190 protein-coding genes, 3 tRNA genes and 1 riboswitch (1 of these 194 running past the window's edge) are annotated in these 193675 nt (G+C 69.5%); of the genes, 77 read left to right on the top strand and 116 right to left on the bottom strand.

Annotation, left to right across the window (positions count from 1 at the left end; translation table 11 throughout):
• From ACWIGI_RS24790 to kstD, 5 genes are all read right to left on the bottom strand, one after another.
• Positions 1-940 (bottom strand): AraC family transcriptional regulator (locus ACWIGI_RS24790; RefSeq protein ID WP_454204816.1); only part of this gene is annotated, 940 nt, incomplete at its 3' end.
• A 47-nt stretch (positions 941-987) separates the two neighbouring features.
• Complete coding sequence (locus tag ACWIGI_RS24785; protein WP_454204815.1) at positions 988-1920, bottom strand: NADP-dependent oxidoreductase; 933 nt, start codon at positions 1918-1920, stop codon at positions 988-990.
• Between the two features lie 138 nt (positions 1921-2058).
• Positions 2059-2400, bottom strand: a complete 342-nt coding sequence (locus ACWIGI_RS24780; protein WP_454204814.1) for a DUF5713 family protein — start codon at positions 2398-2400, stop codon at positions 2059-2061.
• A 133-nt stretch (positions 2401-2533) separates the two neighbouring features.
• The gene (locus tag ACWIGI_RS24775) at positions 2534-3394 is read right to left on the bottom strand and encodes a MaoC/PaaZ C-terminal domain-containing protein (RefSeq protein WP_454204813.1); all 861 of its coding nucleotides are present in this window, start codon (positions 3392-3394) and stop codon (positions 2534-2536) included.
• 216 nt (positions 3395-3610) lie between these two features.
• Complete coding sequence (kstD, locus tag ACWIGI_RS24770) at positions 3611-5317, bottom strand: 3-oxosteroid 1-dehydrogenase (RefSeq protein ID WP_454204812.1); 1707 nt, start codon at positions 5315-5317, stop codon at positions 3611-3613.
• A gap of 152 nt (positions 5318-5469) precedes the next feature.
• Between kstD and ACWIGI_RS24765 the strand changes: the two genes are divergently transcribed.
• The 4 genes from ACWIGI_RS24765 (at position 5470) to ACWIGI_RS24750 (ending at position 8953) form a co-directional block, all read left to right on the top strand.
• Positions 5470-6255: a 2-keto-4-pentenoate hydratase gene (locus ACWIGI_RS24765; protein ID WP_454204811.1), complete on the top strand. Its 786-nt coding sequence runs from the start codon at positions 5470-5472 to the stop codon at positions 6253-6255.
• A 23-nt stretch (positions 6256-6278) separates the two neighbouring features.
• Complete coding sequence (locus ACWIGI_RS24760; RefSeq protein ID WP_454204810.1) at positions 6279-7187, top strand: acetaldehyde dehydrogenase (acetylating); 909 nt, start codon at positions 6279-6281, stop codon at positions 7185-7187.
• A gap of 15 nt (positions 7188-7202) precedes the next feature.
• On the top strand, positions 7203-8255 hold the full coding sequence (gene dmpG / locus ACWIGI_RS24755) for a 4-hydroxy-2-oxovalerate aldolase (RefSeq protein ID WP_454204809.1): 1053 nt from the start codon (positions 7203-7205) through the stop codon (positions 8253-8255).
• Positions 8256-8605: 350 nt separating this feature from the next.
• On the top strand, positions 8606-8953 hold the full coding sequence (locus tag ACWIGI_RS24750) for a hypothetical protein (protein WP_454204808.1): 348 nt from the start codon (positions 8606-8608) through the stop codon (positions 8951-8953).
• A 12-nt stretch (positions 8954-8965) separates the two neighbouring features.
• Here ACWIGI_RS24750 and ACWIGI_RS24745 read toward each other — a convergent pair whose 3' ends face one another.
• The 8 genes from ACWIGI_RS24745 to zapE all read right to left on the bottom strand — a co-directional run bounded on the left by ACWIGI_RS24745 (position 8966) and on the right by zapE (position 17490).
• Positions 8966-9415, bottom strand: coding sequence for a hypothetical protein (locus tag ACWIGI_RS24745; protein ID WP_454204807.1), 450 nt, complete (start codon positions 9413-9415; stop codon positions 8966-8968).
• Positions 9412-10686, bottom strand: coding sequence for a DUF58 domain-containing protein (locus ACWIGI_RS24740; RefSeq protein ID WP_454204806.1), 1275 nt, complete (start codon positions 10684-10686; stop codon positions 9412-9414). Before ACWIGI_RS24740 ends, ACWIGI_RS24745 begins: the two co-directional genes overlap by 4 nt.
• A gap of 13 nt (positions 10687-10699) precedes the next feature.
• Positions 10700-11665 carry an AAA family ATPase gene (locus ACWIGI_RS24735; RefSeq protein ID WP_454204805.1) on the bottom strand — a complete coding sequence of 322 codons (966 nt, stop codon included), beginning with the start codon at positions 11663-11665 and terminating at the stop codon, positions 10700-10702.
• A 27-nt stretch (positions 11666-11692) separates the two neighbouring features.
• Positions 11693-12196, bottom strand: coding sequence for a hypothetical protein (locus ACWIGI_RS24730; protein WP_454204804.1), 504 nt, complete (start codon positions 12194-12196; stop codon positions 11693-11695).
• Between the two features lie 46 nt (positions 12197-12242).
• Positions 12243-13178 carry a DUF4129 domain-containing protein gene (locus ACWIGI_RS24725; RefSeq protein WP_454204803.1) on the bottom strand — a complete coding sequence of 312 codons (936 nt, stop codon included), beginning with the start codon at positions 13176-13178 and terminating at the stop codon, positions 12243-12245.
• Positions 13179-13397: 219 nt separating this feature from the next.
• A complete protein-coding gene (locus ACWIGI_RS24720) occupies positions 13398-14867 on the bottom strand; it encodes a UDP-glucose dehydrogenase family protein (protein WP_454204839.1) in 1470 nt (489 codons plus the stop codon).
• Positions 14868-14869: 2 nt separating this feature from the next.
• Positions 14870-16021 carry a glycosyltransferase family 4 protein gene (locus ACWIGI_RS24715; RefSeq protein ID WP_454204838.1) on the bottom strand — a complete coding sequence of 384 codons (1152 nt, stop codon included), beginning with the start codon at positions 16019-16021 and terminating at the stop codon, positions 14870-14872.
• A gap of 326 nt (positions 16022-16347) precedes the next feature.
• Positions 16348-17490, bottom strand: a complete 1143-nt coding sequence (zapE, locus tag ACWIGI_RS24710; protein ID WP_454204802.1) for a cell division protein ZapE — start codon at positions 17488-17490, stop codon at positions 16348-16350.
• Positions 17491-17568: 78 nt separating this feature from the next.
• Between zapE and ACWIGI_RS24705 the strand changes: the two genes are divergently transcribed.
• Positions 17569-17970, top strand: coding sequence for a TetR/AcrR family transcriptional regulator (locus ACWIGI_RS24705; RefSeq protein WP_454204801.1), 402 nt, complete (start codon positions 17569-17571; stop codon positions 17968-17970).
• A 109-nt stretch (positions 17971-18079) separates the two neighbouring features.
• Entirely contained in the window at positions 18080-18304 is a 225-nt protein-coding gene (locus ACWIGI_RS24700) for a hypothetical protein (RefSeq protein ID WP_454204800.1), read from the top strand.
• A 15-nt stretch (positions 18305-18319) separates the two neighbouring features.
• On the opposite strand, the gene ACWIGI_RS24695 is transcribed toward ACWIGI_RS24700, so the two are convergent.
• On the bottom strand, positions 18320-18628 hold the full coding sequence (locus ACWIGI_RS24695; protein ID WP_454204799.1) for a hypothetical protein: 309 nt from the start codon (positions 18626-18628) through the stop codon (positions 18320-18322).
• Between the two features lie 84 nt (positions 18629-18712).
• Complete coding sequence (locus ACWIGI_RS24690) at positions 18713-19060, bottom strand: DoxX family protein (RefSeq protein WP_454204798.1); 348 nt, start codon at positions 19058-19060, stop codon at positions 18713-18715.
• A gap of 121 nt (positions 19061-19181) precedes the next feature.
• On the opposite strand from ACWIGI_RS24690, the gene ACWIGI_RS24685 reads away from it, so the two are divergent.
• The 3 genes from ACWIGI_RS24685 (at position 19182) to ACWIGI_RS24675 (ending at position 19984) form a co-directional block, all read left to right on the top strand.
• Positions 19182-19376 carry a DUF5808 domain-containing protein gene (locus ACWIGI_RS24685; RefSeq protein WP_454204797.1) on the top strand — a complete coding sequence of 65 codons (195 nt, stop codon included), beginning with the start codon at positions 19182-19184 and terminating at the stop codon, positions 19374-19376.
• Positions 19377-19436: 60 nt separating this feature from the next.
• Entirely contained in the window at positions 19437-19709 is a 273-nt protein-coding gene (locus ACWIGI_RS24680; RefSeq protein ID WP_454204796.1) for a ribbon-helix-helix domain-containing protein, read from the top strand.
• A gap of 65 nt (positions 19710-19774) precedes the next feature.
• Positions 19775-19984, top strand: a complete 210-nt coding sequence (locus ACWIGI_RS24675; protein WP_454204795.1) for a type II toxin-antitoxin system VapB family antitoxin — start codon at positions 19775-19777, stop codon at positions 19982-19984.
• A gap of 145 nt (positions 19985-20129) precedes the next feature.
• Here ACWIGI_RS24675 and ACWIGI_RS24670 read toward each other — a convergent pair whose 3' ends face one another.
• The 3 genes from ACWIGI_RS24670 to ACWIGI_RS24660 are packed head-to-tail and all read right to left on the bottom strand — an operon-like array spanning position 20130 to position 21445.
• Complete coding sequence (locus ACWIGI_RS24670) at positions 20130-20327, bottom strand: DUF397 domain-containing protein (protein ID WP_454204794.1); 198 nt, start codon at positions 20325-20327, stop codon at positions 20130-20132.
• Positions 20328-20340: 13 nt separating this feature from the next.
• Positions 20341-20529, bottom strand: coding sequence for a DUF397 domain-containing protein (locus ACWIGI_RS24665; RefSeq protein WP_454204837.1), 189 nt, complete (start codon positions 20527-20529; stop codon positions 20341-20343).
• A gap of 1 nt (position 20530) precedes the next feature.
• The gene (locus tag ACWIGI_RS24660; protein WP_454204793.1) at positions 20531-21445 is read right to left on the bottom strand and encodes a helix-turn-helix domain-containing protein; all 915 of its coding nucleotides are present in this window, start codon (positions 21443-21445) and stop codon (positions 20531-20533) included.
• 192 nt (positions 21446-21637) lie between these two features.
• Here ACWIGI_RS24660 and ACWIGI_RS24655 point away from each other — a divergent pair, with 192 nt between their 5' ends.
• Complete coding sequence (locus ACWIGI_RS24655; protein ID WP_454204792.1) at positions 21638-21838, top strand: hypothetical protein; 201 nt, start codon at positions 21638-21640, stop codon at positions 21836-21838.
• A 23-nt stretch (positions 21839-21861) separates the two neighbouring features.
• Positions 21862-22086 carry a hypothetical protein gene (locus tag ACWIGI_RS24650; protein ID WP_454204791.1) on the top strand — a complete coding sequence of 75 codons (225 nt, stop codon included), beginning with the start codon at positions 21862-21864 and terminating at the stop codon, positions 22084-22086.
• A gap of 59 nt (positions 22087-22145) precedes the next feature.
• Here the strand turns inward: ACWIGI_RS24650 and ACWIGI_RS24645 are convergent, their stop codons facing one another.
• The 7 genes from ACWIGI_RS24645 to ACWIGI_RS24615 form a co-directional block, all read right to left on the bottom strand.
• Complete coding sequence (locus tag ACWIGI_RS24645; RefSeq protein ID WP_454204790.1) at positions 22146-22925, bottom strand: hypothetical protein; 780 nt, start codon at positions 22923-22925, stop codon at positions 22146-22148.
• A 120-nt stretch (positions 22926-23045) separates the two neighbouring features.
• Entirely contained in the window at positions 23046-24221 is a 1176-nt protein-coding gene (locus tag ACWIGI_RS24640; protein WP_454204789.1) for a lipid-transfer protein, read from the bottom strand.
• Positions 24218-24631: a MaoC family dehydratase gene (locus tag ACWIGI_RS24635; protein WP_454204788.1), complete on the bottom strand. Its 414-nt coding sequence runs from the start codon at positions 24629-24631 to the stop codon at positions 24218-24220. Before ACWIGI_RS24635 ends, ACWIGI_RS24640 begins: the two co-directional genes overlap by 4 nt.
• Positions 24628-25593 (bottom strand): bifunctional MaoC family dehydratase N-terminal/OB-fold nucleic acid binding domain-containing protein, encoded by a 966-nt coding sequence (locus ACWIGI_RS24630; RefSeq protein ID WP_454204787.1) that lies wholly within the window; start codon positions 25591-25593, stop codon positions 24628-24630. Before ACWIGI_RS24630 ends, ACWIGI_RS24635 begins: the two co-directional genes overlap by 4 nt.
• Before the next feature lie 19 nt (positions 25594-25612).
• Positions 25613-26782, bottom strand: a complete 1170-nt coding sequence (locus ACWIGI_RS24625; RefSeq protein WP_454204786.1) for an acyl-CoA dehydrogenase family protein — start codon at positions 26780-26782, stop codon at positions 25613-25615.
• The gene (locus ACWIGI_RS24620; RefSeq protein ID WP_454204785.1) at positions 26767-27834 is read right to left on the bottom strand and encodes an acyl-CoA dehydrogenase family protein; all 1068 of its coding nucleotides are present in this window, start codon (positions 27832-27834) and stop codon (positions 26767-26769) included. The genes ACWIGI_RS24625 and ACWIGI_RS24620 overlap by 16 nt, the downstream gene beginning before the upstream one ends.
• A 25-nt stretch (positions 27835-27859) precedes the next feature.
• Complete coding sequence (locus tag ACWIGI_RS24615) at positions 27860-30028, bottom strand: acyl-CoA dehydrogenase (RefSeq protein ID WP_454204784.1); 2169 nt, start codon at positions 30026-30028, stop codon at positions 27860-27862.
• Positions 30029-30186: 158 nt separating this feature from the next.
• On the opposite strand from ACWIGI_RS24615, the gene kstR reads away from it, so the two are divergent.
• The 5 genes from kstR (at position 30187) to ACWIGI_RS24590 (ending at position 36827) form a co-directional block, all read left to right on the top strand.
• On the top strand, positions 30187-30834 hold the full coding sequence (gene kstR / locus ACWIGI_RS24610) for a cholesterol catabolism transcriptional regulator KstR (protein WP_454204783.1): 648 nt from the start codon (positions 30187-30189) through the stop codon (positions 30832-30834).
• Between the two features lie 277 nt (positions 30835-31111).
• Positions 31112-33682: a trehalose-phosphatase gene (gene otsB / locus ACWIGI_RS24605; RefSeq protein WP_454204782.1), complete on the top strand. Its 2571-nt coding sequence runs from the start codon at positions 31112-31114 to the stop codon at positions 33680-33682.
• 331 nt (positions 33683-34013) lie between these two features.
• Positions 34014-34970 carry a metal ABC transporter solute-binding protein, Zn/Mn family gene (locus ACWIGI_RS24600; RefSeq protein WP_454204781.1) on the top strand — a complete coding sequence of 319 codons (957 nt, stop codon included), beginning with the start codon at positions 34014-34016 and terminating at the stop codon, positions 34968-34970.
• 10 nt (positions 34971-34980) lie between these two features.
• The gene (locus tag ACWIGI_RS24595; RefSeq protein ID WP_454204780.1) at positions 34981-35952 is read left to right on the top strand and encodes a metal ABC transporter ATP-binding protein; all 972 of its coding nucleotides are present in this window, start codon (positions 34981-34983) and stop codon (positions 35950-35952) included.
• The gene (locus ACWIGI_RS24590) at positions 35949-36827 is read left to right on the top strand and encodes a metal ABC transporter permease (RefSeq protein ID WP_454204779.1); all 879 of its coding nucleotides are present in this window, start codon (positions 35949-35951) and stop codon (positions 36825-36827) included. Before ACWIGI_RS24595 ends, ACWIGI_RS24590 begins: the two co-directional genes overlap by 4 nt.
• A gap of 230 nt (positions 36828-37057) precedes the next feature.
• Here the strand turns inward: ACWIGI_RS24590 and ACWIGI_RS24585 are convergent, their stop codons facing one another.
• Positions 37058-37927: an A/G-specific adenine glycosylase gene (locus ACWIGI_RS24585; protein WP_454204778.1), complete on the bottom strand. Its 870-nt coding sequence runs from the start codon at positions 37925-37927 to the stop codon at positions 37058-37060.
• 130 nt (positions 37928-38057) lie between these two features.
• Between ACWIGI_RS24585 and ACWIGI_RS24580 the strand changes: the two genes are divergently transcribed.
• Both ACWIGI_RS24580 and ACWIGI_RS24575 read left to right on the top strand, forming a co-directional pair.
• Entirely contained in the window at positions 38058-38681 is a 624-nt protein-coding gene (locus tag ACWIGI_RS24580; protein ID WP_454204777.1) for a carbonic anhydrase, read from the top strand.
• 447 nt (positions 38682-39128) lie between these two features.
• Positions 39129-39797, top strand: coding sequence for a hypothetical protein (locus ACWIGI_RS24575; protein ID WP_454204776.1), 669 nt, complete (start codon positions 39129-39131; stop codon positions 39795-39797).
• 709 nt (positions 39798-40506) lie between these two features.
• Here the strand turns inward: ACWIGI_RS24575 and radA are convergent.
• Positions 40507-41895 (bottom strand): DNA repair protein RadA, encoded by a 1389-nt coding sequence (gene radA, locus ACWIGI_RS24570; protein ID WP_454204775.1) that lies wholly within the window; start codon positions 41893-41895, stop codon positions 40507-40509.
• Between the two features lie 127 nt (positions 41896-42022).
• Positions 42023-42640: a hypothetical protein gene (locus tag ACWIGI_RS24565; protein ID WP_454204774.1), complete on the bottom strand. Its 618-nt coding sequence runs from the start codon at positions 42638-42640 to the stop codon at positions 42023-42025.
• A 356-nt stretch (positions 42641-42996) separates the two neighbouring features.
• On the opposite strand from ACWIGI_RS24565, the gene carD reads away from it, so the two are divergent.
• The 6 genes from carD to ACWIGI_RS24535 all read left to right on the top strand — a co-directional run bounded on the left by carD (position 42997) and on the right by ACWIGI_RS24535 (position 47916).
• Positions 42997-43485: an RNA polymerase-binding transcription factor CarD gene (gene carD / locus ACWIGI_RS24560; RefSeq protein ID WP_067569016.1), complete on the top strand. Its 489-nt coding sequence runs from the start codon at positions 42997-42999 to the stop codon at positions 43483-43485.
• Between the two features lie 2 nt (positions 43486-43487).
• Entirely contained in the window at positions 43488-44216 is a 729-nt protein-coding gene (ispD, locus tag ACWIGI_RS24555; protein WP_454204773.1) for a 2-C-methyl-D-erythritol 4-phosphate cytidylyltransferase, read from the top strand.
• 17 nt (positions 44217-44233) lie between these two features.
• Positions 44234-44701, top strand: coding sequence for a 2-C-methyl-D-erythritol 2,4-cyclodiphosphate synthase (gene ispF / locus ACWIGI_RS24550; protein WP_454204836.1), 468 nt, complete (start codon positions 44234-44236; stop codon positions 44699-44701).
• A 94-nt stretch (positions 44702-44795) separates the two neighbouring features.
• Entirely contained in the window at positions 44796-46196 is a 1401-nt protein-coding gene (gene cysS, locus ACWIGI_RS24545) for a cysteine--tRNA ligase (RefSeq protein ID WP_454204772.1), read from the top strand.
• 227 nt (positions 46197-46423) lie between these two features.
• A complete protein-coding gene (gene rlmB / locus ACWIGI_RS24540) occupies positions 46424-47407 on the top strand; it encodes a 23S rRNA (guanosine(2251)-2'-O)-methyltransferase RlmB (RefSeq protein WP_454204771.1) in 984 nt (327 codons plus the stop codon).
• Positions 47408-47637: 230 nt separating this feature from the next.
• Positions 47638-47916 carry a DUF4190 domain-containing protein gene (locus ACWIGI_RS24535; protein ID WP_454204770.1) on the top strand — a complete coding sequence of 93 codons (279 nt, stop codon included), beginning with the start codon at positions 47638-47640 and terminating at the stop codon, positions 47914-47916.
• Positions 47917-47971: 55 nt separating this feature from the next.
• On the opposite strand, the gene ACWIGI_RS24530 is transcribed toward ACWIGI_RS24535, so the two are convergent.
• From ACWIGI_RS24530 to ACWIGI_RS24520, 3 genes are all read right to left on the bottom strand, one after another.
• Positions 47972-48784, bottom strand: a complete 813-nt coding sequence (locus ACWIGI_RS24530; RefSeq protein ID WP_454204769.1) for an enoyl-CoA hydratase/isomerase family protein — start codon at positions 48782-48784, stop codon at positions 47972-47974.
• 30 nt (positions 48785-48814) lie between these two features.
• Positions 48815-49984 (bottom strand): acyl-CoA dehydrogenase family protein, encoded by a 1170-nt coding sequence (locus tag ACWIGI_RS24525; protein WP_454204768.1) that lies wholly within the window; start codon positions 49982-49984, stop codon positions 48815-48817.
• 197 nt (positions 49985-50181) lie between these two features.
• The gene (locus ACWIGI_RS24520) at positions 50182-50952 is read right to left on the bottom strand and encodes an alpha/beta fold hydrolase (protein ID WP_454204767.1); all 771 of its coding nucleotides are present in this window, start codon (positions 50950-50952) and stop codon (positions 50182-50184) included.
• Between the two features lie 72 nt (positions 50953-51024).
• Between ACWIGI_RS24520 and ACWIGI_RS24515 the strand changes: the two genes are divergently transcribed.
• From ACWIGI_RS24515 to ACWIGI_RS24505, 3 genes are all read left to right on the top strand, one after another.
• Positions 51025-51339, top strand: a complete 315-nt coding sequence (locus ACWIGI_RS24515) for an antibiotic biosynthesis monooxygenase family protein (protein ID WP_454204766.1) — start codon at positions 51025-51027, stop codon at positions 51337-51339.
• Between the two features lie 204 nt (positions 51340-51543).
• On the top strand, positions 51544-51741 hold the full coding sequence (locus tag ACWIGI_RS24510; RefSeq protein ID WP_354988220.1) for a CbtB domain-containing protein: 198 nt from the start codon (positions 51544-51546) through the stop codon (positions 51739-51741).
• Entirely contained in the window at positions 51732-52553 is an 822-nt protein-coding gene (locus tag ACWIGI_RS24505) for a CbtA family protein (protein WP_454204765.1), read from the top strand. The genes ACWIGI_RS24510 and ACWIGI_RS24505 overlap by 10 nt, the downstream gene beginning before the upstream one ends.
• Positions 52554-52675: 122 nt before the next feature.
• On the opposite strand, the gene ACWIGI_RS24500 is transcribed toward ACWIGI_RS24505, so the two are convergent.
• From ACWIGI_RS24500 to ACWIGI_RS24485, 4 genes are all read right to left on the bottom strand, one after another.
• Complete coding sequence (locus ACWIGI_RS24500; RefSeq protein ID WP_354988221.1) at positions 52676-53119, bottom strand: OsmC family peroxiredoxin; 444 nt, start codon at positions 53117-53119, stop codon at positions 52676-52678.
• A gap of 139 nt (positions 53120-53258) precedes the next feature.
• Positions 53259-53699, bottom strand: coding sequence for an SRPBCC family protein (locus tag ACWIGI_RS24495; RefSeq protein WP_454204764.1), 441 nt, complete (start codon positions 53697-53699; stop codon positions 53259-53261).
• 69 nt (positions 53700-53768) lie between these two features.
• Complete coding sequence (locus tag ACWIGI_RS24490; RefSeq protein ID WP_454204763.1) at positions 53769-54089, bottom strand: DMT family transporter; 321 nt, start codon at positions 54087-54089, stop codon at positions 53769-53771.
• 1 nt (position 54090) lies between these two features.
• The gene (locus ACWIGI_RS24485) at positions 54091-54738 is read right to left on the bottom strand and encodes an FMN-dependent NADH-azoreductase (protein WP_454204762.1); all 648 of its coding nucleotides are present in this window, start codon (positions 54736-54738) and stop codon (positions 54091-54093) included.
• 101 nt (positions 54739-54839) lie between these two features.
• On the opposite strand from ACWIGI_RS24485, the gene ACWIGI_RS24480 reads away from it, so the two are divergent.
• Positions 54840-55442 (top strand): TetR/AcrR family transcriptional regulator, encoded by a 603-nt coding sequence (locus ACWIGI_RS24480; RefSeq protein WP_454204761.1) that lies wholly within the window; start codon positions 54840-54842, stop codon positions 55440-55442.
• Between the two features lie 11 nt (positions 55443-55453).
• Here ACWIGI_RS24480 and ACWIGI_RS24475 read toward each other — a convergent pair whose 3' ends face one another.
• Together ACWIGI_RS24475 and ACWIGI_RS24470 are read right to left on the bottom strand one after the other, a co-directional pair.
• Entirely contained in the window at positions 55454-56455 is a 1002-nt protein-coding gene (locus tag ACWIGI_RS24475; protein ID WP_454204760.1) for an ABC transporter permease, read from the bottom strand.
• A gap of 11 nt (positions 56456-56466) precedes the next feature.
• Positions 56467-57363 (bottom strand): ABC transporter ATP-binding protein, encoded by an 897-nt coding sequence (locus ACWIGI_RS24470; protein ID WP_454204759.1) that lies wholly within the window; start codon positions 57361-57363, stop codon positions 56467-56469.
• Here ACWIGI_RS24470 and ACWIGI_RS24465 point away from each other — a divergent pair.
• The 3 genes from ACWIGI_RS24465 to ACWIGI_RS24455 all read left to right on the top strand — a co-directional run bounded on the left by ACWIGI_RS24465 (position 57310) and on the right by ACWIGI_RS24455 (position 59949).
• Positions 57310-57642 (top strand): cobaltochelatase subunit CobN, encoded by a 333-nt coding sequence (locus ACWIGI_RS24465; RefSeq protein ID WP_454204758.1) that lies wholly within the window; start codon positions 57310-57312, stop codon positions 57640-57642. The two genes, ACWIGI_RS24470 and ACWIGI_RS24465, sit on opposite strands and share 54 nt — an antisense overlap.
• A 269-nt stretch (positions 57643-57911) precedes the next feature.
• Positions 57912-59129: a sensor histidine kinase gene (locus tag ACWIGI_RS24460; RefSeq protein ID WP_454204757.1), complete on the top strand. Its 1218-nt coding sequence runs from the start codon at positions 57912-57914 to the stop codon at positions 59127-59129.
• Between the two features lie 154 nt (positions 59130-59283).
• Positions 59284-59949, top strand: a complete 666-nt coding sequence (locus ACWIGI_RS24455; protein ID WP_454204756.1) for a response regulator — start codon at positions 59284-59286, stop codon at positions 59947-59949.
• A gap of 231 nt (positions 59950-60180) precedes the next feature.
• Here ACWIGI_RS24455 and ACWIGI_RS24450 read toward each other — a convergent pair whose 3' ends face one another.
• The 19 genes from ACWIGI_RS24450 to ftsH form a co-directional block, all read right to left on the bottom strand.
• The gene (locus ACWIGI_RS24450; RefSeq protein WP_454204755.1) at positions 60181-62739 is read right to left on the bottom strand and encodes an ATP-dependent Clp protease ATP-binding subunit; all 2559 of its coding nucleotides are present in this window, start codon (positions 62737-62739) and stop codon (positions 60181-60183) included.
• A 269-nt stretch (positions 62740-63008) separates the two neighbouring features.
• On the bottom strand, positions 63009-63893 hold the full coding sequence (locus ACWIGI_RS24445; protein WP_454204835.1) for an esterase/lipase family protein: 885 nt from the start codon (positions 63891-63893) through the stop codon (positions 63009-63011).
• A 280-nt stretch (positions 63894-64173) separates the two neighbouring features.
• Entirely contained in the window at positions 64174-64815 is a 642-nt protein-coding gene (locus ACWIGI_RS24440; RefSeq protein WP_454204754.1) for an anthrone oxygenase family protein, read from the bottom strand.
• A 151-nt stretch (positions 64816-64966) separates the two neighbouring features.
• Complete coding sequence (locus ACWIGI_RS24435; protein ID WP_454204753.1) at positions 64967-65590, bottom strand: FHA domain-containing protein; 624 nt, start codon at positions 65588-65590, stop codon at positions 64967-64969.
• A gap of 198 nt (positions 65591-65788) precedes the next feature.
• Entirely contained in the window at positions 65789-66151 is a 363-nt protein-coding gene (locus ACWIGI_RS24430) for a histone-like nucleoid-structuring protein Lsr2 (protein ID WP_354988234.1), read from the bottom strand.
• A gap of 117 nt (positions 66152-66268) precedes the next feature.
• The gene (gene lysS / locus ACWIGI_RS24425; RefSeq protein WP_454204834.1) at positions 66269-67735 is read right to left on the bottom strand and encodes a lysine--tRNA ligase; all 1467 of its coding nucleotides are present in this window, start codon (positions 67733-67735) and stop codon (positions 66269-66271) included.
• 417 nt (positions 67736-68152) lie between these two features.
• The gene (locus tag ACWIGI_RS24420) at positions 68153-68587 is read right to left on the bottom strand and encodes a rhodanese-like domain-containing protein (RefSeq protein ID WP_454204752.1); all 435 of its coding nucleotides are present in this window, start codon (positions 68585-68587) and stop codon (positions 68153-68155) included.
• On the bottom strand, positions 68584-69210 hold the full coding sequence (locus ACWIGI_RS24415) for a cysteine dioxygenase (RefSeq protein ID WP_454204751.1): 627 nt from the start codon (positions 69208-69210) through the stop codon (positions 68584-68586). The genes ACWIGI_RS24420 and ACWIGI_RS24415 overlap by 4 nt, the downstream gene beginning before the upstream one ends.
• A 234-nt stretch (positions 69211-69444) precedes the next feature.
• Positions 69445-70242 carry a type III pantothenate kinase gene (locus ACWIGI_RS24410; protein WP_454204750.1) on the bottom strand — a complete coding sequence of 266 codons (798 nt, stop codon included), beginning with the start codon at positions 70240-70242 and terminating at the stop codon, positions 69445-69447.
• A 95-nt stretch (positions 70243-70337) separates the two neighbouring features.
• Positions 70338-70760, bottom strand: coding sequence for an aspartate 1-decarboxylase (gene panD / locus ACWIGI_RS24405; RefSeq protein ID WP_354988238.1), 423 nt, complete (start codon positions 70758-70760; stop codon positions 70338-70340).
• 13 nt (positions 70761-70773) lie between these two features.
• A complete protein-coding gene (gene panC, locus ACWIGI_RS24400; protein WP_454204749.1) occupies positions 70774-71700 on the bottom strand; it encodes a pantoate--beta-alanine ligase in 927 nt (308 codons plus the stop codon).
• Positions 71700-72650, bottom strand: coding sequence for a Rossmann-like and DUF2520 domain-containing protein (locus tag ACWIGI_RS24395; RefSeq protein ID WP_454204748.1), 951 nt, complete (start codon positions 72648-72650; stop codon positions 71700-71702). Before ACWIGI_RS24395 ends, panC begins: the two co-directional genes overlap by 1 nt.
• 105 nt (positions 72651-72755) lie before the next feature.
• Positions 72756-73919 carry a DUF6779 domain-containing protein gene (locus ACWIGI_RS24390; protein ID WP_454204747.1) on the bottom strand — a complete coding sequence of 388 codons (1164 nt, stop codon included), beginning with the start codon at positions 73917-73919 and terminating at the stop codon, positions 72756-72758.
• A 138-nt stretch (positions 73920-74057) separates the two neighbouring features.
• Positions 74058-74528, bottom strand: coding sequence for a DUF3180 domain-containing protein (locus tag ACWIGI_RS24385; RefSeq protein WP_454204746.1), 471 nt, complete (start codon positions 74526-74528; stop codon positions 74058-74060).
• Positions 74525-75088, bottom strand: coding sequence for a 2-amino-4-hydroxy-6-hydroxymethyldihydropteridine diphosphokinase (folK, locus tag ACWIGI_RS24380; RefSeq protein WP_454204745.1), 564 nt, complete (start codon positions 75086-75088; stop codon positions 74525-74527). The genes ACWIGI_RS24385 and folK overlap by 4 nt, the downstream gene beginning before the upstream one ends.
• A gap of 2 nt (positions 75089-75090) precedes the next feature.
• Entirely contained in the window at positions 75091-75465 is a 375-nt protein-coding gene (folB, locus tag ACWIGI_RS24375) for a dihydroneopterin aldolase (RefSeq protein ID WP_454204744.1), read from the bottom strand.
• Complete coding sequence (gene folP / locus ACWIGI_RS24370; protein WP_454204833.1) at positions 75462-76313, bottom strand: dihydropteroate synthase; 852 nt, start codon at positions 76311-76313, stop codon at positions 75462-75464. Before folP ends, folB begins: the two co-directional genes overlap by 4 nt.
• Before the next feature lie 458 nt (positions 76314-76771).
• A complete protein-coding gene (gene folE, locus ACWIGI_RS24365; protein ID WP_454204743.1) occupies positions 76772-77392 on the bottom strand; it encodes a GTP cyclohydrolase I FolE in 621 nt (206 codons plus the stop codon).
• A 298-nt stretch (positions 77393-77690) separates the two neighbouring features.
• Positions 77691-80093: an ATP-dependent zinc metalloprotease FtsH gene (gene ftsH / locus ACWIGI_RS24360; RefSeq protein ID WP_454204742.1), complete on the bottom strand. Its 2403-nt coding sequence runs from the start codon at positions 80091-80093 to the stop codon at positions 77691-77693.
• Between the two features lie 305 nt (positions 80094-80398).
• On the opposite strand from ftsH, the gene ACWIGI_RS24355 reads away from it, so the two are divergent.
• Positions 80399-81316: a hypothetical protein gene (locus ACWIGI_RS24355; RefSeq protein ID WP_454204741.1), complete on the top strand. Its 918-nt coding sequence runs from the start codon at positions 80399-80401 to the stop codon at positions 81314-81316.
• A gap of 57 nt (positions 81317-81373) precedes the next feature.
• Here ACWIGI_RS24355 and ACWIGI_RS24350 read toward each other — a convergent pair whose 3' ends face one another.
• On the bottom strand, positions 81374-82228 hold the full coding sequence (locus tag ACWIGI_RS24350; protein ID WP_454204740.1) for a DUF1266 domain-containing protein: 855 nt from the start codon (positions 82226-82228) through the stop codon (positions 81374-81376).
• 150 nt (positions 82229-82378) lie between these two features.
• Between ACWIGI_RS24350 and ACWIGI_RS24345 the strand changes: the two genes are divergently transcribed.
• On the top strand, positions 82379-82642 hold the full coding sequence (locus ACWIGI_RS24345) for a DUF2277 domain-containing protein (protein WP_454204739.1): 264 nt from the start codon (positions 82379-82381) through the stop codon (positions 82640-82642).
• On the opposite strand, the gene ACWIGI_RS24340 is transcribed toward ACWIGI_RS24345, so the two are convergent.
• On the bottom strand, positions 82639-83922 hold the full coding sequence (locus tag ACWIGI_RS24340; protein ID WP_454204738.1) for a PucR family transcriptional regulator: 1284 nt from the start codon (positions 83920-83922) through the stop codon (positions 82639-82641). The genes ACWIGI_RS24345 and ACWIGI_RS24340 overlap by 4 nt on opposite strands.
• A gap of 317 nt (positions 83923-84239) precedes the next feature.
• Here ACWIGI_RS24340 and ACWIGI_RS24335 point away from each other — a divergent pair, with 317 nt between their 5' ends.
• Positions 84240-85796 carry an aldehyde dehydrogenase family protein gene (locus tag ACWIGI_RS24335; protein WP_454204832.1) on the top strand — a complete coding sequence of 519 codons (1557 nt, stop codon included), beginning with the start codon at positions 84240-84242 and terminating at the stop codon, positions 85794-85796.
• Positions 85793-86632, top strand: coding sequence for an SDR family oxidoreductase (locus tag ACWIGI_RS24330; protein WP_454204737.1), 840 nt, complete (start codon positions 85793-85795; stop codon positions 86630-86632). Before ACWIGI_RS24335 ends, ACWIGI_RS24330 begins: the two co-directional genes overlap by 4 nt.
• Before the next feature lie 71 nt (positions 86633-86703).
• On the opposite strand, the gene ACWIGI_RS24325 is transcribed toward ACWIGI_RS24330, so the two are convergent.
• On the bottom strand, positions 86704-88143 hold the full coding sequence (locus ACWIGI_RS24325) for a TerD family protein (RefSeq protein ID WP_454204736.1): 1440 nt from the start codon (positions 88141-88143) through the stop codon (positions 86704-86706).
• Between the two features lie 52 nt (positions 88144-88195).
• Here ACWIGI_RS24325 and ACWIGI_RS24320 point away from each other — a divergent pair, with 52 nt between their 5' ends.
• A complete protein-coding gene (locus ACWIGI_RS24320) occupies positions 88196-89527 on the top strand; it encodes a PfkB family carbohydrate kinase (RefSeq protein WP_454204735.1) in 1332 nt (443 codons plus the stop codon).
• Here the strand turns inward: ACWIGI_RS24320 and ACWIGI_RS24315 are convergent.
• The 3 genes from ACWIGI_RS24315 to ACWIGI_RS24305 all read right to left on the bottom strand — a co-directional run bounded on the left by ACWIGI_RS24315 (position 89512) and on the right by ACWIGI_RS24305 (position 95273).
• The gene (locus ACWIGI_RS24315) at positions 89512-90195 is read right to left on the bottom strand and encodes a nucleoside/nucleotide kinase family protein (RefSeq protein ID WP_454204734.1); all 684 of its coding nucleotides are present in this window, start codon (positions 90193-90195) and stop codon (positions 89512-89514) included. The genes ACWIGI_RS24320 and ACWIGI_RS24315 overlap by 16 nt on opposite strands.
• A 186-nt stretch (positions 90196-90381) precedes the next feature.
• On the bottom strand, positions 90382-93003 hold the full coding sequence (locus ACWIGI_RS24310) for a protein kinase domain-containing protein (protein ID WP_454204733.1): 2622 nt from the start codon (positions 93001-93003) through the stop codon (positions 90382-90384).
• Complete coding sequence (locus ACWIGI_RS24305) at positions 93000-95273, bottom strand: serine/threonine-protein kinase (RefSeq protein ID WP_454204831.1); 2274 nt, start codon at positions 95271-95273, stop codon at positions 93000-93002. The genes ACWIGI_RS24310 and ACWIGI_RS24305 overlap by 4 nt, the downstream gene beginning before the upstream one ends.
• Positions 95274-96295: 1022 nt before the next feature.
• On the opposite strand from ACWIGI_RS24305, the gene ACWIGI_RS24300 reads away from it, so the two are divergent.
• Entirely contained in the window at positions 96296-97804 is a 1509-nt protein-coding gene (locus ACWIGI_RS24300; protein WP_454204732.1) for an amidase, read from the top strand.
• 204 nt (positions 97805-98008) lie between these two features.
• Here ACWIGI_RS24300 and ACWIGI_RS24295 read toward each other — a convergent pair whose 3' ends face one another.
• From ACWIGI_RS24295 to dacB, 5 genes are all read right to left on the bottom strand, one after another.
• A complete protein-coding gene (locus ACWIGI_RS24295; protein ID WP_454204731.1) occupies positions 98009-98896 on the bottom strand; it encodes a LysR family transcriptional regulator in 888 nt (295 codons plus the stop codon).
• A 437-nt stretch (positions 98897-99333) separates the two neighbouring features.
• Positions 99334-99888, bottom strand: coding sequence for a hypoxanthine phosphoribosyltransferase (gene hpt / locus ACWIGI_RS24290; RefSeq protein WP_454204730.1), 555 nt, complete (start codon positions 99886-99888; stop codon positions 99334-99336).
• Positions 99889-99904: 16 nt separating this feature from the next.
• Complete coding sequence (gene tilS / locus ACWIGI_RS24285; RefSeq protein ID WP_454204830.1) at positions 99905-100870, bottom strand: tRNA lysidine(34) synthetase TilS; 966 nt, start codon at positions 100868-100870, stop codon at positions 99905-99907.
• Between the two features lie 71 nt (positions 100871-100941).
• Entirely contained in the window at positions 100942-102051 is a 1110-nt protein-coding gene (locus ACWIGI_RS24280; RefSeq protein WP_454204729.1) for a zinc-dependent metalloprotease, read from the bottom strand.
• 13 nt (positions 102052-102064) lie between these two features.
• Entirely contained in the window at positions 102065-103489 is a 1425-nt protein-coding gene (gene dacB, locus ACWIGI_RS24275; protein WP_454204829.1) for a D-alanyl-D-alanine carboxypeptidase/D-alanyl-D-alanine endopeptidase, read from the bottom strand.
• A gap of 182 nt (positions 103490-103671) precedes the next feature.
• Here dacB and ppa point away from each other — a divergent pair, with 182 nt between their 5' ends.
• Positions 103672-104160 (top strand): inorganic diphosphatase, encoded by a 489-nt coding sequence (ppa, locus tag ACWIGI_RS24270; protein ID WP_354991491.1) that lies wholly within the window; start codon positions 103672-103674, stop codon positions 104158-104160.
• Between the two features lie 72 nt (positions 104161-104232).
• Here ppa and ACWIGI_RS24265 read toward each other — a convergent pair whose 3' ends face one another.
• Positions 104233-105051, bottom strand: a complete 819-nt coding sequence (locus tag ACWIGI_RS24265; protein ID WP_454204728.1) for a crotonase/enoyl-CoA hydratase family protein — start codon at positions 105049-105051, stop codon at positions 104233-104235.
• 146 nt (positions 105052-105197) lie between these two features.
• On the opposite strand from ACWIGI_RS24265, the gene ACWIGI_RS24260 reads away from it, so the two are divergent.
• The 3 genes from ACWIGI_RS24260 (at position 105198) to ACWIGI_RS24250 (ending at position 106674) form a co-directional block, all read left to right on the top strand.
• On the top strand, positions 105198-105518 hold the full coding sequence (locus ACWIGI_RS24260; RefSeq protein ID WP_454204727.1) for a 2-oxo-4-hydroxy-4-carboxy-5-ureidoimidazoline decarboxylase: 321 nt from the start codon (positions 105198-105200) through the stop codon (positions 105516-105518).
• Positions 105519-105557: 39 nt separating this feature from the next.
• The gene (locus ACWIGI_RS24255) at positions 105558-106031 is read left to right on the top strand and encodes a YbaK/EbsC family protein (RefSeq protein WP_454204726.1); all 474 of its coding nucleotides are present in this window, start codon (positions 105558-105560) and stop codon (positions 106029-106031) included.
• Between the two features lie 178 nt (positions 106032-106209).
• Positions 106210-106674: a flavin reductase family protein gene (locus ACWIGI_RS24250; protein WP_454204828.1), complete on the top strand. Its 465-nt coding sequence runs from the start codon at positions 106210-106212 to the stop codon at positions 106672-106674.
• A 16-nt stretch (positions 106675-106690) separates the two neighbouring features.
• Here the strand turns inward: ACWIGI_RS24250 and ACWIGI_RS24245 are convergent, their stop codons facing one another.
• Entirely contained in the window at positions 106691-107326 is a 636-nt protein-coding gene (locus tag ACWIGI_RS24245) for a LysE family translocator (RefSeq protein WP_454204725.1), read from the bottom strand.
• A gap of 115 nt (positions 107327-107441) precedes the next feature.
• Entirely contained in the window at positions 107442-108101 is a 660-nt protein-coding gene (locus ACWIGI_RS24240; RefSeq protein ID WP_454204724.1) for a biliverdin-producing heme oxygenase, read from the bottom strand.
• Between the two features lie 183 nt (positions 108102-108284).
• A riboswitch (SAM riboswitch) is annotated at positions 108285-108398 on the top strand.
• A gap of 53 nt (positions 108399-108451) precedes the next feature.
• Here ACWIGI_RS24240 and ACWIGI_RS24235 point away from each other — a divergent pair.
• Positions 108452-109765 (top strand): aminotransferase class V-fold PLP-dependent enzyme, encoded by a 1314-nt coding sequence (locus ACWIGI_RS24235; protein ID WP_454204723.1) that lies wholly within the window; start codon positions 108452-108454, stop codon positions 109763-109765.
• A gap of 131 nt (positions 109766-109896) precedes the next feature.
• On the opposite strand, the gene ACWIGI_RS24230 is transcribed toward ACWIGI_RS24235, so the two are convergent.
• The 3 genes from ACWIGI_RS24230 to ACWIGI_RS24220 form a co-directional block, all read right to left on the bottom strand.
• Positions 109897-110085, bottom strand: coding sequence for a hypothetical protein (locus tag ACWIGI_RS24230; protein WP_354991483.1), 189 nt, complete (start codon positions 110083-110085; stop codon positions 109897-109899).
• A 246-nt stretch (positions 110086-110331) separates the two neighbouring features.
• Entirely contained in the window at positions 110332-110781 is a 450-nt protein-coding gene (locus tag ACWIGI_RS24225; protein ID WP_454204722.1) for a DUF2752 domain-containing protein, read from the bottom strand.
• Positions 110782-110849: 68 nt separating this feature from the next.
• On the bottom strand, positions 110850-111482 hold the full coding sequence (locus ACWIGI_RS24220; protein ID WP_454204720.1) for a TetR family transcriptional regulator: 633 nt from the start codon (positions 111480-111482) through the stop codon (positions 110850-110852).
• Between the two features lie 159 nt (positions 111483-111641).
• Between ACWIGI_RS24220 and ACWIGI_RS24215 the strand changes: the two genes are divergently transcribed.
• Positions 111642-112430 carry an SDR family oxidoreductase gene (locus ACWIGI_RS24215; RefSeq protein ID WP_454204719.1) on the top strand — a complete coding sequence of 263 codons (789 nt, stop codon included), beginning with the start codon at positions 111642-111644 and terminating at the stop codon, positions 112428-112430.
• A 13-nt stretch (positions 112431-112443) separates the two neighbouring features.
• Positions 112444-113508, top strand: coding sequence for an NAD(P)H-dependent amine dehydrogenase family protein (locus tag ACWIGI_RS24210; RefSeq protein ID WP_454204718.1), 1065 nt, complete (start codon positions 112444-112446; stop codon positions 113506-113508).
• A gap of 269 nt (positions 113509-113777) precedes the next feature.
• Here ACWIGI_RS24210 and ACWIGI_RS24205 read toward each other — a convergent pair whose 3' ends face one another.
• Complete coding sequence (locus tag ACWIGI_RS24205) at positions 113778-114059, bottom strand: hypothetical protein (protein WP_454204717.1); 282 nt, start codon at positions 114057-114059, stop codon at positions 113778-113780.
• A 697-nt stretch (positions 114060-114756) separates the two neighbouring features.
• The gene (locus ACWIGI_RS24200) at positions 114757-115878 is read right to left on the bottom strand and encodes a helix-turn-helix domain-containing protein (RefSeq protein WP_454204716.1); all 1122 of its coding nucleotides are present in this window, start codon (positions 115876-115878) and stop codon (positions 114757-114759) included.
• 194 nt (positions 115879-116072) lie between these two features.
• Between ACWIGI_RS24200 and ACWIGI_RS24195 the strand changes: the two genes are divergently transcribed.
• Together ACWIGI_RS24195 and ACWIGI_RS24190 are read left to right on the top strand one after the other, a co-directional pair.
• Positions 116073-116372, top strand: a complete 300-nt coding sequence (locus tag ACWIGI_RS24195) for a hypothetical protein (protein WP_454204715.1) — start codon at positions 116073-116075, stop codon at positions 116370-116372.
• Positions 116369-116581, top strand: coding sequence for a hypothetical protein (locus tag ACWIGI_RS24190; RefSeq protein WP_454204714.1), 213 nt, complete (start codon positions 116369-116371; stop codon positions 116579-116581). Before ACWIGI_RS24195 ends, ACWIGI_RS24190 begins: the two co-directional genes overlap by 4 nt.
• A gap of 361 nt (positions 116582-116942) precedes the next feature.
• On the opposite strand, the gene ACWIGI_RS24185 is transcribed toward ACWIGI_RS24190, so the two are convergent.
• The 5 genes from ACWIGI_RS24185 to ACWIGI_RS24165 form a co-directional block, all read right to left on the bottom strand.
• Positions 116943-117018 (bottom strand) — tRNA-Thr (locus tag ACWIGI_RS24185).
• A 62-nt stretch (positions 117019-117080) separates the two neighbouring features.
• Positions 117081-118298 carry a DNA polymerase III subunit delta' gene (locus tag ACWIGI_RS24180; protein ID WP_454204713.1) on the bottom strand — a complete coding sequence of 406 codons (1218 nt, stop codon included), beginning with the start codon at positions 118296-118298 and terminating at the stop codon, positions 117081-117083.
• Between the two features lie 56 nt (positions 118299-118354).
• Entirely contained in the window at positions 118355-118861 is a 507-nt protein-coding gene (locus tag ACWIGI_RS24175) for a DinB family protein (protein ID WP_454204712.1), read from the bottom strand.
• A 106-nt stretch (positions 118862-118967) separates the two neighbouring features.
• A complete protein-coding gene (gene topA / locus ACWIGI_RS24170; RefSeq protein ID WP_454204827.1) occupies positions 118968-121916 on the bottom strand; it encodes a type I DNA topoisomerase in 2949 nt (982 codons plus the stop codon).
• A 268-nt stretch (positions 121917-122184) separates the two neighbouring features.
• Entirely contained in the window at positions 122185-122388 is a 204-nt protein-coding gene (locus ACWIGI_RS24165; protein ID WP_029925108.1) for a cold-shock protein, read from the bottom strand.
• Between the two features lie 436 nt (positions 122389-122824).
• Between ACWIGI_RS24165 and ACWIGI_RS24160 the strand changes: the two genes are divergently transcribed.
• Positions 122825-125221 carry a DEAD/DEAH box helicase gene (locus ACWIGI_RS24160; protein ID WP_454204711.1) on the top strand — a complete coding sequence of 799 codons (2397 nt, stop codon included), beginning with the start codon at positions 122825-122827 and terminating at the stop codon, positions 125219-125221.
• Positions 125222-125587: 366 nt separating this feature from the next.
• On the opposite strand, the gene ACWIGI_RS24155 is transcribed toward ACWIGI_RS24160, so the two are convergent.
• The 8 genes from ACWIGI_RS24155 to ssd all read right to left on the bottom strand — a co-directional run bounded on the left by ACWIGI_RS24155 (position 125588) and on the right by ssd (position 131678).
• A complete protein-coding gene (locus tag ACWIGI_RS24155) occupies positions 125588-125920 on the bottom strand; it encodes an Rv3654c family TadE-like protein (protein WP_454204826.1) in 333 nt (110 codons plus the stop codon).
• A 65-nt stretch (positions 125921-125985) separates the two neighbouring features.
• Positions 125986-126303: a TadE family type IV pilus minor pilin gene (locus tag ACWIGI_RS24150; RefSeq protein ID WP_454204710.1), complete on the bottom strand. Its 318-nt coding sequence runs from the start codon at positions 126301-126303 to the stop codon at positions 125986-125988.
• Between the two features lie 17 nt (positions 126304-126320).
• Positions 126321-126536, bottom strand: coding sequence for a DUF4244 domain-containing protein (locus tag ACWIGI_RS24145; protein ID WP_454204709.1), 216 nt, complete (start codon positions 126534-126536; stop codon positions 126321-126323).
• 54 nt (positions 126537-126590) lie between these two features.
• A complete protein-coding gene (locus ACWIGI_RS24140) occupies positions 126591-127241 on the bottom strand; it encodes a type II secretion system F family protein (protein WP_454204708.1) in 651 nt (216 codons plus the stop codon).
• Positions 127238-127897, bottom strand: a complete 660-nt coding sequence (locus ACWIGI_RS24135; RefSeq protein ID WP_454204707.1) for a type II secretion system F family protein — start codon at positions 127895-127897, stop codon at positions 127238-127240. The genes ACWIGI_RS24140 and ACWIGI_RS24135 overlap by 4 nt, the downstream gene beginning before the upstream one ends.
• 465 nt (positions 127898-128362) lie before the next feature.
• On the bottom strand, positions 128363-129547 hold the full coding sequence (locus ACWIGI_RS24130; protein ID WP_454204706.1) for a TadA family conjugal transfer-associated ATPase: 1185 nt from the start codon (positions 129545-129547) through the stop codon (positions 128363-128365).
• Positions 129544-129894 (bottom strand): hypothetical protein, encoded by a 351-nt coding sequence (locus tag ACWIGI_RS24125; protein WP_454204705.1) that lies wholly within the window; start codon positions 129892-129894, stop codon positions 129544-129546. The genes ACWIGI_RS24130 and ACWIGI_RS24125 overlap by 4 nt, the downstream gene beginning before the upstream one ends.
• A gap of 605 nt (positions 129895-130499) precedes the next feature.
• On the bottom strand, positions 130500-131678 hold the full coding sequence (ssd, locus tag ACWIGI_RS24120) for a septum site-determining protein Ssd (RefSeq protein ID WP_454204704.1): 1179 nt from the start codon (positions 131676-131678) through the stop codon (positions 130500-130502).
• A 362-nt stretch (positions 131679-132040) separates the two neighbouring features.
• Between ssd and ACWIGI_RS24115 the strand changes: the two genes are divergently transcribed.
• Positions 132041-132841 (top strand): HAD family hydrolase, encoded by an 801-nt coding sequence (locus tag ACWIGI_RS24115; protein WP_454204703.1) that lies wholly within the window; start codon positions 132041-132043, stop codon positions 132839-132841.
• Positions 132842-133332: 491 nt separating this feature from the next.
• Here the strand turns inward: ACWIGI_RS24115 and ACWIGI_RS24110 are convergent, their stop codons facing one another.
• Genes ACWIGI_RS24110 through ACWIGI_RS24090 form a run of 5 tightly spaced genes read right to left on the bottom strand, consistent with a single transcriptional unit; the run spans position 133333 to position 139371 of the window.
• Positions 133333-134088, bottom strand: a complete 756-nt coding sequence (locus ACWIGI_RS24110; protein WP_454204702.1) for an oxidoreductase — start codon at positions 134086-134088, stop codon at positions 133333-133335.
• Positions 134089-134132: 44 nt separating this feature from the next.
• Positions 134133-135806: a dipeptide ABC transporter ATP-binding protein gene (locus tag ACWIGI_RS24105; RefSeq protein ID WP_454204701.1), complete on the bottom strand. Its 1674-nt coding sequence runs from the start codon at positions 135804-135806 to the stop codon at positions 134133-134135.
• On the bottom strand, positions 135803-136762 hold the full coding sequence (locus ACWIGI_RS24100) for an ABC transporter permease (RefSeq protein ID WP_454204700.1): 960 nt from the start codon (positions 136760-136762) through the stop codon (positions 135803-135805). Before ACWIGI_RS24100 ends, ACWIGI_RS24105 begins: the two co-directional genes overlap by 4 nt.
• Before the next feature lie 13 nt (positions 136763-136775).
• Positions 136776-137702 (bottom strand): ABC transporter permease, encoded by a 927-nt coding sequence (locus ACWIGI_RS24095; RefSeq protein WP_454204699.1) that lies wholly within the window; start codon positions 137700-137702, stop codon positions 136776-136778.
• 46 nt (positions 137703-137748) lie between these two features.
• A complete protein-coding gene (locus ACWIGI_RS24090) occupies positions 137749-139371 on the bottom strand; it encodes a peptide ABC transporter substrate-binding protein (protein WP_454204698.1) in 1623 nt (540 codons plus the stop codon).
• A 298-nt stretch (positions 139372-139669) separates the two neighbouring features.
• Here ACWIGI_RS24090 and acs point away from each other — a divergent pair, with 298 nt between their 5' ends.
• The 4 genes from acs to ACWIGI_RS24070 all read left to right on the top strand — a co-directional run bounded on the left by acs (position 139670) and on the right by ACWIGI_RS24070 (position 144655).
• Entirely contained in the window at positions 139670-141616 is a 1947-nt protein-coding gene (gene acs, locus ACWIGI_RS24085; protein WP_454204697.1) for an acetate--CoA ligase, read from the top strand.
• A 282-nt stretch (positions 141617-141898) separates the two neighbouring features.
• A complete protein-coding gene (nhaA, locus tag ACWIGI_RS24080) occupies positions 141899-143137 on the top strand; it encodes a Na+/H+ antiporter NhaA (RefSeq protein WP_454204696.1) in 1239 nt (412 codons plus the stop codon).
• A gap of 28 nt (positions 143138-143165) precedes the next feature.
• A complete protein-coding gene (locus ACWIGI_RS24075; protein WP_454204695.1) occupies positions 143166-143678 on the top strand; it encodes a phage holin family protein in 513 nt (170 codons plus the stop codon).
• 23 nt (positions 143679-143701) lie between these two features.
• Complete coding sequence (locus tag ACWIGI_RS24070) at positions 143702-144655, top strand: alpha/beta fold hydrolase (protein WP_454204694.1); 954 nt, start codon at positions 143702-143704, stop codon at positions 144653-144655.
• A 78-nt stretch (positions 144656-144733) separates the two neighbouring features.
• Here the strand turns inward: ACWIGI_RS24070 and ACWIGI_RS24065 are convergent, their stop codons facing one another.
• The 4 genes from ACWIGI_RS24065 to nth all read right to left on the bottom strand — a co-directional run bounded on the left by ACWIGI_RS24065 (position 144734) and on the right by nth (position 148202).
• Positions 144734-145927: a MarP family serine protease gene (locus tag ACWIGI_RS24065; RefSeq protein ID WP_454204693.1), complete on the bottom strand. Its 1194-nt coding sequence runs from the start codon at positions 145925-145927 to the stop codon at positions 144734-144736.
• Positions 145924-146652: an NUDIX hydrolase gene (locus ACWIGI_RS24060; protein WP_454204692.1), complete on the bottom strand. Its 729-nt coding sequence runs from the start codon at positions 146650-146652 to the stop codon at positions 145924-145926. The genes ACWIGI_RS24065 and ACWIGI_RS24060 overlap by 4 nt, the downstream gene beginning before the upstream one ends.
• A gap of 153 nt (positions 146653-146805) precedes the next feature.
• Positions 146806-147450, bottom strand: a complete 645-nt coding sequence (locus tag ACWIGI_RS24055; protein ID WP_454204691.1) for a TlpA family protein disulfide reductase — start codon at positions 147448-147450, stop codon at positions 146806-146808.
• Positions 147447-148202 (bottom strand): endonuclease III, encoded by a 756-nt coding sequence (gene nth, locus ACWIGI_RS24050; protein ID WP_454204824.1) that lies wholly within the window; start codon positions 148200-148202, stop codon positions 147447-147449. The genes ACWIGI_RS24055 and nth overlap by 4 nt, the downstream gene beginning before the upstream one ends.
• Before the next feature lie 196 nt (positions 148203-148398).
• Here nth and ACWIGI_RS24045 point away from each other — a divergent pair, with 196 nt between their 5' ends.
• The gene (locus ACWIGI_RS24045) at positions 148399-148641 is read left to right on the top strand and encodes a hypothetical protein (RefSeq protein WP_354988369.1); all 243 of its coding nucleotides are present in this window, start codon (positions 148399-148401) and stop codon (positions 148639-148641) included.
• Positions 148642-148932: 291 nt separating this feature from the next.
• Positions 148933-149607: a Crp/Fnr family transcriptional regulator gene (locus tag ACWIGI_RS24040; RefSeq protein WP_019044571.1), complete on the top strand. Its 675-nt coding sequence runs from the start codon at positions 148933-148935 to the stop codon at positions 149605-149607.
• A 181-nt stretch (positions 149608-149788) separates the two neighbouring features.
• On the opposite strand, the gene ACWIGI_RS24035 is transcribed toward ACWIGI_RS24040, so the two are convergent.
• From ACWIGI_RS24035 to ACWIGI_RS24025, 3 genes are all read right to left on the bottom strand, one after another.
• Entirely contained in the window at positions 149789-150598 is an 810-nt protein-coding gene (locus tag ACWIGI_RS24035; protein ID WP_454204690.1) for an MBL fold metallo-hydrolase, read from the bottom strand.
• 120 nt (positions 150599-150718) lie between these two features.
• On the bottom strand, positions 150719-151189 hold the full coding sequence (locus tag ACWIGI_RS24030) for a RidA family protein (RefSeq protein WP_454204689.1): 471 nt from the start codon (positions 151187-151189) through the stop codon (positions 150719-150721).
• Entirely contained in the window at positions 151186-151350 is a 165-nt protein-coding gene (locus ACWIGI_RS24025) for a hypothetical protein (protein ID WP_354988372.1), read from the bottom strand. Before ACWIGI_RS24025 ends, ACWIGI_RS24030 begins: the two co-directional genes overlap by 4 nt.
• 169 nt (positions 151351-151519) lie before the next feature.
• On the opposite strand from ACWIGI_RS24025, the gene ACWIGI_RS24020 reads away from it, so the two are divergent.
• Both ACWIGI_RS24020 and ACWIGI_RS24015 read left to right on the top strand, forming a co-directional pair.
• The gene (locus tag ACWIGI_RS24020; RefSeq protein ID WP_454204688.1) at positions 151520-152539 is read left to right on the top strand and encodes an ArsA family ATPase; all 1020 of its coding nucleotides are present in this window, start codon (positions 151520-151522) and stop codon (positions 152537-152539) included.
• Between the two features lie 2 nt (positions 152540-152541).
• Positions 152542-153711 (top strand): ArsA family ATPase, encoded by a 1170-nt coding sequence (locus ACWIGI_RS24015; RefSeq protein ID WP_454204687.1) that lies wholly within the window; start codon positions 152542-152544, stop codon positions 153709-153711.
• A gap of 140 nt (positions 153712-153851) precedes the next feature.
• Here the strand turns inward: ACWIGI_RS24015 and ACWIGI_RS24010 are convergent, their stop codons facing one another.
• Complete coding sequence (locus ACWIGI_RS24010; RefSeq protein WP_354988375.1) at positions 153852-154175, bottom strand: WhiB family transcriptional regulator; 324 nt, start codon at positions 154173-154175, stop codon at positions 153852-153854.
• 300 nt (positions 154176-154475) lie between these two features.
• On the opposite strand from ACWIGI_RS24010, the gene ACWIGI_RS24005 reads away from it, so the two are divergent.
• A complete protein-coding gene (locus ACWIGI_RS24005; protein WP_454204686.1) occupies positions 154476-156842 on the top strand; it encodes a penicillin-binding protein in 2367 nt (788 codons plus the stop codon).
• 105 nt (positions 156843-156947) lie between these two features.
• Here the strand turns inward: ACWIGI_RS24005 and ACWIGI_RS24000 are convergent, their stop codons facing one another.
• Positions 156948-157412 carry a GatB/YqeY domain-containing protein gene (locus ACWIGI_RS24000; RefSeq protein ID WP_454204685.1) on the bottom strand — a complete coding sequence of 155 codons (465 nt, stop codon included), beginning with the start codon at positions 157410-157412 and terminating at the stop codon, positions 156948-156950.
• A gap of 69 nt (positions 157413-157481) precedes the next feature.
• On the opposite strand from ACWIGI_RS24000, the gene ACWIGI_RS23995 reads away from it, so the two are divergent.
• The 4 genes from ACWIGI_RS23995 to ACWIGI_RS23980 all read left to right on the top strand — a co-directional run bounded on the left by ACWIGI_RS23995 (position 157482) and on the right by ACWIGI_RS23980 (position 160912).
• Positions 157482-158444, top strand: a complete 963-nt coding sequence (locus tag ACWIGI_RS23995) for a metallophosphoesterase (RefSeq protein WP_454204684.1) — start codon at positions 157482-157484, stop codon at positions 158442-158444.
• Positions 158445-158495: 51 nt separating this feature from the next.
• On the top strand, positions 158496-159605 hold the full coding sequence (locus tag ACWIGI_RS23990; RefSeq protein ID WP_454204683.1) for a hypothetical protein: 1110 nt from the start codon (positions 158496-158498) through the stop codon (positions 159603-159605).
• Positions 159606-159646: 41 nt separating this feature from the next.
• Positions 159647-160774, top strand: a complete 1128-nt coding sequence (locus ACWIGI_RS23985; protein ID WP_454204682.1) for a hypothetical protein — start codon at positions 159647-159649, stop codon at positions 160772-160774.
• Positions 160775-160838: 64 nt separating this feature from the next.
• Positions 160839-160912, top strand: a tRNA-Pro gene (locus tag ACWIGI_RS23980).
• Positions 160913-161005: 93 nt separating this feature from the next.
• Here ACWIGI_RS23980 and ACWIGI_RS23975 read toward each other — a convergent pair.
• Positions 161006-161410, bottom strand: coding sequence for a hypothetical protein (locus ACWIGI_RS23975; protein ID WP_454204681.1), 405 nt, complete (start codon positions 161408-161410; stop codon positions 161006-161008).
• Between the two features lie 272 nt (positions 161411-161682).
• Here ACWIGI_RS23975 and ACWIGI_RS23970 point away from each other — a divergent pair, with 272 nt between their 5' ends.
• The 3 genes from ACWIGI_RS23970 to ACWIGI_RS23960 all read left to right on the top strand — a co-directional run bounded on the left by ACWIGI_RS23970 (position 161683) and on the right by ACWIGI_RS23960 (position 164377).
• Positions 161683-162606, top strand: a complete 924-nt coding sequence (locus ACWIGI_RS23970) for an NAD-dependent epimerase/dehydratase family protein (RefSeq protein WP_454204680.1) — start codon at positions 161683-161685, stop codon at positions 162604-162606.
• A gap of 108 nt (positions 162607-162714) precedes the next feature.
• A complete protein-coding gene (locus ACWIGI_RS23965) occupies positions 162715-163347 on the top strand; it encodes a hypothetical protein (RefSeq protein WP_454204679.1) in 633 nt (210 codons plus the stop codon).
• 220 nt (positions 163348-163567) lie between these two features.
• Positions 163568-164377 (top strand): inositol monophosphatase family protein, encoded by an 810-nt coding sequence (locus tag ACWIGI_RS23960; RefSeq protein ID WP_454204678.1) that lies wholly within the window; start codon positions 163568-163570, stop codon positions 164375-164377.
• Positions 164378-164383: 6 nt separating this feature from the next.
• Here ACWIGI_RS23960 and ACWIGI_RS23955 read toward each other — a convergent pair whose 3' ends face one another.
• The 3 genes from ACWIGI_RS23955 to ACWIGI_RS23945 all read right to left on the bottom strand — a co-directional run bounded on the left by ACWIGI_RS23955 (position 164384) and on the right by ACWIGI_RS23945 (position 166741).
• Complete coding sequence (locus ACWIGI_RS23955) at positions 164384-164758, bottom strand: hypothetical protein (protein WP_454204677.1); 375 nt, start codon at positions 164756-164758, stop codon at positions 164384-164386.
• 55 nt (positions 164759-164813) lie between these two features.
• Positions 164814-164885 (bottom strand) — tRNA-Ala (locus ACWIGI_RS23950).
• A 251-nt stretch (positions 164886-165136) separates the two neighbouring features.
• On the bottom strand, positions 165137-166741 hold the full coding sequence (locus ACWIGI_RS23945; RefSeq protein WP_454204676.1) for a succinic semialdehyde dehydrogenase: 1605 nt from the start codon (positions 166739-166741) through the stop codon (positions 165137-165139).
• Positions 166742-166867: 126 nt separating this feature from the next.
• Here ACWIGI_RS23945 and ACWIGI_RS23940 point away from each other — a divergent pair, with 126 nt between their 5' ends.
• Positions 166868-167689: a crotonase/enoyl-CoA hydratase family protein gene (locus ACWIGI_RS23940; RefSeq protein ID WP_454204675.1), complete on the top strand. Its 822-nt coding sequence runs from the start codon at positions 166868-166870 to the stop codon at positions 167687-167689.
• 94 nt (positions 167690-167783) lie between these two features.
• Here the strand turns inward: ACWIGI_RS23940 and ACWIGI_RS23935 are convergent, their stop codons facing one another.
• From ACWIGI_RS23935 to ACWIGI_RS23915, 5 genes are all read right to left on the bottom strand, one after another.
• Positions 167784-169565 (bottom strand): ABC transporter ATP-binding protein, encoded by a 1782-nt coding sequence (locus ACWIGI_RS23935; protein WP_454204674.1) that lies wholly within the window; start codon positions 169563-169565, stop codon positions 167784-167786.
• A gap of 192 nt (positions 169566-169757) precedes the next feature.
• Positions 169758-170528, bottom strand: a complete 771-nt coding sequence (locus tag ACWIGI_RS23930) for an SDR family NAD(P)-dependent oxidoreductase (protein ID WP_454204673.1) — start codon at positions 170526-170528, stop codon at positions 169758-169760.
• Complete coding sequence (locus tag ACWIGI_RS23925; protein ID WP_454204672.1) at positions 170525-171235, bottom strand: acetoacetate decarboxylase family protein; 711 nt, start codon at positions 171233-171235, stop codon at positions 170525-170527. The genes ACWIGI_RS23930 and ACWIGI_RS23925 overlap by 4 nt, the downstream gene beginning before the upstream one ends.
• Positions 171236-171334: 99 nt before the next feature.
• Entirely contained in the window at positions 171335-172939 is a 1605-nt protein-coding gene (locus ACWIGI_RS23920) for an acyl-CoA synthetase (protein ID WP_454204671.1), read from the bottom strand.
• A 196-nt stretch (positions 172940-173135) separates the two neighbouring features.
• Complete coding sequence (locus ACWIGI_RS23915; protein ID WP_454204670.1) at positions 173136-174338, bottom strand: cytochrome P450; 1203 nt, start codon at positions 174336-174338, stop codon at positions 173136-173138.
• A gap of 276 nt (positions 174339-174614) precedes the next feature.
• On the opposite strand from ACWIGI_RS23915, the gene ACWIGI_RS23910 reads away from it, so the two are divergent.
• From ACWIGI_RS23910 to ACWIGI_RS23885, 6 genes are all read left to right on the top strand, one after another.
• Positions 174615-176087 carry an FAD-dependent oxidoreductase gene (locus ACWIGI_RS23910; protein WP_454204669.1) on the top strand — a complete coding sequence of 491 codons (1473 nt, stop codon included), beginning with the start codon at positions 174615-174617 and terminating at the stop codon, positions 176085-176087.
• Between the two features lie 15 nt (positions 176088-176102).
• Positions 176103-176960 carry an LLM class F420-dependent oxidoreductase gene (locus tag ACWIGI_RS23905; protein ID WP_454204668.1) on the top strand — a complete coding sequence of 286 codons (858 nt, stop codon included), beginning with the start codon at positions 176103-176105 and terminating at the stop codon, positions 176958-176960.
• 66 nt (positions 176961-177026) lie between these two features.
• Positions 177027-178334: a glycosyltransferase family 4 protein gene (locus ACWIGI_RS23900; protein WP_454204667.1), complete on the top strand. Its 1308-nt coding sequence runs from the start codon at positions 177027-177029 to the stop codon at positions 178332-178334.
• Entirely contained in the window at positions 178328-179059 is a 732-nt protein-coding gene (locus ACWIGI_RS23895) for a class I SAM-dependent methyltransferase (RefSeq protein WP_454204666.1), read from the top strand. Before ACWIGI_RS23900 ends, ACWIGI_RS23895 begins: the two co-directional genes overlap by 7 nt.
• Positions 179046-180122: a prenyltransferase gene (locus ACWIGI_RS23890; protein ID WP_454204665.1), complete on the top strand. Its 1077-nt coding sequence runs from the start codon at positions 179046-179048 to the stop codon at positions 180120-180122. The genes ACWIGI_RS23895 and ACWIGI_RS23890 overlap by 14 nt, the downstream gene beginning before the upstream one ends.
• Before the next feature lie 385 nt (positions 180123-180507).
• Positions 180508-181686 carry a hypothetical protein gene (locus tag ACWIGI_RS23885; RefSeq protein ID WP_454204664.1) on the top strand — a complete coding sequence of 393 codons (1179 nt, stop codon included), beginning with the start codon at positions 180508-180510 and terminating at the stop codon, positions 181684-181686.
• Positions 181687-181704: 18 nt separating this feature from the next.
• On the opposite strand, the gene ACWIGI_RS23880 is transcribed toward ACWIGI_RS23885, so the two are convergent.
• Positions 181705-182358 carry a class I SAM-dependent methyltransferase gene (locus ACWIGI_RS23880; RefSeq protein ID WP_454204663.1) on the bottom strand — a complete coding sequence of 218 codons (654 nt, stop codon included), beginning with the start codon at positions 182356-182358 and terminating at the stop codon, positions 181705-181707.
• 124 nt (positions 182359-182482) lie between these two features.
• Here ACWIGI_RS23880 and ACWIGI_RS23875 point away from each other — a divergent pair, with 124 nt between their 5' ends.
• Positions 182483-183070, top strand: a complete 588-nt coding sequence (locus tag ACWIGI_RS23875; protein WP_454204823.1) for a TetR/AcrR family transcriptional regulator — start codon at positions 182483-182485, stop codon at positions 183068-183070.
• A gap of 3 nt (positions 183071-183073) precedes the next feature.
• Here ACWIGI_RS23875 and ACWIGI_RS23870 read toward each other — a convergent pair whose 3' ends face one another.
• Entirely contained in the window at positions 183074-183538 is a 465-nt protein-coding gene (locus ACWIGI_RS23870; protein ID WP_454204822.1) for a glutathione peroxidase, read from the bottom strand.
• Positions 183539-183622: 84 nt separating this feature from the next.
• The gene (locus tag ACWIGI_RS23865) at positions 183623-184855 is read right to left on the bottom strand and encodes a cytochrome P450 (protein ID WP_454204662.1); all 1233 of its coding nucleotides are present in this window, start codon (positions 184853-184855) and stop codon (positions 183623-183625) included.
• A 295-nt stretch (positions 184856-185150) separates the two neighbouring features.
• Between ACWIGI_RS23865 and ACWIGI_RS23860 the strand changes: the two genes are divergently transcribed.
• Entirely contained in the window at positions 185151-186788 is a 1638-nt protein-coding gene (locus ACWIGI_RS23860) for a GMC family oxidoreductase (protein ID WP_454204661.1), read from the top strand.
• Between the two features lie 142 nt (positions 186789-186930).
• Complete coding sequence (locus ACWIGI_RS23855) at positions 186931-187935, top strand: TIGR03617 family F420-dependent LLM class oxidoreductase (RefSeq protein ID WP_454204821.1); 1005 nt, start codon at positions 186931-186933, stop codon at positions 187933-187935.
• 120 nt (positions 187936-188055) lie between these two features.
• On the opposite strand, the gene ACWIGI_RS23850 is transcribed toward ACWIGI_RS23855, so the two are convergent.
• Positions 188056-189648 carry a PKD domain-containing protein gene (locus tag ACWIGI_RS23850; RefSeq protein ID WP_454204660.1) on the bottom strand — a complete coding sequence of 531 codons (1593 nt, stop codon included), beginning with the start codon at positions 189646-189648 and terminating at the stop codon, positions 188056-188058.
• A 126-nt stretch (positions 189649-189774) separates the two neighbouring features.
• Here ACWIGI_RS23850 and ACWIGI_RS23845 point away from each other — a divergent pair, with 126 nt between their 5' ends.
• The 3 genes from ACWIGI_RS23845 to ACWIGI_RS23835 all read left to right on the top strand — a co-directional run bounded on the left by ACWIGI_RS23845 (position 189775) and on the right by ACWIGI_RS23835 (position 192397).
• On the top strand, positions 189775-190929 hold the full coding sequence (locus ACWIGI_RS23845) for an MFS transporter (RefSeq protein ID WP_454204659.1): 1155 nt from the start codon (positions 189775-189777) through the stop codon (positions 190927-190929).
• Between the two features lie 238 nt (positions 190930-191167).
• Positions 191168-191665, top strand: a complete 498-nt coding sequence (locus tag ACWIGI_RS23840; protein ID WP_454204658.1) for a hypothetical protein — start codon at positions 191168-191170, stop codon at positions 191663-191665.
• A gap of 540 nt (positions 191666-192205) precedes the next feature.
• The gene (locus ACWIGI_RS23835) at positions 192206-192397 is read left to right on the top strand and encodes a hypothetical protein (protein ID WP_454204657.1); all 192 of its coding nucleotides are present in this window, start codon (positions 192206-192208) and stop codon (positions 192395-192397) included.
• Between the two features lie 64 nt (positions 192398-192461).
• On the opposite strand, the gene ACWIGI_RS23830 is transcribed toward ACWIGI_RS23835, so the two are convergent.
• Positions 192462-193675: the 3' portion of an MFS transporter gene (locus ACWIGI_RS23830; protein WP_454204656.1), read on the bottom strand. 322 nt of this gene lie beyond the right edge of the window; 1214 of the gene's 1536 nt are visible here — the last part of the coding sequence; the start codon falls outside the window, past its right edge; the stop codon is at positions 192462-192464.

Here is a 193675-nt window from a genome sequence, read left to right as displayed (position 1 = left end):
GCCGCGCCGCCGCCCCGCGGCCCCCGCGCGCCGGCCCCCCCCCCCCCCCCACCCCGTACTCGCGTTTGAAGGCCTTGGCGAAGGCGAACTCGGAGGTGTAGCCGGTTCGGGTTGCCACGGTTGATACGGGGGTGTCTTGTTCGCGGAGGAGTCTCGCGGCGGTCGTCAGGCGCCAGCGGGTCAGGTACGACAGGGGTGGCTCGCCGACCATCGTCGTGAAGCGTTTGGCGAAGGCGGCGCGGGACAGGCCGGCGTGGTCGGCGAGGGACTGGACCGTCCAGGGGGTCGCGGGGTGCTCGTGCATCGCGGCGAGGGCGGGGGCTATCGCCGGATCGCGCAGGGCCGCAGCCCATCCCACCGCCTCGGAGGCGGGCTGGTCCTCGATCCAGGCGCGCAGGATGTAGAGCAGGAGGGAGTCGATCAGGGCGGGGACTATGCCGTGGCTGCCGATCCGGGGGTTGTCGAGCTCGGCGCCCAGGAGCTGAACCGCGGCGGTCAGGCCGGGGTGGTGGCCGTGGCGGGCGGGGAGATGGATGAACTCGGGGAGCTGGCGCAGCAGGGGATGACGGCGGCCGCCGTCCAGGTGATAGTTGCCGCACAGCAGGCTCGTCAGGGGGCCGTCGCCACCGAGCGATATGGCGCCGATCGGCGGGGCGTGGGTGTACCGATCGGGACCCGGCACCGACGCGGGGGTGCTCGGGTGATCGGCCAGGATGTGGCCGGCGCCGTCGCGCAGGAAGATCACGTCGCCGGGGCCGAGCGCTATCGCCTCGTCGGTCTCGGCATTGGGGATGATCCAGCACGTGCCCTGCAGCACGACGTGGAAACCCGCGCCGAGCACCGGCGGCAACAGCATGCCCCACGGTGCGCGGCCCTGCGTGCGCACCGAGGACGGCGCACCCGTTCGCATCGAGGCCAGCGCCTCGGTGAGGACGTCCATCGTCCCGTTCTCCTCGTGTCGATCCGGCCCCGGCGCCGACCCGCGACTCAGTCGCGATCGAGCGTGAGCACCACTTTGCCCACAGTCTGCCCCGACCCCACCGCGTCGTGCGCCCGCGCCACCTCCGCGAGCGGCACCACCAGCGAGACGTGCGGCCGCACCGCACCCGCGTCGATCAGCTCAGCGATGGCCTCCAGCGCGGCGTAGTCCGGCTCCACCGACACCCCCGCGAACCGGCGCCCGGCGGCCTCCACCTGCGCGGCCCGCTCCGGATTCACGTGCTCCATGATGCTCACCAGGATCCCGCCCGGCTTCAGCACCCGCAGCGCCCGCTCCCCTTCGGCGTTGGAATCGAACACCACGTCGAGATCACCGAGCACCTCGGCGTAATCGGTTGTGCGGTAATCGATCACCTCGTCCGCGCCGAGCGAGCGCACGAAATCGTGCTTGGCCGCGCTCGCCAGCGCGATCACGTACGCACCGCGCGCCTTGGCGATCTGCACCGCGAAGTGCCCGACCCCGCCCGCGGCCCGGTGGATCAGCACCCGGTCCCCCGGACCGACGCCGGCGTGATCCACCAGCCCCTGCCACGCGGTCAGCGCCGCCAGCGGCACCGCCGCCGCCTCCACGTGACTCACCGACTTCGGCTTGCGTGCCAGCTGCCGGGACGGCGCGGCGACGTACTCGGCGTACCCCGTGGCCGCCCGCGGGAAGAACGGCATCCCGAACACCTCGTCCCCCACCCGGTATCGAGCCCCCGGCCCGGCCTGCTCGACCACCCCCGAGTAGTCCCATCCCACCCCGAACGGCGGCTGCCCGAGCAGCGGGAAGTACCCCGCCCGCACCGCCACGTCCACCGGATTCACCGAGCTGGCGTGCACCCGCACCAGCACCTCACCCGAGAGCAGGCCGGGCTTGTCGACCTCGACCACCTCGAGCACCTCGGACCCGCCGAACGCCTTCTGAACCACCGCACGCATGAGCTTCCTCCTTGAACCGGTCGAACCAACACGGTCAACACTAGGAAGCGGTGGAAAGACTTTGAATGCCTTCGAGTCTGCGCTTTTTGTCCCTACGTCCACGCAGAGCGATCCGATCGAGACGTGAGACGCCCGCCGTCACCACTCGCGGGGCGCGATCAGCTCCTCGACGTCCGCATCGTGAAAACCGTAGGCGGCCGCAACGATTCCGAAATCCTCGCCGATCTCCTCCCGCGCGACGGTATCGAATTCACTTCCCGCCGAACCGAATTCACCTTCCAACTCATTGAATTCCGCGGTCGCCGCGTGCGTGAGCGAATACAGCGCGGCCAGATCACCGGGACGCTCGGCCTCGATTCGCTCGCACAGGCGCACCAGAATCGCCTTCCCCAGATCGACCAGATGCCGCGGGTAGTAGTCGTCCGCGTACATGAGCCCCAGGAATTCGTGAGCGCTCAACTGCTGATTGGTGATCGGCATACCCGTTCCCTTCCAGATCCCCCCACCGTGGTCGACCGGGAGTATTCCAGGGACGGCCGACACCCCGGAGGCACCGAAAACGAATGGGCCGCGACCGTATACGGTCGCGGCCCACCCGGGGTACGAGGAAGGATCAGGCGTAGGTGAGCACCACGTCGGCCAGCACGGGCGCGTCCTCGCGCTCCACCACCGTGGCGGTGATGAGAAGTTCGTTGCCCTGCTGCCAGATCCGGGTGCGCAGGGTCTCGCCCGGGTACAGCACGCCCGCGAAGCGTGTGCGGAAGCCGCGGACGCGGGTGGCGTCCGAGCCCAGGACCGCGTCGGTGGCGGCCTTGCAGACGATGCCGTAGGTGCCGAGGCCGTGCATGATCGGATTCGGGAACCCGGCGTTGCGGGCGAACTCCGGATCCGAGTGCAGCGGGTTGCGGTCACCGCACATGCGGTAGAGCAGCGCCTGCTGCGGCAGGGTCGGGGTCAGCACCTCGAAATCCGGTGCGCGGTCGGGCAGTTCGGTCTTGGCGCTGGGCCCGCGATCGCCGCCGAAGCCGCCCTCGCCCTTGGCGAAGATGGACGAGCGCGCGGTCCACAGCAGTTCACCATCCGAGCTGGTGGCGGTGTGCTCCTGCCAGATCACCGCGGCCGAGCCCTTGTCGTAGATCTCGCTGATGCGACGCTCGAACACGGCCTTGCCGGACGCCGGAATCGGCTTGTGCACCACGATCTCCTGGCTGCCGTGCACGACCTTGGCCAGATCGATGTCGATGCCGGGGAACTGCACCTTGGGCGGCTCGGTCTCGTGGAAGAACGGCGCGACGGTCGCGAAGGTCGGCAGCACCTGCGGGGCCCGATCGTCCAGGTAGCGCAGTTCGGCGGGATCGGTCCAGCGCGCACCGGCGCCCAGCGCCAGGTGATAGATCTGGACGTCGTTGGGCGTCCAGCTGAAGTCGACGGACGGAAGCACCGCGCCGAGAGCGATATTCGGATCGATGGGCATGACGTTCTCCTCGTGAGTTCGGGTCCGATCCTGCGGCGCGGGGCTCCGGCCCGCAAGCGGCGCGCCCGCTCGGCGGGATACCGGGCGCGGTGACATTCGATTGGTCCCGCCCGCGGCGCCGGAGAGCAACCGGCGCCGGTGGGCGGGTGGGTTGGACGCGGATTCGACGTGACCCGGAAGCGCGCCCAACCCGATCCTGAACCGGGTTGGGACGGTTCAGGAGGCTTGCTCGGCGACCGGCGCGGCGCCGTTCTTCGCCTTGGCGGCGATGTCGAGCGCCGCCAAGTACCCGAAGGTGATCGCGGGGCCGATGGTCGCGCCGGGACCGGCGTAGGTGTGGCCCATGACCGGCGAGGAGTTGTTGCCCGCCGCGTACAGCCCGTCGATGACGGTGCCGTCCTCGCGCAGCACGCGCGCGTCGTTGTCGGTGACCAGGCCGCCCTTGGTGCCGAGGTCGCCGGGCACCATCTTGACCGCGTAGAACGGCCCGACCTCGAGCTTGTTCAGGCACGGGTTCGGCTTGATGGTCGGATCGCCGTAGTACCGGTCGTAGGCGCTGTCGCCGCGCTGGTAGTCCAGGTCCTTGCCGGTCTCGGCGAACCCGTTGAAGCGTTCGATGGTGGCGGCCAGGCTATCGGCCGGCACACCGATCTTCTCGGCCAGCTCCGCCACCGTCGGGGCCACCACGATCAGGTCGTTTTCCATCCAGCGGGACGGAATCCGCTGGCCAGGCTGCAAACCGGCGAAGATGTAGCGACTCCGGTAGCGATTATCGAAAACCAGCCAGCACGGCACGTTCTCGCCCGGACCTTCACCCTGCCCGTATTCGCCGCCGTACATGGTGTGCACGGCCTCGACGTAAGGAGCGGACTCATTACCGAAGCGCGCGCCCTCGTCGTTGACCATGATGCTGCCCGGCAGATTGCGCTCGGCCAGTGCGAACCACGGCTTGCCCTGACCCTTGAACGTGGTCGGACCCCACCAGGCGTCCTCCATGAAATCGGTGTCGGCCCCGACCGCGATGCCGGCCTGGATGCCGTCGCCCTCGTTGGCCTTGGCTCCGGTGGTCCACTCGGTGGTGATGGGCTCACGCTGGTACTTGTGCCGCATGTCCGCGTTGTGCTCGAACCCGCCGGCGGCCAGCACCACGCCGTACTTGGCGGTGAAGCGCACGGGCTCGCCGTTCGAGGTGGCCTCGACGCCGGTGACCACGCCGTTCTCGACGATCAGTCCGGTGAGCGGGGTGTCCAGCAGGACCGGCACGTTGGCGTCCATGAGGCCCTTGCGCATGCCGGAGATGATCGCCTGGCCCATGCCGACCAGCGCCTTGCCGGTGACCTTGCCCCACGCCCAGCGCGTGCCGACGCGCAGCACCCGGGCGATGCCGACGGGATGGCGGCGAATCAGGTTGAGCTTCTTGAAGTCCGCCTGCATGACGACCACGTTCAGCGGCGCCTTGCTGTAGGGGGGCTCGAGCTTGAAGCGCTCGTCGCCGAGGATCTTGGTGTTGAAGGGCTTGGGTTCGCACGAACGGCCGTCCGCCTTACCGCCCGGTGCCTCCGGGTAGTAGTCGGAGTAGCCCGGCACCCAGGTCATCTTCAGCGGCGAGTGGTCCAGCACGAAGTCGAACGCCTCGGCGCCGCGATCGAGGTAGGTATCGATCTTCTCCTTGGGCACCACGTCGCCGATGATGCTGTAGAGGTAGGTGCGCGCCTCGTCGAGGTCGTCACCCTTGCCCGCGGCCTTGAGCACCTTGTTGCCGGGAATCCAGACGCCACCGCCCGAACGCGCCGTAGAACCGCCGTAGTGAGCGGCCTTTTCGATGAGCACCACGCGCAGACCGCGGTGTGCGGCGGTGAGGGCGGCGGTCATACCGGCGGCACCGCTGCCGACCACCACCACGTCGTAATCCCGATCAGTCATGTAGAACACGTTATAGAATCAATCCTGGTTTGGTCTATGTTGGTCTGGCAGATGGGACTGAATAGGCGATGTTGTTCACAAAAACTCGTTTCAGTTTCTAGGCTCTCGACTGCATGGCCCGCAGCTTGGCCACCTGATGGAAGGAACACAGCGTGCTGACCGACGCGCTTCGGATTCAACTGGCGGACGAACTCGCCGTCGCGGAACGGGATCGCATCGCGCTCGACCCCCTGGTCGCGCGGCATCCCGAGATCGACGTCGTCGACGCCTACGAGATCCAGCTGATCAACATGCGCCGCCGGTTCGCGGGCGGCGCCAAGGTCGTGGGCCACAAGGTGGGCCTGTCCTCCAAGGCCATGCAGCAGATGATGGGCGTCGACGAGCCGGACTACGGACATCTCCTCGAGGAGATGGAGGTCTTCGAAGACGTCCCGGTCGACACGTCCAAGTTCCTGTACCCCCGCGTGGAGGTCGAGGTCGGTTTCATCCTGGGCGCGGACCTGCCCGGCGAGGAGTGCACCGAAGAGGACGTGCTGAAGGCGACCGTCGCGTACGCGCCGTCCATCGAGCTGATCGACACCCGCATCAAGGACTGGAAGATCGGCCTGTGCGACACCATCGCCGATAACGCCTCCTCCGCCGGATTCGTCCTGGGCAAGCAGCGCGTGGCCCCGGATCAGCTGGACATCAAGGCGATCGACGCCGTGCTGACCCGCAACGGCGAGGTCATCGCCGAGGGCCGCTCGGACGCCGTGCTGGGTGATCCCACCATCGCCGTGGCCTGGCTGGCCCGCAAGGTCGCCTCGTTCGGCGTGCGGCTCAAGGCCGGCGACATCATCCTGCCCGGGTCCTGCACCCGCGCCATCGACGCCCGCCCGGGTGACGAGTTCATCGCCGAGTTCACCGGGCTCGGCTCCGTCCACCTGTCCTTCAGCTGAGCTCACCGAAGTAGGAGAAAGCCGTGACCGCAAGCAAAGTCACCGCCGCGATCGTCGGGTCCGGCAATATCAGTACCGATCTGCTCTACAAGCTGCTGCGCTCGGACAAGATCGAGCCGCGCTGGATGGTCGGCATCGATCCCGAGTCCGAGGGCCTCAAGCGCGCTCGCGGCCTGGGCCTGGAGACCTCGCCCGAGGGCGCGGACTGGCTGCTGGCCCTGGACGAGAAGCCGGATCTGCTGTTCGAGGCCACCTCGGCCTACGTGCACCGCGCGTACGCGCCGAAGTACGAGGCCGCGGGCATCCGCGCCGTCGACCTCACCCCCGCCGCGGTCGGCCCCGCCGTCATCCCGCCGGTGAACCTGGACACGCTCCGGGATGCCATGAACGTCAACATGATCACCTGCGGTGGCCAGGCGACCATCCCCATGGTCGCGGCCGTCTCGCGCGTGGTCCCGGTCTCGTACGCCGAGATCGTGGCGTCGGTGGCCTCGGTCTCGGCCGGCCCCGGCACCCGCGCGAACATCGACGAGTTCACCAAGACCACCTCCGCGGGCGTGGAGACCATCGGCGGCGCCCAGCGCGGCAAGGCCATCATCATCCTGAATCCGGCCGAGCCGCCGATGATCATGCGCGACACCATCTTCTGCGCCATTCCCGAGGACGCCGACCGCGACGCGATCTCCGAGTCGATCTTCCGCATGGAGAAGTCCATCCAGGAGTACGTGCCCGGCTACCGTCTGCTGAACGATCCGCAGTTCGACGAGCCGTCGCTGGTTTCCGGTGGCCTGGCGAAGGTTTCGATCTTCGTCGAGGTCGAGGGCGCGGGCGACTTCCTGCCGCCGTACGCGGGCAACCTCGACATCATGACGGCCGCGGCCACCAAGGTCGGCGACGTGCTGGCCGATCAGATCCTCTCGGCTCGGGTGTAAGGGAGAAAAGCGACCATGAGCAATGTGCTGAAGCCCTACTCGGGCGAAATCGACGTTCGCGTCACCGACACCTCGCTGCGTGACGGCTCGCATCACAAGCGTCACCAGTTCACCGTGACCGAGGTCCGCGACATCGTGGGCGCGCTCGACGCGTCCGGCGTGCCGGTCATCGAGGTCACCCACGGCGACGGCCTGGCCGGATCCTCGTTCAACTACGGGTTCTCCAAGACCCCGGAGCAGGAACTGATCAAGGCCGCCGCCGAGACCGCCAAGCAGGCCAAGATCGCCTTCCTGATGCTGCCCGGCGTGGGCATCAAGGAGGACATCAAGATCTCGCAGGACAACGGCGCGTCCATCTGCCGCATCGCCACCCACTGCACCGAAGCCGATGTGTCCATTCAGCACTTCGGCTACGCGCGGGATCTGGGCCTCGAGACCGTGGGCTTCCTGATGATGGCGCACAGCACCACCCCGGAGCTGCTGGCCAAGCAGGCGCGCATCATGGCCGACGCGGGCTGCCAGTGCGTGTACGTCGTCGACTCGGCGGGCGCCCTTGTGCTGGAACAGGTTTCGGACCGCGTCTCGGCGCTGGTCGCCGAGCTCGGCGATGACGCGCAGGTCGGCTTCCACGGCCACGAGAACCTCGGCCTGGCCGTGGCGAACTCGGTGTACGCGGTGCGCGCCGGCGCGACCCAGATCGACGGCTCCGCACGGCGTTTCGGCGCCGGCGCGGGCAACCTGCCGGTCGAGGCGTTCATCGGCGTGTGCGACAAGCTCGGCGTCAAGACCGGCGTGGACTTCTTCGCCGTCACCGATGCCGCCGAGGACGTCGTCCGCCCGGCCATGCCGTCCGAGTGCCTGCTGGACCGTCAGGCCCTGATGATGGGCTACGCGGGCGTGTACTCGTCCTTCCTGCGACACGCCGAGCGCCAGGCCGAACGCTACGGCGTCTCCGCCGCGGAGATGCTGGTGCGCGCGGGCAAGCGCAAGCTGGTCGGCGGCCAGGAGGATCAGCTCATCGACATCGCCCTGGAACTCCAGCGTGAGCGGGCGGCGGTCACCGCCTGATCCGCTGGTGTAAAGCACTGGGCCGCAACCGATTACGGTTGCGGCCCAGTGCGTTGTCCGGGCCCGGATGGGCACGGCCGGGCGGGCCGTCGACACCGGGATCGGCCATCCGGAAAATCTTCGCAAACTCTCGGCGTACTTCGCTGTGGAACCTGCCGGTAATTTGCTGTTATAGGCCGAAATTCGGCTATTTCTGACCGATTGGGTACTGGCACAACGCACCCCCTCGGTCGTATGGTGAATATCTAGCGAACTACTCGGTAGACCGCTGTACCGGGTGGGACGCCTTTTCCGATAGGCCCGAAGAACCGCTTACCCGAGCTACAGCCGATAGACGAGAAGGTGAACCAATGGCCGGCTGGCAGGTGTTCACAGCCACCCTGGCAATGCTCACGATCATGGCCGTCACGTACGTGAGCCTGCATCATCCACATCGCGACCCCGACAGACTCTCGGTGGAACGGATTCGTCAGCGAATCAGCAACGAGGACACCGCATCCACCGATCTGCTCCTGAGACGCTCCGACTGGTCCCACGGCGCCCCCGACAATCCGCTCGGGCTGTACGAGGCGCACCGGACCATGCAGCAGCACCGCCGCTGCACCGTCGCGGAGTGCCCGCGCAAGGCAGCCGCCTTCCGCATCCTGATCGACGCGGGCCGGATCAAGCCGACCCGCATGCCCCCGGCGCTGCAGTAGCACCGGGTCCGGCTACCGCGTACCCACCGCGTCGACCGGCCGCCGATCCTGGGCCAGGCCGCGAACGATCAAGGCGTACAGCAGAATCACCGCGACCGGCGCGGCGATCGGAATCCACGCCAGCCCGGTGGGCAGCAACGTCGCGGCACCCGCCGCCACGGTGAACACGAGTGCTCCGGCCACCGAGGGAATGGTGGTCGGAACCACTCCCACCGGAGCGGAGACCGTCGCGGTGTTCAGCAGATACGTGGTGGCCACCAAACCGATAGCGCCCGCGATCAGGGCGCCGGTATCGGTGAGGGTGAGCACGGCCAGCGCGACCAGGACCGCACCGACGGCGCTCACCCGCCACCGCCAGCCGGCCACGACCAGAACCAGGGCGGGCACCACCGCCCACGGTTCGACCAGGGCCACGGCCAGGGTCAGCAGCAGCCCCGAGAGCACGGCGAGGAATCTGGTCATCGGCGCACCCGCACGGTGCGACGGTGTTCGGGAATCAGGCGCATGACCTGATCGAGCCGCGTATCACCGGGCCAGGGCACGATATCCACGCCCACGGTCCCCATATCGCGGTACATGGAGGTGCGTTCGAGCTGCCACATGCGCGCGAGCGTGGAGTCCGCGTCGGCGTGGAACGGCGGGCCGCGCAGCACGTCCGCCACCACCACGACGTGCCCGCGCTTGCGCAGATCGATGAGCGACAGGGCGAATTGGGTGTCCAGCAGCGTCGAGAACGCCACCACCACCGCGCCGATGGGCACCGCTCCGTGCGGCGCCAGCGTGCCCGAGGTCGGTATGTGCTCGTCGCCGACGTCCAGCACGGTGTCCACGATGCGATAGAACTGGCGGCGGCCGATGTCGGGGCGCAGCCAGCGCGGCGAACGGCCCAGGCACACCACCGCGGTGCGGTCGCCGGACTGCAGCGCCGACTGCGCGACCTGTGCCGCGCCGCGCACCGACAGCTCCAGCGAATCGGAAGCCGGTCCCGGGGCCTGCATCGAGGTGTCCACCAGCACAACCACATCCGCGGCCCGGTTGGTGAAGCGCTCGGTGACGAAGAGCCTGCCGCGCCGCGCGCTCACCGCCCAGTTGACCGTGCGCATCTGGTCACCGGGCGCGTACACGCGCACGTCGCCGAACTCCACGCCAGGGCCGTGCCGCCGCGTCAGGTGGGTGCCGATCCGCTCGGGAAGTTCGGTGCGCGGCAACCGCATCGGCTGCGGATCGGTGATCGGGTACACGTACACCTCACCGGCGGGCAGGCGCACCGAGGCGACCGCGAGCCCGGCGGGGCTCAGCGCCGTCACCCGCACCGGCACCGGGTAGCGGCCCCACCGCACGGCCGAGAGCGCCAGCCGCAGACCGGCGGGCGCGGCCCCGGAATCGAAGGCCTCCTCCACGCGCATCTCCATGGCGGGCACCGATTCCGAGTGCACGCGCAGCAGCGCGTGCCCGGACTCCACGAAGGCGGACGCGGTCAGCACCACCTCCTCGGTCTCGAAGCAGCGCACCACCCCGCCGCCGTCCACCTGGATCCGGGTGCGGGTCTGCTGCAGCGGCGCGGTGGCCAGCACGCCGAGCATGGGCGCGGCGAACACCACCAGCTGCCACTGGCCGAAGATCACCGCCAGGATCAGCGCGGGCGCCGACACCGCGGCCAGCATGAACACCAATGGCGCGGGCCGCCACTGGAGTTCGGCCTCGATGGCGGTGGACAGATCACGATGTCTCACGGGCGAGCGCGCCTCACGCCGGGGTGCTGGCGCGCGGCACCGGGAGCCGGCGCAGCAGTTCGGCGATCACGTCCTCACCGCGAATGCGGCGCACCCACATCTCCGGGCGCAGCGTGATGCGATGCGCCATGGCCGGAATCGCCAGCGCCTTCACATCTTCGGGCACCACGAAGTCGCGGCCGTTGAGCAGGGCGCGGGCGCGGGCCATCTGCACCAGATCGAGTTCGGCGCGCGGGCTCGCGCCCACCTCCACCTGCGGATGCCCGCGGGTGGCGTGCGCGAGGGCGACCACGTAGCCGACCACGTCCGGGTGCACGGTCACGTACTCCACCGACTGCCGCATCTCCATCAGCCCCTCGGCGTCGACCACCTGGCCGACCTGCCCGGGCTGGGCGCCGCGTTCGAGCCGGCGCCGGATCATCTGCATCTCGTCGTTCTCCGACAGGTAGCCCAGGCGCAGCTGCATGGCGAACCGGTCCAGCTGCGCCTCCGGCAGCGGATAGGTGCCCTCGTACTCGATGGGGTTGTCGGTGGCCATGACCACGAAGGGCTTGGGCAGCTGGAAGGTCTCGCCGTCGATGGAGACCTGCCCCTCCCCCATGGCTTCGAGCAGCGCGGCCTGCGTCTTGGGCGGGGTGCGGTTGATCTCGTCCGCGAGCAGCATGTTGGTGAAGACCGGGCCGCGCCGGAAAGTGAACCGGCCCGAATGCATGTCGTAGATCGTGGAACCGATGAGGTCCGCGGGCAGCAGGTCCGGCGTGAACTGCACGCGGGTGAAGTTCAGCCCGAGAGCCGTGGCGAACGAGCGCGCGATCAGCGTCTTACCCAGGCCGGGCAGATCCTCGATGAGGATATGGCCGCCCGAGAGCACGGCGATCATGATGAGCTGCAGCTCATCCCGTTTGCCGACCACCACCCGGGACATCTCCCGCAGCACGGCGTCGGTGCGCTTGATGGTCACGTCCATCGGTGAACTCATATCAGTACTCGCATCTCAAACCCTGTTTCACATGTTCTGGAGGCGGCGCAGGATCTCGTCCAGCGCCGGTCGGCCCGGCGCGGGGCTGGTCTGGTCGCGCAGCGCCGAATTGGCCGGATCCACCCAGCGCCACAGTTCGGGACCGAACTGCAGCAGTCCGGCGGCCTCGGTGGCGCGCCGGTTCTTCGCCATGCGGTGGCCGCTCGTGAGTTCGAACTCCTTGGCCAGCAGGGGCCGCAGGTGGCGGTCCCAGTCCGCCCGCGTCCCCTCGGAGCGTTCGGCGAGCATGGTGGCGCGCGCTTCCCAGCGCCGCAGCATGTCCGCCGGGCCGTTGTCGATTTCGTTGTCCTCGATGTCGCCGGGGCCCGACCGGCGGGATCGCTCGAACAACGTCCACAGCAGCAGGCCCAGCGCCCCCGCGACCGGTATCCCGGCCAAGGGCAGCAACGTGTCCCGCTCGCCGCTGTACGCCACGAACTCCAGGGCCGCGACCACTATCAGCGCACCGACGACTATGCCGATCCGGTTCATCCCCCACACCCCGATTCCTGCTCGATACACAGTGCGACAACGTTTTTCATGCCGCCTGCCCCTGCAGGTCCGCCAATACGATACGGAGCAATTGCTCGGCCCGCATCCGTTGCCACTCCAGCATGGAGTGCGGGCTGAAGCGGGCCTCCTCGAACAGCGACACCAGCTCGCGCGCCGAGGCGTCGCGCAGGAAGCCGCGATCGAAGGCGCGCGCCAGCACCTCGGACGGGGTGTCCGAGGCCAGCGGCGCGACCTCGCGGGCCTGCGCCAGACCACGTTCCATGGCTACGTAGCAGGCGATGATGGCGGTGCGCGGATCCTGGCCGGGCGCGATCATGGCCGCCAGGCCCATCTCCGCAACCTTGGCCAGCGAGACCGCCTCTTCGGGCGTGGGCGCCTCCGGCACACCGGGTTTCGCGGGCGGGCGGCGGGTGGAACTCACCGCGACCACCACCAGGCCGGTCATGGCGACCAGCACGAGCAGGGCCGCGCCGATGCCGACCAGGACGAGGGCGGTGCCGCTCAGCGGCGGGTTGTCGATCGAATCCGACGGCGGGGGCAGCGGTTCCACCGGCGCGGTGGTCTCGGTGGTCGACGTGCCCGGGGTGTCCGTGGCGGCCTCGCGGCCCGGACCGACCAGGTACACCGACAGCACCGCGGTGCACAGCAGCGCCACCGCGGTCACGCCGATGAGCACCAGGAGCCCGAGCCTGCCCAGTTTGCGGGGGCCGCGCGCCGGGGTGAGGTCCGGCTCCGGCATGGACAGTGGCAGGCGGTGCTGGGAGTTGATGACGCCCGCCGCCAGGATCACGACCGAGACCAGCAGCAGCACCGGCATGAGCGCCACCGCGACGGCCGACGGGGTGTGCGGCGCGGAAGGCCAGCCGGCGCCGGGAATGTGGCCGCGCAGGGCGACCACGGCCAGCACCAGCAGCGCGATCAGCCCGATCGCGCGAGATGCCAGCGTCCCCACCCCAGTCACATCTACCCCTAACCAGAGTCCTGCAAATCAGGCACATAGTTACATGCCGGTAGGTCCGTCAGTGGGGAAATGGGTAACACCGGTTACATATATGGATTACGCATATATCCCGGGGCCGAAGCAGCACTAACTGGCACGGGTTCTCCTGTGAACGCGCACAATTAGCCACGCGCGAAGGGCTTCCGGCGAGCGGGCCGGTGGCCGATTCGCTCGGGTGGTTCAGGCCGTGCGGCGGACGCGGGCGCGGAGGCGGGTCAGGGGGGAATCGGGCGGGGTGGCGGGGGTTTCGGGACGGGCGCGGCGCATGCGGGCGCGGGCGGCGGTGTAGTCCCGGACCGGGATCGAGGCGGGGGTGGTCGCCGACTCGGACTCGACGAGGCGGCCCAGGGCGCGGAAGTCCCAGCCCGCGGCCAGCCAGGGCGCGGGATCCAGGGTGTTGCGGGCGTCGATCAGGACGCCGCCGCGCACCACCGAGCGCAGGAAAACCGGGTCCAGTTCCCGGAACTCGTTCCATTCGGTGAGGTGCAGGACCACGTCGGCCTCGTGCAGGGCGGCGGCCGCGGTCGCGGCGTAGACCAGCTGCGGGGCCACCGCGCGGGCGGGCGCGGTCGCGGCCGGATCGAAGGCCGTCACCTCGATGCCCGCGGCCTGCAGGCGCACCGCCACATCCAGGGCCGGGGAATCGCGGACGTCGTCCGAGAGCGGCTTGAAGGCGATGCCGAGAATGCCCACCCGGCCGCGCGGGCGACGGCCGGTGCCGCGCAACAGATCCAGCGTCATGTCCACCACGCGTTCGCGGCGGCGCACGTTGATGGCGTCGATGTCGCGCAGGAAATCCACCGACTCGCTCGCGCCGAGCTCACCCGCGCGAGCGATGAGCGCGCGCACGTCCTTGGGCAGACAGCCGCCGCCGTAACCCAGTCCGGCGCCGAGGAATTTGCGGCCGATGCGATCGTCGTGCCCGAGCGCGTCGGCCAGCTGGGTCACGTCGGCGCCGGTCAGCTCGCACAGCTCGGCCATGGCGTTGATGAACGAGATCTTCGTCGCCAGAAAGGCATTGGCGGCGACCTTGATCAATTCCGAGGTCGGCAGGTTGGTGATCACGACCGGTGCGCCGTCCGCGATCGGGGTGGCGTACACCTGGCGCAGCGCCCATTCCGCGTCGGGGGTGGTGACCCCGAAGACCAGGCGGTTGGGGTGCAGGGTGTCGAACACCGCGTGCCCCTCGCGCAGGAACTCCGGGTTCCAGGCCAGGTCTACCGAAATGCCCTCCGGTGCCAGGTCCGCGATGCGCGCGGCCAGCGCCTGCGCGGTGCCCACCGGCACCGTGGACTTGCCGACGATCAGGCAGTTGCGGGTCAGGTGCGGGACCAGACCGTCCAGCGCCGAATACAGCTGGGACAGATCGGCGGCGCCGTGCGGGCCGGGCGGGGTTCCCACACAGAGGAAATGGATGTCGGCGAAGCGCGCGGCCTCGGGCAGCGAGGTGCCGAAGCGGAGCTTGCCCGCGGACACGTGGCCGGACAGCAACTCCGGCAGACCCGGCTCGTGGAAGGGCACCAGCCCGGCCGCCAGGGCCGTGGCCTTGGCGGGATTGTTGTCCACGCCGAGCACGTCGAAACCGAGTTCGGCCATGCCGGCGGCATGGGTGGCACCCAGATAGCCGGTGCCGATGACGGATATGCGCAGCATCAGGACGCCTCCTTGGTGAGCGGGGCACGAAGGTCACCGCTACCTGGCAGAGAGTGGCGCTGTCCGATCACCTCGCGGTAGTGCCGGATCAGCAGATCATTGACGGCGGACCAGGATCGGTCGCGCACACTGCGCTGTGCCGCGGCGGCGGTCCGCTCCCGCAGGCGCGGATCGTCCACCAGGCGGCGCACGTGGTCCACCAGGGCCGCCGTGTCACCCGGCGGGTACAGGAATCCGGCCCCGGGATCGACCACGTCGATGGGACCGCCCGAGCGCGGCGCGACCACCGGCACACCCGAGGCCAGCGCCTCCTGGGCTGCCTGGCAATAGGTTTCGTGCCGGCCGGTGTGCACGAAGACGTCGAGCGAGGCGTAGGCCGCGCCCAGCTCGTCCCCGTGCAGCACACCCAGGAAGGCGGCGCCCGGCAGCAGTTTGCGCAGGCGCTTCTCCTCCGGGCCGCCGCCGACCACGACCAGGCGTACGCCGGGCAGCGGGCGCAGATGGGCCAGGAGTTCGAGTTCCTTCTCCGGGGCCAGGCGGCCGACGTAGCCCACGAGAGTTTCGCCGTTGGGCGCGAGGCGTTCTCGCAGTTCCGCCGAGCGGCGGAAGGGTCCGAACTGCTCCAGGTCGACCCCGCGCGGCCAGCGCGCCAGACCCGGGATGCCCATCAGCTCCAGCTGGCGCAGGCTCGCGGTGGACGGGGCCAGGGTGCGATCGACCTGCAGGTGGATGCGCCGGGTGAGCGCGGCCATGGTGCGCACGCCGCCCGGCAGGTCGTAGCGTTCGGCGAAGCCGACCAGATCGGTCTGGTAGATGGCCACGGTGGGGATGCCGAGTTCGCCCGCTACCCGGGCGGCCTGATAGCCGAGGGTGGCCGGGGAGGCGATGTGCACCACGTCGGGCTCGAATTCCCGGATGACGCGGCGCAATCGGCGGCGCGTCTCGAGCCCGATGCGGAAGTCACGGTAGAAGGGAAGTCGCGCCCCCCGCACCACGTGTACCCGGAAGCCCGCGTACCTGGGTGGTCCGGTGGGCGCGACCAGCACCGCCTCGTGGCCCTTGGCTGCCAGGTGGTCGAGGACCCGGCGGACGGAATTGGTGACGCCGTTGACCTGGGGAAGAAAGGACTCGGCGACAACCAGCACCCGCAGCCGGACGCCGGGGATGCTCGGATTCCGGCGGCCGGAACCCCGGGATTGCTGGGCCTTGGCGGCCTGCTCGCGGATTCGCATCGGTCCCCTCCGGTTCGGTGCTGCCTCCTCCAGCACGGTAGAAAGGCGGCCGCAACGCGAGACCCCGTGCGCGTGGCCGGAACATGAATCCCGCGCGTCGATCTGGTCGGCGGGTTCACCCGGGCGTCGCCGGGCGGTTGTTCGCCGGACTCCGGGTGCGGAGGTGGGGGCCGGCGGGCACGCCCGAGCATCAGCCGGGTGCGCGGGCCCGGCCGGGGACGACACCGGTCGCGAGCACCGAGCGGCTAGCGAGTGGCGGGCTGCGGCTCGAGGGTCAGCTCGCCGAGGCGGCTCAGGGTGCGGTAGAGGTCGGGGACGCGGGCGACGTGCGCGCCCAGGGACGCGCGCGGGACGTCGGCGTAGAGGGTCAGGGGGAGGTCGGCGTCGTAGAGGATGTCGACCAGGTTCACGAAGCGCATGACCCAGTCGGCGGGGACGGTGGTGAGGTCGGGGACGGCGCACACCGTCCAGTGGTGGAAGCGCTCGGTCAGGGGCAGGTAATCCGAGGCGGCGACCGGGGTTCCGCACAGGTCGGCGAAATCGACCGTCAGGGCATCGTTGCCGGCGGCGCGGGCCGTCATGCGGCGGTGGGCGATCGGGACCTCGGCGTGGCCCGTCAGCGGGCAGGGGCCGACGATGTACGACCCGGCCGCGAAGCCGGTGTTCCGTTCGCCCAGGGTGCGGTAGTCGACCGGGCCGTTCACCGGGAGCACGTCCAGGTGTTCCAGAATGAGGTCGATCGTCGGCTCGAACATGCTGTGGAACAACGGGTTCGGGAGCAGGTCGCGGGGAGCGTAGTTCGAGGTGAGCACCAGCGTGATCGGGCGGGCGAAGAGCACCTCGAGCAGACGAATGACCAGGCGCGCGTCGCCGCTGTCGTGCACGTGGAATTCGTCGAAGCAGATCAGGTCGGCGTCGCCGAGCAGGGCGAGGGCGGCGGCGTCCACGTCGCCGTAGTCGTGGATGGCGGCGTGCAGCCGGGCGTAGAAGCCGTGGAAGTGGAAGCGGCGGGCGCGTTTCGGGTCGACATCGGCCAGGAAGCGGTCCATGAGCATGGTTTTGCCTCGGCCGGGGCCGCCGTGCAGGTAGAGGCCGCGTGGGGGCGTGGAGGTCCGGTGCGCCTGGGCATGGGATGCGAACAGCCCGGACAGGCGGCGGGCCCACCGTCCCAGCGGGTGGGCCCGCCGCGAACGCGCCGACGGCATGGTCCGGTCACAGGGCTCTGATGCTCCGTCGCCGGCGGACCGGCCATCGAGACCTCGGCCGTTGCCCCGAACGCGGTGGTCGGACGGCTCGCGGCGGCCCCAGCCCGCCGTGCGGGTCAGGGCGGCCAGCCGGTCGGCGGCAATGCGCTGGTCGTGGTCGAGAACCAATCCACAGGTATCCACAGCAACCTCCCAAGCCCTCTACATTCGTAGAGGAACCTCTATAGTTGTAGAGGATTGCCGGGGCGAACAGGAGCGAAGGTGACCATCTCCACAACCGATCGGCGCGTGCTGATCGTGGACAGCGCGATCGATCTCATTGCCGCGCAGGGACTCCGGGCCCTGACTCATCGCGCGCTCGACACCGCTCTGGAGCTGCCAGCGGGGTCGACGTCCTACTATTTCCGCACCAAGCGCGCGTTGATCGAGGCGATCGTCGACCGCATCGCGCTGCGCTCGCGCACAGATTTCGCGGCCGCGGGTGGCATGTTGCCTGCTGCGGGAACTGCAGGGCGGCTGGCCGGCGCGGACCCGGATTCGGCTGCGGGAGAAGAAGGTGAGCCTTTCGGCGCAGACCTGCATCCAGCTGCGGCAAGCGATGCAGGCGTCACGAAGGCCGGACGAGTCTGGCGTGCAGTTCGGCGTCGGGCAGCAGGTCGATGATCAAGGCGTGGCGCACTATCAGGTGGTTACGGCGCTGTGCCAGTAGGCGATCCAGCCACTCGGCGATACCGCGCGCGGGTACGGCCGCCTCGATGCCGGTCCTCGGCGGTTGTTCCACACCGGCTGCCTCTTCTCGCATCGGCACGCCACCGAACTCTGCCGAGCCCTCGGCGCGGAGGCGCCCGCCGACGCGGCGGCCGATCTCATCGCGGTGATCGAGGGCCTGGTCTTCGACAGGTTCGCCGGAGCCCGAACAACTCTCGCCGCGGGGACGCCCGACAGCGTCCGGCAACTCGAACGCGTCCTGACGATCCAACTGAGCGGCTACCGCTAGCGCTCGCCCGATCCCTCAGCTGGTGCTGGTGATCCGGATATCCGGCCACGGCGGGCGACGTAGCATGGCCCCGGTCGCGAAGGCGGCCGCGATCAATCCCGTCAGCACCCCCAGCAGCGCGACCAGTTGCTTGTCGGTCGCCGGCTCCCAGGTGACCTCTCCCCCGTGCACCACGAACACCCCGAGCGGGCGCGGGCGGGGCCGGAAGAACCCACCGGTCCCAGTCACCGTAATGACGGTGGTGCCGTCGGAGGTCTCGTGCGGTGGCCCGTAGATGAGCGAACCGTCCACCGCCGCAATGTCTCTGAATCGATCCTGAATCATCCCCAGCCCCTTCCCGTGCCCGGCCATCTCCCAAACTACGCTCGTCGGCCGGGCACGACATCCCCTGGCGAAACTTCGCACCCCTCACACCGCGAACTGCAGTACCAGCGTCGCGATGGCCGGAATCATGTACAGCAGCGGGAAAGGCAGCGTCTTGTACGACCGCGCCCGCAGGATCGTGATCTCCGCGCCGGCGAAGTACAGGATCAGCCCGATGGCCGCCGCGATCCCCACGACCGGGACGAAGAACCCCACGATCAGCCCCAGCGCGCCGGCCGCCTTGGCCAGCCCCAGCCAGTTCCACCAGCTTCCCGGCACCCCGTACTCGACGAGCGGCTCGGCGACGAACGCCTGCCTGGTGACGATCGAGTACGCCGAAAACCCGATCCAGAGAGCGGCGACAACCCCGACGACGTGGTAAGCGGTGTTCATGATCGTGTCCTTCCAACGGTATGAATCCGTGTTCACGAGAAGGACGAAACGACCCCCCGAGGTGTGACATCCCGGCCGCGCGGTTCCACCCCCGCCCGCCGAAAAGTTGTTAACTGGCCTCATGACCGAATCCGACCGCGTACCTCCCCCCGATCCCCAGGGCCACTTCCTCGGCATGCCCTACGACTGGCGCCGCCCGACCCGAGCCCGAGCGAAGGCCCGCTGGTGGAATCCCGACGACCCCCGCTTCCTGACCCCCAAAACCTTCGGCTGGGGCTACGACTTCAACCTCTACCGCCTCTTCCACCGCCGGTAACCTCGGCGACCGCAGTAAGACCCCTCGCGCCTCTAGACCCACTGCGCTTCAATCGCACACATGCCACCGAAGCGGACGACGGTCTATGCCGATGCCAATGACTTAGCCGTCATCAAGGAGGCCGCCGCTCGCGGCGATGTCAGTGAAGCCGAGATAATCCGCAACGCGATACATCTCGCGGCGATGCGCCTACGTCGCAGGTCCGAGCCGCTACGCCTACGACGGTTCGCCAGTGGCAATCCCACTCTCGCCGCTCGAGTGGACGAGCTGCTCGCAGGCGATTTCGGCGACACACACCGGATCACCTTCGATGCACGGCAACCCAATCCATAGGACACGCCACGCCGAATCCTCCAGCAAGGTTGCCGAATAATTTGTGGAGACACATCGAGAGACGTATGAAGCAAACGATCGACTTGGACGACGAAGCGCTGGCGTTGGCGGCCAAAGAACTCGGGACGACCACGACCCAGGACACGGTTAACGCCGCACTGGAATTCGTGGCCCAGCGCCGACGGCGGATAGAGCAGGTTCGCGATGGTTGCTACGGCTTCGGATGGGGATCGGACATCGGCGATTCCAAAGTCATGCGCATGGCTCGTCGCTGACCTTCATCACACCGTTGCGAGTTCATCTGACAGACACAACCACGGCCGCACAACTGCCGCCGAACTACCGCTGGTGATGTCTGCTCAGGTCGCCACCATCATCGACCTGCTGACAACAGCGTCGCTTGTGGCTCGTGCCAGGCGCTCAAGCCCAGATTCCGCTCAAGAGGAAGCTGTCCCACTCCGCGCCGGAGAAGGCCAGCACGGGCCCCGTCGGATCCTTGGAGTCCCGCACACCGACAGAACCCCCGCCGCCCCCGAGGAAGACGATCTCCACGCACTCCGAGGAATTCGGCGACTTGCTCGACTTGAACCACTGCGCGTCGGATAGATCGAAGGTCACGCCGTGTACTCCTTCACGGTCTGCGACACCAGATACCGCTGGTGAGGAAGCTGTCCCACTCGGTGCCAGAAAAGGACAAGATGGGGCCCGTCTTGTCCTTGGAGTCTCGCAGCACGACGCGCCCACCGCCGAGATGAGCCATCTCGACACAGTCCGAGTTCGGCAGGCTGTGGGTGCTCTTGAACCAGCGTAGTTCTGACATATCAACGGCCACTTGCATACTCCCGCTCCAGGCGTCGAACCAGCTCCATGGATTCGTCTTCGGCCAACGCTACTCGCCGCATGTCGTCGATCGCCATCCGATGACGGTCGATCGCGTCCTGCTGTTCCAGGTACAGATCGCCTTCATATCCCTCGACGTACACCACGGGTGGCTCGATCAATTTGCTTGCCAGATGCGGGAATTCGAGCAGGGTGAACGATCCGGTCGCGAGTCCGAGGTGCCCTCCGACACGAAAGGGAACGATTCGAACCACAACGTTGGACCGAGTGTCGGCCAGGTCCGCGAGGTAGCGCAGCTGACGCGCCATGACATCGCACCCTCCGGGCGTATGCCTCAGAACCGCCTCGGACAGCAACGCTTCGACATGAAACCCCGGATCGTAGAGACGCGCCTGCCGACGAGCGGCCAACTCCAGTCGGCGATCGTCTTCCTTTGCAGGCAAGCATGATTCGACGATCTCGATCATCGAGCGCCGATACTCCGGGATCTGCAGGAGACCAGGCAGCCGCGTGACCTGATGGGTCGTCAACCGAGCCGCCGAAGCCTCGAGGCCGAGGTAGTGATCGAAGTGCGGCGCATACTGACCGGCGAATGCACGCCACCACCCTTTGGTCGTGCCCGCCATTTTCGCGGCTTGGCGTTGATCCTTCATCTCCTGCCACAGCCCGAGGACTTCGCTCCTCTCGGCGCTCGGATTGCCGACCTGATAGAAGTCGAGCAACTCCCGTATCTGCGCCGTTGAGATCTTGATGCGCCGGCCGTCCTCCATCCTCCCGACACTCTGCGGCGACATCTCGATATGCAGCCCGGCAGCTAGTTGACTCTTTCCGGCCCGCATACGGAGGGAACGCAGCTCTCGACCGAAAGCTCTACCGGGAACGGATGATCCAACCATTTGTTCGCCTCACTATTCGGGTATCTCCGGATAGGAATGCATCTGAGTGGACATCCATCGTAGTAGTGCATTGTGCAGATTGAACAGTCCCATCTGCACGAAACTGGATGAGCGCCCCGAGGAATACGGACCGGAGCGGCATCGAAATTCCCATTCCGAGGGCGATTGAATCCGTCGAGCCAAGGAGTCGTCATGCATTGGGACACATGGCTTTTACTCGCAATAACCATGCTCTGCGCGCTAGTCATCGCCTGGTCCTGGCTGGGCTTCCATCGCGAGCGTCTCGCCACCCGAACCCCCACCCTCCGCCTGTCCCTGAACGGCGGCGGCCACCTCGACCTCCCCGCGACCACCCACCGCCACCGCCCGCACCAGCCACGCCACCGCGCATGACCCGACGAGCGAAGGACGGTCCGATGCCCGACCTCCCCCTCTTCCACCAGATGCCCGACCACCCGATCATGAATCTCGAAGTAGCACAGAACTCGCTGCGACGCCACGCGGACTGCGACGACCGCTGCGAGGCCAAACGCTATTTCACGACCCTGGTCCCCCACCTGATGCGGCGCAGAACCACCTGGAACATCTGGGCCGCAGGCGAGTCCGAATCGAGCCCGCCGCACACCGGCCGGCAGCCGTGAAAGTCACAAGTCGACACGAACTCGAATTCCGCAGTGGTGGAACTATTCACAGCTGCGGTTCATTCGAAGGGCACCGGGTCCGTACAGAAGCGATGCTGCTGGGCGTAGATACCCCCGCTATGGGCTGCGCTCTCCACACCCTCCGACGTGTCGACCTGCAAGGCCGACGAGTACGGCTGCGAAACGATCCCGAGACAGAAGACGACACCCTCCGGGCGCGCCGGGAGCTTGGGCGAATCACGTTCGGAGGGAGCCCAGTAAGGATGATGGGTCGTCAGCGGACGACGCACCCGGACGGTCTGTGATTCTGTCGTGCCGGGCCGAATTCGCATGATGCCCACCGGCGGCAACTGCGCCAGTTCCTCGACCTCGTCCGGCCAATCGAAGAACCGCTGCGCGATCTCGATATCGTCGCCGGCCGGAACAACATAGGACTCGGCCGCGGGTGTGGCGCTCCGATCCGAGAAAGGCGTCGGGAACACCAACTCGTTGCCACTTCGATTGACCACACGCCACGTAACCGCGATGTCCGTACCGGTGACCACCACGTCGGCGTCGAACGTAACCCCGCCCGGAGCCGGGGCGCCTCCTGCCAGCGGACCAGGTTCCGGCCCGGACTGGTTGCCACAGCCGACCAGCAGCAGTGCGCAGCAGACGCTCACAACGCAGGCCCGCACACCAGTGCTGATCCGTCCCACTCTCGAAAGCGAATCAACAGCGCGCGTCTCGACGCAATCTGCGCGCGCTGCCGTGGTTTCGTAGCCCCCGGCGGTGCCTGCGGCGTCCCCAACAGCCACGAACGGACCCGGCGCGGGACGCACTTCTACCGTGGAACCCATACGTCTACCCCCTGCCGACAGGGTACCTCGAACCGTCTACCGGGCGTGGCCGGCGCGGTCCCGCGAAAGACGACAATGCCCGAGCGAGAACGAGTCTCACTCGGGCATCGGGGGCCGAACTCAGTTCGTGGTCAGGACCAGCCCCGAGGTCGGGACGCCGGTCCCGGCGGTCACCACGATGTTCTCCAGGCCCTGGACCTGGTTCACGGACGTGCCGCGGATCTGGCGGACGCCCTCGGCTATCCCGTTCATCCCGTGGATGTAAGCCTCGCCGAGCTGGCCGCCGTGGGTGTTCAGGGGGAGGCGGCCGCCTAGTTCGATCGCGCCGTCGGCGATGAAGTCCTTCGCCTCGCCGCGGGCGCAGAAGCCCAGTTCCTCGAGCTGCATCAGCACGAAGGGGGTGAAGTGGTCGTAGAGGATCCCGGCCTGCATGTCCTCGGGGCGCAGACCGCTCTGGGACCACAGCTGGTCGCCTACCAGCTTCATCTCCGGCAGGCCGGACAGGCCGTCGCGGTAGTAGCTGGTCATCACGTACTGGTCCGCACCGGAACCCTGTGCCGCACCGGCGATCAGGGCCGGCTTGTTCGGCAGATCCTTCGCGCGCTCGGCGGACACCACCACGATCGCCACGCCGCCGTCGGTCTCCTGGCAGCAGTCCAGCAGGTGCAGGGGCTCGGCGATCCAGCGGGACGCCTGGTGCTCCTCGAGGGTGATCGGCTTGCCGTAGAAGTGCGCCGCCGGATTCACCGCCGCGTGCTTGCGATCGGCGACCGCGACACGGCCGAAATCCGCACTGCGCGCGCCGTATACGTGCATGTAGCGGCGCGCCACCATCGCCACCTGGGCGGCGGGGGTGCCCAGGCCGTGGGTGTAGGAGAACCCGTTGTCCACGCCCGAGGAACTCGGATTGCCGGTCGCCAGGTGAGTGGCGAACTGGCCGAAGCGATTTCCCGAACGCTCGTTGAACGCGCGGTACGCCACAACCACATCCGCGACTCCGGTCGCGACCGCCATGGCGGCCTGCTGCACGGTCGCCGCGGCCGCGCCGCCGCCGAACGGGATGTTGCTGAAGAACTTCAGGGACGGGATACCGGCGGCGCGCGCCACGGCGGCCTGGGTATTGGTGTCCATGGTGAAGGTCGTCAGGCCGTCCACGTCGGCGGGGGTGAGCCCGGCGTCGGCCAGGGCGGCGGTGACGGCCTCGGCGGCCAGGCGCAGCTCACTGCGGCCCGAGTCCTTGGAGAAATCGGTCGCGCCGATGCCGACGATCGCGGCGGCGCGGCTCAGGCCACTCACTGCGCCTCCTTCAGGGAGATAACGGCTTTCGCCGTGATGTGATCGCCGAGCGAATCCTTGCCGACCACATCGATGGTGATATCCGCGCCGTCCACGGCCGCGACCGTGCCCGACAACGTCAGGGTGTCCCCCGCGTACAGCGGCACGCCCAGGCGCAGCGCGATCGACTTCACGCGGGCGCTCGGCCCGGCCCAGTCGGTCACGAACCGCTGCACCAGACCGGTGTCGGTCAGGATGTTGACGAAGATGTCCTTGGACCCGCGAGCCAGCGCCTTGTCCCGGTCGTGGTGCACGTCCTGGAAGTCCCGGGTGGCCAGCGCCGTCGAGACGATGAACGTGGTGTCGGCGTGAATCACCAACTCCGGCAACGCGGTTCCGACCTGAACCGCCGACAGTTCGACAGTTGTCATTTGACGGCCTTCCAGTAGGGCACGGTGTTGTCCTCGTCCAGCGCCAGGAAGCCCGCCTCGACGGCCATCCCGATCTCGACCTCGGACGGATCGACGCCGGTCAGCTCACCGAGCATGCGCACGCCCTCCTCGAGCTCGACCAGCGCGACCACGTACGGCAGCTGCCGTCCCGGCACCCGGGGCGCGTGATGCACGACGAAGCTGAAGACGGTGCCGCGCCCGGAGGCCACGACGTAGTCGCTCTGCTCGGAGTGGTCCTGCCACAGCGCCGGCACCGGCGGATGCTGCAGCGAGCCGTCGGGCCGCCGCTGGATGCGCAGCTCACCGGCTTTGACGCCGTCCCAGAAGAATTCGGTGTCCTTGGAGACCGTCGGCCGCACGCGCTTGGCGAGATCCTCGGCCGACACAGCGCCGGAAGCCTCGGGGGCAGCGGTCTTTCCGGTCCCGGGCGCGAACTTCAGCATCCGGAACTTCATCTCGGTCACGAGCTCGTCGCCCACGTACCAGTTGGTGAGGTAGGTGGTGAACCAGCCGTCCCCGAGCCCGGTCTTCTTGGGGCCCACGATGTCCCCGATGCTCGAGCGCACCGTGACCTGCTCGCCGACCTCGAGGTAGCGGTGGTAGACCTGCTCGCAATTGGTGGCCACCACCGAGGTGAACCCGGCCGCGTCGAACAGATCGTTGGTGCGGGTCATGGGGTCGTCGTCGGCGCGAATACCGCCCAGCCCCAACATGGTCCACACCTGCGCCATGGCCGGCGGCGCCACGATCCCGGGATGCCCGGCCGCCCGCGCGGCGGCCTCGTCCACGTAGATCGGGTTGGCGTCGCCCAGTGCCTCGACCCAGTTGTTGATCATGGGCTGATTGATCGGATCGCGGCCCGCGCGGGGCGCGGACTCACCGTCGGCCTTGATCTTCTCCAGGCCGTCGCGGATCTCGTCGGCCGTGAAACTCTTCGTCACGCTCTCACTCCTTCGCGAACTAGCGCGGCACCCGCGGCAACCGCAGGCCCATCTGGGCGATCAGCTCACGCATCACCTCGTTGACGCCGCCGCCGAAGGTCACCACCAGGTTCTGCTTGGTGCGCCGGTCCAGCCACACCAGCAGCTCCGCGGTCGCCGGCTCGGCCGGGTCGCCGTAGCGGCCCACGATCTCCTCGGCCAGGCGTCCGGCCTCCTGCAGCGCCTCGGTGGAGAACACCTTGGTCGCGGAGGCGTCGGCGATCACGTCGGCCGGATCGGCGTCCGGGCGCTCCATGTTGGAGGACACCTGCCAGTTCAACAGCTCGTTCAGCCGCACCATGGCGTGCAAACGGCCCAGCGAACGCCGCACGTCGGTCTCGCCGAGCACGCCGTTGGCCTGCGCCCAGTCGCGCGTGCGCTCGTAGAGCTGCTCGATCTTGCCGGACGGGCCCAGACCCACGCGCTCGTGATTGAGCTGGGTGGTGATGAGCTTCCAGCCGCCGTTCTCCTCGCCCACGATCATGTTCGCGGGAACGCGCACATTGTCGAAGTAGGTGGCGTTGGTGTGATGCGCACCGTCGGCGGTGATGATCGGGGTCCAGGAGTAGCCCGGATCCTTGGTATCCATGATCAGGATCGTGATGCCGCGGTGCCGCGACTCCACCGTGCCCGTGCGCACGGCCAGCCAGATGTAATCGGCCTCGTGCGCGCCGGTGGTGAAGATCTTCTGCCCGTTGACGATCCAGTCGCCGTTGGCATCCTTGACCGCGCTGGTGCGCAGCGCGGCGAGGTCGGTGCCCGCGTCCGGCTCGGAGTAGCCGATCGCGAAATGCACGTCACCGGTGAGGATTCCGGGCAGGAACTTCTTCTTCTGTTCCTCGGAGCCGTAGGTCTGCAGGGCGGGACCGACGGTCAGCAGCGTCACCAGCGGGACGGGCACGTCGGCGCGCACCGCCTCGTTGTAGAAGATCTGCTGCTCGAGCGGCCCGAAACCCTGCCCGCCGAACTCCTTCGGCCAGCCGACACCCAGCTTGCCGTCCGCGCCCATGCGCTTGACGACGGCCCGATAGGCATCGCCGTGCCGGTTCACCAGCATCTCGGCCTCCTCTTCGGGAGTGACGAGACTGGTGAAGTACGAACGCAATTCGTCCCGCAAACCGCGCTGTTCGGCGGTCAGTTCGATGAACATCTGGCTCCCAAACGGTCCAGCCGGAACGATTCGCCGCCCAGCCAGCGCGCGATGTCCTTGGCCTGTGAGTAGTAGCGGTGCAGGGGGTGGGTGATATCGACGCCCAGGCCACCGTGCAGGTGATGACACTTCTGCATGGCCGCCGGCAGCTCCGAGGCCACCGTGTACGCGAGCACGTCCAGATCGTCGTCGGTGCGCTCGCGGTGTTCCGCGCCGGCCTCGTCCTGCGCCAGTGCCCAATTGGCGGAGGCCGCGGCCGCGTGCAGCGTACGCGAGACCACGTACACGTCGGCGATCTGCTGTGCGACGGCCTGGAACTCGGCCAGCGGGCGGCCGAACTGCTCGCGGGTGCGCACGTGCTCCGCGGTCAGGGCGAGCACGCCCTTGAGCAGGCCGTCCGCGACCGAGCCGATGCCCGCCAGGGCCAGCCGGTGCAGGTCGGCGATGCCGCCCGGCAGCAGCTGCTCGGCCGGAATCGAGACGCCCTCGAAGCGCACCGAGAACTCGGGCACCCCATCGGACGTCGGCCCCGCGGTCTTGACGAGGCCCGCCGCCTCGCCGTCCACGACGGCGAGCCCGGAGTCGGTGGGCACCAGGATCCAGCGCGCGGTGCCCGCGTAGGGCACCGCGACCTTGGTGCCGGTGATGCGCACCGTGGCGCCCTCGGACACCGCGGTGGTCTCCGGCTTCTCGGTGAAGGGCGCGCCCGCCTCGTGCAGCGCGGCGGTCAGCACCGCGCCCTCGGCGACGGCCGGAAACACCTTCTCCGCCAAGCCATCCGGGATACCGGCCGCCAGCAGCGGCAGCACCCCGAAGGCCAGGGTGGTCAGCGCCGGAATCTGGACCGCGTCGGTGGCGAGCTCGGTGAGCATGGCCGACACCTCGAGCAGCCCCATCTCGTCGCCGCCGAAGCGCTCCGGTAGCGGAACGGCCAGCAGACCACTGCCCGCGAACACCGGCCAGAGGGCGATATCACGCGCGCTTTCACGTTCTAGCAAACTTACGACAACCTCGGCGACAGCGTCCTGGCTCTCGTCCCTGGTGAAGTCCAATGCAATGCTCCCGTTGAGGTGTGGACTAGGCGTGCGACTCGCGCGGCAGCCCGAGAATTCGTTCACCGGCGACGGTCAAAAGAATCTGCTCGGTACCGCCCGCGATCGACAAACAGCGCGTGAGCAGGAATTCTTTCACCACATCGGTTTCCAAGGCACCCGCCGCGCCAGCCACTTCCACGGCAAATTCGGCGACCGCCTGACGGTGCCTGACACCGACCAGTTTGCGCACGCTGCTCTGCGGGCCGGGGTCCCCGCCGGACAGCAGCTTCTGCGCGGCACGCGCGTCCAGCAACGTTCCAGCTATCGACTCGGCGACCAGGCCCCCGAGGCGGTCGGCCACCAGTTCGGCGCCGGGACCGGACTTCGGGGCGGCGGCGATCAACGCCTCCAGCTCCGCGCCGATTCCCTTGCCGCCCATGGCGACCCGCTCGGCCGAGAGCGTCGAACGAGCGATCTTCCACCCGTTGCCCAGCTCCCCGACCAGGCAGTCGTCCGGGACGAAGACATCGTCGAGGAAGACCTCGTTGAAGCGCGCCTCACCGGTGATCTCGATCAGCGGCCGGATGTCGATCCCGGCGCTTTTCATGTCCACCAGGAAGTAGCTGATGCCGCGATGCTTGGCCGCGCTCGCGTCGGTGCGCGCCAGGCAGATGCCCCAGGTGGCCTCGTGCGCCAGCGAGGTCCAGACCTTCTGACCGCGCAGCTTCCAGCCGCCCTCGACCCGCTCGGCGACCGTGCGCAGCGCCGCCAGGTCCGAACCGGCGCCCGGCTCGGAGAACAGCTGGCACCAGATGACCTCGCCGGTCAGCGTCGGCAGCGCGTAGCGCTCGATCTGCTCGGGCGAACCCCACTGCAGCAGTGTGGGAATGGCCCAGTTGGCGATGGCCAGCTCGGGCAGCTCGATCCCCGCCTTGCGGATCTGATCGTCGAGCCAGGTGCGCTGGATCGGGCCCGCGCCCCGGCCGTACGGCGCCGGCCAGTGCGAGGCCAGCAGCCCGGCGGCGGCGAGCGCGCCGCGCTGCTCGGCGGCGGGCAGGGCGGCGATGTTGGCCAGTTCGGCCGCCAGCACCGCGGCCTCCTCGGCACTGGAACCCACGGCGTCCCAATTCGGTTCGCCCGCGGTGCCGTCCGCGGTCAGATCGAGACCGACCGTGCGGCGCACACCCGCGACGGTGAGCTCGGTGACCCGCGCCCGCCAGTGCGCGGAACCGCCCAGCAACTGACGCGTGGCGGTGGCCCGGCGCAAATACAGGTGGGCGTCGTGCTCCCAGGTGAAACCGATTCCACCCAGGACCTGAATGCAATCCTTGGCGGTTTCCACGGCGGCGTCCAGCGCGATGGCCAGCGCGACCGCGGCGGACAACTGCAGTTCCGCGCTACCACTGTCCACGGCGGCCGCGGCATCGGCGGCCACGGCGCGAATTTGTTCGGCCCGGCACAGCATCCACGAGCAAATATGTTTCACCGCTTGGAATTCGCCGATCTTTCGACCGAATTGCTCACGCACCTTGGCGTATTCGACCGCGGTCTCCAGGCACCAGCCGGCAATTCCGGCGGCCTCGGCGGCGGCCAGCGTGGCGGCGATGTCCAGCACCGAGTTGGCGGGCTCGAAGATATGGTCCGGCGCCACAGCAACATTCGCGCATTCGACACGCGCCAGCGGCACACTGCGGTCGATCGTGTCCAGCGGCTCGATGGCGAGACCCTCGGCGCCGGCGTCGATCAGACACCACAGCGTCCGCTCACCGTCGCGCACGGGCACCAGAACGGCGGTTCCGGGGGCGGCGCCCGGCACCGAATCCCAGGCCCCGGTCAGGGTGAGGCCGGACGCCGGGTCGATCGGGGCCGATATCGCGATTTCGCCCCCGAGGGCGACACCGCACGGCGTATTCTCGTCGAGCATCTCCCCGGCAACGAGGCCGGCGAGCGCCGTGGTGAGAACCGGTCCGCCGACCAGATCATGCGCCGCCTGTTCCACCAGGACAGCGAGATCGCCGACGGAACAACCGGCGCCCCCGGCCTCCTCCGGCACCGCGACCCGGAAAATTCCGAGATCGGCCAGACGCGACCAGTATTCGCGCCAATAGTCGGGCCCACCGGAACGCATTGTTGCAATTGGGCGCACCGACGCCGCCCATCCGCGCATGGACTCCTGAACGGCTTTATGCTCGTCAGTGGTGGCTATGGTCACACTCCATACCGCCTTTCTGGGGTGACTTCCACTCCTAGAACATGTTCTAATGTTCGAGCCGGGCGTAAGTCAAGCGCCGCCCGGCTGGTACGAACTCGTAGCCAGCCGACGCTGGGTGAGTGCACCGAACGATTCGTGCAGGAAAGGACTCTCAACCGATGGCCAGTCCCTCCCGATCGCAGGCTGCCGACGGGCCCGCCGCCGCGCGCACCGCGCCCGCCACCACCCTGAGCGAGGAGGATCTGAGCTCCGCCGCCCAGCGTGACCGGCGCAAACGCATCCTCGACGCGACCTTGGCGCTGGCCTCCAAGGGCGGCTACGACGCGGTGCAGATGCGAGCGGTCGCCGAGCGCGCCGACGTCGCCGTGGGCACCCTGTACCGGTATTTCCCGTCCAAGGTGCACCTGCTCGTCTCGGCCCTGGCCCGCGAATTCGAGCAGCTGGAGGGCCGGCGCAAGCCGCTGCCGGGCAACGATCCACGCGAGCGCATGCACCTGATGCTGCACCAGATCACCCGCGCCATGCAGCGCGATCCGCTGCTGACCGAGGCCATGACGCGAGCGTTCATGTTCGCCGACGCCTCCGCGGCCGCCGAGGTCGATCGCGTCGGCAAGGTGATGGACCGCTTCTTCGCCCGCGCGCTGTCCGACGAGACGCCCGACGATCGCCAGCTCGCCATCGCCCGCGTCATCAGCGACGTGTGGCTCTCGAATCTGGTTGCCTGGCTGACGCGGCGGGCCTCGGCCACCGACGTCACCGAACGCCTCGAGCTGACCGTCGATCTGCTCATCGGCGACGCCAAGTAAGCGAGATCACCCCGGGGCGAACGCAACCCGGGCTTTCGCACGTATGACCGGAGGGTCGCCCACCTCTCGAGGTGGAGCCGGCCCTCCGTCGTCGTTCCGGAACGTGACTGGTCACAGGCACGAAAGCCGGGGTGCACCAGCGGAAATCGGACATCTGGTGAACGGCGCGCAAGGGTCTTGTAAACGCTATGTATCACCGTCAAAACGAGCGGGCAATCAACACCCAGTAGAGTCACGCTCGCCCTGAAGAAACTCCTCCGATCATTAGGTTGGATGCGTGAGCGCACAGGATTTGCCACTGGAACTTCGCCGTGCGTTGGCGGCTGTCGCCCGCGTGCCACGGCTGCTTGTCGCCTCGGACTACGACGGGACGATCGCGCCCATCGTGTCCGACCCCGCGAAGGCCTATCCCCATAGGGAGTCCGTGAATGCGCTGCGCGCGCTTTCCGGACTCACCGGTACCACCGCGGCCGTCATCTCCGGCCGCGCGCTGCGAGATCTCGCGGCGCTGTCCCGATTGCCCGTCGAGGTGCAACTCATCGGCAGTCACGGGTCCGAATTCGACGTCGGCTTCGTGCATGCCATCGACAACGACGCCAAACAGCTACTGCAGGAAGTGCAGTCGACGCTGGCCCAGGTCGCCCAGGACAACCCGGGCGCCACTGTCGAGATCAAACCGGCCAGCGTCGCGCTGCACGTGCGCAACGCCAGCCCCGAAATCGGCCGTCGCGCACTGGTTCAGGTGCGTCAGGGTCCGGCCAGCTGGGTCGGCGTACAGACCACCGAGGGCAAAGAGGTCATCGAACTCGCGGTGATCGAAACCGACAAGGGCGCGGCGCTGGACATCGTCCGGCATCAGCAAGGCGCGTCCGCGGCGGTCTTCATCGGTGACGACGTCACCGACGAGAAGGCGTTCAAACGCCTGTCCGGACCCGATGTGGGCATCAAGGTCGGCGAGGGCGACTCGCTGGCCAAACACCGGGTCGCCAGCACCGAGGAGGTGTCCAAGGCGCTGGCCTTCCTGCTGGAGGAGCGGCGTACCTGGCTCGCCGGCGCCAGCGCGCCCCGCATCGAGCGGCTCACGATGCTGGCCAGCCCGCGCACCAAGGCGCTGGTCACCCCGGACGGCACCATCACCTGGCTGTGCCATCCGGAACCGGATTCGGCGGCGGTGTTCGCGCACCTGCTCGGCGGACCCGGCGCGGGGCACTTCACCATCGCGCCCGAACGCGCGGGACTGCCACTGTCGCAGCGGTACATCGACGGCACCATGACCGTCGAAACCCGTTGGTCCAGTTTGTCGGTGGTGGATTACCTGCCGCACGACGTGGTGGCCGAGCGCACCGACCTGACCCGTGTCATCAGCGGTGACGCCAAGGCGGTCGTAACCTTCGCTCCCCGACCGGAATTCGGCCAGGTGCCGGTGCGCATCGTGCGCGATCCGGCCGGCCTGCGCGTACAGGGCACCAACGATCCGATCGTGCTGCGCTCCCCCGGCGTCGAATGGGAGATCATCGACGACGGCAACCACCACACCGCGCGCGCGGTGGTGGACCCGAGCCGGGGCCCGATCGTGCTCGAAATGCGCTGCGGCACTTCCGATCTCGCGCCCTGCATGACGCCCGAGAGCGATCGCCGCCGGCTCGCCGAGCGGTACTGGGCCGACTGGGCGGGCACGCTCGAACTGCCGCCCCTCAAACCCGATCTCATGAAGCGGTCCGCGCTCACCCTGCGCGGACTGGTGCACGCGCCGTCCGGCTCCATCATGGCCGCGGCGACGACCTCGCTGCCCGAAGACATCGGCGGCGTGCGCAACTGGGACTACCGCTACTGCTGGCTGCGCGACGCCTCACTCACCGCGTCCGCGCTGGTATCGCTCGGCTCGCTCGGCGAGGCCGAGGACCTGCTCGCCTGGACCCACCGCGTCCTCGAGACGCTGCCCGGGCCCGAGCGACTGCACCCGCTCTACACCCTCTACGGCGAGACCCTGCCGCCCGAGGCCGTCATCGACCAGCTGCCCGGTTACGCCGGATCGCGGCCGGTGCGCGTCGGCAACGCGGCGAACATGCAGGTCCAGCTGGACGTGTTCGGGCCCATCGTGGACCTGATCTCCCAGCTCGCGCACGCCCGCGAACGCAAGGGCATCACCGATCCCGCCAAGGCGCTGCCGGACGCGGACTGGGATCTCGTGCACGCCATGGTCTCGGCCGTGCAGCGGCGCTGGCGCGAACCGGACCACGGGATCTGGGAGATCCGCGGCAACCCGCGGCATCACGTGTACTCCAAGGTCATGGGCTGGCTCACCGCCGACCGGGCGATCACGCTCGGGCGGCAGTTCGGCCGGACCGTCGACCCGGAGTGGGAGAAGCTGCGCGACACCATCTCCGAGGAGGTGAAGGTCGAGGGCTGGAACGAGGAGGTCCAGTCCTACACCGCCGCCTACGAGGGCACGGACCTGGACGCGGCCACCCTGCACATCGGCCTCAGCGGGCTCATCGATCCGTCGGATCCGCGCTTCGCCGCCACCGTCGTGGCCACCGAGGCCGAACTCCGCAGCGGCTCGACCGTGTACCGCTACCACCACGACGACGGGCTGCCCGGCGGGGAAGGCGGCTTCCACCTGTGCGCCGCCTGGCTCGTCGAGGCATACCTGCTCATCGGCAAGCGCGAGGACGCCGAGGCGCTCTTCGCACAGCTGGTGGACGTGGCGGGGCCGACCGGGCTCCTGTCCGAGGAGTACGACCCGGTCGCCGAACGCTCGCTGGGCAACCACCCGCAGGCGTACAGCCACCTGGGCCTGCTGCGCTGCGCGCAGCTGCTGAGCCAGCCGGTGGGTGCGTTCACGTAGGTCCGGACCGGACCCGAGACATCCGGCCCCCGCGAACAGTCGTTCGCGGGGGCCGGACTCGTGCAGGGGGAGGCCGCTGTCGCCGGACCCGCCTCGGGAGGCGGGAGTGCCGGTCCGCGACGACGGCCGCGCGACGACGGCAAGAACCGCGGTTCGCACTGTGCGGCCCCGAAATCGCGCGGGGACATCGGCCGCGGCAGCGGGACCGGCGTGGCGTCGGCGTGGTGCGCACCACACCTACCGGTCGGAATTCGTCGGGGCGCGGATTCGTGGGTTACATTTTATTGGCAATCGTTTTCGTTTTTGTTAGGCAGCTTCAGGAGTGGTTCGCGTGCGCAACAGCTATGCCAGAGGATTCGCGGTCGCAGCCGCCGGGCTGGCCGCCGTGGCCACCCTGACCGCCTGCGGGAACTCGACGACCGACTCCGACGCCATCACCGTCGTGGCCTCCACCAACGTGTGGGGCGACATCGCCAAAACCGTCGCCGGACCGGACGCCCAGGTGGAATCGCTCATCTCCGACCCGACCGTCGACCCGCACTCGTTCGAGATCACGGCCGTGCAGGCCGCGCGCATCAGCGACGCCGACCTCATCGTCTACAACGGCGGCGGCTACGACGAGTTCATCGACAAGGCCATCTCCGGCAAGAGCAAGCGCAACGTGAACGCCGTCGAGATCGCCGGCGAGGGCGAGCACGGACACGAGGAGAGCGCACCCGGCGCCACCCCGGCCAAGGAGAGCGAAGGCCACGGGCACGACCACGGCGGCGCCAACGAACACGTCTGGTACGACGCGCACACCGTCGGCCACGTCGCCGAACACATCGCCGAATCCCTCGGCGAACTCGACCCGGCCAACAAGCAGGCCTACGCCGATCGCGCCGCCGCCTTCGCCGGGCAGCTCGAGGACATCGAGGCCATCACCGCGAAGATCGCCGCCGACAAGCCGAATCAGCCCGTCCTGCAGACCGAACCGCTCGCGTACTACCTGCTGACCGCCGCCAAGGTCGACGACCGTACCCCGCACTCGTTCCAGGAAGCGGTGGAACAGGGCACCGACCCCTCCCCCGCCGACGTGGCCGCGGTGCGAGACCTGCTGAAGGCCAAGCAGGTTCGCGCGCTGGTCTACAACATCCAGACCGAGGACTCCACCACCAAGGACATGCGCGCCACCGCGCAGGCCAACGGCATCGCCATCGTCGAGGTGACCGAAACCCTGCCCGAGGGCCTGGATTACATTCGGTGGATGACCGGCAACGCCAAGGCACTCGCCACGGCGCTCGCCTAGGTCCGGGGCAATGCCTGCCACCGCCGCACCTACCGAGGGAGTCGCGCTGACCGAGCCCACCGAACGGGTCACCCGGCAATCTTCGAGCGCATCCCCCGCGCCCGAGCGCTCTCCCCTGCCCGAAACCCGTTCCGCCGCAACCCCGGAACCCGCCCCCGCGGTCGAGCTCGCCAACGCGCGCCTGTCCTACGGGGACCGGACGCTGTGGCAGGGACTCGACCTACAGGTGCGGCCCGGCGAATTCGTCGCCGTGCTCGGCCCCAACGGTTCCGGCAAGACCTCGCTGCTGAAGATGCTGCTCGGTCAGGTCGCACTGTCCGAGGGCACCGCCCGGATCGCGGGAGCGCCCGCGCGCGTCGGCAATTCGGATATCGGCTACATCCCGCAGCAGAAGACCATGGACGCCGGCGCGCAACTGCGCGGCGTCGACCTCGTCGGGCTCGGCGTGGACGGGCACCGCTGGGGCCTGGGCCTGCGCGGGCGCGCCGAACGCAAACGCAAAGTGGCCCGGGCGATCGCGGACGTCGGGGCGGAGAAGTTCGCCTACGCGCCCATCGACGCGCTCTCGGGCGGCGAACAGCAGCGCCTGCGCGTGGCCCAGGCCCTGGCCGGCGACCCGCGGGTACTGCTCTGCGACGAACCGCTGCTGTCGCTGGACCTGGCCAACCAGCGCCTGGTCTCGGAACTGATCGACAAGCGCCGCCGCACCCACGACACCGCCGTCCTGTTCGTCACCCACGAGATCAATCCCATTCTGCCGCTGGTGGATCGGGTGCTGTACCTGGTCGACGGCAAGTTCCGGATCGGCACCCCCGACGAGGTGATGACCACCGCCGTGCTCTCGGAGCTGTACCGCACCGAGGTCGAGGTGCTGCGCGTGCGCGGGCGACTGGTCGTGGTCGGCACCGGCGACGCCATGGACGCGCTCGGCGCGGCCGGGGCGCACTGCCACGGCGAGCAGGTTCCGGAGGCCCGCCGGTGATCGACAAACTCGCCGACGTCTTCGGCAAGATGTTCGACTTCTCCACCACCGCACACCTGCTCGGCTACGACTTCGTCCAGCAGGCCGTGCTGGCCGCGGCGCTGCTCGGACTGCTGGCCGGAGCCATCGGCCCGCTCATCATCAGCCGGCAGATGTCGTTCGCGGTGCACGGCACCAGCGAACTCTCGCTCACCGGCGCGGCCGCGGCGCTGCTCGCCGGGGTCGGCGTCGGACTCGGGGCCATCGCCGGATCGGTGGTGGCGGCCGTGCTCTTCGGGGTCCTGGGTTCGCGTGCGCGCGAACGGGATTCGGTGATCGCGGTGGTGCTGTCGTTCGGGCTCGGGCTGTCCGTGCTGTTCCTCTGGCTCGGCCCCGAACGCGCGGGCTCGAAATTCTCGCTGCTCACCGGCCAGGTGGTGAGCGTCGGCTACAACGGGCTCACCCTGCTGGCCACCTGCACCGTCGGGGTGCTGGTGGTGCTGGCCGCCATCTACCGCCCGCTGCTGTTCGCCAGCTCGGACCCGGAAGTGGCGGTGGCGCGCGGAGTTCCGGTGCGCGCGCTGTCGATCGTGTTCGCGGTGCTGCTGGGCATCACCGCCGCCTTCGGCGTGCAGATCGTGGGCGCGCTGCTGGTGCTGGCGCTGCTCATCACGCCCGCCGCGGCGGCCTGCCAGCTCACCGCTAGTCCGGTACGCGCGACCATCCTGGCCGTGGTGTTCGCCGAAATCGCCGCCGTCGGAGGCATTCTGCTCTCCCTCGCCCCCGGTGTGCCGGTGTCGACCTTCGTCACCACGATCTCGTTCACGATCTACCTGATCTGCCGCGTCGTCGGTGCGCGCACCCGCAACCGCCGCCGCGAACTCGTGCCCGCCTGAGGTTCGGGCCCGTACTCGCCACCGCGAACACGGGCGGGTACAGCACGTGAACTCTTCCCCAACCGAGGATTCGATCTTCGTCGCCGGGGTAACCCAAGCCCGCGATCTACCGCGTGAGGGGCGGTAGAACGCGCCCGCCGCATCCCTCCCGGGGCGAACGCCCCCTCGTCCCGTCCCGGGAGGAATGCGTGCCGAGCCGCAGAATCACCGGCGGGTGAACGCGTCCGCGCTCAGCCCTCGCCGGCCAGGGCGAACAAGCCGTCGGCCGTCTGCTCGATCAAGCCGTCGACCAGCAGGGAATCCAGGGCGCGGGCGCGCTGGCCGGGATCCCGGGTCCAGGCCAGATCCAGGCGGGCCTGCTCGACGGGACCGGTGGCGTCACGCAGCACATCCAGCAGCCGGCCGCGGGCCTGGCGGTCGGTGCCCTCGAACTTCTGCACCTTGCGAACCACGTCCGAGGGCGGGCGGCCGGCGCTCACCCAGGCGCAGCTGGGCAGCGGGCAGCGGGCGCAATCGGGGGTGCGGGCCGTGCAGACGGTCGCGCCCAATTCCATGATGGCGGCCGAAAAGACCGCCGCGCGTGGCACATTCACCGGCAGCAACGCCTCGGTCTCGCCCAGATCGCGGGCCGCCGGATTGCCCGCCTCGGCGCGGCCGTGCACCGCCCGCGCCACCACGCGCCGAACGTTGGTGTCCACCACCGGAACTCGCTGACCGTAGGCGAAGCACGCCACCGCGCGAGCGGTGTAGGCGCCGATGCCGGGCAGCCCGAGCAGCACCTCCACATCCGCGGGCACCTCGTCACCGTGCTGTTCGGCCAGCACCCGCGAGCACTCGTGCAGGCGCAGCGCCCGGCGCGGATAGCCGAGTTTGCCCCAGGCGCGCAGCACGTCGCCCTGTGGCGCGGCGGCCATGGCCGAGGGAACGGGCCAGCGCGCCACCCACTCGCGCCAGATCGGCTCCACCCGGACCACCGGGGTCTGCTGGAGCATGATCTCGCTCATCAGAATCTGCCACGCCGTCACGCCGGGCCGCCGCCACGGCAGGTCCCGGGCGGTGTCCCGGTACCAGTCGATCAATACATCGCTGTCCACTGTCATTCGTGCTCCGCCGTCGCCTCGATCCGCGCCACGGGCTCACCGCCCGGGCGGCGCCATGGTCGGTGGCCGGTTGCCGGACCGTAACGTCGCGGACTCGCCAGTAACCGACCCCGTATGCAGAATGGGACACATGCCGCATTCCAACCCGATCAGTGCCTGGAAGTCCCTGCGTGAGGGCAACGAGCGCTTCGTCAACGGCACGTTGCAGCATCCTAGCCAAGGCGCCGCCGACCGGGCCAAGCTCGTCGCCGGTCAGCAGCCCCAAGCAATCCTCTTCGGCTGCGGTGACTCCCGCGTGGCCGCCGAGATCATCTTCGACCGGGGCCTCGGCGACATGTTCGTGGTCCGCACCGCCGGTCACGTCGTGGATTCCTCGGTCCTGGGGTCCATCGAGTACGGCGTGCACGTGCTGAACGTGCCGCTCATCGTGGTGCTGGGCCACGACAGCTGCGGCGCGGTCCGCGCCACCATCGACGCCCTCGATCACGGCAACGTGCCCGGCGGGTTCATCCGCAGCGTGGTCGAGCGCGTCACCCCGTCGATCCTGCTCGGCCGCCGCGACGGCCTCGAGTCGGTGGACGACCTCGAAGCCCGCCACGTCGAGGAGACCGCCCGCCTGCTGATGCAGCGTTCGGTGATCATCTCCGAACGCGTGGCGGCCGGCGAGTGCGCGATCGCCTGCGTCACCTACAACCTCGGCGAGGGCCAGATCAAGCTGCGCCGCGTCATCGGCAACATCGGCGAGGTCGTGTAGTCGCTGGTGAGATTGCCGGGCCTCGCTGCCGAACGCAGCGGGGCCCGGACTCGTCGTCGGGGCTGGGCATCCCGCAGGCCTCGAACGGGTGGCGCACGGCCCCACGGCCCGGAGGGACAGCTGTGCGTTCGCCGGCGGCGGGCGAAAGTGCCCACATCGCGCGAACACATCGGGTGCAGGCTGCAGTGGGCCGGGCGAGTCGCGAGGGTGGGGAGAAATAGGGCAGAACGGTCGACACGGGCACTGGGAGGTTGCCGGGGGTTGACGGGGTGGCAAACGGGACGGTCGGTGCGCCGGAAGTTCGGGCGGGCAAGGGTATTCGCGGAGATCGGGCCCGAAAAGCGGTTCGAGAGCCGGGGAAATCTACCTGGGGTGCGGCCCTTTTCAGCTCCGACACGCCGAGACCCTGCGCCGGATGCGCCCGACGGTGCCCTTACCGTTGTCAGCGTGCTGGAACCGAATGGACCGCTGCCGCCGGAAATCTACTGGCGCCGTCGCCTGATCGCGATCGGTGCCGTGGTGGTCGCTCTCGCGCTGGTCATCTGGGTGGCGTTCGCCCTGGTGCGCGGCGGTGGCGACGATAAGAAGGCCGGGGGCGAGACCACGTCCGCCGCCCAGGCGTCCCCGAGCAAGAGCGCGGCGAGCCCGACGTCGGGCGCGCCCGAGACGAGCAAACCCGCCGGGAGCGCGAGCCCGAGCGCCGCGCCCGCCGGCGCGCCCGCGGGCCAGTGCCCGGATCAGTCACTGGCCGTGAAGGTCAACGTCGGCCAGCCCACCTACAAGGCCGGGGAACAGCCGGTCTTCGGCATCGTCATCACCAACATCTCCAGCGGCGCCTGCGAACGCGACATGGGTTCGGGCCTGCAACTGGTGTCGGTGCAGTCGCTGGACGGCCAGCGCAGGCTCTGGTCCAGCACGGACTGCTACCCCGACGGCACCCCGGACATGCGCACGCTCAGCCCCGGCCAGCAGGCGGCCTTCACCGTCACCTGGTCCGCGCAGTCCTCCCAGCCCGGTTGCGCGGGCGAGCGTATCCCGGTACCCGCGGGCCCCTACACCGTTGTCGCCCAACTCGGTTCGGTGCGCAGCGCACCGGAACCCTTCAATATCGCCTGATCCCAGCACACCCGCATCGAAGGCCGGAACCACACCGTGGTCCCGGCCTTCGCCGTTCTCGCGGCGGGACAGCGCGTTCGGGCCGATCCCGCGCAATCGGGCTGGCGCCACCCGAGTTTCGGCACGATGCTGCCGGATAACGGGTGCTCCCACCTATTTTCGGCGAATTGCACAATCGGCGCGGGGTGAATTCCGCGCGCGAATTCGAATCCGTCAGCGGATCCGTTGATGCACTCGTGATATCACCGGATGCCGAACGCTATGAGTCGGGCTGTGTTCGCCCGCAGAATCCGAACGATTCCGGGTCACAATTGCGGGCCCGAAACCGGTCGTTCGATCATCTGCGCGCCGGTAGCCGGAATTCGGCGCGATAGCCGCGAATCCCGCTCGGCGCGAACGATCCACACTCATCCACAGGAGCGACACGGGTGTCCAGGTACGGCGAAATTGCCGAATCGCCCCGGCATTCGAATCGCACGGGAATCGGTGAGATACGTCCCCGACGAGCGTCAAGCCCCCTTAGCGCGACACGCCCGCACGCCACGCGGGCGTTATGCGGCTTCCACACCGCCGCCGGGCGCGCTTCACACCCGCGTGGCAGCGCTCCTCGAACCCGAGCGGCAGCACCGTCGTCCCCGAAATCGCGTGTCGCGCCGAGCCGCTGCACTGTCCCGCCGCACCGCAGCGGTCTCGAGCCCGCGCAGCCGTCTCAAGCCTGCGCAGCGGCCCGTCGCCGCGGCCGCAGCCCGCTCATCGACAGCGCCGCACCGAGATCGGCGACCTCGCGCAGGGTCATGCTGCGGCCCGTGCGATCCACCCCGGGCGGCACCAGGGCCTCGGTGAAACCGAGTCGCTCCGCCTCGGCCAGTCGCCGGGTCAGCCCGGTCACCTGCCGCACCTCCCCCGCCAGCCCCACCTCGCCGAGCACCACCAGGCCGCTGGGCAGCGCCCGATCCTGACTCGCGCTCGCGATGGCCAGGGCCACGGCCAGATCGGCGGCGGGCTCGGTGAGCCGCATACCGCCCACGGTGGCCGCGTAGACGTCCTGCTTGCCCACGTAGACCCCGCAGCGGCTCTGCAGGACGGCCAGGACCATGGAAACGCGGTTGTAGTCCAGCCCGCTCACCGCGCGCCGGGGCGCGGGCACGGCGGTGTCGACCGTCAGGCCCTGCACCTCGCCCAGCATGGGGCGCTTGCCGTCCATGGCCACGGTGACCGCGGTCCCGGGCACCGAGGCGCCCCGATGATGCAGGAACAGCCCGGAAGGGTCGTCCACACAGGCGATTCCGGCCTCTTTCATCTCGAAGCAGCCCACCTCGTCGGTGCTGCCGAAACGATTCTTGATGCCGCGCACCATGCGCAGCGAGGTGTGCTTGTCGCCCTCGAAGTGCAGCACCACGTCGACCAGATGCTCGAGCGTGCGCGGACCCGCCACCGAACCGTCCTTGGTGACGTGCCCGACCAGCAGCACCGCGATACCCGTCGCCTTGGCCAGCGAGGTGAGCGCCGCGGTCACCGTGCGCACCTGGGTGACACCGCCGATCACGCCGTCCGTGTCCCCGGCCAGCATGGTCTGCACCGAGTCGACCACCAGCAGCGTGGGCCGCACCTGCTCGACATGCCCGAGGATCGTGGCCAGATCGGATTCGGCCGCCAGATAGACCTTTTCGTGTACCGCGCCCGTCCGGTCGGCCCGCAGCCGCACCTGGCCCGCCGATTCCTCGGCCGTGACGTAGAGCGCGATCTCGTCGCGCGCCCGCGCCCAGCGATGCGAGACCTCGAGCAGCAGCGTCGATTTCCCGACGCCGGGCTCCCCGGACAGCAGCACCACCGACCCGGGCACGATGCCCCCGCCCAGCACCCGGTCCAGTTCGGACACGCCCGTGCCGCGCGCCTGGGTGCGCTGGGAGTCGATCGCCGAGATGGGTGTGGCGGCGGTGCTGGGCAGCATGGCTTTTCGCCCCACGCCCGCCGACGCGGCGGCGCCGGCCACCTCCTCGATGGTTCCCCAGCCCTCGCACGCCGGGCACCGCCCGACCCACTTGGCGACCTCGTTCGAGCACGCAGCACACCGATACAGCGATTTCACCTTGGCCACGCGCGCAGCCTAATGACCGGCTCCGACAGGAACCCTCACGCCCGCGCTCACCGGCGCGCCCGAAACGCACCGCACCCCGCTCCGGTATCCGGGGCGGGGTGCGGTCGAGCGTGTGCGGGAAGCCGGCTCAGTGGCCGCCGGCCGACTCGCCTTCCTTCTTCGCGGGCTCGGGGCGCGCGAGGTCCGGCCCGGCGTCGACCGGCACGTTGATCGCGACGGTGCCGTTCCGCTTGAAGTTCATCGTTACCTGGTAGGTCAGGCCGGGGGTGACGTCCTTGGTCAGACCGGTGACCTCGATGAGCAGCGGGTTGGCCGCCGGATCGGCGGGCTTGTCCGCCGCGGTGGTGGCGGTGGTGGCCGGGGCACCGTGCGAGTCGTCGTGCCCGTGGTCGTCGGCCTTGGCCGACTTGTTCGGCAGATCCGCGACCAGGGTGGCCTGCGGCTTGATCTCGGCCTTGCCGTTGACCTTCACCTGGCCGATGTCGGTGGTGATGCTGACGAGCTCGTCGGGCTCGTACTCGCCGAGGTTGGCGGCGCTGAACGCGAGAACGGCCTTGCCGCCCTTGGCGTTCTGGTACTCCTCGCTCTGCGGGAGCAGGAATCGCACATCGCGCAGCGCGATCTTGCCGACCTCGGCTTCGTTGCCATTGACGGCCGCGACCTGGTCCGCGGTCTGCGACACCTGTCCGGCGCCGCAACCCGTCAGCACGAGCGCCGCGCCCGCGGCGAGTGCGGCAACTGTCACGGCACGCGCCTTAGACAAGGTGGTGGCTTTCAGGGCAGTCACGGGTTGTCCTCCATGTCGACCGGGCTCACTCCACTATGCAGAGTAGTAGTCAAAGAGAGTAATGCGTGCGATCGGACGCCTCGCGCGGGGGCAGTGTCGTTTATGCGAGGGTGCCCACCGCGTATGCGAAGAGGGGCCCGGCATATGCCTGCGAACACCGCCCCGCGCTATCCCGTTATGCCACAACAAGATGCACACGATTCCCGTTCTGTCAACCCCCGCCGCTGGCTCGTTGTGGCCCTGACCTGCGCCGTTGATCGCGCCGTTACCGAGTCGCATGTTAAACTGTGAACATCGAAAGGGGCACGGGACAGATGATTTTTAAGGTCGGAGACACCGTCGTTTACCCCCACCACGGAGCGGCGCTGATCGAAGCTATCGAAACTCGCACCATCAAGGGTGTACAAAAGGAGTATCTGGTCCTGAAGGTCGCGCAAGGCGACCTGACCGTTCGGGTTCCCGCAGAGAACGCAGAGTATGTCGGCGTCCGCGACGTCGTCGGCCAGGAAGGCCTCGACAAGGTCTTTCAGGTACTGCGTGCACCGCATACCGAAGAGCCCACCAACTGGTCTCGCCGCTATAAGGCCAACCTCGAGAAGCTCGCCTCCGGCGATGTGAACAAGGTGGCCGAGGTCGTTCGCGATCTGTGGCGCCGGGAGCAGGACCGCGGCTTGTCCGCCGGTGAGAAGCGCATGCTGGCCAAGGCCCGCCAGATTCTCGTCGGCGAGCTCGCGCTCGCGGAGGGCACCGACGATGTTCGTGCCGAGACCCTGCTCGACGAGGTTCTCGCAGCGGCATCCTGACAGTGAACGCATCACACGGCGCGAGCCGTGTTGTCGCGCTGGTGCCTGCCGCCGGTCAGGGCGTACGTCTCGGTGAGTCGAGGCCGAAGGCATTCGTCCCGGTCGGCGGCATTCCCATGCTTCGCCTGGCCATCGATGGTCTGCTCGCATCCGAGTCCGTCGACGAGGTGGTGGTGATCGTGCCCGCCGACCTCGTCGACGAGACTCGCGCCCTCCTGCCCGACAGTCACGTTCCCGTACGCGTGGTCCCCGGCGGCGCCGAACGCACCGATTCGGTGCGGGCCGGCCTGAACGCCGCCCCCGCGGCCACGCACTATCTCGTACACGACGCCGCGCGCGCACTCACCCCGCCCGATCTCGTATCGCGCGTGGTCGAGCGGTTGCGCGCCGGTGCGGTCGCGGTGGTCCCGGCCCTGCCGGTCACCGACACCATCAAATCCGTCGACGCCGCGGGCGCCGTCACCGGCACGCCCGACCGTTCGGCGCTGCGCGCGGTGCAGACGCCGCAGGGATTCGACGCGGAATTGTTGCGCTCGGCGCACGCCACCGGAATCCACGCGACCGACGACGCGGGTCTGGTCGAATTGCTCGGCGCCGTCGTGCACACCGTGCCGGGCGCGGCGATGGCATTCAAGATAACGACTCCCCTGGACCTGGTGCTGGCCAATACACTGGTGGCGCGGGGCGAGTCCGGTCCACACGAATCCAGAGAGGCGGTGCCGACGCCATGAGCTTCGATCCCACCTCTCTGCGGGTCGGCGTCGGCAGCGACGTGCACCCGATCGAACCCGGCCGTCCCTGCTGGATGGCCGGCCTGCTGTTCGACGGCGACAGCGGTTGCGCCGGGCATTCCGACGGTGATGTGGCCGCGCACGCGCTCTGCGACGCGCTGTTGTCCGCGGCCGGGCTCGGCGATGTCGGCGCGATTTTCGGCACCGGCCGGCCCGAATGGGCGGGCGTCTCCGGTGCGGCGATGCTCAAAGAGGTCCGGCGCCTGCTGGATGAAGCGGGCTTGACGATTGTCAATGCCGCTGTACAGGTCATCGGAAATCGGCCGAAGATGGGCCCGCGACGCGCCGAGGCGCAACAGGTGCTCGGTGAAATTCTGGGTGCGCCGGTATCGGTGTCCGGCACCACCACCGACGGTCTGGGACTCACCGGCCGCGGCGAGGGCGTGGCGGCGATCGCCAACGCCCTGCTGTGTTGTCGGGACTGACCCGACCCGCCTGTCGCCTCGAAAATCCCCAGCGGCCGCCCGAAGCCGTATCCGCCCGTCTTCCGCCATATCCCAACAGCTAGGATGCCTTGTCGTGACTCTGCGCCTGTTCGACACCGAGACGCGGACCCTGCGTGAATTCACTCCGCTGGTCCCCGGCCACGCCTCGGTGTACCTGTGCGGCGCGACCGTTCAGGGCGAACCCCACATCGGCCATGTGCGCAGCGGCGTCGCCTTCGACGTGCTGCGACGCTGGTTGTCCGCCAACGGTTTCGACGTGGCCTTCATCCGCAATGTCACCGACATCGACGACAAGATCCTGCACAAGGCCGCCGAGGCGGGGCGCCCGTGGTGGGAGTGGGCCGCCACGCACGAGCGCGCCTTCGACCGCGCCTACGCCACCCTCGGGGTGCTGCCGCCGTCGGCCGAGCCGCGCGCGACCGGGCACATCACCCAGATGGTCGACATGATGGAACGGCTCATCGAGCGCGGGCACGCCTACCCGTCCGAGGGCAACGTCTATTTCGACGTGGTCAGCTTCCCCGACTACGGCAAGCTCTCCGGCCACAAGCTCGACGACGTGCACCAGGGTGAGAGCGCCGGCCAGGGCAAGAAGGATCAGCGCGACTTCACGCTGTGGAAGGCCGCCAAGCCGGGCGAGCCGAGCTGGCCGTCGCCGTGGGGCCCGGGCCGCCCGGGCTGGCACCTCGAATGCTCCGCCATGGCCGAGTACTACCTCGGCGCGGAGTTCGATATCCATTGCGGCGGAATGGATCTGGTCTTCCCGCATCACGAGAACGAGATCGCGCAGTCGCGCGCGGCCGGTGACGGGTTCGCCCGCTACTGGCTCCACAACGGCTGGGTGACCATGAGCGGCGAGAAGATGTCCAAGTCGCTGGGCAACGTGCTCTCGATTCCGAACGTGCTCGCGCGCCTGGACGTGCGGCCGGTCGAACTGCGCTACTACCTGGGCAGCGCCAACTACCGCTCCATGCTCGAATACTCCGATCACGCGCTGACCGAGTCCGCGGCGTCGTACCGCCGGATCGAGGCGTTCATCCATCGCGTGGTCGAGCGCGCCGGGGACGCGCCGATCGGCGCCTGGACCACCGGGTTCGCGGACGCGCTGAACGACGACCTCAACGTGCCCAAGGCGCTCGCCGAGATCCACGGCGTGGTGAACGAGGGCAACAAGGCCGTGGACGCCGACGACCTCGACACCGCCCGCACCCTCGCCGGACAGGTCCGGGCCATGCTCGCCGTCCTGGGCGTGGATCCGCTGGACGCGCACTGGGCGGCGCCCGCCGACTCCTCGTCGGCGCTGGCCGCCCTGGACGTGCTCGTCGGCGCGGAACTCGAACGACGGCAGCAGGCCCGGGCCGACAAGGACTGGGGTGCGGCCGACGCCGTCCGCGATCGGCTCAAAGCGGCGGGCGTGGAGGTCACCGACACGGCCCGCGGTCCGGAATGGTCACTGACCACAGCGGATCGTTGATCGGGCCGGGCTCGCCCGGCAGTACCCGGTCTCGGACTCGTCCGAGGCGACACCCGGCGCGGTACCACCGCGCCGCACCCGCGCTACGAGGCGGTAGCGCACCAGAAGAACAGGGCGCAGCCGTTTGCTGCGCCGACCGGATGCAGGTTTCCCGCATGATCGACCGAGAGCGGGTTCTCCCGTGACCGGCCGATGCGGGTTCCCCGCGTGATACGGAAGGCGAAGTAATGGCAGGCAATTCGGCGCGACGCGGTGCGGTGCGCAAGAGCGGAACCAAGAAGGGGCAGGTCGTCGGTTCCGGCGGCAAGCGCAGCCACGGCCTCGAGGGCAGAGGCGCCACGCCGCCCGCCTCCGAGCGCACCAAGCACCCCGCGGCCAAGCGGGCCCGGGCCGCGGCCAAGGCACAGAACGCCACCGCGAACAATCGGGCGCGCAACGCGAGCCGCCCGATCGCCGGCCGCAAGGACAACGCGGGCCCGGAGCTGGTGCTCGGGCGCAACCCCGTGGTCGAGTGCCTGCGCGCCGGGGTGCCTGCCACCGCGCTGTACGTCGCCGTCGGCACCGAGAACGACGAGCGGCTCACCGAGGCGGTGAAGATCGCGGCGGACACCGGCATCAGCATCCTGGAGCTGCCGCGCACCGATCTCGACAAGATGAGCCACAACGCCATGCACCAGGGCCTGGCCCTGCAGGTGCCGCCCTACCGCTACGCGCACCCGGACGATCTGGTGGAGAAGGTGCGCGCCTCGGGCGAGCCCGCCCTGCTGGTCGCGCTGGACAACATCACCGACCCGCGCAATCTGGGCGCGGTGATCCGCTCGGTGGCGGCGTTCGGCGGTCAGGGCGTGGTGATCCCGCAGCGCCGCAGCGCCAGCGTCACTGCGGTCGCCTGGCGCACCAGCGCGGGCGCCGCGGCCCGGCTGCCCGTCGCGCAGGCCACCAATCTGACTCGGACACTGAAGGATTGGGCGAGCAAGGGGTACCAGATCATCGGCCTGGACGCCGGTGGCGACACCTCGCTCGACGAGTTCGACGGCACCGCACCGACGGTCATCGTGGTCGGATCCGAGGGCAAGGGCCTGTCCCGCCTCGTGCGCGAGAACTGCGACGCGATTCTGAGCATCCCGATGGCCGGTCCGGTCGAATCGCTCAACGCCTCGGTGGCTGCGGGCGTGATTCTCGCCGACATCGCCCGGCAGCGCCGGGCCTGACCGCGCGGGTGCGCGCGGCGGCCTGCCGGCACGCCTGCGGCACACGTAAATAACTGCGCGCGAAGCGCTTTCACGAACTCCCCGGAACGCCTCGGCGCCGGGGAGTTCGCTCGTCGGAGCCCTTTTCGCCCCGCGCGCGTCGGCGCGGGCGCGGGCGTTCGAGCAAGTGCCGCAAGGGAACACCGCGCGTCTGCCTGTCGCACGGGCCGATTCGACCGTAAAATCGGGCGGTGGCCATCCATCATCAGCCCATCGGCTCACCGATCGAGCACGAATATGCCACGACGGTGCTGTTACTCGGGGTGCTCAGCGTGTTCTGCTGCGGGGCGCTGGGGCCGGTGGCCTGGGCCATGGGCCGCCGGGCGATGAACGACATCGAAGCCTCCGGCGGCGCGATCGGCGGCGGCGTACAGGTGCGCGTGGGCCTGATGCTCGGCATCCTCGGCACGATCCTGATGATCTGCTTCGGCATCCTGTTCTTCATGATGGCGCTCAGCGGCCGGGGCTGATCGCCCGCTCGTTCCGCCGCACCCGTCCCGCACGCGTATTCGCGTGCGGGCGAACTCAGTCCAGGCCGGGGCGATCCGCGCCGCCGGTGACCGCGTCCCAGGCCGGCCACTCCCCGCTCACGCTGCCCGTCCACTTCGGCGGGCGGCGGTCCTTGAGCGCGGCGACGCCCTCGCCGCCGTCGGCGCTCGTGGCGATGTACTCGTTGAGCTCGGTTTCCAAGCGGCCCACCGTTTCCGGGGACATGGTCGGCGCCTCCCACAGCAGCCGCTTGGACAGTGCCACCGGCAGCGGCGCGGAGCCGTGCGCGATGTCGTGCGCGATCGAGAGCGCGGTGGGCAGCACCTCGCCGGCGGGCAGGCAGGAATTGGCGATGCCGAGCGCCTGCGCCTCCTCCCCGTCGAAGGTGCGGCCGGTGAGCAGCAGGTCGGCGGCGACCGAACTGCCGACCAGGCGGGGCAGGGTCCAGTGCGCGTACCCGCCCGCGATCGCGCCGCGGCGCACCTGGTTGAGGCCGTAGACCGCGTCGCGGGCGAAGTACCGCAGATCGCACTGCAGCGCGATCTCCAGGCCGATGCCCACGGCGTGCCCGTTCACCGCGGCGATGACGGGTTTGCGGATGCGGAAGGGCGCAGGATCGATGAGACCGTTGACCTCGCCGGTCTTGAGCGACAGATCCGCGCCCGCGCAGAACGCGGGCGCGGTACCGGTGACGATGACCGCGCCGATGGCGTCCTCGGTGTCGCAGCGCCGCAGCGCCGCACCGAGTTCGGCCGCCATGGCGGGTGTGAGCGCATTCTGCTGAGCGGGCCGGTTGAGCGTGAGTACCGCGACTCCGCCGGACACATCAACATGCAGTTCCGAGCTCATGCGGGGAATGCTAGTGCACCTGCGAAGCGATCACCGCAGGATCTGGCGGCCGATGGCGTACTTGTGCACCTCGGTGGGGCCGTCGTACAGGCGGAAGGCGCGCATGTCACGGAAGATCATCTCCACCACGGTCTCGTCGCTGATGCCGATGCCGCCGAGCACCTGCACGCAGCGGTCGGTGACCTTGAACAGTTCCTCCGAGACGTACGACTTGGCGATCGAGCTCTCGTGCCGCGCCTTCTCGCCCTGATCCATGAGCCAGCAGGCGTGCCAGATGGTCAGGCGGCACTGGTGCAGCGCGATCTCGTTGTCCGCCAACAGGAACGACACGCCCTGGTGCTCGCCGATGGTCTTACCGAAGGCGGTGCGGGTCTTGGCGTACTCGATGGCGATGGACTGCGCCCGCTCGGCCGCGCCCAGCCAGCGCATGCAGTGGGTGAGCCGGGCGGGGGCCAGGCGCAGCTGGGCGTAGCGCAGGGCCTGGCCGGTCTCGCCGAGCACGGCCTCGCGCGGGAGCACGAGGTTCTCGAAGTTCACGACCGCGTGCCCGCCCACGTAGTTGCGGTCCATGGTGTTCATGATGCGTTCGATGACGATGCCCGGGGTGTCGCCCTCGCAGAGGAACAGGGTGGGGCCCGCGGGCAGGTGGTCGTTCTCGGCCAAGCGCGCCATGATGATCCACGTCTTCGCGCCGTCGGCGCCGGTGATCAGCCATTTGCGGCCGTTGACGGTGAAGTTCTCGCCGTCGAAGACGGCCTCGGTGGCGAGCTGGTTGGGGTCCGAGCCGGCGCCGTTCGGTTCGGTCATGGCGAAGACCGACCGCTGGTGGCCGTCGATGACCGGCTGCAGGAAACGCTCGACCTGCTCCTGGTTCGCGATCTTGGAGAGCATGAACATGTTGCCCTCGTCCGGGGCGGCGCAGTTCATGGCGACCGGGCCCAGGGTGGACCAGCCCGCCGCCTCGTAGAGCACGGCCTGCTCGATGTGGCTGAGGCCGCGACCGCCCAGTTCGACGGGAGCCTGCACGGTGAGCAGCTTCTCGGCGCGGGCCAGCTCGACCAGTTCCTGCCGGAGTTCGTCGGTCGGGCCGTGCTGGGTCAGGCGCGGGTCACGCTCGTACGGGACGATCTTGTCGATGACGAATTGCCGCACTCGATCGCGTTCGGCGGCGAGTTCGGCGGGAATCGTGAAGTCGATCATCGTTGGTCACCATTCATTCCGGGTCGGCTGCTCGCCGAGCATACGACGACCGCCCGCGAAGACTGAAGGCACCCGCCTTCACAACCTCGCGCGGCGTGTCGGAGCGGCCGATTCCGGAACCGGATCCGCAGGTCGGAGGGGTGACCCCCCGACAGAGCGGATCCGGGAGACCGGCGCGGCGCGCTACACGCGGCGCGCTACAGCACGCGCCGCAGGAAGCGTTCCACCTCGGCGCGGTAGGCAGCCGGCTGATCGTCGTGCACGAGATGCCCGGCGTCCGCGATCACCACGTGCCGGGCGTCCGGGTGGATCTCGGCCATGCGGACCATCTGCCCGGGCGGGGTGATCGTGTGCTCGCCCTCGAGCAGCAGCGCCGGAACCGTGACGGCCTTCCACTGTCCCCAGAACTCGCGCGTTCCCCACTCCTCGGAGATGTCCCGGAAGGTGTCCACCTCGCCGTGCAGGTGATACCCGTCGGCCTCGCGGCGGAAGGAATCGAGGAAGTAGCGGCCCGCGACCGGCCCGAAGAACTCCAGCATCGCCGCCTCGTCCGGGAACGGCTGCGGCCAGGCGTGCACCATGGCCGCCCAGTCCGCGGCGGTGCGGCCCTGGAAATCGGGCGCGATGTCCTCCACGACGAGCGCGCGCACCCGGTCGGGATGCGCGGCGGCGAAGACCCAGCCGTGCAGCGCGCCCATCGAATGCCCGATCACCACCATCGGTTCGGTGATGTGCGCGGTGGCGGCCGCGAGATCGGCGACGAACGCCTCGGTGGTCAGCTCGGCCGGAGCCGGACGGCCGTGCCCGGCCGCGTCGAAGGTGTAGACGTGGCCGAACTCACGCAGCCAGTCGAGGTGGCTGTTCCAGGTGCGGGCGCTGCCCATGAGACCGTGCAACAGCAGCAGGGGCACACCGGCGCCGCCCGCGTCGTGCAGGGCGTTCACGGCGGAATCTTCGTCATGCGACACGCCACCAATGTAGGGCGCGCGCAGCGGCGCGGGTGTGTCGTCTCCTCGGGCGGGCGGCGTAGATTCGGACATATGGCTGTCGTCAAGATCAATGCAATCGAAGTTCCCGAGGGCGCGGGCCCCGAACTGGAGAAGCGGTTCGCCGCCCGCGCGCACGCGGTCGAGAACTCGCCCGGTTTCCTCGGCTTCCAGCTGCTCCGCCCGGTCGCCGGTGACCAGCGCTACTTCGTTGTCACCCAATGGGATTCGGAGAGCTCCTTCGAAGCATGGCGGGACGGCCCGGCCCGCACCGCACACGCGGGAGGCGAACAGCGCAAGCCCGTTTCCACCGGTGCGTCCCTGCTGGAATTCGAGGTCGTGCTCGACGTTCAGGGCAAGAACGCCTGATCAGCCCGTGTTGACGAGTGGCCAGCGGGGATGTCACAGTTCGAGGTGAAGTATGCGACGGTGACGCGTAAGCCGGTGTGAATCCGGCGCGGTCGCGCCACTGTATCCAAGCATCGGATCCTTCGGGGAGATGCCGGGAAAGCCAGACACCGGCATCGTCGCACCCATCTCGACAGGGACGCGAATTCCCTTAGGAGGATTCGAATGGCCACCATTCACTCTCCCAGCGAGGCATCGGGCGACGCGCTCAAGGCGCTGTTGATCTCCGCTGCCGTCGTTCTGTTTGCGCTGCTCACGCTGTACCTGGTCGGCTTCGACCAGGGTGCGGTCTCCCGCACCGGCATGTACATGCACGAGCTCATGCATGACGGACGGCATCTGCTGGGTGTCCCGTGCCACTGAGCGAAACGACCCGGCCGTCCGGTACGGCGAGCGCCCTGACCGGTTCGCTCAAGACCCTGTTGATTCGAGGCCTGCTGGCCGGCTTGATCGCCGGTCTGCTGGCGGCCACCGTCGGCTACTTCGTCGGTGAGCCCAAGATAGACGCGGCCATCGCCATCGAGGAGGCCGCCGGTGGCGGTCACACCCACGGCGAGGCCGCCGAACCCGCCGCCGCGGGGGCTCCGGCGGAAGAAGAAGAGGAAGCCGAAGTCAGCCGCCCCGGCCAGAAGGCCGGGCAATTCCTGGCCCTGGGCCTGGCCGGTATGGCGTTCGGCGCCCTGTTCGCCTGCGCGGCCAACGTGGCCCGCCGGTACACCACCCTGTCCGGCCCGCGCCTCGCGCTCGGTCTGGCCGCCGGTGGCTGGCTGGCGATCGTCGCGGTGCCGTTCTTCAAGTACCCGGCCAACCCGCCCGCGGTGGGTGACCCGGAGACCATCAACGACCGCACCTGGCTGTGGGTCGCGGTGGTCCTGCTCGGCTTCGCGGCCGTCGGGCTCGCCGTCTACGCCTACCGGCTGCTGAACGGACAGCTCGACACCGTCCGATTGATCGGCGCCACAGCGACATTCGTGCTGGTCGTCGCGATCGGCTACATCCTGCTGCCGGGCATCGACGAGGTGAAAGCGGACTTCCCGCCGTCGCTGCTGTGGCAGTTCCGGGTGGCGTCGCTCGCCGAGACCGCGACCCTGTGGGCCGCACTGGGTCTGGCCTTCGCGGCGCTGACCGAGTTCGCCACCCGCGGCGAGCGCGAACCTGCGGCGGTCGCCGCGTAGTACACCCCGCGCGAGACACAGAAATGGGCAGTGCCGTAGGAACCGGCACTGCCCTTTTCGTTGTCCGGAACTCGATCCGGATCGGGCGAGCGGGTCGCCGAAGCCGGTTCAGCCGCGGAGCATCACGCCTCGAGCGTGGCGTCCAGCTCGATGGTGTCCACGCCCGCGAGGGCCTTGGAGACCGGGCAGCCCGCCTTCGCGGCGGCCGCGGCCTCGGCGAAGCCCGCGGCGTCGATGCCCGACGCACGGCCGACGACCGTCAGCTTGATCTTGGAGATGCGGAAGCCGCCGGCCGGATCCGGGCTCAGCGAGACATCGGCGGTGACATCCAGGCTCTCCGGGGTACCACCGGCGTTGCCGATCTGCGCCGACAGCGCCATGGCGTAGCACGAGGAGTGCGCGGCGGCGATCAGCTCTTCCGGGCTGGTGGTGCCGTCGGCGTTGTCGGCGGCGCGCTTGGGGAACGAGACGTCGTACTTGCCGACGCCGGAGCTCGCCAGCTCGACCTGACCGGAGCCGTCCTGCAGGCCGCCGGTCCAGGCGGTGCGCGCGGTACGTGTGGGCATCACTGTCCTTTCACTCAGGGGAATGGGGGCCGCTCCCGGCCACCGGGGTCACGCCCCGGCTCCCGCGGAGGGGCACGGTCGAAACTACCCCGCCGTGAGAGACGCGGGGTAGCAACGAGATAGGCGGCCGGTCAGCGGGTCACACGGTGGCCGCGGTCCGCAGGTCCAGGCGTTCCAGAATGCCCGGCCAGGATTCGCGGTGCCGGTCCCTGGCCGCGGCGGTGGCGAAACCGGCGTGTGTGAGCAGCAGCGCCGACCCCGCGCCGTGCGGTGAGAGTTCCACGGTGAGAACGGTTTCCGCGCCCTCGGTGCCCGCGGTCACCCAGGTCAGCTCGACCAGGCGTTCGGGAATCAGGCGCAGGAACCGGCCGTAGTGCGGGTGCCCGCCGCCCGCGGTGAAGAAGAACGGCTCGTTCACCGCGGGGCGCGAGAGCACCGAGCCGGGATCGGCGAACCACAGGCTCAGCTGCCGGGTACACATGGCATAGAGCTCATCGGGCGAAGCGGCCATGATGCGCTCGGCGACCAGGGAGAACGGCCGCTCGGACAACTCGGGTAACCGGATCGGGGCAACGTCCATGCGCGAGCACGATACCGGCCCCGATCCCCGTTCCCGCGTGGCGCCCGGGGCGGGTCGGCGGACCCGCCCTCACGCCGGATCGGTCGCCCGGGCCAGCACGATACCGCCGACTATCAGCGCGAGCGCCAGCACCCGGCCGGCCGAGAGCGGATCCTTCTGCAGCACAACGCCGAGACCGATCGCGCCCACCGCGCCGATGCCGGTGAAGACCGCGTACGCGGTACCGACCGGCAGGGTGCGCATGCTGTAGGACAGCAGCCAGACCGCGACGGCGGCCAGCACGAAGCAGATCAGGGTGGCCGGCGGGCGGGTAAAGTTCTGCGTCGGCTTGATCGACTGGGACCAGGCGACCTCCACGAGGCCGGCCGCGATCAGGACGAACCAGGCCATCTCAGTACTCCTTCCCGAGCCGGCGGGCGGATTCGAGCGCGGCGGCGTAGGAGGCGTCGTGCCGTTCGCGCGCGTGGGCCAGGTGCGGGTCCTGGCGGGCGTTCGCCCACTCGGCGGTGACGAAAACGGTGTCCGCGACGGCGAAGTGGCCCGCGAAGAAGTCGCGCAGGAAGCGCTCCTGATAGTCGAACGCGGCCTTCGGCGAACCCGGGGAGTACGCGCCGCCGCGGGCGGTGGTGACCACGAAACGGGTGGGCGCCAGCGACATTCGCGGGAACGTGATCTGGTCGAGCCAGGCCTTGAGCGCGGCGGGGATCGAGTAGTTGTACATCGGGGTGCCGATGAGCACCACGTCGGCCGCGCGCACCTGGGCGAGCAGCGGCTCGACTACCGCCCACGCCTCGGCCTGCGCTGGTGAATCCACCAGGTCCGCAAGGTGATCCAGGTCGGTGCTGCCGTGCGCGAGGACGCGATCGCAGAGTTCGGTCCAGCCTTCGCCGATGAAGGGGATCGGGTCGGCGGCCAGGTCGCGGTACTCGTAGCGCCCGGCCCGGTGTTCGGCGCGCCAGGATTCGGCGAAGGCGGCGCTCAGTTCTCGGCTGACGGCGGTGCGGCGGGCGCTGGCGTCGAGGTGCAGCAGGGTCGGCATGACGTTCTCCGGTCTATGTGGACAGTCTGTCCGTTTCATTCGAACGTTAGCCGTAACCGGACACATTGTCCACTTATTCCGGGACGAGCTACAGTGGCCGTATGGACCCCGTCGGATTGCCGCTGCTCGACGGCGCGGACTCGAGCGCCCCGGCCGAACGCGCCGACGCGGCCCGCAATCGAGCCAAAGTCCTCAGTGCCGCAGCCGAACTCTTCGCGAGCAAGGATCCGCGCACCGTCACCATGGACGAGGTGGCCAAGGCCGCCGGGGTCGGGCGCGGGACGCTGTACCGGCGGTATCCGGACGTGGTGTCGATCGCGGTCGCCCTGCTGGATCAGCACGAACGTGAACTCCAGGAGCAATTGCTGCGCGGTGCGCCGCCGCTCGGACCGGGCGCTCCCCCGGGCGCCAGGCTGGCCGCGTTCTTCACCGCGATGGTCGAACTGCTCGACGCGCACGCGGATCTGGTGCTGGGCGCGGAGACCGGGGGCGCGCGCTTCCGGACCGGGGCCTACCAGTTCTGGCGCGTGCACGTCCGCGCGCTGCTCGTGGAAGCCGGTGTGGCCGAAGTGGATTCCCTGGTCGACACGCTGCTCGCGCCGCTGGCGGCCGAGGTGTTCCGGTACCAGCGCGAGCACGGGCTCGACGCGGCGCGGATCAGCGCGGGGCTGACCCGCGTCGCGCACGGGGTACTCGGGCCGTAGCGGCTCGGCGTTCAGATCAGGTCGCGGCGGCGGATGAGCCAGGTCGTGCCGACCGCGAAAGCCGCGATGTAGAGGGCCAGCAGCGCGAGGGACTCACCCCGGCTCAGGATGTCCAGGACGCCGGGGGTGGCCGGGCCGGAGTCGGCACGCAGGGATCCGGCCAGTGAGCCCGCGGCGGTGCCGGGGAGGTGATCTGTCAGGGGGCGGATCGGGTCGAAGATCGCGGCCACGCCGCGCAAGAGGTTCTCCACCACCAGGACCCACACCAGGCCCAGGCCGACCGCGAGGGCCGGACCGCGGGCGATCGCGCCGATCAGTGCGCCCGCCAGGGTCCACATGCCGAGAATGACCGTGCCCGAAGCGATTCCGAGCAGCGCTCGGCCGGCGGACGGCAGCGCGAGCGACTCACCCTGCGTGGCCGCGATCAGTGCCGCCACCCCGGTGTCGACCACGAAGGCGGTCAGCACCAGGGCGATCACCGTCAGCGCGAGGGCGACGATCGCCCCGCCCAGCGCCGACACCCGCGAAGGGCCCTGGGTCAGAACGGTTTTCCAGCTACCCCAGCCGTATCCGGAGCCGATCGCCAGCGCGCCCAGCACCAGCATGAGCGCGCCGCCGAACATGGCCATGCCCTGGGTGAAGACCTCGGGCACCGCGGCGGGCAGCAGCTGGCGCAGCAGCACCTCGCGGGGCTGACCGTTCGACATCCGGCTGTCCGATCCGCTCGTGTAGGCCAGGTAGTTGAACAGGTAGGCGAAGGTCAGATTCAGCAGTATCCAGGTGCCGAGCACTATCCAGAACGCGGGCCATTTGCGCAGGCGCAGTAGCTCGGCTCGCGTGCTCGCCGGCAGGTCGCGCGCGGTGGATCCCGGCCGAGTGCGCGAGGGGACGACGGGCGGCGCGGCAGCCGGGGATCCCGCGTCCGCATCGGCTGCCGTCCGACGGTCCGCACCGAACGCGGGCCGCGTGGCGGGGCCCGGGAGTCCGCGCGCCGTCTCATCGCTCGGATTCATTGCCCGATCCGTCATTTCGCCGTCTCCGTCATCTCGAAAAACACTTCTTCCAGGGACTTTTCGTCGGTGCGCAGTTCGAGCAGGTCCGCGCCGGACTCGATGACCGCGCGTGCCACCGCGGGCGCCAGTGCCACACCGGCATCGACCTTGATGCCGGTGGCGGTGAGCAGCGCGGACCGGTCGCCGGCCACCCGGCGCACCGCAGGGAAGGCCGTCACGAGGGGCTCGGCCCGCACGAACAGCGCTGCCGCGCCGCGCAACTCGCGCACGGTGGCCTCGGTGAGCAGGCGGCCGCCGGAGATGACGCCGACGCGATCGCAGATCTCCTGCACTTCGGCGAGCAGGTGACTGGACAGCACGACGGTGTGCCCGTCGGCGGCGAGGGCGGTGACCAGCTCTCGCATCTCGGCCATCCCCGCGGGGTCGAGGCCGTTGGTGGGTTCGTCGAGAATCAGCAGGTCGGGATGGCCGAGCAGGGCCGCCGCGACGCCGAGGCGCTGTTTCATGCCGAGGGAGTAGGCGCGAAACCTGTCGTCACCGCGGTCGCGCAGGCGCACCCGATCGAGGACGCGCTCCACGTCGGCGCGATCGACACCGCGATAGCGGGCCAGCACCCGCAGGTTGTCGCGGCCGGACAGGTAGGGGTAGAAGCCGGGGCCCTCGATGAGAACCCCCATGCGGCGCAGGACTTCCGGCGCGCCCGGCGCATGTCCGAGCACCGTGGCGGTGCCGCCGGACGGGCGGATCAGGCCGGCCAGCATGCGCAGGGTCGTGGTCTTGCCCGCGCCGTTGGGGCCGAGAAATCCGTAGATCTCACCGCGCCGCACCCGCATGCTCACCGCGTCCACCGCGAGGTGCGGTCCGTAACGCTTGGTCAGCCGCTCGGTATCGAGGATCGCTTCGTTCATGGTTTCAGCGTCCGCCCGGGGCGATCGGGAAACATCCGCCACACAGCGCGATTCGCGGTACGCACCGCGACGTATGCCCGGGCGGAAGAGGCGTGGAGCGGCGCGCACGGCGCGCTGTACGTGGACCGCTCGGCCGATCCGGCCGGTGAGATCGTCATCGCCATGCGATTCGGCAACGGTGTGGTCATCGTGCCGCCGCCGCGCGGGTCCGGCGAGCACCCGGGTGGGAACTGTCACGACCCGAATCTGCCGCCGCGCCACCACTACCCGGCCGCCTAGCGCCGGATCGCCGCGCCGGACGGGTTCGCCGCCGACGCCGAGGTGCGCCTTCCTCCAGGTGGACGTGCCCGGACACCGCCGCCCCACGGGACATATCCGGCTCGATCGGGCACGCGTTCGACAGCCGCTACCGCCCCGCCGCGATTCCACCGGCGGCCGCCCGGACGGGCCCCGCCCGCGCGGAACATCCGGCGCGACCCCGTACGTACGCGGACGTATTTCCCGTCGAGACGGTGTCGCCGGAGCCCGCGCGGCGTTAGCGTTCAGCTATGGGTGCGGCGCGGTGGGGTCTGCGGAGCGGGGACATACGGGGCTGGGACGCGCTGATCGCGGTGGTCATCGCCGTTGTTCAGCTGGGCGGCGGGACGGCGGCCAACGCGCACCAGGACGTGCTGCGCGACCTGGACCCGCTCGGGTACGCGCTGCTGGCGGCGGGTCCGCTGCTACTGCTCGTGCGGCGGCGATATCCCGAACCCGTGCTGTACGGGACCATCGCGGCGGCCGCGGCGTATCTGCTGCTCGGGTACGGGTACGGGCCGATCTTCCTGTCGCTGGTGGTCGCGTTCCTGACCGCGGGCGTCCGCGGATCACGATGGCGCACCTATCCGCTGGTGCTCGCCGGATACCTCGCGATGGTGTGGCCGGTGCCCGGATGGCGGGGCTACGCGAGCAACAGCTGGCAGCAGTTCGGGCTGCTGGCCTGGCTCGTCGTGCTGGTGGCGATCGCCGAGGGCATCCGGCAGCGCCGGGCCGCGCTGCTCGCGCGCCGGGAGCAGGAGGCCGAGGCGCTGCGCAACGCCGAGGCCGAACGCGCGCGCGAACTCGCCGAACAGGAGCAGCGGGCCGGCGAGGAACGCCTCGCCATCGCGCGCGAACTGCACGATGTGCTCGCGCACAGCCTGTCGCTCATCAACGTGCAGTCCTCGGTGGCGCTGGAGCTGTTCGATCGCAAGCCCGAGCAGGCGGCGACGGCGCTGGCGGCGATCAAGACGGCCAGCAAAGACGCACTCGGGGAAGTGAATTCGCTGCTGCGCTCGATTCGCGGCGGCACGGCTACGGTGTCGGCGCCGGTCACGCCGACGGTCGGCATCGGCGACCTCGAGGCGCTCACCGGGCCCGCCCGCACCGCCGGGGTGCAGGTGCGGACCATCGTGACCGGGACGGTCCGGCGGCTGCCGGCCGTGGTGGAGGTGGCCGCCGCGCGGATCGTGCAGGAGGCCCTGACCAATGTGGTGCGACACGCTCCCGGCGCGAGTGTGCTTGTGACCATTCGCTATTCGGCGGAACGCCTGTTCGTGTGCGTCGAGAACACCCCGCCCGCGCGGGCCGCGACCGAGACGAGCGGGGGCGGGCACGGCATTCGCGGGATGACCGAGCGGGCCAATGCGCTGGGCGGGCGCCTGGCGGCGGCGCCCAAACCCGACGGCGGATTTCGAGTGGAGGCGCGGCTGCCCGCACATCTGACCCAGCCCGAACCCGCGACCTAGCCGTGCCCGGCGAATCCCGCGCACACGAGCCGTGGACCGGCGGGCGCGTAGGTTCGAGGCAGCCGCCGGTCGGCGGCCCCGGCGCTCACGCCCGCCGCCGTCGGCCCGCCCGGCCCGTCCCGGATACCGAAAAGTATGCGCACCCGGAGGTTTCGTGAGTATTCGAGTCGTGATCGCGGATGATCAGGCGCTGGTGCGCGCCGGTTTCGCGGCGCTGCTGAACGCGCAGGACGGCATAGAGGTCGTGGGCGAGGCCGAGAACGGCGACCAGGCGGTGCGCCGGGTCCGCGAGCTCGCGCCCGAGGTGGTGCTCATGGACATCCGCATGCCGGTGCTGGACGGGCTGGCCGCGACCCGCGCCATCGCCGCCGACCCGGACCTGGCCGGGGTGCGGGTGATAGTGCTGACCACCTTCGAACTCGACGAGTACGTCTTCGAGGCCATGCGCGCGGGGGCCACCGGATTCCTGGTCAAACACACCGAACCCGCCGATCTCGTGAAGGCAGTGCGCGTGGTCGCCGGCGGTGACGCGCTGCTGTCCCCCAGCGTGACCCGCCGCCTGGTCGCCGAGTTCGCCACCCACGCCAAGCCCGCGCCGGCCACCACGGCCCTGTCCGTCCTCACCGACCGCGAACGCGAGGTCATGGCCCTGGTCGCCGAGGGCCTCACCAACGCCGAGATCGCCGGCCGCCTGTTCATGAGCCCCGCGACCGCCCGCACCCACGTCAGCCGGATCCTGGTGAAACTCGGCGCGCGCGACCGCACCCAACTGGTCGTGATCGCCTACGAGTCCGGCATGGTGCGTCCCGGCTGGCAGTGACGCCGCGGCGTGCGGCCCACCGGAGCCACTCCCAACTGCTGGCGGCATCGAAACCGTCCGCGCCACAGTCCAACCCGCTCCGCCGATCCCAGGTGGTCGGCGTCGGAGAACCGACTCCCTCACCACGGGCCTCGTCGCCGCCCGTTTCCACCGAACACCGCACCCGCGACGCTCATCGGAACGCGAAAAAGCCCCCGCACCCGAAGGTGTGGGGGCTTTCTCGTGGAACTCTTACTCGCCCGAGGCCGCGGGAGCCGCGGGGGTGTCACCGGCGGCGGCGACCGCCACCGGCTCCTCCGGAGCGTCCTTCTTGGTCAGCTTGGCGCGGGCGGAGAAGGTGAACTTCGCCTTGTCGCCCTGGCCTTCGCCGTCCCAGCCCTCGACGTCGACCTTCACGATCTGACCGGCGCCCAGCTCGCCGAAGAGGATCTTCTCCGACAGCTGGTCCTCGATCTCACGCTGAATGGTGCGACGCAGCGGGCGCGCGCCGAGCACCGGGTCGAAGCCGCGCTTGGCGAGCAGGCTCTTGGCCTGTTCGGTCAGCTCGATCTCCATGTCCTTGTTCTTCAGCTGCTTGGCGACGCGGCCGATCATCAGGTCGACCATCTGGATGATCTGGTCCTGGGTCAGCTGGTGGAACACGATCACGTCGTCGATGCGGTTGAGGAACTCGGGGCGGAAGTGCTTCTTCAGCTCGTCGTTGACCTTGAGCTTCATGCGCTCGTAGTTCGAGCCCTCGGCGTTGCTCTGGGCGAAGCCGAGGCCGACCGCCTTCGAGATGTCCGAGGTGCCGAGGTTCGAGGTGAAGATCAGCACGGTGTTCTTGAAGTCGACCGTGCGACCCTGACCGTCGGTCAGGCGGCCATCCTCGAGGACCTGCAACAGGGTGTTGTAGATCTCCTGGTGGGCCTTCTCGATCTCGTCGAACAGCACGACCGAGAACGGCTTGCGGCGCACCTTCTCGGTGAGCTGGCCGCCCTCTTCGTAGCCGACGTAGCCCGGAGGGGCACCGAACAGCCGCGACGCGGTGAAGCGGTCGTGGAACTCGCCCATGTCGATCTGGATGAGCGCGTCGTCGTCGCCGAACAGGAAGTTCGCCAGCGCCTTCGAGAGCTCGGTCTTACCGACACCGGACGGGCCGGCGAAGATGAACGAGCCCGAGGGACGCTTCGGATCCTTCAGACCGGCGCGCGTACGGCGGATCGCCTTGGAGACCGCGCGAACCGCGTCCTCCTGGCCGATGATCCGCTTGTGCAGCTCGTCCTCCATGCGGAGCAGACGGGTGGTCTCCTCCTCGGTGAGCTTGAAGACGGGGATACCGGTCCAGTTGGCCAGCACCTCCGCGATCTGCTCGTCGTCGACCTCGGCCACGACGTCCAGATCGCCCGAGCGCCACTGCTTTTCGCGCTCGGCACGCTTGGCGACGAGCTGCTTCTCCTTGTCGCGCAGGCGCGCGGCCTTCTCGAAGTCCTGCGCGTCGATCGCGCTTTCCTTCTCGCGACGGGCGTCGGCGATCTTGTCGTCGAACTCGCGCAGGTCCGGCGGCGCGGTCATCCGGCGGATGCGCATGCGCGCGCCCGCCTCGTCGATGAGGTCGATCGCCTTGTCCGGGAGGAACCGGTCGTTGATGTACCGGTCGGCCAGCGTCGCCGCCGCCACCAGCGCGGAGTCGGTGATCGAGACGCGGTGATGCGCCTCGTACCGGTCGCGCAGGCCCTTGAGGATGTTGATCGTGTGCTCGACGGTCGGCTCGCCGACCTGCACCGGCTGGAACCGGCGCTCGAGCGCGGCGTCCTTCTCGATGTACTTGCGGTACTCGTCGAGGGTGGTCGCGCCGATGGTCTGCAGCTCACCGCGCGCCAGCTTGGGCTTGAGGATCGAGGCCGCGTCGATCGCGCCCTCGGCCGCGCCCGCACCCACCAGGGTGTGCAGCTCGTCGATGAACAGGATGATGTCGCCGCGGGTGTTGATCTCCTTGAGCACCTTCTTCAGGCGCTCCTCGAAATCACCGCGGTAGCGGCTGCCCGCGACCAGGGAACCCAGGTCGAGGGTGTACAGCTGCTTGTCCTTGAGCGTCTCGGGCACCTCGCCGTTGACGATGGCCTGGGCGAGACCCTCCACGACGGCGGTCTTACCGACGCCGGGCTCACCGATCAGGACCGGGTTGTTCTTGGTACGGCGGCTCAGCACCTGCATGACCCGCTCGATTTCCTTCGAGCGGCCGATGACCGGGTCGAGCTTGCCCTCGAGGGCGGCCTGGGTCAGGTTGCGGCCGAACTGGTCGAGCACCAGCGACGTCGACGGGGTGCCCGCCTCGCTGCGCGTACCCGAACCCTCGACCGGCTCCTTGCCCTGGTAACCCGAGAGCAGCTGAATAACCTGCTGGCGCACCCGATTCAGATCGGCGCCCAGCTTCACCAGCACCTGCGCCGCCACGCCCTCACCCTCGCGGATGAGGCCGAGCAGGATGTGCTCGGTGCCGATGTAGTTGTGGCCCAGCTGCAGCGCTTCGCGCAACGACAGCTCGAGCACCTTCTTGGCACGCGGGGTGAAGGGGATGTGACCGGACGGCGCCTGCTGGCCCTGCCCGATGATCTCCTCGACCTGCGACCGCACACCCTCCAGCGAAATGCCCAGCGACTCCAGCGACTTCGCCGCGACGCCCTCACCCTCGTGGATCAGGCCAAGCAGGATGTGCTCGGTGCCGATGTAGTTGTGGTTGAGCATCCGGGCCTCTTCTTGGGCCAGGACAACGACCCGCCGCGCGCGGTCGGTGAACCTCTCGAACATCGCTCCCTCACTTCCTGCTCCGCTTGCTACGGCATCCGGCGCTTCAGACCCTGTGCTGCCCTTCTGGTCGCCAGCCTGCCATGAAGCCCTGGGGTTGCATCCCCCGCCTCCACTCTAGTTGGCGGGGGTCACGCACGTCGTCCGTCCACCCTATTGCGAACCGGCGACAGTACGTCTCATTCCCTCATAACGGAGCTGTAGCCGGGATCGTTTCCACCCCGGCTACGCCCACAGCTGAATTTTCCGCACCCACGCCGTGACGGTGGTGTTTATCCGGTGAAGGGCGGGATGAACCTGCACTCGACCGGGCGCGGGTGGGCGGGGTCCAGGGCGTTCAGGACGTAGGTGGCCGCTCGCGAACTGCCCGCGATCGCCAGGTGATCGGAGAAATCGGTCGGGCAGCCGTCCTGGACGACGATGTTGGTGGCGTTCGAGCCGGGGATCAGCCCGGCCGTGTGCGGGAACGCGATCTCGTCGTAAACAGTGGCGATATTGGTATACGTGATCTCCGGCGCATAGACCCCGTCGGCGTTCAGGGCCGCCATGAAGGCCGAACCGGCGGTGAGCTGCGGGATGCTGGGCATGGGGAAATTCACGGTGTCGAGATCGATGCCGAGCCGCTGGGCCGTCTCGCGGATCACCGCCATCGAGTCGCCGCCGACGCCGACCCAGGGTCCGGCGATCGAGACGAACTTGTCCACCCGGGCCGCGCCGCCGAGCCGCTTGACCATGTACTGGCCGACGATGCTGCCCTGCGAGTGACTGACGAAATCCACCTTGGCCGCGCCCGTGGCCGCGAGCACGCGGTCCACGAAAGCCGCGACCTGGGCGGCGCTTTCGGGGATGGGGCGCATCCCGCCCATGGCCGAGAGCGGCCACGGGACGTCGGCGCTGCCGTAGGTGAGGGCGAAGACGCAGTAGCCCTCGTTGGCCAGCAGCGGGGCGTACGCGCCCCAGTTGGTCTGGGCGCCGCCCGCGGTGCCGTGCAGCAGCACAACCGGATTCGGGTGCGCGGCGGTGGGCACGCAGGAGAAGTCATTCGCACCCGGCAGCGAACCGCCCGGGTTGGACAGCTCGAACGGAATGCCCGCGAAGAAGTTGAAATCGACGCGGTAGTCGGCGTGCGCGACGCCGCCCGCCCCCGACCACAGCATGGCCAGTACCGCGGTGATCAGCAGTGATACGGGGGTCCGGCGGACCGCCCGACCCCGTAATGGACGACCCGGCATCACCGGTGCTCGGCGCTGCGGCGCACGACGCATGGTCCCTCCCAAAGTAGAACGCGTTCCATGAAGTTAATGGGAGTTCGCTTGCGGTGAGGGACTTACCGACGGGTAGTTTCTGTAACTTGTTCTTCCGAATGGAAACAGCGGCCGGAACCCGCCGCGGCAGTGGGCCGCGCACGGGTTCCGGCCGCCGCCGGAGTCGATGGAGTCAGGACCAGCCGGGCGCCGAACCGTGCGGGGCGCCCTCGCGCGGCGTCGCGATCGGGGCCGAGAAGCCACCGGGCACCTGCGGGAAGGCCGGGGCCGCGCCCTGCTCGGCCGCGGCGGCCGGCAGCGCCGCGTGCTCGGCGCGGCCGTGCTGCAGACCCGCGACGAACAGCGCGCCCAGCAGCACCAGGAAGGCCAGGGTGTGCAGCACCGCGCGCACGGTGTTCCAACGCACCCAATCGGATTCGAACTGCGCGCGCACCGCGGCCAGATCCGGGATGGCGTTCACCTCACCCGCGGCGGCCAACTGGTCGTTGAGCGGGACGTTCAGCCCGGACGTCACCCCGAACGCGATCACGTTGAGCACCAGCGCCACCACGATCCAGATCAGGGTGGTCCGCACATCCCCGCCCAGGTGCAGGGCCGCGGCCAGCACCGAGAACCCGACGGTGCCCATGAACGCGACCATGAACCACGGATTGATGATGACCACGTTGATCTTCTGCATGACGTCGACGAGGGTCCGATCGTCAGCGCGGTTCAGCGCCGGCATCACCGAGATCACATACCCGTAGAAGAGTCCCGCGATCAGACCGGTCGACAGGGTGGCCGCCACCAGGGCCGCGATCCGAAGTCCGAACATCTCTTACTCCTGACTGAAAAACCGTCACCCGCGAAAACACCGGGTGCTCAACGACTTCTAGTCAACACCGCGACGGACCCCGCATTCCATCGCCGAGACGCTCGCCGACATCCGCGGTCGTCTCACGCGCCCGGACGACGCCGAGAGGGAATCACAGATCGCGTTCGGAGATTATTCCGCTCTGGAGTGCGAGGTTCGCCAGGCGCACGCGTTTGGCGTTCTGCGGCAGATCCTCCACGCCGAACTTGGCGAACAGGGCGCGCAGGTGGGTCTTGATCGCGTCCACGCTCAGGAACAGCTCCGCGGCGATCTGCTGGTTGGAGGCGGGCGAGGCGAAGCCGTCGTTGCCGCGCAGCGGGCGGCACAGGGCGATCAAGACCGAACGCTGCGTCTCGGTGAGCGAGCGCAGCGTGGGCAGGCCACCGGTGGAGGTCTGCGTGATGTCGCCCGCGGCGCCGGAGAAATCGTGGAAGGTCACCCGCGAGGTCCCCATGCGGATCACGTCGCCGGGCTGCAGCCGGTGCCGGCCGACCAGGCGGGCGCCGTTGACGAAGGTCCCGTTGCGCGAGAGCCCGTCGTCGACGATGGTCCAGTGCGCGCTGAGGTATTCGGCGGTGGCGTGCAGGCGCGAGACCTCCACGTCCCAGGACAGCGAGAGATCGGCCTGCGGGGAGCGGCCGATCGTGATGCGGGGCTGGTCAGGGGTCAGCATCAACTCGTGTTGACGGCCCTCGTGATCCTTGACCCGCAGGAACGAACCGTGGAATGCGGTCACTGCGCCGATACCTCGTCTCTACTTCCAGCCAGTGACATCGTCCACACAGGTTCAATGGTGCCGTGCCGCCTCGGCCCGAGCAAGATCGCACCCGGGATATGGGCAGAACATACCCTACCGAGTTATGCGCAAAGCGTATGAATAAACCACTGCCGCCCGGGCTCGCACGAATCACCCGAGCGGCAGTCGCAAAGACAACTAGTTCTTCGACGCGGCCTTGTTGTAAGCCTCCGTGATGTCCGCGGAGATACGGCCGCGAGCCGACACCTTGTGTCCATTCCGGCGCGCCCATTCACGAATCGCCGCGCTTTGTTCGCGATCGATCGAGACCCGGCTCTTCGGACCCGTGGCCGCGGCGGCCGCGACCTTGGTGCGACGGCGGCCGCTCACGCGACGCGCGTTGGAAACCCAGACTTCCAAACCGTCCCGCAGCTTGGCCGCATTTGCCGTCGACAGGTCGATCTCGTACGAGACGCCATCGATAGCGAACTCGATGGTCTCGTCCGCGATGGACTCACCGTCGACATCGTCGATCAGGCTAACGGTGACCTTCTTTGCCATGAGATGAACGTCCTCTCGAAATCGTGCGACCCGCATAGTTAGGCCGATTACCCAGAGCCAGAATACCGCTGAATTCGATAGTCCCAGAACGGGCACCGACAATGCAATCCAGCGAACTCAACGAGCAGCCGGACGCACAATTGGAAAGAGTATCGTTTCTCGGATTCCCAAGCCAGTCAGGGCCATCAGCAACCGATCGATTCCCATACCGGTTCCGGTCGTCGGCGGCATACCATGCTCCATCGCCGCCAAGAAGTCCTCGTCCAAGCGCATGGCCTCGTCATCGCCCGCGGCCGCCAAACGCGCCTGATCCTCGAAGCGTTCCCGCTGGATCACCGGATCCACGAGTTCGGAATATCCGGTGGCGAGTTCGAAGCCGCGCACGTACAGGTCCCACTTCTCGGTAACCCCGGGCTTGCTCCGGTGCTGCCGGGTCAGCGGTGAGGTCTCCACCGGGAAGTCGCGAACGAAAGTCGGCGCGTACAGCTTGTCGCCGTACACGTGCTCCCACAGTTCCTCGACCAGTTTCCCGTGACCGTAGCCCTTGTCCTGCGGAATTTCCAGACCTACGCGTTCGGCGAGCTCCAGCAATTCCGCCACCGACGTTTCCGGCGTGACCTCGACGCCGATCGACTCGGACAGCGACGGGTACATCTCGACCGTCGTCCACTCCCCCGACAGATCGTATTCGGTGCCATCGGCGAGGGTGACCACCAGCGTTCCGTAGACCGCCTGCGCTACTTCCTGGATCAATTCACGCATCATCTTCGCGGAATCGTCGTAGGTGCCGTAGGCCTCGTAGGTTTCCAGCATTGCGAACTCCGGGGAATGCGTGGAGTCGGCGCCCTCGTTGCGGAAGTTCCGGTTGATCTCGAAGACCTTCTCGATACCGCCGACCACGCAGCGCTTGAGGAACAGTTCCGGCGCGATGCGCAGGAACAGCTCCAGATCGAGCGCGTTCGAGTGGGTGACGAACGGGCGGGCCGCCGCACCGCCGTGGATGGTCTGCAGCATCGGGGTCTCGACCTCGAGGAATCCCCTGCGCTCCAACGCATCTCGCAGCGCGCGAACCGCGGCGACGCGGGTGCGGGCCATCTCGCGGGCCTCCGGGCGCACGATGAGGTCCACGTAGCGCTGACGCACCCGGGACTCCTCGTTCATCTCCTTGTGCGCCACCGGCAGCGGGCGCAGCGACTTGGCCGCCATCTCCCACGCGTCGGCCATGACGCTCAATTCGCCGGTGCGAGAGGAGATCACCTCACCGTGCACGAAGACGAAATCGCCCAGGTCCACGTCGGCCTTCCAGGCTGCCAGCGACTCCGCGCCGACCCCGTTCAGGCTGATCATGGCCTGCAGCTTGGTGCCGTCGCCCTCCTGCAGGGTGGCGAAGCAGAGCTTGCCGGTGTTGCGCAGGAAGATGACCCGGCCCGCGACGCCGGCGATCAGGCCGGTCTGGGTGTCGGGGGCCAAATCCGGGTAGGCGGCACGGATTTCGGCGAGGCCGTGGGTGCGCTCGACGACCACCGGGTAGGCCTCGCGCCCCTCGGCCAGCAAACGCTCCCGCTTCTCTCGGCGAATCCGCATCTGCTCCGGGACGTCCTGCTCCACGACAGGGGCTGCGGCAGCCTTCTGACCAGCGGCGGACTTGGTTTCAGCGGAAGAAGAGGAAGTGGGGGTGCTCACGGATGTCTAGCCTAGCTGCCGCGTCCACCCGAATACTCAGCGCCCGGTCGAGAGCGGTGACGCCCCCGCGTTCGCGAATAATCGCCGCCTGCCCGCGGCTCTACCCGGGTCCGCGCGGGGCCGGACGTCCGGTGCGTCGCACGCCGGCCGCCCCGCCCGCGACAACGTCGCTCGAGCACCGCACCGCAAATTGTCGGCAATACTCATCGAGCGCCGATTACGCGCACCATCGACTCGGAAAAGAAAATTCCCCGAGCCATGACAAGGGTCGCCGCCGCGCCGCGAAAACAGGCCGGCGGCGCGACCGCGGCCCCGGCGTCAGAGCCAGGCGAGCGTGGCGACCTCGCGCTGGAAATGCGGGGCTGTGGTCGCGGCCACCGTCAGCAGACCGGCGGCCTTGAGCGCCTGGTAGCCGCCGACCAGGTCGGTGGCGCGGCGCAGGCCCAGCTGCTGCAGCGAGGACGCCGCCAGGCTCGAGGTGTAACCCTCGGAGCAGGCGATGATCCACTCCACGTCGTGGTCGGTGGCCAGGGCCAGGCGGGCGCTGCTGGACGGGTCGAGCCGCCACTCCAGCACATTGCGCTCGATCACCAGCGCACCCGGCAGGGTGCCCTCGCGCAGGCGCTGGGCCTGCGGGCGGATATCCACCAGAATCGCGCCGCGGGCCAGGGCCTGCGGCAGTTCGATCGGGTAGAGGCGGCTCAGGCCCGCGCGGGCCTGGGCGAGCATGCCGTCGATCGTCAAGTGGGTCATTCGAGTTCGCCTTCGGGCTGGTCGGTGAGAACGGAACGGGTGCGCCGCAGGGTGCCGTGACCGGTGACCTCGTAATAGGACATGGCCGTCAGCGGCGGCGAGTAGGCGTGCACGCTCAGGGTGGGATCCAGCGGACCGGCGACGCCGGCGGCCGCGTCGGGGGCACGCACGACGTCGTGCACCCAGCCCAGCGGGAAGGAGGCCTGGTCACCGGCCACGAGGGTCCGGGGCCGCAATTCCTTACCGTTCCAACGGTATTCGGACAGCGCGCCGGACAGCACGGTGAGCGCACCCAGCGAGCCGGCGTGATCGTGGAGTTCGGTGTACTGATCCGCCACCCAGCTGATCAACCAGACATCCACCTCGTCGTCCGCGTGCAGCCGGACGGCCCAGCGCTTCTCGGCCGGCCAGAGGCCGTCGGCGGGGAGCAGGTGATCGTAGCGGCCGAGCAGTACGTCCTCGGCGCCCTCGTCGGTCAGGCGCAGCAGATCCGCCGGGCGCAACCGGGTGGGCAGGGCGGAGGCGGTGGCCCGCTCGGTGATCTCGGCGGGCAGCGGCTCGGACACGGTCGCACGGGCGGACCTGGTCGCGGCCTGGGAAAGGGAAAGAACAGAAGATCGCATGAGCGAAACTCCAAAGAGTGTGTTTACGGTCGAGGGCTAAAACGCGGCCTCGACAAAATCGAGGCAATCAGCCTCGACAACACTCCTGGGCGCTCACACGGTTGGACACGAGGGCGAGCTTAGCAAACGCCGCGGGCGAAGCAACAGAGCCCGCCCGGATCGACTAGGTCACAAACCGGCTGGTCTGGCATCCGCGATGGCCGGTGTCGCGGGCGACGACCCGCGAACCGCCGTTCACCTCGGGGTGCGGCGCTGCTGATTGCGCTCGTACACCAGCCGCAGCCCGTCCAGGGTCAGATGCGGCTCGTGATGGTCGATGGTCTCCGATTCCGGGACGATCAGCGGGGCCGAGGCGCCGGTCGCGACCACGGCCACCGAACTGCCGGCGAACGCGTCGAATTCATCGCGAATACGGTCGATGAGACCGTCCACCAGACCGGCGAAACCGAAAATGGCGCCGGACTGCATACATTCCATGCTGTTCTTGCCGACCACCGAGCGCGGGCGCGCCAATTCCGCGCGGCGCAGGGCGCTGCGCTCGACCAGGGCCTCGGTGGATATCTCCACGCCCGGGGCGATGATGCCGCCCAGGAACTCGCCCTTCGCCGAGACCAGGTCCACACAGATCGCGGTGCCGAAATCGACCACGATGGACGGGTTCTGGAAGCGGTGATAGGCGGCCAGACAGTTCACGATCCGGTCCGCGCCGACCTCCTTGGGATTGTCGACCAGCAGCGGAATCCCGGTGCGCACACCGGGTTCCACCACCACGTGCGGCACATGACCCCAGTAGCGGTTCAGCATCTCGCGCAGTTCGCGCAGCACCGGCGGCACGGTCGACAGCGCCGCGACGCCCACCACCTGCTCGGCATCGGCGCCGATGAGCCCGCGCACCTGCAGCGCGAACTCATCCGCGGTCAGCAGCGGATTGGTGTGCATTCGCCAGTGCCGCACCAGTTTCGCGTGTTCGCCGCTGCCGGAGAACAGACCCAGCTCGATACTGGTATTGCGGACATCGATGGTCAGCAGCATCGCTGATCCTTCCTTCGCATGAACGGAGCGCCCGCGCGGTCACGCTCCGCTACCGCCCTGGCGAACCGGCCGGAGGAGACCGGTCCGCGACCCGCTCAGTGCGCGAACGTCAGCGAGCGCGGGGAGATCAGGTCCGAGCCCTCGGGCGCGTGCGCCGGATCCGAGCCCAGCTCGACCTGGCGATTGCGATCGTCGACGAAGACCACGCGCGGGGCGTAGCTCTTCAGCTCCTCGGCGTCCATCATCGCGTAGGCGATGAGGATCACGAGATCGCCCGGATTCACCAGATGCGCTGCGGCGCCGTTGATTCCGATGACACCCGAACCCCGCTCCCCCGCGATGATGTAGGTCTCGAGGCGGGCGCCGTTGGTGATGTCGACGATGCAGACCTGCTCGCCCTCGAGCAGATCGGCGGCGTCGAGCAGATCCTGATCGACCGTCACCGAACCCACGTAGTGCAGGTCCGCGTGCGTCACCGTCGCGCGGTGGATCTTCGACTTCATCATGGTGCGCAACATCGTCGTCGCCTCCTTAAACGGTTGCCCGGTCGGACAGGTGGGGTGTGGTCGGATTGCCGTCGATCGGGGTACCGAGGCTGATGGGCAGGTTGTCGAGCAGGCGGGTGCCGCCGACGCGGGCCGCGACGAGCAGCCGCGCGTTGCCGCTGGGCTGCACCGCGCCGAGATCGGAGCCGCGCAGCGCGAGGTAGTCGACCTCGATGCCCGGCACGGTGTCGAGCACTGCCTGCGCCGCGGCCAGCACCGCGTCCGCGCCCAGGCCCGAACTGTGCCGGCCGGCGGCCAGGGCGGCCGAGAGCGTCGTCGCGAGTTCGCGCTGCTCGGCATCGAGGAAGCGATTGCGCGAGGACAGCGCCAGGCCGTCCGGCTCGCGCACGGTCGGCACCGCGACGATCTTCAGATCGAAGTTCAGGTCCCGCACCATCTGCCGAATGAGCGCCAGCTGCTGATAGTCCTTCTCGCCGAAGAACGCCTGGTGCGGGCGGCAGATCTGGAACAGCTTGGCCACCACGGTCAGCATGCCCGCGAAATGCCCGGGGCGGACGGCGCCTTCGAGCTCGTCGCCGATCGGGCCGGGGTGCACGGTGGTGCGCGGGCCGTCCGGGTACATCTGCGCGGCGCTCGGGGCGAAGACCAGTTCCACACCCTCGGCGCGCAGCAGCTCCACGTCGGCGTCCAGCGTGCGCGGGTATTTGTCCAGATCCTCGCCCGCCCCGAACTGCAGGGGGTTCACGAAGATCGACACGATGACGACCTGATTGGTCCGCTTCGCCTGCCGCACCAGCTCGAGGTGACCCTCGTGCAGCGCGCCCATGGTCGGGACGAGCGCGACCGTCCGGCCGACCTGACGCAACGCCTTGGCAACCGCGGTCACGGTGGCCGGCTCGTGCAGCACGGTCAGCTCACCCCGCTTGTAGGTGCCACGCAGTTTCGGGTCCATCAGCGGTTTCCTTCTTTCGGCAGATCGGATCCGAGCAGCTCCAGCAGCGCGGGGTTGGTGGCGGCCCGCTCGGCCGTACGCAGGGACATCGCGCGATATCCGGCCGCGAGGCGCGGGTCGACCGACTCCACGGCCGTCAGGTGCGCGGCCACCGCGGCCACGTCACCGCGCGCCACCGGACCGGTAAGCGCGGCCTGACCCCGGCGCAAAGCGTTGTCGAGCGCGGCCGAGGCCAACGGCGCCAGCACCCGTTCGGCAAGTCCGTTGGGGTTCTCGTCCACGGCCTGCTGACCCAGCAGACCCGGGCCGGAGAGGGCCGCCCGCAGCGCGGCCACCGCGTCGACGATGAGCGTCACCAGGTGATTACTGCCGTGCGCCAGGGCCGCGTGATAGAGCGTGCGATTCTCCTCGGCCACCCGCACCGGCTCGCCGCCCATCTCGATGACCAGCGATTGCGCGATGGCGTAACCGATCTCGTCACCGGCCGTCACGCCGAAGCAGGCGTTGGCCAGGCGGGCGACATCCTCGTCGTGGCCGGTGAAGGTCATGGCGGGATGGATCGCCAGCGGCAGCGCGCCCAGTTCGGTGAGCGGGGCCAGGATTCCGATGCCGTTCGCGCCGGAGGTGTGCGCGACGATCGCGCCGGGCCGCACGGCCTTCGCCGCCGCCAAACCCGCCACCAGCCCGGCCAATTCGCTGTCCGGGACCGCCAGGATCAGCAGTTCGCTGCGCGCCGCGATCTCGGCGGCGGGCAGCACCCGCGAATCCGGCAGCCGCGTGGCGGCCCGCCGTAGCGAGGCGTCCGAAATCGCGGACACCCCGAAAACCACGTGGCCGGCACGTTCGAGTGCCACACCCAGAGCGGAGCCGACGCGTCCCGCCGAGACGATTCCCACCGTCAGTCGTGCAGGCGCAAGATCGGTTCCACAGACATCCTCGTCCGAGGTCACCCTTGTCCTCTCGAAGTTCGTTCCAGTCCCGCTCCCGCGGGTACCAGACGTTACGGCCCGAGAATATCGGCCCCGATTCCGCGGGGCCACCGACTGTGGGATGTCTTACAGGTCGCCCTCGGATCGCAGGTTCGCCATGATCTCGGCCACCGACAACCGCCGGCCCGACTCGGGATCGGTGTCCTCGTCCGACCGGCGGCGGCGCCGGGCACTGGCGGTGCCCATGGGCGGGGCCGTCGTCGGTTCGGGCGTCAGGCGCGGGGTCGTGGGTTCGGGGGTCGCGGCCGGCGGGTTCGGTTCGGCATCCGCGCCGAAAGGCTTGTCCGCGAAGGACTTGTCCATGGGCTGCGGGCCCGCGGCGGCCAGGGCCGCCTCGACCTGCTCGGCCTCGAGCGCCTCGGCGGCCAGCCGCGCCTGCGCGGCGCGCTCGGCCTCCGCGCTCTTGGCCTCGACGGCGGCGACCGCGGCGGCGGCCGCCGCGGCGACCCCGGAGGACCGCGTCGTGCCGAAGGTCATGTCCTGCTCGAACTCGTTCATGTCGTCGTCGAGGTCGTTCAGATCCACCGGCACATCGAAGAAGCGCGGCTGCTCGCCCGGCTTGGACTTCATCGCGGCGGCCATGATGCGGTCGATGTCGAGCTGATCGACGCTCTCGGTGACGATGGAGGTCTCCGCGGTCACCGGGTCGTCGTAGGGGCTGGCGAAGGCCGGGGGCTCGGGGTGATCTTCGTGGAAGATCGGGGTGACCAGGCTGCGGGGATCGGGCTCGGCGGGCTCGGGCGGCTCCGGCTGGGACCACGGGTCCCAGGAGTCGGTGTTCTGCCAGTTACCGTTCGCCGCCGCGGCACGCGAATCGGCGCCGCTGCTGGGCAATTCCTGCACCCGGACCGCATCCGCCCGCAGGGCGACGCGCTCGGGCGGCAGTTCGCCGTCGAAGAGGCGCTGCAGGCTCTCGCGCAGAACCGCCAGTTCACCGCGCAGAGCGGCCATCTCCTCGGCGTCCGCGCCGACCTCTTTGCGGACCCGGGACTCGACGCCGAGCTCGTATTCGCGGCGGGCGGCAACCTCACGCTCGAGCTGGAGGTGGTAGACCTTCTGCAGGTCACCCACTTTCGCCTTGTCCACCGCCGATTCCCTGCGATAACGGGTCGCGGCGAGGGCTCCGATGGCGGCCGCCCAGAGCGCCGCGACCAGGCCGACCCGGACCATATGGACGTTGTCGCTGAAGACCAGGAAAACACTGGCAACCAGTCCGAGGAGGAGAAGCACGCCGGTGAAGAATTTTCCCGCGTCGACCCGCCGACGACGGGAAGCAGTGCTACGGGAGGGTGAAACCATGTCAGCCAGCGTAGCGGGTAGCACCGACTCCGGGTCCAACCTTGTGGATGATCATTGTCAATAAGTTAGCTATGAAGTAGCGGCTTCATCGGGCGGATCGATCGGCGCCCGGCAGCAATATTCCAGCCACAGCGCCGCGCCCACCAGCGCCAGCCCGGCCAGCAGCCCGACCACCGCGCCCGGGGTGTCCGAGGCGGCCGCGCGCAGCTCCGCGCGCTCGGGCAGCAGCCAGATCAAAAAGCCCAGCCAGATACCGCCCACCAACGAACCCACCTGCACCGACGCCTTGGCCAGCGCCACCGCCCGCGCCACCGTGATCGGATGCAGCTGCCGCCCGCCCGAACCGATCCCCCGGTTCTCCATGCGCGAGCGAATCACGAAGGCCAGCACCAGTTCCAGCACCGCCACCGGCAGCAGCGAGGCGCCGGAGAACACCGAGATCGGCGGGAAGCTGGAGTACGCGACATTGGTGACCACCCAGGCCACCACCGCCGCCAACAGCAGATTCGCGCACAGATCCAGAACGCGGGTCGGCCTCACCGCATCGGCTCCCAGCCGAGTGGGTTCGGCTCCCAGCCGAGTGACAGTTCCGTCCGCCGCACGCCTCGCACCTCGTCCGCGCTCAAGTCGGCCAGCAGCTCGACGATGGGTCGCGGCGCGCCCGCGACCACCTCGAGGGTCGCCTCCGGCTCGACCTCCGCCCACGGCGTCAACACGAAAGCGCGGTTGTGCGCCTGCGGATGCGGCAGGGTGAGGGTGGGATCGGCACTGCGGCACACCATTTCGCCCGCGCCCCGCGACCGCGCGGCCCAGACGATGTCCACATCGAGAGTCCGTGCGCCCCAGCGCACCTCGCGCACGCGGTCGGCGGCCCGCTCCAATTCCTGGCCCAGGCGCAGCCAATCGCTCGGCTCCAGCTCCGGATCCCGCGCCACCAGCACGGCGTTCAGGTAATCCTGTTGCGGCACACCGCCCCACGGCGGCGTCGAATACACCGAGGAGACCGCGACCAACCGCGGGCCCAGGGCCCGCACGACCCCGCGCAGATGCGCGAGCCGGTCACCGAGATTCGAACCGATGGACAGCACTACCCGGCTCATGGCTACTCCGCCGATTCGCGACGGCGCGCGGTGACCACGCGCACGTCGGAGAACGAGTGCGGAATCGGCGCGGCGGGCTTGTGCAGCACCACCTCCACCGCGGCGATCCGCGGATCCGCCATCACCTCGTCGGCCAGTTCGGCGGCCACGGTCTCGATGAGATCGCGCGGGGCGCCGCCGACCACGCGCACGGCGAGGTCGGCGAGCTCGCCGTAGTGGACGGTGTCGGCGATGTCGTCGGACTTCGCGGCGGCGGTGAAATCGGTCCACAGCGTGAGGTCCACGACGAACTCCTGGCCGTCGCGCTTCTCGAAATCGAAGACGCCGTGATGACCGAACACGCGCAACCCGCGCAGTTCGATCCGATCGGTGCTCAAGCTCGTTCCCCCCAGGTCCAACGGTTCGCCGGCGCGTCACCGACGCGCCGGGCGGCGGTGCGCCACGCGTCGTTCACCGCGATGGCATCGAGCGAAGCGCGTACATCGTGCACGCGTACACCCCACGCGCCGTGCTCGGCGGCCAGCGCCGAAATGCTGGCGGTGGCGACCTCCCGGCCGTCGGGCGGGCGCGGGGTATCCCCGGTGGCCAGCAGCGCGCCCAGGAATCGCTTGCGCGAAGCCCCGACCAGCACCGGCAACCCGGTGGCCACGAATCGTGGTAGCGCGCCCAGCAATTCCCAGTTGTGGTCCGCGTTCTTGGCGAAACCCAGCCCCGGATCCAGCACGAGCCGCGCCGGATCCACCCCGGCGGCGACCGCCAGATCGACCTGCGTGCGCAATTCGGCGAGCACTTCCCCGACCACCGACGCATAGGTGTCGGCGGCACCGGTGTGCCGGTAGTCCGCGGCCGCGCGCCAGTGCATGAGAATCCACGGGACACCGGCCGCGGCAACGACTTTCGCCATGTTCGCGTCGGCCCGGCCGCCGGAGACGTCGTTCACGACCACCGCGCCGGCCGCGAGCGCGGCCTCGGCCACCCCGGCGCGCATGGTGTCCACACTGGTCGGCACGCCGAGCGCGACCAGTTCGCGGATGACCGGGACGACCCGCTCGGCCTCGGTCGCCGGATCGACGCGGGTCGCGCCGGGCCGGGTCGACTCCCCGCCGACGTCGACGATGTCCGCGCCCTGTTCGTACAGCCGCAGCCCGTGCGCCACGGCCGCGTCCACATCCAGATAACGCCCGCCGTCGGAGAACGAGTCGACGGTGACGTTGACGATGCCCATCACCACGCAGGAACGCCCCGCGCGCGGGGCGATCCCGATGGCGCTCGCGGCGCGCGCCGAACCACCGAAACCGGTGGCCGTTCGCGCGCTGATCTCGGTGCCGCGCCCGCTTTCACCGGTCGCCGATTCGCCGAGCCCGGGCACTCCGCCGGGGGTGGCTCGCCCACTGCGGTCGCCATCGGCGGCGGGAATTCGTGCGCCGAGTTCGGTCCCGGCGGAAGACACTTCGCCGAATCCGGTAACCGCGGCAGTGGATCCGGCGGGCGGCTCGCCGCCGAAAGTGTCGGCGGGGCCGATTGATTCGGCGTCGCACCGGTTGCCGGAGGTCACCGCGCCGGCAGGTGCGGCCGGCGCGCGCCCCTCGGCCGCCTCGCGGTGCGCTCCCTCGTTCGCGTCCCCCGCGTCATCCGGTCCGGGACCGAGGTGGGCGGTGAACGCGTCGGAGGTGGCCATCGGACTCACTTGCGGAGAATGAGGTCCAGGGCCTCGGAGCGCGAGGCCGCGTTGGTCTGCAGCAGGCCGCGCACCGCCGAGGTGGTGGTGCTCGCGCCGGGCTTGCGGATACCGCGCATGGCCATGCACAGGTGCTCGGCCTCGACCACGACGATCGCGCCGCGCGGCTCCAGCTTGCGCATGACGGCGTCGGCGATCTGACTGGTGAGGCGCTCCTGCACCTGCGGGCGCTTGGCGTACAGATCGACCAGGCGAGCCAGCTTGGACAGTCCGGTCACCCGGCCGTGCGCGCCGGGGATGTAACCGACGTGCGCGACACCGTGGAAGGACACCAGGTGGTGCTCACAGGTGGAGTACATCGGAATGTCGCGGACCAGCACCAGTTCCTGATGCCCCTCGTCGAACGTGGTGTTGAGCACCGCGTCCGGCTCGGTGTAGAGCCCGGCGAACATCTCCCGGTAGGCCCGCGCCACGCGGGCGGGGGTATCGGCGAGTCCGGGACGATCCGGGTTCTCCCCGACCGCGATCAGCAACTCGCGTACGGCGGCCTCGGCGCGCGCCTGGTCGAACGGCCGACCGGTGTCGAGCGCGATCGGGCCGGAGACGACGCTGTTGTTGGTCGTCAATCGACACCTCCTGTGTTGAGCTGCCGCACCCGGCGGGGTGCGGCGGGGGCGCGGCTTTCGCCGACGGCTGATATTTCCAGGTCGGCCCAACCTCCGCGGGCTGCGAACCATTCCCGCGTGCCGTGCGGGAGCGCACCACGCGTCACCGCGATGCGCCGCGTCGGACGGGTGCGCGCCACGCCGAAGCGGGTGATGCGCCCGACCGCGCGCCGCACGTCCGCCCGTCGAGTGAACTCACCCTCCGGGCCGGGCCCGAACCTGCCGGGCCACGAACCCCATGAGCGTATCCGGGCCGCTGTCAGCGGCGGCCGTTCGGTCCGTCCCACTCACCGTTGCCCTCCTCGGCGGGCGCCGAGGGTTGCTGGCCGGTGTGCTGATCCGGCTGCGGGTAGCCCTGCGGAGCGGGCTGCTGGCGGCCGTGCTCCGGCTGCTGCCCGTACTGCGGCTGCCCGTAGTCGGGCTGCTGACCCGGCTGGTAGCGCTGATTGCCCGCGGGCGCCCAGCCGCCGTACGCCGGACGGGCCGGCGGCTGCTGCGGATCCTCCTGGGGCGGCCAGCCCGGGGCGGACCAACCGGCCGGGGCGCCGTAGTCCGGCCGCGAGCCGTGCGTGCCGCCGTGCCGCGGGTAGGCGGGCTGCGGTGCCGGGTACCCGGCGGGGGCCGGGTAGCCGTACTGCGGCTGCGGCTGGCCGGGCTGGCCGTACGCCGGATCCGGGTAGCCGTTGCCGGCGGGCGGGATCACGTGCACGGGCTCCTCCGGGAACGGCTCGCCACGTTCGGCGGCCAGTTCGCGCGGGGTCTTCACCGGCGGGCGATCCGACGGGACGCGCCCGCCGAAATCGTTGAAAGCCGTGATGCGCGGGCGCTTTTCGACGGTGCCGAGCACTTCCTCGAGATCCTTGCGGTGCAGGGTCTCGCGTTCGAGCAGGGCGGTGGCGAGGGCGTCGAGCTCGTCGCGGTACTCGTTGAGCACCGACCACGCCTCGGTGTGCGCGGCCTCGATGAGGTTGCGCACCTCCTCGTCGATCTCGCGGGCGACCTCGTGCGAGTAGTCCGAGCCGTTGCCCATGGACCGGCCCAGGAACGGGTCGCCCTGCTCCTGCCCGTAGCGCACCGCGCCGAGGCGGGCGCTCATGCCGTACTCGGTGACCATGGCGCGCGCGGTCTTGGTGGCCTGGTCGATATCGGAGGACGCGCCCGTGGTCGGCTCGTGGAACACCAGTTCCTCGGCGGCGCGGCCGCCCATGGCGAACACCAGGCGCGCGATCATCTCCGAGCGCGTCATCAGGCCCTTGTCGTCCTCGGGCACGGTCATGGCGTGCCCGCCGGTGCGGCCGCGGGCCAGGATGGTGACCTTGTAGACGGGCTCGATGTCGGGCATCGCCCACGCGGCCAGGGTGTGCCCGGCCTCGTGGTAGGCGGTGATCTTCTTCTCGTGCTCGCTGATGATGCGGGACTTGCGGCGCGGGCCGCCGATCACGCGATCGACCGATTCCTCGAGCGAGGCGCCGGTGATGAGCGTGCCCTTCTCGCGGGCGGTCAGCAGCGCGGCCTCGTTGATGACGTTCGCCAGGTCCGCGCCGGACATGCCGACCGTGCGCTTGGCGAGGCCGTCGAGATCGGCGTCGGGAGCGATGGGCTTGCCCGCGGCGTGCACGCGCAGGATCGCCCGCCGGCCCGCGAGATCCGGGTTGCCGACCGGGATCTGGCGGTCGAAGCGGCCCGGGCGCAGCAGCGCCGGGTCCAGGATGTCGGGGCGGTTGGTCGCGGCGATGATGATGACGTTGGTGCGTTCGCCGAAGCCGTCCATCTCCACCAGGAGCTGGTTCAGCGTCTGCTCGCGTTCGTCGTGACCGCCGCCGAGGCCGGCGCCGCGCTGGCGGCCGACCGCGTCGATCTCGTCGACGAAGATGATGCAGGGGCTGTTCTGCTTGGCCTGATCGAACATGTCGCGCACGCGGGACGCGCCCACGCCGACGAACATCTCGACGAAGTCCGAACCCGAGATCGTGAAGAACGGGACCCCGGCCTCACCCGCGACCGCGCGGGCCAGCAGGGTCTTACCGGTACCGGGCGGGCCGTAGAGCAGCACGCCCTTGGGGATCTTCGCGCCCAGCGCGGTGTACCGCGACGGGTTCTGCAGGAAGTCCTTGATCTCGTACAGCTCTTCGACGGCCTCGTCCGCGCCGGCGACATCGGCGAAGGTGGTCTTGGGCATGTCCTTGGACAGCTGCTTGGCCTTGGATTTGCCGAAGCCCATCATGCCGCCGCGCCCGCCGCCCTGCATGCGGGACATGACGAAGATGAACAGGCCCAGCAGAATCACCATGGGCAGCATGAAGAGCAGGATCTGACTCAGCCAGGAATCCTGCTTGACCGAGGTGTTGACCTTCGCGCCGGAATCCTGCGCGGCCTTGAAGATGGTCGCGGAGTTCTCGCCACCGCCGGGGTACTTGGCGATGATCTTCTTGTCGCCGCCGGTGGCATCATTGCCGTTCTTGAGCGTGATGCGCAGCGCCTGCTCTTTATCGTCGATCTGAACCGAGTCGACGTTGTCCTTGTTCTGCAGTTGGGAGAGCGCCACCGACGTGTCGACGCTCTTCCAGCCGCGCGTGTTGTCACTGAAGTAGCTGACCAGATAGATCACGAGCAGGAAGCCCGCGACTATGGCCAGGTTGCGGAACACAAGCTTGCGGTTCATAGAGCGTAGGCCGGCGGCCAGTCCTTTCCGGGGGGTGTATCCGGTTTGCCTGCGATGCGTTCGTGGCGCGCCCGTTCCAGGGAACGGATGCGGACATGCCACGTTACCGCGTACGGTCTAGTCGTTACATCGCGCAGTTCGGCAGCTAGTGCAGTTCGAAACGTAAACGGCTGGAGAACGCGGGTGGTTCCCCGACCATCTGCGGCAACACATCGGGTCGATCACCCCCTGGTGTCGGACCGAGTGGTCACAATCATGGCATGGTCGTCCTATCGTGAGCGACGACACAACAGAGCGCAGGGGGTATGGACATAGTCGAGCTACGGACACCCACAGCGATAGTGCGGCACGGCAACGGGCGACTGACGGTGCTGCGCCCCGGAACCGACGGCGAGCGCGTCCTCGACGTCCCGATCGGCGAACTCCTCAAGGTGCGGTTGAACCGGCGCGCCGACGACGCGGTCGTCATCGAGATCTACCTCCGCTACCCCACCCCGGTCCTGACCGGCGTCCCGGCCGACCGGACGCCCCTGCCGGTGCTCATCGCCGAACACGATGTGCCGCCCGCCACCGTCATCGTCGAACGCATCAACAATCAGATCCTGGCCACCCAGCGCCTGGACGTGGCAGCCCCCGATCTGAGCCCGCCCACTCCCTCCTGGGGCCGCACCGGTCCCGTCCGCGCCGATGTGGATCGCGCGGTGCGCCGCATGGCGCCCAAGCGCGACACCAAGTCCGCGGTGGCCGCCCTGCACCGCTACGTCACCCCCGACGAATACGTGCTGGAGACGGCCGTGGTCACCGGCCGCCCGCCCGCCGCGAAAGGCGCTGGGCTGCTTGCGGTCACGACCACCCGCATGATCTTCATATCCACCGGCGCGACCCGGAAGTTCGCGCACGAACTACCCGTGGCGTGCCTGTTGTGGGCGCGCAGCACCGATGATTCGGGAAGTCCCGGCGAATACGGCGTCGAGGTCAACGACGGTAATCAGACCTGGTATTTCACCGGCACGGATCGCGCGGACACCGAGCGCATCACCGGCGCGCTGAATTTCGCGGTGCAGCGTGAATCCGCCGACGGGGCGGCCGGTCCCGCCGATCCCGGCGTCTCCAAGCTGTACTCCGAATGGGAATTGCTGGTGGAGCGCCATTCGCTCGGAATGGTCGACGACGCGCAATTCCAGCGTTACGGGCGTGGAATTCTGCGCTCGCTGCCGGACTGAGTTCCCGCGCGCCGACCCCGGGGGCATGCGGCCCCCGGGGCGTGCGTGTCGCGAAAGTTATTCGGCGGCTTCGGCTTCCGGCTCCGGGAGGGCGTCGGGCTGCAGTTCGATACGGCGCCACGGACTACTCGGGCGCATCCACAGCCGCAGCAGTTCCATTCGCCGATCCACGCCGCCGGATTTGAGCTCGGCCAGATCCTCGCACGCCTGCCAGTAGGTCCAGCCAGCCAGATAGGCGTCACCGAACTGGCGCCAATTGCGATATTTGCGCTGCGCCAGCGGCAGGGCGCGCATGAGGTAATCCCAGGCGACGTCGGCTTCGAGGTAGCCGGCCGTGTAGGCCATGCGGGCCACCGCCACCACGCGCGCCAGATCCCAGGCCTGGATGTCGGTGGGGAGCGGGCGGACCAGGTGGTCGGTGAGTCCGAGTTTGATGGCCTGGGCCCAGATGTCGTAGTCGCGAACCAGGGCCTCGGTGTTCTCCATCCCCCGGAAGGAGCCGACCTGGCGCAGGAAGGCGCGGTGCCGGTCGGCGCGTTCGCCGAAGCGATCCCGTTCAGGGGAGTTGATGCCGGCCATGACGAGCGGGTGCACGAGCGCGTACAGCGGGGAGTGCATCCCCTCGAGCAGTTGCTCCATGGATGCCATGGCCTCGGTGCCATCGGTGATACCCCACGCGCCGGTGAGGGTGTCGATGGCGAGCTCACGGCGATCACCGAGCGGATGCTCGCGCTCGGGCCCCAGGAGCAGGGCATCGTGGAAGGCGTCCCAGCGTGTGGAGTAGAAGCCGCCGAGCGCCAGGGCGCGCAGTTCGTCGTCGGAGACCTGCGCACCGGACCAGTGGTCGTCCTCGCGCTGGTCGAGCTCCGGGTAGGGGAATGTCGTCAGCGTTGGCACGTCGCGGGCGGGCATACCCCGATTGTGTCTCATCGATCTTGGAGTGGCTGCGCATTCGCGGATAGCAGTGTGGCGGGGCGCCCGAGTGCCGCATTCAGGTGACATGAGAGCTATCGCCGGTTTTCGACCTGTCACACAAGGAAATCGGGCACTAGTCTCGGCGCCATGAGTGGGTACATCACCATCCTGCGCGGGCTGGAACCGGCCGCCACGGATCAAGAAATCTACGCGGCGGCACAGGAGTTCGTGCGCAAGGTCAGTGGCGTCTCGGGATTGACGACGGCGACCAAGCCCGCGGTCGACAAGGCGGTCGAGGCCATCGCGGCGGCGACCACGCAACTGCTGGCGGAGTTGCCCGATCCGCGGGCGCAGGCGGCGGCAAGCGACGAGCCAACGCCGCGACGGCGTACGGCGCGCGCGACCGACTAATCCCGGACGCCGAACACGGCCACGCAGTCGAGGGCGATATCCAGCTTCGGCCCGCGCTGATCGATGGGATGGCCGAGCAGTTCCTCGATGCGCTGAATTCGATAGCGCACGGTGTTCTTGTGCACGCCGAGCATTTTCGCGGCCGCGTCCGGACTGCGGCGCGCGCGCAGGTAGGCGTGCAGTGTTTCGCGCAATCGCGCCGAATGCGGGCCCGGGTCCGCCAGCGCCCCCAATTCCCGGTCGATGAGCGCCCGCATGGCGGTCTCGTCGCCCCCGGCCAGATAGGCCACCTCGACCTCGGGGTAGTGCAGCACGCGGGCCGTGCCCGCCCGCGCGCGCTCGGCGACCTGTCGCGCCGCGACCGCCTCGCGATGGCCGGTCCGGAATCCGGCGACCTGGGTCGCGGGTTCGCCCACCGCCACCCGCACGGGCGCCTCGACCGGCCAGGCCATCGTGCGGAACTCCCCCGGCTCCTCGTCCACGCCGATCCAGGCCCACAGTGCCGTGGCGCCGGCGGGCACGGTGAGCAGGCTGCCGTTGCCCAGCGTGCTCGCGCAGCGCGCCGCCACCCGGTCCAGCAGCCCCGCGGCGTCGTCGTCACCGTCGAAGCGGGTCACCGCCGGATCGTCCTCGATCCACAGCACCACGGCCAGATGCCGCTGTGCGAGGCGGTAACCGAGCCGGGCCGAGGCGTTCTCGGCATCGAGTTCCGAGCCGGCCAGCAGCGCGGCCACGATGTCGGCGCGCTGGTTCAGGGCCGCGCGCAGTCCGCGTTCGCGCTCCTCCATGTAGGTGTCGGTGAGCTGTTCGATCGAGGTGCTCACCCACCGGGTGGTGCGGTCGAACAGCCGCAGCAGCAGCGAGCGTTCGATGTCCTGCGGGAGCTGGCGCTGGTCGATGACCTCGGCCATGTAGTCGATGACCGCCTCTTGGCCGAGGTGGTAGACCCGCAGCAGCAGGCGCACGTCGAAGCCGCGGCGGGCGATGGTGCGGGCGAAGGCGTGCGCGTCGGCGGGCACCGGATAGTCGAACCGGTCCTGGGTGAGTCCGCTGAGCACCTCGAGGGCGTGCGCCCGGCTGCTGGCGGTCAGGTCGCGGCGCATATCGCGATCGCGCAGCTCGGGGATGCGGGCGATGATGGCGTTGTCGAGGCGGGTGACGACCTGTTCGAGGGTGTCCGCGCGCAGGGTCTCGGCCACGAAATCGGCGATCCACTCGCGAATGACGGGGTCGGCGGGGCCGACGATCGGGCCGGTGGGCCCGGCAATGGGTCCGGTCACCACGGCCCAACCTCCGGTTTTGTACTCGGAGCACAAAGTCGGTCGTGAGTCTTGAGCTCATTGGCCAAGAATGTGCCGGTCGAATTGTGTCACGATCATAGTTCAGTGAGCTGTCGCACACAGCCCACCCAGCACGCACCCTTCGCAACGCAGCGCACGTGGGAGAGCACATCGTGACCAATACCGAATCCGCCGCGGGTACACCCCGCAAGAGCGCGGCGCGCAAGCCCGCCGCGGCCAAGACCGCGAAGGCGGCGCCCGCGGCCAAGGCCACCGCCAAGGCGGCGCCCGCGCCCGCGACCGAGAGCGCCGAGCCCGTGACCGTCGCCGCGCCCGCGCCCACCGAGCTCGAGGTGCGCAATCCCGCGACCGGCGCGCTCGCGGGAACGGTCCCGATCGATTCGGCCGAGACCGTGGCGGCCAAGGTCCGGGAACTGCGCGTGCACCAGGCCGAATGGGAGGCCATCGGCCCCGACGGCCGCAAGGAATGGCTGCTGAAGCTGCAGGACTGGTTGGTGGACAACACCGATCACCTGGCCGACGTGCTGCAGTCCGAGACCGGGAAGGCGCGCGTCGACGCGCTCATCGACCCGGCCTTCTCGGTCGACCTCACCGGCTACTACGCCCGCCGGGCCGCGAAATTCCTCGCGGACGAACATCCTTCGCCGCACAGCCCGCTGGCCCGGGTGAAGACGCTGACCCGCGTCTTCCGCCCGTACCCGGTCGTCGGGGTCATCACCCCGTGGAACTTCCCGCTCGCCATGCCCGTCATCGACGTGATCCCGGCGCTGGCGGCGGGCGCGGCCGTCATCCTCAAGCCGTCCGAGGTGACCCCGCTGTCGGCGCTCGAGCTGGTGCGCGGCTGGCGCGAGATCGGCGCGCCGCCGGTCTTCGACATCGTCACCGGCGCGGGCGCGACCGGCGCGGCGGTGGTGGAGAACGCGGATTACATCCAGTTCACCGGTTCCACCCCGACCGGCCGCAAGATCGCGGCCGCCTGCACCGAGCGCATGATTCCGTACAGCCTGGAGCTGGGCGGCAAGGATCCGGCCATCGTGCTGGCCGACGCCGATCTGGATCGCGCCGCGGCGGGCATCGCGTTCGGTGGCCTGTTCAACGCCGGGCAGGTGTGCATCTCGGTGGAGCGCGTGTACGTGGAAGCGCCTGTCTACGAAGAGTTCCTGAAGAAGCTGACCGCCGCGGTGAACGAGGTGCGCCAGGGCGTGGACGGGCGCGAGCCCAAGTACGACATGGGCGCGCTGGCCAACGAGAACCAGGCGCAGATCGTGCAGCGGCACGTCGAGGAGGCCGTGAAGCAGGGTGCGCGGGTGCTCACCGGCGGCAAGCGCACGGGCGTCGGCACGCTGTTCGAGCCGACCGTGCTGGCCGACGTCGACCACACCATGACCTGCATGACCGAGGAGACCTTCGGCCCGACGGTGCCGGTCATGAAGGTGGCCGACGAGGCGGAAGCCGTTCGGCTGGCCAATGATTCGATCTACGGCCTGTCCGCGTCGGTGTGGAGCGGGGACAAGGATCGCGCCGAACGCGTTGCGCGCCAACTGAACGCGGGCGCGGTGAACATCAACGACGTGTTCTCCAACATGTTCAGCTTCGCGCTGCCCATGGGCGGCTGGGGGCTCTCGGGGGTGGGCGCGCGCTGGGGCGGCGAGAACGGGGTGCGCAAGTACTGCCGGCAGCAGGCCATCACCAAGCCGATCCTGCCCACGCAGACCAAAGAGCTGCTGTGGTTCCCGTACAACACCACCAAGCTGGGGATCGCGCTGTCGGCCATGCGGGCCGCGGGTGCGCGCGGTGTGCGGCGGCTGAGCGTGCAGGCGGTTTTCGACACGGTGAAGGGGACCAAGCAATGACCGACTTCGGTGCGATCAGGGGCAAGGTCGTCGTCATCACCGGTGGCGCGCGCGGCATCGGGCTGGCGACGGCGACGGCGTTGCAGGCGCTCGGGGCGAAGATCGCCATCGGCGACGTGGACGAGGTGACGGTCAAGGAGTCCGGCACCACCCGTGGATTCGAGGTGTTCGGGCGGCTGGACGTCACCGATCAGCAGTCGTTCGAGGCGTTCCTGGACGAGGTCGAGAAGCAGCTCGGGCCGATCGACGTGCTGATCAACAACGCGGGGATCATGCCGACGGGCCGGCTCGTGGACGAGTCCGACGTGATCACCCGCAGGATTCTGGACATCAACGTGTACGGGGTGATCCTGGGGTCCAAGCTGGCGATCGCGCGCATGCTGCCGCGCGGGAGCGGGCACGTCATCAATATCGCGTCGCTGGCCGGGGAGACCCACATCCCGGGACTGGCCACCTACAACGCGTCCAAGCACGCGGTGCTCGGGTTCACCGACACCCTGCGCGAGGAGTACCGGGGCACGGGGGTGAGGTTCTCCTCGATCCTGCCGACGCTGACCAAGACCGAGCTCGGGTCGGGGGTCAATCCGCCCAAGGTGCTGCGGCCGGCCGAGCCGGAAGAGATCGCGGACGCCATCGCCAAGGTGATCGTCGAGCCGCGATCCAAGGTGCGGGTCACCGCGGTCGCGGGCGCGATCTCCCAGGTCGTCGGACTGCTGCCGGAGTCGTGGGGTGACGCGCTCGGGCGCGCGCTCGGTGCGCAGAGCGCGTTCCTGGACGACGTGGATTCCGCGGCGCGCAAGGCGTACGAGTCGCGGGTGCGCGGCAACGGCAGCTGACGCGCGGAGCTGACGGCGAGGGCCGGGACCGGATTCGGTCCCGGCCCTCGCGTCGTCGGAGGCCGGCGGTCCTAATGCACTGTCGCCAGGACGAATCGCTTGCCCGGATCGACCATGGCGTTGACGGTCGCGCCGTCGCCGTAGTCGCCGAGGGCGGTCATGTTCCAGCCGGTGGCGGCGCGGGTGAGCATGCACATGAACAGTCCGGTGCGGCGGTCGCCGCGCGAGAGTTCGAAGCGCACGAGTTCGGCGCCGGTGTAGTCGTCGACGAGCCGGCAGAAGGCGCGGGAGATCTGATCGAACTTCTGGCCGGAGTACGAGTTGACGGTGAAGAGCAGGGCGTACACGTTGCCCGGCAGGGCGGGCAGGTCGACGGTGATGACCTCGTCGTCGCCGTCCCCGTCGCCGGTGAGGTTGTCGCCGGAATGTTTGATGGCGCCGCGGAATTCGCTGAGGTTGACGAACCAGACCTTGCCGAGCTTCTTGCCGCGGGTGTCGTAGGCGACCACCGAGGCGTCCAGGTCGATGGATTTGCCGCGTTTGGCGGGATCCCAGCCCAGGCCCATGCGCACCCGCGTCAGGGTGGCGACGCCGCCCTTGGTGAGGGAGACGGTCTCGTTCTTGCTGAGCGAGACGACCTTGCCCTTGTCCAGGCTGACGGTGGCCTCGCCGAAGCGGGGCGCGGGCTGCTGCGGGTAGCCGGGGGTGGGCGAATGCTGCTGCGGGGGTGCTGAATACGGCTGCTGCGACGGCGGGTAAGCGGGCTGAGTCGGGGGTGGGTACGCCGGTTGAGTGGGTGGCGGATACGACTGCGGCGGGTACTGCTGCGGCGGCGGGTAGGCGGGCGGCGGCGAATACGGCTGGGACGGAGCCGCGTACGGCTGTTGCGGGGGCGCGTACGGCTGCTGCGGCGGCGGATAGGACTGCTGCGGGAACGGCGCGGTCGCGGGGAACGGCGCGGTGGGCGGGTACTGGTTCGCGGGCGGCGGGTACGGGCTCGCCTGCGGGGCGGGCTGCGGGGCGTCGTCCACGGTGATGCCGAAGTCGGTGGCTATGCCCGCCAGGCCGTCGGCGTAGCCCTGGCCGACGGCTCGCACCTTCCAACTGCCCTGTCGCCGATAGATTTCCAGTCCGACCACCGCGGTCTCGGTGCTCAGGTCCGAGGGGGTGAACGTGACGAGGGTGGTGCGGCGCTGCGGATCGACGAGGGCCAGTTGCAGTCGCCCTGCCCGCCCCCAGTTCGGCGGGCCGCTGCCGTCCAGGCTGGCCGTGACCACGATCTTGTCGATGTCCGCGGGCACCTCGCGGGTGGCGATGCGAATCCGGTTGGGCGGCTGCACGGTGACGCCCGGACCGCGCGGCTGGTTGTAGAAGATGAAGTCGTGGTCGGAGCGGACCTTGCCGGCGGTGGTCAGCAGCAGCGCGGCCACGTCCACCTCGGTCGAGGCGTTCACCTCGACGACGACCTCGTCCGTCGTGAGCGGCGCGTTGGCGCCCTTGGTCAATTCCATTGCTCGCCTTACCTCCCCGTTCCCTCCACGGTAGCGCCGTAGGGTCGGCGGCATGGAAGTAAACGGCGCCGTCTTCGTCGGACTCGCGACTCTCGATCTCGCCTACACCGTCGAGCGGTACCCGGCCGAGGACACCAAGACCCGGGCCGACGAGCTCTTCCTCGGCGCGGGCGGCCCCGCCGCCAACGCCGCGGTGGCGTACGCCCACGTGTCCGGCCGCTCCCCCGATCTGATCACGGCTCTGGGCGAACATCCACTGGCCGAACCGATTCGCGACGACCTGCGCCGCTACGGCGTCACCGTCGTCGACCTGACCCCGGCCGCGACGACCCAGCCGCCGGTCTCCTCGATCGTGGTGGCGACCGGGTCCGCGACCCGGACGATCGTGTCCCTGGACGGTTCCCGCATCGAGCCCCGGCTGCCAGATACCGCGGGCAGGCACGACGGCTCGGGAATCACGGCATCGGCCGGGCCTGTCGCACGCGTGGAATTCGCCGTGCCGAACGGTCGGGGTTCCGATGTCGCGGCGGCGGAACTGCTCGGGAACGCCGCGATCGTGCTGGTCGACGGCCACTACGCCGAACCCGCGCTGCGGATCGCGGCGGCCGCCCGCGCGGCGGGTGTTCCCGTGGTGCTCGACGCCGGACGCTGGCGGCCCGTGCACGCCGAGCTGCTGCCGCTGGTCGATATCGCGATCTGCTCGGCGGCGTTCGCGCCGCCCGGTGTGCCCGCCGGTTCGCCCGACGCGGTCTTCGACTTCCTGCACGCCGCCGGGCCGACCCACGCGGCCGTCACCAACGGCGCTGCCGCCATTCGCTATTCGTTCCGGGACCCGGGCGCGTGGGCCAGCGGCGTCACCTTCGGCCGCGACGGCGAATCCGCCGCTTTCCCCCGTGCCCGGCCGGGCACGGGGGCGGGGTCACCCGGTGCGGCCTCCCGCGAGCGAGTGGCCCGGGCCGGCGAGGCCGGAGGCGGTTCGTCCGCTCGGGACCGCGCGCCCTCCGGGCCGGCCGACCATGGCGAAAGCGGCCCGGGCGCGGCGCATCTCGTCGGCCGAGGCGTGCGAGGTGTCCGGCCCGGTCCGGGTCGGCAAGGCGGCGAGCCGGTCGACGACGACCGGAACCTCCATGACGGCGCGAGCGAGTCCGGGTACGGTGCCGGACCAAGTGGCGACATCGCCTGCGCGCGTGGGGAAGTACCGGTTCCGGCGGTCGCGGCGGTGGACACGCTGGGGGCCGGCGACATCCTGCACGGCGCGTTCTGTCATTTCCACGCGCTCGGGGAGGTGTTCCCGGTGGCCTTGCGGCACGCGGCGGAGGTGGCGGCGCTGTCGTGCGCGTCGGTGGGCACGCGGGAGTGGATGGGCGGTCAGACGATCTTGTAGTTGCGGCCGGACTTGCGCAGGACCAGGTCGGCGCGGGCGCGGGTGGACTCGACCAGGCGGGCGTTGAGCAGATCGCTCTGCGCCACTTTGGTTTTCGCGTCCTCGGGGGTGCGGCCGCCGCGAATGTGGCGGCGTACCAGGCGCTGTTCGATGACGGGCCGGGGTACGTCCAGGTACCAGGTCTCGTCGAGCAGGGGGCGCACGGCGGACCAGCCGGGGGCGGCGCTGTCCTCGAGCAGCAGGTAGTTGCCCTCGGTGACGATGATCGGGTGGGCGTCGAAGACGACGCCGCCGGGCACCGGCTCGTGCAGCTCACGGGAGTAGGTCGGCCAGGGCACCGGGCGGCCGGGCGGCGTCTCGCGCAGCGCGCGCAGGCACGCGACATACGCTGCGGCGTCGAAGGTGTCGGGCTCGCCCTTGCGTGCCAGATCGCCCGTCGCGCGCAGGCGCGCGTTGCTGAGGTGGAACCCGTCCACGGGGGCGACCTCGGCCAGCTCGGCGCCCGCGGCCAGGTTCAGTTCGTCGCGCACCCCGCGCGCCAGCGTGGATTTGCCCGCGCCGGGTGGCCCCGCGATACCGAGGATGAATCTTCCGGAATGTCCGTCCGCGTGCCGTCGCAGGCGCGCCGCGAGCTCCGACAGGGTCGTTTCGACGCCGATGCGAGCCACCCGAGCACCCTACTGCCGCCGCTGCGCGTTCGGGCCGAGACACCACGAGGTCGGCGGCGGCCGAACGGTTTTCGCCATCCGCCCACGCGCCCGATCCCGTCCGGAGATCCGCGCAGGGCCCCGGCCGTTTCGGCCGGTGCGGTGACGACGCACGCCGACGCGGGCGGTGGCGTGGGCAGTCGTCGATCAGGACCGGTCAGCGGATCGGGCGCTCCGGCCGACCGCGCCGGCGGTGTGCCCCCGTTCGGCGGGGATGGCGCGGATCAGCGCCAGCAGATCGGCCTCCAGCAGCCTGGACAGCCAGTAACTCCCGGCGAAGGCCAGGACGCCGCCGACGCTGAGCCAGCGGACGGTGTCGATCACCAGACCCAGGTCGGCGCTCGGGACCAGCGACGCGGAGGCGACGCCGAGCAGCGGAACCGCGGCGGCCACACCGAGATACCAGTTGCTGCGCCGGGCCAGGCGGCGCATCCTGTCGCGGTCGGCGGGGCCGACGGTGCCGTGGGTGAGCAGCGGCGGATACAGCGAGCGCACCGAGTACACGGTGATCAGGAAGAACGGGTAGGCCAGCGCCATGGCCGCGCAGACCAGCTGTCCGATCCAGATCTGCGCCAGGGCGTTGTCGGGCAACTGAACTCCGGCCAGCACGAGCGCGGTGGGCCAGCCCAGGCCCGAGGCTATCCAGGCGCCCGCCGCCACCCACACCGCGCGTTCGCCCACCAGCAGGGTGTCGGCGCGGGCGCGCGCGAGTTCGGCGTCGGAGAATCGATGCCCGCGCGCGAGCCGATGGGAGACGGTCAGCGGCCGCCGGGCCAGCCACAGCAGGAGCAGCCCGGCGAGCGGAAAGGCGATGAGGTTGGCGACCAGCACCGTGTCGGCGTAGGTCTGCTGCTCGGCGGCGGTCAGGTGCTGCCCGATCAGGCTCCCGCTGAGCCGGATCTTGTACACGCTGGCAAGGAGATTGGGCAGTCCGAGGCACAGCGTCGCGATGGGAATCGCCCACCCGCGCGCCCGCGCCCGCCAGCTGCGCCGCGGCGGATCCACCAGGTCGCGGGCCCGAGCGTCCAGGCACAGATCGAACTGCCCGGCCAGCTCGGCTCCGCTCGACCGCCGGTTGTCCGGGTCGGGGTCCAGGCATTCGAGCAGCACCCGCCGCAGCGCGTACGGCGTATCCGCGGGCAACCCCGCGAGCGCCGCGTCCGGCACCCCCGCCCGCCGCCGCGCCAGCATTCCCGCGATCACCCGCTGGCCGAAACCCACGTCCGGACCGTGGTTTCCGCGCGCAGCACTCGTATCCCGCGCCCGGGGATCGCTCTCGGACGTCTCGTCATCGACCTGGCTCGGCGTCCCCGGCACAGGCACCGCGTCCGGGCCGGGCAGATACCCCGGCGCGGTCGAATCAGGTGCTGCGAGCGGCACAGCCGGCAGCCGCCGAGCGCCGGGCTCGGTCGACTCATCCGGACGATAGCGATCGCCGGACACGCCCGCGTCCGCCGGCCCGGAGGGCGCAGCCGAGCCGGAGCGGTCATCGGGAGCAGGCGACTCGCCGGGCCGATACCCATCACCGGGAACGACGGATTCCCCGGGCGACGGTGGCGTCTTCGCCCCCGGCCGATCATCGGGTGCGCCCGCCTCGTCCGGCAGCGGATCCTCGAACGGCGGTGCGCCGGTGAGCATCTCCCAGAGCAGGAGGCCGAGGGAGTAGATGTCGGCGCGGGTGTCGGGGAGGGGCGCGGACGAGTCGACGGCGGCGGCCAGGGCCTCGGGGGCGCGCCAGCGCAGGTCGGCGAGCTGGTCCGGCGGCGCCCCGTCCAGGCCGGCCGACGCCGGATTCCAGAAGCGCGGGCCCAGGGCGAAATCCGCGAGCTTCGGCACGCCCTCGGCGGTGAAGAGCACGTTGGCGGGCCGAATGTCGTGGTGCAGCACGCCTTCCCGATTGGCGTGGTCCAGGGCCGTCGCGAGCCTGCGCCCCACCCAGGCCACGGTTTCGGGCCAGGTCGCGGCCGCGATCTCGGCGCGCACGCGCGAACCCGCGGGGCGGATCTCACCCCGCGACTCCATGGCCGCGTCCACCGCGTCCAGCAGCACCGCGCCCCCGGCCGCGGCACCCCGCTCGCGGCGCGACCGCAGCACGCCCTCGGCATTGCCGCCGGGCAGGTACTGCATGTACAGCAGCCGCAACGACTTCCCGGACGCGGCGGTCAGCAGCCGCTGATCGAAAACCCGCACGATGTAGTCGTGTTCGAGCTGGGCGACGGTGTGGGTGTCGCTGTCGGCGCCCGCGTCCACCCGCACCGCGACCAGCCGCTGCATCGAGCGCTGGCGGGCCAGGAACATCCGGCTGTGCGCCTGCCCGCCGAGATCGGTGAGCAGATCGAAATCGTCCAGTGTCCGACCCACCGCGATGTCGGCGGGCAGCTCCGCGGGGGCCGCGGCCGGGGTTCCCGCGCGCAGGCGCTCGCGCAACTCGCCCGCGACCTCCGGGTAGTCGGCGCCGAAGACCTCCGGGTCCAGCGGCCCGTACCGGCCTCGGACCAGGAACTCCTCGTATACCAGCTCCGCGTAGTCCGGGCTGCCGGTGATCTCCGGAAACTCGGTGCGGTAGGCCGAGACCCGCTTCTCCAGGCCCGCGCGCCTGCGCCGCTGGGAGATGTCGGCCCGCACCAGTTCGACCAGCACCTCGAGCCGCACCGCGGCCGCGTCCGGCACGTAGTGCGCCGGCGACGGCGGTTCCCGGCGGTGCCCGCGCAGCAGCGATTCCCACTCGGCCGCGAAACGGGCCAGGGCGCGCCGCGCGTGCTCACTCACGCCCGGCTGCCCGCATGCTCCCTCGATTCCGGGGACCGCACGGACGCACCGACCCGTTCGAGGGCTCGCAGATCCGCTTCCAGTGCACGGAACATGATGTACACGACCACGAAGGCCGCGATGCCTCCGACACTCAGTACGCGCACGGCCACGATCACCAGCGGGATGTCGTCCGGCGGCAGGAACGTCACGCCCGCCACCGCCAGCAGCGGCACCGAGGCGGCCACCGCCAGGTAACTCGTGCAGCGCCGTCCCAGCCGATGCAGCAGGGCGACGTCATCGGCGCTGACGCCCTCGCGCAGGAACATCGGATAGATACAGCGCACCAGGTAGAAGGTGACCAGGAAGAACGGATACGCCACGGCCATGGCGCCGCACACCACCAGCGACACCAGGAAGTGCACCATGCCGCGCGCCGGTATCTCCCCCGTGGCCAGCCGTAGCGCGATCGGGAACGTGATGCCCGCCAGCACCCAGAGCGAGAACACCACGAAGGAGATGCGCTCACCGCACAGCAGGACGTCGGTGCGGGCCCGGCGCAGCGTCTCCGCGTCGTATTCACGGCCCTTGCGCAGTCCCCGCGGCACCGAGATGACCAGGCGGCACAGATAGATGATGACCGCGATGCCTATCGGATAGAATAGCGAGTTCACCGTGGCGGTGGTGAGGGTGAAACTGCGTTCGGCCTCGGCCGAGAGCCTGCTCACGATCAGGGTGTCGTTGTGCAGGATGTTGTACACCGAGACCAGGATGTTCGGAATCGCGACCGCGAGGGTCACCAGCGGAACCAGCCAGGGCCGCAAGCGCATTCGCCAGCTGTTCGGCGCCGGATCCACCAGGTCGCGGGCGCGCGGGTCCAGGCACAGCGACAACTGCTCGGCCAGCACCGCGCCGCTGCTCCAGCGCTGTTCGCGATCGGGGGCCAGGCAGGTCAGCAGGACCCGGCGCAGCGCGGCCGGGCAGTCCTGCGGCACCCGTTCCAGCGCCGGGGCGTCGACGCCGCCGCGCCGGCGTTCGAGCATGGCCTCCAGGGTCGTGCGGTCGCCGTGGTCGCCGGGACCGGCGGTGCTGTCGTCGAACGGCTTCGCACCGGTGAGCAGCTCCCACAGCACCACGCCGAGGGAGTAGATGTCGGCGCGGGTGTCCAGGTCGGCGGCGGTGTGCGCGTGCCCGGGATGGCAGGCCTCGAGCTGCTCGGGCGACATGTAGGACAGCGAGCCGCCGAAATACGAGACCGGGCTGGCGTCCTCCAGATTGCGCGCGAAACTGATGTTGAAGTCGGCCAGTTTGGGCACCGCCTCGGCGGTGAGCAGGATGTTCGCGGGCTTCACGTCGCGGTGCAGGACACCGTGCCCGTCGGCGTAGTCCAGCGCCTCGGCCAATCGGCGGCCCAGCCACGCGACGGCCTCCGGCCACGTCAGCCCCGCGATCTCGGCGCGCACGCTGGAATCGGTCGGCCGGATCTCACCCTTCTCCTCCATGGCCGCGTCCACCGCGTCCAGCAGCAGTTGCCCGCTGCGTTCGGCGAGCGGCGTCGCGCGCACCCAGCGCAGCACGCCGAGCAGGGTGCCGCCGGGCAGGAACTGCATGTACAGCAGCCGCAGCCGCCGCCCGGACTCGAACCGGATCCCCGAGATCAGCCGCTGATCGAACACCCGCACGATGTAGTCGTGGTCGAGCTGGGCCAGGGTCTGCGGTTCGGTGCCGTGGTCGGCGGAGATCTTGACCGCCACCAGCCGCTGCAGCGATCGCTGACGGGCCAGGAACACGCGCGCGAACGCGCCGCTGCCCAGCCCGGTGAGCAGGTCGAAATCGTCTATGCTCTGGCCGATTTCGATGCGGTCGAGCAGGTCGCTCATCGCGGGCGCGGCCAGGCCGCCGGTGGCGCGGGTCTCGGCCTGCACCTCGCCGGTGTCGGGGACGCGGGTCGAGTCGTCGGGCGTCTGCCCGGCGCGCGTGGCGTCGTCCGACCCGCTGTCGGCCCCGGTGGCGTCGGGGCCGGAACCGGCCCGGGTGGATTCGTCGAGCCCGCTACCCGCGCGCGTGGCGTCGTCGAGCGAACCCGCCCGCGTGGATTCGTCGAGTGCGCGGGCCCGAGCGGACTCGTCCGGCCCGGACCCGGCGCGGGTGAGCTCGCCGAAGAAGTCCTCGGCGCGCGTGGACTCCCCGAAGGGGTCCCCGGCCGCCCGGGTCGCGTCACCGAACAGTTCGCTCAGCGGAATCGAATCGCCCGGGGATTTCCCGGGCCGGGTGCGCACGCCGGGCGGCACGCCGCGCCGGGTGGCTTCGCCCTCGTCATCCGGTGCGGAGCCGAGTTGGGTGGCTTCACCGTCGTCGCCCGGCGCGGGGCCCAGTTGGGTCGCCTCGCCCTCATCACCGGGCGCGGGACCGCGTCGAGTTGCCTCGCCCTCGTCGCCGGGCGCGGGACCGAGTTGCGTCGCTTCGCCCTCGTCATCCGGCGTGGGGCCGAGCTGGGTCGCTTCACCCTCATCACCGGGCACGGGACCCAGCTGGGTCGCTTCGCCGTCGTCGTCCACCGGGCCCAGGCGCGTCGACTCGCCGAGTCCGGCCGTGCTGAACCGCCGCGGCGGGGTCCCGACACGAGTGGACTCACCGTCACCGAGTGACTCCGGCGCGTCCCGCGTGGCCGCGTCCAGCCCCGGCGCCCGGGTGCTCTGGTCCACGTCATCGGCGATGAGCAGTTCCCGCAGCTCCACGGCCTGATCCGGGTACTCGCGCAGACAGTCGCGGGGGTCGACGCGCTCACCGCTGTGCCGGCGGATCACGAACTCCTCGTACACCAGCCCGGGCGGCAGATCCCGGGCGCTGAGCTCGGGGAATTCGGCGCAGTACTCGGTCAGGCGCTTACGGAGCGAGCCGGGCGCCAGATGCGGCGCGGCGCGGCGCAGCCAGCGGTGGCGCATATCGACGCGGATCAGCTCGAGCAGGGCGTCCCGGCGCAGTGTGCTGGCGTCGGGCAGGTAGTCGGAGATGCTCGGCGGATCGGCCCCGGCACCGGAACCCCAGGCCGCGGTGAAGGCCGCGACCGCGCTGAATTCCGTTCCCGCCGAGTGCGGGCCGCGGTGGCGCTCGGAACCTGAAGCCATGTCCGCACCTATCTGGCTCGGCGCGGACATCGCCGGACGGCGTCCGCACTGTCGAACTCTTGCTGTCGCGGATAATTTCCCGCCACACCCGACACCATCATCCCCGAGCAATTGCGGGAAATGATAACTTGCGCCTGCACAGCGGATCACCCGATTTCGACTCGAAACGACGGGGGAACACCAGCATGTACGACGAGGGCACCGCGCTAGCGGACCGCACGGCGGTGAACGGGGTACTGATGAATATGGACGACTCCACCGGCGCGAACATCGAACACGACGCACTCTCGCGCACCGAGGCCCATCCGGCGAGTCCCGCCCCCGACTCCTCCCCCTTCCTCGACCCCCTACCGCCGGTGGACGCCACCACCGCGACCGGAATCGCCGCCGCCGTGCAGCAGGGTTCGGTCACCCCCGAGCAGATGGTGCGCGACGCCCTCGACCGCATTCACGCCCGAGATCGGAAAGTCAACGCGTTCAGCGTGATTCGCACCGACGCCGCCCTGGCCGAGGCCCGGGCGCTCGCCGATCGGCCGGATCTGGACATGCTGCCGCTGGCCGGGGTGCCGGTGGTCGTGAAGAACAACGTCGACGTCGCGGGCGAGGTCACCCGCGCCGGTTCGCTGGCGGGCGACGGCCTGCCCGCCGCGACGGATCACCCGGTCGTGCGGCGTTTGCGCGCGGCGGGCGCGGTGGTCGTCGGGCTCACCAGCGTGCCCGAACTCGGGCTGTGGGGCGTCACCGATTCGACCGAAGGCATCACGCGCAGCCCCTGGAACCAGCGGTTCAGCGCGGGCGGCTCCTCCGGCGGCTCCGGAGCGGCGGTGGGGTCGGGCATGGTGACCCTCGGGCACGGCAACGACGGGCTCGGTTCGGTGCGCATTCCGGCGGCCTGCTGCGGCGTGGTCGGGCTCAAGCCCGGGCGCGGTCTGGTGCCCGCCGAGGTCGGGGTGGATTCCTGGGGCGGGATGACCGAAAACGGCGTGCTGGCAACGACTGTCGCCGATGCCGCGCTCATGCTGTCGGTCCTCGCGGATCGCGCGGCGCTGGCCGACCTGGAGTCGCCGCCGGCCCTGCGCATCGGACTGGCCACCGCGCCGCCGCTGCCCCTGGGCCGGGTGGACCGCGCCTGGACCACCGCGGCCGATCGCGCCGCCGCGGCCGCCGCGCGCGCCGGGCACACGATCGGGGTGTCCGAACTCCCCTATCAGGGCGCGACTTTCGCGCTCATGCTGCGCTGGGTGGCCAACGCCGCCCGCGAGGCCGCGACCGTCCCCTACCCGGAGATGCTGCAGCCGCGCACCCGCACCCACGTCGCCCTGGGCGCGCTGGCGCTGCGCAGCGGCCTGGTGCGCGCCGCGCAGGTCGATCGCATCGAGGCCCGCCTGCTCGACTGGTTCGAGCGCTACGACGTGGTCATCACCCCCACGCTGGCCACCTCGCCGCCCCGCGCGGGCCGCTGGCACCGCCGTCCGTGGCTCGCCAATGTGGTTGCGAACGTGAGCTATTCCCCGTTCACGCCGCTGTGGAACCTGGTCGGCTGGCCCGCCATCTCGGTACCCACCGGCGTGCATCCGCGCACCGGCATGCCGCTGGCCGCCCAGCTCGCGGGCCCGCCCGGTAGCGAGTCGACCCTGCTGCGCCTGGCCGCGCAGATAGAGTCCATCCTCCCCTGGCGCCGCACCCACCCCTGAGAGACACGAAAAGGGCAGTCCCCCGAGGGGACTGCCCTTTTCGCATGCCGAACGGCGGTGGCATCGCCTCCGACCCGAGGCCACAACCGTTGCGAGCGAGCACTGCTCACGCGAGGCGGATGACCCACCGGGAACGGGCTACCGACGTCGCGACCGCGAGCGGCCGACGCACCCGTGCCCCGCGAGAATCCCGGAGCGGTGGTACTAGCCCTGGGTGGCGGGGACGCGCACCGCGAAACCGCCGTCGAGCACGCGGGCCGCGAACTCGAGGATGGTCGGGCGGTCGTCGTCCGCGCGCCAGGCGACGGCGAGTTCGCACGGAGCCAGTCCGGAGACGGGACGCGCGGTCAGGCCGGGCCAGCGGTACATCGGGACGTTGTTCTCGGCGAGCAGGCAGACACCCAGTCCGAGGGAGACCGCCTCCAGGCGCTCCTCCGCGGTGGCCGCTTCCGCGCCGATCTTGGCCTGGCGGCCGTTGCGGGCGTCGGCGCCGAGCCAGAAGTCGCGGGCCGCACCGGCTTCGGCGGGCATGGCGATGAAGGGCTCGTCCACCAGATCCGCGAACTCGATGGTCTCCTGACCCGCGAGCGCGTGGTTCTCCGGCAGCAGCACCCAGCGCGGTTCGGTGCGCAGCACCTGCCAGCGGTAGCGGCCGGTGTCGGGCACGGGCAGCCACATGAGCGCCAGATCGGCCTGGCGCCCGGCCAGCCCGCTGGACGGGTCGGTCCAGGACGCGGAGTGCAGGGCGAGCCGGTGGCCGCTGGCGCTCTCCAGGTCGGTGATCAGGCCGCGCCCGATGGACGACTGGATGCCGACGCGCAGCACCTCACCCGCCTCCTGCAGTGCGACGTTGGTGACTTCCCACAGCTCCAGGATGCGGCGTGCGCCTTCCAGGAGTTCCTTGCCCGCGACAGTGAGTGCGACGCTGCGCTGGTTGCGGTCGAACAGGACCACGTCGAGCTGGCGTTCGAGCTGCCGAATCTGCCGGGACAGGGTCGGCTGTGCGATGTGCAGCCGCTGGGCGGCGTTGGTGAAGTGCAGTTCCTCAGCGACGGCGACGAAATACCGCAGGTCGCGCAAATGCGGGTCCATAGCCCCTTGCTATCAGAATCGGTCTTGAATTACCAGCCGTATCTGGTTCGAAAGTCGGAAATCGACTCAGAAAACAGCCATCAGGTTTGTTACAGAGAGCATAGGGCCAGGCCGTAACATTCCGGTAACCGGTAGGGCGAATTCCTGGCCATTCACGCCCGTGGCGGAGGCGGGATGTCATGCGGGCATGTGACCAGCAGTAACACACAGCACGCTACACACCCGCGCCGACCGGCGCGACTCGAGCGCCGCCACCCAGCAACGCCGCCCGGCCAACCGGATCACAGCCGCCGGCCGTCGAACGTGAGTTTCATCACAGGAAGGGCGAAACGCCCATCGGATGACACGCCGCACACCCGGAGACAGCCGAGCCGCCAACCGGAATCGGTCGGCGGCTCGATCGGGAACCGGGCCCGGCGGGGCGTTCGCCCCCGGCCTCAGCCCCCGTAGACGTTCGGGTGCAGGGTGCCGATGTACGGCAGATCGCGGTAGCGCTCGGCGTAGTCGAGGCCGTAGCCCACCACGAACTCGTTCGGGATGTCGAAGCCGACGGCCATGACGTCCACCTGGGTGCGCAGCGCGTCCGGCTTGCGCAGCAGGGTCACCACCTCGAGCGAGGCGGGATTGCGGCTGGACAGGTTGCGCAGCAGCCACGACAGGGTCAGGCCGGAGTCGATGATGTCCTCGACGATCAGCACGTTACGGCCCGCGATGTCCTTGTCGAGGTCCTTCATGATCCGCACGACGCCCGACGACGAGGTCGAGGAACCGTACGAGGAGACCGCCATGAACTCCATCTGGGTGGGCACGGTGAGCTTCTTCGCCAGATCGGTCATGAAGAAGATCGCGCCCTTGAGCACGCCCACCAGCAGCAGATCGCCCTCGGGCGCGTCGGCCGGATAACGTTTGGCTACCAGAGCCGCGAGCTCGTCGACCTTCGCCGCGATCTCGTCCTCGCTGATCAGCACCGACGCGATGTCGTCCCCGTACACGTCCGCTGGTATCCCTTCACTGATGGTGTCGACCGGCATCGGTGTCGACGCGGTCCCAGCCAAGTATGAGCGTGCCATGTTCACGCGCGGCAACCAACCTCGTCCCACTCGGTGAACCCCCGAGCGCGACCCCGCCCTGCCCCCGCCATCGCGTCACGAGCGCCTCCACCGCACGTAAAGTGGTGTCCGTCAATGATTTTGCGCCGCCCTCGAGCAACCAGGCACGAATGGCGCGGCGGCGAATCGCGGCCGGCGCAGTGGCGAGCGTCTCGATCTCGAGTCCACGCCCATTACGAGACGCAGCCAGCAAACTTTCAGCGAGCGCGTCCAGTGCCTCGCCGTCCTCCCGCAGCTGCGCCGCCGTCCGGGCCAGCGCCGGGGCCACGCCCCCCTGCAGCACCTCCTCCAGCAGCGGCAGCACCTCGGTCCGCAGCCGCACCCGGGTGAACTCCGGCGCGAGATTGTGCGGGTCCTCCCACGGCGTCAGCCCGGCGTCCGCGCACAGCTGCCGCGTCACCGCCCGCCGCACCCCCAGCAGCGGCCGCCCCCACGGCTCGTCGAACTCGGCCATGCCCCGGATGGACCGCCCGCCCGACCCGCGCGCCAGCCCGAGCAACACCGACTCGGCCTGATCGTCGAGGGTGTGCCCGAGCAACACCGGCAGCCCGCCCCGCGCCCGATCCAGCGCCTCGTAACGCGCCCGCCGCGCCGCCGCCTCCGGCCCGCCCGCCCGCCCGACCTCGACCCGCAGCACCCGCGCCGATCGGCATCCCAGCCCCAGCGCCGCCGCCGCCGCGTCCCCGGCGACGTCCCCCGACCCCTCCTGCAATCCGTGATCGACGACGAGCGCGTCCACCGCCTCGGCCTCGACCACCGCGGCGGCGGTCAACGCCAGCGAGTCCGCACCCCCGGACAACCCGACGGCCACCACCCCACCCGGTGGCAGGTACCGCCCGAGCCACTCCCGCACCGCGTGCCGCATCACCAACGCGGCTCGCGTCTCGGGCAGTCGGGGACGGTCACTCACCACCAGATCGTCGCACGGAGTCCCCGCTATCCCAGGACTCGGGACACCCAGAGCTGGGGCTCGCCGATTTCGGCTGTGCGGGGCAGGGTTTCGGCGTTCGTCCAGATGGTGTTGAAGCGGTCCATGCCGACGGTGTTCACCACCTCGTCCACGAAGGCCTTGCCGCGCACGTACTGCGCGACCTTGGCGTCCATGCCGAGCAGCGCCCGCAGCAGGCGCTGCAGCGGGTTGCCGGGCCGGCGGCGGCGCTGATCGAACGCCGAGCGGATCCGGGCCACCGACGGCACCACGGCCGGGCCGACGGCGTCCATCACGTGGTCGGCGTGGCCTTCGAGCAGGGTGCCGAGCATGAGTAGGCGATCGAGGGCCTCGCGCTGCGGTTCGGCCTGGGTGGCGCGCAGCAGCCCGACGACGCCGCCCGCCGGGTCCGGCTCGCCGCGGCGGCGCTCCTTGACCGCCTCCAGCAGCCGCCCGAGCATGTCCTGCAGCGGCTCGTCACCCGCCTCGCCGAGCAGTTCCACGTTGCGCTGCATGTACTCCGCCAGCCACGGCGCGGAGGAGAACTGCACCCGGTGCGTCACCTCGTGCAGGCAGACCCAGAGCCGAAAGTCGCTGGGCGGCACCCCGAGTGCGCGCTCGACCGCCATGATGTTCGGCGCGACCAGCAGCAGCGTCCCGTCCGGGCCGCTGAACGGGTCGTACTGCCCCAGGATCGCGGTGGACAGGAAGGCCAGCATGGCCCCGGCCTGCACGCCGCCGGGCTTGCCCGCGAACCGGCCCTGTTCGGCCGGATCGACCCCGGTGCCGGTGAGCTGGGCCATGGAATCGGCGGCGGCGGTGATCCAGCCCGGCCGGTCCACCACCCGCGCCGCCGGAATCGCGCCGTCGTCGATGAGCCCGCTCACCTCGCGCACCGGGCCCTCGGCCCGGATCGAGGCGGCCGACAACTCGGCCACCGCCTGCTCGGCGGCGTGCCGGGTGGTGCGCGGACCCGCGGGCACCAGCGCGGCGCCGGTGCGGGCGGCCAGCGTCCAGTCCACGGCGCCGGTCAGCGCCGAACGGGACCTGGAACCGGTCTCGACCAGCACGCCGTCACGGTGAGCACCGGCGGCCGAATTGTCGTGGGATTCGGTCATATTCATCCACCCGTCAGGAGCAGCCACAATTGCGCAGGACCGCGGCGAAGGCATCCAACGCCGGACGGCTCGCACCGGGGAGCCGCTGGTTCGACATCAGCGCGAAGGTGAGTACGCGCCCGTCGTTGTCGAGCACATACCCCACCAACGAGCTTGCCACGTCCAGAGTTCCGGTCTTGGCGCGAACCCAGCCCGCCGCCGCGCGATTACGCTCCGTGTAGCGCTCGGCGAGGGTCCCGGTGGCGCCCGCGACCGGCAGATAGTCCAGCAGCGCGGCGAGCGGATCCGCGGCGCCCGCGTCCGGGCCCGAAGTGGCCTGCGCACCAGCGTTGTACGGCAGCGCCGCGACCGCGACCAGGCGATCGAGCAGGCGCGGCGGGATCAGATCGTCGACCGAGAGCCCGCTGGTGTCGTGCAGCGTCAGTCCGGCGGTGTCGAAACCGGCCGCGCGCAGCGTGGTGCCCATGGCGGTGACGGTGCCGTCGAAGGACAGTTCCGCGCCGGTGGCCGCCGCGATCTCCCGGCCGATGGTCTCGGCCAGTACGTCGTCGGAATGAACCATCATGTCGCGCAGGCGATCCCGCAGCGGCGCGGAATGCACGGCGGCGACCTCCACCGCGCCCGGGGAGGCGTTCCCGATCCGCGTCTTCCCCGGATCGACGCCCAGCTCCTGCGCCAGCCGCCGCCCGGCGTCGAGCGCCGGGGTGGTGGTGCGCGGGGAGTACTCGATCAGGGGATCGAGCCGGCCGCCGTCGATCATCACCGATTCGATCGGCGCGATGGATCCGCCGCCGATATCGACCGGATCCCAACCCTTGGCCATGGTCGGGCCCGCGTACGCGGAGGTGTCGACGACGATGGTGTCGAACTTGCGGCCGGTCTTGCGAATCTGCTGCACCAGATCCGCGAGCCGGGGCCCGTTCTCGTAGTAGCCCTTACCGTCCGGCTGCGCGGTGAGCGTGGGATCGCCGCCGCCGACCAGCACCAGCTCGTTGCCCGCGGTCCCGGCCATCACGCGCGTGGTCACCCGGTGATCGGGCGGCAGGGCCAGCAGCGCGGCGGCGCTCAACAGCACCTTCGCGTTGGACGCCGGAATCATGGGTTTGTCGGGATCCATTGTCCAGAGCACGTTTCCGGTCTCGGCGTCGGTCACCGAAGCCGCGAAGACACCCAGATCCGGCGTGGTCGCCACCTGCGCCAGCGCGGCCGACAGCCCGGCGGCCGTCGGCGCGGGCGCGGTCGCCGGCGCGGGACTCAGCTGCTGCAGCGCGCGCACCGGCGAGGGCGGCGCGGCGATCGTCAAGCCGCCGTGCCGGAACTCCTCGGTCCACGGCTGCACCGTCAGCACCACCGCCGTACCGGCCGCCAGCACCACGACCAGCACCGATGAGACCACGATCCAGGTTTTACGACGCCGCTTGGCTTCCAGCCCACCCATGTTCTGCTTGTTCCGAGCCACCTGCCGCCGTCTCCCTGATGTCTGCCTCGGGCGTCGAATAAGCCTCGGGCGTCCCTGCCGAACCCACGCACCCGGGTCCCACACTATCCTCGTTGCGCAGTCGTTCCCCCGAACGAGCTGGCGAGTCGGCAGCCCTACCGCCCACCGAAAAAGGAGATGACGTGGAGTTCGACGTCACCATCGAGATCCCCCGGGGTCAGCGCAACAAATACGAGGTTGATCACGAGACCGGACGCGTGCGGCTGGACCGCTACCTGTACACCCCCATGATGTACCCGGCCGACTACGGCTACATCGAGAACACGCTCGGCGGCGACGGCGACCCCCTCGACTGCATGGTGCTGCTGCCCGAGCCGGTCTTCCCGGGCGTGATCGTGGAGGCCCGCCCCGTCGGCGTGCTCATCATGAGCGACGAGGCCGGCACCGACGAGAAGCTCGTCGCGGTGCCCGCCGGCGACAAGCGCTGGAACCACATCCAGGACGTCGAGGACATCCCGGAGTTCCAGCGCAAGGAGATCTCGCACTTCTTCGAGCGCTACAAGGACCTCGAGCCCGGCAAGTGGGTCAAGGTCGAGGGCTGGGAAGGCCGCGAGAAGGCCGAGAAGCTCGTCACCGAGGCGTACGCGCGCCTGCAGGAGCAGGGCCACTGAGCTCGCGCTGACACGACGAAGGGTGGCACGGAATTCCGTGCCACCCTTTCGTTTTCACGGCTTCGCGAAAAGCTACTTCCCCTGGAAGCGCGGCGCCCGCTTCTCGAACACGGCCTGGATCGCCTCGGTCAGATCCTCCGAGGGCAGGAAGGCCGAGTTCCACGCCGACACGTAGCGCAGGCCGTCCGCGACCTTGCCCGCCTTGGGCTGATCGAGCACGTCCTTGATGCCCTGCACCACCAGCGGCGGGTTGTCCGCGATCTCCCGCGCCATGGCGTGCGCCGCCGCCAGCACCGCGTCCTGATCCTCGAAGACGTCGTTGACCAGGCCGATCTTCTCCGCCCGCGCCGCGTCGATGTCCTTGGCGGTGTACGCGAGCTCGCGCAGGTGGCCTTCGCCGATGATGCCCGGCAGCCGGTGCAGCGAACCGATGTCCGCCACGATCGCGACCTTGGCCTCGCGCAGACTGAACTTGGCGTCCGCGCTGGCCAGGCGGATGTCGGCGGCCGCGATCAGATCGAGCCCGCCGCCGATGCACCAGCCCTGCACGGCCGCGATCACCGGCTTGACGCAGTTCGCCACCGCGGTGACCGAATCCTGCATGGACCGCACCTGCTTGAGGAAGTCGGTGCGCGGCCCCGCCAGCGCGCCGCCCAGCAGCGGCCCGAAGACCGGCGCCATGGCGGGCAGGTCCAGCCCGTAGGAGAAATGCTTACCCGAACCGGCGAGCACGATGGCCCGCACCTCGGGGTCGGCGTCGAGTTCGCCGAAGATGAGCGGCAGCTCACGCCAGAAGTCCGGGCCCATGGCATTACCCTTGCCGGGGCCGGTCAGCGTCACCGTCGCGACGTGGTCCTTGCTCTCGACCTCGAAAGCCTTCCAATCGGTCATCGGTCCAGCGTATCGGGGGTGCGGAAGGTCCGGGCGGGCGGTGTAAATCCTGTGCTAAATCTGATGCGGCGCACTGGTTTCCGATCACCTGCCGGACAGACCATTATTCGGCCCCCCGAACCGCGCTCACCGTGATGGAGGTCCTGATGCTGATGCATCACGGGCTCGGCCTCGACCACTTCAATTCCCTCCCCCGCCGCCGTGCCATCCACGCCCTCTACGAATGCTGCTGCAGCGTCACCTGGGCCGAGAAGATCGCCGACGGCCGGCCCTACCCGGGCTACGACGCCCTCTTCACCGCCGCCGACGCGGAACTGCACGCCCTGTCCCCCGCCGGCCTGGCCGAAGCGTTCGATTCCTGTGCGCACGAATCCGTTTCGGACCGGACGGTCGCCGAGCTGGCACGCATCACCCGCGCTCGGCTCACGCGCATGCTCGGGCCGGAAGCGGGATATCCCGAATACTGAACCCCGGCACATCCACCGCAATCGCTCTACCCTTGTCCCATGCGCAGGTCCTTACCACCGGTCGCTGCCAGAGTCTCCGACACACTCATCGCCCGCGGGCACCACGGGGTGATCCTCACCCAGCCCCGTCCCGCACACACCGCGCAGGACGCCGCCCAGGCGCTGGGGGTCGCACTGGGAGCGATCACCAAATCCCTGGTTTTCCTGCTGGACGACGATCCGGTGCTGCTCCTGGTCTCGGGCGCGCACCAGGTGAATCTGGAGTCCACCGGGCGAAGATTGGAGGGGACGCTCTGCCGCGCACCCGTCACCATGGTCCGGCAGCTGACCGGGCAACCGGCCGGTGGCGTCGCGCCGGTCGGGCATCCGCTCAATCTGCCGACCTTCATCGACACCGCGCTGGCGGCGCACGGGGAGCTGTGGGCAGCCGGCGGGCATCCGAACACGGTCTTCCGCACCACCTTCGGCGAACTCGTGCGCATCACCGCCGGGCTGGCCATCGACGTGGACTGACCGCGATCACCGCATCGTGCATTCGGGACAAACCGAACGACTCAATTTCGGACCGTGCGGAATATCCGGCGGCTCGACAACGTAGGTTCGGAAGGTGACCGATTCTCCGACGCCCGGCGCCGAGCTCCACGTGCCCGACGACCTGAGCGGCATCACCGCCCAGCAGTATCGCGCCGCCATGCGGCACTACCCCGCGGGCGTCACCATCGTCACCCTGAACTCCGACGGCGGGCCGGTCGGCTTCACCGCGACCTCGTTCGCCTCGCTCTCAGCCCAGCCGCCACTCATCTCGTTCAACATCGCGGCCACCTCGTCGAGCATCGCCGCCATGACCAAGGCCGAATCGTTCGTCGTGCACTTCCTCGGCGAGCACCAGAAGCACCTCGCGCAGCGCTTCAGCCGGACCGCGGAGGAACGCTTCACCGACCGGTCGCTGTGGACGACGCTCGAGACGAGCGAACCGGTGCTGCACGGCACCCCGATCTGGGTGCGCGCCACCGTGCACCAGCTCATTCCGATCGGGGACCACACCCTCGTCATCGGATTGGTGACGCGGGTGCACGACAACACCGAGGACGCACCCGCGGTCGGGCCGCTGGTGTATTACGACGGCGCGTATCACCGCGCGGAGATCGCGGACTGATTCGCAGCGCGGAGGGTCAGGTCGCCGACGCCGCGGTGCCCACGCCCAGCGCCGCGAGAATCCCCGCGCTCAACTGCTCCAGCCGATCTCGCACCCGCGGCCGGCGCAACAGCTCCACCGCCCGCGCGGCCACCATCGCCAGCAGCACCATCTCGATCGCGGCGATGACGGATTCGATCGCGCCGAGCGCCAGGGTGTTCGCGAAGGTCACCTCGGTGAGGAACTGCGGCAGCACGGCGAGATAGAAAAGCCCGACCTTCGGGTTCAGCACGCAGGACAGCAAACCGGCGGCGAACGCCGAGCGAACCGAGGCCGCGCGCCCCTGCGGCGCAGCGCCCGTGAGCTCCGACTCCGCCTCCCGCCGGGCCCGCCGATGCGCGAGCAGCGCCCGAACCCCGAGGTACACCAGGTAGATTCCGCCGATCACCTTGAGCACGCGATAGGCGGTGGCGGACTGCTCCAGCAGCGCCGCGACACCCGCCGCGACCACCAGCGCCCAGACGATGCCACCCGCCGCCGACCCCGCGGCCGCCGCGATCGCCGGACGCGGACCGGCCATGGCGTAGCGCAGCACCAGGAAGGTGTCGGGACCGGGAGTCAGGGCCAGCAGCACGCACAGCCCGATGAAGCTCAGCAGCAGAGCGGGATTCACTCACCCATGGCAGCGCATCACCGAGGTGGATGCAAGGGAATACCGCCATGGGTGAGCGGGAAGACCGCCGCCCGCCCTGATGAAACGGGTCAACGGCCTTCCGGGCGTCCGGAATTCAGATTCGCGCGCCGAACTCCGTGCCCAGTTCGCGGAACACGTCGGTGTTCAGGGAGAAGGCGAGGCGGGCCTCGTCCAGGACGCGCTCGACCTCGCCTGCGGCCAGCGGCAGCGCGTCCAGATTCGCCCGGTACTCGCGCTTGAACGCGGCCGGATTGGCGATCTCGTCGAAGACGTAGAACCGCACACCGTCGCCCTTCTTCGGCAGGTTCCACAGCTTCTCGGCGGTGCCACGAATGACCTGGCCGCCCGAGAGATCGCCCAGGTAGCGGGTGTAGTGGTGCACCACGTAGCCGGCGGGCCAGGTCTGCGCGCATTCGCGCACCCGGGCCGCGTAGGCGGCGGTGGCGGGCAGCGCGGTCAGCTCGTCACGCCAGTTCGGTCCACCGAGGTGGGCCAGATCGGTCTCCAGCGCGGCCAGGCGCGCCAGCTCCGGGCGGATGAACGGGCCCGCGGCGGGGTCCGAAGCCAGTGCGGCCGTGTCCTTTTCGAGTGCCTCGTAGACGAACCACAGCTGCGAGGTGTAGCGGTAGAACGCCTCCACGCCCAGCTGACCCGTGAGCAGGTCGCGCATGAACGTGGAATGCTCCGCCTCGGCGTGCTGCTGCTCGGTCGCGGTGCGGATGAGCGTCGAGAACGGTGTGCTGGTCTCCAACATGATCGAGCATCCTCGCTTCAACTCCCAGGGCGCACTACTTTGGCTACCCTAACTTCAAAATCGACTGTACGGGTCAGCAACGTTCTCGCGATTCGACCTTTCCGCCCCAGCCCATCCAACTTTCGGATGATTTTCCGGAAGGGGTTGACAATGCCGCCGATCGTCTGCAAGCCTTCTCAATCAGGTCATGAGTACCAGCGCAAAGCCCTGGCTAGCTGGTCGGCAACCCTCCTCCGCGGTGGGGTGCTCCAGGTGACGACCGGGCCGCCGCCCGACCGGGCGCGGCAAGCGCGGACTCTCGATCATTCTTTTCTCCGATCGCGCGTCCCTTGCCCCGATGGGATTTCGTGATGACTGCTTTCGCCGACCGCAGCTGTGCCCCCCTCGCCACCGTCTCCGGTTGCGACCTGCGCGTACCCCTCGTCCAGGGTGGCGAGATCGACTACGCCAACTTCGACTACGCCGCCAGCGCACCGGCGCTGGCGCAGGTCACGGACCGGGTCGCGGCACTGCTGCCGTACTACGCCAGCGTGCACCGCGGCGCGGGCTACGCCTCGCGCGTGTCCACCGACTGCTACGAGGCCGCGCGCGGTTCGGTCGCCCGCTTCCTGAACGCCGCCGACGACCAGGTCACGGTGTTCACCCGCAACACCACCGACGCGCTGAACCTGCTCGCGGCCTGCGTGCCCGGGGACACCGTCGTGCTGGACGTGGAACACCACGCCAACTTCCTGCCGTGGACCCGGCACGGCCGCCGGGTGGTGCCGGTCGCGGACACCATCGAGGAGACCGTTCAGCGCGTGGTCGCCGAACTCTGCGCCAAACCCGCCGCGCTGCTGGCGATCACGGGCGCGTCCAACGTGACCGGCGAGCTGCTCCCGCTGGAGCGGCTGGCGTGGATCGCGCACCAGTGCGGGACCCGCATCCTGGTCGACGCCGCGCAGCTCGCCCCGCACCGGCGAATCGATCTGCGCGCCACGGGCATCGACTACCTGGCCTTCTCCGGGCACAAGGCGTACGCGCCCTTCGGCGCGGGCGTGCTGGTCGGCCGCCGCGACTGGCTCGACGCGGCCGAGCCCTACCTGGCCGGCGGCGGCGCCGTGCGCTCGGTGACCCCGGACCGCGTGGAATGGGCGCCCGCCCCGCAGCGCCACGAGGCCGGGTCGCCGAACGTCCTGGGCGTGGCGGCGCTCGCCGCGGCCTGCGACACCCTCGCCGGACTCGACGAGACCGAGGTGCTCGAGCACGAGCGGTACCTCACGCAGCGGCTGCGCTACGGATTGACAACCGTTCCCGGCGTGCACTTCCTGCGGGTGTGGCGGGACAGCACCGACGCGGTCGGCATCGTCGCGTTCACCGTGGACGGTTTCGAACCCGGGCAGGTCGCGGCGTATCTGTCGGCCGAGCACGGCATCGGGGTGCGTGACGGGCGCTTCTGCGCGCATCCGCTGCTCGCCCGCCTCGGTGTGGACGCGGCGCTGCGGGCCAGCATCGGACTGGGCACCACCGCCGCGGATGTGGATCGCCTCGTGGACGCGATATCCACACTCGTCCACAAGGGTCCGGGCTGGGACTACGCCAAAACTGACGGCCATTGGAACCTCTCTCCCGAAACCCGCCCGTTCGCCGCCACCGACGCGGGTGCGGCCCCCTGCGGGTTCTGACGTCCCGGCGTTCGCGGTCGCATCGAATAGGATTCGATGCGACCGCGGTACCGCACGTGAGACACGGCCACCGGGAACAGGACCCGATCGAGATCGCGGGTGCTCCGCGCGCCGATCCGCCAGCGATCGCGCTACGGCACCAGGTATCGCGCCGCGAGCTCCTCCACCACCGGGTCGTCGTCGCCCACGGCGTTCAGCAGATCGAGATCGTCCTGCACGGACAGCTGCCGGCCGTCCTCCTGCTCGATGTCGGGCGGCCCGTCCTCCGCCAACTGCCGGATCAGCTTGGCCCGCACCCGCTCTCGCAATGAATCGCTCATAGCGAGAGCATGCCCCGGCCGTCGGCTCTCATTCCCCCGGCACGCCGCCGGGGTGCGGTACTCGATGCCCGCCTCGGGCGGAACTCGATGCCAACTGGAATACGGTGCAACGCCGAGTTATCCACAGCTGTGCACAACCTGCCGACCGGCACTGAGCGCACGAAATGCCCGATAGCTCCCGTTCAGGAGGCGATGCGCCGGCGAATCATCCACAGGTGCACGGTCCGCCACGCGGACCACGACCCGTCACACCGGAGCGAGCCACGTCCCCCACGGGGTGTTGCGCAGCACGGTGAAAGCGAAGAGCAGCACGAGGACTACCCACAGCGCGGAGCGCGGCAGCACCTTGGGTAGTCGGGGCCTCGGGTTGCCACGCCAAGCGCGAACCAGCCACGCACTCCAGAAGACGAGGAACCCCAGTAGCAGCGGGACGATCAGCACGTTGCTCTGAATCGCGTCGAGCACCCGGCCGTCGGTCAGATTGTGCAGCCCGCGCAGCCCGCCGCAGCCGGGGCACCAATAACCGGTGAGCTCCTGGAACGGGCACAGCCCCCACGACCCCTCCACGTGCGGGTCGCGAAAGTGCAAGGCCGCGAACCCCGCCGCCACCCCGCCGCCCACGAGCAACGGAAGACCCACACCCCACCGATTGGGGCGGGTCCTGGCTTCGAATCCGAGAGCGGTGTCCACGAGCATCAACGTTAGCGGCGCCCTCCGGGACCTGCCAGGTCACCGCCGACTTCGCACCCCCGGAGCCGGTCCGGTCAGCGCAGCGGCACGCGGGTGCTGACCGGTGCGGTGAGCGCCCCGGCGAGCATGTCCACGATTTCTCCCCAGGCATTCACATCCCCCGCGGCGATGCGCCCGGCCTCGACCGCGCGCTCGTGATCGGCGAGCAGCGCGAACAGCGCCGTCGACAGCGCGCGCAACCGCCGCACGCGCAGGCGCGGGGTCAGCTCCGGGAGCGCACCGTCCAAGCGCTGCATGATGACTCGCACCGACGTGCGCGCCTCGCTCTCCAGATTGCTCGCGTCGGTGACCGCCGGGTGGGTGTGCACCTGCTCCAGGAAGCGCGCGTAGTGATTGATCCCGTGCCGCTCCCCGAGTTCGAACATGGGGATGACCAGGGCCTCGAGCAGCTCGTGCACCCCCACCTCGGTGCCCGAACCCGCCTGTTCCGCAAGCAGTTCCAGCCGCCGCACCTCGAGGGTCCCCATCCGCAGCTCGACCACCGCTTCGATGAGCCCGTCCCGCGACCCGAAGTGATACTGGATCGCCGAGTTGTTCCGCTGCCCGGCCGCCGCGGCGATGTCGCGCAGCGGCACGCTCTGCCCGCGCTCCGCGATCAGCTGTTCCGCCGCGAGGATGATCCGCTCCCGCGCCTCGGTCACCGCCATCGCCGCACCTCCCTCATCGCCGGCCGACCGCACGCCCGGGGCACGGTTCCACCGTATGCAGAATAGCCGCCACCAGGGCGGAAAGAACTCCACCTTGACAGTTAAGCTAATGTTCTTAAAGCTTCGTGTGACCGCCATCACCGAGAGGGACCGCACCCGATGATTCTTGATTCTTTCCGACTGGACGGCCGCGTGGCCATCGTGACCGGCGCGGGCCGCGGCATCGGCGCCGCCACCGCGCTCGCCCTCGCCGAGGCCGGCGCCGATGTCGCCCTCGCCGCCCGCACCCCGGCGCAGATCGAGGAGGTGGCCGGCAAGATCCGCGCCCTGGGCCGCCGCGCGATCACCGTGCCCACCGACCTGTCGGACCTGGCGAACGTCACCGCCTTCGCCGACACGGCCGCCGCCGAACTCGGCCGCCTCGACATCGTCGTCAACAACGTCGGCGGCACGATGCCGAACACCTTCACCACCACCTCCCCCCAGTTCTTGGAAGACGCCTTCCGCTTCAACGTCTCCACCGCGCACGCCCTCACCCAGGCCGCGGTCCCGCACCTGTTGCAGACCGGCGGCGGCTCGGTGGTCTCGATCTCCTCGATGCTCGGCCGCACCGCCGGCCGCGGCTTCCTCGCCTACGGCACCGCCAAGGCCGCCCTCGCGCACTGGACTCGGATGGCCGCCACCGACCTGTCCCCCCGCATCCGCGTGAACGCGATCGCCGTCGGCTCGGTCCTGACCTCGGCCCTGGACGTCGTCGCCCAGAACCCGGAGATCAAGGCCCGCATGGAGTCCGCGACCCCGCTCAAGCGCCTCGGCGAGCCCTGGGAAATCGCCGCCGCGATCGTGTTCCTGTGCTCCCCCGCCGGCGGCTACATCACCGGCAAGATCCTGGAAGTCGACGGCGGCATCGAGGCCCCCAACCTCGAACTCGGCCTCCCCGACCTGTGAACCGGAGTCCGTCATGACATATCGCGTAGTCCAATGGAGTACCGGCAACGTCGGCCGCCGCGCCCTGCGCTCGATCCTGGCCCGACCCGAGCTCGAATTGGTCGGCGTCTGGGTATCGGGCCCCGCCAAGGCGGGTAGGGACGCGGGCGAACTCGCGGGCCTGGACCGCGAAACCGGCGTCCTCGCGACCACCGACGCCGCGGCCCTCATCGCCTTGAAACCGGACTGCATAGTCCACACCGCCATGGCCGACGACCGCCTCATGGAATCGGTCGAGGACCTGAAGACCTTCCTGCGCGCGGGCATCAACGTGGTCTCCAGCAGCCCCGTCTTCCTGCAGTTCCCCTACGGCACCCTCCCCGACGAGGCCATCGCCCCCATCGTCGAAGCCGCCGAAGCGGGCAACGCCTCGCTCTGGGTCAACGGCATCGACCCCGGCTGGGCCAACGACTGGCTGCCCCTGGTGCTCTCCAGCGGCTCGGAGCGGATAGACGCCATCGTCTGCTCGGAGATCATGGACTACTCCACCTACGACAACCCCAAGGTCGTCTTCGACATCATGGGCTTCGGCAGCGCGCTGGACGACCTGCCCCTGCTCCTGCAACCCGGCGTCCTCACCCTCGCCTGGGGCAGCGTCATCCGCCAGCTGGCCAACGCCCTCGATGTCGAAATAGACACCGTGACACAGCATTTCGAACGCCTCCCCGCCACCGAACCGATCAAGGTCGGCGACCGTGTCATCGAACCCGGCACGGCCGCAGCCTTGCGCTTCCAATTGCACGGCGTGCGCGGCGACCGCACCCTCCTGACCCTCGAACACGTCACCCGCCTGCACCCCGACCTCGCCCCCGACTGGCCCCAACCGGCCGGAAAGGGTTGCTACCGAGTGGAAATCAAGGGCGAACCCGACTACACCCTGGACCTGCAGCTCTACAGCAACGGCGACCACGCCGAAGCGGGCGTGGTCGGCACGGCGGCCCGCCTGGTCAGCGCGGTCCCCGCGGTGGTCACGGCCCGCCCCGGCCTCCTGACCGCCACCGACCTCCCCCTGACGACCGGCCGCGGCCTGTTCTCCTGACCGGTCCGCCAGATCCATCCCCACCCGTCCCCCGGGCTGTGCACAACGCCCGAAAACCCCGCCCCACCACACGAAAAGGCCCCCGATACCGAAGTATCGGGGGCCTTTCGCGGAGCCGCCTGGGGGAATCAAACCCCCTGACCTTTTCATTACGTGGGTCAGGCGACGTGCTGGAGCGGCTGGGAGACGGTGAACTCCAGACGCCAGCCACGTCGACGCAGTAGTCGACTGTCGCCGCGATTGTCGTCAGGTATCCGACGCACCTGCGCTTACAGCGCCGTGATCAACGTAAAGCCGATTCCGAGAACGACCACCCCAGCGCTACCGCCGCTTACGGCGGATTTGATGGGACTGGTCCCGTCAAGCCGAAGGCCGAAGCCGACGGCCTGGGCCACGATGACGGCAATCGCAGAAGCCAAAAGTAACGCGAGAACCTGCGCGGTGGGATTGTGGTCCAACCCCGACGTAGCCTCCGTCGTGGACGAATGGGACGCGATCACCGACCCGATGGAGCGGTTGAACTGCTCGATACCAAGAGTTATGGTCGCCATTGGCGCCTCTCCTTGCGAATTGGAATACAGGACGCACTGCGACGGCCGCCGAGGAACGTGCTCCGCCCTCTTGCCAGGGCGGAGCACGGCTCTACTGGAACAAATCCCCCGGTCAGACCGCGTAGTTGCTGATGGGGAGCGTAGACCTACAAACCCAGATTCAGCGACTGTCATGAGGTCGGCGACGGTTTTCGGCATATTTACCCTGTTACCCAGACCCGTTTCGCAGTGGCATATATCACCTACGGCTGGCGCTTTAAATGGGTGGGTAGCGGGCCGTTCATCTGAGCAGTTACGCGCCCTACTTGGCGGTATTTATAGCTGCCATGCATCAAGATGAGCTTCGTCACATACGAGTATCCTTGTGGCGTGGACCTCACCGGCGATGAACCGCCGTCTGACCCGGGGACTTCTCTTTCCCCACCTCCTCACACAGGCCTTCCTCTGCGGAGGGAAGGCGTGTCAAGGATGCCGTAGGCACCGCGAAGCGGACAGCGGCAGCTGGTCCTTGACTCGTCCTTCCGGAGCGAGACAATCGGGCCGATGAGGAGGCGGGGAGCTACCAACCGCAGGAGCTCCAACCTCGACGAGCCGGATTCCTCCAAGCATGGCCTCCGATCTCTACAAGTACGGGGGCCGCGAGGACCGGCTCGCACTTGAGTCCTTCTGAGCTTGGAAGCCTCTCATTTTGAATGGATTACGTGGGTTGGACCAGCTGTTCAACATCACGCACGCGCCGCTCCACTCGCTCGGACCCAGTATCACCGGGCACCTGCGAAAGCGTGGTGCGAGCGGCATCGAACTCGCCAGCCCGCGCATATGCCTCCGCCAGCCAGGTTCGATACAGCGCAGCCTCGCGCCGCCGCTCGGGCGGGTACCGATCCACCACCGGAGTCAGCAGGGCCTCAGCGGTGGCGGCGTCACCTAGCTCCACCGCGCAGCGCGCACGCATGACGTCGATCTCGTCTCGGTCCAGCCAGTAGGTCCAGTCCGGTTCGGTGTCTCCCGGTCGGCGACGGTCGAATTCGTCGTCCACGCGGTCGAGGGCACGACAGGCAGCGTCGGAGTCCTTTGCTTTCGCCGCCGCCCACGCAACCCGTTCCCCGAGTAGTGCCCGCACGATGGGTGGCGCGTCCGCCGATGCACCACGCAGCGCGGACCTAGCCAGCAGCCCGGCGTCGTTCGGGTCTCCGACATTGGCAACCAAGTAGGCCAGAGTCGAGAGCAGTTGCCCCGCAAGGGGTCTGTCGCCGACTTCGGTCGCGGCTGTCATCCCATCCAGGTAAACACTTTGCGCCTGGCGGTATCGCCCGGCGTCGGCATAGGCCCACCCGCCCAACTGCGACAGTTCGCCGACCACCCGCAGCAGGCGGCGGCGAACTTCCGGAGCATGCGAGGCTTCCAGCACCACGGCCCGCGCAGCATCGAGATCGCACCTGACCACCGGGTGCAGCGTCGTCCCGCTCACCACGTCGTCCAGGCGGCGCAGCTCGACCACCCGACGCTCCATCTCATCGGCGAGACTTGAACCCACTCTCCGGCCTGCGGCCATGTGCTCCGTCGGGGGTGTGTCGGATAAGAGCCATTCGTGCGCGATGCGCAGCGGGTCGCCCTGCGGCGGTATCAGGGCCTCGGGCTCGGTGCCTAAAACGTCGGCGTAGGCCTTGCGGATCTCCTCACCGACCGGCCGGAGGCCGCGCTCCACCTGACTGAGATAGGCAGCGCTCCAATGAGTTCGGCGGGCCAACTCGCGTAGCCCGATTCCCGCGGCCTCCCTTACTCGCCGAAGCTCTTGGCCGAGCATGGGCACAGCGTCCACCGCACACCCCTTCCCCGAGCGTGACGACCGTTTACACATTGCGAACACCCTGCTGACAGCCTGCAACCACCGTAAGCGCGGAGGGGTCGATTGTGCACGCATAGCGTGGATTTCAGTTCCGCAGCCAGGTCTACAGCACGTCCTATTCAACCTCGGCGGCGGTCACCACAGACCCGAAGAAGGGAGCTCATGCGATGGACGGCAACAAGTTCCGACGGATCGAGGCTGAGGTATTCGTGTACGTGAAGAAGGAGAACCTGCACGATCGAGGCAGCCCGAACTACCTACAGCACTTGGATGGCTCCTGGTCCGTCGTCGGAGCAGACGGATGGCCGATGCCGGTGGAGGAATACCTGGAACAGCTCGCGAATGTGGAAGCCGAGACCGCCATGGTCGAAGTCCTGGACCTGATCGTGATCGACGTAGAACCCACCAATGATCGCGAAATCTCTTGCAATTCAGCGGCTTTCGAACGAAAGCAACTGGGAGGATGATCGCCTACCTCGCCCAGAACGATGCCGTGCTCATCTGCGGGTGGGTGCTGGTGTTCTTGATCCCTGGCGGCGCATTACTACTGGCCATACTCTGGCCCGACGGCACTCCACCGGAACGCAGCGTGGAGAACATACTCCGACGCCTCGAGCGCGAGAGGGCTGGAGCACCGCCAACGGTCGGCCACCGCAATCAACCGACCGAAGACTGAGCCGCTGACAAGCCAACGCCCCGGACCTGAGCTAGAGGCCCGGGGCGTTGACGCTGTCCAGGGTAGCTTCGCTTCTCGGTCTCGGGGTCGTAGCCCGCTTGCTCCGCGACGCAGAAACCCTCGAACGCCAAGGAAGGCCTCGCCCGGCTTGTTCCCATAACTTCCGGCTGCGATGGCCATGGCTTCAATCATCCGGCTCGCACACCGAGGACCTCGAGCCAACGGCGGTCGGCACAGTGTCTTCGGCTCTGATCGTCCGCCTGCTGAATACAAATCAGAAGTGGATGATCCAGGCCAGCACACTGTCGGCACATTGAACCGGCAGAGGCCCTCCCCTGCTGACGGGGAAGGGCCTCTGACTTGGAGCCGCCTGGGGGAATCGAACCCCCGACCTTTTCATTACGAGTGAAGCGCTCTACCGACTGAGCTAAGGCGGCGTGCCTTCCGGCGGTGCGAGTCTATCGTCTCGGTGCCGGATCGCGAAAATCGGTGGTCACGGTCACGCGGAGCGGGCCGCTATCAGGGTCGCGACCATCGCCGCCACCGCGAAGCGGGGCTTCACGTTCGTCTCCAGGGCCTCGCGGCAATCCAGGACCGCCTCGATCGAGCGGAGCAGGCCCTCGGGGCGGACATCGCCCGCGAGCTCGCGGATCTGATCGGCCATATCCGGATGCGTCAGTGTCACACCGGATTTCGAGTCGGCGGTCGCCGCGCCGAACCGGACCGCGAGGGCATCGCGGTACAGGCCCGCGACATCGATGAGCGCGCGGTCCAGGGCATCGCGGCCGGTGCGGGTCGCGCGGGACTTCTGGCGCTTCTCCAACTCCTTGAGCACGCCGACCGAACCGCGGGTCGCCGACGCCGCGCCCTTACCGGTGCCGCCCGCGCCGAGCGCGGTCGCGAGCGCCTCGCGTTCCTGCTCGTCACGGCCGACGGTCAACTGCTTGGCCTCGTCGTCGGCCGACTTCACCAGCTCGTCGGCGGCGGTGTAGGCCACCCCGGGCCGAGCGGTCGCCGCGACCAGCGCCAGCGCCCGCTTGCGCCGGGCCCGCGCGTCCTCGTCGGTCGCCAGCCTGCGCGCCCGCGCGACATGGCCGCCGCTGATGGCCGCCGCCCAGGACGCCTGATCGGCCGGCAGCCCGTCACGCTCGTGCAGCACCCGCGCGATCGCGTCCGCCGACGGCGTCGACAGGTGCACGTGCCGGCACCGCGAACGCAGCGTCACCGAGATGTCCTCCGGATCCACCGACGGCGCGCACAGCAGGAACACCGTCCGCGCGGGCGGCTCCTCGACCACCTTGAGCAGCACGTTGCCCGCGCCCTCGGTCAGGCGATCGGCGTCCTCGACCACCACCACCTGCCACCGCCCGGTACTGGGACGGCGCGCGGCGACCTGCACGATCGACCGCATCTCCTTGGTGGTGATGCTCAAGCCCTCGGGCACGACCCGGCGCACGTCGCCGTGGGTTCCGGCCATCGTCGTGGTGCACGCGTGGCAGTTTCCGCACCCGGGCGTCTCCGGATCCGTGCACTGCAACGCCGCCGCGAAACACAGCGCCGCCTCGGATCGGCCCGACCCGGGCGGTCCGGTGAACAGCCACGAATGGGTCATGGCCGAGGCCGAGACCCCCGCGCCACCCCGCGCGGCCACCGCCGCGACCCGCAGATCTGACTCGACCGCGTCCTGCCCCACCAGCCGATCGAAGACTCCTGCCACGCCGTACACCCTACTGTCGGCCCCCGACACCCCCGCTCCCCGCCGGGCGCGGCGCGTCAGGGCATGCGCGAATACGTGGAATTCGCCCCGTCGACCGCCTCGCGGATGATGTCCGCGTGCCCGGCGTGCTGGGAGATCTCCCGCAGGATGTGCAGCAGCACCCAGCGCACCGGCAGCCGCACCGGCTCCGGGGTCCACGGCGCGATCGGCTGCGGAACGGTGTCGTCCAGGGTCGGCAGTTCGCGGATCACCTTCGCGGTGTGTTCGGCGGTCGCCTCCCACTCGGCGAGCAGTCCGGCGACCGTCTCGTCGGCACCCATCTTGTACTCGGAATCCATTGCGGCGAGATCGATTTCGGCGTTCTCGTCGCGCTCGACCAGGATCGTCGTCCAGTGCCGCTCGCAGTTGTTGATGTGGTGCAGCAGACCGCCGAGGGTGAGTTCGCTGACCGTGCTGCGCTGCCGGGCCTGCTCGTCGGTCAACCCGCGCAGGGTGATCCGAAAGAGGTCCCGCTCCTCGGCGAGAAACGCGATCAACTGCTCACGCTCGTTGTCGACGGTCATCCGCTGATCCTTCCCCTGGGTGCGTATCGGCCTACACGCTACGGCAGGACCCCGACGCACTCCACCGGGCAGATCGCCCGCCGAAGCGGGCGATCGCACTCGCGGACTACTGGGAAGCGGACGCCTTCTTGGCTGCCGCGGCCTTGGTCGTGGCACCGTCGGCGGTCTTCTTGGCGACCTTCTTCGCGGCCGCCTTCTTGACCACCTTGGTCGCGGTCGCCTTGGTCGCGGTGGCCTTGGCTGCAGTCTTGGTCGCGGCCTTCTTGGCGGGGGTCTTCTTCGCGGCGGCCTTCTTCGCCGTCTTCTTGGCCGCCTTCTTCACCGGCCCGCGCGCCCGCCGATCCGCCAGCAACTCCGAAGCCCGCGCGTCGGTGATGGACTCGACCTCGTCGCCCTTGCGCAGACTGGCGTTGGTCTCGCCGTCGGTGACGTACGGACCGAACCGGCCGTCCTTGATCACCATCGGCTTCTCCGACACCGGATCCACACCCAGCTCGCGCAGCGGCGGCGCGGTCGCGGCCTGACCGCCGCGCCGCTTGGGCTCGGCGTAGATCTTGAGCGCCTCCTCGAGGGTGACCGAGAAGATCTGATCCTCACCCGTCAGCGACCGCGAATCGGTGCCCTTCTTCAGATACGGGCCGTAGCGCCCGTTCTGCGCGGTGATCTCCTCGTTCGACGCCGGATCCACACCCACCACGCGCGGCAGCGACAGCAGCTTGAGCGCGTCCTCGAGCGTAATGCTCTCCAAATTCATGGATTTGAACAGCGAGCCGGTGCGCGGCTTGGGCGCTTCGGGCTTCTTCGCGCCCTTCTTGACCTCGACCTCTTCGGCGGGCGCGGGCAGCACCTCGGTCACGTACGGGCCGAAACGTCCTTCCTTGGCGACGATTTCGTGCCCGCTGGCCGGATCCACACCCAGCGAACGACCCTCCTGCGGCGTGGAGAACAGCTTCTCCGCGACCTCGTTGGTCAGCTCGTCCGGCGGCAGATCATCGGGCAGATTCGCGCGCTGCGAGATCGGATCCCCGTCCGGGTCATCGGGATTGACGATGATCCGCTCGAGATAGGGACCGAACTTGCCGACCCGGACCACGACATCGCGGCCCTCCTCGTCGGCGAAGAGCTTGATCGAGTTGACCTCGCGGGCATCGATGCCGTCGAGCCGCTCGCCGACCATCTTCTTCAGGCCGCCCTCGCGCGCGACCGAACCCTCCGCGCCGATGTCACCGCCGAAGTAGAAGCTGGACAACCAGTTTCCGCGCTGCTCGCGGCCGCCGGCGATGGCGTCGAGGTCGTCTTCCATGGCCGCGGTGAAGTCGAAGTCGACCAGCCGGCCGAAATGCGCCTCCAGCAGGCCGATCACGGCGAACGCCACCCAGGACGGCACCAGCGCGCTGCCGCGCTTGTACACGTACCCGCGATCGAGAATGGTCTTGATGATCGAGGAGTAGGTGGAAGGACGGCCGATGCCGAGCTCTTCCAGCGTCTTGATCAGCGACGCTTCGGTGAATCTCGGCGGCGGGTTGGTGGTGTGCCCGTCCGGCGCGAGCTCGACCGCGGTCACGCCCTGGCCCTCGGTCAGCACCGGCAGGCGCGACTCGGCGTCGTCGGACTGGCCGCCCGCCTCCTCGTCGACACTCTCCACGTACGCCTTGAGGAAGCCCGCGAAGGTGATGGTCCGGCCCGAGGCCGAGAACACGCACTCCTCACCGGAATTCGCGGTGCCGGTGACCCGCACGGTCAGCGTGGTGCCGCGCGCGTCCTGCATCTGCGAGGCCACGGTGCGCTGCCAGATGAGCTCGTACAGGCGGAACTCGTCGTTGTCGACGCGCGAATGCACCTGCCCCGGGGTCATGAACACATCACCGGAGGGGCGAATCGCCTCGTGTGCCTCCTGCGCGTTCTTGACCTTGCGGGTGTACTGCCGCGGCGTCGGGCTCACGTACTCCGCGCCGTACAGCTGGGTGGCCTGCGTCCGGGCGGCCTGGATCGCGGATTCCGACAGCGTCGTGGAATCGGTTCGCATGTAGGTGATGTAGCCGTTTTCGTACAGCCGCTGCGCGACCCGCATGGTGCGCTCGGAGGTGAAGCGCAGCTTGCGCGCGGCCTCCTGCTGCAACGTCGAGGTCATGAAGGGCGCGTAGGGCTTGCGGGTGTACGGCTTGGATTCGACCGAGGTGACCGCGAGGTCCACCCCGTGCAGCGACCCGGCCAGCGCCTGCGCGTACGCGGCGTCGAGCACGACCACACCGGGATTTCCGCTGGTCGCGGAGGATTTGAGCTGTCCGTCGGAACCGAAGTCGCGGCCGCTGGCCACCCGGGCGCCGTTGACGCTGACCAGGCGGGCGCCGAAGACGCGGGGGTTGCTCTCGCCCTGATCGCCGGCGTCGAGCTTGGCCGCGATGTCCCAGTACTCCGCCGAACGGAACGCCATGCGCTCACGCTCGCGCTGCACGATGACGCGGGTCGCCACCGACTGCACGCGGCCCGCCGACAACCGCGGCATGACCTTCTTCCACAGCACCGGCGAGACTTCATAGCCATAGAGCCGATCGAGGATGCGTCTGGTCTCCTGCGCGTCCACCAAATCTTGATCGAGGTCGCGCGTGTCGGCGGCCGCCGCGAGGATCGCCGGCTCGGTGATCTCGTGGAACACCATGCGCCGGACCGGCACCTTCGGCTTCAGCGTCTCGAGCAGATGCCAGGCGATGGCCTCGCCCTCACGGTCGGGGTCGGTGGCGAGGTAGAGCTCGTCGGCGTCGGCCAGCAGGCTCTTGAGCTCGGCGACCTTGGCCTTCTTATCGGGGCTCACGACGTAGATGGCCTCGAAGTCGTTGTCGACGTCGACACCGAGCCGGGCCCACTGCATGCCTTTGTATTTGGCGGGCACGTCCGCCGCACCGCGCGGCAGGTCCCGGATATGGCCCACCGAGGCTTCGACCACGTAGTCGCGGCCCAGATACGGCGCGATCTTGCGGGCCTTCGTCGGTGACTCGACGATGACGAGACGACGCAGGGGGCGGCCCTGGTCGGGCGCTGCCTTGGAGTTCGGCACTGCACCGCGGTCTCGTGTTGCCACCGGCGAACACACCTTTCCTGTAGATCCGCGCGGCGCTAGGTGTGCGCGCCGTAAGCGGCTGGGGCAAACGGCTGCGACTACTTATATCGCTGCCAGCAACGTTTATACCCTGTTCAGATGCCGCGCCTCGGTCGCAGCGACGATGTGGCCCCGGGTTGTGACCGAGTGTAATGGGTCCGGATATGGGTCGTCCCCCACCGCCGGCGGCGATGGGGGACGGAGTACCTGTGGTCTAGAGCTCTAATCAGAGCGCGCGAACACCGGTGGCCTGCGGGCCCTTGGTGCCCTGCCCGACCTCGAACTCGACCTTCTGGTTCTCCTCGAGGGTGCGGAAGCCCGACCCCTGGATCTCGGAGTAGTGGACGAAGACGTCAGCGGAGCCGTCCTCGGGCGCGATGAAGCCGAACCCCTTCTCCGCGTTGAACCACTTCACAGTTCCCTGTGCCATTCTGTTCCTTCTCTTTCCATACCGGAACGGTAGACAAGTAGGTTCGTCCACCGGGTCCGTTGAGACCGCTGTACTCTGTTCCCCCTGCAGGAAAGCCATCAGTACACCGTTCGCAACATCGATCCTGCTTGATGGTTTGGACTTTGGATCCGTTCCCTCGAACACAGAAGCTTGCGACCAGGAACCAGTGAACCATGTCTTCGCTCAATTCAACAGCCGAGTTACCCACAATTTGCAAAAAAGTTGATCTTGCGAATGCGCAGGTGAGGGGCATAATGCCCAAATCCGTACTTGAAGTAGGTTTGCTTCCTGATAACAGAGCGAGCATCCGGCAAACCGCCTGCGAGCCAAGCCGCTACTCGGTAGTGAAATGGCAGGTCGCGCCCGGCACGTACACACCTTTCGCACCCGCGGCGCCCGCCGGGACGCCCCGCGGATGAATCCGGCGGATACGGCGGACGCGACGGGCGATTACGGCGATCACAGCTACGGTCGATCGTTGCTGAATCGTGTCCTAACCGGGGCGGGTGCGGGGGACCCACGTCTCACCCATGTCGCGGAACTGCCCTCACGTGCGGCTCAGGTCACGAATTGGCCCGAATGGACATCCCCCGACGTGGTTGCCGCGGTGCGCGCCACCGGGGTCGAGGCGCCCTGGACCCACCAGGTCGAAGCCGCCGACCTGGCCTTTCAGGGCCGCAACGTGGTGGTCTCCACCGGCACCGCGTCCGGGAAGTCGCTGGCCTACCAGCTACCGGTGCTCACCGCGCTGCAGGCCGATCCGCGCGCGACAGCCCTATATATAGCGCCGACGAAAGCGCTCGGGTCCGACCAGCTGCGCATGATCAATGACCTGACCTGCGCGGATCCACTCCGGAGCATTCATGCCGCGCCCTACGACGGCGATACTCCGCTCGAGATCCGGCAGTGGGTACGGTCCAACGCCCGCTGGGTCTTCACCAATCCGGACATGCTGCATATCGGCATGCTGCGCTCACATGCACGCTGGGCTCGGCTGCTGCGGCAGCTCACCTACGTCGTGGTCGACGAATGCCACACCTACCGGGGCGTCTTCGGGTCCCACGTGGCGCTGGTGCTGCGCCGGCTGCGCCGGCTCGCCGCCCGCTACGGGGCCGATCCGGTGTTCGTGCTGTGCTCGGCGACCACCGCCGAACCCGCGGATACCGCCACGCGACTCATCGGAGCGCCCTGCGTCGCGGTCACCGAGGACGGGTCGCCGCGCGGTTCGCGGACCGTCGCGCTGTGGGAGCCGCCGCTCATCGGCGGGGGCGTGACCGGGGAAAACGGTGCGGCGGTGCGGCGTTCGGCCGGGTCGGAGGCGGCCCGGGTGATGGCCGATCTGGTGACCGAGGGCGCGCGGACGCTCACCTTCGTGCGCTCGCGGGTCGGCGCGGAGTCCATCGCCATGGACACCCGGCGAATTCTGGCGGATGTCGACGCCGAACTTCCCGGGCGTGTCGCGGCCTATCGCGCGGGGTACCTCGCCGAGGATCGGCGGGCGCTGGAAGCGGCGCTGTCCGAAGGATCCCTGCTGGGTGCGGCCACGACCAACGCCCTGGAACTGGGGGTGGACATCGCCGGGCTCGATGCCGTGGTGGTGGCCGGATACCCCGGAACCGTCGCCTCGTTCTGGCAGCAGGCCGGGCGCGCCGGACGCCGGACCCAGGGGTCGCTGGTGCTGCTCATCGCGCGGGACGATCCGCTGGACACCTACCTCGTGCATCACCCGCAGGCGCTGCTCGGACGGCCGGTCGAGGCGACCATCACCGACCCGCACAACCCGTACGTGCTCGGGCCGCACCTGCTGTGCGCGGCCCTGGAACATCCGCTCACCGACGCCGAGGTCCATCACTTCCGAGCCTGGGATCTGCTGTCCGACCTGGCCCGACAGGGTCTGATCCGACGCCGGCCCGGCACCGGCAAGGAAGGGACCGCCCGCTGGTTCACCACGGCGGAGACCCTCCCCCACGACGAGGTCGACGTGCGCGGCGGCATCGGCGCGGGCATCGCGGTGGTCGACGTGGAGACCGGGCGCATGCTCGGCACCACCGATGCCGGTCGCGCACCCGCCACGCTGCACGAAGGCGCGGTCCACCTGCACCAGGGCGAGAGTTTCGTGGTCGACGAACTGGACCTGGAGGAGGGTGTGGCACTCGTGCGCGCCGAGACCCCGGGGTGGAGTACCAGCGCCCGCGCGGTGACCACGATCGAGATCGAGGAGATCTGCGAGGAACGGGAATACGGGCCGGTCACGACCGCTTTCGCGAAGGTTTTCGTAACCCGCCAGGTGATCGGCTACCTGCGGCGGCTGCCCTCGGGCGAGGTGCTGGACATGATTCCGCTCGACCTGCCCGCGCAGACGCTGCCGACGCGGGCGGTGCTGTACACGGTGACGCCCGCGCTGCTGGCCCGGGCGGGTATCGATCCCCGGCAGGCCGGGGGCGCGCTGCACGCGGCCGAGCACGCGGCGATCGGGATGTTGCCCCTGGTCGCGACCTGCGATCGATGGGACATCGGCGGGGTGTCGACCGCCGAGCACGCCGACACCGGGCTGCCGACGATCTTCGTCTACGACGGGCATCCGGGCGGCGCGGGCTTCGCCGAACGGGGATTCGCGCGGCTGCGGGACTGGCTGGCGGCCACCCTGGCCGCCATCTCCTCCTGCGGGTGCGCGCAGGGCTGCCCGTCCTGCGTCCAGTCTCCCAAGTGCGGAAACGGCAACAATCCCCTGGACAAGGCGGGTGCGGCACGGCTGCTGACGGCGGTGCTGACCGAGCTCGGCGAAGGTGACGGTCCGGCCACCCAACCGTGATCGGACCGTCTCCGGGGCGAGGCCGGAGCATCATCAGACCGCCCGGTCGGGTACCGGGGCGCTGGCCGGTATCGGGCGGCTTCGAGAGCCCTGCGGCGTCCGCCGGCCCGATCGGAGGCCGCGGTCGAATAAAAAGGGATGTGATCCTGTTAACTGAGCGATTGCTCCGTTCGATAATGTCGATCACCCATTTACCTGTGCATTCTTTCCGATCAGACTTCCCGCGCGAATTGCAATGTGATCGGCGACCGAACTATTCGCCTACCACTTTCATCCAATATCGACATACACCGACACGCAGTGTGGTCCGCGCCATGCAATTCCTAACCAACCGCTCAGTACGAGATAGTCGCCATTGACGAGGGACTACTCGCTATCGGAGACAGGTCCGGCGCGCGCCTGCGTGCGAACCACACGGGTCCCGAGTGGGCCGAGCGCCATTCGCGCCTCGACAACCACGGTCACATCCCAGTCGACGGCCGTGCAGGACACCACCCTCGTGTTCATCCGCCGCCCGATGTCCACGGCCCGCGCGCAGGCCGCGGCGGTTCCGGCGGTCGAGTCCGCCGCCGCGGCCAGCGCCGCCAGGTCGGCCGCGGACTGTGCGTGGTGGCGACCCGCGATCGCGACCCCCACCTGCGCCGTCAACAGCGTGAACGTCAGTAGAGCGAGCAAGGACACACATGCGGCGACGGTCACACCGCCCGCGTCCGAGCGTGTCGCGGGGTGCGACTTCCCGAACGACGGGCAGGCGGGCGGCGCTTTCACTCCGGCACCTCCCCCGGTTCGCGAGCGGCCACCGCTTCGGCGCGCAGGGTGAGCGGCAGTAGTGGTGAGCGGGCGCTCACCACTACTGTCACCAGGTCGCCTTCCAGTCGGACGGTGATCTCCGCGTTCGGCGGGGCGACCCGCCGCGCGGCCGAGACGGCGCGGTCGGCGTCGCCGCGCGCGGTGAGTCGCGCGGCTTCCCGGGCGGCGTCGATACAGCGCACCTGCGCGGCGGCCGCCAGGAGCGCGCCCGCGCACAGGGCGACCACGGCGACGAGGGTGGCCAGGGCCAGCGCGGCCTCCACGGTGGCCATGCCGCGCTCCCCCGCGATCAGCCGACCGAGGTCTTCAGCGCCTTGTCGATGATCTTGGTCAGTGCGTTCACGATGCTGTCCCCGGTCACCACCCCGTACAGGACGGCCCCGAAGGCCGCCGCGGCGATCGTCCCGATGGCGTACTCGGCGGTGCTCATGCCGTCCTCGGCCGTGGCCAGGCACAGCAGGCGGTTGCGCAGCTCCCAGGCGGCGTTCCGCGTCGCAGCTCGCATGGTTGTCCCCTTCCTCGTTCCGGCGCGGCGGTTCCGCGCCGGCACAGTTGGCGTTCACAGCAGGCCCCCGCCCAGCACTCGGCCCGCCAGCCCGATCACGACCGGCACGATGCCGAGGCAGACGAAGGCCGGCAGGAAGCACAGACCCAGCGGGCCGCCGATGAGGACGCCGGCCCGTTCGGCGCGGGCGGCGGCCGCGTCCTCGGCGCCCGCGCGCCGCCGTTCGGCCAATTCGGCCACCGCCGTGGCCAATCCGGCGCCCGAGCGCGCGGACCGGCGGGCCATCCGCGCCAGCGCGGCCACCGATTCGTCCGGGCAGCCCGCAGTCGCCTGTTCCCACGCGGTCACCGGATCCGCGCCCAGCGCAAGCAGATCCGCGGCTCGGTGCAGGACCGCGCCCAGGGGTTCCGGCGTCGTGGGCGCGACCGCTCCGGCGGCGGCAGCGGCGGGCAGCCCCGCGCGCAGACAGGCGGCGAAGAGATCCAGGGCGCCCGCGATCCCGAGTGGGTCGGTGGGCGCGGAGGCCGGCGCCCCAGCGGCTCGGGGTGTCTCACCGGGCCCGCCCGCGCCGCTCATATCCGATCCCGCGGCGCTCCTGTCGGTCCGGATCCGCAAGGCGCGCAATCGCTGTGCGGGCACCAGATGCCCCGGTACGGCCAGCAGCGCGAGCGCGGCGCACAGCAGCGCGGGCACGAACGCGTTCATCGCAGCACCCGCTCGGTGATGGCATCGGTCCAGAGCAGTCCCGCACAGGTCAGCCCGGCCCCCAGCGGCAGCAGCCAGCTGCCCGCCGCCGACCCGAACAGCACGCTCAACGGTCCGGCTCCCATCAACTGGCCCAACCCGATTCCCAGCACCGGCAGAAACGCCAGCACCCCCGCGGTGGCCCGGGCCCCGGCCAGCGCGGCCCGGGTCCGCTCGCGAAATCTCCCCCGCCCCACCAGATCGACCCGCGTGGCCGCCAACAACTCTGCCAGCGCCAGCCCGTGCCGCTCGGCCACCTCCCAAGCGGCCGCGATCCTGGCCAGTTCCTCCGGAACCGCGCTGTCGGCCCGCCGGAATGCCTCCGCCCCGGACCCGCCCAACCGGCTCCGAGCCGCACTGACCCCGAAGGTTCGCCCCACGACCCCCGTCACCTCCCGAGCCGCGACCCCCACGGCCGCACTCGGATGCGCCCCGATCCGCAGTTCCCCGATAACCGTCTCCAACCCCTCCATCAACTCTCCCCGCTCCCGCACCCGCCGCCGCTCCGCCCGCCCCCGCCGCATCCGCACCCCCACGGTCCCGACCACCAATGCCCCCGCCACGAACACCCCCGGCCCCACGACGAGTAGCCCCACCACCATCCCCACCCCGGCCACGACCCGAATCCCTCCACCCCGCAGCCCCTTCCACCCACCCCGCTTCCCACCGAACACCGCCCCGAACCGCCGCCGCCCACCCGGCCCGGGTAGCACCGCCAACCCGATCCCCGCACAGGCCGCCGCCATCCCCCACTCTCCGACCACCACATCAACCACCCCCTGTTCGGACACCCACCTGGAACACGCACCCGCGATAAGTCATGGAGCCCGCGTCACCGCACGGCGGCGATCACGGTTCGGCTTCCCCGTCCGCGTCGAAGTCGGAGCGCGACGGGGGTGTTCGCCTGGGGCGCTGAGGTTTCAAGGGCGGGAGGTGGCGGTTGGTGGGGAGGTAGGGGATCGGGGCGTCGCAGTCGAGGTGGGGAGACGGTGATAGCCCCGGGGGTTGAGTGCGGCGCCATTGAAAGTGTTTGGCGCAGCGTTGATCTCGGGTGGGTCGGGTGGAGTCGGGGTCGGAGGTCGTCACGGGGTGGTCCTTTCGTCCAAGAGGGTTGTGAGGGCGGGGGCCGCGGGGGCCGGGCGGGAGTCGATCGTCCATGCGGGGGTTATGTGGACCCGGCCTTCCGTCGTGGTGATCAGGCCGATCTCGCGGAGGGTGCGGGAGCCGGCGGGGTCGCGGCGCACGTGCAGGACCACCTGGATCGCGGCGGCCAGCTGGCTGTGCAGGGCAGACCTGGACATACCGCCCAGGGCGGCAAGGGCTTCCAGGCGAGCGGGAACCTCGCGAGGGGAGTTCGCGTGCACGGTGCCGGCACCGCCGTCGTGGCCGGTGTTCAGGGCGGTCAGCAGGTCGACGACCTCGGCGCCGCGCACCTCCCCGACCACTATGCGATCGGGGCGCATGCGCAGGGCCTGGCGGACCAGGTCGCGGACCGTCACCTCGCCCGCGGCCTCCACGTTCGGGGGACGGGCCACGAGCCGGACCACGTGGGGGTGCGGCGGGGCCAGCTCGGCGGCATCCTCCACGCAGATGATGCGTTCGGCGGGATCGACCTCGGCCAGCAGCGCCGACAACATCGTCGTCTTTCCAGCGCCGGTACCTCCGATGACGAGGAAGGCCAGCCGGGCCCGAATGATCCGCCGCAGCAGCGCTTTCGCCTCGGCCGGGACCGTCCCCGCCGCGGCGAGTGCGGCCAGGCCCTGGGTCGCGGGGCGCAGCACCCGCAGCGACAGGCAGGTGCCGCCGTGGGCGATGGGCGACAGGACCGCGTGCAGTCGCACGCCGAACGAATTGCCCAGGGCGGCTTCCATTCCCGCGAGCCGGCCGTCGACCCAGGGCTGGGCGTCGTCCAGTCGGCGGCCCGCGGCCAGCGCCAGCCGCTGAGCCAGCCGGCGCACCGCAGCCTCGTCGGCGAAGCGGACCGGCGCCCGGCACAGGCCGTGACCGCGATCCACCCACACCGCGTCGGGCGCGGTGACGAGCACGTCGGAGACCTCCGGATCGTGCAGCAGCGGTTCGAGCACACCCGCGCCGGTGAGTTCGGTCTGCAGCAGTCGCAGCGCGCGCAGCAGGTCCGTATCCCCCAGCACCCCACCGGCTTCGGCTCGAATGGCGGCGGCCACCCGCGCGGGCTCCGGATCCCCCGCGCCGTCGGCCAGCCGCTCCCGCACCCGGTCCAAGAGCTCCGCGGTCACCAGTCCGCTCACCTCCGCGCACCCGGACCGCGACCGCGCGCCACCACCCGGACGACCCGGCGTGCCCGCTCCGCGGCGGCGATGAGCCGGGCCCACCGAATGGCACCGCGCTCGAGCGTCCGCGTGCCGCGAGGGCCCGCCACCCGCGCGACCCGCCACATCAGCTCCCAGGCATCGACCGACCGAATCCACCGCGCAGCTCCACCGCGCCCTGCCCGGATTCCGATGACGCGCAGCGCCGTAACGATCCGCCGCCGCCGCTCCTCCACGTCCCCCACCCAGCGCACCACACCGCGCACCCGCCACCGGTCATCGGAAGGACGCGGCGCGTACAGCTCGCCCGGCCGCACGTCCCCCACGTCCGTCCCCCGGGCCGGGCACACGCCGCCAGCGCACGCACAAACACCGGAACGCGGTGCCTGAGTCTCGCCCGGCCGCGCCTCCCCCGCGTCCGTCCCCTGGGCCGGGCACGCCCCGCCACCGGCGCACACGGGAACACCGAGAAAACGCGGTGCTCGCGAGTCGCCCGGTCGCACTTCTCCCGCGTCCACAGCCCGAGACGCTCTACCGTGCACCAACTCCCGAACGCCGAGGTGACGCAGTGCCGACACGGCACTCCGCAGCCGCGCCCGCGTGTCGATCAACCGCATCGCACGACGTCTGGCCGCCCGGCTCAGCACAGCTGCCCGGCCGCACGACTCCGCCCACCATCCGCGCGGAGTGTGCGACTCCAGCACGGTCGGCTGCGGGGGCGGACCGGACACCCGCATCCAGCGGGTCAGCTCGGCCGCGTCCCGGGCGGGGACGGGGGCGGGTGCGGGCCGCGGGCTTTGCGCGAGATCGCCGGGGTTGCGGCGGCGTGAGCGTTCGCGGGGCCGGGGGCGGGCGGCGAGGGTGTTCCACCGTGCGGGGACGGTGGTGATCGCGGCGTGGCGGGGGCGGGAGGATCGGGACGGGCGCTGCATCAGTGGACTCCTGTCTGGTGATGGGCATCGCTTCGGTAGGGGCGCAACGGCATTCGTGCGGTCGGATCGGAACGAGCGCGTGTGCCCGCGGGACCGCGGGCGCGCGGCTCGGGGCGCTCCAGTGCGGCCAGCACGGACTCGGCGGCCAAGCGCAGCGGACCGCGCCTGCGCAGGGACAGGCCGCCGGATTCCAGCCGGCCCGGCAGGCCCGGCTGCGGCGGAACCGCGGCCAGGAGCGGAAGGTCCAGCGCCCGCACCACGTCGGCGGCGCGGAGACCACCGGGCGCGGGGCCCCGAATCAGCAAGCACACGTGTGGATTTCGCGCCGTCAGGTGCGCGGCGACGGCTTCGGCCGCGGCGGTCGCGCGCAGGCGCGCCGGGACCAGCAGGACCACCAGATCGGCGGTGTCGAGCACGGGGTCGGCGTGCGGGCCGCGTTCGGTGGAGAGATCACAGACCACCAGATCGCCCGCGGCCCGCCCGGCTTCTATGACGGCGCGCACCGCGACCGGCGCGAGTTCGACTGCGGGCGTGGCCCTTCCGCAGGAGAGCAGGGCTGCACCGGCGACGCCCGGGAGGGCCGCGTGTAGCGCGGCCGCCGATACCCTGCCGTCCTCGATGACCAGATCCGGCCAGCGCAGGCCGGGCGTTCGTTCCAGTCCGAGAAGCAGATCGAGGCCACCGCCGAACGGTGCGGCGTCCACCAGCAGGGTCCGGCCCCGCTGCCGGACGGCGGCGGCGAGGGCGACGGCCGCCGCGAGGGTGGACGCACCGGCGCCACCGCAGGCGCCGGCGACCGCGATGAGCGCGCCGTCGCCGGGGCCGCACGCCGCGTGCGCCGCGAACGCAGCGATGAGCGCGTCGGCCGCGTGCGGGAGCGAGAGAACCTGTTCGGCGCCGACTTCGGTGGCCGCCTGCCATTCCGGCAAACCCGGCTCATCGGCGCTCACCAGCAGAATTCCGGATCGGCGGGGGCAGCCGGCGGCCGCGCAGCTACGCGCGGCGGCGACGTCGAGCACGATCACCGAGGCGGCGGCCCAGCCGTGCCCGGCCGGCGGGCGGTCGGCTTCGTCGAGCGGATGATCGGCCGCGGCGGCGATGCGCCGCACCTCGTCGCGCAGGCGAGCACCGGAGACGAGAGCCAGGGCCCGGGGTGGAACAGCGGCTCGGGAGTTCATGCAGGTCAGCGTCGCTCGGCTCGAGCGTCGCCGAAAGAGCCGAAACCCGGAATGTGGATAACACGCGACCTGTGGAGAAATCCGGGGCGGAACGCACTGTCCGGAAATAGAGGACGGCCCCAGCCGGGGGGGGAGGAGGCTGGGGCCGTCGGGTTCAGCCCCGGGGGGTCGGGCTGAACGCTACCTGGACTAAGTCCAGGTATCTGCGATACTACACCCAAGCCCCGTCCCGTTTGCAAGTCCGGTGGGCGAGTCTTTTTCCCGCCGTCACGGCCCGGCTTTCGGCCGGCAAACTCCGGCAAACGCGGCGTGGACCGGGTCGCCGCACCGGTAGGTCACCCGGGAAACCTATTGTGGACCCCGTGACAGCCGAACGCGGACGAGTCGCCGCCTTCTTCGATCTCGACAAGACGGTGATCGCCAGGTCGAGCGCCTTCGTGTTCAGCAAGCCGCTCATGGATCAGGGCCTGCTGAGCAGGCGCGCGGTGCTGGAGAGCAGCTACGCGCACTTCCTGTTCCTGCTCTCGGGCGCGGACCACGATCAGATGGAACGCATGCGCGAGAATCTGCAGCGCATGTGCGCCGGCTGGGATGTGGACCAGGTGCGCGCGGTGGTGGCCGAGACCCTGCACGACATCGTCGATCCGCTCATCTACGCCGAGGCGGCGGATCTCATTGCCGACCACCACATTCGCGGCCATGACGTGATCATCGTCTCGGCCTCGGGCGCGGAGGTGGTGGCGCCCATCGCCGCCGCGCTGGGGGCCGATCACTACGCCGCCACCCGCATGGTGGTCGAAAACAACAGGTACACGGGCGAAGTCGAGTTCTACTGCTACGGCGAGGGCAAGGTCGAGGCGATCCAAAGCCTCTCCGCCACATACGGATACGACCTGACGCGCTGTTACGCGTACTCGGACTCGGTGACCGACGTCCCTATGCTGAGCGCGGTCGGGCACGCCACCGCGGTGAATCCCGACCGCGGACTGCGCCGGGAGGCCCTCGCGCGCGACTGGCCCATCCTGACGTTCTCCAACCCGGTGTCGCTGTGGGCGCGCATTCCGCAGCCGTCGACCACGACGGTCGCGGCCAGCGTGGCGGTGGGCCTGAGCGCGGTCGCGGCGGGCGCGCTGACCTATCGGCTGCTGCGCGGACGGCGCTGACCGGCAGGTCGAATGTTTCCCGAGGACTTGATGTGAGGGCCGTCACAGAGTAACAATGGACGCACGGAAGGACGGAAGGCCAAGGTCGGATCGGAAGAGAAGGTCCGGACTCCCATCCCACCCTTCCCAGCACGGACACCAGGCACCCACGCGGAGCACGCCGCGACAAGGGCACGAGATGTTGTGGGCCTGCGTTATCCGCGATTCCTGTGGCAACGGCCTCGCACTGGCGGGGATGCGCCACATCGGAATCCGGAGAGCTCGCCGAGGCCGGAACACAACCCGAACAGCACGCTTGGTAACCAGGCGCTCCGTGCTAGCGGGCGGTGAGGTCGCAATCGCGACTACGCCGCCCGCTTCGATGTGCGCACCCGGCACCGCCGATCGATCTCGGCACCGCGGGTGCGCACCCCTTTGTCGCACACCCGCATTCGCGCGATTCCGCGCCCGGCCGCCCCGTGGCTACGCGTCAACGGGGCTGAGCCCGGGGGTCACGATTTCGCGGCGATGGCCGAATCGGCGATCGATTTGGCTTCGCGCGCACCGTCTTCGAGCGCGCCGCAGACGAAGAGCACCCAGCCGCCCACCCCGTCCGCGGTGCCCATTCCGAATCCGGCCGCCGCGTCCAGATACGCCTGCCGGCGCCGCAACCAGAACACTTCGGGCACCCCGAGGCTGTGCGGGTCAAGCCCGGTGGACACCGCGACGAGCCGCGACGCCGCCCGCGCGACGATGCCGTCACCGTCCCCGAACGGGCGCAGCGACAGCAGTTCGCCATGCACGATGGCGGCGATCACCGGGGCCGGCGCCTTGGTCACCTGGATGGTCTGCACCAGCTGGTCGAGTCGTTCGGCCACGCCGCGCACGTCGCGCGGACGCCCCAGGGTGTCCTTGTCCGCGACCATGTCGGCGGCCGCGAGCAGGTGCAGCCGGGCCAGCGCCTGCAGCGGCGCCCGCTCCCAGACGCGGACCAGCGACTGCAGCGGCTCGCCGTCCAGGGCCTGCCCGACGCGCAGCGCCCCCGCCAGGATCGGGTCCTCGACGTTGCCGTCGGCGGGCAGTTCGATGGTGCCGCCCTCGATCGCAGCCGAAGAGCGGGCCGCGCGCACGGCGGCCTCGGCGGCGGTGGTCGGCCAGCCGCGCCGGTTCGCCTGGTGCCGGTGCACGAAGGCGAGCGCGTCCCGGGCCTTGTCGGCGGCTTCGAGCACACCGGGCAGTTCGACGAGGGGCTGCAGCGGATCGGTCACAACAGTGGAGGCTACTGCGGCGCCGGGTGTGATCCACCCCCGCGTCAGCGAACGAGCAGGTTGCGGCCGGGGATCGCTTCCAGGAGGCGGCGGGTGTAGTCGGAGACCGGGTTGTCGAAAACGGCCGTGGTGGTGGCCGACTCGACCACCCGCCCCTGCTGCATCACCACGACGTCGTCGGCGATCTGGCGGACCACCGCGAGGTCGTGGGTGATGAACAGGTAGGACAGGCCCAGTTCGGCCTGGAGCTCGTTCAGCAGGGCCAGGATCTGAGCTTGGACCAGGACGTCGAGGGCGGACACGGCCTCGTCGCAGATAACCAGGTCGGGTTCGAGGGCCAGGGCGCGGGCGATCGCCACGCGCTGACGCTGGCCGCCGGAGAGCTCGCCCGGGTAGCGGTCGGCCACGCTCGAGGGCAGCGCGACCAGTTCGAGGAGCTCGCGGACGCGCGCCGCGCGGGTGTCCCGATCCCCGATCTTGTGAACTCGCAAGGGCTCCTCGATGGTGCGGTGGATGGAGTACGTGGGGTCCAGGGAGCCGTAGGGGTTCTGGAAGACGGGCTGGACGCGGCGGCGGAACGCCAGCGGGGTCTGGGCGAGCAGTCGCTTCAGGTCCGCGCCGTCGAAAGTGACCGCGCCGGACGATGGTTCGAGCAGACCGAGCGCCATCTGCGCGACGGTGGTCTTGCCGGAGCCGGATTCGCCGACGATCGCCGTGGTCGTGCCACGCCGGACGCGGAAGGAGACATCCTGTGCCGCGGCGTGTTCGGTGTGTTTCCACGGCACGGACCCGCGCACGCGATACCGCTTGGTCAGCCGGTCGACGACCAGGATGTCCGCGGGGGCCGCGCCGTCGGTCACCGCGTCGGCGACGTCGACGGCGAGGTCGCGGATGGCGGCGCGCTCGCGCACCGACGAGAGTCGCTGCGCGGCCAGTGACGGCGCCGCCTCGACCAGCCGGCGCGTGTACTCGTGCCGCGGATCGCGCAGAATCTCCAGTGCCGGACCGGATTCCACCACCCGCCCGCGATACATCACCACCAGGTGCTCGGCCCGCTCGGCGGCCAGGCCCAGATCGTGGGTGATGAGCAGGACCGCGGTGCCGAGTTCCCGGGTGAGCCCGTCGATATGGTCCAGGATCTGCCGTTGCACGGTGACGTCCAGGGCGGACGTCGGCTCGTCGGCGATGAGCAGCGCGGGCCGCGCCGACAGTCCGATGGCGATGAGCGCGCGCTGGCGCATACCGCCGGAGAACTCGTGCGGGTACTGGTCGATGCGCCGTTCGGCGTCCGGGATCCCGGCCTCGGCCAGCAGTTCGACGGCGCGCTGCCGGACGCCGCGCCCGTGTGCCACGCCGTTGGCGACCAGTGCCTCCCCGATCTGGAAGCCGATCTTCCACACCGGGTCGAGATTGGACATGGGATCCTGCGGCACGAATCCGATCCCGTTGCCGCGCACCGCGACCAGTTCCTTCTCGGTGGCGGCCGTCAGTTCGCGCCCGTCGAAGACGATGCTGCCGGAGTCGACGCGCCCGGACCCGGGCAGCAGCCCGATGATCGCGTGCGCGGTGGTGGACTTCCCGGATCCGGACTCCCCCACGATGGCCACGGTCTGGCCCGGGTACACCGTCAGGTTCACCCCGCGCACCGCGTCCACCCGGCGCTCGCCCGCGCCGAAACTGATGTGCAGGTCCCGGATTTCGAGCAGCGGGGCGGTCATCGGCGCTCCTTCGGGTCGAACGCGTCGCGCAGGGCGTCGCCGAGCATGATGAAGCCGAGCACGGTCACCGCGAGCGCGGTGGCCGGGTAGAACAGGATGAGCGAGCCGGCGCGCAACTGCCGCTGTCCGGCGGCGATGTCCGCGCCCCAGGAGATCTCGGTGGGTGGCAGGCCGACGCCCAGGAACGACAGCGTGGCCTCGGTGACGATGAAGACGCCGAGCCAGATGGTGGTCACCACGATGACCGGCCCGAGCGCGTTGGGGATCACGTGCCGCAGCAGGATGCGGAAGCGGCCGACGCCGAGCGCGGTCGCGGCCTGCACGTAGTCGTTGCCCTTGGCGGACAGCACCGAGCCGCGCGCGATGCGCGCCACCTGCGGCCAGGTGAAGGCGGCCATGATGGCGATGACCATCCAGATGGTCCGGTCCTGCGCGAGCTGCATGATGACGATGGCGGCCAGCATGAGCGGCACCGCGTACACGATCTCGGCGATGCGGGAGATGAGCGAATCCAGCGGTCCGCCATAGAATCCCGCGAGCGCGCCGAGGGTGCCGCCGACGCCCAGGAACAGCAGGGTGGCCCCGATCCCGGTGAGCACCGAGGCGCGGGCGCCGTAGATGGTGCGGGCGTAGATGTCGCAGCCCTGCAGGTCGTAGCCGAACCAGTGGTCGCGGCTGGGCGGGGCGAGGCTGAAGTCGACGACGCAGTAGCGCGGGTCCTGGCCGGTGAACAGGCCGGGGAAGATCGCGACGAGCAGCACCAGCAGGATCAGCGCGGAAGCCACCAGGAACAGCGGCCGCCGGCGCAGCGATCGCCAGGCCGTGCGCCAGAATCCGGCGGGGGCGCCGTCGATCCGGACCGGGTCGACGCGTTCGGCCACCGCCACGTCGTCGGGCGGCGCCACCCAGCGTTCCTGTCCGGGCCGGGGAGCGCTCGCCGTGTTCTCCTGCGACATCGGTGGCTCCTGTTCAGGCATAGCGGATCCGCGGATCGAGAACGGCGTAGAGCAGGTCCACGATCAGGTTGGTGAGCAGGAAGATGATGATGAGCGCGGTCACGAAGGACACCACGGTCGGTGCCTCCCCGCGCACCACGGCCTGGTAGAGGGTGCCGCCGACGCCGGGGATGTTGAAGATGCCCTCGGTGACGATGGCCCCGCCCATGAGCGCGCCCAGATCCGCGCCCAGGAAGGTGACGACGGGGATGAGCGAGTTCCGCAGGATGTGCCCGATCACGACCTGCCGCCGGGGCAGGCCCTTGGCGGTGGCGGTGCGCACGAAGTCGGCGTTCTTGTTCTCCGCCACCGCGTTCCGGGTCAGGCGCAGCACGTAGGCGAAGGACAGCGAGCCGAGCACCAGGGCGGGCACGATGAGCCGGGGCAGGCTGACGTCCGAGCCGACGGTGACCGGCGCGATGCCCCATTTCACGCCGAACAGGAACTGGGCGAGGAACCCGACCACGAAGATCGGCACGGCGATGACGACCAGGCTCACGACCAGCATGGTGGAGTCGAACCAGCCGCCCCTACGCAGTCCGGCGACGACGCCGAACACGATGCCGAAGACGGCCTCGAAGAAGACCGCGAGCAGCGCGAGCCGGAGGGTGATCGGGAAGGCGTGCGCGAGTACGTCTTTGACCGGCCGCCCGGAGTACGAGGTGCCGAGGTCGAGGGTGAAGATGCCCTTCAGGTAGTGCGCGTACTGCTGCCAGAACCCCCGGTCGAGGCCGTACTGCTCGCGCAGTTGCGCCTCCAGGGCGGGGGTGAGCGTGCGCTGTCCGGCCAGCGCCGTCACCGAACCGCCGCTGACCTTCCAGATCAGGTAGTAGACGAGCAGGGTCGCGCCGAAGAAGACGGGGATCATCTGCAGCAGCCGCCGCACTATGTACCAGGCCACGCGTGTCCTTTCCTCGGTGCGGCACAGTCGTTCCCGGGCGTCCGGCTCATCGGAGCTCGAGGTTCTCGTAGTCGGGCAGCCCGTTCCAGGCCATGGTCACGCCGGTGACGCGTTTGGAGTAGCCGGCGGAGTTGATGTAGTCGAAGACCGGGATGGCGGGCAGGTCGCGCAGCAGGATCGTCTGCGCCTGCCCGGCCAGCCGCCAGGATTCGGGTTCGGTGGCGGCGGCCTCGGCGGCGGCGATCAGGCGGTCGAACTCCGGGCTCCGGAAGTCCACGTCGTTGCTGGGCGAGGTGGACAGGAAGCTGGGTTCGAGGAACTGCAGCATGGTCGGATAGTCGCCCTGCCAGCCGAAACGGAAGGCCTTGCCGACGGTGTGCGCCACCACCTGGTCGCGCAGCTGTTTGAAGGTCGGGTAGGCCGCGCCGGCGGCGTCGATGCCGAGGGTGTTGCGAATGCTGTTGGCCATGGCGTCGATCCAGGACTGGTGCCCGCCGTCGGCGTTGTACGCGATCTCGAATCGTCCACTCCAGGGGGCGATCTCATCGGCGCGGGCCCAGAGTCGCCGGGCCTCGTCGGGGTTGTAGTCCAGGACCCCGGAGCCCGGCAGGTCGGGATCGAAGCCGGGCAGGGCCCGGGAGGTGAAGTCGCGGGACGGAATCCGGGTGCCACGGAAGATCTTCCGGCCGATCTGCTCCCGGTCGATGGCCATGGAGATGGCCTGGCGGCGCAGTCGGCCCTCCTCCCCGGTGAAGTGCGGGAGATTGCCCTGCAGGCCGATCCACTGGGCCTGGGCGGTGGGCCCCTCGATGGCCCGGTCGCCGAGGTCGTCGCGGTACACCGCGATGGCGCTGTCGGGGATGGTGTCCAGCAGATCGAGATTGTCGGCCAGCAGATCGGAGTAGGCGGCGTCGAAGTTGGAGTAGAACACGAAGGTCAGGCCCTCGTTGCGGGGTGGGCGGCCGCCCCGGTAGCTCTCGTTGGGCACCAGGGTCAGCTGCACGTCGTGCTGCCAGGCGTCCTCGTCCGCGAAGCGGTACGGGCCGTTGCCGATGGGGTGCTGCCCGAACGCCTTCATGTCCCGGAAGGCGACCGCGGGCAGCGGATAGAACGGCGCGTAGGCCAGCCGGGTGCGGAAGTCGATGGTCGGCGCGATCAGGTCGACGGTGAAGGTCAGGTCGTCGATGATCTTCAGGCCCGACATCGTCTGCGCGCGTGGCGGATCCGCCTGCACGTCGTCGAATCCGGCGATGGGCCCGTAGGTGTAGCTCTGCAACTGGGCGTTGGTGACCAGCGCGCCGAAGTTCCAGGCGTCCACGAAGGATTTCGCGGTGACCGGCGAGCCGTCGCTGAAGGTCCAGCCGGGGCGCAGCCGGATCACGTAGTGCTGCTGATCGGTGGTCTCGATGCTCTCGGCGACCTCGTCGTGCAGCGTCCCGCGATTGTCGATGTAGCGCAGCCCGGAGAAGAGCCGGTCCACGATGCGGCCGCCGCCGTTCTCGTTGGTGTTGGACGGGATGAGCGGGTTCTGCGGCTCCGAGCCGTTCACCGCGATGACGTCGCCGTACACCGGTGCGACCGCGCCGCCGGACAGGGCGATCGCGAGCAGCGCGAGTACCGCGACCAGTACCACCGCGGCCTGGCGGGCCGCCGAATACCTCAGGTCCACGAGCGCCCCGTTCGTTCATGAAATGCGCGTTCATGATTCGTGCATGAGAACTCAGCAAAGCTAGGTGCAGACCCTAGCCCGGTCCGGCCCGCTCCGCAGGAGACCGGGCCGCCCCGGCCGAAAACCCCGGTTCGGCGCGCCCGCCGGGAGTGAATGTCCTCACCTTCCGGCGAGTGGGACCGAGGGGGATCGGCGGTCCCGGCGCACGTCACACTCCGATACTGTCGAACGTGGCCGCGGTCACCCCCGGGGCAAGTATTTCCTGCACAGCAGGGCACGCGAGGGAAGAAGAGACGAGATGACCGACACCACCGCCGAGCACCCGGATGTCTACCCACCCGGCGCCGAGTTCGCCGCCGCCGCCAACGCCGACGGCACCCTCTACGAGCGGGCCGCCGCGGATCGCGAGGGCTTCTGGGCCGAACAGGCCGGGCGGCTGCACTGGGCCGAGCCGTGGACCCGGGTGCTGGACTGGGACGACGCGCCCTTCGCGAAATGGTTCGTCGGCGGCAAGCTGAACGTCGCCTACAACTGCGTGGACCGGCACGTGCTGGACGGTCACGGCGAGCAGGTCGCCATCTACTGGGAGGGTGAGCCCGGCGATTCCCGCGCCATCACCTACGCCGAACTGCTGGCCGAGGTGTCGCGGGCCGCGAACTACCTCACCGAGCTGGGCCTGACCGCCGGTGACCGGGTCGCCATCTACATGCCGATGGTCCCCGAGGCCATCGTGTCGATCCTGGCCTGCGCGCGGCTGGGCCTGACGCATTCGGTCGTCTTCGCGGGCTTCTCCCCCGGCGCGCTGCGCCAGCGGGTCGACGACGCCGCGGCGCGACTGGTCATCACCACCGACGGGCAGTGGCGGCGCGGTAAGGCCGCCCCGCTGAAGGAGGCGGTGGACGAGGCTCTGGCAGAAGGTGATTCGACCGTCGAGCACGTACTGGTGGTGCGGCGCACGGGAATCGAGACGCCGTGGACCGCGGGTCGCGACCTGTGGTGGGACGAGACCGTGGCGAACGCCTCCCCCGAGCACGAGGCGCAGGCGTTCGACGCCGAGCATCCCCTGTTCATCCTGTACACCTCCGGGACCACCGGTAAGCCCAAGGGCATCCTGCACACCTCCGGCGGCTACCTGGCCCAGACCTCGTACACGCATCACAACGTGTTCGACCACAAGGCGGGCACCGACGTGTACTGGTGCACCGCCGATATCGGCTGGGTGACCGGGCACTCGTACATCGTGTACGGGCCGCTGTCCAACCGCGCGACCCAGGTCGTGTACGAGGGCACCCCGAACTTCCCCGACGAGCACCGGCACTGGCAGATCATCGAAAAGTACGGTGTCAGCATCTATTACACCGCCCCGACCCTGGTGCGCACGTTCATGAAATGGGGCCGCGAGATCCCCGACGCCCACGACCTGTCGAGCCTGCGCGTGCTGGGCAGCGTCGGCGAGCCGATCAACCCCGAAGCCTGGCGCTGGTACCGGGATGTGGTGGGCGCCAACAAGACCCCGGTCGTGGACACCTGGTGGCAGACCGAAACCGGCGCCATCATGATCTCCCCGCTGCCCGGCGTCACCGCGGCCAAGCCGGGCGCGGCGATGACCCCGCTGCCGGGCATCTCGGCCACCGTCGTGGACGAGGAGGGCAAGCCCGTCGTCCTCGGCGAGACCGAGGCCAACGGCTACCTGGTGCTGGATCAGCCGTGGCCCTCGATGCTGCGCGGGATCTGGGGCGACAACGACCGGTACCGCGAAACCTATTGGCAGCGTTACGCCGAGCAGGGCTGGTACTTCGCCGGTGACGGCGCGAAACTCGACACCGACGGCGACCTGTGGGTCCTGGGCCGCGTCGACGACGTTATGAACGTCTCCGGGCACCGCATCTCCACCGCCGAGGTCGAATCCGCGCTCGTCGGGCACTCCGGTGTGGCCGAGGCGGCCGTCGTGGGCGCGTCGGATGCCACCACAGGTCAGGGCATCGTCGCCTTCGTCATCCTCACCGCCGAGGCGAAGGACACCGGCGACGACCTGGTGAACGAACTGAAGGCCGAGGTCTCCCGGGCCATCTCCCCGATCGCGCGGCCGCGCGAGATCCACGTGGTCCCGGAGCTGCCCAAGACCCGCTCGGGCAAGATCATGCGCCGGTTGCTGCGCGATGTGGCCGAGGGCCGCGAACTGGGTGACACCTCGACCCTGGTCGACCCCAACGTCTTCGAGGCCATTCGCGCCGGTAAGGCGTAACACCGCCCCGAGATTTCGGCCCCCGTGACGCAGCGCGCACGGGGGCCGAAACGCGTTCCGGACGTCCGCCACCGGCCACGATCGAGCCCGGCGGCCCGCCCGCCCCCGCCGTCCGCACCCGCCCGTCGCACAGCACGGCCGGATCTTCGGTCCCCGAACAAGCCGTTAGAATTGCGTAAGGTGTGCCGGGAAGTCTGGTCGGCGTGCGGTATGGGCCGATCCCTTCGGTGGTGAGACGCATTCCGCTGGTTCTGTCGACCGTACGGCCAGAAAGGCGCGCCCTTGATCGTTCAGCTGCGCTCGGAATTGTCCCGCTACCTCCGCACCGAAACCGTCGGTGGCACACTGCTTCTCGTCGCCGCCGCGGCCGCGCTGCTGTGGGTGAACTCGCCGTGGGAAGCGGGCTACACCCGCATGGTCGAAGCCCACCTCGACATTCCCGCGCTGCACCTGAACCTCACCCTGGCCGACTGGACCAAGGACGGCCTGCTCGCGATCTTCTTCTTCGTCGCGGGGCTCGAACTCAAACGCGAACTCGTCGTCGGCGAACTCGCGGACCGCAAACGCGCGACCCTGCCCATCGTGGCCGCCGCGGGCGGGGTGATCCTGCCCGCGCTGATCGCCATGGCGGTCGGCTGGGGTGTGCCCGGCATGGACCGCGGCTGGGCCATTCCGGTCGCCACGGATATCGCCTTCGCCCTGGCCGTGCTGGCCCTGACCGGCTCCCGGATCCCGGCCGGCGCGCGGGTATTCCTGCTGAGCCTGGCCGTGGTCGACGACCTCATCGCCATCATTCTCATCGCGGTGCTGTTCACCACCACGGTGAAGATGCTGTGGCTGCTGATCGCGCTGCTCTGCCTGGTGACCTGGTTCCTGGCGCAGCGCAAACGGCTCGGCACCCCGTTCATCTACGTACCGCTCGCCCTCGTGGCCTGGTACGCGCTGCACGAGGCGGGCATTCATCCGACGCTGGCGGGCGTGGCCTGCGGACTCCTCACCCGGGTCCGGCCCGACGCGGACGAGGACGAGCACGACGTGCCCGCCACGAAACTGGAACATTTGTTCCAGCCCATTTCCGCCGGACTCTGCGTACCGCTGTTCGCGCTGTTCGCGTCCGGTGTCCCGCTGGATTCGAATGTCTTCTCGCAACTGTTCACCAACCGGTTGTCGCTGGCCATCATCGCGGGGCTGCTGATCGGCAAGACCATCGGAATCTTCGGATCCGCTTGGCTCGCGGTACGTCTGGGTATTGCCGAAAAGCCCAGCGATCTCGAATACCGGGACATGTTCGCCCTGTCGGTACTAGGTGCGATCGGGTTCACGGTTAGCCTCTTGGTGGCAGAACTCGCACTGGCGGACGTCGGCGACGGCTCCGCGGTCGAACTCGCGAAAGCAGCGGTGTTGCTGACATCATTGGCGGCTTCCCTGGCAGGTTCGGCGCTACTGTTGCGTCGTGGCCGTGCCCACCAGGCGCGACGTGACGAGCGGGCACTGCAAGGACAAGAGGACTTGACCGGATAGGTCCGGGACATGGAGAAGGGTCGAGCAATTGAGTTTCAACCAGGGCGGTAACGGGCGAGACGGGAACCCCCGCACCATCACCTCGATTCCGCTGTCCGATGTCGATGTGCACGAAGCGGCGACCATCGGCACGCTGGTCCGCGACGCGACCGAACAGATGTCGACACTGGTGCGCGCGGAAGTGGAACTCGCCAAGGCCGAGGTGACCGGCGAGATCAAGAAGGGCCTGCAGGGCAGCGTCTTCTTCATCGCCGCGCTGACCATTCTGCTTTTCAGCTCGTTCTTCTTTTTCTTCTTCCTCGCCGAATTGCTGGACGTGTGGGTGTACCGCTGGCTGGCGTTCCTCATCGTCTTCCTGTCGATGATCGTGGCCACCGCGGCGCTCGGCTTCCTCGGCTATCTCAAGGTGCGGCGCCTGCGCGCCCCGGAGAAGACCATCGAGTCGCTGAAAGAGGTGAAGACCGTGCTGCCCAGCGGTTTCGGGTCCGGCCCCGATCACTCGGCGAGCACGTCCGCCCCACTCGGAACACCGAGGTACTAGACCTTCGATTAGTCTCCTTCGGCGTGTCGTCGAATTCGCCCCCGGATCCGTCCGCTGTCCGCTACGACGGACCGTGGACCCATCGGGATGTGCATGCCAACGGCATTCGCTTCCACGTCGTGGAGGCCGTGCCCGCCGGCGGGACGGCCTTCGCCGACCCCGACACCCCGCTGGTCGTGCTGCTGCACGGCTTCGGGGACTTCTGGTGGTCGTGGCGCCACCAGCTCACCGGACTGTCCGCGCGCGGCTTCCGGGCGGTCGCGGTGGACCTGCGCGGGTACGGCGACACCGACAAACCCCCGCGCGGCTACGACGGCTGGACCCTGGCCGGCGACATCGCCGGGCTGATCCGCGCCCTCGGGCACTCCGACGCCACCCTGGTCGGGCACGCCGAGGGCGGACTGGTCTGCTGGGCGACCGCGGTGCTGCATCCACGCCTGGTCAGCGCCATCGCGCTGGTGAGTTCACCGCACCCGGTGGCGCTCAAGCGCGCGGTGCTGCGTGACCGCGGGCAGCGCTCGACCTGGCTGCCGAACTTCCTGCGCTACCAGATACCCCGCTACGCGGAGAACCTCATCACCGTCGACAACGGCGCGGAGATCGAGGCGCTGCTGCGCAGGCACGCGGGCCGGCGCTGGTCCGGCACCGAGGAATTCGCCGACACCGCCCAGCGCATGCGCACCGCCATCCGGATCCCGGGCGCCGCGCACTGCGCGCTGGAATATCAGCGCTGGGCCTTCCGCAGCCAATGGCGGCCCGACGGTAAGCGATTCATGTCCACCATGCGGGAGCCGGTGACCATTCCGGTGCTCTCGCTGTACGGCGACCAGGACCGCTACATCCTCGCGCGCACCATCCGGCGCGGCTACGAGCTCTCCCCGAACCGGCGAATGGTCGCCATCCCCGAGGCCGGGCACTTCGCCCACCAGGAGAACCCGGAAGTCGTCACCGCGGAGCTGGCCAAACTCCTGGCGTGAGAACGAGCGCCGGACATCGCTCGCCCCGAACGAGAAACGGGCCGCCCCGGCTGGGGCGGCCCGTTCCGTTTCGACTCGTCAGCTCAGCACGCAACTGCCGGTGCCGACCGAAGCATTCGCTCCCGGAGCGGCATTCACCTCCGGGCGCACCTCCTCCAGGGTCAGCACGTAGCCGGTGTCGTCGTCGGTGACGGCCGCGCCGAAGACCACGCCGAGGATGTTGCCCTCGGTATCCACCAGCGGCCCACCGGAATTGCCCGCCCGGACCTGCCCGCGCACGGTGTAGACCTCACGTTCGACGTTGTTGTCGCGATAGATGTTGGGGCCCTTGAGTTCCAGGGTCTCGCGCACGCGAGCCGCACTGGCGGTGTAGCGGCCGCCGCCCGGATAGCCGAGCACGATCGCGCTCTCCCCGGAATTGGCGGGCGCGGGCGCCAGCGGAATCACCGGCGCCTGCAACCCGGGCACCGCCAGGATCGCGATGTCCTTGGACGGATCGAACAGCACCACCGTGGCCTCGAGCGAACCGCGCACGGTATCCACGCTCACGCTGGTGGTTCCGGCCACCACGTGCGCGTTGGTCATGACGCGCTCGGGCGCGACCACGAAGCCCGAACCCTCCAGCTGCCGTTGACAACTCGGCGCGATACCGCTGATCCGCAGCACACTGCCCTGCAGCGCCTGCGCCACCGGCAGTTGCAGAATGCCCGCGTCCGGCGGCTCCACCGCGGCGATGGGCACCCGGCCGAACGGGCCGATCACATCCGGCAGCCCCGAGGTGTTGAGCAGATTCGAGAACTCGTTGGGCACCTTGCGCAACCAGTCCGGCGCGACCGTGTCCACGTTGATGAGAACGCGAGAGTTCTTGACAGCGGCCGCGATTCCCGGCTGCGAGGAGTTCGCCAGCGGCAGCGCCAGCAACCAGGCGGTGGCCATGACCGCCGCCATCTGCAGACCGGCGCCCACCACGCTGTCCACGCTGCGGGTGAACGGATCGCGCATACCGCTGCGCGCCGCCCTGCCCAGCACCATGCCCGCCACCTCGCCGACGATCACCAGCGCCACGATCAGCAGCACACCGACCAGCACCCGCGAGCGACCCTCGCTCAGGTGCACCAGAATGTGCGGCGCGATGAGAATGCCCGCCACCGCGCCCAGCACCACACCCAGGAAGGCCAGCGCAGAAGCGACGGCGCCCTGCCGCCACCCGGAGGTGGCGGCCAGCAGCGCCAGAATCACGATCCCAATGTCGAGCCAGGCCGAGGCCGTCATAACGTCATCCCTACCGCGGCCAGCGAGGCCTGCAGATCACGCACATCGTGATGGTCCCATTCGTGTTCCCAGCCGGACACCGCGAGCAGTCCGGCGAGCACGCCCGCGGTGAAACCCCACACCAGCATGCCGTCCACCGTGAAGGCCGGACCCATGTAACCCAGCGGATGTCGCACCACGAAACGGTTGGCGGGATCGATGAGGTCCGCGATCGGCACCCGCACCACGCGCGACGCCTCGGTTTCGCTCACCACACCCACCTCGCCGGGTGTTCGCCAATAGGCGACCACCGGCGTCACATCGAACCGCGAAGGCGGCACGAAGATCTTGGGCAGAATAGACAGCGGCTGCACGCTCGCCGGATCCAGCCCCGTCTCTTCCTGCGCTTCGCGCAGCGCGGTGCTGATCGGGCCGTCGTCCTGCGGCTCGACGCCACCGCCGGGAAAAGCCACCTGACCACTGTGCTGGCGCAGGGTCGCCGCGCGCTGGGTGAGCAACACGTCCGCGTCGGCCGGAAGTCCGCCCGGCGCCACGGGATCCGCCTCCGGCGCACCGCTGAACAGGACCAGGACCGCGGCTTCGCGGGGCGAGGACACCGCCGCGGCGAAGCGGCGCATGGTGCTGCGGCGCAGGACCGGATTGACCCCGGTCGGATCGGCCGGCTCGTGCTCGGTCACCCCGCGCAACCACTCCGGAACAGGGCCCGCAGGCGCCTCTGGTCTCATGCCCACACTCCCGAACCCACGTTTGCACCGGAGTAACCGGCGAACACCAAGCAGCACAAGGTACTACGTCTACATCCTGCAGCGGGCGCGCTCACGGGGTGTCCGTTCGGCCGGAACAGGCTCGTACGCGGGAGCTCTCGGCTACCCACCCGCTCATGCCCGGACGCCCAATTCGGCCGCGACGGTGTCGGCGATGTCGTCCACGCTCTTGAACGGGCGCACCACCACCTTGGCCACCGAACCGTCGGCGCGCACCAGCACCGAGATGGGCAGCACGGCCGGCGCGCCGATCGCCTTGCGCACCTCGATCTTCGGATCCTGGACGCCGGGCAGATGATTGTCGAGACCGGTCAGCCGGGCCAGCGCCTTGCCCGCGCCGGGATCGCTGTGCACGGTCAGCACCGTGACGGCCCCGGCGGCGCGATCCGAGAACTGTTGCAGCAGCGGCAGTTCCTCCGCGCACGGGCCGCACCAGTACGCCCACAGATTGAGCAGCGCCGGTTTACCGGCCAGCGCCGCGGTCAGCTCCATCGGGTTGCCGTCGGCCAGGCATTCCAGGGTGATGCCGGCCAGCGGACCACCCGCGGCGACCGGTGCGCCGGTCGGAACGGGACAGGGCGCCAGGTTCGCGGCGGCGCGTTCGCCGCCGGTCACGCTCGCACCCGCCGGGCCCGGACCGCCACCGGCCGGAACCGGACCCTCGGCCGCGTCCCCGCACCCCGACACCGCCAGTACCGCGCACACCGCCGCGACCGCCCATCCCCCGCGAACGCCGTTCCGGGAGAACACAGCTCTCACAGGCCCACCAGTTCGAGCAGATGCTCGGTCTCGGGGCCCTTGACCAGCGCGGCGGCGACGGCGGGATCGGTCGGGCCGGTCCCGTAGGACGGGCAATCCTTGGCCAGCACGCACGCCCCGCACGCGGGTTTGCGGGCGTGGCACACGCGGCGGCCGTGGAAGATCACCCGGTGCGAGAGCATCGTCCAGTCCTTGCGCTCGATGAGCGCGCCGACGATGTGCTCGACCTTCACCGGATCCTCTTCCGCGGTCCAGCCCCAGCGCCGCACCAGCCGCCCGAAATGGGTATCGACGGTGATGCCGGGGACGCCGAAGGCGTTGCCGAGGATGACGTTGGCGGTCTTGCGCCCGATCCCGGGCAGCTCCACCAGCTGCGGCAGCGTGTGCGGGAGTTCGCCGTCGTAGCGTTCGACGAGCGCCTGCCCGAGCCCGATGAGTGAGGTCGTCTTGTTCCGGTAGAAACCGGTGGGCCGGATGTACTCCTCGAGCTCGGTCCGGTTCGCCTCGGCGTAGTCGCGGGCGCTCGGATACCGGGCGAAAAGCGCGGGTGTGGTCAGATTCACGCGCACATCGGTGCACTGGGCCGACAGAATCGTGGCCACCGCGAGCTCCAGCGGAGTGGTGAAGTCCAGCTCACAGTGCGCGTTCGGGAACGCCAGGGCCAGGGTTCGATTCATCCGGCGGGCCCGCCGGACCAGTCCGGTGTGCGTCTCCTTCGCGCGGGACTTCGCTCTGCCGTCGGCGGGTGCGATCGCCGCGCGGACCGTCCGCGCCGGAACCGCCGCGTCGCTGGTCGGGACGGCGGGCGGGCCGGAATCGGCCCCGGTAGCGGCCGCGCTGGATGGTGAGACACGCACGCGTCCACCTTACGGAACCACCCGATCGCATCAACCGGGCTGCGCACTCCCCGTGTTCCATCTGAGACCTTCGGCGTGTTTACTCACCCCTATGCAAGGACTCGCCGTGGTGCTGTTTCCGATAGCGCTGATGCTGTTCGCACTGGTGATGGAACGGGTCGAGAACCGGCTGCGCAAGCTCCTCGAACCCGACCCGGAGGTTCAGCAGTACCTGGACCGGGCCACGAATGCCGAGGTCAACGACCTCACCAAACTGGGTTTGCCGGCCGCGGCCGCACGCCCGCGCCGGGCTCGCCCGGCAGCCAAGGGCCTCGACGTGGCCCAGGCCAGCTGAGCCGAATCCCGTCGATTCCCCGGTGCTCCCCCGCGCTCCCCGCGGGTGTCCGGTGCGATTCCGACAGCACGTATTCTGATCTTCCTCACACCGCGCCGACGGCGTGTCGCTAGATTGAAGCTCGCGTGTCGGAAAACCGCCTTTGCACGTCCGGTAAACGGACGCCACGTGTCGGAGAATGAGCGCGGCGCGTGGTGTCTATCACTACCCGGACATATTGCAAAGTAGACTGCACTGTCGGCCGACTCGCTTCGGTCGAGGACAGAGCCATTTCCCATAAGGAGCACATTCGTGGACGAGGCCCTCGCCAGAGCAGGCATCTTCCAAGGCGTCGAGCCCACCGCGGTGGCGGCTCTCGCCAAACAACTTCAGCCAGTGGACTTCCCGCGCGGTCACGTGATCTTCAACGAGGGTGAGCCCGGTGACCGGCTCTACATCATCACCTCCGGCAAGGTGAAGATCGGCCGCCGCTCGCCGGACGGCCGTGAGAACCTGCTGACCATCATGGGACCGTCGGACATGTTCGGTGAGCTGTCGATCTTCGATCCGGGCCCGCGCACCTCGACGGCCACCACCGTCACCGAGGTCCGCGCGGTCACCATGGACCGGGACGCGCTCAAGGCGTGGATCGATCAGCGCCCGGAGATCGCCGAGCAGCTGCTGCGGGTCCTCGCCCGTCGTCTGCGCCGCACCAACAACAACCTGGCCGACCTCATCTTCACCGATGTCCCCGGTCGCGTTGCCAAGGCGCTGCTGCAGCTGGCCCAGCGGTTCGGCACCCAGGAAGCGGGCGCGCTGCGCGTGACCCACGACCTGACCCAGGAAGAGATCGCCCAGCTGGTCGGCGCCTCGCGCGAAACCGTGAACAAGGCCCTGGCCGACTTCGCGCACCGCGGTTGGCTGCGGCTCGAGGGCAAGAGCGTGCTCATCTCCGACTCGGAGCGCCTGGCCCGCCGCGCGCGGTAGCTACAACTCGCACAACGTCTCTGGACCGGTCGCCATCAGAGCTGGCGACCGGTCCAGACATGTTTGCGCACCGGCTGCGACCGCGGCGATCGAGTGCACGGCGGTCGGCGCGCGGACCTGGATCAGGCACGGCCGCTCCGGCCCACCGACCGGGTGGACTGCCGTGGGCGCAGATAGTGAATCAGCCGTGAGCGCGGATATAGGCCAGCTGGGCCTTGACCGAGCTGCGGGCCGCGGGCCACAGCCGCTTGTCGACGTCCGCGTAGACCTTGGCGACGATGCGCAGCGATCCGGCGTCCGGGCCGAGCTCGGCGAGCGCGGCCCGAACCTGGTTCAGGCGCTCCTCGCGATGCCGGATGTAGTAGTCGATGACCGGCAGCGCGTCCGCGTGGTCCGGGCCGTGCGCGGGCAGCAGCACGCGACCGGGGGCGGCCTCGGCGAGGCGGCGCAGGGACTCGAGGTAGTCGGCCAGGGCGTCGTCGCGGGATTCGAGCACGGTGGTGCCCGAACCGAGCACGGTGTCGCCGGTGATCAGGGCGGCGTCGGCGTCGTCCGGGCCGTCGACCAGGAAGCTCAGCGAGTCCTCGGTGTGGCCGGGGGTGGCCAGCACGGTGATGCGCAGCCCGGCGGCCTCGATCACCTCACCGTCCGACAGGTTCGTACCCGTGCCGCGCAGGAACTTGGAAGCCTTGGCGCGCACCGGACTTCCGGTGGCCTCGACCAGGTGATCGATGCCGCCGGTGTGATCGGCGTGCTCGTGCGTGATGAGGATCAGCGCGACGTCACCGCCGGTCTCGCGCACGATCGCGGCGGTATGGTCGCGGTCCTTGGGTCCCGGGTCCACCACCACCCAGCCGGTGTGGCCCGGAGCGCGCAGCAGCCAGGTGTTGGTGCCCTGCAACGTCATTCCGCTGGGATTGTCGGCCAGCACGACGGCGGCGGACGGGGTCACGTGCCGCAGTTGCTCGTACGCGGGGTGAGTGAGGGTCATACCTTCGGTCCTAACGCGGGAGAGGCTGCGTGTCCATGCTTTGTCTCACTGCGCTTCTATTGTGCGCCAACCGGATTGGCGGGCGGCACACGCCACGGGTGACGTGCGCCGCAGGCGAGCTCACCGCACTTCGGCGATGAGTTCCACTTCCACCGGGGTGTTCTTGGGGAGCTCGGAGACGCCGACGGCCGAGCGCGCGTGCACGCCCGCCGCGCCGAAGACCTCGCCCAGGAAGTCCGACGAGCCGTTGATGACGACCGGCTGATCGGTGTAACCCGGTGCGGAGTTCACGAATCCGACGACCTTGACGATCCGCACGACGTTGTCGAGGCCGACCAGATCGTGCACGGCGGCCAGGGCGTTGAGGGCGCACAGGCGCGCGGCCTCGGCGGCCTGCTCGGTGCTGACCTCGGCGCCGACCTTGCCGGTCACCGTCAGCTGCCCGTCCACGAACGGCAGCTGGCCGGAGGTGTAGACGAGATTGCCGGTGCGGATGGCCGGGATGTACGAGGCCACGGGCGCGGCCACCGCGGGAATGGTGAACCCGAGCTTGTCGAGATTCGCCGCCCAGTCGGTCGCGGGGGCGCTCACTTCTTGGGGCGCTTCAGGTAGGCGACGTGCTGCTCACCGGTCGGGCCGGGCAGCACGGAGACGAGCTCCCAGCCGTCGGAGCCCCACTGATCCAGGATCGCCTTGGTGGCATGCGTCAACAGCGGCACGGTCGCGTATTCCCAAGCGGTCAACTCACTCATGCGGTGAGATTAGCCCCGGCCGCACGGGCTTCGTACCCCGGGACCTCCGGACTCGGTGCGGTATCGGGAAATACCGCTTTCCAGAGTGGTGTATCAGACAGTCGGTGTCTCTTATGGGCAGGAACAAGGAACGGGTTATAGGCTCGCGAGCGTGGGAGTACCGATAGCAGTGCCCGTTTCGGTTGAGCCGGGGGTCGAAGCAGGTTGGCCGGAGCGGGCGGACAAGGCCCGCCTGCACTATGTGTCCGGAAAGGGGGGAACCGGGAAGTCCACCGTCGCAGCCGCTCTGGCGCTGGCACTCGCGGCGGGGGGCCGCCGCGTGCTGCTGGTCGAGGTCGAGGGCAGGCAGTCCATCGCCCAGCTCTTCGATCTGCCGCCGCTGCCGCCCACCGAGACCCGCATCGCGACCGCCGACGGCGGCGGCGAGGTGCTGGCGCTGGCCCTGGACGTCGAGCACGCCTTCCTGGAATACCTCGACATGTTCTACAACCTCGGCTTCGCGGGCCGGGCGATGCGCCGGGTCGGCGCGATCGAGTTCGTCACCACCATCGCACCGGGTCTGCGCGACGTCATCCTGACCGGCAAGATCAAGGAGTGCGCGGTCCGGTCCGACAAGGCCGGTAAACCGGTGTATGACGAAATAGTCATCGACGCGCCGCCCACGGGCCGGATCGCGAGCTTCCTGGACGTCACCCAGGCGATGGCGGAGATCGCCGGCGGCGGGCCGATCCAGACCCAGGCGGACGGGGTCTCCAAGCTCCTGCACTCGCCGCAGACCATGATCCACCTGGTGACCCTGCTGGAGGCGCTGCCGGTGCAGGAGACCGCCGACGCGGTCGCCGAACTCACCGCCAACGACCTCAACATCGGCACCGTCATCGTGAACCGCGCCAGCGAGGGCCTGCTGCCGCGCGAGCTGCGGGCCAAGGCCGCCGAGGGCCAGCTCGACACCGACGCGCTGCGCGCCGGGCTCGCCGAGGCCGGAATCACCCTGTCCGACGCCGACTTCCAGGGCCTGGTCGAGGAGACCGTGGAGCACTCCGCGCGCCTGCAGGCGCAGGACGAGAACGCCGCCGACCTCGCGCAGGTCGACATTTCCCGGTTGTACCTGCCGTCGCTGGCCGACGGCATCGACCTGGGCGGGCTCTACGAGCTGGCCGAGCACTTGAGCGCACAGGGAGTTCGCTGACCATGATCGTTCCGGCTGCCACCGTCCCCCTGGACATCAACAGGATCATCGCCGACCCGACCGCGCGCATCGTGGTGTGCTGCGGCTCGGGCGGCGTCGGCAAGACGACCACCGCCGCCGCCATCGCGCTGCGCGCCGCCGAGGCGGGCCGCAAGGTCGTGGTGCTGACCATCGACCCGGCGCGCCGGCTGGCGCAGTCGCTCGGGGTCAGCGACCTGGGCAACACCCCGCAGCAGGTCGAACTGGCCGAGGGCGCCAAGGGTCAGCTGTTCGCCATGATGCTGAACATGCGCCGCACCTTCGACGAGATGGTGCTCGAGCACACCAGCCCGGACAAGGCGGAGCAGATCTTCGCCAATCCGATCTATCAGACCGTCGCGTCCTCCTTCGGTGGCACCCAGGAGTACATGGCGATGGAGAAGCTCGGGCAGCTGGCGAGCAAGAAGGAGTGGGACCTGATCGTGGTCGACACTCCCCCGTCCCGCAACGCCCTGGACTTCCTGGACGCGCCCAAGCGCCTGGGTAACTTCCTCAACGGCAAGATGATCCGGGTCATCATGGCCCCGGGCCGCGGTGTCGGGAAGCTCGTCGCCGGTGCCATGAGCCTGGCCCTGCGCGGGGTCTCGACCATCGTCGGCGGGCAGCTGCTCAAGGACGCCTCGGTGTTCCTGCAGTCGCTCGAATCCATGTTCGGCGGCTTCCAGGATCGCGCGGATCGCACCTACGCCATGCTCTCGCGGCCGGGCACGCACTTCATCGTGGTCGCGGCGGCCGAGCCGGACGCGCTGCGCGAGGCGTCGTTCTTCGTGGACCGGCTCTCGACCGACAAGATGCCGCTGGCCGGACTGGTGCTGAACCGCACGCATCCGGTGCTGAGCTCGCTCTCGCCGCAGCAGGCCCAGGTCGCCGCAGATCGGCTGGCTCCGGAGGGGACGACCGAGGACGACGCCGAGGCGCCCGCGGCGCTGGCCGCCGCGGTGCTGCGCATCCACGCGCAGCGGGCGCTGACCGCCAAGCGGGAACAGCATCTGCTGCAACGGTTCACCGGCGCGCATCCGCGGGTGCCGATCGCGGCGGTGACGGCGCTGCCGTTCGAGGTCGCCGACGTCGAGGCGCTGCGGGCGGTGGCCGATCAGCTGGCCGCGGCGGGCGCCGCGACACGCCCGGCCTGACGGTGATCGTGAAATTACGTCAACCGGTCTGGCAAACCACGAGCTGAGTGCCCGAAGAGGTGTTTTTGCCCGTTCTTACCCCGGAAACGGACCGAGCCCGCAATCGCGGGCTCGGTCCGTTCTGCTTTGGGGGATACGAGTTACATGGCGACTTTCTGCGTCCTCTGGACCCGGAAGAAGTCGGACCAGGAGGTCACCTCGGGATGCTGCTTGAGCAGCGCCCGGCGCTGACGTTCGGTCATGCCGCCCCACACACCGAACTCGACTCGGTTGTCGAGGGCATCGGCACCGCACTCCATCAGGACCGGGCAGTGCCGGCAGATGGTGGCCGCTTTGCGCTGCGCTGCGCCACGCACGAAAAGCTGGTCGGGATCCACTTCCTTGCATCGGGCCTGGGCAACCCAGGCAATACGTGCTTCGGCCTGCTCCACGTCCAGTCGAGCGATCGGGGTAGTCATATGCATTTGGTGTGCCCCTTTGCAGTCCGAACACCGGGTCACGGCGCTCCAGAATCGCGTGTGCAGCGCGCAGATACCCAACCCCACTGCGAACTGCACCACATTCCACTTTGAGTGTTAGCTCTATCACACTGGGTTCTCAATCTAGGTAATGAGGCGTCGCCAGCGCAAGACCGTCCCGAGATTTTCTGGTACGCCCGTCCACGCATTCGTCACCAAAAACCGGTCAGTCGGCACCTTTCCGGCGAATGGACACTCGTCCCGGGCGGACGCCGGGCGACGGAAAGGGCAATTAGGCTAGGGCTCGTGCCGATCACACGAACGCTCGCGAGACTGGCCGGCAGTTGCACGCTGGCAGCCGTCCTCCTCGCCGGGTTGCTGTTCCCTCTGGCCGGCGGTTTCGGGTATATCTCCAACCGAGCCGCCGACGCCGTAGACAACGTCTCCGCCGAACTGGTGGAAGGCACGGTCCCGGCGGTGTCGACGATGGTCGATGTGAACGGCACGCCGTTCGCGTGGCTGTACGAGCAGCGCCGCTTCGAGGTGCCCAGCGACCAGATCTCCAACGACATGAAGCTGGCGCTGGTCTCGGTCGAGGACAAGCGCTTCGCCGACCACGGTGGCGTCGACTGGCAGGGCACCTTCCGCGCCTTCCTGACCAACACCTCCGGCGGTGAGGTGCAGCAGGGCGGTTCCACCATCGACCAGCAGTACGTGAAGAACTACCTGCTGCTCGTGGTGGCCAAGACCGACGCCGAACGCCGCGCCGCCATCGAGACCACCCCCGCCCGCAAGATCCGCGAGATCCGGATGGCGATGACCCTGGAGAAGGAGCTCACCAAGGACGAGATCCTCACCCGGTATCTGAACCTGGTCCCGTTCGGCAACTCCTCCTACGGGATCCAGGACGCCGCGCAGACCTACTTCGGCATCGACGCCAAGAACCTCAACATCGTGCAGTCGGCCATGCTCGCGGGCATGGTGCAGTCCAGCTCCAAGCTGAACCCGTACACCAACCCCAAGGGCGTGCTCGAGCGCCGGAACACCGTGCTGGACACCCTGATCCAGAACGTCCCGAATCAGGCCGACACGTTCCGCGCGGCCAAGTCCGAGCCGCTGGGCGTGCTGCCCGAGCCCAAGGGCCTGCCGCGCGGCTGCATCGCGGCGCAGGATCGCGGATTCTTCTGCGACTACGCGCTGCAGTACCTGGCCAACGCGGGCATCAGCCGCGATCAGATCGACAAGGGCGGCTACCTGATCCGCACCACGCTGGACCCCGACGTCCAGAACGCCGCCAAGGCGGCCGTGGTGGCGCACGCCGACCCGAATCTGGGTGACATCGCCGAGGTCATGAACATCGTGAGCCCCGGACAGGACGCGCATCCGCTGCTCGCCATGGTCTCCAGTCGCACCTACGGCCTGGACGGCAACGCCAACCAGACCGTGCAGCCGCAGCCGTATTCGCTGGTCGGCGACGGCGCGGGCTCGATCTTCAAGCTCTTCACCACGGCCGCGGCCATGGAGAAGGGCCTGGGCATCAACGCCCAGCTGGACGTGCCCGGCCGCTTCGAGGCGCAGGGCCTGGGCAACGGTGGCGCCAAGGGCTGCCCGCCGGCGACCTACTGCGTCGAGAACGCGGGCAAGTACAAGTCGCCGATGTCGGTGACCGAGGCGCTGGCCACCTCCCCGAACACCGCGTTCGTCAAGCTGATTCGCGATGTCGGAGTGGCCCCGACCGTCGATATGGCCGTGCGCCTGGGCATGCGGTCCTACACCCAGCCCGGCACCTCGGGCCACGGCAACCAGAGCCTCGCGGACATGATCAAGGAACAGAACCTGGGCTCGTTCACCCTGGGCCCGGTCGCGATCAATCCGCTGGAGCTGTCGAACGTGGCGGCGACCATCGCCTCCGGCGGCAAGTGGTGCCCGCCGACCCCGATCCGCGAGGTCGTCGACCGCGGCGGCAAGAACGTGCCGCTCACGCAGCAGGCGTGCGAGCAGGTCGTCGAGCCGGGTCTGGCCAACACCCTGGCCAACGCCATGAGCAAGGACGACATCAGCGGCACGGCGGCGGGCGCGGCCCGGGCCGTGAACTGGAACGCGCCGCTGTCGGCCAAGACGGGTACCACCGAGAGCCACCGGTCCTCGGCGTTCCTGGCGTTCACCAACTCGCTGGCCGGTTCGGCCTACATCTACGGTGACAGCCCGACGCCGGGCGAGATCTGCTCGTTCCCGCTGCGGAACTGCGGCAGCGGTGACCTGTTCGGCGGTAACGAGCCCGCTCGGTCGTGGCTGAGCGCGGTCCGGGACGTGCTCGGCAAGTTCCCGCCGCCGGGCCTGCCGCCGCTGGACGACAAGTACGTGCGCGGGTCGAACAACGCCCAGATTCCGGACGTCATCGGCCTGCAGCAGGGCGAGGCGAACGCGAAGCTGATCGCGGCGGGCTTCCAGGTGTCGGTGGCCTCGGCGCCGGGCGCCGGGAAGGGCACGGTGGTGAGCATGTCGCCGGACGGGTCGGCGATCCCGGGTTCGGTGATCACCATCTACGTCAGCGACGGGACCATGCGGCCGGCGCCGCAACCGGACGAACCGGCGCCGTCGGTGCCCGGATTGCCCGGGATAACCATTCCGCGCCTGCCGCCGATCCCCATCCCGATCCCGATCCCCCGCTGATCGGAACGATCGTCCGCGAACGATCCGGTCCCTGACGATCAGAGGCCCCTCGCCTGTCCGGCGAGGGGCCTCTGTCGTGCACGCGCCCTCAGGCGCGGATGCCGCTCACAGCCGGTCCTTCACGGCCTTGGAGACGCGGGAGCCGTCGGCGCGGCCCGCGGCGAGCGCGGTGGCGATCTTCATGACCTGGCCCATCTGGCGCATGCCCGGGCGCTCGCCGTTCTCCTCGGCGACCTGCGCGATGGCGGTGTCGGCGATGTCGGCGACCTCGGCCTCGGTCAGCTGGGTGGGCAGGTACTCGTCGATGACGGCCTCTTCGGCGCGCTCGTTGGCGGCGAGTTCACCACGCCCGGCCTGCTCGTAGACGACGGCGGCCTCGTTGCGCTTCTTGGCCTCCTTGGCCAGGACCGCGAGCACCTCGGTATCGGACAGTTCCCGCGCCTGCGAACCCGCGACCTCGGCGGTCTGGATGGCGGCCAGCAGCATGCGCACGGTGTTCAGGCGCAGTGCGTCCTTGGCCTTCATCGCGGTGGTGAGATCGGCCCGCAGCTTGGATTTGAGTTCCGACATGGCCGCCACGGTACCGCTGAACACCCGCGACGCTGTACGCATTTTCTGCGGGTCGCCTATTCTGGGCAAATGCCCGTCATCTCGACCGCCACCCTTCGCCGTACCGCCCTGGGCGCCGCGGGGACCGCCGTCGCCGGAATCGGTTACGCGACGCTCATCGAGCGCAACGCCTTCACCCTGCGTGAGGCGACGCTGCCGGTACTGGAACCGGGTAAGCCGTCGCTTCGTGTGCTGCACATCTCCGACCTGCACATGATGCCGGGTCAGAAGCTGAAACAGGCGTGGTTGCGCGAACTGGACCGGCTGGAGCCGGATCTGGTGGTGAACACCGGCGACAACCTCTCGCACATGAAGTCGGTGCCCGCGGTGGTGCAGGCGCTCGGCGGGCTGCTGGGCCGGCCGGGGCTGTTCGTGTTCGGGTCCAACGACTACTTCGCGCCGGTGCCGAAGAACCCGCTCAAGTACTTCAAGAAGGACCACAAGCGGGTCCTGGGCGATCCGCTGCCCTGGCAGGACATGCGGGCCGCGTTCACCGAGCGGGGCTGGCTGGACCTGACCCACGTGCGCCGCGACATCGAGGTGTCCGGGGTGCGGATCTCGACCGCGGGCGTGGACGATCCGCATTTGCGGCGCGATCGCTACGACACCGTGGCCGGGGCGCCGAATCCGCTGGCGGACTTGAGCATCGGGCTCACGCACTCCCCCGAGCCACGGGTGCTGGATCGGTTCGCGGCCGACGGATACGACCTGGTCATGGCCGGGCACACGCACGGCGGCCAGTTGGTGCTGCCGGGGTTCGGCGCGCTGGTCACCAACTGCGGGATCGACCGGGCGCGGGTGAAGGGGCCGTCGAAGTGGGGCGCCCACATGCGGCTGCACGTCTCGGCCGGCCTGGGCACCTCGCCGTGGGCGCCGTACCGTTTCTGCTGCCGTCCGGAGGCCACGCTGGTGACCCTGGTCAGCGCGCCGCCCAAGAAGCCCGTCTCGGAGTCGGGCCGCGGGCGTACCGCGCCGGAGGCTGTCGCGCGATAGGCGTTTACAGCGATATACAACGCGGTATGTAGTCGAGGACGGGGACAAACCGTGACCAGTGGTAATGACCGCACCGATGATCCGGCCGCCGGCGGGCCGGATCCGAACTGGTGGCAGGGTACGCCAGCGGCGGATTCGCCGTGGCAGCAGAATCCGCCATCGGGCAGCAATCCCGGTGCGCAGCAGGCGGATCCGACGTGGGTAGCGCAGCCGACGACGCCGTTCCCGGGTGGGCAGCAGTACGGGCCGGGGCCCGATCCGTATCAGCAGCAGCCGTATTCGGGGCAGCAGCCGTACCAGTCGGCTCCGGCGCAGCCGGCCTACGGTCCGCAGTACGGGCAGCAGCCCGCCTACGGGCAGCCGGGGTACGGGCAGCAACCGCCGCAGCAGCCGCCGTACGGTGCGCCGCCCGGCGGGGGCGGTAACAAGGGCTGGCTGTTCGCGGGCATCGGTGTGCTGGTGGTGGCGGTCATCGGCGCGGTGGTGACGGTGGTGCTGGTGAACGGGAGTTCGGACGAGCCCTCGGCGCAGTCCAAGACGACGCCCTCGCTGATCAGCGCGCTGACCACCGAGAATTCACCGTCGGCCAAGCCGACCGCGCCCAAGTCCACGACGACCAAGGCGGGTGCGCCGTCGGCGGTGATCCCCGGCTACCAGGTGGTGTCGATTCCGGATAACGGTGCGGCGTACGACATTCCGAAGAGCTGGGCGGTCGATCGGACCGCGCAGTCCACGATCGGCGCGGGCGCGGATCAGATTCCGATGGCGGGGCTGGCGCAGGACGGCGTCGACTACTGCCCGGATTACGTGCGCACCAACATCTTCCTGAGTCAGTCGGAGGAGACCGATCCGGGCGCGGCCGCCGCGGACATCGGCATGAAGCTGAGCCGCATCGGCTGGCCGACCACCACCGGCGCGACTCCCGGTGCGGCCGAGGCGTTCTCGTCGTCGGATGGCTCGCTGTCCGGCATCTACCAGGAGTTCAAGGGCAGCGCGCCGGTGCAGACCGCGGGCTGTGCCTCGACCTTCACCGTCTACACCTTCGCCTTCCCCGGCGAGGAGGGCGCGTTCGTGTTCACCATCGCGGCCGATACCGGGGTGGCGGACGCGGTGGATACGACGATGGCGAAGAAACTGCTCGCCTCGATCCGCCCGATCTAGCGGGCGGGCCGGGCGGCACTCGTCCGACAGGGGGTCCGACGATGACCGGTGACGAACGGGACCGGAGTGATCCGGACCGGACCGACGTGCAGGCGGATTGGTGGCAGGGGCCACCGGCTCCGGGGTCACGGTGGGAGTCGCCGCATACGGTGCCGCCCGCGCGCGACGCGGTGCCGCCGCCTCCCCCACCGCCGCCGGCGCCGAGCCCGGGTCCGGCGCGGCGGGCCGAGCCGACCACGCAGCAGCCGTTCGTGCCGCCGCCGGACACCGGTCCGCCGCGGCGTCCGTACGCGACGGGGCGGCCCGATCCCGTTCGGACGGGACCGAATCCGGCGGTGGGCGCGCCGCCGCCGCGCTATCCGACCGGTCCGGGCGTTCCGATCGGCCCGGGACCGTATGCGACGGGCCCGAATTCGTATTCGCAGTTCCGAAATCCGCAGCCGCCCTACGGTTCCGGCCGGCCGCCGTCGAACGCGCGCGTCTGGATCTACGCCGGTGTCGGGGCGCTCGTGGTGGCGCTGGTGGCGGTGATCTCGTTCGTCGTCGTGACCCGCGAGTCCGGCGGGCAGGGGCTCGGGACGACGACCGCCGCCCCGACCACCACCTCCCGCACGACCACGACGACGACGAGTGCCGTGCCCGACCCGGTCATCGCCGGGTATCAGGTGGTGGTGCCGAACGATCTGCGGACGGCCTGGGACGTTCCGGCGGACTGGACCGTCGACACCAGCCACTCGAGTATGAATTCGGCCACCGATTCGGTGCCGGTGGCGGGGCTGGCCTACGAGGGCTCGGGCTACTGCACCGACAACGTCCGCACCCAGATGTTCCTGACCCAGACGAAGATCGCGGACACCGCGGCGGCGGCCGCCGACATCGCGACCCGGATGGCCCGGATCGGCTGGACCACAAACACTTCCATCGTTCCGGGCGTCGCCGAGCCGTTCGATTCCGCCGATCATTCGCTGCACGGGGTCTACCTGGAGACGACCGGCACCTTCACCGCGGCCGACGCGACCTGCGCCAAGACGTTCGCCGTGCACACGTTCGCGGTCTCCGGCGGCGACGAGGGCGCCCTGGTGCTGGCGATCGGCGCCGACACCGGCGTGGACCGCGCCGTGACCCGCGACTTCGCCCGCCGCCTACTCGCCACCCTCCGCCTGTTTTAGCCCCCTGACCACCCGATTTAGCATCAACCCCACCCATCGGTTAAGCTACTGCAGGTTCGCCTCACGGGGTGTGGCGCAGCTTGGTAGCGCGCTTCGTTCGGGACGAAGAGGTCGCAGGTTCAAATCCTGTCACCCCGACGTGTTGGTTGAGACACAGGAAAGGCCCTGACCATTGGTCAGGGCCTTTTCGCTTGTCCGGGACCGCTAGGAGAGCCGGGTGCTGCTCGCGGATCAGAACGAGCCGGTGCTCGGCTTGGTGGCGCCGACGGTCACCGAGTAGTCCTTGCCTTTCACCTGATCCCAACTGTTCTTGGTGGTGCCGCAGAAGCCGGTCAGCTGATAGGTGCCGGGTGCCAGGCCGGAGCGGACGGGCTTGATGGTCTGGCCGGGGCCCGCCATGCCGGACGGGTCGTGTTCGGTGAACTCGTGCACCGAGCCATCGAGGGCGATGACGGCCCAGCAGACTCCCGAGCCGTTCGGGTTGTGGATGGTGGCCGTGATCTGGTCGGCCGCGGTGGCTTCGAACGACAGCTGCGGCGCCTCGATCGGTGCGGCGGTCGCGTGACCGCTGAAAAGAACAGTACTGAGAGTGCCCATCGCGGCGATGGCGATGGCTCCCCTTCCAACACTCGACATGGCTGCATTCTGACACGGCGGACCGACAGAACAAGATCGAATCGTGATCGGTGTTCTTTCTGGGTCAGATTGCGGTGCAACAGATTTGATGACCGATTCGGAGGCGCCGGGGTTCGAGCTACCGACTGTCCGAGCCCTGCGCGCGAGCCTCCCCGGCGACCGGTCGATCCCGGTCCGGCGCGAGAGCCGGATCACAGTCCCGGGCTGTCACGTTTCGGGTGGCCCAACCGTCTAGGTTTCGTCATCGACACGGCGATACGAGGAGGTGCGGCATGCGAGTGCTGCTGGCGGGAGCTACCGGCGCGATCGGGCGGCCGCTGACCCGGGCCCTGGTGGCAGCGGGGCACGAGGTGCTCGCGCTGGCGCGCAGCGAGCAGACCGCGCGCGCCGCAGCGGGTTTGGGGGCGCGGGCCGTCCGGGCCGATGCCATGGACCGGGACGGGCTGCTGCGGGCGGTGGCGGATGTGCGGGCGGACGCGGTCATCCATCAGCTCACGGCGCTGACCAAGCCCAAGCGCACCCTGGACGCGAACGATCCCAGCACCCTGCTGCGCACGGTCGGCACCACCCACCTGCTGGAGGCCGCCGAAGTCGTTGGCGCGCACCGCTTCCTCACGCAGTCGATGGCACTCGGCTACGGCTACACCGACCACGGGGATCGCGTGCTGACCGAGGCCGACCCCTTCGCCGTCGCCCATGGCAATGCCGCCGACCCGGTGATAGCCGGCCTCGACTCCACCGAGTCCCAGGTGTTCGGCAACCCCCGCGTCGAGGGAATCGCCCTGCGCTACGGCCTCTTCTACGGCCCCGGCACCTGGTTCGACCCCACCCCCGGCGCCCGCCCCACCCCGGTCCCGTGGCGCGGCGGCGGGACCGTCTCCTGGATCCACGTGCACGACGCCGCCACGGCGACGGTCGCCGCCCTCGAACACGCCACCCCCGGCCACGCCTACAACGTCGTCGACGACTCCCCCGCCACCTGGCTGGACCTGGCCACCGCGGCCCGCCCCACCGCCCGCCCCATCCGCCTCCCCGGCGCCCTCCTGCGCCGCATGGTCCCCTATTTCGGCCCCCTGATGCTCGACACGACCCTGCGCGCCTCCAACGCCAAGGCCCGCGCCGATCTCGGCTGGGCTCCGACCTACCCGACCTACCGCGAGGGCATGGCGGCCGGTGCGAGCGCGGTGCGATCCTGACTGCCGGGGAGAAGCGCGCAGCGCTGCTCGAGGCGCTCGCCGGCCGATAGGATTGCCGATACCCGGGCCGGGAGGGCCCGGCCCGAGGTTCGTGAGGTGGGGCGTCCGTTGACGAAAGAGCCGACCGGAGAGGTGGTTTCCGCACCGGAACCGAGCCCCGATTCGCCGACACCGCGCTGGCAGCGGACCATCTGGATCCTCGCCGTTCTGCTGCTCTTCGCGGCGGGAATCGCCGCGGTCGCGTTCAGGAACGACCAGTTCTATCGGCTGAGTCGCTTCTCGCCGTGGCTCTTACCGGTCTGCTGGACAGCGTCTTTCGCCCTTCTCGTGGGTTTTGCTCCACGCCTGGCTCCCACTCGCAAACCGGTGTGGCTGACCGCCGCCGCCCTTCTCGGCCTCCCGACCCTGCTCCTGTGGCCAGCGGTGCTGATCATGTCCGGATTCGACGATGGCCCGACCCAGGTCACGTCTGTCCAGCCCAGCCCCGACGGCCGCGTCCACGCGGTCACCGAGACCTACTGGAACTCGATCGACCCGTCCTGCCGGGTCTGGCTCCGCGAGCCCGGCGGCCTCTTCGCCCGCGAGGTCCTGGTCTGGCACCGCGTCGATTCCAACTGCCCCGAAGTCAGTTTCCCCACCCCCACGACGATCAGCATCACCTACTACCCCGACCGGCCACCCTTCACCACGACCTTCGACCCCGACAACATGCGGGTGACCGAAACCTTCGCCTGGCCCTAGTGAGCACGCGACGACTTTCACGCGCGAATGCCCGCGAGAGCGGATTCGGATACCAGATGCCTAACCCGAAACCGGCTCGGCCATCAACGTGCCAGCCGAGCGCCCGGGGAGTCGAGTCCCCGACCCTCGTCGCCCGGCGAAGTGATCAGCCGGGGATCTTCGATACCTTCACACAGGTCTTCGAGGCCATGTGGGTGAGCGGGAAGGACATCGTCGACGAATGAGCGTGGACGCGAGCGGGCTGCTCGAGATCGCCAGGCGGGCAGCGGATATCGGGGCCGAACTCCTGCGGACCTCGGCGCCGGGGCGGGTTGAGAAGAAGGGGGACCGGGACTTCGTCACGGAGGTCGACCGCCGGATTCAGCGGGCGATACGGGACTACCTCGCCGAGGCCACGCCGCATATCGACTTTCTGGGGGAAGAGTCCGGCACTGGCGGCGGGGACCCGGAACGATCCGAAGCCGTCTGGATTCTGGACCCGATCGACGGGACCTCGAATTTCATTCATGGACTGCCGCTTTCGGCGGTCTCGCTGGCGCTCGCCCAGGCCGGGGCGTCGACGATCGGCGTGATCGTGGCACCGTTCCTGGACCTGGAGTACTACGCCGCGAGCGGCGGTGGCGCGTACTGCAACGACCGCAGGATTCGAGTCAGCGACACCATCGAACTGAGCAATTCCATTGTCTCACTCGGCGATTACGCAACAGGTGCGGGCTCGTCCGACAGGAACGCGCGGCGGATCGCGCTCACCGCACGCCTCGCCGAGTCGGTCGAACGAGTCCGAATGTTCGGGACGGCGGCGCTCGATCTCGCATGGGTTGCCGAGGGGCGAACCGACGCCTGCGTCATCTCATCGAACAAACCGTGGGACACCGCGGCCGGGGTACTGATAGCCCGCGAGGCCGGAGCGATAGTCACCGACTTCGGCGGCGCTGCACACTCTTTCGCGTCTGCCGACACGGTGGCGGCAACCCCGGCGGTTTCCGCCCACCTATTGAAGCTCATCGAGCCGACCCCCAGCCGGTCCTGAACAGGCTCAGCGGTTCCGGGCCACCCGTGCGACGCGGGCGGAGGTGGCGGCGGGGGTGTTCATGCCCTTCTCGACCCGGCGGGTGAGGCGCCAAGTGACCACCTCACCCAAGGGCGTGTCGGGGGACTTGCGCCAACTCCGGGTGACCCACATGGACATCGTCGTGGTCAGGGACAGGTCGGCTACGGCGGCGGCATCGAGGGAGAGCGGGCCGGTCGCCGTCGCCAACTGCTGGGTTTCGCGGCGGCGGTCGGCGCGGTTGGGGACGCGTTTGTTGCGCGCGATGTTCTTGCGGGAGCTCTTGTCGTTCTCGCCGTAGGTGTTGCGGCGGTCGCGGGCGTACGAGAGGGCCTTCTTCTCCTGGGGGCTCTTGCGCGACATCGGGATCCGTCTCTGATCTGCTGCGGCCGGCACGGGCGGCCCGGAAGTTCGGGGGGCGTGGAGGCGGGGATCGAACCCGCGACCGTCACATTGCAGATGAGAGCTCTACCAACTGAGCTACTCCACGCCCCGTGAGAACCGTAGTGGGAGGGGCTGGGCGGGGCCACTGAATTCCGGTGCCGGGTGGCAGCTCAGACGGCGGCGGGCCGAGGCGAGCTGCGCCGAGGTGGTGGGCGTGGGCGGTGAGCGGGGCGCCAGGCCACATCATCAGCGCGGGACAGTTGATGGTGACCGCACAGTGTCCTTGAGCGCGTCCCGGCGAAACAACCGACCCCGCAACCGATTCCGGCGGCGGGGTCGCTGTTCGAGACAGGGTTCTCAGCCCAGATGCAGGCGCTTCATCAGCCGCAGTGTCATCAACGTGCTCTTGAGCTGCTTCTCGTACGGCATGCCCGCGCGCGCGGCCAGGATCTGCTTCTTCTGCACGCCGATGTTGATCGTGTCGGTGTACTTGAGAATCCCCGCGGCACCGTGCCGGGTGCCCACGCCGGACGCCTTGACCCCGCCCGAGGGTGTGCCCTTGGCCGCGTAGGTGGTCACGAAGCCGTCGTTGATGTTGATCGCGCCGGAGTCGATCTTGTTCGCGATGCGCCCGGCCCGCTCCAGATCCCCCGCCCACACACTGGCGTTGAGCCCGTACGCGGTGTCGTTGGCCAGGCGAATGCCCTCTTCGTCACTACCGAACTTGTAGATCGACACCACCGGCCCGAAGGTCTCGAGGGTGGCCAGCGACATGTCGGGGGTGACGCCGGTGAGCACGGTCGGCTCGTAGAACGCGGGGCCGATGTCGGGCCGGGGCTTGCCGCCGGTGACGATGGTCGCGCCCTTCTCGCGGGCCTCCTCGACGTGCGCGGAGACCCGCTCCATGTGCTCGACCGAGACGAGCGAACCGATTTCGGGATCGAAGTCGTAGGTGGCGCCCGCCTTGGCGCCCAGTTCTTCGGCCGCGGCGACGAAGCGGCGCACGAACTCGTCGTACACCTTGTCCTGCACGTAGATTCGCTCGATGTGCATGCACGCCTGCCCGGTGTTGCCGAACACCGCGAAGGTGGCGCTGGGGATGCACTCGTCGAGGTTCACGTCGTCGAGCACCAGCATCGGGTTCTTGCCGCCGAGTTCGAGCGAGCAGCCGATGAGGTTCTGCCCGGCCTGCGCGCCGATGGTGCGACCGGTGTTGGTGGAGCCGGTGAACATGACGAAGTCGACGTTGTCGATGATCGTCGGCCCGACGTCGGGCCCACCGCCGCACACGACCTGAACCAGCCCGCGCGGCAGGCCGGCCTTGTGCAGCAGTTCGATGCCGAACAGCGTGCACAGCGCGGTCTTGTTGTCCGGCTTGAGCACCAGGCCGTTGCCCGCCATGAGCGCCGGGGCGGAATCGGACATGGAGATGGCGAAGGGGAAGTTCCACGGCGCGATGACCGCGACGACGCCCTTGGGCCGGTGTTCCTCGGTGGAGCTGGTGATGACCGGCATGGGCCCGCTGCGCTTGCGGGAGCGCAGGGTCTTCTTCGCGGTCTTGAGGTAGTGCGCGATGACCATCGGGGTGTCGCACGCCTCTTCGATGGCCATGCGACGAGCCTTACCGCAGCCGATCTGAATCAGATCGGCGATGGTCTCGATCTCGGAGAGGATGAGTTCGTGTGCGCGTTCGAACACCTCGAGCCGCTGCTCGAGCGGCCGGCGGGCCCATTCGGCCTGGGCGGCGCGCGCGGTCTCGACCGCGAGCTGCACGTCCTCGGGCGAGGACTGCGGCAGCTGCCCGACGATGTCTCCGGTGTAGACCTCGATCATGTCGTACGGATCGCGGGCGTCGCCCGCCTTGCCCGCGGTAACCATGGCGGTGAGCCGGTTGACCAGGGATTCCGTGACGCGTGGGGGCAGCTTGGCCCGGGAGCCGCGCTGCGTGCTCGTTGTGCTCATGGCGTTCTCTCCATAACTTGCCGCCCGTGACGGCGGTCACCCATGATTCAAACTAGAACACGTTATTGTTCAGGACAACGGCGCGGGGTAGTTTCGTCCCCGAATCTGCGGAAAGAAAGGTCGGCGATGACGACAGCCACTGCTGAAACAAGTAGCAATACCGAGCCTCATGCTCTCGTGGAGAAGCGCGGGGCGACGCTCATCGTCACCATGAACCGCCCCAGCGCCCGCAACGCTCTCACCGGCGAGATGCTCGCCATCATGACAGCGGCGTGGGAGCGCGTCGACAGCGATCCGGAGATCCGCTCCTGCGTGCTGACCGGTGCGGGCGGCTCGTTCTGCGCAGGCGCGGACCTGAAGAACATGGCCAAGAACGATCCGAGCGCGGGCATGGCGGCCGGCAGCGCCTTCGATCCCACCCGCATGCCGGGCCTGCTCAAGGGCTACCGCCTGAGCAAGCCGCTCATCGCCGCGGTCGAGGGTCCCGCCATCGCCGGCGGCACCGAGATCCTGCAGGGCACCGACATCCGCATCGCCGGCGAGAGCGCCAAATTCGGTATCTCCGAAGCGAAGTGGAGCCTGTTCCCGATGGGCGGCTCGGCCGTGCGGCTGCCGCGCCAGATCCCGTACACCGTGGCCGCCGAGCTGCTGCTGACCGGCCGGCACATCACCGCCGCCGAGGCGCTGGGCTTCGGCCTGATCGGCCACGTGGTGCCGGACGGCACCGCGCTGGACAAGGCCCTCGAGATCGCCGAGCTGATCAACAACAACGGCCCGCTCGCGGTGCAGGCCATCCTGAAGGTCATCCGCGACACCGAGGGCATGCACGAGGAAGAGGCGTTCAAGATCGACGCCAAGGTCGGACTGCCGGTCTTCCGCAGCCAGGACGCCAAGGAGGGCCCGCGCGCCTTCGCCGAGAAGCGCAAGCCCAATTTCACCGGCCAGTAAGAACTTTGGGGCGACCCCCGAATGAGCGGGTCCGCCGGGTACGACCCGGCGGACCCGCGAACCCGGGCGCACCTCCACCCTGCAGGAGGTGCGCCTAACGGGCGATGAGCTCCTCGCCGAGGAAGCCACCCGACTGATGACTCCACAGCTGCGCGTACATCCCTTCCGCGTGCAGCAGGTCAGCGTGGGTGCCGGCTTCGACGATTCGCCCGTGATCGAGCACCACCAGCCGATCCATACCGGCCACGGTGCTCAACCGGTGCGCGACCACCAGCGCCGTACGCCCATCCATCAGTTCCCAGAGCGCCTGCTGCACCAGCTTCTCGCTCTCGGAATCGAGGGCGCTGGTGGCCTCGTCCAACAGCAGGATCGGCGCGTCCCGCAGGATCGCCCGCGCGAGGGCGACCCGCTGGCGTTGCCCGCCGGAGAGTTTCACCCCGCGCTCGCCGAGCAGGGTTTCCATGCCCTGCGGTAGCGATTCGGCGAACTCGGTGACGTGCGCGGCTTCGGCGGCCCGCTGGATGTCGGCGTCGGTGGCGCCGGGTCTGGCGAAGCGGATGTTCTCCCGCAGGGTGCGGTGGAACATGGCCGGATCCTGTGGCACGTAGGCGATCTGGCTGCGCAGGTCGTGCTGGCGCAGGCGCGAGATGTCCTGCCCGCCGATGCTGATCGTGCCGCCGTCGATGTCCATCATGCGCAGCAGCAGCTGGGTGAGCGTGGTCTTGCCGCCGCCCGAGCGCCCGACCAGGCCCAGCTTGGTCCCGGCGGGGACGTCCAGATCCAATCCGGTGAACAGCGGCTCGTTTCCCGCGTGCGCGAATTCGACCCGGTCGAATCGCACCCCGGACCCCGTGGGCCGCAAAGGTTCCGGATCCGGCGCGTCGACCACGGTCGGCGGCTTCAGCAGCAGTTCGGTGTACTGCGCCGCCTCGGTGAGCACCGTTTCCAGTCGCCGGTAGATCTGGTTGAACCGGAACATGATTCCGGTGGCGTTCCAGTAGTAGGTGAAGGCCACCATGATCACTTCGACGCGCGCGTGCCCGCCGCCGATGTTCACCGCGATGAGCAGGCCGAGCACATTGGTGATCACCACCAGCGGCACGATGGCGGTGTCGATGCGCAGGTTCGCGTAGTCCCAGGACCGAATGGCCTTGCGCCGCTGCCACGCGACCCGCCGCCGGTGTTCGGCCGCCTCCAGGGGTTCGGCCCCGAAGGCGCGCACCACCTGCATGTTGGCCAGGCTGTCGGCGACGTGCCCGGACACCAGCGCGATGGCCGCCTCGCGCTCGTCGACCAGCTCCTGCCGGCGCCGGATGAGCGGGGTGATGACCAGGCAGGTCAGCGCGATCATCCCGATCAGTACCACCACCAGCATCGGGTCGTAGCGCCACAGCACCACCGCCGCGAAGGTCAGCGGCAGCAGGGCGGCCACGATCTCGAAGGCGATGGTGTCGACGAACTGCTCGAAGCGGGTGGCGAAGCTCAGCGCCCGCTTGGTGAGCGATCCGGCGAAGTTGTCGTGGAAGAACGCCGCGTCCTTGGCCAGCAGTTCGTCCATGGCCGTGATGTAGAGGTCTTCGATGCCGTAGGCGTCCACCCGGTTGAGGCAGTGAATTCCTATGCGCCACAGGATTTCCGAAATCAGCAATATCGCGGCGAAGCCGATGACGAACGGCAGCAGCGCGTCCGCGCCGGAGTCGCCGCCCTCGGCCACCCGCCCGACGAGCACGGCGACCAGGAGCGCGGCGATGTAGTTCTGGCAGATGTTTCCCAGTGCCGGCGCCAGCATGGCTATGGCCGACAACAACTTTCGCTTCTTGAATTCCCGCCCGTAGTACCGCAGGACCAGTCCTATCGCGGGCGCGCGTGAGCTCATCCGTCCCCTCTCTCGAATGGTTTCCGAGCAGTGCAGAAGGGATATCGTCCCGCGCCCGCGAACGGCGGGCCAGCGATTATTAGCTGATAAGTAGCTATGGGAGAGTGGCGCTGGGCGATCGCAGAGCCCCGATCACCCAGCGCCGTTCGCGATTCACCGGTCGGAGCACGAGCCGGTGTCTCGCACGACGAATTACTCCGTCGGCTTGACCATGCGGGCCACGACCCGGCGCAGGACGCCGGGCGCGAAGCGCCGCACGAGGTAGGTGGGATAGGCCTGACCGGGGAAGACGAACAGCGGGTTGGCAGGCTTGGCCAGGGCACGCTCGAGCGCGTCGATCACATCCTCGGCGCGCATGCCGCTCGCACCACCCAGCACCGACGCGTTCTCCGCACGCACCTTGTCCAGGAACGCGGTCTCCACGACCGGCGGGCACAGCCCGAGCAGCCGGACCCCGCTGTCCTTCAGCTCGTAGGACAGGCTCTCGATGAAACCGATGACGGCGAACTTGGACGCCGAGTAGCCGGCCATGCCGGGTGAGGGCAGCCAGCCCGCGACCGAGGCGAACAGCACCACGGTCCCGGTCCCGGCCCGCTTCATGGCCGGTATGACCGCCTGGCACAGATTCACGGTGCCGATGTAGTTGACCTCGATCATCTTCTTCAGCTGTGCCACATCGTGATCCAGCGCCGAGGCGTGCACGTGCGCCATCCCCGCGGCGTGCACCAGCCGGTCGATGGTCCCGAGCTCGCCGCGCACCTTGTCGACCACGGCCCGCACCTGTTCGGGGTCCGAGACGTCGCAGAGGTAGGTGTGGGTGTTGGGCGAGCGATCCGCGGTGACCCGCAGGCCCTCGGGATCGATGTCGACGGCGGCGACCCGGTAGCCCGCGGCCGCCAGGCGCTGGGCGACGATGCGGCCCATGCCGCTGGCCGCGCCGGTGACGAGTGCGGTCCCGGTCATCGATCCACCCCGATCCGCAGGACGGTCGCGGCGTCCTCGAACGTCATCCGCAGGGCGCCGATCCGGCTGGAGAACAGCGCCCGCTTGGGTAGACCGAGGGCGCGCAATTGCGCGGCGACCGGGTGATCGCCGAGTTCGACGCGCGTACCGCCGGGCCGCCCGCGCACGTTGCTCGGGTCCATCAGCCACGGTGTGCGCCGCAGGGTCCCGTTGCGGGCGGTGTAGGCGTCGATGGACGCGCCGCCGGCACTGCCGGGCATGGGCAGGCCGTCGGCGACGCGCAGCCCGATCACGAACTGCCCGTCGATCCGCACCTCGCAGCGATGCCCGCCGCGCACCGGGGTGATGTCGATATCGGCCATGAGTTTGGGAAAGCCCCAGATCGACTGTCCCGCTTCGCAGGTGAAGCTCTGGTTGACCGGGAGCCAGTGGATGTAGGCCCCCGTGCCGTCCTTGCGCCCGGGCTGCCGCGCCATGAGCGAGAAGGCGAATTCGTGATACGGCCCGAGGTCGCCGTCGACGTAGCGCACGAAGGCCAGCGACAGCACCGCCCGCCCCAGGACCCGCAGCGGTTCCAGCCCGGTGCCCGCGAGCAGGTCGCGGGCCGCGTCGTGATCGACGAGGAACATGGCCGAACTCGCGTCGGCCTCTCGGATCCGCACCGGCATCCGGACCTGTTCGCCCAGTACGGTATGCGCCTCTGCCATCTCCAAATTAGAACAGGTTGCAGTGACTTACGCCATAGGTTCCGGCCAGGTATCCCAATGGCCGGACCCTACCGTGGCCTTCGATTCCAGAACCGGTTATCACACCTCGTGATCGGCGTCCCGGGATTCCGCGTGCGCCTTGGCCGCCCGATAGTCCGGTTTGCCGCTCGGGGTGCGCGCGACCGTGCCGACCACCCAGATCCGGCGCGGCAGTTTGTATCCCGCGAGATGGGCGCGCACGTGCTCGGCCAGCGCCGGGATGTCCACCGGCCCGGCCGCCGCCGAGATCACCGCCGCCACCTGCTGCCCCCAGCGCTCGTGCGGCAGGCCGATGACCACCGCGTCGTAGACGGCCGGATGCGCCTTGAGCACCGACTCGACCTCTTCCGGGAAGACCTTCTCGCCGCCGGTGTTGATCATCATGTTGCCGCGCCCGATGAGCGTGATGGAGCCGTCGTCCTCGACCCGCGCGCGATCGTCGGTGACGACCATGCGCCGTCCGTCGACGGTGCGGAAGAGCTTGCCGGTCTTGACCGGATCCTTGTAGTAGCCGATCGGGACGTTGCCGGTCTTGGCCAGCCAGCCCTCGTTCCCCGGCGCCACCGGCTGCCCCTGCTCGTCGACCACGACCGCGCCGCGGCCGGTGTTCACCCGGGGCGCCCGCGTGGGGTCGTCGTCCTTCTGCGCGAATCCGATACCGCCGAAACCGGTTTCGGAGGAGCCGATGGACTCGGTGACCAGGGTGCTCGGAAACAGTTCCAGCAGTTCGTTCTTCACCGGCTGGGTGAGCTGGGCGGCCCCGGAGCCGATGGACCACAGCGAGCCGGCGTCCACCGGCGCGGCGCGGTAGGCGTCGATGAGCGGGCGCGCGAGGGCGTCACCGGTGATAACCATGATGTTGGGCTGTTCCCGGGCCACGGTCGCCCAGACCCGCTCGGGATCGAAACGCGGCTCGAACAGCACCGTGTTGCCCGACCACAGCGCGGTGAAGGTGGGCATCAGCGCGGCGGCGTGAATGAGCGGCGGCAGCACGAACCAGCGGGTCGGCTGATTCTCGACCGCGGCGCGGGACTGCTGGTACTCGTCGGCCACGGGCTCGCCGGTGTAGAAGTCGATGCCACCGCCGAGCACCCGCCACATGTCCTCCTGACGCCACATGACGCCCTTGGGCAGGCCGGTGGTGCCGCCGGTGTACATGATGAAGAGGTCGTCGGCGCTGCGCTCGCCGAAATCGCGTTCCGGGGAACAGTTCTCGACGGCCCACTCGTACGGGGTCGAGCGGCTGAGGCGGCCGGACCCGCCCTGTTCGTCCTCGACCACCAGCGCGTGCCGCAGCCGGGGCAGCAGCGGGCGCACCTCTTCGATGACCGGGGCGTAGCAGCGGTGGTGGACCACCATCTCCAGATCGGCGTTGTCGTAGACGTAGCGCAGTTCCTCGGCCCGGTACCGATAGTTGATGTTGATCGGCACGGCCCGAATCTTGAAGCAGGCCAGCAGCGTTTCCAGGGTTTCGATGCCGTTGTGCATGTGGAAGCCGATGTGGGAGCCCGGGTTCGCGCCGGCGTCGAGGAAATGGTGCGCGAGCCGGTTGGCGCGGCGATCCAGTTCGGCGAAGGTGCGCCTGCGCTCGCCTTCGATGACCGCGAGGCGATCGGGGACGGCGTCGGCGGCGTGTTCGTACAGGTCGGCGAAGTTGCTGGCCACGGATATCACTTCTCCTCGGGCGCACCGCTTGTCGAGCTACCGGAAAGCGAGCGGCAGGGTGCGCCCCGAGCTGTGCGGGTGGTGCCGCTCCGCTGGTGAAACGGGTGATCGCTACCCCCGTAGCTTCCCCGAACGGACGGCGCCGAGGGCGATTTCGGCCGACAAAAGCCCGATCATCCCGCCCGCGAAGAAAGCGCTACCGCACCTGCACGCGCACCGGTAATTTCGCGAAGCCGCGCACGTTCACCGAGTGCACCCGTTCGCTGCCGGACCGCAGCTCGTAGGCCGCGACCCGATCGGTGAACTCCCGCAGCACGATTCCCGCCTCGAGCCGCGCCAGATGCGCGCCCAGGCAGAAGTGCACGCCGCGGCCGAAGCTGATGAGCCCGCCCTTGTCGGCGCGTTCGATGTCGAAGCGGTCGGGATCGTGGAAGGCCGACGCGTCCCGGTTGGCCGCGCCGATCAGCAGCAGCACCTTGGACCCCTGCGGCACCGTCCGGCCGTAGTACTCCAGATCGACCGCGGCGGTGCGCGCCAGGATCTGGCTCGACGCGTCGTAGCGCAGCGTCTCCTCGACCCAGTCCCCCACCAGCTCGGGCTGGGCCGCGGCCTTGGCGTACTGCTCCGGGTTGCGGCCCGCCCAGTACAGCGCGTTGCCGAGCAGTTTGGTGGTGGTCTCGTTGCCCGCCACCACCATGAGGAACATGAACCCGATGATCTCGTCGTCGGTGAGCTTGTCGCCGTCGGCCTCCACGTCCAGCAGGACCGAGGTCAGATCCTCGGTACGGCGCTTGCGGCGGAGGGCGAGCATGTCGGCGTAGTAGCCGATGAGGAAGATCGCGGCCTCCATGGCCGGGACCGGCACGTCGAGCACGCCCTCCTCGCGGTGGACGAGCACATCGGCCTGGCGCCGCAGTTCGGCGCGGTCGGCCTCGGGCACGCCGAGCAGTTCGGAGATGACGTCCATGGGCAGTTTGCCCGCGACCTCGTCGATCCAGTCGAATTCGCCCGTGGCCAGGGCGGGTTCGAGGTGGCGCAGGGTGATCTCGCGGATGCGATCGGTCATCTCGGTGACGCGGCGCGGGGTGAAGCCCTGGTAGACCAGTTTGCGCAGGCGCAGATGCGCGGGATCGTCCATGGCCAGGAAGGACATGGTGCGGTGCGCGTGCGGCCCCCAGGCGGCGGGGTCGAGCGAGACGCCGTTGGCGCTGGAGAGCCGGACGTTGTCGCGGAAGCCCGCGCCGACGTCGGCGTGCCGCGACAGCGCCCAGAAGTCGATCTCGGGATTGTGGTAGATCGGCGCCTCGGCGCGCAGGCGTTCGTAGATCGGGTACGGATCCTCGTGGACGCCGTAGTCGTACGGATCGAACTGCAGCGGCTCGAGGGATGCTGCGGTCATGGCGGGGTGCACCTGCTTTCGATAACGCGTTCATCGACGGTGATGAACGCCGCCCCGCCGTGGGACACCCAGCTGGACATGTGTCCGTACAGTACTGGCGCGGGACGCTCCTGACAATGCGCACCGGAAACTTCGCGGCGGCGGCGCTCCCAGAACTGAAACATGTTCTTGCGCGCCTTCCGAACCCGAACCTATAGTTCCGTACACGTGTCCGGACAGCGTGGGAGCCCTTTCTTCCACGACGAACGAGTGAATCGGTAAGGAACACAGCGAACAATGGCCGAGACCCCTTCCGTACGACCGCTGCACGCCGGCGAGGTCGAAACCTGGGACCAGACGGCCGATGTCGTCGTGATCGGATTCGGCGTCGCCGGGGCGTGCGCGGCCATCGAGGCCGCGCGCTCGGGAGCGGACACCCTGGTGCTCGAACGCACCGGCGGCTGGGGCGGCGCGGCCGCCATGTCCGGCGGCTTCATCTACCTCGGCGGCGGCACGCCGCTGCAGCGCGCCCTCGGCTTCGAGGACACCGCCGAGAACATGGAGAAGTTCCTGACCGCCGCGCTCGGACCGGGCGTGGACAAGGCCAAGATCCACGACTACTGCCAGGGCAGCGTGGAGCACTACGACTGGCTCGTCACCCAGGGCGTTCCGTTCAAGGAGGAGTTCTGGGGCGAACCCGGCTACGAGCCGCCCGCCGACCAGGGCCTGATGTACTCCGGCGGCGAGAACGCCGCGCCGTTCAACACCATCGCCGAACCCGCGCCGCGCGGGCACCTCGCCTGGACCCGGGACAAGAAACTGGGTGAGAAGGGCGGCGGCTACATGCTCATGGAGCCGCTCGCGCAGACCGCCGAAAAGCTCGGCGTCCGACACGAATACGACGTGCGCCTGCGCCGGCTCATCGTGGACGACTCCGGCCGGGTGGTCGGGGTCGCCGCCACCCGCTACGGCAAGCCGGTGCACGTGCGCGCCGAACGCGGCGTGGTGCTGGCCACCGGCAGTTTCGCCTACGCGCACGACATGGTCGAGCAGTTCGCGCCCAAGATCTTCGGCCGCCCCGCCGCCACCGTGGAGGAACACGACGGCATCGGCATCCGGGTCGCGCAGGCCCTGGGCGCGGACGTGGCGCACATGGACGCCACCGAGGTCGCCCTCATCGCGGACCCGCAGGTCATCGTGCGCGGCATCCTGGTGAACGGGCGCGGCCAGCGCTTCGTCACCGAGGACACCTACCCCGGGCGCATGGGCCAGGCCGTCCTGCAGGACCAGGACAATCAGGCGTACCTGATCATCGACGAGACCGCGCTGGAGGAGGCGTTCGAGACCCTGTCCGCCATGTCCTTCCTGCGCATCGCCCCGACCTGGGTGGCCGAGACGGTCGCCGAACTCGAAACCGAGATGGGGCTGCCCGAGCACACCCTGTCGAGCACCATCGACCTGTACAACCATCACGCGGCCGACGGCCGGGATCCGTTCCTGCACAAGAAGTCCGAATGGGTCAAGCCCATCGGCACCCCGCTGGGCGCGTACGACCTGCGCGGGTACACCGGCGGCTTCACCCTGGGCGGCCTGCGCACCGACCTGGACTCGCGCGTGCTGCACGTGGACGGCTCGGCGATCCCGGGGCTGTTCGCCGCGGGCCGGGTCACCTCCGGCATCTGCGCGGGCGGATACGCCTCGGGCTGCTCGCTGGGTGACGGCAGCTTCTACGGCCGTCGCGCGGGCGTGGCCGCCGCGAAGAACAACTGAGAGGGAATCGCCACCATGCGATACGGCATCGTCCAGTTCACCAGCGACCGCGGCATGACCCCGGCGGTACTGGCCAAGGCGGCCGAGGAGCGCGGGTTCCGCTCGTTCTTCGTGCCCGAGCACACCCACATCCCGGTCAAACGCGAAGCGGCGCACCCGCTCACGGGCGGCGCGGAGCTGCCCGACGACCGGTACACCCGCACCCTGGACCCGTGGGTGGCCCTGGCCACCGCGGCCGCGGTCACCTCGAGCATCGAACTGTCCACCGCGGTGGCGCTGCCCACCGAGAGCGACCCCATCACCCTCGCCAAGACCATCGCGACGCTGGATCACCTGTCCGGCGGCCGGGTCACCGTGGGCGCGGGCTTCGGGTGGAACACCGACGAGCTCAGCGATCACGGCATCCCCGGCAACAAGCGCCGCACCGCGCTGCGCGAGTACATGGAGGCCATGCGCGCGCTGTGGACCCAGGAGGAGGCGAGCTACGACGGCGAGTTCGTGTCCTTCGGACCGAGCTGGGCCTGGCCCAAGCCGGTGCAGTCGCACGTGCCGCTGCTGATCGGCGCGGGCGGCACCGACAAGACCTTCAAGTGGATCGCCAAGTCGGCGGACGGCTGGATCACCACGCCGTACGAATCCGACGTGCAGGCATCGACCGCGCTGCTCTACAAGCACTGGAGCGAGGCCGGGCGCACCGGCACCCCGCGCGTGGTCGCCCTGGACGGCAAGCCCGATCCGGAGAAGCTCACCCGCTGGGCCGCGGCCGGGGTGACCGACGCGCTGTACGGCGTCCCGGAGAAGTCCGACGACGAGATCTTCGCCTACCTGGATCGTCTCGCCGCCAAGCTCGAAGCCTTCGGCATCGGGCACTGAGCGCGCCGGCGCCCTCGAATACCACTCTCCCCCGGTAACTTTCGCCTGCCCCCGAAAGGCTGTGACGTGCGTATAGCCCTGCTGTCCTACCGCAGTAAGACCCACTGTGGGGGGCAGGGCGTCTACGTGCGCTACCTCAGCCGGGGTCTGGCGGAACTGGGCCACGAGGTCGAGGTGTTCTCGGGGCAGCCCTATCCCGAGCACCTCGACCCGCGCGTGCGGCTCACCGAGGTGCCGAGCCTGGACCTGTACCGCGACGAGGATCCGTTCCGGACCCCGGCGCTCGCCGAGATCCGGGACGGGGTCGACCTGCTCGAGCTCGCCACCATGTGGACGGCGGGTTTCCCCGAACCGCGCACGTTCAGCCTGCGGGCGGCGCGCCTGCTGCGCGAGCGCGCGGCGGAATTCGATGTGGTGCACGACAATCAGTGCCTGGGCTCGGGACTGCTCGACATCGCCGGGCACCTGCCGCTGGTGGCGACGATCCACCACCCCATCACCCGGGACCGGGCGGTGGATCTGGCGGCCGCGCCGTGGCGGCGAAAACCGTTCCTGCGCCGCTGGTACGGCTTCCTCGGCATGCAGCGGCGGGTGGCCCGGCAGATCCCGGAGCTGATCACCGTCTCCTCCTCCTCGGCCGCCGACATCGTCACCGACTTCGGGGTCCGGCCCGAGCAGCTGCGCACCGTGCCGCTCGGGGTGGACACCGACCTGTTCCGGCCCCGGGAACAGCCGCGCGTGCCCGGCCGGATCGTCGCGGTGGCCAGTGCCGACAAGCCGCTCAAGGGCATCGCGCATCTGCTGCACGCCATCGCGCGGCTGCGCGGGGAGCACGCGGCGCGGCCGGGCGGGGACCGCGAACTCGAACTGCGGCTGGTCGCCCGGCTGGAACCGAACGGGCCGACCGAGAAGCTCATCGCCGAACTCGGCCTCGCCGACATCGTCACCGCGGTCAGCGGCCTGTCCGACACCGAACTCGCCGAGCTGCTGGCCTCGGCCGACATCGCCTGCATTCCCTCGATGTACGAGGGCTTCTCGCTGCCCGCGGTGGAGGCCATGGCCAGCGGCACGCCGCTGGTGGCCAGTCGCGCGGGTGCGCTGCCGGAGGTGACCGGCGACTGCGCGGAACTGGTGGAACCCGGCAATGTCGGCGAATTGACCGCCGTACTGGGCGAACTGCTCGACTCACCCGAGCGACGGCACGCGCTCGGCCGCGCCGGACGCCACCGGGCGCTCACCATTTTCAGCTGGGAAGCCGTTGCCGCGCAGACGGTGTCCGTGTACGAACATGCCATTGCCCGTCACGGATCACGCCCGGCGATCGCCGGAATCGGTATCCGCCCCGCCAGCCCCCAGGAGGCGCACACATGCTGACCGTCGACTTCGATCGCCTGGGCGTCGGCCCGGGCACCCGCGTCATCGATGTGGGGTGCGGGGCCGGTCGGCATTCGTTCGAGGCGTATCGCCGGGGCGCGGACATCGTGGCCTTCGACCAGAACGCCGGCGATCTGGCCGAGGTGGAGACCATGTTCGCGGCCATGGCCGAGGTCGGGGAGGCCCCCGAGTACGCCAAGGCCGAGGCGGTGCGCGGCGACGCGCTCGACCTGCCCTACGGCGAGGGCGAGTTCGACGTGGTCATCGCCTCGGAGATCCTCGAGCACGTGCCGCAGGACGGCCGAGCCATCGCCGAACTGGTGCGCGTGCTCAAACCCGGTGGCTCCCTGGCCATCACGGTGCCGCGCTGGCTGCCCGAGCGCATCTGCTGGGCGCTCTCGGACAAGTATCACGCCAACGAGGGCGGGCACGTACGCATCTACCGCGCCGACGAACTGCGCGCCATGGTCACCGCGCGCGGCGTGCGGTTCATCCACAGCTCGCACGCGCACGCCCTGCACGCGCCGTACTGGTGGCTCAAGTGCGCGGTCGGGGTCGACAACGACAAGCACCCGCTGGTCAGCGCGTATCACCGAATGCTGGTGTGGGACATGATGTCCGCGCCCCAGCTCACCCGCACCGCCGAACGGCTGCTCGATCCGCTGATCGGCAAGAGCGTGGCGCTGTACTTCGCGAAGCCGGCGGTCCGCAGTGCCGCCCGCTGACCTACCCGAGATCCCCGGGGTCCTGAGCGCCCACCAGGCGCTGCGCACCGCCGAGGCCATCGCGGCCACCCAGGAACCCGACGGTGCGCTGCCCTGGTTCCCCGGCGGGCACACCGACCCCTGGGATCACCTCGAGAACGCCATGGCGCTCACCGTCGCGGGCCTGTGGGAGCAGGCGCGCGCGGCCTACCTGTGGTCGGCGAAAACCCAGCGCGCGGACGGCTCCTGGCCGATGCAGTTCCGCGCCGGGGTGATCGAGAACCACGACAGCGACACCAATTTCTGCGCCTACCTGGCTACGGGGGTGCTGCACTACCTCGCCGCCACCGGCGACGCCGAGTTCGCGGACGAGATGTGGCCGGTGGTGCGGTCCGGCATCGACTTCGTGCTGGCCGCCCAGCGCGGGCGATTCGGCGAGATCCACTGGTCCGTCACCGATTCGGGCACGTCGGGCGAGGCGCTGCTCACCGGTTGTTCCAGCATCTTCCACAGTCTGCGCTGCGCGCTGGCGCTGGCCGCGCACGCCCGCGATCCGCAGCCCGGGTGGGAGGTGGCCGCGCTGCGGCTCGGTCACGCCCTGCGCGCGCACCCCGAGGCCTTCCTGGACAAGGACCGCTACTCCATGGATTGGTACTACCCGATCCTGGGCGGCGCGATCCGGGGCCGCGCCGGATACGACCGGATCGCGGCCCGCTGGGACGATTTCGTCGTCCCAGGCCTGGGCATCCGCTGCGTCTCGGATCAGCCGTGGGTCACCGGCGCCGAGACCTGTGAGCTGGTGCTGGCCCTGGACGCCCTCGGCGATCACCGCCGCGCCCTGGAGCTGTTCACGAACATGCAGCATCTGCGCGAGGCCGACGGCTCCTACTGGACCGGCCTGGTCTTCGCCGACGGCAAACGCTGGCCCGAGGAACGCACCACCTGGACCGCCGCCGCGATGCTGCTGGCCGCCGACGCCCTGTCCCGAACCACCCCCGCCAACAACATCTTTCGCGACCTGCTCCCCCCGCCGACGATCACCACCCGCACCTGCGACTGCGCCGCGACCCTCCCGCGCGCCTGACCCCGCACCGTCGACCGCCGAATTATCGGTGCCCGCACCCTGATTCGCGGTACCACCGGAATCGGCGAGCCGACCGGGTGACCGCAGGTTCCCATGTCCGGGCGCGATGGAGCGGCAGCAGCAGCGGATGGCTGCGCCGGGGCACCGAGCATGGTGGCCTGCCCGTTCATCGCTACAGGCTTGTCTCGCCGAACTCCGCTCAGGGCGGGTCGGCGGTGCAAGCGGGATAGACGGGGCCCGGCATCGCGGTGGCAACCGAAATATCCCGCCTGCCACCGGGTGCGCCGCGCCGACGTCCGGGGCGGGTACGGCGCGCCCCGCGAGGTTCGCGCCCGCGGCCCCGAACCCGCCCTGCGACGTCCGTGGTGGCGGTTATGCTCGCGCGGTGGGTGGTGTGATCGGCGGGCCGGAACACTCGGGGCCCGAGCAGAATTCGAGAACCTCGGCGGCGTCCGCCGCCCCGAACGGGTCCGGGTCCGCTACCCGGACGGCTACCGCGCAGGAATTCGGCCCGCTCGCGCCGATGCCCTTCCTCCTCGACCCGGACGCGGTGTTCGTGGCCCGCGCGAGCACCCCCGAACTGCTGGCCGCGGCCGGGATCGCGTACTCCTCCGGACGGCTCGCCCGCTGGTCGACGGGCGCGGCGATCCTGACGGTGGTCTGCCTGTTCCTGGCATCGCTGTGGGGAACGATCGGGGCGGGCATCGGCGTGGCCGTGTGCGCGCTGCTGTGGCTGCGGATGCCCGGGCGCAAGCGCCGGCTCGCGCGGTCGGAAGCGTTCTGGCAGACCCTGTCCGGGGCGGGCACCGTCATGGCGACGCGGTTCGGGCCCGAGTCCTTCGACGTGCAGATCGGCGACGGCCATCACCGCCGGGTGCGGTACGCGGACATCACCCGGCTCCGCGTGGACGAGCGCACGGTGCTGTTCACCCAGGACGACCTGCTGCACGCCTATCCGCGAGAGTTGTTCCCGCAGGACGTGATCGACCTGCTGGCCGTGGTCGCCGACGGCGTGCCCGACCAGGCCACCCTGCCCCGCCCGCCGCTGCCGCCGATCCCGCCGCTCGAACGGCCGACCGCGACCTTCGTGGTCCGGCCCGGCACCGCGCTGCGCATCGCGGACAGGCTCGAGCGGCAGAAGTCCCAGGGCCTGCGGACCCTGCTGCTGGTGGTGGCGGTGCCGTATCTGCCACTGCTGTGGTATCTGCGCGGCTGGACCGCGCTCGGCATCGCGGCCGCCGTGCTCGTTCTGCTCGTGCCCGCACGAATACTGCACGCGCGCTACAGCGTTCGGCGGGTGACGGCCGAGCTGGAGCGGGATATGCCGCCCGGCACACGGATGGCGACCCGGTTCGGCCCCGACGCCTTCGACATCCACATCGGCCCGCGCCGCACCCGTTTCCGCTACGACTGGCTCACGAACGTGGCCGTGCTCGACGGTGTCGTGCGGATCGACAGCACCCTGTGGCAGAGCTACCCCCGCGAACTGTTCCCGCCCCGGGCGCTGGCCTACCTCGACGCGATGCGGCCGCGGCCCGAACGCACACGCCGCGAACGGAACTGATCGCCGCGCACCGCGCCGTCAGTTGCAGGCGGCGGTGCGCTGCAGGATGCGCAGCGAGCCGGTGACCGAGAGCTCGCGGAACTTCCCGCTGTCCATGGCGCGGCGATAGATGTTGTAGGGCGCCTGCCCGCCGTCGGCGGGGTCGGGGAAGACGTCGTGAATCGCCAGCAGGCCGCCGCCCGCCACCCAGTGCGCCCAGTTGTCGTAATCGCGCTGGGCCGCTTCCTCGGTGTGCCCACCGTCGATGAACAGCAGGCGCACCGGGGTGCGCCAGGTGCGCGCGACGGTGGCCGAGGAACCGATCACGCCGACGACGGTGTCGGTCAGCCCCGCGCCGACGATGGTGCGGCGGAAGGCCGTCACCGTGTCGAACACCCCGGTCTCCGGATCCACCAGCGTGGTGTCGTGATACTCCCAGCCCGGCTGGTGTTCCTCCGAACCGCCGTGGTGGTCGATCGTGTAGACGACCGCCCCGGTCTCGCGGGCGGCCGCGCCGAGATAGACGGCGGATTTGCCGCAGTACGTGCCGATCTCCACGATGACGCCGTCCCCGGCGTAGGTCCGCGCGGCCTCGTACAGGGCGAGCCCCTCGTGCGCCGGCATGAATCCGCGCGCCCGCTCGGCATAGTCGAGCAGTTCGCGGGTCGCGTCGGAAACTTCGGCCTGCGTCATTCGAAAACCTTTCTGCGGCAACGGGATCGATGCACAGCGCACGTCACCGCATTGCCCGGCGAGCTGACCGATAATAGCATCCGGACACGTGTCTGATTACCCTTCCGCCCGCTGGTCGGCGAACATGGAGGCCGTGAACACCGAACCTGTCAGCATGGAGGCGACCCGGCGCCGGCTCACCGAGAAGCAGGCGGACACCGTCGACCGCCTCACCCGGGCCGCGATGGACGTGCTCGCCCGCGAGGGTTTCGCCGGGCTGACCGTGCGCATGGTCGCCGCGGCCGCCGGTGTCGGCACCGCCACCGCCTACACCTACTTCTCCTCCAAGGAACACCTGGTGGCGGAGATGTTCTGGCGGCGCCTCGCGGCCACCCCCGCGCCGGAGGGCACGGACGAGGACAGCACCGCGCGCACCCTGGCGGTGCTGCGGCAGATCGCCCTGCTGGTCGCCGACGAACCCGCGCTGGCCGGCGCGGTCACGAGCGCGCTGCTGGGCACCGACCCGGACGTGGCGCACCTGCGCCTGCGGATCGGCAACGAGATCCGCAGGCGGCTCATCGACGCACTCGGCGGCACGCCGGACATGGAGATCGTCGAGACGCTGGAACTGCTCTACGCGGGCGCGCTGGTGCGCGCGGGCATGGGCTACGCCTCGTACACCGAGATCGCCGAACGGCTCGAACAGGCGGCCACTCGCATCCTGGCCGGCTGAATGTCAGAGCGCCGCTTCGATGGCGGCGATGACGCTCGGATCCTTGGGCTCGGTACGCGGGCGAATGCGCGCGAGCACCGCGCCGTCGCGCCCGATGAGGAACTTCTCGAAGTTCCACTGCACGTCACCGGCGGCGCCCTCGGCATCGGCGGTCTCGGTCAGCTCGGCGTACAGCGGGTGCCTGCCCTCGCCGTTGACCTCGGTCTTCTCCAGCAGCGGGAAGTCCACGCCGTAGGTGGTGGAGCAGAACTCGGCGATCTCGTCGGCGGTGCCGGGCTCCTGGCCGAGGAACTGGTTGCTGGGGACGCCGACGACGGTGAACCCGCGCCCGCCGTAGGCGTGCTGCAGTTCGACCAGGCCGGTGTACTGCGGGGTCAGGCCGCACTTGGAGGCCACGTTGACCAGCAGCACGACCTTGTCACCGGCCAACTCGGCCAGCGTGGTGGGCTTGTCGGACAGCGTGCGCAACGGAATTTCGCGAAGAGTGGTCACGACAACGAATAGTAGAACGAGTTCGGTGCCCCGGCCCGTCTCGGTCGTCGCGACGGGTGATCAGCCGTAGTGCACGCGCCAGTGTTTGATCCCGTTGATCCAGCCGGCCCGTAATCGTTCCGGCGGCGCGACCTCGCGCAATTCCGGCATGGCATCGGCGATGGCGTTGAACATGAGGTCGATCTCCAGTCGCGCCAGATTCGCGCCGACGCAGAAGTGCGCGCCGGTCCCGCCGAATCCGACGTGCGGATTGGGATCGCGCAGCACATCGAAGCGGAACGGATCGTCGAACACGGCCTCGTCGAAATTCGCGGAGCTGTAGAACAATCCGACCCGGTCCCCCGCGCGGATACGCTGCCCGCCGAGTTCGGTGTCGCACTGCGCGGTGCGCTGGAACGAGGTGACCGGGGTGGCCCAGCGCACGATCTCGTCCGGTGCCGTGCGCGGGCGCCGCTCGCGATACAGCTCCCACTGGCCGGGATTGTCGACGAACGCCTTCATGCCGTGCGTGATCGCGTTGCGGGTGGTTTCGTTGCCCGCCACCGACAGCAGGATCACGAAGAATCCGAATTCGTCCGAGCCCAGCGCCTCACCGTCGATATCGGCAGTGACCAGCTGGGTGACGATATCGTCCATGGGCCGGGCCCGGCGCTGTTCGGCCAGGTTGTAGGCGTACCCGAGCAGTTCGGCGTTGGCGGTCATGTTCGCGCCGGCGAATTCCGGATCGTCGTAGTTCAGCAGCTGATTCGACCAGGCGAAGAGTTTGTGCCGATCGTGCTGTGGCACCCCGAGCAATTCGGCGATGGCCTGCAGCGGCAGTTCCGAGGCCACCTGTTCCACGAAATCGCCGCCGCCGCTCGATTTCGCCTCGGCGACAATGGCTCCGGCGCGTTCGGTGAGCGCCCGGCGCAATCCTTCGACCGCGCGCGGGGTGAAACCCTGCGAGATGATGCGCCGAATCTTGGTGTGCTTGGGCGGATCCATGTTGACCAGCAACGCGTTCCGGGACAGCTCCAGCTGTTCGGGTAGCGAATCCGCGGGCATTCGAATGATCGCGCCCTTTTCGTGCGACGACCAGATGTCCGGTCGCCGCGATATCTCCTTGACGTCCTCGTGCCGGGTGATCGCCCAGTAACCGGAATCGTCGAAGGGGGCGGCCTGTTCGGGGGTCTGCGCGTTCCACCACACCGGCGCGGTACGCCGCAGCGCCGCGAACTCCTCGACGGGGCTGTGATCGGCCCAGAGTGCGGGATCGGTGAAATCGAAGCCGGCCGGTAGCGATGGAACAGACACTGTTCCTCCTCGGGCATCTTGCCGCAATGCGCACGAAATTGTAACGTGTTTCACATTGATTGAACCACGCGCACGTGACGTGGAACACGGTTTCGACGGGCGCGTCTTCTTCCGCCCGCGCCGCCCGGAAGCCAGCTACCTCCCAGCACTCCTAGAACCTGTTACCGGACAAACGTACTGGGATACTTCGCGCCCTGAAGTCGACCTTGTGGCTGGACATGATGTCCAGTCTGGGCACAGACTAGAACTTGTTCTACAGTGACCGCAGGCACACTCGAGGATGAGGTAACGAACAATGACCGCTTCTGCGCGCAACGCGGACGCCGCAAACGAAGCCGATTACGTGGTCGTGGGCGCGGGTAGCGCCGGCGCCGTGGTGGCCGGACGTCTCGCCGAGCGCGGCGCCAGCGTGATCCTGTTGGAGGCCGGCCGCAAGGACAACACCCGCATGGCGACCATGCCGGGCGCGATCAGCATGGTGCACACCGTCCCGCAGCTGAAGCACCGCGTGACCTGGACCCAGGTCTCCACCCCGCAGAAGTTCGCCAACAACCGCAAGGTCCCGATGACCCGCGGCAAGATCCTCGGCGGATCGAGCTCGGTCAACGGCATGCTCTACGTCCGCGGCAACCGGGCCAACTTCGATTCCTGGGCCGCCGAGGGCAACACCGGCTGGAGCTACGACGAGGTTCTGAAGTCGTACAAGAACCTGGAGAACTGGCAGGACGGCGCGAGCGAGATGCGCGGCGCGGGCGGCCCCATCCAGGTCACCCGGCAGCAGGAGCTGACCCCGATCGCCCAGGAATTCATGGTCGCGGCCTCCGAGACCCTCGGCGCGCCGATCATCGAGGACTACAACGGCGAGTCGCAGGAAGGCATCTCGATCTTCCAGCAGAGCGTGCGGAACGGTCTGCGGTACAGCTCTTCCCGCGCCTTCATCACCGAACGCCCGGACTCGGGCCTGAAGGTGATCACGCACGCGCACGTCACCCGCGTCGTCATCGAGAACGGCCGCGCCACCGGCGTCGAGATCGCCGAGAAGAACGGCAGCCGCCGCATCGTGCGCGCCGCCAAGGAGGTCATCGTCTCCGGCGGCGTCATCGGCTCGCCGCAGATCCTCATGCTCTCGGGCATCGGGCCGGCCGCGCACCTGCGTGAGCACGGCATCGACGTGATCGCCGATCTGCCCGTCGGGCAGAACCTGCACGACCACCTGTTCGTGCCGATGACCTACGTGTCGAAGAAGGCGCTGCACCGCGGCATTCCGACCCACTTCGCCAGCGGCATCCTGCAGGAACTGCGCAGCCCGGGCAGCTCCTGGATGGGACGCACCGTGTTCGAGGCGTGCGGCTTCGTCAAGACGAAGTTCGCCGAGGGCGACTACCCGGACATGCAGATCCACACCCTGCCGTGGAGCTACCCGACGCCCAACCAGGACGAGGACAAGCTGCACCTGGTCGATCGCCGGCCCGCCTTCACCATCTTCCCGAGCCTCATCTACCCCAAGAGCCGCGGCGAGATGAAGCTGAACTCCAGCGATCCGTTCGCCGCCCCGTACATCGACCCGGGCTACCTGAGCGACCCGCGCGACACCGAGTTCCTCATCGAGGGCATCCGCATGATCCGCGAGATCATGGATCACTCCGCCATCAAGAGCAGCTGGACCGAGGAGCTCGCCCCCGGCGACTCGCTGCGCGACGAGAACGCGCTGCGCGCCGAACTGCCCAACCGGGTCCACTCGATCTACCACCCGGTCGGCACCTGCCGCATGGGCGTGGACGAGCGCGCGGTCGTCGACCCGACGCTCAAGGTGCACGGCATCGAGGGCCTGCGGGTCGCGGACGCCTCGATCATGCCGAGCATCACCGGCGGCAACACCAACGCCCCGAGCTACATGATCGGCGAGAAGTGCGCCGAGTTCATCGAGGTGTAGGTCCGGGCGCCGCCGTGCGGCGCTGAAACCGCGGCGTCGTGGTGCCGTTTCTTCCCTTGCCACTACGACACCGCTCCGCCGCGCCCTCGCGCCCGGATTCCGGGTGCGGGGGCGCTGCCCCTCCGGAGGAACGATGGCTGCCCTGCCCATCGACGTGTGGCTCAACGCCCCACTCGCCGAATCCGCCGCACGCGCACGGCGATTGCGCGAACTCGGGGTGGACGGCGTCTTCACCTTCGAGGGCGCGCACGACGTCTTCGCCCCGCTCACCCTGGCCGCGGCCGCCGAGCCGGGGCTGAACGTCATGACCAACGTGGCCATGGCGTTCCCGCGCAGCCCGGTGCACCTGGCGCACGCCGCGTGGGATCTGCACGAGCTGTCCCGGGGCGGATTCCGGCTCGGGCTCGGCAGTCAGATCCGCACCCATATCGAACGGCGCTACGGCAGCGTGTGGTCCGAACCGGTGGAGCGCATGCGCGATACCGTCGCCGCCGTACAGGCGATCCTGCACGCGTGGCAGAGCGGGGAGCGACTGCGCCACGAGGGCAAATTCTGGCGGCACACCCTGATGCCGCCGCAGTTCGATCCCGGCCCCAACCCGTACGGACCGCCGCCGGTACTGGTCGGCGCGCTCGGCCCGCGCATGACCGAGATGGCCGCACAGGTCGCCGACGGTTTGCTGGTCATGCCGTTCAACACCGAGCGGCACTTCCACGAGCGCACCCTGCCCGCGGTAGCCCGCGGCCGCGCGGGCGCGGACCGGCCGTTCCAGATCATCGCCGAGGCCATCTGCGCCATGGGCGATTCCGCGGCCGAGATCGACGCCGCGCGCCGGGCCGTGCGAAACCTGCTGGCGTTCTACGGTTCCACCCCCGCCTACCGCCCGGTCCTCGAGGTGCAGGGCTGGGCGGACCTGCAGCCCGAACTCAACGCGCTCTCCAAACAGGGCCGCTGGCAGGAGATGTCGGCGCTGATCGACGACGACATGGTCGACGCCCTCACCATCAGCGGCACCCCCGCCGAGTGCGCCGCGACGATCCGCACCCGCTACGGCGACCACATCGCGCGCGTCTGCTGTTACTTCCCGGGCTATCCGGTCCGGGACGAGACCATCGCCGAACTGGCCGCGCTGCTGCACCGGGAGTGAGCCGCGGGGGCTCGCAAACAAATGCCCCGGACCCGCAGACTGCGCGGGCCCGGGGCGCTCTCTCGTTCCGTGCCAGTGGATTTCGTACGACATCACGGTGCTACCTCGTCACACCACCCCTCACCCGATCACTATCGGATGGGGCAGTTCGTAGAGGCTGCGCCGGCCGGTCATATCGGTGACGACCAGCCGCGGCAGATGCGGCCCCCGCTCCCGATAGACGTGTGCGACCGTCGGCGCGGTGGTGATCACCCGATCACCGTCCCCGAAATGCCATTCGTACCGGCGTATCGCGCCGCCCGCGAGCGCGGCGTCGAAGTCGATGGTGGCCCCGATCGGGCCGGTGTCCCGGGTGGCGGCGAAGCCCTCGCCGCCCGGCCCGCCGCCGCCGAACCAGTCGCGCACGCGGGGGTTGAGCAGGAACGCGTCGGCGTACTGCTGCGCGCCCCGCACATCCCGCCGCGCGCTCGCCTCGGTGCGGCACTGCGGCGGGAGTTCGCTCCACTGCGGGCAGGCCAGCAGGCGCAGCGAGACGGCTTCGTCGCCGAGCGGATTCATCCACGGCGCACCGCCGTGCAGATCGGTGTCGGCGGTGGAGAGTCCATCCGCGGCGACGGCGAAGGTCCGGCCCGCCTCGGCGTTGGCCCGGGCCGCGGCCTGGCGGAAGACCTCCGCCGAGGACCGCACGAATTCGGACCACCGCCGGTGCAGGCCGTCGGGCCCGTCCTCGGTGTCGTGTCCGTGAAAGTAGTTGCCCACCATGACCTTCGGGCTGCCGGGCAGGCGATGCGCGGCGGTGATGGCGGCGGCCATGCCGCGCCCGCCGTAACCGTCCTTGGCGCCGCTGAAGTAGGGCACGTGCGCGGCGGGGTTCTCGGGTTCGGCGCCTTCGCCCCCGCATTCGCGGCGCACGGCCGCGTCCAGATCCTGGGTGCCGGGGGTGACGCCGACCGGAATGCCGAAGAGCGGATCGAGATCGTTGATGCAGCCGGTCAGCAGTACCAGATCGACGCTGTAGTCGTGCGTTCTCGCGTCGTCCGCGGCCTGGGTCAGCTGGCAGAACACGTCCGGCATGAGATCGCCGCCGGCGGGCGGGCAGGCGCTGTCGTCGTTGCCCGCGGGCAGGTCGGGGGCGTCGAGCACCGCGCCCGGAACCGAGAAGTCGTGGACCCGCGCCCCGCGCCCGGTTCTACTGCCCAGGGTCTCGGCGGTGAGGTGGGCGAACTTGCGGTCCCCGCCCAGGCCCTGTCCCCAGGTGACCGCGTCGCCGATGGACACCACGTGCAGCGGACTGCATTCGCGGCTCACCCGCAGGTTCCACGGTTTGCCGTAGTCGCCGATCCGGCCGCCGGGAATCCGGGCGCGGGCGTCGATGCGGAGCAGGCCGTCGGCGGGCAGTTCCTCGGGGCGGATGTCGAACCCGACGGTCACCACCTCGCTGCCGGCCGGGGTGATCCCGCTGCGCAGGGGTTGTTCACCGGCCAGGATGCGCCATTCCAGCTCGGCGGCGGTGAGTACGCCCGGCGGATAGAACACCGCGGCGGTGCCGCGCACCGGGCCGTCGCACGGTCGTTCCGCCGCCGTGGTCACGTCGATGACGAGCGGATGGTCGGTGCCGGTGTCGGCGCGGGCCACCGGCCCGCCCAGCACCACCGCACCGGCGAGCCCGGGCAGCATCGCCGCCCGGCACCAGCGGGATCGCCACAGCTTCACACGCGCCTCCTGGAGATCTGCAACTCAACAGCAGACATAGTGAACCGAGGCCGCGCGACACACGAAAGGCTCGCCGAGCTGGCCGAATTTAGTCACTTTTACCGGCGTTTCTGCTAGACAAATGGGATGAATGCGAGAAACCTCACGCTCGCGACATTGGCCTTCGCCCTGACCTTCTGGGCATGGAACCTCATCGGGCCGCTATCCGGTAGTTACACAGACGATCTCGGGCTTTCGCCCGGGCAGACGTCGATGCTCGTCGCCACGCCGGTGCTCGTCGGGTCGCTGGGCCGCATTCCCGTCGGCGTGTTGGCCGACAAGTTCGGCGGACGCCTCATGTTCGCCGTGATCTGCTTCGTCTCGATCATTCCGACCCTGCTCGTCGGCTGGTCGAATTCCTATGGCGCACTGATCTTCTGGGGCTTCTTCCTGGGCATCGCGGGCACCTCGTTCGCGATCGGCGTGCCCTTCGTCAGCGCCTGGTACGAGCCCGCGCGGCGCGGCTTCGCCACCGGCGTGTTCGGCGCGGGCATGGGCGGCACCGCGCTCTCGGCACTGCTCACCCCGCGCCTGGTCGATCACCTCGGGCGGGCGCAGACCCACATCATCATGGCGATCGCGCTCGCCGTGATGGGCGTGGTCATGCTGCTGTTCAGCCGCGATTCCCCGGACTGGTCCCCGGCCACCGAACCCGCCCTGCCGCGCATCCGGCACGCGCTGAGCCTGAAGGCGACCTGGCAGGGCTCGTTCCTGTACGCGGTGGCCTTCGGCGGCTTCGTCGCGTTCTCGACCTATCTGCCGACGGTGCTGCGCAACGTCTACGACTTCGCGCAGTCCGACGCGGGCCTGCGCACCGCGGGCTTCTCCATCGCGGGTGTGCTGGCCCGCCCCATCGGCGGCACGCTGTCCGACCGGGTCGGCCCGGACCGGGTGCTGGCGGTGTCGTTCGCGGGCACCGCGATCATGGCCGTGGTGCTGGGATTCGAACCGGCGCCGGAGATTCCGGCCGGGGTGAGCCTCGTGCTGATGGCCTTCTTCCTCGGCCTGGGCACCGGCGGCGTCTTCGCGCTCATCGCCAAGCTGGTCGATCCCGCCAAGGTCGGTTCGGTCACCGGCGTGGTCGGCGCGGCCGGTGGCCTGGGCGGCTACTTCCCGCCCCTGGTCATGGGCCTGGTCTACAGCTCGCGGTCGGACTACACGCTGGGCTACTGGTTGCTCGCTCTCACCGCGCTGGGCGCGTTCGCCTACACCCTGAAGCTGGGCCGCGAGATCCGCACCTGACCGCGCGGGCGCACCCGGCACGTCCACTGTCCCGGCCCGGGCGGCTCTCGCCGCCCGGGCCGAAACACGCACCGCTCCAAGCGATCCCGCCGGGGACGTGATCACACACAAGAACCGCCCCACCACGCGGAGGAACTCCGCAAGATCTTGTTAAGGCCGTGCCAAGCACCAACCGACATCGTTGTCGTCAACACCGGAACCCACCGGAAAAAACCCGGAACCGAAGGAAGACACGACGATGATCGCGAAGCTCGCCGCCGGAATCGCCCTCACCGCCGCGACCGCCGCACTCACGCTCGGCGCGACCGGCACGGCCGTCGCCGCCGATTTCGGCACCCCGGGTCAGACCGTGGTCGCCGCGGCGACCTGCAAGCACAAGAACAGCGAGATCGAGATCACGATGGACGCGCCCAAGGTCTACGCGCAGCCCGGCTACCTGCCCGGCGAGCACCAGACCATTCGGTACCGCACCGTGGTGATCGACGAGGCCCAGGGCACCGTCGCCGCGGTCACCGAGTACTCGACCGGCAAGGCCACCGCCACCGACGCTGCGAAGCTGGATGACGCCAAGGTCAAGGTCCTGCGCAACGACCCGAACCAGTACCACGTCTACCAGCAGATCGAATGGCTCTCCGCCGATCAGGAGAACCCGCTGGCCGAGCTGAACGTCGAGGCGACCAGCTACGCGATCAAGGACGGGCGCACCCTGCTCGCCACGCTCGCGGTCTGCAAATAGGAGCCACCACCGGGGTGGGAGATGCTGCACCCGGCCCGTCCACGAGGGGTGCCGGGCCGGGTTCAGCGAATCGCGTCCCCCGCACGAGAGAGATGTCCTGCCGCGAAGGGGGCGGCAGGCCGCGAAGAACCCGTCCGACCTGGCCACGAGGGGTGTCAGGCCGGGCGGGTTCTTTGTCATGCCGAGCTAACGATCGGCGATCTTGTTCTGCCATTCCTGGCCGATTCCGCCCGCGGCGGCGCATCATGGAGGTAAGTGCGCCAAGGAGATTGGAGGAGACGATGGAGAGCGTGGTCGTCTTCGTGCTCGCCTGCCTGATCTACTGGTTCGGCCTCATACCCTGACCCCGCGCGGCCGCGCCGGCCGCCACCGATGTTCCCGTCCCGGCCGCCAGGCCGGGACGGTCCCGTACCCGGATCCCGGTTCGCTCGAAACAGACTCCAGCGGCCAAGTTTTCGGGAATCCCGACCGTTACGCGCGAGTAGGCGCGAGCCTCTATACGCTCTTGCGCGGAATACAAGGTGAACCACGGGGGAAACGATGATTCGCATCGGTTTATGGCTCATAGTCCTGGGTTTCGGCTCGGTGTTGCTCCAGGTGCTCGATATGCAATTTGTTATTTTGACCTGGGCAGATGATGTCCAGCCCGTCGCCGGGCTCGCAATCGGAACGCTCGGTCTGATCATCGCCCTGGTCGGCGCGGCGCTACCCAGTTCCAATCGCAACGCTTGACCGCGGCAGCACGCACTCCGCCCCCGGCACCTGAGGCCGGGGGCGGAGTTTTTTCACGCGTGGGTCAGCGCGCGGGCTCGAGCTGCTCGGTCTCGGCCGGAAGCTGCTCGGGGGCAGCGGCTTTCGCACCCCGCATGAGTACGAACGCGAGGACGCAGGCGACCAGCACACAGGCCGCGCCGACGCCGAAGGTGGCGGACATGGCGGTGGTGAACGCGTCACGCGCGGCGTCGACCAGCCCGCCGTCCCCGCTCGCGACGGCCGGTGCGACGCTCTCCCGCGCCGCCTCGGGAGCGGAGTCGGGCATCGATTCGGTGTAGGTGTGCGCGAGCACCGCGCCCAGGATGGCCACCCCGAGCGCGCCGCCCGTCTGCTGAATGGTGTCGTTCAGCGCGGAGCCGACGCCGGCCTGCTCCGGCGGCACCGCGCCCATCAGCGCCCCGATGGCCGCGGGCATGGCCAGGCCCGCGCCCGCCCCGACCAGGGCCATGGCCACCGCGGGCAGCCAGAACCCGGAGTCGGCGGTCAGCGCGCACAGCAGTCCGGTGCCCGCCGCCAGGACCAGCAGGCCCGCGATGGTGACGGCCCGCACGCCCAGCTTGGTCACCATCCCCGCGCCGATGCCGTTGAAGACCAAGGCGCTCAACGCCATCGGGGTGAAAGCCAGGGCGGTCTTCATGGGTGAGTAGCCGAGCACGAACTGCAGGTACTGCGTGAGCACCAGCAGCAGACCGGCATTGGCGAAGGTGACCAGCACCAGGGAGAAGCTGGATCCGGTGAAGACGCGGTTGCGGAACAGGTGCATCGGCACCATCGGGTGTTCGGCCTTCAGCTCACGGATCACGAACGCGGTCGAACCGGCTGCGGCCAAGAGGATTCCGGGCCAGATCCCGCCGATACCCCGGTGCGGCAGTTCGATGATGCTCCACACGAACGCGGTGGTGCCGAGGATGGACAGCGCCATGCCGGACAGATCCGGCTTCGTCCACGGCCCCTTGGACTCCGGCATCAGCGCGAGCGCGGCGACGATGGCGACGATCGCGATCGGCACATTGAGCAGGAAGACCGAGCCCCACCAGAAGTGCTGCAGCAGTATGCCTCCCATGACGGGACCGCCCACCATGCCGATCATGGCGACCGCGCTCCAGGCCGCGATCGCCTTCGGCCGCTCCTGCTCGTCGAACACGGTGATGAGGATGGACAGCGTGCTCGGCATGATGAGCGCGCCGCCGATGCCCATGACGACGCGGCCCGCGACCAGCAGTTCGGGCGAGCTCG

It is taken from the genome of Nocardia sp. NPDC055321, from assembly GCF_053645575.1.
This window is presented reverse-complemented; position numbering and strand designations above follow the sequence as displayed.

What these genes read in the sequence shown, in the direction of transcription:
- ACWIGI_RS24695 (WP_454204799.1), bottom strand. Translation starts at nt 18,628, where the DNA reads ATGATTCAGGATCGATTCAGAGACATTGCGGCGGTGGACGGTTCGCTC.
- ACWIGI_RS24430 (WP_354988234.1), bottom strand. Translation starts at nt 66,151, where the DNA reads ATGGCAAAGAAGGTCACCGTTAGCCTGATCGACGATGTCGACGGTGAG.
- ACWIGI_RS24015 (WP_454204687.1), top strand. Translation starts at nt 152,542, where the DNA reads ATGATCGTTCCGGCTGCCACCGTCCCCCTGGACATCAACAGGATCATC.
- ACWIGI_RS24460 (WP_454204757.1), top strand. Translation starts at nt 57,912, where the DNA reads ATGGGTGCGGCGCGGTGGGGTCTGCGGAGCGGGGACATACGGGGCTGG.
- ACWIGI_RS24485 (WP_454204762.1), bottom strand. Translation starts at nt 54,738, where the DNA reads ATGCCGACCCTGCTGCACCTCGACGCCAGCGCCCGCCGCACCGCCGTC.
- ACWIGI_RS23945 (WP_454204676.1), bottom strand. Translation starts at nt 166,741, where the DNA reads ATGAGCACAACGAGCACGCAGCGCGGCTCCCGGGCCAAGCTGCCCCCA.
- ACWIGI_RS24205 (WP_454204717.1), bottom strand. Translation starts at nt 114,059, where the DNA reads ATGGCGACCATAACTCTTGGTATCGAGCAGTTCAACCGCTCCATCGGG.
- ACWIGI_RS24300 (WP_454204732.1), top strand. Translation starts at nt 96,296, where the DNA reads ATGTACGACGAGGGCACCGCGCTAGCGGACCGCACGGCGGTGAACGGG.
- ACWIGI_RS24585 (WP_454204778.1), bottom strand. Translation starts at nt 37,927, where the DNA reads ATGACAGTGGACAGCGATGTATTGATCGACTGGTACCGGGACACCGCC.
- ACWIGI_RS24220 (WP_454204720.1), bottom strand. Translation starts at nt 111,482, where the DNA reads ATGGCGGTGACCGAGGCGCGGGAGCGGATCATCCTCGCGGCGGAACAG.
- ACWIGI_RS24195 (WP_454204715.1), top strand. Translation starts at nt 116,073, where the DNA reads ATGGACGGCAACAAGTTCCGACGGATCGAGGCTGAGGTATTCGTGTAC.
- ACWIGI_RS24260 (WP_454204727.1), top strand. Translation starts at nt 105,198, where the DNA reads ATGCTGATGCATCACGGGCTCGGCCTCGACCACTTCAATTCCCTCCCC.
- ssd (WP_454204704.1), bottom strand. Translation starts at nt 131,678, where the DNA reads ATGAACTCCCGAGCCGCTGTTCCACCCCGGGCCCTGGCTCTCGTCTCC.
- ACWIGI_RS24785 (WP_454204815.1), bottom strand. Translation starts at nt 1,920, where the DNA reads ATGCGTGCGGTGGTTCAGAAGGCGTTCGGCGGGTCCGAGGTGCTCGAG.
- ACWIGI_RS24165 (WP_029925108.1), bottom strand. Translation starts at nt 122,388, where the DNA reads ATGGCACAGGGAACTGTGAAGTGGTTCAACGCGGAGAAGGGGTTCGGC.
- ACWIGI_RS23935 (WP_454204674.1), bottom strand. Translation starts at nt 169,565, where the DNA reads ATGAGCTCACGCGCGCCCGCGATAGGACTGGTCCTGCGGTACTACGGG.
- ACWIGI_RS23845 (WP_454204659.1), top strand. Translation starts at nt 189,775, where the DNA reads ATGAATGCGAGAAACCTCACGCTCGCGACATTGGCCTTCGCCCTGACC.
- ACWIGI_RS24320 (WP_454204735.1), top strand. Translation starts at nt 88,196, where the DNA reads ATGGAAGTAAACGGCGCCGTCTTCGTCGGACTCGCGACTCTCGATCTC.
- ACWIGI_RS23910 (WP_454204669.1), top strand. Translation starts at nt 174,615, where the DNA reads ATGGCCGAGACCCCTTCCGTACGACCGCTGCACGCCGGCGAGGTCGAA.
- ACWIGI_RS24190 (WP_454204714.1), top strand. Translation starts at nt 116,369, where the DNA reads ATGATCGCCTACCTCGCCCAGAACGATGCCGTGCTCATCTGCGGGTGG.
- ACWIGI_RS24035 (WP_454204690.1), bottom strand. Translation starts at nt 150,598, where the DNA reads ATGACCCTCACTCACCCCGCGTACGAGCAACTGCGGCACGTGACCCCG.
- ACWIGI_RS24775 (WP_454204813.1), bottom strand. Translation starts at nt 3,394, where the DNA reads ATGCCCATCGATCCGAATATCGCTCTCGGCGCGGTGCTTCCGTCCGTC.
- ACWIGI_RS24525 (WP_454204768.1), bottom strand. Translation starts at nt 49,984, where the DNA reads ATGATCGACTTCACGATTCCCGCCGAACTCGCCGCCGAACGCGATCGA.
- ACWIGI_RS23925 (WP_454204672.1), bottom strand. Translation starts at nt 171,235, where the DNA reads ATGGCAGAGGCGCATACCGTACTGGGCGAACAGGTCCGGATGCCGGTG.
- ACWIGI_RS23970 (WP_454204680.1), top strand. Translation starts at nt 161,683, where the DNA reads ATGCGAGTGCTGCTGGCGGGAGCTACCGGCGCGATCGGGCGGCCGCTG.
- ACWIGI_RS24480 (WP_454204761.1), top strand. Translation starts at nt 54,840, where the DNA reads ATGGACCCCGTCGGATTGCCGCTGCTCGACGGCGCGGACTCGAGCGCC.
- ACWIGI_RS24680 (WP_454204796.1), top strand. Translation starts at nt 19,437, where the DNA reads ATGCCACCGAAGCGGACGACGGTCTATGCCGATGCCAATGACTTAGCC.
- ACWIGI_RS23860 (WP_454204661.1), top strand. Translation starts at nt 185,151, where the DNA reads ATGACCGCTTCTGCGCGCAACGCGGACGCCGCAAACGAAGCCGATTAC.
- ACWIGI_RS24215 (WP_454204719.1), top strand. Translation starts at nt 111,642, where the DNA reads ATGATTCTTGATTCTTTCCGACTGGACGGCCGCGTGGCCATCGTGACC.
- ACWIGI_RS24105 (WP_454204701.1), bottom strand. Translation starts at nt 135,806, where the DNA reads ATGACCGCCCCGCTGCTCGAAATCCGGGACCTGCACATCAGTTTCGGC.
- ACWIGI_RS23895 (WP_454204666.1), top strand. Translation starts at nt 178,328, where the DNA reads ATGCTGACCGTCGACTTCGATCGCCTGGGCGTCGGCCCGGGCACCCGC.
- ACWIGI_RS24690 (WP_454204798.1), bottom strand. Translation starts at nt 19,060, where the DNA reads ATGAACACCGCTTACCACGTCGTCGGGGTTGTCGCCGCTCTCTGGATC.
- ACWIGI_RS23995 (WP_454204684.1), top strand. Translation starts at nt 157,482, where the DNA reads ATGCCCGTCATCTCGACCGCCACCCTTCGCCGTACCGCCCTGGGCGCC.
- ACWIGI_RS24240 (WP_454204724.1), bottom strand. Translation starts at nt 108,101, where the DNA reads ATGTTGGAGACCAGCACACCGTTCTCGACGCTCATCCGCACCGCGACC.
- folP (WP_454204833.1), bottom strand. Translation starts at nt 76,313, where the DNA reads ATGGGCATCGTCAACGTCACCGTCGACTCGTTCTCCGACGGCGGGCGT.
- ACWIGI_RS24530 (WP_454204769.1), bottom strand. Translation starts at nt 48,784, where the DNA reads ATGAGCTCGGAACTGCATGTTGATGTGTCCGGCGGAGTCGCGGTACTC.
- ftsH (WP_454204742.1), bottom strand. Translation starts at nt 80,093, where the DNA reads ATGAACCGCAAGCTTGTGTTCCGCAACCTGGCCATAGTCGCGGGCTTC.
- ACWIGI_RS23975 (WP_454204681.1), bottom strand. Translation starts at nt 161,410, where the DNA reads ATGTCGAGTGTTGGAAGGGGAGCCATCGCCATCGCCGCGATGGGCACT.
- ACWIGI_RS24330 (WP_454204737.1), top strand. Translation starts at nt 85,793, where the DNA reads ATGACCGACTTCGGTGCGATCAGGGGCAAGGTCGTCGTCATCACCGGT.
- folK (WP_454204745.1), bottom strand. Translation starts at nt 75,088, where the DNA reads ATGAGCCGGGTAGTGCTGTCCATCGGTTCGAATCTCGGTGACCGGCTC.
- ACWIGI_RS24625 (WP_454204786.1), bottom strand. Translation starts at nt 26,782, where the DNA reads ATGTTCATCGAACTGACCGCCGAACAGCGCGGTTTGCGGGACGAATTG.
- ACWIGI_RS24580 (WP_454204777.1), top strand. Translation starts at nt 38,058, where the DNA reads ATGCCGCATTCCAACCCGATCAGTGCCTGGAAGTCCCTGCGTGAGGGC.
- ACWIGI_RS24250 (WP_454204828.1), top strand. Translation starts at nt 106,210, where the DNA reads ATGCGGCACTACCCCGCGGGCGTCACCATCGTCACCCTGAACTCCGAC.
- ACWIGI_RS24410 (WP_454204750.1), bottom strand. Translation starts at nt 70,242, where the DNA reads ATGCTGCTGACCATCGATGTCCGCAATACCAGTATCGAGCTGGGTCTG.
- ACWIGI_RS24150 (WP_454204710.1), bottom strand. Translation starts at nt 126,303, where the DNA reads ATGGCCACCGTGGAGGCCGCGCTGGCCCTGGCCACCCTCGTCGCCGTG.
- ACWIGI_RS24175 (WP_454204712.1), bottom strand. Translation starts at nt 118,861, where the DNA reads ATGACCGTCGACAACGAGCGTGAGCAGTTGATCGCGTTTCTCGCCGAG.
- ACWIGI_RS24685 (WP_454204797.1), top strand. Translation starts at nt 19,182, where the DNA reads ATGACCGAATCCGACCGCGTACCTCCCCCCGATCCCCAGGGCCACTTC.
- ACWIGI_RS24475 (WP_454204760.1), bottom strand. Translation starts at nt 56,455, where the DNA reads ATGAATCCGAGCGATGAGACGGCGCGCGGACTCCCGGGCCCCGCCACG.
- ACWIGI_RS24345 (WP_454204739.1), top strand. Translation starts at nt 82,379, where the DNA reads ATGAGTGGGTACATCACCATCCTGCGCGGGCTGGAACCGGCCGCCACG.
- ACWIGI_RS24510 (WP_354988220.1), top strand. Translation starts at nt 51,544, where the DNA reads ATGGCCACCATTCACTCTCCCAGCGAGGCATCGGGCGACGCGCTCAAG.
- ACWIGI_RS24225 (WP_454204722.1), bottom strand. Translation starts at nt 110,781, where the DNA reads ATGCTCGTGGACACCGCTCTCGGATTCGAAGCCAGGACCCGCCCCAAT.
- ACWIGI_RS24450 (WP_454204755.1), bottom strand. Translation starts at nt 62,739, where the DNA reads ATGTTCGAGAGGTTCACCGACCGCGCGCGGCGGGTCGTTGTCCTGGCC.
- ACWIGI_RS24100 (WP_454204700.1), bottom strand. Translation starts at nt 136,762, where the DNA reads ATGTCGCAGGAGAACACGGCGAGCGCTCCCCGGCCCGGACAGGAACGC.
- panC (WP_454204749.1), bottom strand. Translation starts at nt 71,700, where the DNA reads ATGGACCCGAAACTGCGTGGCACCTACAAGCGGGGTGAGCTGACCGTG.
- ACWIGI_RS24010 (WP_354988375.1), bottom strand. Translation starts at nt 154,175, where the DNA reads ATGCATATGACTACCCCGATCGCTCGACTGGACGTGGAGCAGGCCGAA.
- ACWIGI_RS24495 (WP_454204764.1), bottom strand. Translation starts at nt 53,699, where the DNA reads ATGGACGTTGCCCCGATCCGGTTACCCGAGTTGTCCGAGCGGCCGTTC.
- ACWIGI_RS24255 (WP_454204726.1), top strand. Translation starts at nt 105,558, where the DNA reads ATGCGCAGGTCCTTACCACCGGTCGCTGCCAGAGTCTCCGACACACTC.
- ACWIGI_RS24355 (WP_454204741.1), top strand. Translation starts at nt 80,399, where the DNA reads ATGGACATAGTCGAGCTACGGACACCCACAGCGATAGTGCGGCACGGC.
- acs (WP_454204697.1), top strand. Translation starts at nt 139,670, where the DNA reads ATGACCGACACCACCGCCGAGCACCCGGATGTCTACCCACCCGGCGCC.
- rlmB (WP_454204771.1), top strand. Translation starts at nt 46,424, where the DNA reads ATGGCAGGCAATTCGGCGCGACGCGGTGCGGTGCGCAAGAGCGGAACC.
- ACWIGI_RS24470 (WP_454204759.1), bottom strand. Translation starts at nt 57,363, where the DNA reads ATGAACGAAGCGATCCTCGATACCGAGCGGCTGACCAAGCGTTACGGA.
- ACWIGI_RS24665 (WP_454204837.1), bottom strand. Translation starts at nt 20,529, where the DNA reads ATGTCAGAACTACGCTGGTTCAAGAGCACCCACAGCCTGCCGAACTCG.
- ACWIGI_RS24000 (WP_454204685.1), bottom strand. Translation starts at nt 157,412, where the DNA reads ATGTCGGAACTCAAATCCAAGCTGCGGGCCGATCTCACCACCGCGATG.
- dmpG (WP_454204809.1), top strand. Translation starts at nt 7,203, where the DNA reads ATGAGCAATGTGCTGAAGCCCTACTCGGGCGAAATCGACGTTCGCGTC.
- ACWIGI_RS23955 (WP_454204677.1), bottom strand. Translation starts at nt 164,758, where the DNA reads ATGTCGCGCAAGAGCCCCCAGGAGAAGAAGGCCCTCTCGTACGCCCGC.
- ACWIGI_RS24350 (WP_454204740.1), bottom strand. Translation starts at nt 82,228, where the DNA reads ATGCCCGCCCGCGACGTGCCAACGCTGACGACATTCCCCTACCCGGAG.
- ACWIGI_RS24210 (WP_454204718.1), top strand. Translation starts at nt 112,444, where the DNA reads ATGACATATCGCGTAGTCCAATGGAGTACCGGCAACGTCGGCCGCCGC.
- ACWIGI_RS24745 (WP_454204807.1), bottom strand. Translation starts at nt 9,415, where the DNA reads ATGACCAGATTCCTCGCCGTGCTCTCGGGGCTGCTGCTGACCCTGGCC.
- lysS (WP_454204834.1), bottom strand. Translation starts at nt 67,735, where the DNA reads ATGCGGATTCGCCGAGAGAAGCGGGAGCGTTTGCTGGCCGAGGGGCGC.
- ACWIGI_RS24235 (WP_454204723.1), top strand. Translation starts at nt 108,452, where the DNA reads ATGACTGCTTTCGCCGACCGCAGCTGTGCCCCCCTCGCCACCGTCTCC.
- ACWIGI_RS24325 (WP_454204736.1), bottom strand. Translation starts at nt 88,143, where the DNA reads ATGGAATTGACCAAGGGCGCCAACGCGCCGCTCACGACGGACGAGGTC.
- ACWIGI_RS24735 (WP_454204805.1), bottom strand. Translation starts at nt 11,665, where the DNA reads ATGAGTTCACCGATGGACGTGACCATCAAGCGCACCGACGCCGTGCTG.
- ACWIGI_RS24655 (WP_454204792.1), top strand. Translation starts at nt 21,638, where the DNA reads ATGCATTGGGACACATGGCTTTTACTCGCAATAACCATGCTCTGCGCG.
- dacB (WP_454204829.1), bottom strand. Translation starts at nt 103,489, where the DNA reads ATGGGTGGGCTGGAAGCCAAGCGGCGTCGTAAAACCTGGATCGTGGTC.
- ACWIGI_RS23915 (WP_454204670.1), bottom strand. Translation starts at nt 174,338, where the DNA reads ATGACCGCAGCATCCCTCGAGCCGCTGCAGTTCGATCCGTACGACTAC.
- ACWIGI_RS23930 (WP_454204673.1), bottom strand. Translation starts at nt 170,528, where the DNA reads ATGACCGGGACCGCACTCGTCACCGGCGCGGCCAGCGGCATGGGCCGC.
- ACWIGI_RS24045 (WP_354988369.1), top strand. Translation starts at nt 148,399, where the DNA reads ATGCAAGGACTCGCCGTGGTGCTGTTTCCGATAGCGCTGATGCTGTTC.
- ACWIGI_RS24780 (WP_454204814.1), bottom strand. Translation starts at nt 2,400, where the DNA reads ATGCCGATCACCAATCAGCAGTTGAGCGCTCACGAATTCCTGGGGCTC.
- ACWIGI_RS24490 (WP_454204763.1), bottom strand. Translation starts at nt 54,089, where the DNA reads ATGGCCTGGTTCGTCCTGATCGCGGCCGGCCTCGTGGAGGTCGCCTGG.
- ACWIGI_RS23840 (WP_454204658.1), top strand. Translation starts at nt 191,168, where the DNA reads ATGATCGCGAAGCTCGCCGCCGGAATCGCCCTCACCGCCGCGACCGCC.
- ACWIGI_RS24265 (WP_454204728.1), bottom strand. Translation starts at nt 105,051, where the DNA reads ATGACCGATTGGAAGGCTTTCGAGGTCGAGAGCAAGGACCACGTCGCG.
- ACWIGI_RS24650 (WP_454204791.1), top strand. Translation starts at nt 21,862, where the DNA reads ATGCCCGACCTCCCCCTCTTCCACCAGATGCCCGACCACCCGATCATG.
- ACWIGI_RS24060 (WP_454204692.1), bottom strand. Translation starts at nt 146,652, where the DNA reads ATGAGACCAGAGGCGCCTGCGGGCCCTGTTCCGGAGTGGTTGCGCGGG.
- ACWIGI_RS24500 (WP_354988221.1), bottom strand. Translation starts at nt 53,119, where the DNA reads ATGCCCACACGTACCGCGCGCACCGCCTGGACCGGCGGCCTGCAGGAC.
- ACWIGI_RS24280 (WP_454204729.1), bottom strand. Translation starts at nt 102,051, where the DNA reads ATGACCGAATCCCACGACAATTCGGCCGCCGGTGCTCACCGTGACGGC.
- ACWIGI_RS24660 (WP_454204793.1), bottom strand. Translation starts at nt 21,445, where the DNA reads ATGGTTGGATCATCCGTTCCCGGTAGAGCTTTCGGTCGAGAGCTGCGT.
- ACWIGI_RS24230 (WP_354991483.1), bottom strand. Translation starts at nt 110,085, where the DNA reads ATGAGCGATTCATTGCGAGAGCGGGTGCGGGCCAAGCTGATCCGGCAG.
- ACWIGI_RS24595 (WP_454204780.1), top strand. Translation starts at nt 34,981, where the DNA reads ATGCCTGCCACCGCCGCACCTACCGAGGGAGTCGCGCTGACCGAGCCC.
- ACWIGI_RS23875 (WP_454204823.1), top strand. Translation starts at nt 182,483, where the DNA reads ATGGAGGCCGTGAACACCGAACCTGTCAGCATGGAGGCGACCCGGCGC.
- ACWIGI_RS23985 (WP_454204682.1), top strand. Translation starts at nt 159,647, where the DNA reads ATGACCGGTGACGAACGGGACCGGAGTGATCCGGACCGGACCGACGTG.
- ACWIGI_RS24515 (WP_454204766.1), top strand. Translation starts at nt 51,025, where the DNA reads ATGGCTGTCGTCAAGATCAATGCAATCGAAGTTCCCGAGGGCGCGGGC.
- ACWIGI_RS23835 (WP_454204657.1), top strand. Translation starts at nt 192,206, where the DNA reads ATGATTCGCATCGGTTTATGGCTCATAGTCCTGGGTTTCGGCTCGGTG.
- ACWIGI_RS23960 (WP_454204678.1), top strand. Translation starts at nt 163,568, where the DNA reads ATGAGCGTGGACGCGAGCGGGCTGCTCGAGATCGCCAGGCGGGCAGCG.
- ACWIGI_RS24645 (WP_454204790.1), bottom strand. Translation starts at nt 22,925, where the DNA reads ATGGGTTCCACGGTAGAAGTGCGTCCCGCGCCGGGTCCGTTCGTGGCT.
- ACWIGI_RS23905 (WP_454204668.1), top strand. Translation starts at nt 176,103, where the DNA reads ATGCGATACGGCATCGTCCAGTTCACCAGCGACCGCGGCATGACCCCG.
- kstD (WP_454204812.1), bottom strand. Translation starts at nt 5,317, where the DNA reads ATGACTGATCGGGATTACGACGTGGTGGTGGTCGGCAGCGGTGCCGCC.
- ACWIGI_RS23880 (WP_454204663.1), bottom strand. Translation starts at nt 182,358, where the DNA reads ATGACGCAGGCCGAAGTTTCCGACGCGACCCGCGAACTGCTCGACTAT.
- kstR (WP_454204783.1), top strand. Translation starts at nt 30,187, where the DNA reads ATGGCCAGTCCCTCCCGATCGCAGGCTGCCGACGGGCCCGCCGCCGCG.
- tilS (WP_454204830.1), bottom strand. Translation starts at nt 100,870, where the DNA reads ATGCGGCACGCGGTGCGGGAGTGGCTCGGGCGGTACCTGCCACCGGGT.
- ACWIGI_RS24295 (WP_454204731.1), bottom strand. Translation starts at nt 98,896, where the DNA reads ATGGACCCGCATTTGCGCGACCTGCGGTATTTCGTCGCCGTCGCTGAG.
- ACWIGI_RS24730 (WP_454204804.1), bottom strand. Translation starts at nt 12,196, where the DNA reads ATGAACCGGATCGGCATAGTCGTCGGTGCGCTGATAGTGGTCGCGGCC.
- panD (WP_354988238.1), bottom strand. Translation starts at nt 70,760, where the DNA reads ATGTTGCGCACCATGATGAAGTCGAAGATCCACCGCGCGACGGTGACG.
- ACWIGI_RS24635 (WP_454204788.1), bottom strand. Translation starts at nt 24,631, where the DNA reads ATGACAACTGTCGAACTGTCGGCGGTTCAGGTCGGAACCGCGTTGCCG.
- ACWIGI_RS24160 (WP_454204711.1), top strand. Translation starts at nt 122,825, where the DNA reads ATGAATCCGGCGGATACGGCGGACGCGACGGGCGATTACGGCGATCAC.
- carD (WP_067569016.1), top strand. Translation starts at nt 42,997, where the DNA reads ATGATTTTTAAGGTCGGAGACACCGTCGTTTACCCCCACCACGGAGCG.
- ACWIGI_RS24675 (WP_454204795.1), top strand. Translation starts at nt 19,775, where the DNA reads ATGAAGCAAACGATCGACTTGGACGACGAAGCGCTGGCGTTGGCGGCC.
- ACWIGI_RS24750 (WP_454204808.1), top strand. Translation starts at nt 8,606, where the DNA reads ATGGCCGGCTGGCAGGTGTTCACAGCCACCCTGGCAATGCTCACGATC.
- ACWIGI_RS24440 (WP_454204754.1), bottom strand. Translation starts at nt 64,815, where the DNA reads ATGTTCGGACTTCGGATCGCGGCCCTGGTGGCGGCCACCCTGTCGACC.
- ACWIGI_RS23940 (WP_454204675.1), top strand. Translation starts at nt 166,868, where the DNA reads ATGACGACAGCCACTGCTGAAACAAGTAGCAATACCGAGCCTCATGCT.
- ACWIGI_RS24445 (WP_454204835.1), bottom strand. Translation starts at nt 63,893, where the DNA reads ATGCTGTGGTCGGGGGCGGGCGGCGTCGCGCACGCCGACTACCGCGTC.
- ACWIGI_RS24140 (WP_454204708.1), bottom strand. Translation starts at nt 127,241, where the DNA reads ATGAACGCGTTCGTGCCCGCGCTGCTGTGCGCCGCGCTCGCGCTGCTG.
- ACWIGI_RS24025 (WP_354988372.1), bottom strand. Translation starts at nt 151,350, where the DNA reads ATGAGTGAGTTGACCGCTTGGGAATACGCGACCGTGCCGCTGTTGACG.
- ACWIGI_RS24145 (WP_454204709.1), bottom strand. Translation starts at nt 126,536, where the DNA reads ATGCGAGCTGCGACGCGGAACGCCGCCTGGGAGCTGCGCAACCGCCTG.
- ACWIGI_RS24065 (WP_454204693.1), bottom strand. Translation starts at nt 145,927, where the DNA reads ATGACGGCCTCGGCCTGGCTCGACATTGGGATCGTGATTCTGGCGCTG.
- ACWIGI_RS24420 (WP_454204752.1), bottom strand. Translation starts at nt 68,587, where the DNA reads ATGACCCACTTGACGATCGACGGCATGCTCGCCCAGGCCCGCGCGGGC.
- ACWIGI_RS24415 (WP_454204751.1), bottom strand. Translation starts at nt 69,210, where the DNA reads ATGCGATCTTCTGTTCTTTCCCTTTCCCAGGCCGCGACCAGGTCCGCC.